Source organism: Marinobacterium iners DSM 11526 (genome assembly GCF_900107855.1).
Lineage (GTDB): Bacteria > Pseudomonadota > Gammaproteobacteria > Pseudomonadales > Balneatricaceae > Marinobacterium > Marinobacterium iners.
The window spans coordinates 1-230,686 of sequence record NZ_FNRJ01000005.1 but is presented as its reverse complement, the minus strand read 5'-3'; the positions used below and the strand labels follow the sequence as shown (position 1 = coordinate 230,686).

Here is a 230,686-nt window from a genome sequence, read left to right as displayed (position 1 = left end):
ACCGTCCGCCTTAACTCTCTTGCGCCCCCTGCCGCTCAGCAGATCCGTGGCAGCGGTTCACTGTTCAACCAATCCAGCAGGCGGTTGCCGCCAAAGCGGGTGCGCAACTGTACAAACTGCTGCGGGTCAGCAGTGACAGTGCCGATAATGGCTGCGGCCTGCCCCTCTGGACGGGCGCGCATTAGATCCAGCAGCATGGGAGCCTGTTCAGGCGGACAGATCGCAATCAACTTGCCCTCGTTGGCGAGGTAGAGCGGGTCCAGCCCAAGCAGTTCACACACCGCCTGTACCGGCTGGATCACCGGTATGGCGGCCTCTTCCAGCTGCATTCCGACGCCGGACTGCTGTGCCAGCTCGTTCAGTGTATTGGCCAGCCCACCGCGAGTGGGATCACGCATGCAGCGCAGTTGTGGTACCTGCGCGACCATGGCTTGTGTCAGCCGGTGCAGTGCGCAACTGTCGGAACGAATATCCGCCGCAAAGCCCAACGACTCACGCTGGGTCAGAATACAGGCACCATGATCGCCCACACTGCCCGACAGCAGGATACAGTCGCCGGGACGTGCCCGGTCACCTGACAGATCAAGCCCCTCAGGCACAATGCCGACACCGCTGGTGTTGATGAACACGCCGTCGCCCTTGCCGCGTTCGACCACCTTGGTGTCACCAGTCACGATTGGTACGTTCGCCTCGCGGCTGGCCTGCGCCATCGATTCCACAATGCGGGCCAGTTCGGCCAGAGCAAAGCCCTCTTCCAGAATAAAGCCCACCGACAGTGCATGTGGTCGGGCACCGCACATGGCCAGATCATTGAGGGTGCCATGTACTGCGAGCGAGCCAATATCACCACCAGGGAAAAACAGCGGCGACACCACATGGCTGTCACTGGCGAAGGCAAGTCGCCCGGCCGGCAAGCTCAGCTGAGCCTGATCATTGCCCTGCGCCAGCCACTCATTGTCAAACGCCCGTGCAAACAGCTGACTGATCAGCTGTGCCATGGCCCGGCCTCCGCCTCCATGTGCCATCTCGACCTTGCCGTTGGTCAAATCCAGTCGACTCATTCTCTCTCCTGCATCGCAATCCGCCCCCGGTTGTAACGGTACCAGGCAGCACAGGCCCCTTCCGATGACACCATACAGGCACCCAGCGGATTATCCGGTGTACAGGGCGTACCGAACAGTCGGCACTGATCCGGCCGCTTCTGTCCACGCAGAACAGCCGGGCATTCGCAGGCTGGATGCTCTCTGGCCCTTGGCGCTGACAGTTCAAAACGCTGTTCGGCATCATAACGGGCATATTCTGGTCGTATTTTCAGTGCACTTGCCGGCACCTCACCCAATCCGCGCCATTCAAAGCTGCTTCGGCGCTCAAACATCCTCTCGACCAGTACCCTGGCCTTTGGGTTGCCGTCAGGCGTAACGGCCCGGCTGAACTGGTTTTCAACTCTGGCCTCATGACGATTCAGCTGCCCAACCAGCATACTGATGGCCTGTAGCAGGTCCAGTGGCTCAAATCCGGCAATCACGACCGGTTTGCCAAACTGTCGCGGGAAAGGCGCGTAGGCTTCACTGCCGATCACGGTACTCACGTGCGCCGGACCGATAAAACCATCGATGGCAGTAGCCTCGCCCTCTCTCGGGGTCAAAATGGCGTGCATCGCCGCCGGAGTCAGCACATGGTTGCACAGCACTGAAAGATTGCTGATGCCCATTTCATCGGCACGCTGAATCAGTACCGCCGTGGGCGGTGTTGTGGTCTCGAAGCCGATGGCAAAAAACACCACCTGGCGCTCGGGGTGCTGCTGCGCCAGCGTCAGCGCCTCCAGCGGTGAATACAACATGCGTATATCAGCCCCGTCGGCACGCGCCTTGAGCAAACTCTGCCCCTTGCCGGCGGGTACCCGCAACATGTCACCGTAGCTGCACAGAATCACCTCCGGCAGACGGGACAGTTCAAGCGCCTGCTCCAGGCGCACGACCGGCAATACACAGACCGGGCAGCCAGGGCCATGGACCAGTTCAACATTGTCAGGCAGCAGCGCGGGCAGGCCGTAACGGAATACCGCATGCGTGTGCCCGCCACAGAACTCCATCAATCGGTAATGACGCCCCGGATCAGCCTGCTGATGGATATGCCGCGCCAACTGGTGGGCCAGTTCGGCATCACGAAATACGTCCACGTACTTCATTGTTGCTGCGCCGCCATCTGCTGCAGTATTGCCAGAGTCTTTTCAGCCTCGACCCGGTCCAGTTTCTGCAGCGCAAAGCCCACATGCAGAATCACGAAATCACCCACCTCAAGGCCATCCAGCAATGACACGTCGATCTCGCGGCGCACGCCCCCCATATCGGCCAGCGCACGCCCCGGGCCAGTCAGTGCCACCACTTCAACCGGTACAGCCAAACACATCAGCCTTGCCCTCTTTCCCGTTCAACATTCGCACGCATGATCGACACCCATACCTGCCCCAGTGACAGCGCGGCATCTCCCGGCGGCAGATTTATCGGCAGGCGCGGCGTCAGCCCCTGCCGCTGCAACGCGTCCACCAGACCGGTTCGGAGCCAGCTGTTCAGCAGGCAGCCACCGCTGAGAATAACATCGCTGATACCCTGCTCATGCGCGGCTTTACCGGCCCATGCAGCCAGCGCAGCGATCAGGTTGGCATGAAAGCATTCCGCCCCTTCAGGGGCATTGTCCATTTCAAGCAGACGCTGCAGCAAAGGAGTCAGATCCAGACAGTTGCCATCACTCACACGCCAGAGCGAAGCATCAGGTTCAGGCAGCTGTCTGACCTGTGCTTCCAGCAACATGGCGGCCTGAGCCTCAAAGGTCTGTACGTCACAAACAGCCATCAACCCCGCCACTGCATCGAACAGTCGCCCAAGACTGCTGCTGGGCGGGCAATTGATATCTGCACGCAGCATCTGTGCAACCTCCTGCCAAAGAGGCTGGTGGCCAAAACGCTCGGCCATCAGGTCCTCCCGCCCCAGCTGAAACAGAAGGGCCAGTGCCAATCGCCAGGGCTCCCGTGCGGCACGGTCACCACCGGGCAATGGCAGCGGCTTCAATGCACCCAGCCGCTCATGGCCGCTCGCGTTCACCTTCAGCAACTCACCACCGCGCAGCTCACCCGCTTCACCCAGTCCAAGACCATCCAATGCCAGTCCGATTACGGGGCCGGTCAGTTGATGTTCAGCCATCACGGCAGCCACATGGGCATGGTGGTGCTGAACCGGCGACAGCGAGATGTTCCGTGCATCAGCAAACTGCTGTGCCAGTCGATAGCCGTAACTGTCCGGCTGCAGGTCGACACTGACCTGTGCCGGGGTTACACCATACAGCGCCGGCAGTTGCTCAACCTGTAACTGCAAACGGCGACAGCTTTCGACACTGGCAAGATCACCCAGCGGGGGTGACAGCCAGGCGCGCGGCCCCTGGCTGAGGCAGAGACTAGTTTTAAGGTAGCCGCCCAGTGCCAGCATGGGTGGGCCGGTAACCGCCAGTTTTATACTCTGCGGCGAAACGCCTCGGCCTCTGCGCCCCCAGGCCCCGGAGGCCGCCAGTACGCTGATCACAGGGTCGTCCTGAGGCTGAACGATGTCGCGATCATGCAGCAGTAGCCGATCCGCAATGTCCCGCAGTTGCGTTCGGGCATCTGCGTTGGTGTGGATCAGTGGCTCCCCGCTCAGGTTGGCACTGGTCATGACCAGCAACAGGGACTGCGATTGAACAAGCCAATCGGTGCCGACAGGTCGTCCTGCCGCCTCATGGAACAACAGCCAGTGCAACGGGCTTTGCGGCAACATGACGCCAAGTCCATTCAGTCCCGGCGCCACCGTGTCAGGCAACATCCCTTGCCTGACACAGGGGGCTATCACGATCGGCGTACCCGGATGCGCTAGCCAGCGTGTTGCGATCTCGCTCAGCTGCACCAAAGGGTCCAGCGACTGCGTGTTTGCAGCCATGATGGCAAAAGGCTTGTGCGGGCGCTGTTTGCGCTGGCGCAACCGTGCAATGGCGTCAGGGTTACGTGCATCACAGATCAGATGAAATCCGCCCACCCCCTTGAGTGCCAGAATCTCACCGCGCCGAACGGTATCCAGTGCCTGCTCCAGGGGATCTGCCTCATCGAGCCGAACTCCATCAACCGTCTCAACCCAGACCGAAGGGCCGCAATCACTGCAGGTATTGGGCTGGGCATGAAAGCGCCGATCGGCGGGGCTGTCATATTCATGCAGGCACGACGGGCACGGAGGAAACATCGCCATGCTGGTATTGTGACGGTCATACGGCAACCGCCTCAGAATGCTGTAGCGTGGGCCACACCGGGTGCAGTTGATAAAGGGATAGCGCCAGCGCCTGTTACGAGGGTCGAACAGTTCAGCCAGACAGTCATCACAGGGAGCAAGATCCGGCAGTATCTCACCGCTGTCGTGGATTTCATCTTGAGAAGGCTGAATACAAAACCCGACAAGGTTCGGCTCATCCGGCATTGTGACGCGCTCGATGCGATCAATCCGGGCAATCACCGGTAACCGGTCCTGCAACCGAGGCTCAAACTGCCGCAGGGCTGCCGCATCACCCTGCAGCTCAATACAGACGCCCGCCGGCGTGTTATACACCCGCCCCTGCAAACCCAACTCGCACGCCAACCGGTAGACCAGTGGGCGAAAGCCAACGCCCTGAACCAATCCCTGAACACGTAGATACTGCACTAGAGCAGAGACTCCAGCCGGATCGCTTCAGCCTGCAGTGCACTGATTCTCTGTTGCAGCCGTTGCTGTCGTCGCTGATTGACCCAGTCGACCCAGCTCTCCATGCCTTCACCAGTGCGGGCTGAGAGCTGGATCACCTCAATGTCGGGGTTGATGCGCCGGGCGTAATCGATGCAGGCATTCAGATCAAACTCCACGTAAGGCAACAGGTCGATCTTGTTGATCAACAGCAGGTCCGAGTGGTGAAAGATGTCGGGGTATTTCAGCGGCTTGTCATCACCTTCGGTCACCGACAGAATCACAACGCGATGAGCCTCACCCAGATAAAAGCCGGCCGGGCACACCAGGTTGCCCACGTTTTCAATGAACAGAAGCCCCCCCTGCAGATTGGTGAACTGCTGCATGGCATGGCCAATCATGTGCGCATCCAGATGGCAGCCCTTGCCGGTATTGATCTGCAGTGCCGTCGCACCTGCCGCGCGGATACGTTCAGCGTCACGGCTGGTCTGCTGATCGCCCTCAATCACAGCCAACGGCACCTGGCCGGACAAACGCGTGATCGTGGCTGTCAGCAGGCTGGTCTTGCCGGAACCGGGACTGGAGACCAGATTCAGCGCCAACAGCGCCTGCTGTTCAAACAACTCACGATTGGCGACGGCATAACCCGCGTTTTCACTCAGGATATCCTGTTCAATCTGCACTAGACGGCGTGTGTCATCCGTCTGATGAGGTGTATGTTGATGTTCATCGTGCCGGTGCCCGTTCGTACTGCCCACCTGCACTTCGACCTTGCCGCAACCACAGACGCCACACATCATTCCACCTCCAGCTCATGTACCCGCATTTCATCCCCTTGCAGCAACTGCAACCGATAGCTGCCGCAGTGAACACAGGCATCAAACCGGCTTGTGACCGGCTGCTCCTCGCCACACTGCTGACAGCGGGCACGCGCTTCAGGGCTGATAATATCCAGGGCCGCCTCCTCTGCCAGAGTACCTCGACAGGCGGCGGTGAAACAGAAACGCAGTGACTCAACTTCAACCATCGCCAGCGGCCCAACCTGCAGCCAGACATGTTTTACCCGCCTGAAATGCTGCTCCTGCGCTTGCTGCTGCAACAGTCGGATGATGCTATTGGCAATCGACATTTCATGCACTCGACCATGCTCCCTGCAGCCTTTGTTGACTTGAGAATAGCAGCCTGACAAGACGGCCGGCACCCTCATTCTATATAATCGTGCCCCTGTTGATCATCTTGCGGAGTCACCCCATGCCTGCCACCGACGCGATTGCCCACCGCCTGACCCGCCGTACCGGCGAGCAGTCCTACAGTTTGCGCGAGCAGCCGTTTGATTCCGAGTCGCTGAACAACCGATTGCTCAGCGAGATCAAGCCGCTGTTTACCCGGCGCGCCAGCAAACGCTATGGCTGCTTTGCGGATGAGTCCGGCGCTTTCAAGGGGCTGGTGCTAAGCTGGCTCGACCAGAACCTGAGCTTTACCCAGTTCAGTCGCAAGGTGATCGAACAGCTCGCCATGCTTATGGAGCAGCAGGATCTGGAAACCGATGGCCACTGGCTGTTCATCGTCGAAGAGCTTGAAGCGGCACGACGGCTCTGGATTGCCAACCTGAAGCAGAAAGAAGGTCTGCTGCTGAACAGCGATAATGATCTGCAGGACACCCTGTATGTGGATTTCGCCAAAACCGGGCTCTGCGCCTGCCTTGACCTGCAGGATATCCAGCACCCTGACAAGAAGCGCTACCTGACCCTGAGTTTCGGCTTTGGTGATCGCCCACTGCAGGGCGCACTGATGGAATTTGTCAGCTTTACCGATACCGTGGACACTCAGGCAGACACCGAACGCTTCATGGGACTGGTACAGGATTACAGCGCCGCCATGCCGGAAGAGAACGCCAAACGCTACCAGAAAGAGGTCGCCGAGTTCTGCATGGAGCAATCAAAGGAAGGTGAGGCGGTCAACTACCGTGCCCTGGCCGAGTCGGTGGATTCCGTAGCAGAAGTCGGCTTCGATGATTTCATCGCCGAACGTGCGCCGGAGCTGAAGGAGGAATTCATTCCCGATCGCAGTAGCCTGAAAAAGTACATCCGTTACACCGGCCGTACCCGCGAGGTGTCGATCAGCTTCAGCAACGAGTCACTGGGCAAGAGTATCGCCTTTGACCCGAGCACAGAGACGCTTACTCTGACAGACTTGCCCGCCAGCCTGATCAAGCAACTCAAGGGCGAGTAATCCTGCCGGTAAAGTGCCAGAATAGTCTGACAACCCCAGCCTGCACTGCCTGATCGGAGCCCATGATGCCTGGCGAGTTATTGATACTGTTCCTGCTGATCCTGTTCAGCGGTGTATTTGCGATCTCCGAAATCGCCATCGCGGCGGCCCGCAAGATCAAGCTGCGGGTGCTGGCCGAGGAAGGCAACGAGAAGGCCCTGGCGGTACTCAACCTGCAGGAGCAGCCCGGCGCCTTCTTCGCCATGATTCAGATCGCGCTGAACGCCATCGCCATTCTGGGCGGCATCGTCGGCGAACAGAGCCTGACCCCCTACATGAAACAGCTGCTGCAGCTGTTCTATGACGGTCCCCTGCTGGACAAGGCCAGTTTCGCGCTCTCGTTCATCACCATCACCTCGCTGTTCATTCTGTTTGCCGACCTGCTGCCCAAGCGTCTGGGCATGATTCTGCCGGAAACCATGGCGATGCATCTGGTGCGTCCCATGCGCTGGGTCACCCTGCTGCTGACGCCGCTGGTGCTGCTGTTCAACGGCATCACCAATTTGATTCTGCGCCTGCTGCGCCTGCCCACCCAGCGCGAGGAGATCGTCACCACCGATGATATCGTCGCCATGATGGATGCCGGCGCCGAGCACGGCAGCATTCAGCAACAGGAATATCACCTGATTGGCAACGTGTTCGAGCTGGAAGGCCGCACCCTGCCCAGCGCCATGACCACCCGCGAGCATATTGTCTATTTCGACATCAACGACAGCAGCGAAGAGATCAGCGCCAAGATCATCGAACACCCGCACAACTGGTTTCTGGTCTGTGACGGCTCGCTGGACAAGGTGATCGGCGCGGTGGAGTCCAAAGAGATTCTGCGCAAGGTGCTCAAGGGCGAACCCTCCAGCATCATGACCGAGATGATCGAGCATGACCTGCTCTACCTGCCCGATACCCTTACCCTGTCGGAAGGGCTGAACGCATTCAAGACATCGGCCCAGCCCTTTGCCGTCATTTTGAACGAGTATGCGCTGGTTGTAGGCATTCTGACGGTCAAGGATCTGATGAACAGTTTTATGGGCGACCTGATCTCCAGTACCGGTGACGAGCAGATCATCCAGCGTGACGAGCACTCCTGGCTGGTGGACGGCACCACTCCGGTCATCGATCTGGCCCGCGTACTGGGGCTGGATATTGAAGACTTCCCCAACTACAGCCAGTACGAAACGGTGGCGGGTTTTCTGATCTATCACCTCAAGCGCATTCCCAAGCGCACCGACTTTATCCTCTTTGCCGGCTTCAAGTTTGAGGCGATGGATATTGACAACCTGAGAGTGGATCAGTTGATGGTCAGCCGTATAGGTGACGAAGACACGCTTGCCGGCGCTGCATCGGTCTGATGCGACTGGATCGCTTTATCTGCAAGCACACCGAGCACGGCCATCAGCAGGCGAAGCGGCTGGTGGCGAGCGGTCGAGTATCGGTGAACGGCGAGGTTGTCACCAACCTGCGCGCCGAAATCGATCGCTTCATGTGTGTTGAACTGGACGGCCGGCGCCTGCAGCAACAGCAGTCCCACTACCTGATGCTGAACAAGCCCACCGGCTATCTCAGCGCCACCTCGGACCCGCAACACCCTACGGTGCTTGAGCTAGTGCCACCGGAGTTGCGCACCAACCTGCACCTGGCCGGCCGGCTGGATCGCGCCACTACAGGCCTGCTGTTGCTGACCAACGATGGTCTCTGGTCACGACGAATCACCGCACCCGAGCAGAAAATTCCCAAGGTTTACCACGTCACCACCGCCGAGCCCATTCACCTCGATGCCGAAGCCTGCTTTGCCGCGGGTGTCTGGCTGGCACGGGAAGGTATATTCACCAGCCCTGCCCAGCTTGAACGGATCAGTCCCTGTGAAGCGCACCTGACGATTTACGAAGGCCGTCATCACCAAGTGAAGCGCATGTTTGCCGCAATTGGTAATGCAGTGACAGCCCTGCACCGTGAAAGCATGGGTTCTATCCGGCTCGACCCGGATCTTGCACCGGGTCAATATCGCCCCTTGACGGCAACGGAGCTGAAACAAGGCTGAAGTGCAGCTGAGAGGAAGATCCAATATTTTGTGTGTATTCGTGTTTTCCTGCACCATCATGCGACTACGCCAAACATCTTGCCGACTCCCGCCGTCAGCGCCATGGCCAGGCCTCCCCAGAAAACAACTCGGATGGCGCCGATCACAAGTGATGCGCCACCAGCTTTTGCAGCAATAGCACCCAGCATGGCGAGAAACACCAGTGAGCACAGAGCAACCAGCGTAATCAGATACCCGGTGGGCACCATCCAGGCCACCAGTAACGGCAGAGCTGCACCGACAGTAAAGGTGACCGCTGACGACAGGGCTACCTGAACGGGTTGAGCACCGCCGTTGGCCGAAATTCCTATTTCATCGCGAGCATGCGCATCAAGGGCATCGTGCGCCATCAGCTGTTCCGCAACCTGACGCGCCAGTGCTTGCTCAACTCCTCGATTTTGGTAGATATCGGCCAGTTCCTGTGTCTCGAATTCGAGATCGGTATCCAGTGATTTTTGCTCAAGCGCCAAATCGGCCTGCTCGGTATCCGACTGTGAGCTGACCGAAATATACTCCCCTGCCGCCATCGACATGGCACCCGCAACCAAACCGGCCACACCGGCCAGAATGATACTCTCATGGGACGTGTTCGCAGCGGCAACGCCGATGATGAGGCTGGCGGTCGAGACGATGCCGTCGTTTGCCCCAAGTACCGCTGCACGCAACCAGCCAACACGGTGCGATCGGTGAATTTCCACGTGGCTCATAGATATACTCCAAGGAAGCAGACTGATCACAGGTTCAGCCTGTTCAAAAAGTGTAGGTCAAGGACTGGACATAGCCTTGTCCGTTGACCGGCTTTCCAGCTCCGTCAGTGGTAATGGGCACGATAATGTCTGCCGGCCGATCACGCATATCTTCTACAGCTGCGTCCACACGAATCTGGTAGCCACTGTCAATCAACGCATCATCCAGATTCACGCTGATCTGCAGGGTCTCGCCCTGGGTAATGCTGGCGCCGGTCAGCCCGTCATACTCGGCACGGCTCCGGTTACTGCCACGCTCCCAGTCACTCAGATGTTTGTAGTATTTGCTTTTTTTACCGGCAACCCAAAGGGTTTGCTGATACACACCCCTTGCGTCCGTGAGATAAATGGCCAGATAGGCACCATCACCCCGGTACTGACTCAGCTGCGTGTCGATGGTGACCTCTCTGGCTTGAGCCACTGCAGGCAAGGTTACCAGACCGGCGAACAGCACCGCTGGCAGCCATGTTTTAAGGGCGTTCCGACGTTTCAGCTCGGGCATCTTTAATATCCTCATTTACCTGAATTCAAAGCGTTCCTGATGAAAGCGCAGCGAGACAGCCGAGTCGCTCAACCCACTGCGAAGCGCTGCTGCCAATCCTTGGGGCCCACAGAACCAGATATCCACTTTTGCTGACTGAATTTGTAACCCATCTGCTGTCAGCCTTTGTCCCTGCCTGCTGTCATGGATCTGCAGGCTGACGTCCGGCAACTGATTCACCAGCACATGCAGGTGCTCCACGTTGGGGTCATCAATCGCACTTTGCGTGCAGTAGTGTACGGTCACTGGCTGATACTGCGTGTCTGTGTTGGCCAAACGGTTTTCCAGGGCGGCGAGGAATGGGGTAATGCCGACGCCGCCGGCCACCCAGATCTGTTGGGCACTGGACCGGTTTTTCTCGGGATTGAAACAGCCATAAGGTCCTTCAATCGTGACCGCATGACCGGCATGCAATCGGCGTGGCAAAGTACGGGTATAGTCGCCCAGCGCCTTGATATGAAAACCGAGCTGACCATTCTGCCGGTCTGCCGTTGTCAGGGTGAACGGGTGCGCTCCTTCGGCCCGGTCGAATGTCACCAATGCAAACTGCCCCACACGATGCCCCGGCCAGTTCCGCCCCATGTCACAGACGACCTCCAGGGTGGTCTCGGATATCTGTCGCGCAGACTTCACCACACCTTTCCAGCGATGGCTTTTGCCGATCAGCCCCGCCAGCGACTGCAGGCTGGCGATGCTGCCTGCACCGATCAACAGCGCCATCAGCCAGCCGGTCGGCTGCTGCCACCAGCTCAACGGTGCCAGCAGCAGAGAGTGGGCTGCCAGGCTTAGATAGATCAACGGCATAACGCGGTGCAGATAGCGCCAGAAACGGTAAGGGACCCAACGGATCAGGGTGATGACCACAAGGCCCAGAAGCAGATACAGGCCGGGCTCTCCCCAGTCCTCAAACATTCCCTGCAAATTGTCTAGCAAGCCGGAAAAATCGGCTTCACGCAGGCTGCGATCCTTGCCGAACAGCGCCTTGAAGGCGTCATCGCCCATCTCGACCAGCCAGTGTGCCAGAGCAAAAATGGCGCCTAGAATGCCGGTCCACTTGTGCAGGTGATACTGCTTGTCCAGACCACCTAAGGGGAGTTCCAGCCATTTCGGTCGCATGGCCAGAAGCATGGTGATGGACATGAAGTTGATGGCCAGAAAGCCGCTGAGGGTGAGAAAATGTTCATAGCTGAGACTCCATTGCCAGACACCCAGCTGTACCGCCAGCAGTGCAATGAGACTCAGGATCAGATTTCGATTGGGCATACAGATAATCCTCCAGATATGGAGCCATTCTGTATCGCTCTACCTGATACCAACCTTAAATTGCGTTTTGGGGTTGAAAAACAGACAACCGGATTATGCAATTAGCCTTTACCTGCCAACAGTACTTGCCTAGCCTAGGAACTGACCACTTCATTCAAAAAGGCCGTGCCACCGTGATGCAAGAACCCACCCCGGTCCCGCAGTATCCCGCCAGCCCAGGCCTCGTTTCTGATCATGACAAGCAGCCCCGCAGCCCCCGTGACAGTTTGAAGCTGCTCAGTTTCAACATTCAGGTCGGGATCAATACTCAGGCATACCACCATTATGTCACCCGCAGCTGGCAGCACCTGCTGCCCCACCGGCAGCGCAACCGCACGCTGGACGAGATTGCTCAGGTACTGCGCCAGTATGATCTGGTCGCTTTGCAAGAGGTTGACGGAGGCAGCCTGCGCAGCGGGTTTGTGAATCAGGTTGAGTATTTGGCACAGTCCGGGCAGTTTCAGCACTGGTACCAGCAACGCAACCGAAATTTGGGCAAGCTGGCACAGCACAGCAACGGTGTACTCAGCCGAATTGAGCCCAGCCTTGTGGAAGATCACCCGTTACCGGGGCTGATTCCCGGTCGTGGTGCCATTGTGGTGCGCCTTGGCAGTGGCGAGAATTCACTGCTGGTGATCGTTCTGCATCTGGCACTGGGTGTTCGCACTCAGGACCGCCAACTGCGCTACATCCGCGAGCTGATTGAACACCACCCTCACGTAGTGCTGATGGGTGACATGAACAACCCGCTGGAGCATCTACTGAACCGCCCTGCACTGCAGGGGCTTGGGCTGGTATCGGCTGAGCAGGTGATGCCCACCTACCCCAGCTGGAAACCAACGCGGGCACTGGACCATATTATGATTACCCCAAGCCTTGAGATACGCCACGCCGAAGTACTGGACTGCACAATTTCAGACCACCGTCCCATCGCCATGGAGATCGGCCTGCCGCAGTGCCTGCATGGGTTGTGACGCTCGTGATGTGACAGAGACCGCTGAAAAATTGAATACAGGCCCAGGCACTGATTTTTATCCAAGCGGCATCGGCTTGCCTTTTATTTTGCTCAGGGTATGATCAAGCAAAACTTAAATAAAACCTTCGAGTGATAATGAGAAAAATATCATACCCGTGTACCAGCCTCGCCTTTCCGTATTAAGCCGGAGAGCTCTGCTCTCCGGCGAGAATAAAATAATAACGACTGCGGAGAGTCACCATGAATAATTTAATTGCATCGTCTTTGAGACGTTTTTTGGATCGTATGAGCCAGTTTTTTATCACCGGCGACAGTCTCAGCCTGTGCCGTCCTTTGCATCTGCTGTCGGTGTACTGTCGTATTGAACAGCTGAACAAGGCAACGGATGCCAAGTCCCGTGCTCGACTGGGCAACCTGCTGTTGCTGGAAGTGGTCGAAACTCATGAAATCTTCATACTGGAGCTGGTTACCCCCAGCGCTGCTGCCCCGGATGAGCAGCGCATCTCCGTATTTTCTCCTCTGGGCTCGGCCCTGCTGGGAATGAAATCCGGAGAGACCTGCAGCTTGGGTTTTATGGGCCACAATTTGAGTTTCAGATTAATCAAAGTGATCGGTTAACCTGGAATATCAGGAGGACGGCGCCTTGAAGTATTTCTGATGCGGAATGCATCTCTCCAATAACCTGGAATTTTTTATATTTTTTAAATGTCTTATTGAGGAGAAATTGAAATGGCTAAGGGAAAAGAAAAAAAGCAGCCAACTAAAACATTAAAAGAAAAGCGCCGCGAAAAGCGTGACAAGAAACAAAACGAATCCTGAGGCAGGACTTGTTATATTGAACAAGACGTGCAGGCGCTCCGCTGAGCGTCTGCACGCTCTGTGAAGCAACTGACACCAAAGCATCAATTGAAAAGAGTTGAGAGTCTGCCGATAAGCCGGGTTTTGTCGTGGACAATCATTCATCTAGGACCAGCGTCACCACTGGTCTCAAGCGACCTACCCGGACCCGGCGCGGGCCACGCCTTAATGGGTCCCTATTTGGTCTTGCTCCGGGTGGGGTTTACCATCGCCGTGGAGTGTTGCCACCCACGCGGTGCGCTCTTACCGCACCATTTCAACCTTACCGGCATCTGAGGATGCTTAGGCGGTATACTTTCTGTTGCACTTTCCGTCGGCTCGCGCCGCCCAGACGTTATCTGGCACCTTGCCCAGTGGAGCCCGGACTTTCCTCCCCCGCTTAAAAGCGGCGGCGATTGCCTGGCAGACTCTCGGCGCGCAGTATAACGCCAAGGCGCAGTTAAGCAAGCACTTACTGGATCAGCAGCTGATACAGTCGATTTTTCTTCTCGCCGGTAATCTCGGCAGCAAGGCCCGCAGCCTTTTTCGGTGGCATCTCTTTCGCGAGAATATGCAGAATGCGTTCGGCTTCAGGATCGATCTGATCGCCCTGCTCTGATGCCGGGGCACCATGCACCAGCACCACGAACTCTCCCCTTTGCTGATTGCTGTCCGCCTGAATCCATTCCAGCAGGTTCTGTAAGGTATCACCGTGAATGGTCTCGAAGGTTTTGGTAAGTTCCCGTGCCACTACTGCGTAACGCTCGCCCCCGAACGCCTCAGCCATCGCAGCAAGACTGTCAACGATGCGATGCGTCGATTCGTAGAAAATAAGCGTTTCAGTGTGGGCAGCATAGGGCTTCAGTGTCTGAAGCCGTGCTCCGCTTTTGGCCGGCAGAAAACCAATGAACTGGAACCGGTCAGACGGCAGCCCCGAAGCGGACAGAGCGGCTACAAAGGCACAACAACCCGGTACAGGCGATACCCGATACCCTGCTTCGCGAACGGCCCGTACCAAATGGAAACCGGGATCCGAAATCAGTGGAGTACCGGCATCACTGACCAGCGCAATTGAGTGGCCCGCCGCAAGCAAATTGATAATATGCTCGGATCGTTGGCGTTCATTGTGATCATGCACTGAAATCATGGGCGCTTTAATGGTAAAGTGCGCAAGCAAACGCCCACTATAACGGGTATCTTCGGCCGCGATGTAATCGACGCTGCCCAGCACCTCCTGAGCCCGTGCCGAGAGGTCTGCCAGGTTACCGATCGGCGTGGCTACGATATAAAGTACTGGTTCTGACATTAGGACACCCATCTGTTGGCAAGGACCCGGATTATATGATGAATCTACGACGGCTGTCTTTCAGCCTGCTGGTGACAGCAACCTTGATGGCCGGCTGTTCAGCGCCCTCAAAGCCACCACAGGTGGTAGATGCAACCGGCAGTACTCAGGCTGCCAGCGTTGATATGCTGCTGAGCCAGGCTGAAAGAGAGCGGCCAATCCGTTCAGCCGAACTCAAACTTCAGGCTGCCCAGTTGCTGGTGCAACAGGGCGAGCGTAATCGGGTGGAGCGGATTCTTGCCACCATTGATACGAACATCCTGCCTCCTACGCTTGCCTTTGAGGTCGCCAAGCTGCGTGCCGGCGACAGCATGGAGCAGCAGCGTGCTGCAGAGGCCTTGCGCTATCTTGATCGACAGCGATTCAGTGCCCTGCCTGCGCCACAGCAGGCAGAGTTGAGCCAGCTGCGTGCCGATGCATGGCTGGCACAGGATGATCGTGTCGCCGCAAGCCGTGAACTGATCATGAGCAGCCTGCTGGTGGAGGATGACACCGAACGCCAACGCTATCACGATCAGATCTGGCAGCTACTGCAGGCAGTGCCTGATTCCAGTTTGCGTCAGGCTATTCAATCCGGCAACAGCTACCACGAACAGGGCTGGTTTGAACTGGCCGAGATGGTACGTGCCAGCAGTGATCTGCCCAGCCGTGAAGCAGCCCTTGAGCGCTGGCGTCAGCTCTGGCAGGCACACCCTGTAATGATTCTGCCACCCACAGGCCTGATGGGGCTACAACAGGGTGGTGAAATGATACAGGCCCGCCGAATCGCCGTTGTATTGCCCTTGACCGGAGAACTGGCTCAGCCTGCCAACGCCATCCTGGATGGTATCCGTGCAGCACAGTCTGTGCAGAGCCGCCAGGGGCAGGTGCCTGCTCAACTGTCACTGATCGATTCAAGCCTGTACTCAAATGCCGACGATATTGTACAGGCTGCACGCCAACAGGGTGCCGAGATGATTATCGGACCACTGGACCAGGCGCTGGTTGCACAGTTTTCCAACCAACCTGAACGTGAGCTGCCTGTTTTGGCACTCAATCCGGCCCCCAATGGCCCCTCGACGCCCTGGCAACTGGAGCTGTCTTCAGAGCATGAAGCACGCATGGTTGCGAAGCGAGCACTGGCTGAAGGTCAACGCAATGTTCTGCTGATTACCCCTGCTGCCGAGTGGGGTGACCGGGTGCAGGCCGTGATGCGCGAGGAGCTGTCAGCCGGTGGAGGCCGTGTTGTCGGTACGCTGCGGTATCAGGCCGGAGGCAGCTATGACGAACAGATTGCACGTTTGATGCTTACCGATCAAAGCAAACAGCGTGAACAGCAGTTGCGGCAGTTGCTGCGGCATCGACTGGAGTTTCAGGAGCGGTCACGCCAGGATGCTGATGCAATTCTGTTGACTGCATTACCGGATGCTGCACGCTTGATTAAATCGATGCTTAACTACCATTACGCAGCTGACTTGCCGGTGTATGCAACATCCCACCTGTATCCAGGATACCCTGATGCCAGTCGCGATCTGGACCTGAACAACATCACCTTCTGCGACCTGCCGTGGATTCTGGAGCCGCCCAGCGAAGCACACCGGGCACTCAGTGCTGAAGGCAAGGATACCCTGTCACGCTTTGGTCGCCTTTACGCCCTGGGGGTCGATGCGATCAACCTGTATCCGTGGCTAGAGCAACTGCAGAGTGCCCCAGGCGCTTTCCTGCAGGCCGAAACCGGAATGCTCAGCATTGATGCCAACCGCAGGGTACAGCGTGTATTGAGCTGTACCCGCTTTGTTGATGGTGTACCGGCCCCCGTGCCGTCAAACCGCCCCTGACCTGATGGAGATATTGCGATGGATCGCAGACAGATCGGCATGGATGCCGAGCGCCGGGCCGAAGCCTGGCTTACTGCACAGGGGCTCACCCTGTTGCAGCGCAACACACAGTGCCGCCTTGGCGAGATCGACCTGATCATGCGTGATAATGATCAGATCGTATTTGTTGAGGTCAGAACCCGCGGCAGAGCCTGCTTTGGTGGCGCCGCTGCCTCAGTAGACTGGCGCAAGCAGCAAAAACTTATTCGTGCCGCTCGATTCATGCTCAGCCGTAATCCACACTGGAACAATTTCCCCTGCCGCTTCGATGTACTGGCCTACGAGGGAGATTCGGAGACTACCCCTCCAGTGTGGTATAAAGATGCCTTTCGTCCATGAACACCGGAAATGTTTTTAATGGAACTTGAAGACCGTATTGTCAGTCAGTTTCACAACAGTATGGAGATCAATGCGCTCACCATTGAGCAGCACACTCCCCTTATCGCAGACGCAGGTGAACTCCTGCTGCAGTGCTTGGTCAGTGAACAGAAGATTCTGTGTGTCGGTAACGGCGGCTCATCCGCACTGGCCCAGCATTTTGCATCACTGCTGCTGAACCGCTTTCGCCATGAAAGACCTGGCCTGCCGGCGCTGGCACTGAATGACTCGGCCGCTATGAGTGGCATCGGAGAAGAAACCGGTTTCACAGAGGTTTACTCGAAGCAGATTCGAGCCTTGGGTCAACCTGGCGATATACTGCTGGTGATCTCCACTCACGGACGTGCCAACAGTCTGGTACAGGCCATACAGGCAGCCCATGACCGTGACATGATGGTGATTGCACTCAGCGGTGGTGATGGAGGCAACATGGCAGCACTGCTGCTGCCGGACGAGATCGAAATATGCATTCCAGGCGGCGAAGATGCACTGATTCATGGCGCTCACCTGTTGGTGCTGCACTGCTTGTGTGACCTGATTGAATATCAACTATTTGGAGGCTGACCCATGCTGAAACACTCCTTGATCGCCATCGTAATGACGTCCACTCTTGTCACCGGCTGCTCCAACATCATCAGTGCGACGCGCGACGAGCCCATCCGCGAGAGTCAGGACAGCCGCACGCTGGGCAGCTACCTGGAAGACGAGGCTATCGAGACCAAGACACTGGTCAACATCAGCAAGGGCTCGCAACCACTGGCCCAATCTCACATCAATGTGGTCAGCTATAACGGCCAAATACTGCTGGTGGGGCAGGTTCCAAATGAACAAGTCAAACAGGAAGCCGAACGGGTAGCCAGCCAGGTGCGGCATGTGCGCAAGATTCATAACGAGCTGGAAATAGCAGGCCCCACATCCACCATTGTCCGCAGCAATGATGTCTATCTGACCAGCCGCATCAAGGTACAGATGCTGGCTGACAAGAGCATTGAGGGCAACCGTATCAAGGTCGTCACCGAAAACGGTGTGGTCTATCTGATGGGATTGGTGCGAAGGGATGAGGCTGATCGCGCTGTCGATATTACGCGCTCGGTCACCGGCGTGCGCAAGATCGTCAAGGTATTTGAATATATTGGTGGCTAAACCCAAGCCACCTGAAGCTCTCTGTGGCCGGGTATCCTTCCCGGCCGCTTGAGTTAACAGAGCCTACTTCACTACCCGTAACGCAGGCTTGCCCCCCCCCTTGGGAGGCTCTGGCGGTTCATCATCCGGTGGCAATTGCACACCATCTTCAGCCTGCTTCAGAAGCTCCTCTACACCCGGCTCCACGCCAAACCCCATCCCCATGCCGTTTTCACGCGTGAATATCGCCATGACAGCCACCATTGGCACATAGACATTCATCGGCACACCACCAAAACGCGCACTGAAACTGATGCCATGATCGTCAATCATCAATCCCTGTACCGCCCCAGGCGCGATATTCAGGGTAATTTGGCCATCCTGTACAAACTGTTCAGGCACTTGCACGCCTTGCAGCGTGGCATCAACAGCTAGATGGGGTGTCAGGCCATTATCCAGCACCCACTCATGGAGGGCGCGAAGCAGATAGGGACGGCTCGGCTTGATACTGCTCATGATTTGACTCCTGATAGTGCCAAAGCGCCAGAAGCAACAATGGCATATCTTACGTCCTGATATAAAAAAGGGACGAAGTTACCTTCATCCCCCTGTTGTCCGGTCTCGACTCTCTCAGTCGCGCATTTCGCGCTCGAGTTCGGACAGACTGTCCTGGAACGACTCACGCTCGAACAGGCGCTGCATATATTTCTGCAGCGGACGCGTTTGCGCTTCCGGCAGCTCAATACCCAACTGAGGCAAACGCCAAAGAATCGGGGCAATACAGCAGTCCACCAGGGTGAACTCTTCACTCATGAAAAAAGGCTTCTCGGCAAAGATCGGCGATACCGCTACCAAACTGTCGCTCAATTCCTTGCGAGCGGCATCCAGCTCGGCATCAGTCCCCTCACCCAGAAGAATCTGATCCACAAGCGCACACCAGTCTTTCTGAATACGATGCATGTAGAGACGGCTTTCGGCGCGTGCAACCGGGTAGACCGGCAGCAACGGCGGATGCGGGAAGCGCTCGTCAAGATACTCCATCATCACATTCGGTTCATACAACACCAGCTCCCGATCCAGCAGAGTCGGAAGCGCGCTGTACGGGTTCTGCGCTGCCACATCCTCCGGCAGCTCATTCTCTTTGCACTCGACGATATCGACTGCCACACCTTTCTCACAGAGTACGATACGTACACGGTGACTGTAATGGTCGGTACCATCAGAGTAAAAGGTCATGGAAGAACGCTTTGCCACTACTCCCATCGAACTATCCCCATAAAAATATTGCGTGCAGAAACAAAAAATCTACGCGGCCTTGCGACCGCGTAGTATTGGACGTGCCAACCCCGTGGGGATCAGTGTACGTCTTTCCAGTACTCTTTCTTCAGAGCAAAGGCGAAGACGAACAGGATCGCCAGGAAGATCAGTACCTTGAAGCCGATACGCTCGGACTCCATACGTGACGGCTCACCCATGTAGGTCATGAAGTTGACCAAGTCATAGATGGTACGATCAAACTCTTCAGCAGACTGAGAGCCGGCTTCGGAAACAGTCAGACAGCCACCCATTTTCTTGCCGGTCAGCGGATCGATTTCATCGTTGCCGCCGTGCGCCAGTTCTGCTGGTGAACAGTGGTTAACCACCTTACCCTGCAGATCTTCCAGTACGTTAGGCATACCAACATCCGGGAAGACAGCGTTATTCACGCCCCAAGGACGGTTTTCGTCAGCATAGAAGCTGCGCAGGTAAGTGTACACCCAATCAGAGCCACGCAGGCGTGTTTCCAGCGTCAGATCCGGCGGCGGTGCACCGAACCAGCCAGCTGCATCGGTTTTGGCCATGGCAATCTTCATGTGATCACCGATTTTACGTTCGGGATCAAAAATCAGATACTGCTCAACCAGTTCATTTGGCATGCCCAAATCCTGAGCCGAACGCTCGAAGCGCTGGTAGCCGGCTTCATGACAGCCCATGCAACGGTTGACGAAGGTCTGCATACCGCGCTGCAGAGATGCCTGATTGTTCAGGTCGATATCAATCTTGTCCAGCGGCACCCCGGCGCCGCCAGCCGCGCTTGCCGTCATCGGGGCCAGCGCCATCAGCAGAGTAATAAGGAACTTTTTCATTAGCCTGTAACCCTTTCCGGAACCGGTTTAGTGCGTTCCATGCGTGTATAGAACGGCATCAGGATAAAGTACGCAAAGTACAGCACTGTGCAGATCTGGGACATAATGGTACGGCCCTCAGTTGCAGGCAGCACACCCAGTACACCCAGGATCACGAAGCTGACGATCAGGATTGCCAGCCACAGTTTGCTCAGCCAGCCCTTGTAGCGGATTGATTTGACCGGGCTGCGATCCAGCCAAGGCAGTACAAACAGGATGGCAATTGCCGCACCCATGACCACTACACCCCAGAACTTGGCATCCAGACCGAACATCGGGAAAGTCACCGCGCGCAGCATGGCGTAGAAGGGTGTGAAGTACCAGACCGGTGCGATGTGGTTAGGTGTCTTCAGCGCGTTGGCCGGTTCAAAGTTCGGCTTCTCGAGGAAGTAACCCCCCCCTTCAGGGAAGAAGAACACAACGGTACAGAATACGAACAGGAACACCACCACGCCCACAATGTCTTTCACGGTGTAGTACGGGTGGAACGGGATACCGTCAAGCGGCACGCCGTTTTCGTCTTTCTTGTCCTTGATTTCAACGCCATCCGGGTTGTTGGAACCCACTTCGTGCAGGGCGATGATGTGCAGGACAACCAGTGCCAGAATCACGATCGGCAGCGCGATCACGTGCAGTGCAAAGAAACGGTTCAGCGTAATGCCGGAGATCAGGAAGTCACCACGAATCCACTGCTGCAGGTCCGGACCAATAACCGGAATGGCACCAAACAGGGAGATGATTACCTGCGCACCCCAGTAGGACATCTGCCCCCAGGGCAACAGGTAACCCATGAAGGCTTCAGCCATCAGCGCCAGGTAGATCGTCATGCCGAAGATCCACACAAGTTCACGCGGCTTGCGGTAGGAGCCGTACATAATACCGCGCAGCATGTGCAGGTAGACCACAACGAAGAAGGCAGAGGCCCCTGTGGAGTGCAGGTAGCGCAGCAGCCAGCCATACTCAACATCACGCATGATGTACTCGACGGAGGCGAAGGCGCCTTCAGCGCTGGGGTTATAGCTCATGGTCAGCCAGATACCGGTAATGATCTGGTTAACCAGTACCAACAGCGCCAAAGAGCCAAAGAAATACCAGAAGTTGAAGTTCTTCGGTGCGTAGTATTTGGACAGATGATCTTCCCACATGGCAGTTGCCGGGAAGCGGTCGTCGATCCAGCCCATCAGGCCCGGATTCCCTTTATTTCGTGTGCCAGCCATTATGCAGTCTCCGGATCAACACCGACGATCAGTGTGTTGTCGTCTTCATAAGAGTGGGGCGGAATGACCAGGTTGGTCGGCGCCGGTACGGATTTGTACACGCGGCCCGAAAGGTCAAAACGCGAACCATGACAGGGGCAGAAGAAGCCGCCCAGCCACTCAGGGCCCAGATCATCCGGAGCCACTTCAGGACGGTAGGTCGGAGAGCAACCCAGGTGAGTACAGATACCCACCATAACGGCGATTTCAGGACGCATCGCACGAGCAGCAGTCTTCGGAATATAATCCGGCTGTTGCGGCTTCTCGGAAGCCGGGTCAGCCAAACGATCATTCAGCTTTTCCAGATTCGCCAGCGCTTCCTCTCCACGACGCACAACCCATACCGGCTTGCCACGCCATTCCACGATCATCTGCTGACCTGGCTCCAGCTTGCTGATATCCGCCTTTGCAGGAGCGCCGGCAGCTTTCGCCTTGGCACTCGGATTCCAGGAAGCCACGAACGGGACGGCCGCTCCGACAGCGCCCACTGCACCTACTGCAGATGTGGCACCGATCAGGAGACGACGTCGACCCTTATTCACGCCGTCATTGCTCATTAACTTCATCTCCCCTCAATCGACCCGCCGCTTTTGTACGGACACAAAAGACCTGCGGACCGCTCAGTCATGAAAAAACACAAAAACCGGTTCGTTCAAATGCGCCGAATATTAAAGAAAATACCCTTTTTTTACAAGGTAAAAAGAACCCTCCATTAGGCGAACGCAGCATTCATTGACCTGACCCCAAATACAAAAAAAGCCCACAACCATAAGGCTGCAGGCTTTTTTTTTCGCTGCCATAACGCGGCAATGCCGCAGGCAAATTAACGCTTGGAGAACTGCGGACGCTTACGTGCTTTGCGCAGACCCACTTTCTTACGCTCAACCATACGTGCGTCACGAGTAACGTAGCCCGCTTCACGCAGGGCGCCACGCAGAGTTTCGTCATATTCCATCAGAGCACGAGTGATGCCGTGACGGATAGCACCGGCCTGACCGAAGCCACCACCACCCTTGACGGTGATGTGCGCGTCGAATTTTTCGACGTTATCAGTCAGCTCCAGCGGCTGCTTGACGATCATACGTGCAGTCACGCGACCGAAGTACTCTTCCAGAGTACGGTTGTTGATCATGATCTTGCCTGTACCCGGGCGCAGGAAGACACGAGCAGTAGAGGTTTTGCGACGGCCGGTACCGTAATACTGAGTAGTAGACATTTTCGCCTTCCCCTTAGATGTTCAGTTCTTTCGGTTGCTGAGCCTGGTGCGGGTGCTCGCCACCAGCGTAGACTTTCAGCTTGGTGTACATGGCACGGCCCAGAGGACCTTTCGGCAGCATGCCCTTTACAGCCAGCTCAATCGTGCGCTCAGGGAAGGTCTGTACCATCTTGTTGAAGTTGGCTTCCTTCAGGCCACCCGGAAAACCGGAGTGACGATAGTACATCTTGTCATTGCGCTTGTTGCCGGTTACGTGAACCTTTTCAGCGTTCACTACAACAATGTAGTCACCGGTATCAACGTGCGGAGTGTATTCCGGCTTGTGCTTGCCACGCAGACGACGGGCAATTTCAGTTGCCAGGCGACCCAGAGTTTTACCTTCTGCGTCCACAACATACCAGTCGCGTTTTACTTCGGCCGGTTTGGCGGTAAAAGTTTTCATGGATGGTTTCACCTTACAATTTAAGTCTCGAATCCGAGATTCCGACTTACCTTATAGTTATTGGTTAGCAGCAAAGCCGCTAACGTACACTTTTTCGGCACCCTACTTTCAGGGAGCGCGCATTATACTTGCTTCAACCCTGCTTGAAAAGTGCTTTCAGGCCCGATGTTCACGCGCCAGATATTCATGCGACTGCATCTCCAGCAGACGACTCTGGGTACGCTCAATTTCGAATGAAAGCCGACCTTCGGTATAGATTTCATGAATCGGCACTTCCGCGGAGATGATCAGCTTGACGCCTGAGTCATAGAACTCATCGACCAGATTGATAAATCGGCGAGCAGCATCATCATTCTTGCGGCCCAACTGGGGAACATTACTGAGCAGCACAGCATGATAGATTTTGCCAAGCTCGATGTAATCGTTCTGTGAGCGCGCACCTTTGCACAGTGCATTGAAATCAAACCAGGCTACATCCTCACACAGACGCCGCGCCTGCAGCTTGCGACCATTTATCTCTATCTGGGCACCATACTGCTCTTCCTCCAGGTCGGGCGCGAGGCTTTCAAAACTGCGACTCAGGCTCTCGTCGGCAGCTGCATCCAGCGGCCAGTGGTAGAGTTCGGCCTGCTCCAGCGCGCGCAGACGATAGTCGACTCCCCCGTCCACATTGACCACTTCGGTGAAACGCTTGAGCATATCAATGGCCGGCAGAAAACGCTGACGCTGCAGACCGTCCTTGTAGAGCCCGTCAGGAACGATATTGGAAGTTGCCACCAGCGACACTCCATTGTTGAACAGCTCTTGCATCAATCCACCCAGAATCATCGCATCGGTAATATCGGACACGAAAAACTCATCAAAGCAGATGATGCGTGCCTCCTGCGCATACTTGCGACCAATTTCAGTCAGCGGGTTCTTGGTTCCATCCAGCGCTTTGAGCTCATGGTGCACCCTCTGCATAAAGCGGTGAAAGTGGGTCCGCATCTTGCGCTCAAACGGCAGACTGTCATAGAAGGTATCCATCAAATAGGTTTTGCCCCGTCCGACACCACCCCAGAAATACAACCCCTTGACCGGCTCCTGTGGCGTACGCTTGATCCTTCCGCCCAAACGCTGCATCAGACCGGGCTTTGGCGCCCGTTCAGCCGCTACCAGCTCATCGTACAGGCGCTGCAGATGGCCGACCGCCATCTCCTGAGTCGAATCATAGGAGAAGTCTTCACGTTCCAGGTCTTTACGGTATCGTTCAAGCGGGGTCATCTTCAGTCTGCACCTCTGGTCAGTTTATGAACGCCACAACGGGGGCGAACTTTACTGCTGCAGACCGGTTTTCGCAAATCCGCAACACGGCTGTTACGCAAGCCGCCGTATTCAAGGTCACCCCAGCCCGAATATTCGTACCAACACCGGCACCAGAAAAGCGGTCAGCAACCCGGTCATCCCCATCGCAAGCCCGGAAAAAGCACCGGCCAGCGTACTGAACTCAAAAGCATACGCCGTACCAAAACCATGAGCTGAAACCCCCAGGGTAAACCCCTTCACGGCATCATCCTCGATTTTGAGCAACCGAAAAAGCGGGGGCGCAACAATGCATCCGATGGCACCGGTAATCAGTACCAGACCCGCTGCCAACGAAGGATAACCACCAATTTTCTCGGCAATCCCGATGGCGATCGGTGAAGTCACGGATTTGGGTGCCAATGACAAAAGCATCCCTTCGGATGCGCCCAATGCCCAGGCCACAAGGATGGCCGATGCACTGGCGGTTACCGCGCCGCACAAACACGCAACCAGTAACGGCACCAACATTTTCTTGACCCGTTCAAAATGGTCATACAGCGGTACTGCGAGGGCGACTGTTGCTGGCCCCAGCAAAAAATGAATGAACTGGGCACCACTAAAATAGGTGTCATAGTCCGTTCCGGTCAGCTGGAGAAAAACAATGATCAGCGACAGTGCTACCAGCACGGGGTGTAGCAGAGGCGTGCCTCCCACCCTCCAATTAAGCCAACTACTGAACAGAAAAGTGGCAATGGTGACAATAATCCAGAACAGGGGCTTGGCGGCAAAATAGACCCAAAAGCTACTCATCGCCGTTCCTCCAATGCGGCCATATCCAGCTTACGAGTCAATCGTTTCAGTACCAGCGCCGTCACCAGTACCGTGACGACTGTACTGACTACCAGCGCCACCATAATAATCAGCCACTCAGCCGCAATCAGCTCGGCATGCACCATTAAACCAACACCAGCCGGAACAAACAGTAACGTCAGATGGCGCAACAAACCTTCGGATGGCTGCCGGATCAGGTCCGGCACTTGTCGCTTGATCACCAGCCCTACCAGCAGCAGTACCATGCCCATTACCGGCCCGGGTACCGGAAGCTCCAACGCCAACACCACCCACTCACCCAGCAGCTGACAAATCAGCAGCACCATCAACCCAATCAGCATATCCCCCCCTTTTTCACTGTTATCAGCGTTGAGGAGTGTACTTATTTTCTTAACAAAATACCTCTCGCCTATTGGCAATCAGGCACCGGCTCTCTATAATGCGCCCCGTTCCTGATTGAGGCGCTCCCACGCCATCCTCCAATCAGAACAATTACTTAGCTTCAGCTTTGTCGGGGTGTAGCTCAGCCTGGTAGAGCACTGTCTTCGGGAGGCAGGGGTCGTAGGTTCAAATCCTGTCACCCCGACCAATCTTCTTTCCCGCCTTTCATCATATTCAATACTGATCACTGCGTGAGACTCAGGTAGAATTTCGCCTTTCCCGTAATCTGTGGATATCTCACTCATGCTGGACAGGATATTTAAGCTCAAAGAGCATAACACCTCCATCAAGACTGAAGTCATTGCCGGAATCACCACCTTTCTGACAATGGCCTACATCATTTTTGTGAACCCCTCGATGCTGGCCAGTACCGGAATGGATGCAGGCGCCGTATTTGTCGCCACCTGCCTTGCAGCGGCCATCGGTTGTTTTGTGATGGGATTTTGGGCCAACTACCCAATCGCGCTTGCACCCGGCATGGGCCTGAATGCCTTTTTCAGCTTTACCGTTGTCGGACAGATGGGCTACAGCTGGGAAACCGCACTGGGTGCCGTATTCATTTCCGGCGTCTGCTTTTTCCTGCTGTCAGTTTTCCGCATTCGCGAGTGGATCATCAATAGCATCCCACTGGCACTGAAAGCAGGCATTGGCGCAGGCATCGGTCTGTTTCTGGGTTTTATCGGCCTCAAGAACGCAGGCATTGTGGTGGACAACCCCGCCACTCTGGTCACTATCGGAGACATGGGACAATGGGGTGCGATCATGGCCTGCATCGGTTTTGTTCTGATTGCTGCTCTGTATTACCGCCAGGTTACCGGGTCTGTCATGATCGGCATTCTCGCCATCACTCTGGTCAGCCTGATAGCAGGCCAGACAGAGTTCAACGGCGTATTTTCCGCCCCACCGTCCCTCGCCCCCACCCTTGGCCAACTGGACATAGCCGGCGCTCTCAGCATTGGCTTGGTCAGTGTTATCTTCTCATTCCTGTTTGTGGACCTGTTTGACACCTCGGGCACACTCATCGCGGTAGCTCAGAAAGGCAAGCTGCTGACGCCCGATGGCAAACTGCCACGCCTGGGCCGCGCCCTGATGGCAGACTCCACCGCTACCATGGCTGGTTCGGTCATGGGCACCTCAACGACCACCAGCTATGTCGAATCCGGCGCAGGCATCGCTGCCGGCGGGCGCACCGGCCTCACGGCTGTCGTTGTGGGCATCCTGTTTCTGGCCTGCCTGTTCATGTCACCGTTGGCAGGCACCATTCCGGCCTATGCCACTGCCCCTGCCCTTCTGTTCGTTGCCGTGCTGATGACTCACAGCCTGATCCAGATAAACTGGGATGACATCACCGAAGCCGCGCCCGTTGTCATCGCCGCCGTCAGCATGCCGCTGACATTTTCCATCACTACCGGTATCGCCTTTGGTCTGATCTCATACACCGCGATCAAAGCACTGAGTGGGCGCTTTGATCAGCTTAATCCGGCGCTTTGGATACTGTCCGCCCTGTTCATCGTTAAAATGGCGTTTTACGGCTAGAGGCACGCGAGTTTATCCCGGTCCTGCACCGCGCTATGGCACAACGAAAAAAGGGGTGAAGATCACTGGATCTTCACCCCTTTTTTATTGCCGTATTTCCAAGCCTTGCCGATTACAGCAGGTCAGAGCACCAGACGACGGATATCGCTCAGCAGCCCGTTTAGGTCGGTCAGGAAACGACCGGCATCACCACCGTTGATGGCACGGTGATCGTAGGACAGGCACAGTGGCAGCATCAGGCGCGGCTCGAACTCCTTGCCATTCCAGCGCGGCTTGATATCCGCCTTGGAGATACCAAGGATCGCCACCTCCGGCGCATTGACGATCGGCGTAAAACCATTGCCGCCGATACCGCCGAGACTGGAGATGGTGAAGCAGGCACCCTGCATTTCGTTCGGCTTCAGCTTGCGATCCTTGGCCTTGCCGGCCAGCTCGGTCGCTTCGCGTGCCAGATCGTAGACGCTCTTCTGATCTGCATCCTTGATCACCGGCACCATCAGACCGTTCGGTGTATCCACTGCGATACCGATATTGACGTACTTCTTGTAGACAATGTGCTCACCATCATGATGCAGCGATGCATTGAATTTCTGGTGACGCTTGAGCGCAATGGCACAGGCCTTGATCATGAACGGCAGTGGGGTCAGCTTGACGCCTTCCTTCGCAGCCGCGTCCTTCATTTCCTTTCGGAAAGCCTCAAGCTCAGTGATATCGGCATCATCAAACTGAGTCACGTGCGGAATATTCAGCCAGCAGCGCGACATGTTGTCACGGGTGATTTTGTCCACCTTGCTCAGCTTAACCATCTCGGTTTCACCGAACTTGCTGAAGTCCACCGCCGGAATGGCCGGAATACCACTGCCGCCGGTCACGGCAGCCGGACCTTTTTCGCTCAGCTGCTTCAACGCAGACTTCACATAGGCTTGAACATCTTCCTTCAGGATACGACCCTTACGGCCCGTACCGGAGACATTGGCCAGCTCGACGCCAAACTCACGCGCCAGTGCACGCACGGCCGGGCCAGCATGTACCTTGCGGTTCTTCTGCTCGAGCGCTCCAAGATCCACATTCTTATCCGCTGCCGGAGCAGCCGACTTGGCAGGTGCAGCAGCCGATGCAGACTTGGCAGCGGGCGCTGGTGCAGCCTTGGAAGTGTCAGCCTTGGGGGCAGCGGCAGGAGCACCCGCCACTTCCAGCTCAATGATCACATCACCTTCATTGACCTTATCGCCCTCACTGATACTGACAGTCTTGACCCTGCCACCTTTCGGAGCCGGCACTTCCATAGAAGCCTTGTCGGTTTCAAGTGTGATCAGGCTGTCACCTTCCGCGATCTCGTCACCGGCTTTGACCAGCACTTCGATCACGTCTACATCGCTGGCACCGGACAGGTCCGGAACGGTCACTTGTTCCACACCACCGGATGCAACTGCAGGCGCAGATTCAGCTGCAGACTCAGAAGTAGACGGTGTCACCGATGCATCAGCAGCCGGAGTGTCACTTTGGCCAGATCCGGACGCGCCGCCACTGACTTCAAGCTCGAGCAGCAGGTCGCCTTCATTAACCTGATCGCCTTCATTAATCTTCATGGAAACAACCTTACCACCCATCGGGGCTGGCACTTCCATTGAAGCCTTATCGGTTTCCAGAGTAATCAGACTATCGCCTTCAGCGATTTCATCGCCGGCCTTGACCAGCACTTCGATCACATCCACATCAGATGCGCCGGAGAGATCCGGTACCAGCACCTGCTCAATGCGGCTGCCGGAATCAGACGTGGGCGCCGCCTGTTTGGTCGCTTCGGGCTCAGATGCCGGCGCCGACTCTTCCGCCTTCGTCGCTGCAGACTCACCAGACGCCGCTGGCTCAGAGCCGCCCTCCGCGTCCGTTTCCAGCTCCAGAATCACGTCACCCTCGTTACAGGTGCTGCCTTCTGAAACAACAATTTTCTTCACCACACCCGCGTGGGTGGAGGGGACTTCCATGGAGGCCTTATCAGTCTCCAGCACGATCAGAGAATCACCCTCGGCGATGGTGTCGCCCTCTTTGACACATACTTCGATGATGTCGACGTTTTCGCTACCGCCGATATCAGGCACTTTAATAGTAGTGGTAGTCACAATAATTCCTCTCGCTTAACCAGTCAGATGTTCACTCGCCTGCCACTTACAGTGTCCAGGGCGCCGGCTTTTCCGGGTTGATGTTGAACTTCTGAATGGCCTTGGCGACAACCGAAGCCTCCAGCTTGCCCTCTTCCTGCAGTGCTTTCAGGGCTGCAACCGTGACGTAGTAGCGGTTAACTTCAAAGAATTCACGCAGCTTGCCACGGGTATCCGAGCGACCAAAGCCGTCAGTACCCAGCACCTTGTAGCGGCGCGGGATGTACTCACGCAACTGGTCCGCATACAGGCGAATGTAGTCGGTGGATGCAATCACCGGGCCTTCACGCCCTTCCAGACACTCTTCCACATAGGACTTGCACACATCCTCTTCAGGGTGCAGAAGATTCCAGCGACTGACTGCCTGCGCATCGCGGCGCAGCTCATTGATGGAGGTCGTGCTCCATACATCCGCCTCAACACCGAACTCGTCGCGCAGAATATTTGCCGCCTCGCGCACTTCGCGCAGAATCGAACCACAGCCCATCAGCTGCACCTTGAGATCGGAATCCTTGCCCTCTTCCAGCAGGTACATGCCCTTGATGATGCCTTCTTCGGCACCCTGCGGCATTTCCGGATGCTGGTAGTTCTCGTTCAGCGTGGTGATGTAGTAGAACCGGTTTTCCTGTTCCTGATACATGCGACGCAGGCCATCCTGCACGATCACGGCCATCTCGTAGCCATAGGTCGGGTCGTAGGAGACACAGTTCGGGATCATTTGCGCCATTAGATGGCTATGACCATCCTGGTGCTGAAGACCTTCGCCGTTCAGGGTTGTACGCCCGGATGTGGCACCGATCAGGAAGCCACGCGCCTGAGAGTCACCTGCTGCCCAGGCCAGGTCCATAATGCGCTGGAAGCCGAACATGGAGTAGAAAATGTAGAACGGCACCATGGTGCAGTTGTTGTTGGCATATGAGGTGGCCGCCGCAATCCAGGCCGACATGGCGCCTGCCTCGTTAATCCCTTCCTGCAGGATCTGGCCGCTCTTGGACTCCTTGTAGTACATGATCTGGTCGGAGTCGTGCGGAACGTAACGCTGACCTTCAGAAGAGTATATGCCCAACTGACGGAACATGCCTTCCATACCGAAGGTGCGCGCTTCGTCCGGTACAATCGGAACCACACGCTGCCCCATGCTCTTGTCCTTGACCAGGGTGCTGAGTACACGGTTCAGCGCCATCTGAGTCGAAAGGGTTCGCTCTCCGCTGGATTTAAGCTGCCCGGAAAAGGCATCAAGCCCGGGAATTTCCAGCTGTTCAAACTCGGTACGACGTGCCGGATAGAAACCGCCAAGCTGCTTGCGGCGCTCCAGCATGTACTTCATTTCAGGCGAGTCCGGCGACGGACGGTAATACGGCACTTCCTTCAGCTGATCATCAGACAGCGGAATGTTGAAGTTATCACGGAACGCCTTGAGATCGTCCAGTGCCACCTTCTTCAGTGAGTGGGTATCATTCTTGGCCTGGCCGGACTGGCCTGTGCCGTAACCCTTGACGGTCTGAGCCAGAATAACGGTAGGCTGGCCCTTGTTGTTCATCGCCTCATGGTAGGCTGCGTACACCTTGTAGGGGTCGTGGCCACCACGGTTCAGCTTCATGATCTCGTCATCGGACATGTCCTTCACCAGCTCAAGCAGCTCCGGGTACTTGCCGAAGAAATGCTCGCGAGTGTAGGCACCGCCGTTGGCCTTGTAGTTCTGCAGCTCACCGTCGCAGACTTCATTCATGCGTTTGGTCAGCAGACCAGTGGTGTCGCGTTCAAACAGCGGATCCCAGTGACGACCCCACAGGACCTTGATCACGTTCCAGCCTGCGCCCTTGAATACGCCTTCAAGCTCCTGCACGATCTTGCCGTTGCCGCGTACCGGGCCGTCCAGACGCTGCAGGTTGCAGTTGATCACGAATACCAGGTTTTCCAGCTGCTCGCGCCCTGCCAGTGAAATGGCCCCCAGTGTTTCCGGCTCATCACACTCACCATCACCCAGGAATGCCCACACCTTGCGGTTACCGCGCTTGACCAGATCCCGCGCAGACAGGTAACGCATCACGTGCGCCTGGTAGATCGCCTGAATCGGGCCGAGACCCATGGAAACGGTCGGGAACTGCCAGAAGTTCGGCATCAACCAGGGGTGCGGATAGGAGGACAGACCATTGCCATCCACTTCACGGCGGAAGTTGTCCAGCTGCTCTTCTGTCAGACGACCTTCAAGGTAAGCACGCGCATAAATACCCGGTGAGATGTGCCCCTGGAAGAACACCATGTCGGATTCGCGATCGCCTTCAGGGCCATGAAAAAAGTAGTTAAAACCGATATCGTAGAGTGTTGCAGAGGAGGAGAAGCTGGAGATATGACCGCCGAGTGCGTCTTCATTGTCATTGGCACGCATGACCATTGCCATTGCGTTCCAGCGAATGAAGGAACGAATGCGTCGTTCCATGAACAGATCACCCGGCATGCGCACTTCATCGCGAGGTGAGATGGTGTTTACGTATGGGGTGTTAAGCGTGGTGGCATCCTGCACACCGAGCGCTGCAGCCCTGGAACCGAGTTCGCGCATGAGGTAACGCGCACGTTCGTCACCGTCGTTTTTGGCGACGGATTCGAGAGCATCCATCCATTCCTGGGTTTCGATTGGATCGATATCTTCAATCATGTCTCGCACTTTGCCTTCTCCGATCACTTGTAAGCGTGGATGTGCCAAGACTGGCCTGATACTGGCATGGATTACACGCCGGAGCACCCCGGGCCGTCCCGGTTGTTATGATTTTGTGTGTAGTAATACTACAATTACTCCCAAGCACTGTCCAGATAGCGCATTTTCCTAGGCATTAACCCGTATTTCGAGCGGGCCTGATGTAGTATTTTGACAATGTCAAGTTGCATCCTCATGACTCAGGTTAGCGCGTCTGAGCGCTCTTTCCAGTCGAGTCTGTTCTCTGCCTCGCTCAAGCAACACCTCTTCCACATATGCCAGATGGTCATGGGCAGCCTGACGTGCCGTTTCAGGATCACCCGCCAAAATCGCCTGCAGCAGCAGATAGTGCTGGTCATGGATTCGTCCGCGCATATCATGTTTGGGATAAATCTGCTCAAGGTTGTCCCAAATGTGCTGACGCAGCAGGGTAAACAGGGCACGCATCATGTGCAGCAGCACCACGTTATGGGTCGCGGCGGCAATCGCCAGATGAAACTCGACATCAGCGGCCACTTCTCGGTCGAAAGATTTCTGCTCATGGAACTGTTGCAACTCATCAAAACGAGCCTGAATTTCCAGTTTGTCTGCAGCCGTGGAACGAAGCGCCGCATAGTAGGCACTGACACCTTCCAGTGCATGGCGAAACTCCAGCAGATCATATTGTGACTCGGGATGGGTTCGGAACAGTTCCAGCAGAGGATCCGACAAACTGCCGCCAATCTCTTCCGACACAAAAGTGCCACCACCCTGACGACTGTTCAGTAGCCCACGCGCAGCCAGTTTCTGCATCGCCTCGCGCAACGAAGGACGAGAAACATCAAACTGTTTGGCCAGCTCTCGTTCCGGTGGCAGGCGCTGCCCCGGCTTGAGCGTACCCTCCAGAATCATCGTTTCAAGCTGTTGCATGATGACATCTGAAATTTTTGGCTGTTTGACTCGCTGATACGACATGACGCGTGGTTAACCCAGTGGATAAGTTTAAGCTTCAACATAAATTGGCTTGACCAATTATTCAAGCATCTGTTTTTTCATATTGCCTGTTTAATGAGCAATTGACAGCCAAACAGGATCACAATAAAGTCTGAAAAATAAATATGGATAATTGGTCTTACCAGTTTTAGGTACTTAAACATGCAGGCTCGCTATCAGGCAATTCTCGACCAGCTCAAAACCTTTATTCCGAAGCAGCGGCTGATCAGCGATCCACTGCGAACCCTGGCTTATGGTACGGATGCCAGTTTCTATCGCCTGACTCCACAGCTGGTTGTGCGCGTGGAAAATGAGCAGGAAGTCATCAAGCTAATCAGCCTGGCCAACGCGCACGCCTTGCCTCTCACTTTCAGGGCAGCCGGTACAAGTCTGTCAGGCCAGGCCGTAACCGATTCCATACTGGTCCAGCTGGGGGATGGGTGGAATGGCCACAAAATCAACGCCGATGCCAGTGAAATACGCCTGCAACCCGGTGTCATTGGTGCCCATGCCAACCGTTATCTGGCACCTTTTCAGCGCAAGATCGGACCAGACCCCGCCTCCATCAACGCCGCCAAAATTGGCGGCATTGCCGCCAACAATGCCAGTGGCATGTGTTGTGGTACGGCGCAGAACAGTTATCGCACGCTCGCCAGCATGCGTATGATTCTGTCCGATGGCAGCGTTCTTGACACTGGCAACCCGGAGTCTGTCGAGCAGTTCCGGCAACAGCACCGCTGCATGCTCAACGCGCTTGGATCACTGGCAGAGCTGACTCGCTCAAATACATCCTTGCGCCAGAAAATCGAACACAAATATCGGCTCAAGAACACTACCGGCTATTCGCTCAACGCACTGATCGACTTTGGTGACCCGATCGATATTCTTCAGCACTTGATGATTGGATCCGAGGGGACGCTGGGCTTCATTTCCGAGATCACCTACAAAACCGTACCCGAACATCCCTGCAAGGCCTCCGCCCTGGTGTTTTTCAATGATGTACGCACCACATGCGAGGCTGTCGCACTGCTCAAGGCAACACCAGTCGCCGCCGTCGAGCTGATGGATCGCGCCGGCCTGCGCTCGGTCGAAAACAAGCCCGGCATGCCGGACTTCATGCGCGAACTGCCCGATGATGCCGCGGCACTGTTGATTGAAACCCGCGCAAAAACCGCTGCAGTACTGCAGCAGCAAATTGATGTTATCTGCGCCAGCCTGATCCATCTTGAAACCCTGAGACCGGTTGAGTTCAGCACAGATCCGGACGAATGTGCGCGTTACTGGGCGATCCGCAAGGGCCTTTTCCCTGCCGTTGGCGCCGTGCGTGAAACCGGCACTACCGTCATCATTGAGGATGTCGCTTTCCCGGTTGAGCGCCTCGCGGATGCCGTTGCCGATCTGCACCGGCTGTTCCAGCGCTGGGAGTACCCCGAAGCCCTGATTTTTGGCCATGCATTGGAAGGCAACCTTCACTTTGTGTTCACACAATCGTTTGACACTCAGGAGGCTCTGATAAGGTATGAAGGGCTGATGGACGATGTCGCCAAGCTGGTGGTCGAAGTTTATGGTGGTTCACTCAAGGCAGAGCATGGCACCGGGCGCAACATGGCTCCCTATGTCGAACTGGAGTGGGGCACCGACGCATATGAACTGATGTGGGAACTCAAACAACTTCTTGATCCAACCGGCATTCTCAACCCCGGCGTCATTCTCAACCGCGATCAGCAGGTACATCTGAAAAACCTTAAACCCCTGCCCGCCGCCAACCCGCTGGTAGACAAGTGCATTGAGTGCGGTTTTTGTGAGCCGGTTTGCCCCTCGCGAGACCTGACTCTGACACCGCGCCAGCGTATCGCGGTCTGGCGCGAGATTCAGCGGCTTGAGCGCAGCGGCGATGATGCAGAGCGCCTGCGTCAGTTGAAAAAGGACTACGACTATCAGGGCGATACAACCTGTGCCGCCTGTGGTCTGTGTTCAACCAGCTGTCCTGTCGGTATCAATACCGGTGACCTGACCCGTGAAATCCGTCACTTTCACAATGAGTCCCATGAAAACACTGCCGCCTGGATTGCCAGCCACTATGGAGGCGCCATGCGTCTTAGCAAGGCCGCTTTCCGCATCGCCGATACTACACACCGGTTGATCGGCACATCAGCCATGAGCGGCCTGACGCGTGGTCTGCGCAAGATCAGTGGTAACCGGGTACAGCAATGGACCCCAGCCATGCCGACCGCGGCTCCCGCTCTCTCCGCTACCCGCGGTAACCACAGCACCGGTGCCACAGGGCAGGTCGTTTACCTGCCCAGCTGCGCCAGCCGTACCATGGGGCCCATGCGCGGGGCGGCAGACAAATCCTCGCTGGCAGACAAAACAATCACACTGCTGGAAAAAGCCGGCTTTGAGGTCATTCTGCCGACTCAATCTGACGGGCTCTGCTGCGGCATGCCCTTTCAATCCAAGGGCATGTTTGAGGCAGCTGAACAAAAGCGCAACGAGCTCAATCGTGTCTTGATGAACTTGACCCGCCAAGGCACCATTCCAGTGTATTCAGACACTAGCCCCTGCTCTTTGCGACTGCAGGAAGGACTCGATCCGGCTCTGCAGTTATTTGACAGCATTGAGTTCTTGGACCGTTTCGTACTGCCGCAGCTGATTATTGATCCGATAGAAGGTCCCGTTGCTCTGCATGTCACCTGCAGCACCACAAGGATGGGACTGGCAGAGCCCCTTAAACGCATTCTATCTGCCTGTTGCCGCAACCTGGTGATTCCCGAGCAGATAACCTGTTGTGGCTTTGCGGGTGACAAGGGTTTTACCACACCTGAATTGAATGCTTCGGCACTGCGCACACTGAAAGACTCTGTCGCCCACTGCAGTGAAGGCTATTCCACAAGTCGCACCTGTGAGATTGGCCTCAGCCACCACAGTGGTATTGAATACCGTTCTCCGGTGTACCTGATTGATCAGTGTTCAAGGCCAAGACAACCCTGATTACCGCCTCTGCATCGATCATGGCAAATCCTGTACACTGTGCGGTTCGATAGGACCGCCCTACCGGTCGCTGGTATCTGCAGGATTAAGGAAAGGATATGGAAAGCACGGTTTACACACTGCTGGAACGGATCTTTCAGACCGTATTCCCGCTGGTTGCCATCGTCAGCGTGGGCTATTTCTATGCCCGCTGGCGCAACACTGACATGTCGATCGCCAACCGGATCAACATCGATGTATTTTGCCCCGCACTGATCTTTTCGGTCATGTCTGCAAAATCCTTCGATTTGCCAACCTACTCCATGCTGGCCATTGGGGCCGCTGTGGTTGTACTGGGATCGGGGTTATTGCTGCTGCCTGTTTGCCGCCTAATGGGCGTCAAAGGCAAGACGTTTCTCCCCCCCATGATGTTCAACAACAGCGGCAACCTTGGCATACCACTGCTGGTACTCGCGTTTGGCGAGCAAGCATTGCCAGCCGCTGTTGTACTTTTTCTGGTGGAAAACCTGCTTCACTTCACGGTGGGCACCTACATGCTGGACCATCGTACCAACCCTCTGAACGTGCTGCGCATGCCAATGATCATCGCCACCATTGCCGGATTACTGGTCAGCAGCTTCAATGTTACGCTGCCCACAACCGCACAGGTCCCTATTGATATGCTGGGTCAGATCGCGATCCCACTGATGCTGTTTGCACTTGGCGTACGGATGACCAGCGTGGACTTTACCCACTGGAGAGTTGGGGTGTGGGGGGCCATACTCGCTCCACTGAGCGGCATCGCGGTAGCGCTTATGTTATACCCGATACTAAATCTGCCCACCGAATATTTTGCCTATCTGCTGATCTTCGGCGCCTTGCCGCCGGCAGTACTGAATTACATGATCGCAGAACGCTACAATCAGGAGCCACATCTGGTTGCATCGATTGTACTGATCGGCAATATCGGAAGCCTTGTCACCATTCCGGTGGTGCTCGCATTCGTACTTTAGAACGGGCAGCGGCAGGCGGTTTTGCCTGCCTCAGAGTATGGATCAGGGAGTGATGGCAAGGGGTCAGCGGGGTTCGATGATAATCTGAGTGCGATTTTTCTCGATCGTGGCAGCGCCGATGCCCTTTACGTCAGTCAATTGATCGACACTGACGAAAGGACCATTGGCTTCACGATACGCAACAATTGCTTCAGCCTTTGCAGGCCCAACACCATTAAGGGAAGTTGCAATTTCAGCGGCTGTAGCCGTATTGATATCAATCGGTTCAGCGGCCATGGACAGGGGTGAGAACAGTAGCGCACCGGCGAGAGCGGCGGCAGACAGCAGGCGTTTGATCATGACTTTCTCCTTGTCATATGGAAGCCAGTCACTCCCTGACCGGCTCTAATACTCTAAGTCCATCACACTGTAATTTACAACCCTTACAGACCATCCATTGATCCGGATCAGGATTGGAATATCAGCCCAGCGCTGCCAAAACCTCTTCACGAATCTCGGCAGCAACGGTTGAGGGTGCTTCCGCCTGGGTGATCGGGCGACCAACCACCAGGTAATCACTGCCAGCAATAATCGCCTGTGCCGGGGTCATGATCCGACGCTGATCTCCCTGCTCGGCTGAAGCGGGACGTATTCCAGGTGTCACCAGCGCAAAATCGCCTGTGACAGCCGCCCGAATTGCAGTAACTTCCTGTGCTGAGCACACAACACCGTCCAAACCACTGCTGTGCGTCAGCCTGGCCAATCGCACCACCTGTTCCAGCGGGTCGATATCCAGACCGACCTCGGCCAGATCACCCCGCTCCATACTGGTCAGAACGGTCACTGCGATCAGCAGGGTACTGGCCTCATTGACCTTGTCCAGCGCCTCGCGCGAGGCCTCCATCATGCGCCGGCCACCGGAAGCATGCACATTGACCATCCACACGCCCAGTTCGGCTGCCGCCTGCACGGCACGTGCCGTTGTATTGGGGATATCGTGAAACTTCAGATCCAGGAACACATCAAAGCCAAGCTTCTGCAAGGCCTCTACGATGGATGGACCACAGCGCGTGAACAGTTCCTTGCCTACCTTGACGCGGCATAGTGCCGGATCAAGCTGTTGCGCCATCTGCAGGGCAGCCACCCGATCGGGATAATCAAGGGCCACGATGATTCTGTTGGTATCGAGGGTCATGCTCTTCTCTCTTATTCGCCTTCCAGTCCCTGGATCGGCCGAGTGCTACTCCACTGCTTGCAGGAGGGACACTGCCAATGCAGCGTACGACCGGCAAAACCGCAGTGGTTACATTGATAAACGGGCTTGCTTTGCTCCAGCTGGCCAGTCAGGCCGCGCAACACTGTCAGGCTTTGACGTGCGCTGCTGGAACCATACTCAATATGCATGTCGATCAGGCGGTTAAAGCCCTTTATCGAGGGACGTTTCTTCAGCTCTTCTGTCAGAAAGACACCAGCCGCAAACACGTCCTTCTGGCTGCGAATGCGATCGGCCAGCGCAATGATTACACTGGCAGAGGGTGCTTTGCTGAGACAGGCACGCAGATAGCCTTCAAACTCTGCCAGCGAACCCAGCTCACTGTAGCAGCGCTGTAACAGCGGTATTGTTTCGGAGACCAGCAACACATCCTGTTCAAGTACCTGCTTGAGACTCTTGATCGCATGTCGCCAGCGCCCGGCCTCGATTTGAAGTTTCGCTCGTATAAGACTGGCTCTGGCACAATTCGGGTCATACAACAGGGCCTGACGCAGGAAGCGTTCGGCTTCGGCATCACCCTGCCGTGACAGGCGCTGAGCCAACTCACAGCAATAATGCGCAAGCTCATGCCTGATTTCGCGCAACTCCTGAGTCTGCAACTGGCTGGCGGTATCCAGTGCCTGCCGCCACTCACCCTCTTTTTCGTAAAGCTTGATCAAAAGCGTTTGCGCCTTGCGCTTCATCTCTTGACCGCCAGCCTGACGAATAATATCCGACAACAGGTTTTCAGCCCGATCGAGCAGGCCGATGGCATCATAATCGCGCGCCAGAGCCATCTGGATACGCAAAAAGTCCTGCTGACTCAGGTCAGGCCGCGCAAGCAGCTTTTGATGAATGCCGATCGCACGTTCAACATCGCCCTTGCGTCGAAACAGCTTCGCCAGAGTGAGGTGTGCCGGAATGGTATCGGAGTTGATTTCAAGGGCACGGATGAAGCTCTCGATCGCCTCATCGGTTTTTTCGCTGATCAGGTAATCGAGGCCGATGAAGTACTCGCGACTCAGATTAACCTTGCGTTCCTGCTCAAGCTGCGCCGAACGGTTTTGGGATCGCCCCAACCACCAGCCTGCTCCCACTGCCAGAAACAGGGGAACAATAAGCAGATAATCCGCACTCATTTCAGGTACTGTCTTTCAGGCCAGCCGTGCGCAACTGGTCCAGCTCCTTGCGAAAGGCAACCACCTTGCGTTGAGAAGAGTGGAGCCTCGTTTTAAGGGACAGAATGGTCAAAATGCTCAGCACAATGCCGCACAGAGCGCCAAGAACAAAAGTCGCAATCAACCAGAGTGACAGACTTGCCTGCGGCAGCTGAAAGAACACCAGATCAATGGTGACCTGATCTGTGTTGTGAATGGTGAACAGAATACCGACACCGATAACGATCAGCCCCAGCACTATGGTAATCAGGTTTTTAAGCCAGTTCACTCGTAATTCCTCTGCGTTGTACCGCCCCGGTACAAGAGATCAATAGCCGGTCTTGAGTCCTTCATTGACCTGATCTCTCAGTTCCTTGCCAGGCTTGAAGTGGGGAACGTGCTTGGCCGGCAAGGGTACCGCTTCGCCGGTTTTCGGGTTCCGCCCCATTCTCGGTGCCCGATAGTGTAACGAGAAGCTGCCAAAACCGCGAATCTCAATGCGCTCACCGGTAGAGAGTGCATCGGTCATGTGATCCAGCATGGTTTTCACTGCCAGCTCCACATCTTTCACAGACAGCTCAGGATGCGCGTCTATCAAGCGCTCGATCAACTCAGACTTGGTCATAACACCTCCGGTTGAGACCAGGTTCCGCACCCGGCCCCGGGTGCGGAGTCGAACTTGAGCCGTTGGCTCAGGAGTCCTGTTTTTTCATCTGTTCCTTGATCAGGTCACCGATGGTCTTCGGACCTGCGTCCTCAACCGGCTGCTCCTGAACGGACTTCATCGCCTGACGGGTCTGCTCCTGTTCCAACTGACGCACCGACAGGTTAAGTGTTCGGTTACGGCGATCGACACTCTGAACTGCCGCTTCGAGCTGATCACCTGATTTAAGCTCAGTAGTCAGATCAGCGATGTGGTCATGCGAAAGCTCCGCGACCTTGAGCACACCTTCAACACCCTCGGCAAGCTCTACCAAAGCCTGGCGCAGCGTTACCTCACGAATAGTACCCCTGACACGGCTGCCCTTCGGATGCTGATCGGCATACTCTGTGAAGGGATCGGAATCGAGCTGCTTGATACCCAGCGCAACTCGCTCACGCTCCGGATCAATCGACAGCACAACGGCTTCGACCTCATCCCCTTTGTTGTACGCCTTCATCGCTTCTTCGCCCGGCAGGTCCCATGACAGGTCGGAGAGATGGACCAGACCGTCAATGCCGCCATCAAGCCCGATAAAGACACCAAAATCGGTAATGGAGCGCACCCGCCCCTTGAGCCGGTCACCCTTGGCAAACAGACTGGAAAAGGCTTCCCAGGGGTTCGGCTGGCACTGTTTCATACCCAGTGATATACGCCGGCGCTGCTGATCGATATCGAGGATCATGACTTCGATCTCTTCCCCTACCTGAACTGCCTTGGAGGGATGGATATTCTTGTTGGTCCAGTCCATTTCGGATACATGCACCAAACCTTCAACGCCGGTACTGATTTCCGCAAAGCAACCGTAATCGGTCAAGTTGGTAACCCGCGCCTTGACCTTGCTGCCAACGGTATATTCCTTGGTCAGCTGATTCCAGGGATCTTCCTGCAGCTGCTTCAGACCCAGAGAAACGCGCTTGCGCTCAGGATCGTATTTCAGCACCTTCACATCGATTTCATCACCGACGTTAAGTACTTCGCTCGGGTGCTTGACTCGCTTCCAGGCAATATCAGTAATATGGAGCAGGCCGTCGATACCACCCAGATCGATAAAGGCACCGTAGTCGGTAAGGTTCTTGACGATCCCTTTGACCACCAGGCCTTCTTCCATTTTTTCCAGCAGTTTTTCACGTTCCTTGCTGTAGACCTCCTCCAGCACGGCACGGCGAGATACCACCAGATTGTTGCTGCGCTGATCCAGCTTGACGATGCGGAACTCCAGTTCCTGACCTTCAAGGTGAGAGGTATCACGCAGCGGACGAATATCTACCAGAGAACCTGGCAGGAAGGCATTGAGGCCATTGACCTCGACCGTGAGGCCACCACGCACCCGACCCACGATATGACCATGCACACTTTCGCCTGCCTCGTAGGCCTGCTCCAGCACTCCCCAGGATTCGGCACGCTTGGCACGCTCACGCGAGAGGACAGTCGAGCCAAAGCCATCTTCCAGTGCTTCGAGGGCAACACGTACCTCGTCACCCACCTTCAGATCGACTTCTCCCTTGTCATTACGGAACTGTTCCAGAGGGATAACCCCCTCGGACTTAAGTCCGGCATTGACGATCACAAAGTCATTCTCAATCGCCACAACAGTGCCGGTTACAATGGAACCCGGCGCCATATCCAGCTCTTTCAGACTCTCTTCGAACAGCTCCGCAAAACTTTCGCTCATTACTGATCCTTCCCAGGTTTCGGCTACATCAACGTAGGCCTCTGTGTCTTGCCTCATCCAATACGGCTTGTAACACCTCTTTAATGCTCATCAAGGTGGAATCCAGTATCACCGCATCCGGCGCCGGCTTAAGGGGCGCAACTGCACGATTCATGTCGCGTGCATCACGCGCCTTTATATCGTTCAATATATCACCAAGGCTAGCACCGGGTTCCTTGCTAATCAACTGCTTATAACGTCGTTGTGCACGCTCTTCGGCACTGGCATCAAGGTATATTTTCAAACCGGCCTGGGGGAACACCACCGTGCCCATATCACGACCGTCAGCCACCAGTCCCGGCGCGAGCGCAAAATCACGCTGACGGCTCAACAAAGCCTCACGCACGGGTCCCAGCGCCGCCACTACCGAAGCATCCTCTCCTACCCGCTCGTTACGGATGGCATGAGTCACTTCTTCGCCTTCAAGGATAATCTGAGTATCCCCCCCATCTGTCGCCTTGAAACGCACATCAAGGTGAGCCGCCAGTACTTCCAGCGCCTCTACATCATCCAGCTCAACCCCATGGTGACGGGCAGCCAAAGCGGTTACGCGATACAGCGCACCACTGTCCAGCAGGTGCCAGCCCAACTCGCGTGCCAGCAACTGACAGACTGTTCCCTTGCCCGACCCACTAGGGCCATCCACCGTAATGACGGCGGCCTGTTTTTCCTGGCTGGACATCAGCCCTCCTCCTTATGCACATTCAGACCCAGTCTTTGCATCAACTCGATCAGATCGGGGCATGCTGCCAACAAACAGCCGCCTCCGCCAATTTTGAGTGTATTTTCGCCGCAGAGCCCAGCCGCCAGCGCCGCCATGGCAACTCGGATCTGCCCATTCAACATGATCTCACCACCCTCGATGCACCCACCGGTTACTTCGATTCGGTCATTATCCAGCTCTAGCCGCACACCCAATTGCTGTAACAGCTGCGCTGTTTGCGCCACCGGATCTTCCTCCTTGCGACGCAACCCATCCAGCCCGGTAAATCGGCTGTGTCCCACTGCACAGGCTGCAGCCACCAACAACAGAGGTACCTCGTCGCTGGCCGTGGCAAGATCTGACAGATCCACTGTCACTGCAGACAGTGGCCGCCCCGCCTTGACATGAATATCGGCTACCGGTTCCCCTGCCTGGAGGTGCTGCTCAGACAGTGTAATGACAGCCCCCATGCGCTCAAGCACGCGCAGCGCACCCGCTCGACTGGGATTAATACCCACCCCTTTGAGCAGCAGGTCAGCCCCAGGGCTGAGACTGGCTACCAGCATGAACAGTGTCGCCCAGGACAGGTCGCGCGGAACTTCGATAGGTGCAGCTCGCAGCGATTGAGCAGGTTTAAGGCAGACCTCCCCGGCGTCACTGCTCATATCAACTCCAAGCGCTGACAGCATCCGTTCGGTGTGATCACGTGTCGCCACCGGCTCAACCACTCGGGTTTCACCTTCCGCCCACAACCCTGCCAGCAGCAGCGCTGATTTAACCTGAGCACTGGGCATCGGCAGGGTATAGCGAACACCCCGCAACCTGCGCCCCCCTTTTATTTTCAGTGGCGGGCAGCCGCCAATACCGGTTTCAATATCCGCCCCCATCAGGCGCAGCGGCTCCGCCACACGTGACATATTGCGTTGACTCAGGGACTCGTCACCGAACAGCTCGGTATCGAACGGCTGAGCGACCAGCACACCCGCCAAAAGACGCATCGAGGTAGCCGAGTGACCCAGGTAGAGCGGCCCAGGTGGCGGTTTAAGCCCATGCAGGCCAACTCCGTAGATTCTGACCCTGCCCTGATGCGGACCTTCAATGACTACGCCCATATCACGCATTGCCTGCAACGTCGCCAGGCTGTCTTCACTTTCGAGAAAACCACTGATATCCGTTACGCCATCGGCTATGGCCGCAAGAATAATCGCCCTGTGTGAAACCGACTTATCGCCCGGCAATACCAGTTCACCTACTGGTGCAGCATCACTGCTGACACGCAAGCTTACTCCAGCCGCATGATCATTCGATGAATAGGCTGACCCTGTCAGTAATCGGGTAAAGTGATCTCGAGCCGCCTTGGCTCGCGTGAAGATTCCCAGCATCGTCTGGCTATCGCCAGTGTCAATGGCACTGCGCAGACGAGTCAGACCGGTGGTATAACGATCAATCTGCGCCAGCACCGCACTTCGATTGGCAACACAGATGTCATGCCACATGGTTGGGTCGCTGGCAGCAATGCGCGTGAAGTCACGAAAGCCGCCTGCGGCATAACGGAAAATATCCAGATTTTCCTCTTCACGCGCCAATGTATCGACCAACGAAAATGCCAGCAGGTGCGGCAAGTGGCTTGTTGCGGCCAGCACTTCATCATGCCGCTCAACTTCCATCTGCAACACTTCGGCACCTACCGCCTGCCACAGGCGTGCCAACTCAAGCGTGGCATTTGGATCGGTCTCGGGCAGCGGTGTTAGAATCACCTTATGTCGCTCGAACAGGTCAGCATCGGCAGCACGCACACCGCTTTTCTCGGCACCGGCAATGGGGTGCCCAGGAATAAAGGTCGGTGGCAATTGCCCGAACAGACGACGTGCGGCTGCTACCAGGCTTCCCTTGGTGCTGCCGACATCCGTCACCAGTGTGCGCAAACGCAGCCAGGGACGAATCTGTTCAAGCACACTTTCCATCGCCTTGACCGGAACGGCCAGGACGATCAGATCAACCGCTGACACTTCCGCTTCAAGGTCAGTGGCAACACGATCAATCACACCCAGCTCGAGACCCAGCCGGCACTCCTCCTCACTGCGATCGGCACCCACGATTTCACGAACACAGGAACGAATCTTCAGTGCCTTGGCAAAAGAGCCACCTATCAGCCCCAAGCCAATGATCAGCACTCTGTCGAGCTGGTATTGCGACTTACCCGAGTAGTTCAGCACGCCAGCACCTGTTTGAGTGCCCGCAGGAACCGGTCATTTTCATTTGTCAGACCGATACTGATACGCAGATGCTGAGGCATCCGGTATCCGCCCAATGGCCGCACGATCACGCCTTCATGCAGCAGTGCCTGAAACAGGGGCTGGGCCGGGCGTGCCATATCGACAGTGATGAAGTTCCCGAATGAGGGGATATAACCGACTCCAAGCTGTTTCAGCCCCTGCTCGAGCTGAGCCATTCCCCTGCGATTAAGCTCGACACTGCGAGCCAGGTAATCACCGTCATCCAGAACAGCCTCAGCAGCCGCAAGCGCGAGATGGGATACATTGAACGGTTGCCGTACACGGTTAAGCAGATCGGTAATCACTGTACTGGCGGCAGCAAAACCGACGCGCAGGCCGGCAAGCCCCCAGGCCTTGGAAAATGTGCGGGTTACCACCAGATTCGGGAACTGAGGCAGTAACTCCAGCCCATCCGGAAAGTCTCCAGCCTCAACATATTCCGTATAGGCTTCATCCAGCACGACAATGACATGCTCCGGCACCGCTGCCAGAAATGCTGTCAGCTCGTCACGCATCAAGGCGGTGCCGGTTGGGTTATTCGGGTTGGCAATGAAGATCAGGCGGGTATTTTCTGTAATGGCTTCAGCCATCGCCTGAAGATTGTGACCATAATCACGAGCAGGCGTGATGACCGCTTTGGCACTACAGGCCTGAGTCACAATGTGGTACACCGCAAAGGCGTATTCGGAGAAGATAACTTCATCTCCGGGTTGAAGAAAGGCACGCGCGATCAGCTCAAGCACGTCGTTGGAGCCGTTACCCAGCGTCAGCTGTTCTGGCATCAATCCATAATATTGATGCAGCGCTTCCTTGAGACGAAAGCCATTACTGTCTGGGTAACGGGTAGCTTCGGCCAATGCTTTCTGTACAGCTTCAATCGCATACGCACTGGGTCCCAGCGGATTCTCATTGCTGGCAAGCTTGATGATATCGTGTATCCCCAGCTCACGCTCCAGCTCCTCAACCGGCTTGCCTGCTTCGTAGGGGTGCAACCCCTGTACTCCAGGTGTCGCCAGTGCCATAAAATCACATGACATCCCTTGGCATCCTTATACTGTATGAACTCAGAGCACCGCTTTCGGGTAGGATCCGAGAAATTTTACCTCGATATCGAGACCACCCAGTTCCGTCAGCAATTCGATAACTGCGGGATCTTCACGATGACCTTCGAAATCAATATAGAACAGCATTTTCCAGTCGTGCTCACCGCTGCTGCGTGTTTCCAGACGCGTCAGACTGATATTGCGTCGGTGAAAAGGCGACAAAAGATCATGCAGCACGCCAGGCTCATCACGGCAGATAAGCAACAGTGAGGTTTTGTCATCACCGCTGGGACCAACCGCTTCACGACCAACGACCAGAAAACGAGGGCAACGATCAGTTGCCTGCGCTGCCGCTTCGGGAGCCAGCTCCACTTCACCGCATATATACAGGCCGAAGCGGCGAAACAGATCCAGCGTATGCCGGATCAAACCGGCATCCTCACTCTCGATGGGGACAACTGCATAGTGAGCACTGCCCTGCTCCACTTCACTGAACACCTGCTCCAGGCTTGGCAACGCCTGACAACGAACAGCCTGCCCGAAATGCTTCTGCGCTGCCTGCTGCGTAAAGGTGCCTTCAGGACCGAGGAACACCGCACGCATCGGCTGCTCAAGCGCAAGGCAGACCGACATGATCTCGCGAAACAGGCGTGCAACGGCCTGATCGGGCAACGGCCCCTCGTTGCGGGCCATTACGGCTCTCAACACCTGCGCTTCACGTTCAGGTCGGTAAAATACCGGTGTCTCGCCCCCTTCGCGGTAGCGCTCCTTCACTTCAGCCACGCCCTGTGCCAGCCGAGCGCGATCATTCAGCAGCTGGTGGATCTGACGATCCACCGTATCGATGCGATCACGCAACACCCGCAGTTTCGCTTCCTGCGCATCTGCCGCACCCTTGTCAGTCGCCTTCATACTCAGGCCTGCTCTTTTTCGAACCGCTGCATGAAGTCGATCAACGCATCCACCGCCGCTTCTGGTACCGCGTTATAGATGCTCGCCCGCATGCCACCAACAGAGCGATGCCCCTGAAGATTGAGCATTCCTTCTGCTTCTGCCAGTTCAAGGAAACGTTTTTCCAAAGTGGCATCGGCCAGCGTAAACGGCACATTCATGATGGAGCGGTTGTTGATCGCCACCGGATTGCCGTAGAAATCGCTGGCATCAATGGCCGCATAGAGCTTAGCGGCCTTGCGGCGGTTCAGTTCGGCCATCGCCTCTACACCACCCTGGCGTTTGAGCCACTGGAACACCAGCCCGGCCAGATACCAGCCAAAGGTCGGTGGCGTGTTGTTCATGGAGTCGGCGTCAGCGTGGATCTTGTAGTCGTACATGCTTGGCGTACCCGCCAGCGTCTGGCCGATCAAATCTTCACGCACGATCACTACCGTCAGACCAGCAGGACCAATATTCTTCTGTGCGCCGGCGTAGATCAGGCCAAAGCGGCTGACATCCACAGGGACAGACAGAATATCGGAAGACATATCGGCCACCAGTGGCACATCGCCGCTATCGGGAATGTAGTCAAACTCGACACCACCAATGGTTTCGTTGGTGGTGTAATGCAGATAGGCCGCCCCAGGCGTCAGCTGCAGTTCTGACTGCGCCGGCACCGAGGTGTAGTTATTGCCTGCGGTGCTGGCAGCCACATTTATCTGTGCATAGCGCCGGGCTTCCTTGACCGCCTTGCCGGACCAGATGCCGGTGTCGATATAGTCCGCGCAGCTCGCACCACGCAGCAGGTTCATCGGCACCATGGCAAACTGGGCCGTTGCACCACCCTGCAGGAACAGCACCTTGTAGTTGACCGGGATGCCCATCAGGTCTCGCAGATCCTGCTCGGCCTGGGCCGCAACGCCAACATACTCGTCACTGCGATGGCTCATCTCCATAATGGAGAGCCCCTGACCGTGCCAGTCCAGCAGCTCAGCCTGTGCCTGTTGCAGAACCTCTTCCGGCAGGGCCCCAGGCCCTGCACTGAAATTGTATTTACGTGTCATTTCAGTTTTGAATTCCAGTTAGATAAAGGGAATCAGGCATCACTGCCAGTATCATCAGCCTGAGCATCATCGGCAGCCTCTTCCGGCACCTCGGTGCGTACTTCGGCACTGTCTTCTGCCGTTTCAAGATCCTCTTCGTCAGGCTCTTCAATACGCGCAATCCCCACCAGCGCCTCTTCTTCAGCCAGGCGGATCAGCATCACGCCCTGGGTGTTGCGGCCCAGACTTGAGATTTCACTGCTGCGCGTCCGTACCAGGGTACCGCGGTTGCTGATCAGCATCACATCGTCGCCTTCGAACACCTGTACCGCACCGGCCAGCTGGCCATTTCGCTCGGTACACTGCATGGCGATCACACCCTGACCACCACGACCGCGCAGCGGGAACTCGTCCACACGGGTCTTCTTGCCGTAGCCGTGCTCGGAGGCGGTCAGCACTTCGCCTCCTGCCTGCGGCACCATCAGGGCGATGACCTGTACATCGTCATCCATGCGCACACCGCGAACACCGCGTGCCGTGCGGCCCATGGCGCGAACATCATTCTCGTTGAAACGGATCGCCTTGCCGGCACTGGTCACCAGCATGACATCATCCTGACCACTGGTCAGGGATGCGCCGATCAGGCGGTCACCTTCCACAATATCCAGTGCAATCAAACCGGTACTGCGCGGACGCGAGAAGGCATCCAGCGGTGTCTTTTTCACGGTACCGTTGGCAGTTGCCATGAAAATGAATCGGTCAGGATCAAACGCCTGCACAGGCAGAATGGTGCTGATCCACTCGTTTTCGGCCAGTGGCAGAATGTTGACCACCGGACGACCACGGGAGGCACGACTGGCCGGAGGAATTTCGTAAACCTTAAGCCAGTACACCTTGCCCATGTTGGTGAAACAGAGAATGGTGTCATGGGTATTGGCAATCAGCAGGTGCTCAATGAAGTCTTCATCTTTCATTGCCGTCGCTGATTTGCCCTTGCCACCACGGCGCTGAGCCTGATAATCGGTCAGAGGCTGAGTTTTGGCGTAGCCGGCATGAGAGATCGTCACCACCATATCCTCTTCGGTGATCAGATCCGCCACGGTCAGATCCTGCATGGAGGCCTGAATCTCGGTACGGCGCTCATCGGCATACTCTGCCACCAGCGTTTCCAGCTCTTCGCGGATCACTTCCATCAGGCGCTCATAAGAGCCCAGGATATGCAGCAACTCGGCGATCTTATCCAGCAGCTCACGGTATTCAGCGATCAGCTTCTCGTGCTCAAGGCCGGTCAGGCGGTGCAAACGCAGGTCGAGGATTGCCTGGGCCTGAACCGGTGACAGGTAATAACGACCGTCGAGCATGCCATACTGGGGCTCCAGATCTTCAGGCCGGCAAGCGGTTTCACCTGCACGTTCCAGCATGTCGGTCACATTACCCGGCACCCAAGCGGTTGCGATCAGACGTTCTTTCGCTTCGGCAGGCGAAGGAGACTGCTTGATCAGTTCGATGACCGGATCGATATTGGCCAGCGCAATCGCCAGGCCTTCCAGTACATGCCCACGCTCGCGTGCCTTGCGCAGTTCAAAGATGGTACGGCGGGTCACCACTTCACGGCGGTGGCGCACGAAGCATTGAAGAATTGTTTTAAGATCCAGAATCTTCGGCTGACCATCAACCAGCGCCACCATGTTGATCCCGAATACGCTTTGCAGCTGGGTCTGGGCAAACAGGTTGTTGATGATCACTTCGGGCACTTCGCCACGGCGAAGCTCGATCACGATGCGCATGCCATCCTTGTCGGATTCGTCACGCAGTTCGCTGATTCCCTCTATTTTCTTCTCTTTGACCAGCTCGGCAATCTTCTCGATCAGACGCGCCTTGTTCAGCTGATACGGGATCTCGGTGATCACCAGCATCGGCCGGCCATTTTTGGGATGGTCTTCGATATGGTGGCGCGCACGCACATAGATGCGGCCACGACCGGTACGATAGGCCTGCAGGATGCCGGCTCGACCATTGATAATGCCACCGGTGGGGAAATCAGGCCCCGGAATGAACTCCATCAGCTCATCGATACTGATATCCGGGTTATTGATCAACTCCAGGCAGCCCTTGACGATTTCGCCCAGGTTATGCGGCGGGATATTGGTCGCCATACCCACAGCAATACCGGACGAGCCGTTCACCAGCAAATTGGGAACCCGCGTCGGCAGCACGGCCGGGATACGCTCCGTACCGTCATAATTGTCGACGAAATCAACGGTTTCCTTTTCCAGATCGGCCAACAGCTCGTGGGAGATCTTGGCCATTCGGATTTCGGTATAACGCATGGCCGCAGCCGAGTCGCCATCGACTGAACCAAAGTTGCCCTGACCATCTACCAGCATGTAACGCATGGAGAAGTTCTGCGCCATACGCACGATAGTGTCGTATACCGCACTGTCACCATGAGGGTGGTACTTACCGATTACATCACCCACCACACGGGCAGACTTTTTGTAAGGCTTGTTCCAGTCATTGTTCAGTTCGTTCATGGCGAAGAGTACACGCCGATGAACCGGTTTAAGGCCGTCACGCACATCCGGCAGAGCACGCCCGACGATGACGCTCATGGCATAATCGAGATAGGACTGTTTCAGCTCATCTTCGATGTTGACTGGCAGAACTTCTTTGGCTAAATCACCCATTCGCTCAGCTTTCCTTGATCCGGTACCTGGGCACACCCTGATGGCGCGCTTTCAAACCGCGGGAGTATACCACAGCTGAGCGGATTTCACGCTAACCGGCCGACTCCCTGACAGGGATCAAGCATCATCAAGCATCTGCTGCAGCGCCTTGGGCAGGGCACTTCGGCGCTGACGAAGCAAAGGCTTGACCTTACGCTCCCAGACCTGCTCTGCCGTAGCCCCCTCCCAGCCCACGTGCGCCAGATACTCCTGCAAAAACAGGGGCTCATCGACACTCCCCCCCTGCTCTCGCCAGTCCAGCAACCAGGCTGAAAGGTGTAACAACGCAACCCGATCCTGCATCTCGGCTGGCAGTCGGCGCGGCTGAACAAAATCAGGGTAGTGCTGCAAGGCGATACTGCTCCAGACCGGCTCAGGCAGCTGCCAGGCCTTAAGCAGCTCAGCCCCCACCACACCGGGATGTATCTGACCAATCATCGCTTTGAAGGCCGGGTTTTGGCGCTGCAACAGTTCGATTACGATACGGCCCACGTCATGCAGCAGCGCGATGGTGGCCATTTCGGCGGGCCGCGCTCGACCACTGGCCTGCGCAAGGGCAAACACAAGATAGGAGAGCAAGAGCGCACGATGATAGCTGACACGAAAACGGTCCGTATCCGGCAGGCTTTTGCGCATGCTTTCGGCCATGATGATCTGATACACACCTTCAAAGCCCAGCAGACTCACCGCATGGCTCAGATCGGTAATTTTCTGGTCAAAATTATAGCGTGATGAATTGATCGCTTTCAGCAGGGTCGCCGTGAGGGAGGGATCCTGACGCACCAGCTCTGCAATCTGGGAGTGTGTTGTTTTTTCATCGAGCAGCCGATTAAGCAGCTCCACACTGGAAACCGGCAATCTCGGTATACGGGCAATGATTTGTTGTACCGGCTCTGAACCTGCAAAGGCTTCAGCCGCATCGGCGGCGGAAGTAAACAGCACCGAAGACAGCCGTTCATAACGCTGCTGCGCCCGACGATAATGATCCAGCAACTGCAGAAATCGCTCTGCGGCCGAGTGCTGTGCCATTTGCAACAGCACCAACTGAGTGGATTCCTGCAGCTGACTGAACGCAGCATCACTCAACAGCAACAACTGCCCATCACTCTGGGCCTGCACGCTGAAGCGAGGCAGGCCTGATCCTTCAGCACCTATAAGGTTCAGTGCCGTAGTCACTTCCAGACTGATCGCCTCTTCGGTTGCGGCAGGCGCCACGCGAACAGTACCCGACTGAAGCAAAATATAACTACTGGCCAGCTCCGACTGCACTGCCAGCAGGTCATCACCGGCAGCAAAACGAACAACACTCGCCCGATTGAGCAGCTCTACCACGGCAGTCTCGGAGAGTTGCGCCCGCCCCGTCAGCAGCGGCGGTTGTTTCCGCACCCCTGACGCCCGAGGCTTGTCTTCCGCACCCGTATCATTGCGTTTCCAGAAACCGATCATCCTTTTACTCCCGGCGTGTATTCCCTGATGTATTGAAAGAGGTGAATTTCCGACCCTCAAACCATAGTGCTAGAATGCGGCATATCTGATTCTGGACGCAAGGGCAAAACTGATGAGTGACGAGCGTACGCCGAATATTGATCCGGCCGAGATTGCCAAATTCGAGGAGCTGGCCAGCCGTTGGTGGGATCGCAACAGCGAGTTTAAGCCTCTGCACGACATCAACCCTCTGCGGGTGGACTTTATCGATCGAATCGGCTCCCTGGCTGGCAAGACCGTTCTGGATGTAGGTTGTGGCGGCGGCATACTGTCCGAGGCAATGGCACACCGTGGCGCCGAGGTCACCGGTATCGACATGGGCGAGGCCCCGCTCAAGGTTGCCAAACTGCATGGATTGGAGAGCGGTGCCCGCGTCAGCTACCGTCGCATCACGGTAGAGGACCTGGCCGATGAGATGCCCGGCGGCTTTGACCTGGTCACCTGCATGGAAATGCTGGAACACGTCCCTGACCCCGAGTCTGTGGTACGCGCCTGCGCCCGCCTGGTCAAACCCGGTGGGCAGGTGTTCTTCTCCACTCTGAACCGCAACCCCAAAAGCTACCTGTTTGCCATTCTGGGTGCCGAGCGCATGCTTAAACTGGTCCCTGATGGCACCCATGACTTCAACAAATTCATTCGCCCGGCCGAGCTGGGTGGCTGGGTACGAGGCGCCAGTCTTAATGTGGGGGAAATGAGCGGTCTGGTTTACAACCCATTGACCAAGGTGTACCGCCTTGACCCGAACGATGTTGGCGTCAACTACATGCTGGCCTGCAGTCGGAGCCTGGAATAATGGCAACCATTGATGCCGTGCTGTTTGACCTGGACGGCACCCTGCTCGACAGCGCTCGCGACTTCCACCGCATTATCAACCGCATGCTAAACGAAGCCGGGCGCGAGCCAATTGAATTCAGTGAGTTGCGTACCCAGGTTTCCAACGGCGCCCGTGCCATGGTGATGCATGCGTTCAAGCTGGAGCAGGACGCGGATGCTTTTCCTGCGCTGCACCAGCAACTGCTCGATTACTATGGCACTGATACCTGCCAAGACAGCAGGCTGTTTGACGAGATAGAGCCTCTGCTGAGCTGGCTGGAAGAAAGAGGGATTCGCTGGGGCATCGTCACCAACAAACCACAGCGTTTCACCCTCACCTTGCTTGACAGCCTCAACCTGACCGAACGCTGTGCCAGCCTTGTCTGCCCGGAAGATGTCAACGCCAGCAAACCCAACCCAGAAGGCCTCTGGCTGGCCTGCCAACAGCTGGAGGTCGACCCGGCCAGGTGCATCTACGTGGGTGATCACATACGGGACATCGAAGCAGGTCACGCCGCAGGCATGATCACCGTCGCAGCAGCCTGGGGCTACCTAAACGCCGGAGAACAGGCCGAAGACTGGAACAGTCACTATATTTCACATCAGCCATCAGAGCTGCAGCCGCTGCTAAACTCATTATTGTTACAGGCTGAAAACATACTCCCGGAAAAACCGGGAGTTTAAGGAGCTAAGGATGTTTCACTACGATGCACCGGCCGAGCTGCTCAAGGACCGGATCATTCTGGTTACCGGCGCCGGCGATGGGATTGGCCGTGCCGCTGCCTGGCACTACGCCAGACACGGCGCCACCGTGGTACTGCTTGGCCGCACCCTGGAAAAGCTTGAATCACTGTATGACGAAATCGAGAGCGCCGGTCTGCCCCAGCCCGCCATCGTACCCATGAATCTGGACACTGCGGTCGAGCATGATTATATCGAGCTGAGCAACCAGCTGTATGATGAGTTCGGCCACCTGGACGGGGTACTGCACAATGCCGGCATTCTCGGCATGCGCACCCCGATCGAAAACTATGATCCGGTTACCTGGGAAAAGGTCATGCGCGTTAATGTACACGCCCCCTTCCTGCTGACTCAGGCGCTTTTACCATTGCTGCACAAGTCCAGCGATGCATCCGTGATCTTTACATCGTCAGGCGTAGGGCGCACAGGCCGCGCCTACTGGGGGGCCTATGCGGTGTCAAAGTTTGCGACCGAAGGGATGATGCAGGTACTGGCAGACGAGCTGGATAACGACCCGGCCATTCGGATCAACGCCATCAATCCGGGCGCGACCCGCACCCAGATGCGCAGCTACGCCTACCCCGCCGAGCCACCCGAAACCAACCCCACCCCGGCTGAAATCATGCCGCTGTACCTTTACCTGATGGGGCCGGACAGCAAAGGGGTCAATGGCCGCTCCATGGACGCTCAGGGTCAGGAATCCGCCTGACCCCAGAACTCAGACCCGACGCCCGCGATTACCGGTGTTTCGCTTACCCACCGAGCGGGCCTTGGTTTTGCCACTGCGACGCTTCTCTTCCACCGCAGCAGGCTGCCCTTTGATGACTGCCTGACGCACTTTCTGGCGCTTGTACAGGCGCTGCTCCTTTTCTGCCTCATTTGGTGTCGGGCGATGGGTACGAGCGGTATCCAGCTCCAGCTCACGCGCCAGCAACTCAACCTCTTTGGGCGGCAGTTCACGCCAGGTGCCTACCTTGATATCGCTGGGCAGGAATACAGGACCAAAGCGCACCCGCTTGAGCCGGTTAACCTGCAGCCCCTGCGATTCCCACAAACGACGCACTTCACGGTTACGCCCTTCCATCACAACACAGTGATACCACTTATTGGCGCCTTCACCGTCGAAGTAACGCACATCAGTGAATTTGGCCATGCCGTCATCCAGCAAAACACCCTGCTTCAATCGCTCCAGCATGTCATCGTCCACATTCCCAAGCACCCTGACCGCATACTCGCGGTCGATCTGCATGGAGGGATGCATCATACGGTTGGCCAACTCGCCGTCAGTGGTAAAAATCAGCAGCCCCGTGGTATTGATATCGAGTCTGCCAATGGCAACCCAACGCCCCTGTTTGAGGGGAGGCAGATTATCGAAAACCGTCGTCCGCCCTTCAGGGTCATGCCGCGTACACACTTCACCCAGCGGCTTGTTGTAAATCAGAACACGACGCTCTGCCATCGAGGCAAAGGTCAGCGTGACCGGCTTGCCATCCAGAACGATTTTGTCAGCAGCGCTGACCCTGTCGCCCAGCTTGGCTGGCTGATCATTCAGGACAATACGACCTTCTTCTATCCAACGCTCCATCTCACGACGTGAGCCAAAACCGGAGCGCGCCAAAACCTTTTGCAATTTTTCATCTGACATTTTGACGTCTCTTTTCGGGGCACCTGACGACTGCCCTGTTGATATAAATCGGCGAAAAACCAAAAAAGCCTCTTCGGGTTTCCCCGAAGAGGCTATCGCCACATGCATGATGCCCGATCAATCAACGGTGGGCAACTGCTCCTTGGTCAGATTATTCGCGTCCATATATTCACGGAAGGCAACCGGTGTACGGCCACGACCAGACCAAGCGTGCTCATTACCTTCGCTATCCTTAATAACGTATTTGGCCTTGACCGCTTTTTTACGTGCAACCGGCTCAACATTCTGCTTCAGCTCTTCCAGCCCAATACCGGCTTCGCGCATCAAACGCTGGATTTCTTCTACCTGATGCTTTTTGGCCTGCTGCTCCTGCTCTTCACGCAGCTTAGCCTCTTCAAGCTCCAAACGAATATCGTTGAGGTCAGTAATAACCTTGTCGATTTCGGCCAGTGTCATCTCCTGGCAGTGCTTACGCAGAGAATTTTTGCGAGTCAGAATCTTGTTAAAATCAGTCATATTTTGCCGCCATAAATTAATTGAACAGGTGAATGTGCTTAATTATCGCTACAAAACTTTTTTTTTCAATACTGACAGCAAAAAATCCTATTTAAAATGTGAAGTATCAGCAGCCCCTTCACGCACGACAACCGGCACTTCATCGACCATATTAATCACACTGGTTGCTTCCATACCGCAATATCCACCATCAATGATCAGATCAACCTGATTTTGAAGCAGGTCTCGCATTTCGTATGGATCCGTCATTGGCAACTCCTCACCCGGCATAATCAGGGAGGTACTCATAATGGGCTCGCCAAGCTGGGATAAGAGCGCTGCAACGATCGGATTATTCGGTACACGAATACCGATCGTGCGACGCTTCGGATGCAGCAACCTGCGTGGCACTTCTGTAGTGGCAGGCAGGATAAATGTATACGCCCCAGGGGTATGCGCCTTCAAGAGACGAAAGGTCTGATTATCCACTTTGGCATAGGTACCTATAGAGGAAAGATCGTCGCATACCAGGGTAAAATTATGCTTATCATCCAACTGCCGAATACGCTTGATACGATCAACCGCCTTTTTATCTCCCAAATGGCAACCCAGCGCATAGGCACAATCAGTGGGGTAGATGACAACCCCGCCTGAACGAATAATCTCTACCGCCTGTTGAATCAGGCGTGCCTGGGGGTTTTCCGGGTGTATCTGAAAAAACTGGCTCATTTTCAAGCCTCCTGTCGAATCAGCACTGAACTGCTTCAGCGCCTGATAAAGTCATAAATAAGATGCCTGTCGCTTTCGACGGCAGGGAAACGGCCAAGTCGCGTCCAGGTCATGTCCGGATTGTGAAAATCACTGCCGGACGAAATTTTAAGGTCAAGTGTATCCGCTATTCTCAACAACAGACCTACCTGGTCTCGGCTAACATTGGGACAACCAATCTCAATACCATCAATTCCAGACTTGGCAAGCTCAGCAATCAGCAACCTCAGCCTTGAAAAGGTTAAACTGTACTTTGTTGGATGGGCCAGAATGGAAAAGCCGCCGCTTTTGCGGATAATATCAATCGACTCAACGATATCCGGCCATTCCGCCTTCACATCACCGGGCTTGCCCTGCCCAAGGTAACGATCAAACGCCTCATTTTCACTGCTTACAACGCCTGCCGCCAGCAATGCACGCGCAAAATGAGGCCTGCCGATTTGACCATCCCCTGCCTGTGCTCTGGCAAGTTCAATAATGTTATCCGGCACACCACGAGCAACCAGCTTGCGTGCGATTTTATCAGCTCTGGTAACACGCAACTCTGCCAGCCGGGCTTCATAGTCTTTCCAACCCGGGTAGTCAGGATCAATCCCCAAGCCCAGCAGATGCAGCACACGTCGATTCCACAGGCAGGTAAGTTCCACACCAGGTATCAACGTCAAGCCGGCATCGTTGGCCGCCTGCTGCGCCTCCGCAAGCCCTGCCAGCGTATCGTGGTCAGTCAATGCCATATACTCGACCGCTGCATCCACCGCCCTTGCAACCAGCTCTGACGGGGACAGTGCGCCATCAGATGCGGTACTATGCATGTGGAGGTCAAACCCTGGCAGGCGTGCCACTTTTGTGGACTCAGTCACGATAAGCTGTTTACCTCTGTTGAAATGAACCTTTCACCAACCATATTAGCGGCCCGATGAAACTATTACTCGACTTTCTTCCTGTCATTATATTCTTTGCGGTATATAAATTCAGTGGTGACATCATTTTGGCCACCGCTGTGCTAATTCCGGCCACGCTGGCCCAGATGGCATACACCTGGCTCAAGACTCATCGGATCGAGAAAATGCAACTGGTCACCCTTGGTCTGGTTGTGATTCTCGGCGGCGCCACTGTGTTGCTGGACAACAAGGCATTCATTCAATGGAAGCCTACTGTTGTTAACTGGCTTTTTGCAGCAGCCTTCCTGCTAAGTCAGTTTATCGGCAAGAAACCCATCGTACAGCGCCTGATGGAGAGTAGCATCGAACTGCCATCCAAAGTCTGGAGCAATCTTAATATTGGCTGGATAGGCTTCTTCATTATTATGGGAATAGCCAACCTGGCGGTGGTCTACACCCTGAGCGAGGAAGCCTGGGTCAATTTTAAGCTGTTCGGCATGCTCGGTTGTACCCTCGTTTTTGTCATTAGCCAGGGCATTTATATATCCAGGCACATGCCCGAACAGGAAGAGAACAGCGGAGAAAGCTGATGTATTACGCTATCATTGCAGAAGATATTGAAAATTCACTTGAAGCCCGCATGGCCGCACGGCCTGAGCACCTTGCACGGCTGGAACAACTCAAAGGTGAAGGGCGTCTGCTGGCTGCAGGCCCCCACCCCGCCATTGACAGTCAAGACCCAGGGCCTGCCGGATTCACTGGAAGCCTCGTCATTGCAGAATTTGCATCGCTTGAAGCCGCCCGCCAGTGGGCCGATGACGACCCTTACTGCAAGGCAGGCGTCTATCAAAAGGTGACTGTAAAACCATATAAAAAAGTTCTACCCTAAGCTAATATAGTTGTTAGCTGCATACCGGATTCAGGTTACGGCTGCTTAACGGACTCAAGTTGCCTGTATGGGTGCCGTTAAGGAAAAACCTGATTGAATGTTCTATACTTGTACACAATTAAAAAACATCCACCTGGCACACAAGGATATGATGATGAAGAAAATTGCAATTGCTGCTGGACTGGCGATGGCACTGGGTACCTCAGCTGCGGTACAGGCTCAGGTTCCGGGTTATGCCGTAAACTCTGATGATACCATCTGGCGCACCAGCTTCGGCGAATGCTGGCACACCGGTTTCTGGACTCAGGATCAGGCAGTAGAAGGCTGTGATGGCGCTGTTGCCAAAGCTGAGCCGGCTGCCCCTGAAGCCGCTCCGGTTGCCACCATGGCTGATGTTGAGAAGAAGTTCGCTCTGTACTTCGACTTCGACAGCACTCAGGTTGGTGATGTAAGCAACATCGTTAACTACATCGGTTCACTGGCCAGCCTCCAGAGCGTGAAACTGGTAGGTTACGCTGACTTCATCGGTTCAGCTGCCTATAACGAACAGCTGTCCAAGCGTCGTGCTGAAGCCGTTGCCGCCAAACTGGGTCAGGCCGGTGTTGACTCCAGCAAAATGACTATCGGGTACATGGGCGAGTCCGCTCCGGTTGCAAACTGCACCGGTCGTGGCGCAGAACTGATCGCATGCCTGCGTCCGGATCGTCGTGTAGACGTTGAAATCATGGGTCAGAAGCGCGCTCAGCAATAAGAACCCTTCTGCTCTAATAAAAAGCCGGCCTTTGTGCCGGCTTTTTTGTTGGATGCTATCTGCCAGCGTTTATCCAACACCAACAAAAACGGCAGCCGAAGCTGCCGTTTCTAAATTCAAGCCATTACCCGATCAACCGACCCAGACACGCGCATTGCGGAACATGCGCATCCAGGCACCATCCTCGGACCAGTCATCCGGCGCCCAGGAGTTCTGCACACCACGGAAGACACGCTCAGGGTGCGGCATCATGATGGTGACGCGGCCATCCGGCGTAGTCAGACCGGTGATACCCAGAGGCGAACCGTTCGGGTTAGCCGGGTACACAGTGGTGGCATCACCACGGTTATCCACAAAGCGCAGAGAGACTGTACCGGATTCATTCAGCATGCGCAGCTGCGCATCGTCTTCAAACTCGGCACGACCTTCACCGTGAGCAATCGCGATCGGCATGCGGGAGCCGGCCATGCCCTGCAGGAAGATGGACGGGCTGTCCTGTACTTCCACCATCGCTACACGGGCTTCGAACTGCTCCGACTGGTTACGCACGAAATGCGGCCAGAGATCGGCACCCGGAATCAGTTCATGCAGGTTGGACAGCATCTGACAGCCATTGCACACGCCCAGCGCAAAGGTATCTTCACGCTCGAAGAAGGCGGTGAACTGCTCACGTGCCACCGGGTTGAACAGAATGGACTTGGCCCAGCCCTCACCTGCACCCAGAACGTCACCGTAGGAGAAGCCGCCACAGGCGACCAGACCACGGAACTGATCCAGCGTAATGCGGCCGGACAGAATATCGCTCATGTGCACATCGATGGCATCGAAGCCGGCACGGTCAAAGGCTGCCGCCATCTCGACCTGACCGTTGACGCCCTGCTCACGCAGGATCGCAACCTTCGGACGCACCCCGGAGGCGATCAGATCGGCCGCCACGTCTTCGTTCTGGTCAAAGCTCAGGCTTACATTCAGGCCCGGATCTTCACGATCCAGCAGACGATCAAACTCCTGCTGTGCACATTCGGAGTTGTCACGCAGCGCCTGAATACGGAAGGAGGTTTCGCTCCACCAGCGTTGCAGCTGAATCAGATCGGCACTGTAGACCTCTTCGTCATCGAAGAAGCAGTTCAGCTGCAGATCCGGATTCAGCGTACCGATCACCTTGGCCACATCACCCAGGCCTGCCGCGTTCAGTTCGTTCAGCACGGTTTCCATATCGTCGCGACGGATCTGAATTACCGCACCCAGCTCTTCGTTGAACAGGGCGGCGGCCAGCTCGGAGGTGTCTTCGGCCAGCAGATCCAGGTTCAGATCCACACCGGTACGACCGGCAAAGCCCATCTCGGCAACAGTGGCCAGCAGACCGCCATCGGCGCGATCGTGGTAGGCCAGCAGCAGGCCCTGCTCGTTAAGCTCCTGAATGGCGGTGAAGAAGTTGGCCAGCAGCTCGGCGTCATCCACATCGGGCACACTGTTACCGACTTCGTTGTAGACCTGCGCCAGTGCCGACAGACCCATGCGGTTCTGACTATTGCCCAGATCCAGCAGGATCAGGTCGGTTTCACCCTTGTCGGTGCGCAGCTGCGGCGTCAGTGTCTTGCGCGCATCCAGCACCGGTGCAAAGCCGGAGATGATCAGCGACATCGGTGCAGTCACGCTCTTCTGCTCGCCGTTGTCATTCCAAACGGTACGCATGGACATGGAGTCCTTGCCCACCGGAATGGTGATGCCCAGCTCCGGACACAGCTCCATGCCTACCGCCTTGACGGTGTCGTACAGTTTTTCGTCTTCACCCGGGTGACCGGCGGCACACATCCAGTTGGCGGACAGTTTGACGTCGGACAGCTGACCGATACGAGCCGCGGCCAGGTTGGTGATGGTCTCACCGACCGCCATGCGGCCAGAGGCTGGCGAGTCGATCAGCGCCAGCGGGGTACGCTCGCCCATCGCCATGGCTTCACCGGCATAGGTGTCGTAGGACGCGGTGGTCACGGCACAATCTGCTACCGGCACCTGCCAGGGTCCGACCATCTGATCACGTGCAACGGTGCCGGTGATGGAGCGGTCACCGATGGTAATCAGGAAGCTTTTCGAAGCAACTGCCGGCAGCTTAAGCACACGCTCAACCGCATCGGCCAGCTCGATCTTACGGGTATCGAACTCGGGTACTTCGTAGGCCTTGCGCTCGATTGAGCGGTGCATCTTCGGCGGCTTGCCGAACAGTACGCTCATCGGCAGGTCGACCGGCTTATTGTCGAAGTGGGTATCACCCAGGGTCAGGTGATGCTCTTCTGTCGCTTCACCGACCACCGCAAACGGGCAGCGCTCTCGCTCGCAGATCGCCTCAAAGCGGGCCAGATCTTCAGGCTTAACGGCCAGAACATAACGCTCCTGAGCTTCGTTACACCAGATCTCCAGCGGCGACATGCCCGGTTCGTCATTGTTGACGTTGCGCAGTTCAAAGTTGCCGCCACGGCCACCATCCTTCACCAGCTCGGGGAAGGCATTGGACAGACCACCGGCACCCACGTCATGGATAAAGGCGATCGGGTTGTCGTCACCCAACTGCCAGCAGCGATCGATTACTTCCTGACAGCGACGCTCGATCTCCGGGTTGCCGCGTTGCACGGAGGCGAAATCCAGATCGGCAGAGGAACTGCCGGAGGACATGGAAGATGCCGCACCGCCACCGAGGCCGATCAGCATCGCCGGGCCACCCAGGCAGATCAGCTTGGCACCAACGGTGATTTCGCCCTTCTCCACATGGTCTTCACGGATGTTACCCAGACCACCGGCGATCATGATCGGCTTGTGGTAGCCGCGCACTTCATCACCGTTGGCACCCGGCACCTGCTGTTCGAAGGTACGGAAGTAACCGGTCAGGTTGGGACGACCGAATTCGTTGTTGAACGCGGCACCGCCGATGGGGCCTTCGATCATGATATCCAGCGCAGACGCGATGCGCTCCGGCTTGCCATAGCCGGATTCCCAGGGCTGCTCGAAGCCTGGGATGTTCAGATCGGATACCGTGAAACCGGTCAGGCCCGCCTTCGGCTTGGAGCCACGGCCGGTAGCACCTTCATCACGAATCTCACCGCCAGAGCCGGTCGCGGCACCGGAAAACGGCGCGATGGCGGTCGGGTGGTTGTGGGTTTCCACCTTCATCAGAATATGGATCGCTTCCGGGTTGTAGCCATACTGGCCGGTGGCCGGATGCGGGAAGAAACGACCCGCCTTGCTGCCCACGATTACGGACGCGTTATCCTTGTAGGCAGACAGGACGTTTTCGCCACCCAGGTTATAGGTGTTGCGGATCATGGCGAACAGGGAATGCTCCTGACGCACGCCATCAATATCCCAGCTGGCATTGAAGATTTTGTGACGGCAGTGCTCGGAGTTCGCCTGGGCGAACATCATCAGCTCTACATCGTTGGGGTTGCGCCCCAGACCGTTAAAGCTTTCAACCAGATAATCGATCTCATCGTCTGCCAGCGCCAGACCCAGCTCTACGTTCGCTTTGGCCAGGGCATCACGACCACCGCCGAGAATGTCGACCTGAGTCATGGTTCGTGGCTGTTCGTGGCGGAACAGGGACTGCGCCTGATCCAGGTCAGTCATCACCGCTTCGACCATGCGATCATGCAGCAGCTCGGCGATGTGACCGCGCTGCTCAGCAGTCAACGGCTGTTCGCTGCGCACATGGTAGGCGACGCCGCGCTCAAGGCGCTCGATTGCATTCAGACCACAATTACGGGCAATATCCGTGGCCTTGCTGGACCAGGGCGAGATAGTGCCGGGACGCGGAACAACCAGGAAGAGTTCTCCGACCGGTTCTTCCGCACTGGCCTTGGGACCATAACGCAGGATACGATCTAGAACCTGAGACTCCTGTTCCTCCAGATCACGCTGCAGATCTGCAAAATGAGTGTATTCTGCGTATAGACCTGTAACGGACGAAACCTGCGACCGGATCGAGGAAAGCAGTTTGGCATGACGAAAAGACGAAAGAGCGGGAGCTCCACGCAGTACGAGCATGTTGATATCGAGCCTCTTGATTCTACCTGCAGACCAGGCATGGGAGAGCGAAAGAATGAAAGCTGATTTTACCCGATCGGGCGACCGAGATACAGAATAGCCGAGCCTATGTTTAAAGAGCGGAAATCACCCCACCTGCGAGAACTGATCTATTCGGGCGCTCTGATCAGTCTCACGCTCGTGCTCGCCATAATCGGGCTGAAAACGCCTACCCAGCTCGATGCGATTCGCAACAACGGTGTTCTGAGGGTAGCCACCACCAATACTCCCATGACCTATTTTATTCGCCGCTCCGAGCCGGCAGGGTTTGAGTATGAACTTACCAAGGCATTTGCTGACCACCTGGGGGTGGAGCTTGAACTGGTCCTGCCATCCAGTTTCTCGGGGCTGTTTCAGGTCTTGCAGGAGCGTAACGCCCATTTGGCCGCTGCCAGCCTGACCGTCACCCGCGAGCGCCAGCAGCGCTTTGAGTTTTCGCCTCCCTACCGCCAAAGCGCACCCGTGCTGATCTACCGAGTACGACAGGGAAATCCGGCGCCCAAAACCCCGTTGGACCTTTACGGACGCAGCATCGGTGTCCTCAAAAGCTCAAGCTATGAAGAACTGCTGGATCAACTGCGACAAGAATTCCCCAAGCTGCGGTGGCTCAGCAACCCGGATGATACGGTTACCGACCTGCTCGACCGAGTCCATGAGGGCAGCCTCGACTACACCATTCTGGATTCAACCGTTTTTGATGCACAAAAATCATTCTATCCCGGCCTGAAAGCCGCATTTGAACTGCAACCACCCCAGCCCATCGCCTGGATGCTAAATCGCCATCATGACGGCACTCTCAAGGCAGCTTTGCAACAATGGTTTGCTCTGGAAGAAACAGCACAACTGATCAAAACCCTCGAGGAGCGCTACTTTTCACGCACAAATCCGCTTAACTTCTTCGATACGGTTTCATTCCGTCGGGACCTGGAAGAACGTTTTCTACCACTTTACCCCTGGTTCCGTGAAGCGGCAGACGCAAGCGGGATCAATTGGCTACTGCTGGCGGCCATCGCCTATCAGGAGTCACACTGGAGAGCCGATGCCGTCTCTCCCACAGGCGTTCGAGGCATTATGATGCTGACGCAGGCAGCGGCAGCTGAAGTGGGTGTTGATGACCGTACCGACCCGAAGCAAAGCATTCTCGGCGGTGCTCAATACCTGGTCAATGTGAAGCAGAAGATCCCTGAGCGGATCCCCGAGCCCGACCACACCTGGTTTGCACTGGCAGGCTACAACGTGGGGTTTGGTCATCTTGAAGATGCCCGCATCCTGACCCAGAAAGCCGGCAAGGACCCCGACAAGTGGCAACATGTCCGCGAATACCTGCCTCTATTGAGCAACCCACGCTACTACAACCAAACGCGCTACGGCTACGCCCGAGGGCATGAGCCGGTGCAGTACGTCAGCAACATCCGCAAGTATATGGAGCTGTTGCGCTGGGAAGTGGATACCGCCGGGGCACGCAACCTGAACCCGGACCTTGGCAGCGACAGCGATGCCGCTGACACGAATGAAAGCAGCTCGGAAGCGCGCCCTCTGCCCTTGAGCAACCTGCCCAGCTCACTCTGAATTTGTGCCATCTGGAATCTGGCCGTTTGTAACCTTGAGCCGTTTCTTTTGTGCTCTGCGCGAGCGGAAAAAATCACTGATCTGCTCACTGCATTCTTTTGCCAATACCCCACCCTGATACTCCGGGCGATGATTGACCCAGGTCTGATCAAACACGCAGCCATTGCTTACCACAGCCCCTGCTTTGGGCTCAGTAGCACCAAACACAACCCTTGCAATACGCGCATGTACGATGGCACCGGCACACATAGTGCAGGGTTCGATGGTGACATACAGCTCGGCTCCCACCAGGCGATAGTTTCCCACCTTGTCTGCAGCCTGCCTTAACGCCATGATTTCAGCATGAGCTGTCGGATCATGACTGCTGATTGGTCGATTCCAGCCTTCGCCGATCACCTGGCCGTCCAGAACAACAACGGCCCCAACCGGAACTTCACCGGCATCAGAAGCCCGCTTAGCCAGTTCCAGTGCATGCTCCATACAGCGGACATCATTGATCTCATTCATAGGCGCACTATACCAAAACCCTCACAGCGAGACACAAAATCTACGATAAGAAACGTGCAAATAAACGGCTCATTAACCGCAGAATAAAGGTTCGTACACTGCCACCATCAGCAGCAGATTGCATAAACATTTGCCGCTGAAGGCTGACCAGCCTTGACTCTGCGTTTATTGATTTTGTTAACCATCTAGTCAGTAACGACAGAGTAAATCGAACCGGCACTCCTTCAGCCCATCTGCTGAGACAGCAGGGCCTTTCAAATATTCCATGTCTCAATTGGGACCCGAACTCCAACGCAATAAAGCCTTTATGGAAACTATACAGTTCATAAAATCACTTTATTTGTAATAAAATCTCAAATATAGTTTCCAAAAAGAAACCACAATGAACTAGAAATATTGAATTAAAAAATGACAACTCAGGAAACCTCAGAACTGGAAGCGGCCCTCTCACTTCTGCAATGTGAACTGGTCGCTCGTCGCAACCGTTTTACCCCGGAAGCCATAACATGGGCACAGTATGATGTTCTGGAAATATTGCGTATTAACGGGGCTCTGCGCCCATCAATTATTAGCCAGCGGCTTGGTATCTCCCGAACTCAACTGTCAAAAGCCCTGCGCGTGCTCAAAGACCTGCAGCTGATAGAACAAAAGTCAGACGCTAGTGATCGTCGGGCTCAGGCGACACAACTCAGTAACCAGGGAAACGCCTTTCTGGAACGGGCAACCAGACAACGGCACGGTGCAGCACAGCGGGTCGCATCGGTGATGACAGCAGGCGAGCAGGCCATCTTCGCGGAACTCTGTCATAAAGCCGTCAGGGGATTACAGCGGGAGGGCATCGATCATGACTGATCTGCCCATGCGGATTATTCGGGCCAGAACCAACAATCTGAAAAATGTGACCCTTGATATCCCCAAATATCAGGTCATCGCTTTTACCGGAGTATCCGGCTCGGGTAAGTCATCACTGTTGTTCGATACCATCGCCGCAGAATCCCAACGGCAACTGGCTGAAACCTATTCAACCTTCATTCGTCACCGACTGCCGCATTTCGGTCAGCCTGATGCCGATCGTCTGGAAAATTTACCGGCATCAATTGTCATTGATCAACGCAAGCTGAGGGGCAATGCGCGTTCTACCGTGGGTACAGTGACCGAGATCTATGCGCTGCTACGCCTGCTCTTCTCTCGCATAGGAAAGCCAACTATCGGCGAATCCAGCTTATTTTCGTTCAATAACCCCCATGGCATGTGCCCACAGTGTCAGGGGTTGGGAACGGTTCGAACGATAGACGAAAATGCCTTGTTTGATCGCACGCGCTCACTCGAGGATGGCGCCATCCGCTTCCCCGGATTCGAGCCCTCTTCATGGCGCTGGAAACGCTATGCCTTATCAGGCTTCTTTGATACCACAAAACCACTTGAGTGTTATAGCGACGGTGAATGGCAACGCCTGACCGTTGAAGAAGGTACGCCCGTCACGGCACCCAGACCGGGCTGGCCGAAGACAACGACTTATGAAGGTGTGCTGCCTCGCCTGCGCCGTTCATTTTTGGAGCGCGAAGAGAGCGAGCTTTCGGATATCGAACGCGAGGCACTGTCGCGGGTGACGAAAAGCGGCTCCTGCCCCGCCTGCAACGGCGGCCGCCTTAATCCGGCAGCGCTTAGCTGTCGGATCGCAGGGCACAACATCGCCGACTGCTCCGCCATGGAAGCAAGCGACCTGCTGGTATTTTTACGTAGCATCGACGAACCGGAGATGCAGCCGGTCCTGTCATCGATGACAGAAAAACTGGAAAGCATGATCGACATAGGCCTCAATTATCTTAGTCTGGACCGGGGCACAGCAGGATTATCGGGGGGCGAATCGCAGAGAATCAAGATGATCCGCCACCTTGGCAGCAGTCTTAGCGATATCGCTTATATTTTCGATGAGCCCAGTATCGGCCTGCATGCACGCGACGTTAGGCACCTCGGGGAGCTGCTGATACGCTTGCGGGATAAAGGCAACAGCGTCCTGATGGTTGAGCATGACCCTGATCTGATCAGCATCGCAGATCAGGTGATCGATATGGGGCCACAGGCTGGCCAGTCAGGCGGAGAAGTGGTCTGCCAGGGCACGGTGGCAGAACTGCGAGAAGCAGAAACGGCAACAGGACAGAGCTTGCGCAAACAGCATAGAATCAATACGACGCCCCGTACCCCATCAGGCTGGATTAACATCAGCCACCAATCTCTGTTTAACGTACAGGATCTGTCGACCGACATCCCGCTTGGCGTCATGACGGTTGTCGCGGGCGTTGCGGGTTCTGGCAAATCGACCCTCACGAACCGGATCTTACCAGCACTTCGCCCCGATGTGGTTGTGATCGACCAGACGGAGCTGCGCGGCTCATCCCGCTCGACACCCGCCAGCTATCTGGGTGCACTGAGCGATATTCGCCGCGTCTTCGCCCGCCAGAGCGGCAAACCTGCTGGCCTGTTTAGCAACAACGGTGCCGGGGCATGTCCAATCTGTAAAGGTCGTGGTGTGGTCCGCACCGATCTGGCCTTTCTTGATACCGTAGAATCGGTCTGCGAGGTTTGCGACGGCTCGGGTTATAGCGCTGAGGCCCGTGCTATCCGGGTCAAAGGGCATGCCATCGATGAGATTATGCGCCTGCGTGCGCCCGATGTTCTGCAACTGTTTGATGACAAACCTGAGATCAGGGATAAGATGGCACGAATGCAGCAGGTCGGGCTGGGATACCTGCAGATAGGTCAAAGACTTTCAACCCTGTCAGGTGGCGAGCGGCAACGGTTGAAGCTGGCAAAAGAACTGGGGCTCAGTGGCCGGATATACGTATTTGATGAACCCACATCCGGTCTTCATATGCAGGATACAGAACACCTGATACAGCTGTTCGGCAGCCTCACCGAGCAGGGCATAACGCTTATCATCGTCGAGCATAATCTGGATATGATCGCAGCGGCTGACCATGTTATTGAAATGGGGCCCGGTGCAGGAAAATATGGCGGCGACATCATTTATCAGGGGGCACCCGCTGGTCTGCAGACAGAACCAACCTCCGTGACAGGCCCGTTTCTAGCGGGATATTTAAAAAACTAACCCTCACACGTCTTCTGCTCAGCAAGCGATACACGCTGCATTCAGTCGCGATGTCGGCACGCGCTAATCTCAGGCAGAGTCTTTGCGCATGTCAGTCAGCAGGAAAAACACCAACACCGCCAGCCCCCCGATCAATGCGGCAGACGTCAGCAGCAGCACTGAGTGTGTGGTCGAAAAAGCCGCCTTGCCCGCAGCAACCAATGCGGCGGCCTGATCGTCGGAAAGCTGCCGCGCGACCAGATACGTATCGCCCATCGAAACCGCAGCCTGATCTGCGAGATCAGGGGATAACCCAGCAGGGGTCGTGAGGTTACGCCTGAAAATAACCGACATAAACACACCAAATAGAGTGATGCCGAGACCAGTGCCCAGTTCATACCCGGTCGCTTCCAGCGAACCTGCAGCACCGCCCTTACTTGCATCGACTGAGCCCATAATAGCGATGGACGACGCAGTCAGGCCGATACTCAGCGCTAAACCCAGCAGTGCCAGCAGTAGCGGTACAATCACTCCCGGAGCATGAAAATCCTGCACGGCAAGCCAGCCCAGCGACAGCGCTGCGACGACCATCGACAGGCTGGCCACTGGCCGCAGTCCATACCGGGCAGATAGCCAGCCCGCAACCGGACCGCCCACTGCTGCCGCAGCCATGATGGGAATCAGGAATATCCCGGCCTGAAGCGGTGTTTTGTCCAGGACGTATTGCAGCTCCTGCGCCAGAGTCAGTTCGACCCCGGCCAATGCGCCGCTGGCGACCACCGCCATGATGATGCCAGCGACGATGGCAGGGTGTGCCAATAAGGAAAGATCCAGCATCGGCGCAGCAGCGCGGAACTGCTTACGAGCAAACAGCACCAGCATTGCCAATCCGAAAGCCAACGTCAGCAACACCACTGCAAGGGGTTGCTTGCCACCAAAACCCGTCTTGGCCGCATACACCACCGCAATCATACCCATGACCAGCAGCAAAGCCTGACCAATCGGCCAATGACCGGGTACGGTCTGCTCCTGACGCGGCAGCAGTAGCCAGCAGGCCGGAGCTACAACGAGCATCAGAGGCACGTTGATCAAGAACACCGAGCCCCACCAGAAATGTTCCAGCAGCGCACCACCTATCAGCGGGCCAACCGCCGCACCGGCAGCCCCCACCGTACCCCATAATCCGAGCGCCAGTCCTCGCTCCTTATCGTCCTCAAAGGTACGGCGGATAATGCCCAGCACGCATGGCATGATCATTGATCCCCCCAACGCCAGCATAACACGCGCACCAATCAGCATCTGTGCAGTAGGCGCAAAGGCCGTCGCGGCTGAGGCAGCCCCGAAGATCACCAAGCCGATCAGTAAGATGAGTCGGTTACCTACCCTGTCGGCCAGAGTACCCATAGGCACCAGCAAGCCGGCCATCAACAGCGGATAAATATCGATGACCCACAGCACTTGGTTATTTGTTGCTCCCAACGCCTGGGTTAACGTGGGGACCGCAACATGCAGAATGGTCATATCGAGAACAACCGGCAGGAATGCCAGCATTACTGCTATCAGAATCAGCCAGCGCTTGGGGTTTAGAAAGTAGTAAGACACAGGTTCACCCCTGATTTGCGCGTCATTTAAAATATAAATACAATCGTATTTAAAAAGATAATAGTGGGGGTAAAAAAGAAAAACAATGGGCAGAAAACCAACTATTACCCGTGACAGGTTACTGGGTGTGGCCGAAGCACTTGTACGCGAACAAGGTGGTTCAGCGCTGACCATTGGTGCTTTGGCAAAGGCTGCAGGCATTTCCAAGGGAGGCGTACAGTACTCGTTCTCCAGCAGAGATGAGTTGGTAGGCAGCTTAGTTGACCGCTGGACAAGTCGGTTCGATGCGATGCTGGACGAAACACCGACAAATGATCCGCTCGGCTTTGTTCGAAGTTACATTGAGGCAATGAGAACCGCACAAAAGGCTATGGATGCCAAGATTGCAGGCCTGATGGTCAGTTATCTGGAAAACCCTGAAAACTTAAAGGAAACACGCGACTGGTACCGGGGAATTTTTAACCGTATGACAGGCGCATCTTCAAACGCCCAAGCAGCCCGCGTTGCCTTTCTGGCCGTTGAGGGGTTATTCCTCTTGCGCATCAATGGTATTGACGAAGATGGTGATTGGACAAGCTTTCTTGATGATGTAGATGCAGTATTAACGCGCCTGACGTGATCAGGTCAATTGTCATTTTTGATAACGGCCAACGCCATCCCAAGATAATGAGCTGCCCCCGGCTCCTTGAAGCTGCGAAATTACTCATTATCTATTCCTTCATTTAACCCTCCATTAACCACTGTCCGTTTAAAACTATTGTGATATTGGCTCCCGAATAGGAACTGGCGGACGTGAAACCAGACGCGTTAACTTTAAGTTTGTCACTGGCGTTACTCGGTGGTTGCAGCACCCTGAGTGACCCTCAGGCTGGCAGGGCAGAAAGTCTGGCCATGCCCGCAGACTGGGCGGTACCCGCAGAAACCCTAGATCTATCCATGCTGCCCCAGGATGCCGGGTTACTTGATCTGTTCCGGCAACCGCAGTTGAAACAGCTTGTCGATGAAACCCTTAACAATAACCTGGATTTGCAACACACCGCCCTGCGTTTACGACAGCAACAACTGTTGATCGCTCCTGAACGTGCAGCCCGTCAACCGGAACTGACGGGTTCGTTGACCAGCCAGCGGTCAAAGGAAAAAACAATCAGTAATCAACAAACACTGGCCCTGACCCTGAACTGGGAACTGGATGTCTGGGGCCGCTTGGCTGATGGTCAGGCCGCAGCCCAGCAAACTGCGGCAGCACAGAAACTCGACTATGACGCTGCACGCCATTCTCTGGCGGCCCGCACGGTTCAAAGCTGGCTGGATATCAGTCTGCGCCAGCAGATCATCAAAACTGAGCAGCAATGGCTGAAAAGTTCTGAAAACAACCGCGCTGTGATACTGGACCGCTATCAGAGCGGGCTGGGTAACCTGGCGGATCTGGCGACGGCAAAGGCTGCAACGGCTCGCGTTCAGGCCAGCCTTATTGAGCGTCAGAACCATCAACGAGTGGCCTTGAGGCAGTTAAATCTGCTGCGCGGCGTCAGCAATAACAGTGAACCGCCAGAGATCACGGTGACACCGGATATCACCACACCGCCGATATCACTTCCAGGTACCGTTCTGGCTCGTCGCCCCGACCTGCAAGCCGCCTATCTGAGAATTCAGGCCGCTGATCACAGTGCCGCCAAAGCTTACAAGCAGCTGCTTCCCGGGTTCTCATTGCAGGCCACCCTCTCCAATACCGGACAAGACCTGGATCAACTTCTCAAAGGGTCGCCGCTGTGGAGTCTCCTCGGGCAGTTGACGGCACCGCTGTTCAATTCCGGACGCCTGAAAGCCCAGGCAGACATTGCCCAGCTGGATGCCGAACTCAGCTACCTCAACTATCAGCAAACGCTGCTGGATGCGGTAAACGAAGTGGATAACGGACTCGACCTGGAAGCGACCCTGGCCCAACAGGAAAAAGCCCTTGCACAAGCCCTGCAACATTCGCAAACCAGTCTCGATCACTACCGTTCGCTGTACCGCGATGGCGTAGGCGACATCCTGAATCTAATCAGTGCCGAGCAGACTGCTTTTGAGGCTCGCATACAGCTTCTCCAGGTTCGCCAGAACCGCCTGTCTAACCGCATCACCCTCGGCCTGGCGCTGGGGATGAACATCTGAATCACAAGAGAACATCATGCAACCAAGACGTCGTTGGCTCCCTTTCACGCTTACCGGTCTGGCACTGTGTGCGATCCCGTTGGCGCTGGTTTATACCAACGTTGCCATCAGCAACCAGCCGCAACCGGAGCAATATGAAGCACCGGCAATACTGCCCCGGGTCACCGTGCTCTCACTACAGAGCGGCACGTATCAGAGCCGCATTGAAGGTTATGCCGAGGCCCGTGCCACCGATGAAGTTCAGCTGGGCAGTCTTGTTTCCGGTCGGGTCACTTGGCGCTCGGACGCGTTCCATAATGGCCATCCAGTGAAACAGGGCGAAGCACTACTGAGGCTGGATACCACCAGTTATGAGGAAGTGGTGGCCAATGCCCGCCAAACGCTGGCCGATGCCGAGTTAACGCTGATTCAGGAACGTCGTCAGCAGAAGCAAGCGGAGCGGGACTGGCAACGCTCAGGGATTCAGGAGGCCCCCAGCGATCTGGTGCTGAGGAAACCGCAACTAAAGCTGGCGGAGGCGCGGGTCGTTGCTGCCAGAAAGACGCTTCAGCGTGCACAACGGGATCTGGAAGAAACCACGCTGAGAGCGCCCTTTGATGCGGTTGTCATAAACCGTTCCGCAACCCTGGGAAGTTACATCGAGTCCGGTGCGACCGTAGCAACCCTTCGAGGAACCCAACGTGTAGAACTGGAGCTGACACTGTCCAGCCAGCAGTGGCAACAACTTCCTGAAAACCTTCAACAGGTTGCGGTACAGCTACGTGACCCGGACCAGCCAACACATCGGTGGCAAGGACAGGTCAGCCAGCTATCGGCCGCAATTAACCCTGAAACTCGACAGCGCAGTTTGACTGTCAGCGTCGCAGACCCTCTGAAACAATCGCCTCCCCTGCTCAGCGGCAGTTTCGTGGAAGTGAGTTTGAAAGGACAACTGCGCAGCCATCTGTTTGCGATTCCGGCCACCGCGCTCACGGCTGATGGCTATATCTGGACCGTGACCGAAAACCGGCTGCAAAGGCATGCGGCGACACCGCTGTTCAGCGCTCAGGGACTGCACTACATTCCGGCAACTTCACTGCCGGCAGAAATCGCACTGGTTGCCAAACCACTGGCCAGCTATATGCCGGGAATGGCGGTTCAGCCTGACCTGTCTGAGGAAACACCCAATGAATGATCTGGGCCAGAAAGGCTGGGTAGCCTGGTTCGCCGCCAATCCGGTCGCGGCCAATCTGCTGATGCTACTGATTCTAGTGGCTGGCGGCATCAGCGCTTTTAATCTGCGGGTCGAAGCGTTTCCGCCGATTCCACCGAACAGTGTGAGTATCTTTGTCAGCTACGACAGTGGCTCTTCCCATTCCGCAGAAGAAGGCATTACCCTCAAAATAGAAGAGGCCCTGCAAGGCATTCAGGGTATTAAAAAGATCAGCAGTATCTCCAACACAGAGGGCAGTAATATCACGGTCGAGCGCAGCAGCGGGTACGATCTGGATACGCTGTACCGGGACATCAAGAACCGGATCGACGGCATCGCGACTCTGCCCGCCGAAGCCGAACGCCCGGTCATCACCAAAGACACCTATCTTGAAGATGCGGTATCGGTACATTTGGCCGGCGATGTTCCTCAGGATGTGCTGCAAGAAACCGCCCGTCAGTTACGCACCCGGTTGCTGAGCAATCCGGCAATCGAACGAGTGAACACCAATGGTCGGGAAACACCGGAGATCAGCATCGAGGTTGATGAGCACCGGCTCCAGGCACTGAACCTGACCATCAGCGATATTGCCGAAAAGGTCGCCGCCTCATCCCTCACCGTGGCCGGAGGTGAACTCTTCAGTCGGGAAGGCTCAATCATTATCAAAGCCGATCAGCAACGTTACCGGCTGCGCGACTTTGAAGCGATTGTGATCCGTCAGACCGGCGACGGTCAGCGCCTGACGCTCAGCGATGTCGCAACAGTCCGGGACAGCTATGAACCATCCGGAGCGCTGTCCCGGTTCAACGGTGAGCGGGCGATCTGGCTCGACATCAAGATGTACTCCAGCTCAAACATCATGGCCATCAGCGAAGCGGTCCGGATGGAAGTCGACCGTTTCAGTGACAGTCTGCCGCAAGGCGTTACCACCACGATCTGGAACGATCAGAGCTTGTATATTGGTGCTCGCCTTAACCTGCTGCTGAAAAACAGTGTAATGGGTATCGCCCTGGTCATGCTGCTGTTAGCTTTGTTCATGAATATCCGGGTTGCGTTCTGGGTCGGGGCTGGTCTGCCGGTCATTTTCGCCGGCGCGATGCTGCTGATGGATGCCCGACTATTCAACATGACCCTCAATGAACTGACCACCTTCGGCTTTATTATCGCCCTGGGCATCGTCGTCGATGATGCCGTCGTGGTGGGCGAAAGCATCTACAGCGAGCGTCAGCGCTACGGTGCAAGCCTCAACTCGACGATCAGGGGAGCCCAGCGAGTCACGGTGCCGACAGTGTTCGGGGTGTTAACCACCATCGTCGCCTTTCTGGCGCTGGTTCTGGTTGAAGGAGAACTGGGTAAAATCTTCAGCTTCTTTGCCTACGCGGCCGCTTTCTGCCTGATCTTCTCGCTGGTGGAATCCAAATTTATCCTGCCCGCCCACCTGGCCCACCTGAAAATGGACAACAGCCCTGCCCGCAATCCCGTCAGCCGCGGCTGGCAATGGCTACAAACTCAGGCCAGTCACGGTCTGACTTACTTCACCCGCAAGATCTATCGACCGTTTGTTCATCAGGCTCTGAATTTCCGCTATGTCGCGCTTATGCTGGCAATCAGTCTGTTCATTATTGTCGGTGGAATGGTGCCTTCCGGCCAGATACGCGCAGTTTTTTTCCCTGACATTCCCAGCGACTTTATCGAAGTGCAACTGGAGCTGGACCCGCAGGCAGGCTACGGCCTGGTTCAGCAACAGGCGGTCGAGATTGAACAGACCGCCGCCCGCCTTAATCAGCGCCTGCAGGATGAGTACCAGCTGTCTCAGCCTCCCATCCCCCATCTGATGACACTGTCCGGTGATAGCAGTGCGTCTGTCATTGCCGGACTGTCACCCCGCGATCAGCGTCCGTTCGGCACTCAGGAGATTGCTGATTTATGGCAACAGGAGGTCGGGCCATTGGAGGCCGTGCGCAAGCTGAAATTTGTCACCACCTGGGAAGGTGCTACTGATATCAGTATTGAACTGGCTGCGGAGTCACCGCAAACGCTGCAACAGGCCGCCACAAAAGTACAGGAAGCGCTGGCACTCTACAGCGGTGTTTCCGGTATCGAAAACAGCATGAAAACCGGCCAGGCCCAGATCGACCTCCAACTACGGCCGGCCGGTGAGGCGATGGGACTCACCACCGCCCTGTTGGCACGCCAGATCCAACAAGCCTATCAGGGGTATGAGGTGCAGCGCATACAGCGTGGCCGGGACGAGGTGAAGGTCAAAGTGCATTATCCACAGGATCAACGCCAACAACTGGATGATCTGCAGCGGGCTCGTATTCGCACCCCGGACGGCCGGACGGTCGCGCTGAGCACAGTTGCGGATATATCTACCCGGTATGTCGCCGATGAGATCAAGCGAACTGACCGAAGCCGGGTGGCAGTGGTCACCGCCAATGTGAATAAAGCGATTGCCGCCCCAGCGGAAATAATCGCCAGTATCGACGCTCAATTGCTGACCCAACTGCAACGGGATTATCCAGGCCTGACCATTCGGTTTGGCGGCGAAGCGCAGGAAGAAGCAGAAACTACCAACTCGCTGAAAGGCGCTTTTCTGGTTGCACTGATTGCGATCTACGCGTTGCTTGCGATCCCGCTGAAGTCATACCTGCAACCGCTGATGATTATGAGTGCGATCCCCTTTGGTGTGATCGGTGCCCTGCTGGGGCACTGGTTGCACGATATTCCGCTGAGCCTGTTGTCGCTGTTTGGCATCCTGGCATTGTCCGGAGTCGTGGTTAACGATAGCCTCCTGTTGATCAGCCGCTACAATGAGAACCGACTTCAGGGAAAGCCACCCAGGCTGGCCATGGTGGAAGCTGGCTGCAGCAGAATGCGGGCTATCGTACTGACCTCAATAACGACTTACGCTGGTCTGGTACCGCTGATATGGGAAACCGCTGAGAACGCCCAGTTCCTGATTCCTGCAGCTGTCGCAATGGGTTACGGGATACTGTTTGCCACTCTGATTACCCTAATCCTGATTCCCGTACTGGTGATGATCAGTGAGGATCTGAATATTCGTCAATGGCGGAAGAAGCGCCGCCAACACAGCACCACATCAAAAACGACGATGGAAACCATGTCATGAGCGATCAGGTTGTGCAGGTATTACTGGTAGAAGATGACCGTGATCTGGCCGCGTCGGTGGCCGACTACCTGGCGCTGGAAAAGATCTGTGTCGATCATGCCTACAACGGTCAGGCGGGACTGCAACTCGTAACCTCTAACCGTTATGACGTACTGCTGCTGGATCTTATGCTGCCACAGATTGACGGCCTGCGTCTGTGTGAAAAACTCAGACAACAGGGAACAGACACCCCCGTACTGATGCTCACCGCCCGGGATACCCTGAGCGATAAAGTAGCCGGTTTTCGTGCCGGCACTGACGACTACCTGGTGAAGCCTTTCGCAATGGAAGAGCTGATCATGCGGGTTCGGGCGCTGGCCAAAAGGCGCAGCAGCCAGGTGCGCAAACTGTGTCTGGCCGACCTTACGTTGGAGCTGGATAACCGCAACGCCAGCCGTGCTGGCACCCTGCTTAAACTGAAACCTTCCGGCCTGGTGCTTCTGGAAACGCTGCTGCGGGCAAGCCCGGCGGTCGTGAGCCGAAGCCAACTGGAACAGGCCCTGTGGCCGGATGAACCACCCGACAGCAACAGCCTGAAAGTACATATGTACCACCTGAGGCAGCAAGTGGATAAGCCATTCGATAAGGCCCTGATACACACCATTAAAGGACAGGGATTTGCGATCCGTGATGAATCCCCTGAACAGTAAGCAGCAACCCCGCACCATGCGTCGGGAGCTGGCCATCTACGTATCGGGTCTGGCGCTGATAACAGCGCTGGCCTTCGCTTTTGCGCTGGAATTGTTCTTTATCAAAGGACTGGATGAAGCGGTCGGTGGCGCCCTGCTGATGGAAGCCCGGTCCTTCGAGGCCAAATATCAACAGAATCCTGAGACACCACTATCGAACTCATCATCGATCCGCTCCTTTCTGGATAATCTGGATAACGCACCAGAGTTTTATCGCCAACTGATCGATCCGGATACCTTGCAGCCCGGGCAATTCAGCGAATATCTCTGGGAACCCCATGGTGAGGAAAACTGGCAGGACTCCCGCTACCTGATCGTCTACCTGCACCTGCTGCCTGATCAGCGGCGCTTGTTTGTTATTTCCGACTACCAGAGCAACCTGCTGACCAAAGAGGAACAGGCGGATTTAGATCAGACCTGGCAGCTGAAATTCTACCTGGCCGGGAGCTATCTACTGATCATGCTGCTGGCTATCTGGCTCTATAATCGCCGGATCAACCACTACACTCAGAAACTGGCAGACTGGGCGTACAGCCTTTCTCTTGAAAATATCCAGCAGTCGGTGCCGAACTTCCACTTCCACGAACTCAACAGCATTGCAGAGCAACTAAGAAGCGCCTTTGATCGGATCGCAAGGCTTCTGGAGCGGGAGCATCAATTCCTCCGTCACGCCAGTCATGAATTACGCACGCCAATCGCTATCATCCGGACGAACCTGGAATTACTTCAACGAGTGGGTATACCAACAATGTTCGAGCGTCCGATGGAACGGATAAACCGAGCCAGCCAAAACATGCAGCAGCTAACAGGAACCCTGCTCTGGTTAAGCCGGGAAAACGACACCCCGCCATCCATATCGTCTGTTGATCCTGCAAGGTTACTGGACGACATCAGTGAAGAACTGGCCTATCTGCTTCAGGGCAAAGAGGTACAGCTGCAGCGGGACTATCCAGAAGAGAGATCGGTGCAAACCCTGCCACTGGTTCCATTGCGTATCGTATTGGCCAATATTCTACGCAACGCCTATCAGTTTACAGAACAGGGCACAATCACGCTTACAGTGACGAACCAGAGCATCGTCATTCGTAACAAGAGCGAATACCTGGCCGAAGACAGTGACAGCAGTTTTGGGCTGGGACTGATGCTTGTGCAAAAAATCTGTAATCGGCTTGGCTGGCAATTGTCTTTGGAATGGCTGAATCACGGAGTAAAAGCAGAGTTACAGTTTCCTGAACCACCTTCTGCAGAATAGAGAGTGCAAAAAGAACTGCATTACCGACCTTGTCGAATAGTGTCTGTCACTCTCTCTCGATTGTGAAAAGAAATTTTGTTATCAATAAGTTAAGCGTCATGCCCCCCTTCTCATGACAAACCCCATGCTCAGAACCATAATGTAAGAAAATTATTTAAAACGAAATAATTTGGCTTGCTGTACAGCAAGTTGGCAACGCCTGCCTCAAATGTACCTTCATGCAGCTGTAGAGCTGGGCAGCCTACTTAGCAGATTCTCGGTATACGCAGCAACATTAGTTCCCCTTTGGTAGCAACCACAATGAACCCACCGACAAAACCAGCATGACAGCAAAGACAATGTTTGTCATACGCCCGATGACAGGGTTCCTCAGGTACTTCGAAAAAGCAGCGCCAAAAGCAAGCCAGACGACACTAAAAATGAGTATAACCACGGTTAGTGCCAACAGCTTGCAGACCATGTCGACGATCACGTTATCAACCACAATACTATGACTCGAATAAACCGCGCCAATTGCTGCAAAAGCCTTTGGATTTGCCACTGCGAGGCTGAATCCTGGAAGAAAATTCGGCGCACTTTCTGTTGGAGCTGTAACTTTTCCTACAGGTGCCGTTGCGATTTTTACAGCAAGATAAAGTATATACAGGCCTGCGATACTGGACAGTATAAAAAGCAAGGTTGGCTGAGCAAGCACCAGCGTAGTAACACCTGTTGCGACCATTAGTAGCACAACGATTGTTCCCAGAATGATGCCGAGCATATAACGCAGACCGGTCCGGAATCCAAAAGCGGAACCAAGACCGGCAAGGCTCAGTGTCGCCGGCCCAGGACTTCCCATCAGGGGAAAAGCCGCCAGCCACATGAAAATGAGATTATCCGTCATACGCCAAACCTACTCGGGGAGCCGGACGCTCATGCACCAGCAGGTGAGCAATTGCCGACAACACGCCCAGGGCGATGGAAAGATACCAAACCTGATCGTAGCTGGCGTAACGATCAAACAAAACACCGCCGAGCCAAACCCCAGCAAAGCCCCCAAGCTGATGACTCAGGAATACAAAACCAAACAGAGTACCCATTATACGGGGGCCAAACATGGTCAGAACCAGCGCGCTGGTCAATGGGACGGTGGAAAGCCATAGCCCACCCATGACCAAGGCGAAGATCATCACCGAGGTCGGGGTGACTGGCTGAGAGATAAAAATGATGATGACCACTGCTCTAAGGGCATAGATTGCCGCAAGCACGTAGGGTTTTGGAAAAAACATGCCGAGGCGCGAGGCGAGCAGCGTACCGAATATGTTTGCGAAACCGGCCAACGCCAGTGCCTGTAGCCCTAGAGCACGCAATTCATCTTGAGAGGCCGAGGAGACACAGAAATGCTGTACGTAATTGGGCAGATGAGCAGTTATAAATGCGAGATGAAACCCACATACGAAAAAACCCATATTGAGCAACAGATAGCTCGTGTGGCCAAAGGCACTTCTAACCGTTTGAGTGACCGGAGCATACTCAGCGCGACCGGACAATGGTGCTTCGTTCACTCGCAGAAGAGGGATACACAGAGCCATAGGCAGAAGCGCTCCGGTTATCACAACAACCATAAGCCGCCAATCAAGCCACTCCGTCAACCACGAAGCCAGCAATGGCAGGATGACTTGTCCAGCGGAGCCAATGGCCGATGTGATACCAAGATAGTGGCTGCGCCTGGCTTCGGGCGCGGCTCGTCCAATCACGGCCAGGACGACGCCGAATGCCGTCCCGGATATCCCCATACCGACAAGCACACCGGCACCAAGATGCTGAGCCAAGGGTGTCGTACCCAAGGCGCAAACCACCATTCCCACCACATAGAAACCGAAGCCCAGCCACAATGCACGACGATCACCAAACTTGTCGGCGATCATTCCGAAGCCCGGCTGTGCAAGCCCCCACACCAGATTCTGAATAGCGATTGAAAGCGAAAACACCTCGATTCTGCCACCGAACAGCTCGTCGGACAGCGGCTCGATAACACCACCAAAGATCGCACGTACCCCAAAGGCCAAGGCCAATACAAAGCCACCAGCAAATACGATTGGCATCATCTCCGGATTCGAGCCTTTGGAGGCTTTTCTATGAAGCATCATGGCTATCTCACTCTTGCACCTTAAGTCTTTGAGGAAAATTGATTGGCAACTCAGCTGCCTGTCACTCCTGATTGACGCCGATGCTAGCACCGAGATATGCTTTTTAATATCGAATATATTTTAAATAATAGTTTTGGATTTTTGAAGTGAATATTGCTTTCGACATTGATGCACTACGTGCGATTGTGGCCGGAACTGACCTGCACAGCTTTGCAAGAGCAGCCATGCAACTGGGGCGCTCACAGTCGGCAGTCAGCATGCAACTCAAAAAACTGGAACAGCAGGCTGGCACACAGCTATTCATCCGCAAGGGCAGAAATCTGGTCCCAACCGAAGCTGGAGAGGTATTGGTGGCGTATGCCCGCCGAATTATCGCTCTCAACGATGAAGCCGCACTCGCACTCGGCGCGACGGCGACTTCTGCCACCGTTAGGCTTGGCCTGCCACAGGATTTCTTTGAGGACGTGATGCCTGCAGCCTTGTCTGCATACTCCCGCAAACACGCGGGAGTACACGTCGAGGTTCAAGCTGGCCCAAATCACGTACTTGCGGAAAAGGTTCGGGCTGGCCGCCTGGATGGTGCCATTGCCTTTTTCCCAGCAAGCTCCGCTGGTAACAGTGACGGTGATCTCGTTTGTGAGCTTCCCATGCAATGGTTGGCACATGAGCGCTTTATGAATGATTCCCTCGATGACCGGGTACCATTGGTGCTATTCGACCATCCCTGCCTCTTCCGACAATCTGCTCTAGCCGCACTCGATCAGGCGGGTAAGCGCTGGAAAGCAGCAGTAACAACACCAAGTCTTCCGGGCATCTGGGCCGCGCTTCGTTCGAATCTCGGTCTTGCAGTGCGGACCCAGCATGGCATGCCTAAAGACATCAGGTGTATTGGCGAAAAATTTGATCTGCCCGAACTCCCACCTACTGCCCTTAAGCTGCTCTGTGCTTCGAATGCTAGCCCGGCAGCGCAAGATCTATGCGAAATTCTGTACCACGAAACGATCAATCAGGTCGCTCCAGGTGGAATAAGACAGACCTACTAACCTGGTACTGCGCCATTCGAAAATGCCTGATATGCTTCTCATTACCGAGGGGTCACCCACCAAGGGGCTGAAATACTGTTGGCGATGCTGCAGCACAGTGACCCTTTGAGCCTGAATCGGATCATGCCGGCGAAGGGACAGGTTTTGACGCCTCATACCTTCGCTGGCCTCGCAAACGAGGCTGACATGTTATCAACGACAGAGAACACCCCCACCATTCGACCAATCGCCGCTACGATTGCCGCCGTCTATCACAAAGAAAAGATACTCTTGGTACGCCGGGCCAACCCGCCGGACGCAGGCCGCTGGGGCTTCCCCGGAGGAAAAATAGAGGCTGGCGAATCGATTGAACTTGCCGCCGTCAGAGAACTATTGGAGGAAACCGGGGTGCAAGGTCGTGCACGTCAGGTATTCACGGCTGTGGACGCCTTCGACCAGGACGAAAGCGGCCGGATACATCAGCACTTCGTGCTGATTGCGGTTCTTTGTGAATGGATTGCCGGAGAGCCCGTAGCTGGAGACGATGCGCTTGATGCGAAGTGGTTTAGCCTCGACGAACTGACCGATACCGGCCTTGCCCTGAGTCTCGATGTCGCCAAGGTCGCCCGTCAAGCAGCCGCTATCACCCTTGGACAAACGAACGGCTCATGATCTCCAGTATTCTCACCATTGCTGGCACAAACATAGATGGCACACCTGCTTCCGCTTCTTTCAGGATCTGGATGATCTGTTCTTCAGTGAATCGCTTCTTCATGTTCATCTTCTTTCTCTGTGATAAACATTACTAAGAGCTTCATGGATTAGAAAGTGGGGAGCAGGTCACAACTACTTTAAACCTTGCATCCAGAACTGGCTGAGTTCAGTAGCAGAAATATGGGATGCCGGCAGCAGCGGCTCAGGTTGTTCAGAAAATATCTTCTTAGCTACCTGTCTTCCAACCAATTGGGCTGCAGAAGTCTTAACATTCCTCTGTTGATAGAAGCCTTGCAAAGCGACTTCCAGCTCATCGGTCTCCATCAGTAAGCGGGCAAGGTGCCATGCATCTTCCAGCGCCTGACATGCCCCCTGACCAGAGGTCGGCAAGGGAGCATGGGCCGCGTCCCCGATAATTATGACATTGTCTTGATGCCAATAGGGAAGAGGATCAATGTCATGAACAAAAATGTGATTAACCGATGCTCTATCGCAGGACTGCAACACATTTTGCACTGGATCGGGCCAGTCCCGAAAACGCTGATTCAACTCTTCGTACCAATGGGCCCCGGACCGCTCCCTGTCGACAGCGGCGTTCCAGGCTCCCGCCCAATAGCACCACCCATCATTCACCGGGACAATTCCAAAACGCTCACCTAGACCGCGGAAGTCATGAATAGAGTTATCCAAAGCACCCTCGCGCTGCCTGCTCACTCCTACGACATTGACAAATCCGTGATAACGAGGAGTCACTTTCTCCGCATACAATGTCTGGCGCACGACCGACTTCATCCGCCCATCGGCCCCGACTACCAGGTCAAACTCCTGGCTTAACTTCGTCACATCCGCTGCTGTGATTGAGCAGTCAAACTTGATCTTCACCCCTAGGTCATCGAGCGCACCGGCCAGTAGACTCATCAGCTCACGCCGCAATACCGTCACACTGGGAAAGCCGCAGAGCGAGTTTACTGCCATGATATCGAACTCAGTTTGCAGGACCCCATGCCGGTCAAATTGACGCATCGTGCCTGGCGCGCCTCCCATACGCTTGACCTCCTTGCCCAGCCCCATCTGCTGCATGACAAACATGGCATTGGGCCATAGCGTAACACCAGCACCCATGGATGAGACAGTACTGCCACGCTCAAATAGGCTGACCTGACAGCCCCGTTTCGTGGCGAGTATTGCCAGTGCTATCCCGGCAACACCGGCACCTACTATGGCAATTTTATTAGTTCTGCTCATCGACTCTCTCCTGATTTATGCAACTTGATAGTGACTGTAATGAAACCCAAATTTATGATAAATATGATTTTATCGTTTTATTAATCTCATATTTTGGGATAACCAATGATAGAGAAAGTCGAAATTCAGTGGTTGCTGTGCTTCCAGGCTGTCTATGAAAGGCTGAGTTTTAAGATCGCAGCTGAGCAACTACAGCTGCCAACATCCAATGTCAGTCGGCACGTCGCTTTGCTAGAACGACAACTTAATGTGCGGCTGCTGGAACGTACAACGCGTAGGATGACTCCAACAGCAGCCGGTAAGCAGCTGTATCGATCCATTACACCGCTCACTCAAGCCATGGATCATACCTTGGAAGAGGTATCCCTATTTGGAGATTCCCTATCCGGACACTTGAAGATCATTACACCAGATCTCCCATTCATGGCTGATATTCTCGCGGACTTTTGCATTCGACATCCTCAAATACAGCTCAGTTGTGACACCCAACTGGACCCAACAGACGGACTACTGGAAGGATTCGATTTGGTATTACGTTTTGGACGTGGCCCACTGGAAGATTCTAGCTGGGTCGCCAAAGAAATCCTGCGATGGCCGAGCTGTGTGGTGGCTGCACCAGAACTTCTGAAACATCATCCATCGCCACAATCGCTGGATGAACTGACCAAAGCCCCCTGCATTACCAGTATGTCGGTACTCCAAGGAACGCCTTGGCGGTTTAAACAGAACCAAACCGTCCAAATTAGATCCAACTACAAGGTGAACAGTGGCCAAATGGCCAAGGCCGCTGCACTGAAAGGGCTTGGCTTCGCCATTTTACCCCTTCATGCCTGTCAATCAGACATCGACAACGGATCCCTTGTTAAAATTGACTGTAACCGCGAACCAGAGGATTTAGTGCTATATGCGCTTTATTCCGGAAGAAAGTACCCACAGAGCAAAGTGAAGGCGTTTCTGGAACACCTGCAGTTGGCGCTCGCTCATTTGAGTGTATGCAAAAAGGAAGACACCTAACTGACTGAGCATCCGACATTGTGGACCGCGTGAAAAGAAATGCGGATGAAGTGCTTCATGGACAGAGTTCCTTTCCGTGCAGCTGATCCAACGATACTACACACGCCGACTCTACCCGTAATCGGTGCGACCTCAATCGTATGCAGCAGGAATTATCCCATGCGGCGGACTTATTCGCAGCTTCCCTAATGAATCGCCCAGGCTTTACCGGAGACCATTTTGCTTGAGTCGGGCCGCTCCTCCAGTTGGCGATAGTACGCCATTTCTCGCCTTGCTGGGGAACGTTGCCAATGGATTCCAGTAATCGGTGATTGTTGAACCACTCCAGCGCGGCGTATTCAACGGTATCCAGACCTTTCCAGGAAGCACAGTGGAGCAGGTTTTTCTGCTCCCATCGAGACTCTCTACTCCATTGAACGATATTCATGCGAGCTCGCTCGCGTGTGGCTGGGCGACTAAAGGACGAGCTGTTTAGTTCTTTAGTACAGAGGGGGATGTTCAGAAGGTGAAGTAGAATGATGGTAATTGACACCTTTCAGAGACAGACCGCAAGTCCAGGGATAGAACCGCAAGTCGCGTGACGGCCCAAAGAAATTAAACGCCCGGGTAAGGATGCAGTGGGGGCCGCCGGCTCGTTCTCTTCACTTTCCTTTATATTCCATTGAGCCCTGGCCTATGAAAATCAAATCGATTCAGTTGAAGATAGCCCTTATCGGGGCGGTTTGCCTGCTACTGACGGCTGCGCTGTTGGTTGCGTACAGTATGTACAGCTTCTCTTCCACTCAGCAGTTGGTGTTTGAACGGGTTAGCGCTCAAACCACCTCGACCACGCTGGAAAATCTTCAGAATCTGGGCGGACATTACGCCGGCGAGGTGCAGGAGAAGTTCGATCTTGCGCTGGATACCGCCCGCACCATGGCAGACACCTTTATCGTGGCACTTGAAGCGCGCAACGATGGCGATGAGGGACTGAATCTGGGGCGTCAGCAGGTCAACAGCATACTGCTTCGGGTGTTAAAGAATAATCCTGAATTTAATGGCACTTACGCCTGCTGGGAGCCGGATGCACTCGACGGTGAGGATGCATTTTCCCGGTCCCTCGGTGCAGGTACCAACATCTCTACTGGCCGTTTTACACCTTACTGGACGCGCACCCGAGAGAGCGATATCAATGTACAGGCGCTGGTTGAGTATGACTCGTCTGAAAAACATCCTAACGGAGTCGCTAAGGGCGGCTGGTACCAAGGCCCCAAATCAACCGGCCGCGAGAGCATAATCGGCCCACTGCCCTATGTCGTGCAGGGCAAGCAGGTGTGGTTGGCCACCATGTCGGTGCCGATCATGGTCAACGGTGAATTTCTTGGCGTGGTGGGTACAGATTATGACCTGAATTTTGTCCAGGAGATCGCACAGCAGGTTGACCAAGCACTGTTTGAGGGCCAGGGAGAAGTGGCAATAATCACCGATCAGGGCTTACTGATCGCCGAAAGTGAGGATCCCTCTTTGATCGGCGGGCATTTCAGAACAGTGATGACCGATAACTGGCAGGGTGGCTTGGCAAAAATCAAAGAGGGTAGTAATTGGGTCGACCATGACCGGGAGTCGGGTGTTATTACTGTTCTTTCGCCTATCCAAATGGGGCGGACCGGCCGCTCCTGGTCGGTAATGCTCAAGATCGATGAGTCAGTGGTACTGGCGTCTGCCCGGCAATTGGAAACCGACATGACGGCCCAGGGTCGCAGTAGCATGCTGATGCAGTCCGTCGTCGGTGTTATCGTGTCGCTGATCGCGATTGCGGTGCTCTGGTTTGCCGCCCGCTCGTTGGCTGCGCCGATTCGTAAGGCTGTCGTGCTGGCGCGAACCATCGGTGCGGGTGACTTGTCGCAGCGTATGGGACACAAGGCGGATGATGAGGTTGGACAGCTTTCAGGTGCGTTGGACCGCATGGCGGACAGCTTGGAGAAACAGGTCGGTGTGGCGGAGCGGATCTCCAATGGCGACCTGAATCTCACTGTGGAACTGGCCTCTAATAAAGACCAACTGGGCAGTGCTCTGCAGAGAATGGTGCAGAATCTTAACGAGCTGGTGTCAGAGGTTAAGGTGTCATCGCAGCGGATTAATGAGAACGCAACCCGGGTATCGGGTTTGGCTTATAACATGTCTGAAGGGGTGTCGGCATCGGCTTCTTCGACGACGCAGATCTCTGCCGCCGTCACCGAGATGGCGGCTCAAATCACACAGAGCTCGCAAAATGCGGAAAGGGCCAGCCAGCTGTCGGCAAGTTCCGAAACCATGGCTCAGAAAGGCAACGAGCTGATGCAGGTGCTTAATGGGGCGATGCAGGAAATCGAGTGCTCAGGACAGGACATCACCAATATCATCAAGACGATTGAGGAGATCGCCGAGCAGACCAACCTGTTGGCGCTCAATGCGGCAATAGAGGCTGCGCGGGCGGGTGAATACGGTCGCGGTTTCTCGGTGGTCGCCGATGAAGTACGCAACCTGGCAGCCCGCAGCGCAGAAGCAGCAGGGCGAACTGCTGCCCTGATTAAGGCTTCCAACGAACGCACGTTGCGTGGCATGGAATTGACCGACAGTACGTCCGGAGCGCTGGCTGAGATCGTCGCGGGGGCAGTGGAAGTCTCATCCCTGGTGGCCGAGATCGCCTCTGCCTCTCAGGAACAGGCACAGGCGATTGAACAGGTCAGCATCGGACTCACCCAGATAGATGAGGTAACGCAGCGTAACAGTTTAGGTGCCGAGGAGTGCTCGGAAGCGGCTTCGCAGATGACAGAGCAAGCGAGTAATCTCACAGGACTAATGTCGCGATTTCAGGTTTCAGCCTGACGTGCAATCAATAAAAGAAAGCCCGTTACCTCTGTTCCGTCGGTAGCGGCTTTCTGGTTTTGAAATCAGGTTGAGCGGCCGAGCAAAAAATGGCTGGGGTGCCTTGTCGCCTCACTAAAACGTCGCAACGACTAATAACACTTGGCCTCGCCAATCAGCCAACGTAAGGCAGAATATTGCGCATCGCCTGATCGACGTACTCTGCCTTCCCCCACCGGAGCCACGCAATGAATCGCGTTGTTGGCTTCTTCGACGCCTACTCCTTTAACACGCGCCTTGTCGCGGGTCTTCTCTCTTGCTGGCGACTTCCCATCAGCGACCATCCGCTTGGCTTCACCAAGTCGCTCACGGGCTTCTGCCAGAATGATACCCCAACGCCATAGGCCAAAGGTGATTGTCTCTTGCCTGCCATTGATCGAGTAGTTGTAACGGAGGGTATGCATCTATGTCGGCTTCACGGTTTTCGCGTGATATCATGCTTTTGCTGATTTGTTGAAGAGGAGGTTGTTATGAAAATCCGTAAATTTTCGGTCGTGGTTACCTGCATCATGATTCCAGCGATGTCCTATGCCCAGGATTTTGACTTTGCAAATTTCTCGAAGGCCGTTGAAAGAGCTCACGAGCTAGGAACCGCGTGCCAGGATAGTGTGGATGCCGATGAAATGACACCACAGTGCGAAAAGTTTCTGAATTACTATAATGGCGAATACGATGAGCAGGTGGTTTTGCTATCCGAAGAAATGTCCAGGAATGGTGCTCGGTTCATTGATGACATTGGCTACGATGAATTCGACCGTGTCTATGAGCTTAATGGGCAAGTTGAGAGAATGGAGATTTTTGCCTACGATCTGAAGTACAACTAGAAGATAATAGGCTAGATCAAAGATTGATGCCGGAGGGCGGCCTTGAATGGAAATTTGGCATCAATGTACGCTAATCATGCTATCAAAGATATCATAATTAGCAACCATCTAACCTTTAAAAAGATGACGACCACCCACTTTTAGGCAGTCCATTCATCAATCATGTCAGCCCAGTCCTGCAACATGGCTGTGCGCTGCTCGCGATACTCGGCTTTGTTATAGATTGCCCTCACACCCTTTTACTCATGCGCCAGGTATTTCTCAATCTAGTCGGTGTTGTAACCGGCTTCATGGAGCAAGGTACTGGCTGTTCGCCTCAGGTCGTGCGGGCCGAATTTGGCAAGCTTCTGATTGCCGAATTTCGTTTCCAGCTCTCTCGTATAAACCGAGCGGCGCATATCACGGGTAGAGTCGGCCATCTGGTAGCCACTTAGCCACTTTTCCGCCCAAGCACCAAAGGTTTCAGCCCCTTTAACACGCGCCTTGTCTCGGGCCTTCTCCTTCGCTGGCGACTTTCCATCGGCGACCATCCGCTTGGCTTCACCAAGCCGCTCACGGGCTTCTGCCAGAGTGATACCCCCAACGCCATAGCGGCTAAAGGTGATTGTCTCTTGCCTGCCATTGATCGAGTAGTTGTAACGGAATAAGATAGAACTGGCAGGAGTGACAGCTACATAGAGGCCATCCCTGTCATTCACCTTGTAGAGTTTATCCCTCGGCGTGAGGTTGCGCAGCATGGTATAGGCCATCACTCATGACATCATGTCTCAATAGTACCTCCTTGGATACCACGCTCAAGCGGTGCTTCCCGCTGCCATCAGTTGCCAAACACTGCCAGACACAAAAACAAAAAAGCCCATGAAAACATGAGCTTAATTTTTATTTAATGCCAGTTAGTACCAGCTAGTGCCTAACGTGTGATCATTCCCACTCTAACATCAATAAGAGGAAAGCCACCTTTTATTACAGCAAGTTAGATTTGAACTGGTTTGCGGTACCATCATCTATACCATGCTCAGATTTATTCCGTTTTTTTGCTCCAAGTTGACGTTTTAGCTCAGCTTTTGCCCAGGCAGAGGATTGAATAATATCCAAATGGATCTGCTCAAGCTCATTGAAGGTTAGTCTTCGCATGCTTTCCCCCTTCTAAAATGCTTCGGCAGGAGTCATACCATATCGCCAGCACCAGAGTTAGGTTCAACAAATAACTAAGCCCGCTCAAACGGTGCACCAACACCTCGCGGGCTTTGTCATTGTCATCATATACAAACCAAGATTAGCTCAAACTTAATGCGGATATCAAGAAGCCTTGTCGACTGTCAGTTCGGAGCTGAACTCAGTACACCCAACGTTTTGTTACAGACCTCTATTCATCTCGAATGATTGATACTTTTGAGCAACTGCTTCGTCTGTGTACTCTCCTTCTACAGAATCTTCTATACTTTGACCGTCTAAACCACGAATACCATTTATAGATTCCCCCCAAAGCTCTCGAACTCGAATGCCACCTATAAACTGCAATAAGTAGTTATCCAAAAGCCCTTTTGATGGGGATTCAATTTCAGCGCTTAAAGCTCTTAAATAATCAGATTTATTAGTTTTATGCCAATCAATCGAAAAGCCAGCTCGATGACAAAGCTCATTGTGAACAATCAGCATAGTACGTCCGTTCCCATCAAGAAATGGATGCCCATAGGCAAAAAAGCCCATAACCTCACCAGGACGCTGACGCATAGACTTTGCATTCTGTCCGAGACGTAAGCCCTGCTCAATAGCTAATCGTGCATGATGAGGATGGCAAAACATCGTACCAGCTTTAGATACCGCACAATTAGGAGCAGTAATTGCACGATCTTGACCAGCCCAAGGATAGAATGCTTCGAATAATATCCGGTGAACTTCCAAGAAATCTTCGTAACGTAAGTCCGCTCTTCCTGCTAAATAAACTAAAGCTTCATCCAAACCAGCACGAAACATTGTATGTTCAAGTTGACGAACAATTGCAGGGTCTTTTACACCTTGATAGTTACGTAAATAACCGACTTGCTCAAAATCATTAAATGGATCAAACACTTTGTTTTTGTTCTCGCAGGTAATTGACTGACAACATAGCAACTTCTTGCTTGGTGATTTTCCCTGCTCGTTTTAGAGCTACAAGAAGATCTTCGACGGTATCATGTATCACCTCATCACCAGCTAAGCGAGTTACAGCATCAGCCCACTGATCCATCGCGTTGTAGCAGTAAGATACTTTATAGTATCGAGCAAGCTCAGCTACATAACGAGCAACCCCTTTGGTAGGAGGGGTCTTTGCCAATTTGAATGCTGTCTTTTTAGTGCCAGACTTACGGCTATAACTACGAAAGCAAATAGTCTTCCCATTGATGATAAGCTTGCGCTTAACTCTTGGTGCATCAACTTCAACAATAATTTCACCTTGTGGGGTATTTACTTTCTCAAAGGACAAGTCTTTTTGGCGAAGCTGGAAGCCTAATTTGTTGGCTACTTCACGAATGATAACATCAAGACTACCCTGAGCTTTTACATCATTTCCCGCTCTTTTGGCTTTAACGTAAATCCCTAGAGAGAGGCGAAGAAGTTCACCATTTTTCACTAACACATTCAACGCATGTGTAACTTGGGTCTTGCTTCCCAATGGAGCCAGATCCGAACGAGATAGGACAACTCCATGACGGTGTTGAATCGACTGGCGCATACGAGTTTCAAGTTTCATATAAACATCCCCCAGTAAACCACCAATCAATTCTAACAAGAAAGCCTGGTTTTTTCAATTTTCTTATTTATTTACAATCAATTACATAACATTCAATCACTTACTGACCGACATCTATTGTTATACGTCATTGCAAATCATAGACCTGATATAAGTAACTGTTTTAGTTACTATCTTGGATAGGATATTTGTAGTGGTCAACTAATCCCGGACAGTAAATCAGACCGATGTTCGGCCTGAGCCGGCGGCAGTCCATCATTGTATTGATGAGGGTGCTGCCGGTTGTAGTAGTTCATCAGGTAATCACCGATGTCTCTTTTGGCTTCCGTCATTGACGGGTAACCGGTCGCTGGCACCCATTCCGTTTTCAGGCTGCGGAACAGCCTCTCCATCGGGGCACTGACGCTCCCAACAGTTACCCCGACGGCTCATGCTCTGTGTGATGCGGTAACGCCACAGCCGTTGCCTGAACAAGCGGCTCGCATATTTGCTGCCCTGGTCTGAGTGGAACAACAGTCCTGATGGTCGTCCCCGCAGCTCATAAGCCATGTCCAGCGCCTTGGCCGCCAGCTCGGCATCCGGACGATGGGAGAGCGCCCAGCCGACGACGGTACAGATCCACGACGGCGGCCAGATAACACCAGCGGTTGCCGGCCCAGATGTAGGTTATATCCCAACACCAGGATTGATGCGATGCAGCGGGTGTAAACTCGCGATTCAGCCGGTTGGGGATATCCGGTCGTTCAACCGTGGCCGTTTTATAGGCATGAGAGCCGGGTTGTTTGCATATCAGCCCCAGCTCTTTCATCAGGCTTCTCACCCGGTAACGGCCCACCTGATGTCCTTGCTCTCGCATCATCAGCATCAAGGTGCGACTGCCTGCAGACGACCGGCTGGCCGTAAACAAACGGTTCACTTCACTCCGCTGCCTGATGTGCTGAACATTCACGGTACGTTTGCGCTTCAGGTAGTCATAAAAGCTGGATGGAGCGACATCAAACACGCAGCAGACCAGTTCAACCGATTCCTGCCCTCTCAACTGGTCTATCAGCGCGTACGTTCGAGTTCGTCCTGCATCAAGAGAGTGGTGGCCTTTTTTAATATGGCTTTCTCTCGCTCCAGCCGGTTGATGCGGGCTTCCAGTTCCTGTATCCGCTGTTGCTCCGGTGTCAGGGCCTTGCTGGCTGGCGTGGTGCCTTCGCGCTCTTGCTGAAGCTGCTGGACCCAGCGTCTGAGGATGGTCTCACCGACATCCAGCGAACGGCCGGCCTCGGCAATGGAGTACCCTTGGTCAAGCACCAGGCTGGCTGCTTCAAGTTTGAACTCGGATGAAAAAGAACGTCGTTTTCTGGTCATGCACCACCTCTTGTTACGGTGGTGACTGTACCACCTTAAATGGTGTCCGGGAGCATTAGACCACCTACACTCCAATATCGAGTCAGAGTTAGTTGTACTGACGCTTGTTGCTAAAAACCATAATTCGCTTTTCCCCAAACCTACTTAAAGAAAATATTTTTTCATCCTGTGATTTTAAATTGAGCATACTAAAACCAATCTATAGGTAAGTGTGAAAATAAGGGGGATAACCCGAAACAGGAATCTCGCTTTGCTCTTAGATAAAAACCGAGTAGACCAATCAGCATTGAATTGTTATAACTTTGAAATTTCCGGAGTAATACCCCGTGATAACACGGGGTATGTTTGACCTAAATGCTAACAGCCCTCAGATTAAGAGAACCCATCAATAAGACCTAAAGTTTCTCTCTTCATCTTTTTGAGATTCCGCTTCAATCATTCCATTAATTTTTTTTATAAATTCATTTACCCAGTTTGATACGCATGGTTTTTCATGCCTTAGTAACGGAGTTAAAGCTTCTTTGTCAGCCTCTAAATATGGAACTAGAGAACCCATCCAACCCCGGCTACCAAAGTTGGCGTGAAGTTCATTCGTAACATATTCATTTGAGCCAAAATTTTCTATAATTGCGATAAACAGTTCCGATGGTTTTCGAGAGTCTTCTTCCACCTCAAAAATATTTAGACATCGACTAATAAATATAGGGCCATCTGGATTGTGTTCTTTACACCAGTCAATTATGTTTTTTATTGGTAGAACAGACAAAACACTTGGACAATTATCTACCAAGCCTGAATCACGATCTAATAGCTGTTGTAGCCAATATAATTCGAGACCTTCTGCATTAACAATAGCGTCTGCGAACTTCGGCCAAACTATCGAGCCATACTCCAACATCAAAAGTTTTAAGATTGGTTTGATGTTACTCCAAATATTTCCATGTTCATATCCATAGCTGCAGCCTGTGATCAGTTGTTTAGTTAGAGAGATAGCTAACTCTTCATCATAGCCTACTAGCAACTTTTGTGTCATATCCTTCCAGTGATAAACATCCATTGTGCTGTCTTGTTGCATTTTATGGAGTGGAACTTCCGTAACAAGCTTCTTGAAAGGCTCTCTAAGCTCGTTGAAAGTGTCTTTATTACCAAAGGAGTACATATAAAGTACGTTTAAAGCTGTCCATTTAGCTTGCGCTGACATTTCTGCTAAGGCAAGGCAAAAGTCTACAATTTCCGATGGGCTAATGTATCGAGTAACGCTGCCATAACTAAGTAAATCAGCACTCCTTAGCGGCAATTGCTCCTTGCAAATTAGCTCTAATAGAGTAGTTAGATGCATGCTATCTATTCTGCCTGTTCGTAAGCAATGTGGATAATATTGGACAAGCTCCTTATCAAGAGTTAATCGTTCGATATTGTGGTTCCAAAGTTCAACAGACCTTTCTCTAACCCCTCTAAATACACCGAGAAGTAAGTTTATATTTGGATCAGCCATAGTAGCCATCGTCTTAAAAATTAGGTCTAGTAACTCTTGGGGGGCTTTCATTTCTAAAGTCAATTGGTAACCAAATGCAGAAGACTGCCTCTGTTCCCCCTGAAGTAAAGTCAATAAATGTGGTTCTAGAACTTCAGGGGCTTCACTAATTGATGTTGCTAAAGCTTTAGCGTTTTCTTCAGCAATATCTATATAATTACCATCATCACTCATTTGGTGTTCAGTCGGCGGATTGATAACAATGATTTTTAATTTATCTACTAGCTCTGCATCATCAGGATTGAGTAAGCTGGACCATTCTCGTAGAGTGCCAACGGCCTTTTCAGTCAAGTTGTCTGAGTCATATTCAAAAGTGTTCTTAATGCTAGATAAGGCTTCAGGCCAATATGGCCCATATTTAGAGACAATGGTTTTTATAGCTCCATCCATCATATCTAATCGTTGATAGCGAACAAACAACCTTATTGAGCGACCTACCACTTTACGTACTTGCTCATTACAATCTGAATCTTTATCCAGTAGCGCTAATAGTAAGTCCATTGCTTGCTGCCAGTAGTCATATATTTCTTGCCAAATCTGAGGTGCCCATTCTTTTAAAGGAGCTTTGGTACCTTGATACTCTGCACCAACCATTCTAGTACCTCCGTCAACCCTTAAAGCCTGTTCTAATGCTTTGACAATGATGAGATCAAATTCTCTATCTCTATCTGCGGCTGCTTTCCTTAGTACATTTAGACGGATTTTTGGCTCAGCTTGAGTACCCGAAAGATGTAATTTATATAATTGCGCGAACATTCCGGTCGCATTATTACCCCAACTTTCATTTTCAGCTGATGCAAGTAACAGCATACACCATGCAGCCTTCTCAAATACTTGAGAGTGGAAGCATAGTTTTTCTAACCCCCAAATCAGGTTACGTCGGGTATTGCCTCCAACAGATAGAAGCTGGTCATGGCTAAACTGGTTCAATACATAGTGCAATGAGTTACAGGTCGACTGTGGGTTAATCTCTACGAAGCTGCGGAAGAGTTGTGAACCCCTCTCGGTAAGCAACACTTCCGCTTTCATAAAAGGACTGTTGTGCCCGAACAATTTGTCAGAGAACTTTTGAACGTTAGGCTGGTTATCAAGATATACAGCTTGAGTGCAGAAGCTTTGGAACAAAGATTCCGGTAGAGTTTCAACCAGTTTTGATTGACGCTCGTGCGAAGCTTCTTCCCACCAATCAGAGGCTAACGTAAGGGCTAAAGGTTTAGGAACAACTCTAGCGTACCTTCCAGCCCTATTAATGATTTGTTTAGCTGTGAATACTCGTAACACCTTATCAAAAGTTTTTAAGTTTGATTCAGCTACACTTTCCGCGATATATTTTGCTTCTTCTCCAGCAGACCCTTCGGTGGTTCCGAAAACATCAAAAAGAGAACAAGCCGTCAATATATCTTTCTCATCATCTTGTATATTTCCATCACTACTGATTAGTTTCTTTACAATAGAATGTTGCTCAATTGAACCTAGCAACTTACCTTCTTTTTGATACTGCTCTGCAATTAGAGTTGCCATTAAGGGATAACCTTCAGCAAACTGAGCTATGCGTTTAATTTCATTTTCATTTAAGTTAATAAGGATCGGTGAGAGTAGCTGAATTATCGCCTCATCACTCATTGGCTTTAACTGGATGAAGTTTGAGTCATCTACTTGCTCATCACTGTAACCTATAGTAACTATTTTTAGTGGACACTTCGTCTTATGGAGCTCTCGAGCCAAAGCGTTATGTAATTCGGTGAGACAGTTCTCCACTATAACTAAACCGTGTGCTCCCTCCTCAACCATTGCCCGAACAGACTCTTTTATTCTTGTTTCATATTCTGGTGCGTTATAGACAAGGATATGTTCATCAGTTAGAGCTTCGTTTTCTTTGATAGCTTCTAAAAGTATACGAGTTTTACCCATCCCAGAAGCTCCAACTAGCCTGATAATAACTTGTTCCTGTTTTAAAGCGGAGGATAGAGTTTGAAGGTCTTTTTGGCGTTGAGAGTCACTCGCATAATTAAAAGCATGATTTCGTTCTTCTATACTTTTCCAATCGTGGATATCTCTTGAAGCTGAACAATTATACTTGGAAACTGTGTTTTCTTTAAGTATGAAATCTTTAAATACTTTATAAACTGTCGACTCAGCACTTTCAGGCTTCACTATTGTCTTATGATTTGCATTCGAAATGGTTTTGATAGAATGGTCTCTAAAAATGCTTTTAGAGCTCATTGCAGAAACAATGTCATCATTCTCAGCAATAATGCTTTGGATGGTTAATTCATTATTAAGGCGACTTCCAACCCACTGCTCATTTAGGTCATCTAATTCTACCGAATTACTTATAAGGGATTTCAAATGTCTATTTCTGAAAACTATATACCTTCCAATATTTGCATATCCAGAACCTTCGTGTGGAACATCAAAAAAACATACCTTCTTAATACTGTGGGCTTGCCCTCGGTTTTTTAACATAAGAAGGATTTTTTTGAGAACAATTCCTCCTAAACTATGACCCGCAAGAATAATATTATCTTTCTCTAAGTCACAATGAGTCTCAATATCGGTAAGTATTCCACTTGCGATATTTAATAGGCTGGGCGCTCGCGCTAAGATCTTTAAGTAGGTTTTAGGTCTATTTAGTTCTGGCATAGGCGTTGTATAGCCAACAGAATACACTTGATAGGCAACCTCTTCGTCTTCCTCTAGTAATTCAGGAAACTTCCCCCAAGTGCCGTCCTTTTCTCCACCTAAGCCATGAACTAGGATTATTATATTAGCCACTTAATGTCATCTCATGCTAATGAACAGATGTGGGGATTATAACTTAAATTCCATGTAAAAACATTGAGTTGTTTTCATGTTGGGCCTACACATTTAACTAACAAGTATGTGATTGTATCTTGCTCAAGTAGAGGTAGGGTCATTTCTAAATTCAATTTGTTGAAATTTTAATATACACCAGATAATCCACTCTCTGCTAATTTAGAGGAATCACTGACCCACTTCTGTCTAGAAATAAGTTATATTGGTAATCACATTGGGTACAATACTTTATCATTTTCTATAGATTGTCATGTAGAACCCATTTGACACATGGATATTTAAAAATACGGGCCGGTACCCCATCACCGGCCCATGTGCTTTTAAAGAACGGTATTGGAAAACCCGGCCGCTTCGGAAAACAGGGTATTCCCGGCTCCTTCGTCATTGCTGATGCGGTTGCTACTTGATGCTTCCACCCAACCAGTAGGATCAGGACGGTTAACAAAGGCGGCGATCTCCGCCTCGGTGTCTTTCTCTTCTTCGACCGATGTTTCAATAACCGGCACAAAAGCGCTCTCTGTGTGGGTTTCTCGGGCTTCATCGGGCATGTCCAGAGCGGCCATGAAATTACGTTGTGTCATTGTGGTATCTCCTTACGTGGCCTGCTGGCCTCGGTTCACAAAGCCGGAAACCTCTTCATTACGCTCCTGCTGGCGTTCCTGAGCATACGAAACGTAGTCCTCAACGTCGAAGGTGTGCTTTTCAGGGTCTCGCTCTTGCCACTCAGCGTGTGATTGGCGGGCCTTGTCCTGGTCCTCGCTAGACAGAGCATCAAAGCCGCCTGTTTGGTTTACCCAGCCGCCGTCGTTGCCACCGCCCAAGCTATCGCTATCGAACGACGGTGAAGGGCTGTCTGCTCCGGCACCGGTATCGCCTTTCGGCTCCATGCCTTCGCGGATAAAGGTCGCCAAACGTCCGCCGGCAGTCTGGTTTACTTTGTCTTGGAACTTTCCGGTCACCTTTGATCCTGCCCCTTTTGCCAGCTCACCCGCTGTGCCAGCCACCAAAGAAGCGGCACGGCCAAAGCCACCACCAGAGCTGAAGCCAGCAGGCTGGTCAGAACCGGTAAAGCCTGCTGCCTGCGAGAATGGAGTATTACCGGTGTTCGCGTTATCACTGCCAGCATCATCAGAGCTATCGCTGCCAAAGCTCGGCATGTCTCCGCCGGACATATTGGATTGTGCCTTGGTAAAGGCTGCTTTAATGGCACTAGCACCACCTACCGCATTAGCGGCACCGCCCAACATGGCACCTCCGGCCATTTTGGCACCGGTCATGGCGATTCCGGCTGCTGTCATGGCTGCCCCCATTGCAGCGCCGGCCCCAAAGGAACCAATGCCCATTGCACCGACGCTGCCGCCAGATACCAGGCCGGAGATCATGGGCGGCACCTTGTTCACCAGGAACAGCAGGATCACCGACACCACCAGCATCACCAGCTCCTGGGACGCCATGTTTTCGTTCATTTGTGAGTAGTAATGAGTGAGGAAATCTCTACCAATGGCAACAAGCAACACCATGGCCATCAGCTGAGCCGCAATACCGAGAATGGCCTTGTAGTAGTTAATCGCCATGTCAGAGGTCCAACGAGAGCCACCAAAGCCCAGGAAGAACACACCCGCGTACAGCAGTATCCAACTGGCGACCAACAGCAATAGCAGGTTCACGGATATAATCGCCAGCACCAGTAATACCGCCAGTGCCATCAGCTCCATCATCAGCGCAGTGGCGAACTGTTGCAAGCTCAGCTCCGATGTGGCCTGTACCGTCCGGTCATACAGTTCAAAGCCCATATCCAGAATACTGGACGGGCCCAGAGTGCTGCTTCCCAGGCCTCCGGCTTCGGCACCAAGTTGCTGTAAAGATGCCACCATGGTTCCAGCAATGTTCATCCCATGTGTAGCGTTGGTGAGCAGCCACCAGAAGAACCCGGTGAAGATGGTAAAGCGCACCAACTCCGCGAAGAACTCGCCAATGTCGGCCTTGCGCAACGCCATCATGCCGAAGGTCCAAACCATTGAGATCACCACCAGGGCCCAAAAGAGACGGCTCGCCGCCGCCTCAATGACCGGCCCCCAGGTTGAGACAGCACTATGATAGCGATCCAGCACATCATCCATAATGTTGCTGCTGGATAGTTCCTGGGCCATTGCGGGATCCGATGCAACAAGAGCGGCCAGGCCATAAAAGACAATTTGTTTCATGCTGTAACTTCCCATTAGTAACGGTCCGGAGAGCTGGGTTTGAACTCCCAGCTGCGCATCTGCTGAGCTTTTTCGAAGGATCGGCAAGCCTCGGTGAAGGCTTTCCGGTTCACCTCTTTTCTCAGCTCGCTGATGGCCTGCTGAAATGCGGCCGGCGCACAGCTTGCTGCATTCGGCTCTGGCACCGTTTCCTGCCCGCACCCTACCAAGGTAAACAAGGCCACAAATGGAATGACTTTTTTCATGGCGTCCTCCTTAGTAACGATCTGCTGAGCTGGGTTGATAACTCCAGGTTCGAAGCTGTTTCTCTCGCGCTTCGCCTCTGGCATGAGCATCCATTTCCGCTGCACGTTGTGTGGCTTCAGCGTTCTGCTGAGCAATCAGCAGGCTACGGATTTGCAGGAGCTGGTTGGCCTGGTTGCTGGCGAGCTGGTTGGCATAGCCGATGGCCGCCAGCTGTCCGTCTGCACCCTGGGCAGCAGATTGCAGACGCTGTAGCTGCCGCGCGTCTGTCTGCAGGTTGTCTTGCTGCTGATCCAGCCCTCTGAACAATGCGTCGTTGGCTTTCTTTTGCGACTCAGACGCCAGGCGGCGGTTTTCTTCCATTGCCGCCATTTCACTCTGCGTGCAGCCGCCAGAACCATTAAAACAAGGAGATCCCCGGTAATAGGCCACATCCTGAAACTTGCCCAGATAGGCATCCAGGCTGCCAAGCTGATTTTTGTAATGCTGAAGAGTATTGGTTGCCTGAACCAGGTCATTGATGGTGGTTTGAGCCTGATCCCAGATGTAAGCAGCCGGAGCCATGGTGTTTTGCAGCTGGTTTTCGTACTGCTGCAGCTGGGTCTGGTATTGCTGAATCTGCTTCAGGGTCTGCGCAACGGCCTCCATCGCCGACATGGTGTTCTGCGCCAGGTTGGTGCTATCCACTACGGGAATACCCGCCTGCACGGGCACAGGAGTGATCAGGGCGACTGAAAAAGCGAGCGCAGCCATTTTAGCCGCTAAAATTGGTTCTCTTTGCATGATTGAGTGCTCTTAGTGTTGTCGTGACCAAGTTGCACCCACCAACCTGTAGCGAGCTACCAGAATGATGGTGATCGCTACCCCTGCTGAAAATCAGCGGTGAATGTGGACCTCTACTGAGATAGCTTGTCACTTACTATCCCGGCGTCCGACCTGCGCGACACCGTTAGAACGCGCGGCCGCATAGTTGTTGAACATCGGTGTCATTGTCCTGGGGAACGGTTAGGCTTCCCGAGGGTTAATAAAGAAGGTGCTACAGTGACCGCCCCTTCTTTTGTCTTTTCGCTTTCTTGGCGTCCATTTGTGCTCGTAGCCTGGCCTTGCGCTGCTCCTGCTCACTTGGTTTTGGCTGAATGGCCGCTCTGCTTGCGCGTTGCTCAAAGCTCAATGCATCAAGCTGAGATAAGGCTTGCAACTGGTTACGGCGTATTGATGGCGGACACTGGCCGATTGGTGGCACTCCGGCGCGTCTGCTTCGAGCTTTGGCATCGGTTTTGCTCTGGCCCCTGGCCAACGACTGGCGGCGTTGTTCCAGGCCGGGATCTGCAAACGTAACCGGTAACTGCCCATCCACAGCCGCACGGATCACCCTTGCCTTAAACTCCGGCGAGCCGTTCACAGTAATGCGGTTGCCATAGCGCTCCATCGCCATTCTGAGCGCACTCTGCACAGCCGCCTGGCCAGACTCTCTGGATACCTGCAACCGGTCGCCGTCGTCGCGTACAGCGCTGGAGCCAGCCCGATAAATGATGGTGCCTTTCTTGGTGATGTTGTCGATCACCGGCGTATAGCCGGGCTTGGTCTGCCCTTCTCCCCTGAGCGTGTTGCCCTTAAGGCCCTGAGCAGCCTCTCTGGCCCGCAGCGCAGCCAGCGCCTCGGTGTCGCCTTGTTGGGCCTTCTGCTTGAGCCAGTCGGCCCAGGTACGCCGAGCGTTGGCTTCATAAATGGCCGTGCGCTCTTCCCGGTACTGTTTCTGGATGGCATCAATGTCGGCTTTCAAGGCACTGCTGGCTTGTGCATAAAGCAGCTTCTTGGTCAGTTTGCTACTGCCGGTCAGTTTTATGGCTGCCCGCCTCGCTTTGCCTTTGACCTTGGCGTGCCCAATCCTTCGGTCTTTCTGCTGCCGAGCCGCTTCCAGGGCCGCTGTTTTGTTAGCCGTTGCTGTCGCCTGCTCAGCCTTGTATTTGGCGTAAAGTTCGGTGGTATTTACCCGCAGCCGCACCGGCTCTTTACGGTACATTCGGCGGGGGCTGGCCTGTTGCGTTTGCCCTGGCTCAAACGGTCCGAAACGTGCTTCCAGCTTCGGCTTGGAAAAATCCCGCCCCAGGGTGCTGGCTTTTACCATTACGTCATTGCTGGCAACCACAACCAGTCCGTTGCTCCGTGCTTTAAGTTCCAGACCATTAGCACTCATCACCTGGTGCAGCTGGCTCCAGGACTGCGCCGCTTTCAGCTCGTCCAGACACTCGCGCTTTATCCAGCCAATCAGGCTTTCAATGCCCGCATGCCGCTCCATGTCTGCCGCCCGGGCCTCGGCACCCTGCCGGCGCGGCATATGGTTATCCTGCTGCAACCCGTAGTCCTGCTCCATGGCACCACAAAGCTCAGCCAATGCTCGGTGTGAGTAGTAGGGCTCATAAATGGTGTTATGCTTGGGATGGATCTTGTTGATGGCGATATGAACATGCAGATTGTCAGTGTCGTTGTGAACGGCACTGATGCGCTGATGCTCACCAAAACCCAACCCTTCACAAATGCGGTCTTCAATGTCGGCCAGGGTTTTGGCATCTACCTGCTCACCGGGCCGAAAGCTGACAATCAGATGATACGTCTTGTCACTCTTTGCCCTGGTATTGGCAAACTGGGTTGCCAGTACTTCGCTAATGGCATCCCGCACAGACTGCGCCTCGCAATTGGTCAACCGCACCTGGCCCAGCCGATGCTCCTTGCTCTGTTTGTCGGTGATGTAATTCACCAGCCCGGCAAAGTCGGATTTTCCCTGTGAGCGCATGGCAACGTGTTTGGCAATCATGATTCGGCCCTTGGCCGAAGAATGAACTCCATGAGGTGGCTCATTCGTTCCTGATTCGTTTCGATACGCTGCAGAAGCGCCAGTATCGTATTGGGTCCAAACGCAGCCACCTTGGCATCATTCATCAGCCAGAGTTTTAACAGCCCACCCAGACGGCCCAAATCACCATTTACCCTGACCAGCTCGCGCACCTGCTCGGCATCGGTTACTCCCTGTATCTGATAACCCTGCCCCACCTCCCGCAGGTAGGTTGACGCACTCAATCCCGCCCTCCTGGCGTTTTCCTCAATCACAGCTCTTTCTTCCGGCAGGCAATACACCTTGATCGGGGTACAGCTCTTCCTGGTTGTTTTGTTTTCCTGTGCCTCCATCTTGATGTCCTCTTTGTAGTTGCCAGCAAAGCGCTATAGCAGGGCAGGATGAACGTTGAGCACCGCAGGTGCGAATAAGGGCCAGTGAAGAGGCTCCGCCATGCTTGCATGGTGGGACTACTTCACACATCCTGCCCGCACCTCAGCATTCGTTTTTGTGTGTATGCCCTGTGCATTTCTCTGCTTTTCTTTGTTTTCATCTGTTTTTTGCTGTGTATTCCTGCCATAGCAGCCTGAATGCACAGTTAACTCGGCATTTATAGCGATCCAGTAGCGCTCCAACAGCGGTAAAATAGCGCTCTCACAGCGTTTTCCTGTAGCGCTGTTATTGTGTTCTGCACACTGGAATACACAGCTTTCCACCCGGTATCCTTATTTACTCAGGTCACCGCTCCTCATATGCCAATAAAGTCCGGAGCTTGCGCCCCTCAAATGTCAACAAAACGGGGATGCCGTGTGCAGAAGAAAAACAAAACCCTTAAGTTTTAATAAGTTAAATGAGCATAAAGTTTGTAAAAACCCGTTTCATTGACACTTTCAGCATCTACATACGCAACAACACACCGAAGTGTCTTGATCATTTCCTCCCTTCGGTCGGGTTGAACGCCAAGGAATAAGAGTTACTGAGCCGTATGGGCCATTTACCTCCTGGCGTTAAACCAACGGCCGCAGGCCGTTTAATAAAGCTCGGCAGAGCTTTTTTCCTTAAAGTGTAAACGCTCGCATAAAGCGGGCGGTTATGCCGCCTGAATATCCTGAGAGATCTTGAAGATCCTGCTAAAACGGCAAAAAATCGGGCGGGTGTGCCACGCTTTCGGGCGGTTGTGCCACGCCCTCGGGCGGCTGTACCACGCTATCGGGCGGCTGTGCCACGCGTTACTCTGTTTTCATCAGTGATTTCTATCCCCAATGTGGCCAGCCCAGTAGCATCGAGTCTCAGCCGTCTGCGCCCATCACGCATGGCCTGGCCAGCGACATCATCACCGCACACGGCACGGATCAGGGTATCCATATGCCAGCCTCCGGCTGGGGCATGCTTATGGGTCAGCACATGGCGAGCGACTGCTTGACTGATCCCATGCTTAAGCCTGGTGATAGGTGCTGGCTGATAGTGAAGAGATAAGTCATGCTCTAGCAACATAACCAGAGCCACTCCCAGCCGAACACGCCACAAATTACGTTCCCCCCGCGTCAGGGGATCCAGGCGAGTCATTGGCGAGGGTATGACATGATCGATCAGGCCACCGATAATGGGAAAATCAAACTGCGGCGTCTCTATATTGATGGTCGCCGCCCGCAGTTCAGCCAACAGCTTCTCAATCTGGGTAAGGCTGTATTGATGATCGGACATTGTCCGACGAAGCTTCGCAGGGTCTACCAGAAGCTCCACTCCGCCATCCGACACATCCCGCTTCCGCTCGGCAACGTACAGCATGGATTCCACAAGGTCGGCATGGCGCTGTCCGAGCCTGCCGGTGACTCGACAGCGACCAAAGCAGGTGTCCATCCATTGTCCCTTGCGTTCTCGGGGACGCTGAGTGGGCTGATAGATCATCACACGCGCCTGTAATGCAGTGCTGGTGGGAGTGACCTTGTTACCAATTGTCATCACCAAGCCCTACCACTGCTTTCGGCTTCACAAACTGCTGCCGCTTTTGGCGCTCCAGAATGGCGGGTTTGAGCACACCACCTTCATGCCGTCTAAACCAGCGTTCCGAGAATGGCTCACCGTAATTCGCTTTACTCACACCAAAACGGACAAAGTACCTCCGCTGGTTAGCATCCACGCCCCATTCTTCGGCTTCTCCGGCTGTCATGCCGGCAAGATAGGCTTGCCAACGGATATTATCGACTAACACTGACGAGCCCCTGCTGGCTTGCTGTTGGTCGCCATTCCCCATCATGGCCGCTCCCTTGCTGGAGTGATGCAGAAACACGATGGAGCAGCCCGTTTCAGCGGCAATGGCCTCCATTCGACCTATTACCTGCGCCATAGGCCCGCTGGCGTTCTCTTCTTCGATGTGAAAGCGCCGCAGTGTATCCAGAATCAGCAAGCGTCTACCCTCTGCAACCTTCCTGAGTCCGTCAAACCACGCTGAAGACATAATGTCGGGGCACCTGCCAATCAGTGGCTCAATAAGCAAACCATGGGCTACTGCTTGTTGTTGTATGGGCGAGAGGTGTGCTCCCAGAACGTGCAATCGGTGATGGATAGCCGCTGTCGGGTCTTCGGCAGGTAGATAGGCCACAGAGCCGGTGACTAGCTCACCAATGCCCAGCAAGTCAGGCCCTCCAGCTATCTGTGCCGCCAATTGAAGAGCCAGCATGGACTTGCCTGCTCCACCAGGTGAAACAATGGCCCCTACGGTTCCCGCAGCCATATTAGGCAATACGTAATCAATAGGCAGCGGCGTTTCGGTAAATGCAGACATGAGATCAAGAGCCACAGCGTTGGCCTCCCATGAAATAACCAGGCCGCATAGCCTGAAGGCCAGATGACTTCCGCTCTTCAATCCACTTCTCAACCTCTGCCAGGTCCCAGGCAACATTTCTGCTGGTTAGTGCAATACGGCGTGGAAATTCACCGCGCTGCTCCATGTTGTAGATTGTCCGTGCTGAAAGCGGGATCATTTCCAGAAGTACTTTTCTATTAATAAGTGTTTTATGTGCCATTGCTTGCATTTAATTGCCTCCCAAGACCAGAAGATACTTTAATACTAACAACAAAAATAATTTTTTAAATAAAAAACAAAATTAATTTTTCACCTTTAAAATTAATTCCGATATATCGAAAAACAAAAAATAAAAAGGCATAAAAAGTTAAGCTAAACTTTCCAAATAAAAACAAACGCGAGCACTAAAGAATAAAGCGGCACATTATTTTTAGCCGCTAAAATCTCTCAAAAACAATAAGAATGAACATGCTAAAAATAAACAAAGATTGTACTGACTGGCACAACAAAGTAAGGTTTGGCACGCCAAGCTGCATGCTTTGTCGGCAGGAACTTGCTCAAAAAACAGCCGACATAATTTTAGCGGCTAAAATGCACCACCAGAATATAAACATCATAGTCTGTTGGAGATGACAGGCAGGGTTAAGTGTATTTCGAGGAGGGTTATACCGTGGATATTTTGTCGTGGTCTAATTGTTAAATCTCTAGCTCAAAGACTGATTTATCTAAAGGGCCGCTGAGATCCCAAAAGCATCTCCCTTCATCATAATTTTGGCTCAGACAAAAACCAGCTCATAAATTCATGAAAGTCTGTTTTTTGCTCAATATGTGAAAAGTCTTTTCTTAGTCTGTCAGACATTGTATCATCATTTATGATCATCTCTTTATATGGGCTGTTATTTAAAATTAACAAAAACAAATTAAAGTATGAATGAAAAGAGGGATGATCATAGAAGTTATGTGCAGCTCTTACTGGTCCAGTGTTTTTCATGACTGGGTATCCAGATATGACTAGCAAGCTTGCAATAACATTTAACTGTACATTGGGTGAAATGCCAAAATCGTTATTACCTAACTGCCTTGCACAACGATTCCATCGTCTTATATCGTTCTTTTTGTCTAATAAAATTTTGATGATTGTTTTCTTTAACCTGAGGACTCTATCATTGTAGTCTTCCTTGTATACTTGATACAGCCATTCACTATTGCGAGTGATTTCTACAAAAGGCCATCCTTTTTTAACATTAACCAAGAAATCTTCCCACGTTCTACATTGCCATGAAGATATATTCTCAGCCACAAATCTTTTTCCCTGTAACTCCAGCTCCTGTCTATTACCATCATCAGCAGATATGAAGTCATAATAGAATGCAGCGCCATCTTTAAAATTAACGTCTTCAAATGAGATAATCTTATCATTCCATCTACATTTAATTAACCCATCAATGATGGTTGAGTCTATGTACTTTGCCATCAATTTAAGAACATTATAGGTTTTAGAGATCTTGGAGAGCCTACCATTAAAGAAAAAAATATTTCCTCTATTTGCAAAGGCAATGTCTTTTTGGACTTGCTTCATTTCCAATGCATTGGTTTTGTATGTTTCAGAAACTAACTCCGAGCTTTCAGAACTTAACCAAACCAGCTTCATTCCTTGTTTTTTGTAAAAGGCTTTACGTTTTACTATAACGGTCGGATCTTCGCTTCTTATCTGTATCTCGAAAACAACATCTTGGCCTTTAAATTTAGCATGCAAGTCGGGCTTTCTCCTTTCCAGATTATCTAGACTGGCAATAAATCGTCTATCAACATCAATCACTTCCCAACCATCGATGACTTCAAGTGTTTCTTGAAGTAACTTTTTCATTTCTCTGTGCCGCTTACCTTCTTTAATCCCCGCGTAAATTTCACCTAACGTCTTAGAATCACGTTTCCATAAGCATTCTTTTCCTGCTTGATGCTGAACATGATATTTGTGGCCGCTCTCATGACTATCACTACGCCTTGCATAGAGAAGCACCGGAGATTTACAATGAAAACAAAGGAACCGCTTTTTGTTTTCATTATTCGCTCGTAGCTCATGGATTTCCCTTATACCAAGATGTTCCTCAAAGAACTCAACAGAGATCATCTCGTTATGTAGCGAGTCAAGCACAATGGGAATCTGCAACTTTCTCATATCATTCAACTCCACTTGCTCATGAACACTCAAAGTAACACATAAACCACTTAATTTAATTAAGTTTTAAATACCCCATTTTAAATAAATAGGAAAAAATAAAAAAGAGAAGTACAAGGTTTTATGCCCATCGAAACGGTTTTTGCAACCAACCTTTTTCCTTTACACCACGATGAGACTGAGTCACATTCAAAGTGAGAAGGGAATTGAACGAACTAACCGACTGGCGAGTGATATCGCCAAGATCCCTACACAATATTGAGCATGATAGATTATAAGTATAAAACTTTTTTCATTACGACATATGCCATGGTTACAAGCCTATAATCTGATACGGATACAATTAATCTATAAGAAAGGTTATCAAGTCCCTTCAGTAGTCCACTCATCAATCATATCCGCCCAGTCCTGCAGCATGGCGGCACGTTGCTCTCGGTATTCAGCCTTGTTGTACACGGCCCTAACCCCTTTCTGCTCATGGGCCAGGCATTTCTCAATCCAGTCGGTGTTGTAGCCAGCTTCGTGCAGCAGGGTGCTGGCGGTGCGGCGCAGATCGTGTGGGCCGAACTTGGCCAGGGGCTGCCCTTCTTTTTGAGCTAGCTTATAGGTCAGGTCCAGTACTCTGTTCAAGGTGGCGCTGCTCATGGGCAAGTCGGAGTCGTAGCGGGATGGCAGCACGTAGTCTGACCCACCCGAGAAGGTCTTAAGGGCAATGAGAATATCCAGGGCCTGCCGGGATAGGAACACCAGGTGGGGGTTCCGCCGCTTCATCCGTTCTTTAGGAATGGTCCACAGCGCTTCGCTGAAGTTAATTTCACTCCAGGTGGCATTGGTCAGCTCGCTTTTGCGTACCATGGTCAGCAGCAACAGCTTTACCGCTGCACGAATAGACGGTGATGTACCAATACGCTCAATGTACTGATACATGAGCTTGATCTCTTCCGGTGACAGGGTGCGGTCCCGTGGCTCAAACCTGGCAATGCTGGAAGGCCTTACTGAATCGGCCGGATTCTCGACCTTCTGCCCTCTCTCAATGGCCCAGCGGTATACCTGAAGCACAATGTCACGGGTGTGAACGGCGGTGGCTGGTGCGCCCCGTTCTACTATGGCATCGGTCAGTGTCCGCAGATCTTCATGGGTTATCTCGGTGAGCTTCTGATTGCCGAATTTCTTCTCCAGCTCTCTGGCATACACAGAGCGGCGCATATCACGGGTAGAGTCCGCCATCTGGTAGCCTCTCAGCCATTTCTCCGCCCAGGCACCAAAGGTTTCCGCGTCTTTTACTCGGGCCTTTTTCCGGGCTTTCTCCTTGGCCGGTGATTTACCATCGGCCACCATGCGCTTGGCTTCATGCAGCTGCTCCCGGGCTTCTGCCAGGGTAATACCACCCACGCCGTAGCGGCCAAAGGTGATTGTCTCTTGGCGGCCATGAATGGAGTAGTTGTAGCGGAACGAGACGGTGCCGGCCGGCGTCACGGCCACATAGAGACCATCTCGGTCGTTCACCTTGTAGAGCTTGTCTCTGGGCTTGAGATGGCGCAGCTTGGTATCGGTCAGCATGAATCTTATCCTTAGTCGATGTTGATACCATGCCTGATAACGCCCTATGAATAGGCTATTTATTACTTCAAAAACAGTGCTTTATGAAAAACTGATACCATGTAGTCATAAGCTAAGGCAGCATGGTATTGGCTCTCACTTATGGCATCGCTCACTGATAATACCAAGTTCGATACCACGCTCAAGTCGTGCTTCCCGCTGCCAAATGTTGCCAGACAGTGCAGGCTATAAAAACAAAAAAGCCCATGTAAACATGGGCTTAAGTGTCATTTCATGCCGGTTACTGCCAGCTGTTACCTAACGAGTGTTTATTCCCACTCAATCGTGGCCGGCGGCTTGCTGGAAACGTCGTAGGTCACGCGCGAAACCTTGACGACTTCATTGATGATACGGCTGGATACGGTTTCCAGCAGCTCATAGGGCAGGTGAGCCCAACGGGCTGTCATGAAGTCGATGGTTTCAACGGCACGCAGGGCAATCACGTACTCATAGCGACGACCATCGCCCACAACACCCACGGACTTCACCGGCAGGAAGACGGCAAATGCCTGGCTGGTCTTGTGATACCAGTCGGCCTTGTGCAGCTCTTCGATGAAGATCGCATCCGCTTCACGCAGAATTTCTGCGTATTCCTTCTTCACTTCACCCAAGATACGTACACCAAGCCCCGGCCCCGGGAAGGGGTGGCGGTAAACCATGTCGTACGGCAGGCCCAGCTCCAGACCTATCTTGCGCACTTCATCCTTGAACAGTTCACGCAGCGGTTCAACCAGCTCAAACTTCATGTCTTCCGGCAGGCCACCCACATTGTGGTGTGACTTGATGACATGCGCCTTGCCGGTCTTGGAAGCAGCAGACTCGATCACATCCGGATAGATGGTTCCCTGTGCCAGGAAGCGGCAATCCTTCAGTTTTTCAGCTTCGTCATCGAACACTTCGATGAAGGTGTTACCGATGATCTTGCGCTTGGCTTCAGGATCAGCTTCGCCCAACAGGCGGCCCAGGAACTGATCCTCGGCATCGACACGGATTACATTGACACCCATGTTACGGGCGAACATCTCCATCACCTGGTTGCCTTCACCCTTGCGCAGCAGACCGTTGTCCACGAACACGCAAGTCAGTTTGTCGCCTATCGCCTTGTGCAGCAAGGCTGCAACCACGGACGAGTCCACGCCACCCGACAGGCCCAACAGCACTTTCTGGTCACCGACCTGCTTCTGCACCTTTTCGATCAGGTCCTGAATAATATTCGCTGCCGTCCACAGTGCATCTGTGTTGCAGATCTCACGTACAAAGCGTTCCAGAATGCGCAGACCCTGTTTGGTGTGCGTCACTTCCGGGTGGAACTGAACACCATACAGGTTACGCTTGGGATCACACATGGCGGCAACCGGCGCAGAATCCGTGGCCGCAATCACATGGAAGCCATCCGGCATTTCAGTCACCTTGTCGCCATGGCTCATCCAGACGTCCAGTGACAGAGTGCCGTTGTTTGCGATGTGGTCTTCAATACCTTCCAGCAAACGACTCGGGCTATCAGCCAGACGCACACGCGCATAACCGAACTCACGCTTGTCGGAACTGGCGACTTTGCCGCCCAGCTGCTCGGCCATGGTCTGCATGCCGTAGCAAATGCCCAGCACCGGCAGACCCATGTCAAATACGCATGCCGGAGCCCGCGGTGACTCCAGTTCAGTGACGGACTCAGGACCGCCTGCCAGAATGATGCCGTTGGGGGCAAATTCACGAATCGCCGCCTCATCCATATCAAAAGCATGGATCTCGGAGTAAACCCCGATCTCGCGTACCCGACGAGCGATCAACTGGGTGTACTGGGACCCAAAGTCCAGAATCAGGATGCGTTGCGCGTGAATATCTTTGCTCATACTCAGTGACTCCACCGAATGCTGGCCGCCAGGCGGCACAAACAAAAAGTGGGGCAGTCCACCGCCCCACTTGTCAGTTAGATATTGGTTGTTCAGCCCACACGATAGTTGGGGGCTTCCTTGGTAATACTTACGTCATGTACATGGCTTTCCGTGATACCCGCGTTGGTGATGCGCACAAACTTGGGCTTGTTGCGCATCTCCTCGGTGGTGGCACAACCGGTATAGCCCATCGAAGCGCGCAGACCACCCATCAGCTGATGCACGACACCCGCCATCGGCCCCTTACAGGGCACACGCCCCTCGATGCCTTCCGGCACCAGCTTCTCGGCACCGTCCTTCGCATCCTGGAAGTAGCGATCGGAAGAGCCTGTCAGGCCAGACATGGCACCCAGAGAGCCCATGCCGCGGTAGGACTTGAAGGCACGCCCCTGGAACAGCTCGACTTCGCCCGGCGCCTCATCAGTACCGGCGAGCATGGAACCGACCATCACCGCAGAGGCTCCGGCAGCAATCGCCTTGGAAAGGTCGCCGGAGAAACGTATGCCACCATCAGCAATCAAGGGAACACCGTGCTCGCGCAGTGCAGCTGCCACGTTGGCAATCGCCGAAATCTGCGGCACGCCCACACCGGCAACAATTCGTGTAGTACAGATGGAACCGGGACCGATACCCACTTTCACGCCATCAGCACCTGCTTCAGCCAGCGCAATGGCAGCTTCTGCCGTTGCGATGTTGCCACCTACCACCTGCACCTGTGGGAAGTTCTGCTTCACCCAGGCCACACGATCAATAACACCCTTGGAGTGACCGTGAGCGGTATCCACCACAATCATATCAACACCGGCTGCTACCAGAGCCGCCACACGATCAGGGGTTTCGGGGCCGGTACCCACTGCGGCACCAACGATCAGACGACCACGACTATCCTTGGCAGCATAGGGGAACGCCTGAGCCTTACTCATGTCCTTCACGGTCATCATGCCGCGCAGAGCGAACTTGTCGTCAACCAGCAGGATCTTTTCGATGCGGTGCTTGCGCAGCAATTCGCGGATAACGTCAGGATCTTCGCCTTCGTTGGCTGTAACCAGTCGATCCTTGGGTGTCATGATAGTGGAAACAGTCGCATCCATATCATGCTCAAAACGCACATCGCGACTGGTAACAATACCCACCAGCTCGCCGTTATCTACAACCGGGAAGCCAGAGAAGCTCAGCTTGCGCGACAGCTCAATGATTTCGCGCACGGTGGTATCGGAACTGCAGGTAACCGGATCCAGCACAACGCCAGACTCGAACTTCTTGACCCGGCGCACTTCTTCGGCCTGCTGTTCGAGGGTGAGATTCTTGTGGATGATGCCGATACCACCTTCCTGTGCCATCGCGATGGCCAGACGGGATTCGGTAACGGTGTCCATGGCCGCCGAGACCAGCGGAATATTCAGTTCAATACCCTTGGTCAGGCGGGTCTTCAGTGAAACGTCCTTCGGGAGTACTTCCGAGTATCCCGGAACCAGCAAAACATCATCAAAGGTTAGCGCTTCTTCAACGATTCGCAACATACTGAACCAGCCCGTTTTCTGTGAAAAATTAAACAGGAAATTATACACAAAACTTGCGCCGACAACAATCAGCGATCACGATGGATGCCAGCCTTGCCGATGTCGTTTATCATGCCGGCATGAACCGATCTGAAGCCACACACTCTACCGCCATCAGCGTCAGTGAACTGAACCGTCAGGTGCGTTCACTGCTGGAAAATTCCTTCATGAGCCTGAGGGTCGAAGGCGAGATCAGCAACCTCGCCCGTCCTTCCTCAGGACACTGGTATTTTACGCTGAAAGATGACAAAGCGCAGGTACGCTGCGCCATGTTCCGCAACCGCAACCAACAGGTTCGCTTTCGCCCGAAGGAAGGGGACCAGGTGGTGATTCAGGCCAAGGTGAGCCTGTACGAAGGACGCGGAGACTTTCAGCTGATTTGTGAGCAGATGCAGGAAAGCGGACTGGGCAAGCTGCAGCTGGCTTTTGAAGCATTGAAACAGAAACTGGCCGGTGAAGGCCTGTTCGAGATCGGCCGTAAACGACCACTTCCCTCCCCTGCACGCCATATTGGCGTGATTACCTCCCCTACCGGGGCGGCGATCCACGACATACTGACCGTTCTGCAGCGACGCTGCCCGGCGCTGCCGATAGCGCTTTATCCGGTCGCGGTTCAGGGTAACGAAGCTGCAGGCCAGATTGTGCACGCCATCGAACTGGCCAACCGTGATCAGCGCTGTGATGTACTGATTGTAGGTCGCGGCGGCGGCTCTCTGGAAGATCTTTGGCCCTTCAACGAGGAAACTGTGGCACGCGCCATTGCAGCCTCCCGTATTCCTGTTGTATCTGCGGTAGGGCATGAAGTCGACGTGTCGATCAGCGACCTGGTGGCTGATCTGCGTGCACCTACGCCCTCGGCTGCGGCTGAGCTAATCAGCCCGGATCAGCAGGTGCAACTGCAGCATCTCGCAAGCCTGCAGCACCGCCTGCAGCGGCAAATGCATCTACAGCTGCAGCGCTGCCGTGAGCGCATGGATCACCTTCGACTCAGGCTGCGTCACCCCGGTGAACGCCTGCGTGAGCAGAGCCAACGACTCGATCAGCTGGAACTGCGTTTGCAGCGTGCGCTTCAACAGCAGCTGAACAGACGCCAACAGCGGCTGGATACTCTGGAACAGCGACTGCGTCAGGTTTCGCCATCTCGCATGCTGCAGCAAAGGGCACAGCAGCTGCAGCCACTGCAACAGAGGCTGCAGTCTTCCATTTGCCATTTGCTTGAACGTCGCCAGCTCAAGCTGCAGGGACTCATGCGCGAATTGAACAGTGTCAGCCCTCTGGCAACACTGGAACGTGGCTACGCCATTGTTCAGTCCAGCGATGGTACCGCCATTACTGCAAACACACAGGTCAAGTCGGGCGAGCAGATCCAGGCCCGATTGCACCGGGGTGCTTTGATCTGCCGCGTCGAGAAGATCAGCGACTGAAGCCCCGTCAAAGCTGCAGTTATGTTAGCATCGCCCTCTTTAATCAACCGAACGACAAGCGGATTTAATATGTCTGAACAGGTATTCGAAACAACAGAACAGCGCGCCAGCTATGGCATTGGTCGGCAGATGGGTGACCAGCTGGCTCAGGGCAGCTTTGATGGTGTCGATGTGGAAGCGGTGATCACCGGTTTGCGCGATTCCTTTGGTGGTGAAGGCCTGCGGGTACCTGCCGAGCAGATTCAGGCCGCGTTCAATGAGATCACTCAGCGCATGCGCGAAGCTCAGGAAGCACAGGCACGCGCAGCAGCAGCCAAGGGCGAAGCGTTTCTGGCAGACAACGCAAAACGAGAAGGCGTGGTGACGCTTGAATCAGGCCTGCAGTACGAAATCATCGAAGCCGGTGACGAAAATGGTGAAAATCCGACCGCCAGCAGCAAGGTGCGCACCCACTATCACGGCACGTTCATCGACGGCAAGGTGTTCGACAGCTCCTATGAACGCGGCCAGCCGGCCGAATTCCCGGTCGGTGGCGTGATCGCAGGCTGGACCGAAGCCCTGCAGCTGATGACCAAAGGGGCCAAATGGCGCCTCTATGTACCTTACCAACTGGCCTACGGTGCCCAGGGCTCTCCCGGTGGCATTCCGCCCTATTCAACTCTGGTATTCGATGTCGAGCTGATCGACATTCTGTGATCCTGTCGCCGCACGTAGCCAAGCATACGTGCGGCCTGTTCATTTCGGGTATTCATCATGCAACTGAATTTTCATCGCAGTGGCAAGGGCGCGCCGCTGGTCATTCTGCACGGCCTGTTTGGCACGCTGGAAAACTGGGGTGCCCAGATCAAACAGCTCAGTGAACACTTTGATGTCATTGCCGTCGATCTTCGCAATCATGGCCGCTCCCCACACGATTCGCGTATGGACTATACCGCCATGGTCGATGATGTGATCGAGCTGATGAACCGGCTGGGGCTTGAAAAGATCAATCTGATGGGGCACTCAATGGGTGGCAAGGCCGCGATGCAGCTGGCAATGGATCATCCAGACAAAGTCGAGCGGCTGATAGTGGTTGATATTGCCCCGGTCGAGTATCCACCACATCATAACGATGTGTTTGCAGGCCTTAAAAGCATTAACCTGTCGCAGCTGAAAAGCCGCCGCGAGGCAGACGATATACTGAGTCAGCATGTGAATTCAGAGGCAACCCGCGCATTCCTGCTGAAAAACCTCTACCGCAATGAAGACCGGCATTTCGCTTGGCGCATGAACCTGCCCGCACTTGAGCAGCAATATGGCCAGATAGCGGCTGCGCCCGAGGGCACGCCCTACGGAGGACCTGTTCTGTTCATCAAGGGCGGGGAGTCAGGTTATATCCAGGCAGAGCATCAGCAGGCCATTCTGTCACGCTTTCCTGCCGCCAACTTCAAGATTATCGCCGGTGCGGGACATCTGCCGCATGTCGAGAAACCTAGCGCATTTACTCGGCTGGTCGAAAAATTCCTCAGACCTGATAACTGAAAAGAGTGCCGGGCGGATACATCCGAGCAAAAACACCGGCCTCAACCAGCTGCCGCTGCAGCCGCCCCATGGATTCTGCCTGCGCCTCACGCATCTCGGCGCGCCTCTCGTTACCGGCACCGTCTTCCTGACGCGTTTCAGCTGCGGCACCCGTTGTCTGCTCCGGTTCTTCACCGCTTTCTTCGCTCGCTTCACTCTCCTCCATTTGGGCCAGCTCAGCACGTGCTTCGGCGGCCATGGCACGAGCACTGGCTGCAACTCTATAGTCCTGAGACGAAGGTTCAGCCGGCGCCATCGCCGCACGAATAATCGCTTCCGCCTTCTCCAGGGTCGCACGCGGGTCTCCGCTGACGGCAGAGGTATCAATACTCACCTCACCGCCAACAGCATACATCTGGCCATCAGGGCCACGTTCGTAACTGTAGGAAACAGACCCGGTAATACCGGCGCCGGCAGCCTGATGCGCCATTTCATGCTGCCGTACCTCCCGGTCACGGGCGCTTAGCTGCTGTAAAACGCGCTGCTCCTGACGCTGCTCAACCGACTGTTGGCGCGAACTGGATACTGTGTCTTTTGGAGTCGAGGATGAGCCTTGCGCAGTGTCGCTTGCACTGCCTGCCTGCGCTTGCGCAGACGAATCAGGCTGGCTTGCCCGGGTGGCAGGCTGTGAATAGGTGCCGGAAACAGGGACCGACGGGGGTGAGATACTGGAGAGTGCTGTGCTCATGGCAGAAGAGGGAGGATCACCCCTCCCTTCCTGTATCAGGCCATGGTATCGATCAGGTTACCCAGCACCTCATCCGTCGCATTAACCACCTTGGTAGCGGCAGCTTCGGTGGTTTCATTGACGGTAGAGTTGGCAACAGCCTGATTAATTTCACGCCCGGAAGCGACTTCTGCCAAGTCCGGACGACCGCTGCCCTGGGTGTCACCGGATACTTTCGGTGTGTTGTCCAGAGTACGGTTTACGTTGAACATGCCACTGTTCTGAGCTGATGTAATGTTCATGGGGCACCTTCCATTTTCAATTGCAGTTCAGGCGACAAAACAGCACGCGTCAGGACCTTAGTATCCTGACGCTCGGTACGCCTTTGATTGCATCTGGTAGCAGTATAGAACAACTGCACCCATTGGTCACTTTTTACTCATCCAACAGTGGAATCAGATCAATATGGTCGGCAACTCGCTCTGGGTCAGGATCATCCAACCAGGGAATCCGCCCCAGCAGAGGAGCGCGGAACAGCCTCTCCAGCGTGGCCAGATTTTCATCCGGGCAACTCATGTCCGGGTCGATATGGTTGGCGACCCAGCCGGCTAGGCGCAGGCCATCGCGGGCGATCGCCTCGGCAGTCAGAATAGCGTGGTTGATGCAGCCCAGCTTCATCCCCACCACAAGGATCACATCCAGCTCCAGCAATTGTGGCAGCCGCGCCAGGCTTTCACGCATGCTCAGCGGCACGCGCCAGCCACCGGCACCTTCCACCAGCACCAGATCTGCCGGTTGCATCATGGTGCCACGGCAATAGGCCGCCAGTCGGTCGGCGGTCAAAACTCGCCCTTCCTGTTCGGCGGCAATGTGCGGTGCGATCGGTGGTTCGAAAGCGATCGGGTTGACCTGCTCATAACTCAGCTTGACGCTGGCAGCCTGTTGCAGCAGCAGCGCATCGGAGTTGCGCAGTCCATCCGGCGTCTGTTCACACCCGGCTGCCACCGGTTTCAGGCCTATGGTTCTCAACCCTCTGCGGTTTGCAGCCGTGAGCAGTCCGGTGGTCACCAGAGTCTTGCCTGCATCGGTATCGGTACCGGCGATGAAAAAGCGCTTTTTCACTGGGACTCCTTGAACAGTTCCAGATAATAAACTTCATAGGTAGCGGGAAGAGCACCATCGGCTTGACGCTGCCGTTCATAGGCGTCCAGCAGCCTTATCAAGCGTTGACGACTGCTCAGCCCTTGATCGCGACGACTGTTCACATTATGAGCACCCAACGCCTTGAGCTCGTGCATCAGCTCCTGCAGGCGATTGTAACGGAGCACCCTGTATTCAGTCTCGCACCGCGCCAATGTCAGGCCGGTGTTGTATGCCAGCAGCCGTTCGAGTGCTGTAAAGCTGTTCACATGCACATCGTCATCCACCTCTGCCCATGCCCGCTTCAGCTCATGCAGCGTATCCGGTCCCAACGTGGCCAGCAGACAACGACCGCCCGGTTTAAGCACCCGCGCCAGTTCGGTCATCAACCGGTCCGGCTGTTCGCACCACTGCACGGCAAGGCTGGACCAGATCAGCTCAACGCTGGCGTCCGCCAGTGGCAGTTGTTCGGCATCACCACAGAGATAGAATGCCCCCGGCACCGACTTCTGTTCGCGGGCAAAGGTGAGCATGCCATGGGCCAGATCCAGATGCAGCAGCGGTGATTCTGGATAACACGCATGCAGATGCGGCGCGGCATATCCGGTGCCACAACCAAGATCCAGCAGGTTGCCCTCGACCTCCTCGGGCAGCCACTGCAGCAGACGGTCGGCGATAGCGCGCTGCAACTGAGCAACGGAGTCGTAACTCTTGGCCGCACGACTGAATGCCTGGGCAACCCTGCGCTTATCCCGCTGCATCGGCACCATCCACCTGTCTCACCAGCGCATTGAGCATGTTCAGCACTTCATCGGCATGGCTGATAAAAAGCAGGTGTGCACTTTGCGCCAGTACATTAACCTTCAGCTTAGAGTTCAATGCCAGTACCTGCTTCGCCAGACCCACCGGCACCAGCTGGTCTTCAGCACCCAATATCAGCTGGGCTGGGCAGTTCAGAGCGGCCAGGGCCGAGCGCAGGTCGGATTCCAGCAGCATCAGCGCCGATGCCAGTGCCTGAGGCTCCGCCGTTGCCATAACACCTTTAAGTCGTTTCAACTCATCACGGGCGCTGGCTGAACCACGCGTCTGCAAGGCCACAAAACGCTGCAGCGTCTTGGCTTCATTGTCCGCCAGTGACTCAACAAAGGCGTTGAATACGTCCGACGCCATGGCGCAGGGCCAATCCTCACGGGCGACAAAACAGGGGTTGGCGGCAATCAGGCTCAGACTTTTCACTCGTACCGGCGCCTGTTCGGCACAGGCCAATGCCAGCTGTCCGCCAAGCGACCAGCCCACCCAGTGCGCCTGTTCGGGTGCGGCTTCAAGCAGAGCCCCAATCACGGAGCCCAACGACATATCGCCTGCAGGTGCAGAACACCCCAACCCCGGCAGATCAATTAGCGTTACACGATAACGCTCGGCCAGGCGGTCGGAAAAGTCACCCCAGATGCCAGAGTTCAGCCCCCAGCCATGCAGCAGCACCAGATCAGGGCCAGTGCCACGGGTTTCATGCCACAGACTCATGCCACGCCTCCGGTACGAACCTGATTCAGCGCTTCCAGCAAGCGATCCACCTGCTCTTCGCTGTGGGCCGCACTGAGGGTCACCCGCAGGCGCGAGCTACCAGCTGGGACAGTGGGCGGACGGATGGCACTGATAAAGATACCACGTGCTTCCAGCGCGGCACTGATCCGCATCGCCTCACCGGCATCGCCGATCAGAATCGGCTGGATAGGCGTTGGCGAATCCATCAGCGCATAACCCAGCTGCTCACAGCCGCTGCGAAAGCGCTGGATCAGCTTCATCAGCTTGTCGCGGCGCCAGCTTTCGGACTGCACCAGCCTGAGACTGGCACGGGTGGCCTGAGCCACCGCCGGCGACATGCTGGTGGTATAGATGTAAGTGCGGGCAAACTGGATCAGGGTTTCGATCAGCACCTCGGAACCGGCTACAAAAGCGCCGGAAGTACCGAAGCCTTTACCCAGAGTGCCGATCAGTACCGGCACCTCTTCGTTGCTCAGACCGAAGTGCTCGACGCAACCGCCGCCCTTGGCGCCCAGACAGCCAAAACCATGGGCATCGTCCACCATCAGCCAGCCATCATGCTCGCGGGTTACTCGACTCAACTCTGACAGGTCGGCAATATCGCCATCCATGCTGAACACGCCATCAGTGACCACCAGCTTGCGGCGCGCCTCTGAGCGACTCAGGCGCTGAGCCAGGCTGTCGGGGTCGTTGTGCAGGTAACGCTGGAAACGAGCACCACTGAGCAGGCCCGCATCCAACAGGGATGCATGATTGAGACGATCCTGAAACACCGAATCCTGTTTGCCGATCAGGGCATTGACGGCACCAATGTTGGCCATGTAGCCGGTTGAGAACAGCAGTACCCGCTCACGGCCGGTAAATTCCGCCAACTCTTCTTCCAGCGAATGGTGTGCCTGCGAATGACCGTTGACCAGATGAGAGGCACCGCCGCCCACGCCGTAGACATCGGCACCCTGCTTAAGCGCCGCGATCACCTCTGGGTGGTTGGCCAGCCCCAGATAGTCGTTGGAGCAGAACGCCAGATAGCGACGGCCATCAACGCTGACTTCCGGCCCCTGGGCCGACTCCAGCACTCGGCGCTGGCGATAAAGGTTATCCTGCCGCCGTACTTCAAGCGCGGCGGCCAGATCATTGAAGGACATGGATCTGCCTCAGTGCGCGACGGTGGCGTCGACGAACAGATCAGCATCCTGCTGGGCCTGAATCTCGGCGGCCAGTTTCTGCTCCTGGTCGGCATCGGAGTCTTCGATGCGCTGTTCCGGGCGAATACCCAGACGTTTGAACAGCTGCAGGTCGCGGTTGGTTTCCGGGTTTGGCGTGGTCAGCAGGCATTCGCCGTAGAAGATGGAGTTGGCACCGGCAAAGAACGCCATGGACTGCAATTCGTCGGACATCTGCTCACGACCGGCAGACAGACGCACATGGGATTTGGGCATCATGATACGCGCCACGGCGATGGTACGGATGAATTCCAGAGGGTCGAGGTCTTCCACGTTTTCCAACGGCGTGCCCTGCATCTTCACCAGCATGTTAATCGGCACCGACTCTGGCTGCTGCGGCAGGTTGGCCAGTTGCATCAGCAGACCATAACGATCCCTGGCAGTTTCGCCCATGCCAAGAATGCCACCGCTACAGATTTTCATGCCGGAATCACGTACATGCTGAAGTGTATTAAGACGATCTTCGTAGCTGCGCGTGGTGATAATCTTGTCGTAGAATTCCGGCGAGGTGTCCAGGTTGTGGTTGTAATAATCCAGCCCGGCTTCTGCCAATTGCTGCGCCTGAGACTCCTGTAACATGCCCAGCGTCATGCAGGTTTCCAGCCCCATCGCTTTCACGCCCTTGACCATCTCGATCACGTAGGGCAGATCACGCTCGGTGGGGTGCTTCCAGGCCGCGCCCATACAGAAACGGGTTGAACCAGACTCTTTCGCCTGCCTGGCCTTGTTCAACACTGCTTCGACTTCCATCAGGCGCTGTTTTTCCAGACCGGTATTGTAGTGAGCGCTCTGCGGACAGTATTTGCAGTCTTCCGGGCAGGAGCCGGTCTTGATCGACAGCAACGTGCTGACCTGTACCTCATTGGGATTGAAGTGCTGGCGGTGTACGCTTTGAGCCTGAAACAGCAGATCATTCATCGGCAATTCAAACAGGGCGCGTACTTCCTGTTCGGTCCAGTCGTGGCGCACTTCAGCCTGGCTTAGCATAACTCCAATCCCCTTGTGACATAATCATGGGACATGCACGGATCGCATATCAATTCCCAGCATATTAATTAGACAGAAGGAACTGTCAACCTATGTTTAAATACATAATCAACAGATGTTTAAATAATATACAAAAGTGCTCGCTTTGCGATGCGTCAGACCACCGGTTTCACGGCCTATGCGAAGGCTGCCACGCAGACCTGCCGTGGTTGATACATGCCTGCTCTCGTTGTGCTCTGCCTCTTCCCCGCCACCTGTCCGGCCTGTGCTCACATTGCAGCAATGAACTGCCAGCCTTTGACAAGGTACAGGCCGCTTTCACCTATTCATTCCCACTCAGCCAATTAATTCCGGCGATCAAGTATCACCGCCAGCCTGCGCACCTGGGGTGGCTGGCGGCCACGCTCAGCGATTTTATTCGCCAGCGTCACGAGGGCCGCTGGCCAGATGCATTGATACCGGTCCCAATGCACCCCTTCAGCCAGATATACAGAGGCTACAATCAGGCCGAGCTGCTGGCACAAAGATTGAGCCATCAGTTACACATTCCGCTTCAGCTCAGCCTGCGCAAGCATCGTCGAACCCCCAAACAGATGTCGCTCAGTCTTGAAGCCAGGTGCCGTAACCTGCAAGACTCATTTACTGTGCGCTCAACCGCTCCTGAGTACGTCGCACTGATCGACGATGTCATGACCACCGGTACCACCGTATCAACATTGGCGCGACTGTTGCGTGAGCATGGCTGTAAACGGGTCGATGTCTGGGTTCTGGCAAGAACACCCGAGAACCGTTAAAAGCCGATAAGCATAGGATTCGGATACCGGTCCATATCGACGGATGTCCGGGTTTTTGCTAGCTTGAAGCTTATTTTCTGCCTGGATGGAAAGGCGATGACATTTGAAATGCTGGGACAGCTGTTTGGTGGTATCGGTCTTTTTTTGCTGGGCATGCAACTGCTCACCAATGGCCTGAAACAGGCAGCCGGGCGCTCCTTGCGCGCAGCACTTGAAATGGCAACAGGCTCACGACTGCGAGGACTTGTATCAGGTACGCTGATTACAGCACTGGTTCAATCATCCAGCGCCGTAACCGTCGCGACCTTGGGGTTCGTGAACGCAGGCCTGCTGACACTGACCCAATCGGTTTCGATCATCTATGGCAGTAATATCGGTACCACCATGGTCGGTTGGCTGGTGGCACTGATCGGCTTCAAGTTCAAGATCAGCGCCTTTGCGTTACCCATGATCGGGCTCGGCATGGTGCTGCGCATTACAGGCAACAACAATCGGCTGGGCCATATCGGTACCGCTGTGGCCGGCTTTGGCATCTTTTTTATCGGCCTGGATTTCCTGCGCGACGCGTTCGACGGCCTGAGTTCTTCGGTGCCCCTTGCCGAGCTGGGTGCAGGCCCGTTGGCACTGGCACTGTTTGTTTTGGCCGGTATTGTGATGACCTTTCTGATGCAGGCCTCCGCCGCCGTCATTGCGATCGCGTTGTCGCTGGTGTACACGGGCAGCATTTCTCTTGCGGCAGCCGCTGCACTGGTTATCGGCGCCAACGTGGGGACCACAACCACCGCCCTGCTGGCGTCCATTGGCGCCACATCCAATGCCAAGCGAATCTCAGCGGCACATGTCATTTTCAACCTGCTGACAGGACTGGTCGGTCTGGCGCTGCTGATTCTGCTGGGGGGCTTCCTCAACCGATTGGACCCAGCCCAATTTGATCTGGTTGCGTTACTGGCGATGTTCCACACCTTGTTCAATATACTGGGGGTACTGCTGATGTGGCCTCTGACCGACCGCATGGTCACGTTTCTGAAGCAACGTTTCCGCACCCAGGAAGAAGATGAGGCAACGCCCCAGTATCTGGACAAAAACATCATCACGACCCCCTCCCTCGCGGTTGAGGCGATTAATATGGAGCTTGCTCGCGTCAGCCGGATCTGCAGCCGAATGGCTCGTGAAGCAATCAGCGCTGAGCGCGGCGCGGCCACTCGGCTGCAACAACAGTCGGATAGCGTGAACCTTCTGATCAGCCGTATCGGTGACTTCAACCAAGAGTTGGCACGACAGAACCTGAATATTGAGATCAGTGAAACGCTGCCAATCTCACTCAGGGTTGCGCGCTACTTCAGCGAGGTAGCACGCCTGTCAGCGCGCCTTCCGGAATACTATCCAGTACTGGAGCAACTCAAGGACCCCGGTGTTCGCACGAGCGTGCAGGAGTTTCAGCAGGCGGTCATCCATCTCATCGACGCCTGTGAAGTGCGCGAAGATCAGGCCATTCAAGGCTACGAAGCACACCAAATGATGCGCCAGGTACAGCGTGAATATCAGTACCTCAAGGGCAGCCTACTGAACCAGACCATTTCCAGCCTGCTGAACACGGCTGACTCTGTTGCACTGATGGATGCCCTGAGCCACATTCATCGTCTGGCTGAGCAGGCCGAGAAAGCATCGCGTCACTGGAGCAGTACAACGCCGGTACAGAAACGAGCACCACTGGTTGAGGCGGCCTGATCGGGTATACTGCCGGCTGAATCCTGCGGAGTAGACGATGACCGCCCCACACAGCCACAGCATGACACCGATCGGCTTTATCCACAGCCCGTTTGACCAAAAGTTCGGCATCCCGCGCCAGCCGGGGCTGGCCTCTATTCGCGCACGAATCGAACTGGTTCCCCCCTATTCAAGCCCTGAATCGGTACGCGGGCTGGAGCAGTGCAGCCATATCTGGCTGCTGTTCCTGTTCAGTGCAACCTCAGACCAAGGCTGGAGCCCCACCGTACGGCCACCTCGACTGGGTGGCAACCAGCGTCTGGGAGTATTTGCCACCCGCTCACCGTTTCGCCCCAACCCCATAGGCCTGTCACCGGTCCGTCTGTGCAGTATCGAGCAAAGCGGAGATAGGGTCTGGCTGGAAGTGGAAGGGGCAGACCTGCTTGACGGAACTCCCATTCTCGACATCAAACCCTACCTTCCCTACGCCGACAGCCTACCTGAGGCGGAGTTTGCTCTGGCGTCACGCATCGAGCGGTTAACGCTTCCTGTGCATTTCAGTCAGTCGGCGCAACAGGCTTGCCAGATTCATGCAGGCCGCCTTGGCCAGCCACTGGCACGACAGATCACCGAAGTCCTGCTGTGTGACCCGCGCCCGGCCTACAGGAAACAGGATGAAACAAGAGAATACGGTATCAGTCTGTATGGTCTGAACATTCGCTTTCGTATCACTGGGGACCGAATCGAAGTGAACAGTATCACCCTTCAGACTGATCAGGATTGATCCCGCTTGATTACGGCCCTAGAATATTAGAACAAACTAAATAAAGGAGCCGCCGCCATGACCGAGCAGTCCAGCTCAACGCTGTCTGCCCCGCAACGCCTGCAGCACTTCCCCATTGCGTTGATTGCAATGGTAATGGGACTCGGAGGCCTCACGCTAAGCTGGCAGAAAGCAGCCTACACACTGGGGATGTCACCACTGGTCGGACGGATCCTGCTGGTAGTAACCGCCTGTGTATTGCTGATGATTACCAGCATCTACCTGCTCAAAACCGTGCGCTTCAGCCCTGAAGTGATGGATGAGTTCAACCACCCGATCAAAATCAGTTTCTTTCCGGCCTTCTCAATCAGCCTGCTGCTTATCGCCACCGCTACCCTAGAGCTTTCACCGGGTCTTTCACGCTACCTGTGGATCAGCGGTGCCATTATTCATCTGCTGCTGACGCTGCATGTGATGACCCAGTGGATACACCACTCTCGGTTCAAGGTTCAACACAGTACACCTGCCTGGTTTATCCCGGTCGTGGGAAACATCGTCGTGCCGATTGCCGGTGTACAGCACGGTTACACCGAAGCCAGCTGGTTTTTCTTCAGCATTGGTCTGCTTTACTGGCTGGTACTGAAAACACTGATCTTCAACCGGGTGCTGTTTCACGACCCCTTGCCTGAAAAAATGTTGCCGACACTCTTTATCATGATCGCACCGCCTGCGGTTGGTTTTATCTCCTACCTGCAACTGAACCAGGGAGTGGTCGACAGTTTTGCACGTATCCTCTACTACACCGCGATGTTCATTACGCTGCTTCTTTTTACCCAGCTGCCGCGTTTCTCACGCATTCGCTTTTTCATCTCCTGGTGGGCCTACAGCTTCCCACTGGCAGCATTTTGCATCGCGACCCAAATCATGTTGACGAAGACAGGCAGTGAGTTTTTTCTGCTGCTCTCTTGGCTTTCACTGATTGTGGTGACATTTGTGGTCTGTCTACTGCTGCTCAAAACCCTGCGCGCGATTACCAGCGGTGCTCTGTTCCAACCGGACTGAGCCCGGGAAGAGGATGCTTTGTGCCCGTCAGCAACGGGTGCTAAGCTGACTCTAAGCTCTCCTTAATGGATCTTGAGCCATGAAGGGCCGAACCATGCGCAAGGGTCTTTATGTATTACTGCTTTCCGGCCTTTTCCTGCTGACAGTGTTGTTCCTGCATCAGGTCCGCCAGGACAGGGTGCAACAGTATCTGGAGCACGCTTCCACTCTGCTGCAGGCAACCTATGATGCCAGCCTGGAGCGCTACGCGCTGGCAATGGATACATTTTATGCGGATCTGGCCCGCCAGCCTGAACTGATTCACCTGTTTGATCTCGGCGTCAATGCCGATAATCATTCAGAGCGCGCACTGCTGAGAGAAGAGCTGTATCAACGATTACTCCCGCACTATCAGGACCTCGCGCAACGCGGCATTGCTCAATGGCAGTTCCACCAGGCAGACGGCACCAGTTTCCTGCGTTTCCATGCTCCCGGCGTTCATGGTGACTCTCTGGCCGAAATAAGGCCTTCACTTCGACGCCTGCAGGAGCAGCCCGAGGCCTGCTACGGTTTCGAGGTAGGACGCTTTTTCATTGGCTTCCGCTTCATTCAGCCACTCATGCTCGACGGCCAGATGATCGGCAGCATGGAAACCGCCGTTTCCTTTGCCCGTATCCGCCAGACACTGGCATCCCTCTCACCGCGTCAGACCTTCATCTTCCTGCTTGAGCGCAGTACCGTAGAATCGGTGCTACTGGGCGGACCTCAGGATCAGCTGCAACCTGCACTGATCAGCCCGGATTTTCTGCTCCATACTGACAGCCTGAATGATGCCCTGAACCAAGAGCTGCCACTGGAAACTCTGCGTCATTCGCTTGCTGCCCAACCCGGCATCCGTCAGCAGCTCAAGACAAGAGAGCCCTTTGCAACAGCCACTTACCATCAAGGTGCCGGCTATGCAGCCGCGTTTATTCCGGTACAGACACTGACCGGAGAGCTGGGGGGCTACATCCTGTCCATTCACCCGGCACCGCTTCTGACCGGCCTGCAATGGGAGTTTTATACCATGCTGGTGGTCAGCCTGCTGGTCATCCTCCTGCTGGGCTCAACGCTGCTTCATCTTCACCAGCAGCGACATGCCATTCTGGTACAGAAATATAGGCTGGATGCCATCGGAGCGGCTGTTGGCGAAGGCATTTATGTCCTGGACACGGAAGGCCGGACTCTCTACATCAACAGGGCTGTCAGCCGACTGACCGGCTATAACGAACAGAAGCTGTATCAGGAAAACCTGCATCAGTTGCTGCATCAGCATGAGGAGGGTGACCTGTCACTGCAGCAGTGTCCGATTTTCTCAAACGCGATCAAGGGTATTACCTACGAAGGTGATGAGCAGTTCAAAACCCGAACCGGGGAACTTCTGCCGGTTGTAGTGACCAGTCAGCCAATGATTGAACGTGGGCAAATAACCGGGGTTGTTACCGTATTCCGCGATATCAGCGACCGTAAGGAAGCAGAACGCAAACTCAAACTACTGGCTACTACCGACTCCCTGACCGGCTTGAGCAACCGGCGCGCTTTTCTAGAGCGGCTGCATGAGGAGCAGCGCCTGAGCCGACGTCTGGATCATCCCAGCAGTCTATTGATGATCGATTTCGACCACTTCAAACGGATAAACGACGAATACGGCCACAACACCGGCGACCTGGTATTGAAGCACTTTGCCAGCCTTGCTCGAAGCTGCCTGCGCGAAACTGATTCGATTGGTCGTTTAGGGGGGGAAGAATTTGCCATCCTGCTGCCCGGCACCGGCCTTGAGGGTGCCGTACAGCTGGCAGAACGACTGCGTCACCTGCTTGAGCTGACCCCTACCGAAACGGTGGATGGTCTGATCCCCATGACGCTCTCCATCGGCGTCACCACACTCCATGCCAATGATACCAGCAGTTCCGAACTGCTGAGCCGAGCAGATGCAGCTCTGTATCAGGCCAAAAGCGGTGGCCGTAACCGAATTGAAGTGCGCAACTAGTCCTGCGAGAGGTTGCAGCCCACTGCAAAGACCGCTCTAATGAGCTCCCTCACACCAGCTTCCCAGGAGTGGAGATCAGCATGCACGGTCCTGATACAGAACAGCTTGCCTTTGACAGTCAGCATATCTGGCACCCCTATTCGTCCATGATCAACCCGCCACCGATGTTCCCGGTGGAGTCCGCTTCGGGTGTACGCCTGCGCCTGACAGACGGACGTGAGCTGATCGATGGCATGGCCTCCTGGTGGTCAGTGGTCCATGGTTACAATCATCCGGCTCTGAACCAGGCCGCGCATGAGCAGATCGATCGCATGTCCCATGTGATGTTCGGTGGTCTGACACACTCACCCGCTATTGAATTGTCACGCAAGCTGGTCGAGATGACACCCGAAGGCCTGGAGCGTGTTTTTCTGGCCGATTCCGGCTCGGTTTCCGTCGAAGTCGCGCTGAAAATGGCGATCCAGTACTGGCATGCCCGAGGCAAACCGGAAAAGCACCGCATGATCAGCCTGCGCAACGGCTACCATGGCGATACCTTCGGTGCCATGTCGGTGTGCGATCCTGTCAACGGCATGCATGAACTGTTCAGTGGCGTGTTGGCACAGCAGCTGTTTGCTCCTCGCCCGGAGCCCCCCTTTGATGGCGGCTTTGCAGCTACCGATATCGCAGAGCTCGAACGCCTGCTGGACCAGCATCATGGTGAGCTGGCAGCACTGATTCTGGAACCCATTGTTCAGGGCGCCGGTGGAATGCGCTTCTACTCCCCCGAATGGCTGCGCCAGGCACGGGCGCTCTGCGATCAGTATAAGGTGCTGCTGATTGCCGACGAGATTGCCACCGGGTTTGGTCGCAGCGGTGAACTGTTTGCCTGTAATCATGCCGGCATCAGCCCCGATATCATGTGTCTTGGCAAGGCCCTGACCGGCGGCTACATGACGCTGGCCGCGACGCTGGCCACAGCGGAGATTGCGCATACCATCTCTGCAGGAGGCGCTGGATGCTTCATGCACGGACCCACCTTCATGGCCAACCCGCTGGCCTGCGCCGTGGCACTGGAAAGCCTGAATCAATTGGAACAACAAGACTGGCACTCTCAGGTACAGCGCATTGAATCAGGCCTGAAGCAGGGCCTCGAGCCCGCTCGTGCTCTGACCAGCGTAGCCGATGTAAGAGTGCTGGGCGCGATCGGCGTAATCGAGCGTCATGAACCGGTTTCACTGGCCCAGGTGCAGCCCATGTTTGTCGACCAGGGCGTGTGGGTACGCCCATTTGGCAGGCTTGTCTATGTCATGCCAGCCTATATCATGTCAGATGCAGATCTTACTACCCTCACCACTGCCATGGTCGCGGTGATGCAGGAGCTGGATCGGTTGTAAGCAACTTTCAGGAGAGTGCACGAAATGGCCCGGATCAAACTGGATATGCCGGACAATTACCTGTTCAGCACCGAATTGTGTGTCCGTATCAGCGACATCAACTATGGCGGCCACATGGGCAATGATGCCGTGCTGTCGATGGTACATGAGGCCCGCCTGCGCTTCCTCAAGCATTACCACTACGCCGAGTTTGATGTAGAAGGGGCGGGGATCATCATGACCGACTCTGCCATCGTTTATAAGGCGGAGAGCTTCCATGGTGATCGCGTGCAGGTGGATGTAACGGTGGCCGATTTCAACAAGTACGGCTGCGATCTTTACTATCTGCTGAGCAACAAGGACACGGCGGTGGAGATTGCGCATGCAAAAACCGGCATCGTGTTCTTCGATTACACCGACCGCAAGGTAGTTGCCGTGCCTGAAGGCTTTCGCAACAAGATGCTCAGGGAGTCCTGAGCATCACCCTACTCACCATCATCGTAGTTGTAGTTGATGTGTGAAAGATTCTCGAAACGGGTGTACTGCCCTATAAACGCCAGACGAACCGAACCGATGGGACCGTTACGCTGCTTGCCGATAATGATTTCAGCGGTTCCCTTGTCCGGGCTGTCCTCGTTGTATACCTCATCACGATAGATGAACATGATCACGTCGGCGTCCTGCTCGATAGCGCCGGATTCACGCAGGTCCGAGTTCACCGGACGCTTATTGGGACGCTGTTCAAGGCTTCGGTTCAACTGCGACAGCGCCACCACCGGGCAGCTCATCTCCTTGGCCAGGGCTTTCAAGGATCGGGAAATCTCTGATATCTCCTGGGTACGGCCTTCACTTTTACCCGTTTTAAGGGTCATCAGCTGCAGGTAATCGACCATGATCATGGCAAGATCACCGTGCTCACGCACGATACGTCGTGCACGGGTACGCATCTCGTTGGGACTGATACCGGGCTGGTCATCAATAAACAGCGGCTTGTTCTTGAGCATGTTGACCGCAGTCGTCAGCTTGGGCCAGTCATCCTCTTCAAGCTGACCGTTACGTACCTTGGTCTGATTGATACGACCAAGCGATGACAGCATACGTGTCACCAACTGGTCGGCGGGCATCTCCAGCGAGAACACCAGTACCGGCTTCTCAGTTGCCATCAGAGCATTTTCGACCAGGTTCATGGCGAAAGTGGTTTTACCCATTGAGGGACGCGCTGCCACAATCACCAGGTCCGACTTCTGCAAACCACCGGTGCGATCATCCAGGTCATCAAAACCGGTGGTGACCCCCGTGAGGGAGTCCGCATTGTTGAACAGTTCATCAATCCGGTCCACCGCACGCTTAAGCAGCGGATTTACCCCCTCGGGGCCTCCCTGATTGGGTCGATTTTCCGCAATTTGGAAGATTTTCTGCTCGGCTTCGTTGAGGATTTCATCAGAGGCGCGACCGCCGGGATGAAATGCACTGTCGGCGATCTCGTTGGCTACGCTGATCATCTGACGCAGCAGTGAACGGTCACGCACAATCTCGGAGTAGGCGCGGATATTCGAGGTACTGGGGGTGTTGCGGGCCAGCGTGACCAGATACTCCAGACCACCCGCATTTTCCAGCTCGCCGGTGCGGTCCAGCTCTTCCGACAGAGTGACCACATCGATCGGCCGACCTTCATCGATCAGCTTCTGCATGGTACGGAAGATCATGCGATGATCGCCGCGGTAGAACTGATCTTCCAGCAGTACTTCCGAGACCGTATCCCAGGCGTTGTTGTCCAGCATCAGGCCGCCCAGAACCGACTGCTCGGCCTCAATCGAATGGGGTGGCTGCTTGATCTGTTCCAGCACCTCGTCGTTCAGATCTGCCATTTCCACCGGATCACGTCTCCTGAGCTATACAACATCGTCATTTTTGAACATAAAAAAAGCACTGCGCAGTATATACCACGCAGTGCTTTTTCTTAACCGGATTGCAGAGCGAAATTATTCGCCGGCAATAACCAGCTTGATGGTCGCGGTCACTTCAGGGTGTACCTGAATGTCGACGTCGAACTCGCCAACGTGACGGATCGCACCTTCCGGCAGACGTACTTCGCTCTTGTCGGCCTGAACGCCGGCAGAGCTCAGTGCTTCCGCGATATCACGGGTGCCGATGGAACCGAACAGTTTACCCTCGTCACCAGCTTTGGTGACCAGAGACAGTTCCAGTTCGTTCAGCTGTTCGGCGCGAGCCTGGGCCTGAGCCAGCTTGTCAGCAGCGGCTTTTTCCAGTTCGGCACGACGCTCTTCAAACTTGGCGACATTATCAGCGGTAGCCGGTACGGCTTTACCCTGAGGAACCAGGTAGTTACGGCCAAAGCCCGATTTAACGGCGACCTTGTCACCCAAATTACCCAGTTTACCGATATTTTCGAGCAGAATAACTTCCATCTCGTAAAACCTCTTGTTCTGCAAAGGCTGCAGTCTTGAATCCCGGCTGCTGCACGCAACCTCCGGGCAGCAGCATTAAACGAGTCTGGCAGCACTGTGTGCTGCCTACGGCTGTATCAACCGACGCTTAAACGTCGTGGCTGTCGGTGTACGGCAGCAGAGCCAGGTAGCGGGCTCGCTTGATAGCGGTCGCCAGCTGACGCTGATAGCGTGCCTTGGTGCCAGTGATACGGCTCGGAACGATTTTGCCGGTTTCAGTGATGTAGCCTTTCAGGGTATCCAGATCCTTATAGTCGATCTGTTTTACGCCTTCAGCGGTGAAACGGCAGAACTTGCGACGACGGAAAAAACGTGCCATCTGAACTTCTCCAATAAATAGGGTTAACGATTACTCTTCAGCAGCTTCTTCATCAGAGCTGTCATCGGCAGAACTGTTGTCCTGCTTCTGCTCTGTGCGCTCTTCGCGACGCGGCTTGCGCTCTTCGCGAGACTCTGCTGCCTTGATCGGAGAAACTTCAGTGACCGCTTCATTGCAACGGATCACCATGTTACGCAGCACAGCGTCGTTGTAACGGAACATGCTGGACAGTTCGTCCAGGATGTCCTGAGTCGTTTCAACATTCATCAGCACATAGTGTGCCTTGTGTGCATTGTTGATCGGGTAAGCCAGCTGACGACGGCCCCAGTCTTCCAGACGGTGAATCTGGCCCTGAGCACCTTCGATCAGAGTCTTGTAGCGCTCGATCATCGCCGGAACCTGCTCGCTCTGGTTCGGGTGAACCAGGAATACGATTTCGTAATGACGCATTTTTGCTCCTTACGGTTTCACAGCCTTCAAGTCACCCGCCGAATGCCGGTGGTTGAAAGCAAGGAGTTGAACAAATAAAAAGGACGCAAAATTATACTTCAGCGCCCTTCAAGAAACAAGTGATAAAACGGGTTTATTCCACGTCCACAATTTCAAAGCTGTGGCTGATTTTCACCCCTCCACGCTCAAGCATCAGCGATGCCGAGCAGTACTGTTCAGCGGACAGGCGAACCGCACGTTCTACCGCAGCAGGTTTCAGCTTGCGGCCACTGACAATGAATTTGACATGAATTTCGGTAAAGACCGAAGGCACTTCGTCCGAGCGCTCGGCACTGATTTCAGCCACGCAAGCGGTCACATCCTGACGCGCCTTGCGCAGAATGCCCACCACATCAACACTGGTACAACCGCCCAGACCGGTCAGCACCAGCTCCATGGGCCGCGGCCCCTGCTGGAGATCCTTGTCGATTACCACTTCAAAACCGGAACCGGTGGTCGCCTTGAAACGATCATCGCCATCCCAGTTAACACTGACATTCATGCTCATACTGCCTGTTTCCTCACAATGCGTTAGTGTGCAGCGCTGAAAAAGCGCGCCAGCTGCTGTCCTGGATCGTCTGCCCGCATGAACGCCTCACCGATCAGGAAAGCGTTGACCTGCCGGGCCTGCATGGCAGCCACGTCATCCGGCGTCAAAATGCCGCTCTCGGTCACGATAATGCGATCTGACGGGATGCGATCGAGCAGCTGGAAGGTGTTTTCAAGACTGACGTCAAAGGTGTGCAGATCACGGTTATTAATCCCAACCAGACGGGTGTTGAGCGGCAGAATACGCTCAAGTTCCTCTGCATTATGCACCTCAATCAGCACATCCATGCCAAGCTCATGGATCAGCGTGGTCAAGTCAGACAACTGCGCATCGCTCAGGGCCGCAACAATCAGCAGAATACAGTCAGCCCCAAGTGTGCGGGCTTCGTAGATCTGATAGGGGTCCACGATAAAATCCTTGCGGATGACCGGCAATGAACAGGCGCTGCGTGCCTGCTGCAGGTATTCGTCCGCCCCCTGAAAGAAGTCTACATCGGTCAGTACCGACAGGCAGCTGGCACCGCCCCGCTCGTACGAAGCGGCAATTTCGGCCGGCTCAAAGGGGTCTCGAATCACGCCCTTTGAAGGGCTGGCCTTTTTGATCTCGGCGATCACTGCAGGCTGACCCGATGACAGCGACGTTGCCAGCGCATCCGCAAACCCGCGCGGATCTGACGCACTGCCTTGCTGATCGGCAATACGCTGTTTCAGGTCTGCAATCGATACCCGTGCACTGCGCTCAGCCACTTCTTCATGCTTGCGAGCGATGATCTTTTTCAGAATTGTGGGTGTATCATTCATTATTCAGTTTTCCCCAGCTGCTGACTGAACGCGGCCAGCTGCTTCATTTTATCCAGTGCTACGCCCGAACGTATGGCTTCCAAAGCCTGCTCGACACCGGCCTGGTGTGTATCCGCCTGCCCGCTAAGATATACGGCTGCGCCAGCATTCAGTGCCACCATGGCAGCGGCCTTTCGTGCCACCGGCTCATCCGAACCACTCAACGCCAGCTGAATCAGGGCCAACGACTCCGAGGGACTGTTCACACTCAGACCGATCAAGCTCTGACTGTCGATGCCCACATCTTCAGGTGACAAGCTGTATTCCGTAATCTTGCCATTTTGCAGCTCCGCAACCTGCGTCTGGGTGGCCAGGCTGATTTCATCCAACCCATCCTTTGCATGCACCACCATAATGTGTTCAGCCCCCAGTTGCTGCATCACTTCCGCCATGGGGCGACAGAGCTTGGGCGTGAATACGCCGATCACGCCGCGGGTCGCGCCAGCCGGGTTGGTCATGGGGCCCAGTATGTTGAACAAAGTCCGCATACCGAGCGCACGGCGGGCACCGATCGCATGCTTCATGGCACCGTGGTAGCCAGGCGCAAACATGAAGCCGATACCAACTTCATCGATACAGCGTGCGACCTCATCGGCGCCCAAATCCAGATTGATACCGGCCTGCTCCAGCAGGTCAGCGCTGCCGCTGCTGGAAGAAACACCACGATTGCCGTGTTTGGCAAGCTTGACACCACAGGCCGCCGCGACAAAGGCACTGGCCGATGACACGTTGAACAGGTTGGCGCCATCGCCACCGGTACCAACAATATCAACCAGGGGGCCTACGGCCGGACGTACCGGTGTGGCCAGGTCACGCATCACCTTGGCAGCCGCGGTAATTTCATCAATCGACTCACCCTTCATCCGCAGGCCAACCAGAAAGCCGGCAATCTGGGACTCACTGCACTGCCCGGTCATTACCTGACGCATGACGTCTTCCATCTCTTCAAAACCGAGGTCGATATGGTCGACAATGCGTGCCAGCGCTTCCTGAATATTCATCCAATGCCTCCTGTTAGTATGCGATTCAACGCCGCTGAATAAAGTTTTCCAGCAGTGCATGTCCCTGTTCAGTCAGAACGGATTCGGGATGAAACTGCACCCCGTACAGTTCAAGCTCTCGATGCCGCAGCGCCATGATTTCGTCAGGCTCGCCATCTGCGGTGGTCGTCCATGCCGTCATTTCAAGACAATCCGGCAGACTCTCGCGGCGCACAACCAGAGAATGGTAACGCGTCACCTCAAGCGGCTGCTTAATACTCGCAAACAGGCCTTTACCACGATGCTCGATCAAAGATGTTTTGCCATGCATGACCTGACGCGCCCTGACGACCTCAGCCCCGAACGCATGACCAATACACTGATGCCCAAGACAAACCCCCAAAATCGGCAGATGCCCGGCAAAATGACGTATGGCAGCAACCGAGATACCCGCTTCAGCCGGTGTACAAGGACCGGGAGATATCACCATATGGGTAGGCGCCAGGGCTTCAATCTGTTCCAGCGTAATCGCGTTATTGCGATGCACCTGCACTTCCATCCCCAGCTCTTCGAAGTAGCGGACAACATTCCAGGTAAAACTGTCGAAGTTATCGATCATCAGCAGCACTGCTTCTGTAACCCCCTGCTTAACCAATACGTTTTCATAACAGCCGCTGACCTCTATCCGCGTTTGCCATAGCAGACAAAAACGAATTGAACACTTTGAGCAATAATACATTACAGGGATGTAATAGCGAACTGGTACATATCACTGCAACCCAAGCCCCTTCTGATCCCTGGCGATTTCTATTTGCGTGAAAATGGGCCTATAGTGTCTGTATGAAATCACGACGGGCAATGAGAAGGATTATTCATGCCTCATATTTTTGCTTTTATACAGCGGGTGGTTGATGCCCGAGACCCTGATATTGCGAGCCATCAGAGTCGGTTGAGGTCCTATGCAGAGGGCTTTGCAAAGCACCTGTCCCTGAACAGGGATGATAGCAACACACTGGCCTACGGTGCTGAAATCCATGATATCGGCAAGCTTTCGATCAGCGAATCGATTTTGCACAAACCTTCTCGCTTGACTCATGCCGAGTATCTGCTTATCCAGCAACATACCCAGCTTGGAGCAGAGCTTATTCAGCCACTGTCACTTGATGACCTGGTTGTAGCGATCGTTTTGTATCATCATGAAAATTTTGATGGCAGTGGATACCCGGCCAGGCTATCGGGTGAAAAAATCCCTCTACTGGCCAGAATCGTCCGAATTATCGACTCATATGATGCCATCACTGAAGATCGGCCCTACCATAAGGGGGCACAACCTGCGGACGCAATTGCCATGATGCATTCGGATGCTCATTGGTACGACCCGGACCTGCTGAAAGAGTTTACGGCGTTCATATCCACATCCGTTACGTAAAGCGGAAGCGAGTCATACGCCAAGCCAAATCATGTTGCTCTCAGACTCACCTTTACCTGCAGCCCCCCGAGTTCTGAAGCGGCAAAAACCAGCTTTCCATCGTAGCTTTCTGCCACCGCGCGACAGATAGACAGCCCCAAACCGCTGCCATTGGCCTGCTCATCCAGACGCACACCACGCTCAGATAACCGCAGCAAATCAGCAGCATTCACACCTGCACCGTCATCTTCGACCAGTATTGACCACAAGTGGATATTATCCTTCTCGGGCTGTATGTGAAGCCGTACACGCCGACAGGCATGACGCCAGGCGTTATCCAACAGGTTGCCGAGCAGCTCCAGCATGTCATCACGATCAAAAGGGATCGCCCCGGGCGGCAATTCGGATTTAAAATCGATATCATCTCGGCCGATACGCTGAAGCAGGCGCACCAGGTGTGTCACTTCATCCCTCGGCACAAACTGCCTTCCCGGCCCCGGCGCACCGGCAATCCGTGCCCGACGCAGCTCCCGATCAATACGCTGATGCAGCTGCCGATACAGTCGCAGCAACTGTGCACCCTGTTCAGGGTCCGGATGCTGCCGTGCAAGCCACTGCAACTCCTGTAACGGATGCTTGAGTTCATGTGCCAGATTGCCCAGTGCCATCCGTGAGCGACTTGTTTGCTCACCTGAACGGCGCAACAGCTGGGTAATGGTTTCTACCAGGGGCACCACTTCTTGAGGTATCTCAGCCGGAAACTCAACCTCGGCACCAGCCTGCTGTCGCGCGAGGCTCTGGCGCAAAGGCTCAAGACGGGCAAATCCCGAACGCAACACACGCCTTTGCAGGATCAGCAACAACGGCAGACTCAACAGCAACAGCAGCAGAAGCCCTGCTTCAAATTGACGCTGTTCCTGCTGCAGGTCCGCAATATCTTCTGCTATCCAGAGCGAAAAGCTCTGTCCCTGTTTACTGAACCCCTGTTCTCTGATCAACCACTGCTGATCACCGACCCCGGGCTTGAGATCACTGCGACTGACACCCACAGGCATCATTCGAGTTGAGGTTTCCAGGTCCCAAAGAGAGCGTGAGTGCAAGGTCATTGTGTCACTAGCAAGTACATAATAGTGCCCCGAGTGCACCCGCTGATACACTTGCGGCAATGTCGTCTCATTCAACTGCCAGCGGCCATCGGCCCCACGCTCCAATGCCGCAATGAGGCTCTCGGCATCATGCTCCAGGCGACTGAGGACAAAATTCTGGGTCAAATGGCTGACACTGATGTGTACCAACATCAGCAGTCCGCTCATGACCAACAACAGCACCAGCAGGAGCTGCCGCCGAATCCGCCACTCAAGCGAGCTACTCGTGGCCACCTGATTTCGACTCATGAGCCGCTCTCAGGCTGACTCGGCATCACATACCCCTGACCACGCCGGGTCAGGATGCAGCGTTTGCCAAAACGCTGACGCAAACGGTTGATATAGACCTCAATCACGTTGCTGTCACGCAGATCTTCCTCTTCGTAGACATGCTCGCTCAGCTCGTTCTTGGACAGCACCCTGTCAGCGTTAAGCATCATGTAACGCAGCAGGCGGAACTCTCGACCGGTCAACGGATGCTCCAGCCCCTCCTGATCACGTACCAGCTGAAGATCATTGTCCAGCTCCAGCCCCGCCACTTGCAGACGACTGCTGGCATGACCGTGATGACGGCGGACCAGCGCCTCAAGACGCGCCAATAACTCTTCGGTGTGGAAAGGCTTGCCCAAATAATCATCTGCACCGGCCTTGAGTCCATCCACGCGTTCATGCCAGGCATCACGTGCCGTCAGTACCAGTACCGGCATATCCAGACCTGCGCTGCGCCAGTTTGCGAGCACTTCAAGGCCCGGCCTGCGAGGCAGGCCCAGATCCAGAATAACGGCATCAAAATTTTCCTCCCGCCCAAGAAACTCACCATCCTCGCCATCATGAGCGGTTTCAACGGCAAAACCTGCCTGCTGCAGCCGGGGCTTGAGCTCCGCCGCAAGTCGAACATCATCTTCAACCAGAAGAATTCGCATGCTCAGTCCTCGATCTCTTCCTTGATAACAGCGCCACTGGAAGCATCCAGGTAAAACTCACGTACCACACCATCCTTACCCAGCACCTCAATTTCATAGACCAGGCGCCCATCCTCCTCTTCGAGCTCTACATCAAGAAGATGTCCGTTCAATCGTTCTGGATGCAGTAACATCAACTCAGACAAGGGCCGGATTTGCCCGGACAACATCAGGCGACGCGCTTCATTTTGATCAAGATCACGACCGGCCAGGGCTACAGGTGACAGCACTATTGTCAGCCCCATCATGTATGGCAGCAGAATGGCAAACAGGCTTTTCATTGTGTCACCTCCAGCAATTTATTGAGACCTCATCAATTCACGTCAGCCTCACCCGGCACACGCTCACGTCCCGTGATCATCGATTTAACCAGGCTCTCGCGGTGACGAACACTGGCCAGAACAACACCGGCCACATGCAACCCCGCAAGCATAAGCATCAGATTGGCCAGCAACTCATGGCTCTCTTCGACCCACTCTTCACCCCACAACAGATCCGTGTAAAGCCAGCCGGTGAGTGTCAATAGCCCCATGCCCAGCAGCAGAGCCACAACCATGATACCACCTGCCGGATTATGCCCCAGGTAACGCGCCTCGCGCCCCTTCAACATATCCGACAGATATCCTGCAACAACTTTTGGATCACGCACAAACTGCCGGAATCTGGCATAACGGGGACCGAAAAGCCCCCATATCAACCGGAAAGCGATCAATGTCGCAGCTGTATAGCCTGCTATTTCATGCAGGTCCTGCCAGTCATCCGCACTGGCCCAGGCCACTGCAAAGCAGAGCACCAGTGACCAGTGAAACACCCGCACCAGAGGATCCCAGACCTTTACAGTGGCATTCATTATGAGCTCCTCAGTCGTCCAGTTCCATTTTGACCATATCGAAAGTCTTGGGATCGAAGTAAGCCTCTACACGACGCTGCTTCTCGTCATAGCCATAGATTTCATAGCAGCCGTCATCGATCTTGAACTTTTTGATCTCCCATCCCTTGGCTTCAATGGCGGCACGGAAGGCCTCCTCAGTTTGCCATTCATCCTGTGGCACATCACATTTGTCACCAGCCATGGCCACACCGGAGACGGCAGCTGTGGAAAGGATCAGGCTCGCAATCAGCTTTTTCATCAGGTTACTCCTGTTTGTGTTGGTTTACAGGAGCCACTGTACTCGGGCTGGCTGAAACCAAACTTAAAGCATCGGCTTTTTCCACGCGACGTCTTAAGGCTGCTTTAATAAGCTCTGCGCGTAGTCAGCAGTGATACAGAATCACAAGCAGGTCCGGGAGATCAGGGTGCAAAATCATCATCACGACAGCTACAAAGCTTCACAGACGGAAGAAAAACGCGCTCGATTACCCCTCTCTGCACGTTTTTTGTTGTTTGCCATCAGTATTTTGGTCTTGAACGGTTATCTCTTGTCACACAAGACTGACAAAGTCATCGAGCAGGCGTTTTTGGCCCAGGCCGACCAGAAAATACACCTGCTGCTGGATCAGATTCGACGCAATGTTGAACAGGAGCGGATCGCACTGACCGACGCTACACTGGCTGCGTCTCACGTTATGCCGTCAAACTGGGCCAGCAGCTGGGTCTGGAGACAGCATCTATCGCCCCGGAATGCCCGTCAGGAACAGCCTGAGGGTACCCCTTCGGCAGCCGAATGCTCGTCTCGACCAAACACCTCTGTGTGACGCGAGCAAGGCTTTCACGTCCTTTTCACTCGGAGGCAGGCATCATGCCAGTCCCCTCTACAGTGGCGGTTGTTACAGCATGAATTCCAGCCTTCCGGGCCGCACAGGCCTCATATGCTCAGCCCTTGCGGCGCTGGCATGCGCCATGGTGGCGACCCTGATCATCCACCGTTTTCAGCTTGATCTGACACTGGCCCAATGGATCTATGCGCTGGAAGGTCATGAATGGACCCTGAAGGAGCACTGGCTGTTCAGTGAGTTACTCCATCAACGCGGTCGACAGTTCAGCATTGCCTTGCTTCTGCTTTGCCTCATCCTGTTGTTGGCCAGTGGCATTCGTCCACGGCTGCGACCTTACCGAAGAGTTCTGGCCTATCTGGTCATTTCGCCACTGATTGCCAGCGGAGTGATTCTGCTGGGCAAACGCTCCCTTGGCGTTGAATGTCCCTGGAGCCTGCAACCTTTTGGCGGCGATGTACCTTACTCACCCTTGCTGCAGCAGCTTTTCAATCACGGTAGCGGAAGCTGCTTTCCCGCCGGACACGCCAGTGCCGGGTATGCCTGGCTTGCGCTCTATTTTGCGGCGGCAACTGTCCAGCCACGGTGGCGATATGCCACACTTGCCCTGGCACTGGGGCTCGGCCTGCTGTTCGGGACCACTCAGCAGCTGCGAGGCGCACATTTTCTGTCACACGATATCTGGAGTTTTACACTGTGTTGGTCGATCAACGCCCTGCTGGCGGCGCTGATGCTGGCACCCAGGCGCGATTGCAGCCTTCACCCCGACAGCTCTATGATGCAATTAAAATCAGTAAGCGAGCGTCTGCCCAATGTCTCAGATTTCCGTTCTACTAGCCGATGACGATCCTGGCATTCTTGAGGCAATCGCCGACTTTTTAAGCTGGCGCGGCATCAGTGTTGACTGTGCCCGTACCGGCGAGCAAGCACTCGAACTGTCCAGGCAACAACATCATGACGTACTGGTGCTGGATGTCATGATGCCCGGCATCAGTGGTTTTGCGCTCTGTCAGCAGCTGCGTCAGCTGGGTGTCACCACCCCGATTCTGCTGCTGACAGCTCTCGATCAAGTGAATGACAAGGTCACCGGTTTTTCCGCCGGTGCCGACGACTACCTGGTCAAGCCCTTTGCCATGGACGAGCTGGTTTGTCGCATTGAAGCCTTGAGCCGACGCGTATCACGTCAACAACTGCGCCTGCTGCATTTCGGTCCACTGGAACTGGATGTGGAACAGCAACAGGCACGGCGCGATGAAGTACCGCTGCAGCTGACCCCTCAGGGCTTTACTCTGCTGCGCCACCTGATCGCACATGCTCCCCGCGTCGTCAGCCGTCGCGAGCTTGAGCAGGCCATCTGGGGAGACGAGCCCCCGGACAGTGATGCGCTGCGGTCACTGCTGTATCAGTTGAGAACCCAACTCGACAAGCCGTTCGACTCCGCAATGCTGCACACCCGCAGGGGAAGCGGTGTGTATCTACAACTTCCAGATGCCCCCAACACCACAGAAACGCCATGAAATTCACAACTCGCATCATTCTGATTACCGGACTCTCCACTCTGCTCTTGACCAGCCTGTACTGGCTGGCGGGCTGGCACCTGGTCGAAAGTATTGAGGATGCCAACCGTGCAGCCATTCTCGAATACATGGCCAGTCAGCCAGAACTCCAGCAAACGAGTATTGAGCAATTGCTGGACGAGCCCAATTCATCCGAGTTGATGGAACGAGCGCTCGTAATTGGGGGAATTCTACTGTTTTCGCTTGGAGCCATGGGCATCACTCTACTGCTGATCTGGCAACAGACACGCCCCGTGCGGGAGTTGATGCAGGCAATTGAAGCGGTTGATCCTTCTTCGCCACAGATGACGCCCCTGCCCCGCAAGGATGAACTGGGTGAAATGAGCCAGCGCTTTGCCCAGCTGTTGCGGCGCATTGATGGCTTTATTCAGCGGGAACAGAACTTTACCCGCTTTGCCAGTCACGAACTGCGCTCCCCCCTGACCGTGATACATGGCTCGCTGGATCTGTTGCAGGAGATGTCGAGAGATCACACCAATCCCGCCGAGAAACGTGCGTATCAGCGGATCGCCCAAGCCGTTAATCGAATGGAGCAGTTGACCGACTCCTTCCTCTGGCTCTCCCGTGAACAGCCTTCAGAGCATTGCAAAGTCGACAGCCACATGCTGCAGCAGCTGATCAACCAAAGTGACCATTCGGGGCTTGAGCTGCAGCTGCAGATTGGACCAGTACTGGACTGGTCCATTCACCCCTTCATATTGTCAGTCATACTCGACAACCTGCTGGGCAATGCGCGCCGCCATGGTACAGGGGTGCTGACACTTGAGGCGGATACTCACTCACTGATCCTGACCAACCCAGTAGCAACTGCAGGCCCAGAAAACAAGCAACAGGGCTTTGGCTACGGCCTGCCCATCATTGCTCAACTATGTGACAAGGCCGGAGCACATTTTTGTTACCACCAGGATGCTCGGCAGTTCCAGGCCCGGATCGAGTTTCAGCCATCAGCCTTCCGGGCCGACTGATTGTGTACTGTCGCGAGACTCCACTGCCCATTACGACAAGGCGCAAACAGATCCAGCTCTGGCTGGTAGACTGATGTACTGACCTGCATCAGCCCCAACAGAGAGTGAGCCAGGAAGTCATGGCTGAGTGGTTTGTCGCTGTTTGCCTTGAGGCACTGCCAGTCAACACCATGCTCCTGCTGGAACCCGGCTGACAGCCAGGTGATCAGAGGCACCTGCTTTTGCTCTTCTGGCGCCAGCAGCCAGGGCATACCATGCAAGTAGAGGTTATTCTCCCCCAACGACTCGCCATGATCCGAGACATAGAGCATGGCGGCGTTAAGCTGCTCTTGCCGCTGCAACAGCTCGATCACCCGTGCCAAAAGATGGTCGGTATAGCGAATGGTATTGTCATAGGCGTTGACGATATCGGTCTGAACACAGGTCTGCAGCTCGCTGCTTTGGCAGACCGGTGTGAAGTACTGATAGTTCTCAGGGACACGTTCAAAATAAGCCGGCCCATGGCTGCCCTTTTGATGCAGTACGATCACCGCAGGCCCCTTAAGCCCCTCCAGCTGCTGCTGCAACCCGAACAATAACTGATCATCGAAGCATTCCTCTTCCGTACAGTCGTGCCCTGGATTGAGCTGCTCCGCCTCGATCACCGGAATGCGTGCACACACACCCTTGCAGCCGGAGTTGTTTTCACGCCAACGTACAGAAACACCTGCATGCTGCAAAATATCCAGCACATTGCTCTGATAGGCCACCTGCTCATCGTCATATCGTTCTCGCTGCTGCAGCGAGAACATACAGGGCACCGACACAGCTGTACTGGTACCGCAGGATTCCACATCCGTAAAGCTCACCACCGGCAGGCGCTCCAGCTCGGGAGTGGTATCTCGCGCATAGCCGTTGAGGCCAAAGTTCATGCTGCGTGCCGTCTCACCCAATACCACAATCAGCACGTCAGGCTTTTGCGCTTTCGCGGATACAGTCTGAAACCCGGCTGATTCAAGTCGAGCGTCCAGCCCCAGCGGCTGAAAGACACGCTTGGAGGCATCATAGGCTCCACTGAGGTATCGCCCTGTGTAGTACAGGTAGCTGGACGGCAGCGCCAGATTGCGGATCTCACGGTGATTGCGAAACAGCGAGGAATAGTCCTTATACAGCAGTGCTGCATTCAGCCCGATCAGGAGCAGGCAGCTGAGCAGACTGATGGTTTGCCCCACCAGAATCCGCTTAACCGGCTGGGGCTTGATCCTGATCCACAGCAGCAACAGGGACGGCAACACGCCTTTCAACAACAAGTTAAGCAACATGGCACCGGTGACCAGATCCCTCACTTCTGCCGGGTCGGTCTCGAACAGATTTTGCACCATGGTCTTGTCAATCACGATGCCATAACTGTCCATGAAATAACCGACCTGCGCCGTGCTCAGAAGCAGAAACACCGCCACCGGCTTAATCAGTTGTGGCCAGCACAACAAGCCCAGAAACAGCTGAATCACCGCCAGCAGAAACAGTAAAAAAGCTGCGGCAAAAAACCACTTGTGTACGGCATCAGCATACTGAAGCGATAGAATCAGGCGCCAGAGCGATCCGTTATAGAACAACCCCAACAACAGTGCCACCAGCCAGCCCAGCTGAACGGCGCTCAGCCGGGGACGAGGCAGGTAAGACAGTTTTGAAAACAGGCGAACAAGCATGGGTATGTCCTGAAGATTTATCAGACCTGTAGCATGCTCTGTACTGTGTGAGGCTAACGTGAAAACAGGCTCGAATCAGGCCCCAACATCCGTATTGGTGTTCAGTAACTCCAGCTCCCCTCTTGTCTGCTCCTTCAGTTGGTGCAGGCATTGCTCCAGCGGCTCTGCTTCGCCCTGCAGAGTGGCCAACACCTGTTGCTGATACTCTACCTCAAGTGCCAGCCCGGCCTGCTCGGCCAAACGGCGCACCAGTGCTTCATGCGCATGCTCAAACCGGATCTGCGCCTGCGCCTGAGGCTTGACCTCGACATATTCGACCTGCTGCAGCGGCTCGCTGATCGCCTGGCTGTAGGCGCGTACCAAACCACCTGCACCCAACTTGATACCACCAAAGTAACGCACCACCGTGGCCAGTACGTAATCCAGCCCTTTGTGCTGCAGTACATTCAATATCGGGCGGGCCGCCGTGCCCGAAGGCTCGCCGTCATCGGACTGACGCACCTGCCCGGCCACCAGCATCGCATAGCAGATATGCCGCGCTTCCGGGTGCTGCCGCCAAAGCTCGGCCACCCGTTCAAGTCCGGCCGCATGGGAGTGGATCGGCTCAATACAGCCGATAAAGCGTGACTTCTTGATCTCGATCTCGCTGTGTATCGGTTCGGCCAGGGTTTTGTAACAGGTCATGAGCAACGCAGGTCCTCGATTGTTAGGTCCACGCGGGATGATAGTACATCGCACGGTCTTCTGTCCGGTCGCGGGCAGCACCCCGCCTGCGTTGCTGGTACACTTCGCAGGCCCGAACTGCCAAGGATTCTGACCATGCCCGACCTCTCTCAGCTGCCGATCGATTCACTGCTGCCAGAGATCGTTGCCACCCTTGAGCAACAGAACGAACTGATTCTTGAAGCCGAACCCGGTGCGGGCAAAACCACACGCGTGCCACTTGCACTGCTGGACCGGCCCTGGCTGGCAGGACAGAAAATCATCCTGTTGGAACCACGACGACTTGCGGCCAAGGCTGCAGCCCAACGACTGGCACAGCAACTGGGTGAGCCGGTCGGTAAGCGTGTTGGCTATCGTGTTCGGCTCGAAACACGCACCAGTGAGGCCACCCGCCTGGAAGTGGTCACCGGCGGGGTGCTGGTGCGCATGCTGCAGGAAAATCCGGGGCTTGAAGGCATAGGGTTGTTGATTCTGGATGAATTTCACGAGCGCAGCCTGGATGCCGACCTCAGTCTGGCACTGGCACTGCAGGGGCGGGAGCTGCTGCTCGAAGGGCCTCCACTCAAACTGCTGCTGATGTCGGCAACCCTCGAGCACTCGACATTGTCTGCACTACTCGGCGGCGCACCTGTGGTGCAATCCAGTGGCCGCAGCCACCCGGTGGAGATCATCTGGTCCGCCCGCAGTCGCAGCGACGAGCCGATCGAGCCTCGTATCGCAAAACTGGTGGCACAGACACTGCAGCAGCACGCCGGCAGCCTACTGGTGTTTCTGCCGGGACTGGCCGAAATTCGCCGCACTCAGGCACTGCTGGAACCGCTTCTCGAACAGTATCCCGAGCTGCTGCTGACCCCGCTGCATGGTGAGCTGCCGCTGGATCAGCAGCAACAGGCGATACTGTCACCACCCCGGGGCCAGCGCAAAGTGGTACTGGCCACCGCCATCGCGGAAACCAGCCTGACCATTGAGGGCATAGAAGCGGTCATCGACTCCGGGCTGAGTCGACAGGCGCGTTTTGATCCCGCCAGTGGCATGACGCGTCTGTTCACCACCCGCGTGTCGATGGCAAGCGCCACTCAGCGTGCAGGCAGGGCTGGACGCCTGGGGCCAGGCACCTGCTATCGGCTTTGGTCCGAAGCCCAACACAGTGAGCTTGAACCCCAGACACGCCCGGAAATTCTTCAGGCCGATCTGGCCCCGCTGGCACTGCAACTGTTGAACTGGGGCGTGAACGATCCAGCCGAACTGATCTGGCTGGAGCCACCGCCTGCGGCCACATTCAGTCAGGCAATACAACTGCTGATGCAGCTGGAGGCGATTGAAGCCCCCGCCCCCAACCAGTTACGTCTGACCCGCAGAGGCGAGCGCATGGCCGAGCTACCGACTCACCCCCGTCTTGCCCACATGTTGCTATGCGGTGCGGAAAACGGCCTGCTGCCATTGGCGGCAGACCTTGCGGTACTGCTGACCGAGCGAGACCCGCTGAATACTCAGTCCGCCGACCTGCGCCAGCGGCTTGACTGGTTGCAGAACGCAGGCCGCGAGCCACAACGGCGGCGACTGCAACAACTTGCAAGCCAGCTGCGCAACAGCTGCCTTGACATCGCCTCGCAGCCCGTCAGCGCACCGGATCAGCCTCACTGGATCGGCTATCTGATTGTCTGCGCCTACCCGGACCGGATCGCGCGGCAGCGGGAACCCGGCTCTGCGCAATATCGCCTCAGCCAGGGGCGAGGGGTTACGCTGGCCGAACAGGACCCGTTGCGCAAACATGAATGGCTCGCGGTCGCCACACTCAGCAGCCACAATGGACGCGCTTCGGACAGAATCAGACTGGCCAGTGCCCTGGCCCCCTCGCTGTTCGAAAGTCAGCTAAAGGATCTCAAACGAACTGAAGAGGTCGTCGAGTGGGACAGCCGACAGGACAGGTTTGTGGCTGAACGGCAGGTGTGCATCGGCAATCTGGTGTTGAGCCGAACACAGCTGCAGGAAGTAACGGCGGAGCACAGGCGCAGAGCCATTATGTCGCTGCTGCAGCGTGAAGGGTTGCTGCGGCTGAGCTTCACACCTGAAGTCGAGCAGTTCAGGGCACGAGTGGCGTTTGCCGCCAGCCAGGACAGTGATGCCCAATGGCCCGACCTGTCCGATGCAGGGCTGCTACAGACTCTGGAGCAATGGCTGTCGCCCTGGCTGGATACTGTTACTCGACAGGACGATCTGACTCGGCTCGATCTACTGTCGATTTTGCGCAGCCGGCTGAACTGGCCACAACAGCAGTTGCTGGATCAGCTCGCCCCCGAACGGATACCCGTTCCTTCAGGTTCCAGCTATCGAATCGACTACAGCCAGTCGCCTCCGGTACTGGCGGTAAAATTACAGGAAATGTTTGGCTGCCTTGATACTCCCCGTGTAGGCCACGGGATTCCCCTCACACTGCACCTGCTGTCGCCGGCACAACGACCGCTACAGGTGACATCCGATCTGGCCGCATTCTGGGCTGGAAGTTACCGGGAGGTGAAGAAGGAGATGAAGGGACGCTATCCAAAACACCCCTGGCCGGATGACCCTGCCAACGCAGCGCCGACTCGATACACCAAACGACGTCAGCCGTCTTGAAATAGGGAAGGAAGGAAAGGTGCCGGCAGCGAAGCTACCGGCAGAGGGGGTCAGCTGCGAACGATGGACACGTCTTCAGCTTGCAGGCCTTTGTCGCTTTCACGCACGCTGAAGCGAACTTTCTGACCTTCGTTCAGAGAGCGGTGACCACGGCCACGGATGTTGCGGAAATGAACAAACACATCATCACCATTTTCACGCGTGATGAAACCGAACCCCTTGGACACGTTGAACCATTTAACGCTGCCGATTTCACGACCGTCGTTCTCGTCACCTTCGTCATCATCCTGCTCTGAAGCATCGGAAAACGGACGAGCTGTCCGCGCCGTAACGGCAGTACCCGCAGGTTGCCAGGCACTGGCCAGGGTTACAAGCAGAACCACAACAGCAATGATTGCCAAAACCGGCAAGGTGAACCCTATTTCAACTCCCGCAACGCGCTGCAGCAGAAAAGGAATAATAAACGCAGCCAGAACACTGGCCAACACACTCTTGATTAACTGATTACCACTCATTGATCTTCTCTGTTTATTAGCTGAATGTTTATACAATATAAGATGCGCAGATTTAGGAAGACGCGCATTGAAGCTCGTCAGATATACTCTATTCGTCATTTTTTTTCAATGGCTTAAGCCTGACAGGCTTTCTGACAGAGGGACCTATGAACTATCCTATGGACCCCGTCCAAACAGCAAGGAGGTCATTATGGCCGACAACGATACCCTGGCAGAGCTGGAATCACGCATCGCTTTTCAGGAAGACGCCATCGACAAGCTGAGTGAAGTCGTGGCGCGGCAGGAAATGGATCTGGAAAAACTGACACGAATGGTCAAGATTCTGCACGGCCAGCTACGTGAACTCGGCGGCAGTGAAGAAGCGCCCGCAGCCGATGTACCGCCGCCCCATTACTGAGAACTCTGGGCTCCACCCAACGCTCGCAGGGCATAGATGTCATAGCGGCTGGACTTGCCTTCCAGCGAGTAGGAAGGCTTTTGACCCGTGATGGCAGGCGCCTTTCGGGCGCGTTTGACCACCACCCGACAGCGCGCAGCCTCTAGCGCCGCCGCCAGCAACTCGGCCTCATCGGTATCCTGGCCCACCAACTCTCTGAAAGCCAGCATCTCCTTCTTGACCTGAGCCTTCTTGTCCGTATGCGGGAACATGGGATCAAGGTAGACCAGGTCTGGCTGTTGCTGCTCAGGACACTTCTGCAGCCAGGTACGCCCGTCAGCCCGCTCCAGCGTCATCCGCTGCAGCGTTTCGGCCAGCTCAGGCACACTGATGGCCTGTTCCAGCCCGGCTGCCAGAAGTGCATGCACAACCGATGAGCGTTCCAGCATGTGTACCTGACAGCCCAGCGTCGCCAGCACAAAGGCATCTCGCCCAAGGCCTGCAGTCGCATCAACAATGGTTGGGCGTATGCCTGACTTGATACCGCAGGCCCTGGCGATCAGCTGGCCCGTACCGCCGCCAAACTGACGCCGATGCGCAACCGCGCCGGACACGAAATCGGCCCTGACAGGTCCCGGGCGTTTTGGTCCGGTCGCGTAAAGCGCCAGTCCCTGCAAATCAAACAACAGCACCTGCTGCCAAGGCTCGGCAGAGGCCAGATCAGGAGACGCAACACAGGGAAGACCAAGCTCAAGCGCCAATGTTTCTGCTTTTGCCCTGCCGTCCTCATACTGCCAACCTACGGCCAGATTCACACCAGCCCCCCTGGGCCTGCCAACCAAACCAGCAACAGCACAACCCCCAACGCCAGCCGGTACCAGACAAACGGCATCATGCCTACACGATCAAGCCACTTGAGGAACAGGTGGATACAGGCCAGCGCGCTGAGTCCGGCAACCAGTGTACCGACACCAATCTGCAGCCAGTGAGCACCACTGCCCTGCTCAGAAAGCCGCGCAACCTGCAGCACTCCGGCACCAAATATGATCGGGATTGACAACAAAAATGAAAACCGCGCAGCACTCTGACGCTCGAATCCCAGCATTAAAGCCGCCGTAATGGTGATTCCTGAACGCGAGGTACCGGGTATCAGGGCCAATGCCTGTGCCATACCGATCATGACGGCATCGCGTCGCGTCAGCTCACGAATTCCGCGACATTCCTGCCGGCGACTGTCAGCCCAGCCCAACAAAACGCCAAAAATCAGCGTAGCAGCCGCTATCACCAGTACCGAGCGACCATACTGTTCGATCAGGCCTGCAAACATGAGCCCGCTGAACATCGCGGGCAGAGTCGCCAGCACCACCAACCAGGCCAGCTTGCCTTCGGCATCGCACGGCCCACCCAAAGAACGCCCCCAGGCCATGGCCATACCGCTGACCTCTCGACGGAAATAATAGACAACCGCCAGCAGAGTGCCGACATGAACGCCGACATCAAACGCCAGCCCCTGATCCTCCCACCCCAGCAACTGGGAAGGCAGAATCAGATGCGCCGAACTGGAGATGGGCAGAAACTCCGTCAGCCCCTGAATCACGGCCAGGCAAAAGGTATGCAGCCAGTCACTGAAGTTCACTGCTGATCCTTTTTCTTCCAGGCAACCTGATCGCGCAGATAAACTGGGCGCGCATCATCCGGCGCCATCGCAGCTCCCTGCTTGAGCGCTCGCTGAGCCAGCTGCGCCATCGCCGAGGCCTGCGGGTAGACCTCCGCTTTGATCTCACAAACCTGACGCACCAGCTCTGCCGGCATCCGTTCACGATAACACCAGCCACTGCCCAACCCGACAAAAGGCCGGACAAGGCTTTCCGACGGCAGGTGGATCTGTGCCGGGGCACATACCTGTTCCTCGACCAGTGCAACCGGCTCGCCGTCCTGCCACCGCCATGCACACCAGTAGACCTCATCCATGCGAGCATCCAGCACCGTCAACAGCGAGCCGCTGCCTTCACCTTCTGCCCAGGCGATCGCCTTCAGGGTTGAAACCGGCACCACCGGCAGATCTGCTGCCAGCGCCAACCCCTGAGCGGCTCCGGTCGCAATGCGAATGCCGGCGAAAGAGCCGGGGCCACGGCCAAAGGCGATGGCATCCAGACTGTTCAAAGCCACACCGGCTTCAGCCAGCAGCTCGTCAACCATCGGCAACAACAGATGGGTATGGCGGCGCGGCTCGATGACAAAGCGATCAGTCAACTGATCACCCAGCAGCAGCGCCGCTGAACAGGCATCGGTAGAGGTATCCAGGGCCAGTATTTTGGACATAGTCTTCTCGGTCGGTCAAAAACGGGGCTATTGTAATCAGCTGGAGTGAACAAATCACCCGCCCTGAATCAGCGCCTCACCCCAGCGTGGCAACAGTGCTTGTTCGAGCCCAAGTTGCGACAGGATACGCGCCACTACAAAGTCCACCATATCTTCGACACTTTGTGGGCGATGATAGAATCCGGGGCTGGCCGGAATGATGACACTCCCCATGCGAGTCAGCTTGAGCATATGCTCCAGATGGATCTCGGAATAAGGCGCCTCGCGGGGTACCAGTATCAGCTGTCTGCGCTCTTTCAATGCCACATCTGCCGCCCGCTCGATCAGGTTATTGCTGGCACCACAGGCGATGGCCGACAGGGTACCGGTACTGCAGGGACACACAACCATGGCAGAAGGCGCACCCGAACCGGACGCCACCGGAGCCATCCATTGTTCGCGCCCGAACACACACAGCTGACCTGCCATGACGCCGTACTGCTCAGTCAGAAAGTGTTCCATTGCATCGGGCGATCCTGGGAGCTTGAGGTCGGTCTCGGTTGCGATCACAACCTGGGCTGCTTTCGACACCATTAACAGCACTTGCTGGTTCTGCGCCAACAGGCACTGCAGAAGACGCAACCCATACTGAACACCGGATGCGCCGGTAATGGCCAGCGTCACACGCCCAGCAAAACCTCTGTCAGAGGACATGAATCGACTCCCGCTGCTCCAGCGCCTTCAGCAACTTCTGGTGAATACCGCCAAAGCCGCCATTACTCATGATCACGACCTGCGCACCGCGCGGCAATTCGCTTGCCAGACGGTTAACAAGCGGACATATTTCCGTTTCCAGCCGTGCCGGGACAGGGCTCTGTGCCACCACTTCATCCAGCGACCAGTCCAGCCCTTCCGGCTGATACCAGTACACCTGATCCGCCATGGCGGTTGCTTCGGCAAGCTGTGCCTTGTGGGCACCCAGCCTCATGGTGTTGGAGCGCGGTTCAATCACGGCCACCACTGCCTGGCGTTTGCCCACACGGGCACGCAGCCCCTCCAGCGTGGTCTGAATTGCACTGGGGTGGTGCGCAAAGTCGTCATACACGGTGATCCCGGCCACCTCGCCCAACCGCTCCATTCGCCGCTTGACACCGCCGAACCGGCTCAGCGCTTCAATCGCATGCTCTGGCTGAACGCCAACATGACGTGCCGCCACCAGTGCATTAATCGCATTGCTCACGTTGTGCAGGCCGGTCAGTGACCAGCACACTTCGCCCAGACTCTCGCCCTGGTGCTGAACGGAAAAGTGACTGCCATCTTCGCTCAGAAGCTGAGCCGACCAGCTGGCACGACGATCAAAGCCAGTCAGTACTCGCTCACTCCAGCACCCCATGTCGATTACATCATCAAGCGCTGCCGAATCTGCCGGCATGATAACCTGTCCGGTGGCGGGCAAGATCCGCATCAAGTGATGGAACTGGCGCTGAATCGCCGCCAGATCAGGAAAGATATCCGCGTGGTCGAACTCAAGGTTATTCAGAATCAGGGTGCGGGGGTGATAGTGCACAAACTTCGAACGCTTATCGAAAAAGGCAGTGTCGTATTCGTCCGCTTCAATCACAAAGAAAGGGGTTTCTCCGATACGGGCAGAGGTTTCAAAGTTGAGCGGCACGCCGCCTATCAGAAAACCGGGCGACATGCCCGCCTGTTCAAGAATCCAGGCCAACATGGTAGCGGTCGTGGTTTTACCATGGGTACCGGCTACCGCCAGCACCCAGCGGTCGGCCAAAAGATTGTCGTGTAGCCACTGAGGACCCGAGGTGTAGCGCAAATTATGCTCCAGCACATGCTCAACACAGGGGTTGCCGCGACTCATGGCGTTGCCGATGACCACCATATCGGGAGCCGGCTCCAGTTGCACCGGATCGTAACCCTGGATCAGCTCAATTCCCTGCTGCTCCAGCTGCGTGCTCATGGGTGGATAGACATTCGCATCCGAGCCGGTGACCCGGTGCCCCAGCTGTTTGGCCAGTATCGCCAGCGACCCCATGAAGGTACCGCAAATTCCGAGAATATGGATGTGCACCCGGATGCTCCTTTTCTTGTTCTGAATGCATCGCATCATATCAGCTTGGCGCTACGAAAACCGCACCTGAAACGATCTGTTCTTATGCAAAATCCATCAGGATAGCGTACAATTCAGCGCGTCTTTCCCATCGGATCAAACAAAGGCCGAATTCACAGATGCAGCTGCTCAGCAACTACCTGAAACACCACGACACCGACCTCGAACTCGTTGAACTGATCGACACACTGATGATCGCCTGCAAGGAGATCGCACTGCAACTGCGAGAGGGCGCTCTGGCCGGTATTCTCGGCACCACCAATGACACCAACGTTCAGGGTGAAACCCAGAAGAAGCTGGATGTCATTTCCAACGACGTGCTGAAAAAGGTGCTGCTCGACAATCCTCTTGTCCGCGGCCTAGCGTCTGAAGAGGAAGACGACCCTGTCTTCGGCAACCCAAATGGTCGCTTCCTGGTGACTTTCGACCCTCTGGACGGCTCTTCCAACATCGACATCAATGTTTCCGTGGGCACCATCTTTTCCATCCTTGAAGCCCCTGAGGGCGCCACGGATGATAATGTGGACATGTTCCTGCAGGCAGGTCGCAAACAGGTGGCTTCCGGCTATGTACTGTACGGTCCTTCAGCGGTTCTGGCACTGACCACCGGGCATGGCGTCAATATGTTTACCCTTGCTCACACCGGTGATTTCCTGCTGACTCGTGAAAACGTCAAGATCCCCGAAGAAACCAAAGAGTTCGCCATTAACATGTCGAACCACCGCTTCTGGGAACCTTCGATGCGCAACTATGTTGACGACCTGCTCAAGGGTGCCGAAGGCCCCCGTGGCAAGAACTACAACATGCGCTGGATCGCCTCCATGGTGGCCGAGGTGCATCGTGTCCTGACCCGTGGCGGTATTTTCACGTACCCTTGGGATTCACGCGAACCCGCCAAGCCCGGCAAGCTGCGCCTTATGTACGAAGGCAATCCGATGAGCCTGCTGATCGAGCAGGCCGGTGGCATCTCCAGCACATGTTACAGCGACATACTGGATATTCAGCCTGACCACATCCATCAGCGCGTATCCGTGGCGCTGGGTTCACGCGAAGAAGTCGAGACGCTGCTGCAGTACCACTGCGACTGCTGAACAGGCGTTTCACCTGTAAGTCGTATTCCGGCGGGCTGCTGGGCAGTTTATACTGCGGCCCGCTATACGTTCTGTCCTTGTAATCGATAACAGGAAAACAGCTCATGAGCTTCGAGAAAGTCCCTGCCGGCAAAGATCTGCCGAATGACATCTACGTGATCATCGAAATCCCGGCGGAAAGCTCCCCGGTTAAATACGAGATCGACAAAGACGCTGATGCGATCTTCGTTGACCGTTTCATGGCTGCCCCGATGTTCTATCCGGCCAACTACGGCTACATCAACAACACTCTGGCAGACGATGGCGATCCCCTGGACGTATTGGTGCTGACCCCGCACCCGGTAATGACCGGTTCTGTCATTCGCTGCCGTCCGGTCGGTATCCTGAACATGACCGACGAAGCCGGCGGTGATGCCAAACTGGTTGCCGTTCCGCACGAGAAACTGAGCCAGGCGTACAACGATATTCATGATGTTGACGATATTCCTCAGCTGACCCGTGACCAGATCGCCCACTTCTTCGAGAACTACAAAACCCTCGAAAAGGGCAAGTGGGTCAAGGTTGAAGGCTGGGCCAACGCCGACGCCGCGCGCGCCGAGATCGTGAAGTCTGCCGCTGCATACGAAGCCGCCAAGTAAGACTTGCCTCCGGGGAGATTTGCCATCACATCTCCCCACCCTCCCCACATCAATCCTCGCCCTACCTCTCTTTTCCACCCGACCTGTTCTGATACACTGGCTCCTGTCTTTTACCAACTACCAACCGACCCATAGCAACCGACAGAGAAGCCGATGAAGTTTTCAGGTACCGACCGCTACGTTGCCACCGACGATCTGCAGATGGCCGTCAACGCCGCCATCACCCTGCAACGACCGCTGCTGGTCAAGGGCGAGCCCGGCACCGGCAAGACCATGCTGGCTGAAGAGCTGGCCACCGCACTGGGCAAGCCTTTGCTGCGCTGGCACATCAAGTCCACCACCAAGGCTCAGCAGGGCCTGTACGATTACGATGCCGTTTCCCGCCTGCGTGATTCACAGCTGGGTGACGATCGCGTGCATGATATTCGCAATTACATCCGCAAGGGGATGCTGTGGCAGGCGTTTGAAGCTGACGAGCAGGTCGTACTGTTGATTGATGAGATCGACAAGGCCGATATCGAATTCCCCAACGACCTGCTGACCGAACTCGACAAGATGGAGTTTGATGTGTATGAGACCGGTGAACGCGTCCGTGCCCGTCAACGCCCCATCGTGATCATCACCAGTAACAACGAGAAGGAGCTGCCGGACGCCTTCCTGCGCCGCTGTTTCTTCCACTACATTGCCTTCCCGGACAAGGACACCCTTCAGTCCATCGTCGATGTGCATTTCCCGCAGATTGAGCAGACGCTGGTGCGCGAGGCACTGGAAATATTCTTCCGCCTGCGCGAAGTCCCCAGTCTGAAGAAAAAACCGTCAACATCAGAGCTGATTGACTGGCTCAAGCTGCTGCTTGCTGACCGCATTCCGGCTGACGTGCTGGCCAACCAGGACCCATCCAGCGCCATGCCTCCGCTCTATGGTGCGCTGCTCAAAAACGAGCAGGATGTACACATGCTGCAGCGCCTAGCCTTCATGGCGCGCCGTGAGGCTCGCTGATGCTGATCGACCTGTTCACTCAGCTGCGCAAGGGACAGGTGCCGGTTTCCCTGCGTGAGCTGCTTGACCTGATCGGCGCACTGGAACAGCAGGTTGCCTGTCTGGATGTGAATGACTTTTACCTGCTGGCCCGCGCCTGTATGGTCAAGGACGAAAAGTACTACGACCGCTTTGACCGTGCCTTCGGGCAGTATTTTGCCGGACTGCAGGCACAGGGGGATATTACCGACGCCTTGATCCCCTCGCACTGGCTGGACAGCGAATTCATCAAGCAACTCAGTGACGAGGAAAAAGCACAGATCGAGGCACTGGGTGGTCTGGACAAGCTGCTGGACACACTGAAGCAACGCCTGGAAGAACAGGGTGAACGCCATGCCGGTGGCAACAAGTGGATCGGCACCGGCGGTACCTCTCCATTTGGTCACAGCGGCTATAACCCGGAAGGGGTTCGAATCGGTGGCGAGAGCAAACACAAACGTGCAGTGAAAGTCTGGGAGCAGCGCCAGTTCCGCAATCTGGATGACAGCGTGGAGCTGGGCACGCGCAATATCAAGGTTGCCCTGCGCAAACTGCGCAAGTTCGCCCGCACCGGCGCCGCCGACCTGCTTGATCTGGATGACACCATTCGCTCAACGGCGCGCAATGCAGGCCTGCTGGATTTGAAAATGGTGCCGGAGCGGCACAACGCCGCCAAAGTACTGCTGTTTTTGGATGTAGGCGGCTCCATGGACCCGTTCATCCGCACCTGCGAAGAGCTGTTCTCGGCTGCGCGCACCGAATTCAAGCACCTGGAATACTTTTACTTTCACAACTGCGTATACGAAAAGGTCTGGCGCGACAACCGTCGCCGTTACGACGAAGCCATACCAACTCTGGATGTACTTCACACCTACGGCCGTGATTACCGGGTAGTCTTTGTGGGTGATGCCGCCATGTCACCCTATGAACTGCTGGATCGCTATGGCAGCGTGGAGCACATGAACGAGGAGCCGGGGCAACTCTGGCTGCAGCGGATACTGGATACCTGGGACAAGGTAATCTGGCTGAACCCCTCATCTGAGCGCTACTGGCAGTACACCCAGAGCACGCAGATGATTCGGCAGCAGGTCGAGGGGCATATGTACCCACTGACACTGGAAGGGCTGGAGGCCGGTATCCGCTACCTTTCGCGTTGATACCGGCCGGCAGGATCAGTCGCGGGCGTGGTGTACCATGTCCTCGACCACTTCCTGCTCTTCGTGAAGATCATCATCCACCTGCTTCGACTGCGGCAGAACAAGATTCAGAGTGATCGCCACCGCACCACAGAGGCTGACGCCCTGCAGGCTCAGATCGCCCTGCCCCATTGCCATGCCACCAATACCAAACACCAGAGTGGTAGCCACAATCACCAGATTCCGTTGCTCGGCCAGATCTACATGAGCCTTGATCAGAGTGTTCATCCCCACCGCGGCAATGGAGCCGAACAGCAGGATCAGAATACCGCCCATCACCGGCGCCGGAATGGTCTGCAGCGCCATGCCAAACTTGGCAATGAACGCCAACGCAATGGCGACAATTGCGGCCCAGACCATGATCACCGGATTGAAAGCCTTGGTTAGCATCACCGCACCGGTCACTTCGGAGTAGGTCGTGTTGGGCGGGCCACCGAACAGCGAGGCCGCAGCGGTGGCAAGGCCATCGCCAAACAGGGTCCGGTGCAGCCCCGGCTTGCGCACGTAGTCCTTACCGGTCACGTTTGAGATCGCCAGGATATCGCCTACATGCTCAATGGCCGGTGCCAGCGCCACCGGGATCATGAACAGGATCGCCTGCCAATGGAACTCGGGCATCACGAATGCCGGCATGGCCACCCAGCGTGCTTCGGTGATCGGGCTGTAATCCACCATCCCACTAAAGTGGGCCACGGCGTAACCTGCCACCACACCCGACAGAATGGGCAGCAAGCGGAAGATGCCATGAGCAAACACAGCCACGATAAGGGTGGTCACCAGCGCACTCATGGAAACCAGCATCGCCTGCTCATAGGGGAACAGCTCAAGCGAACCATCCCCGCTCTTGCCCATCGCCATATTGACCGCAATCGGCGCCAGACCCAGGCCGATGATCATGATGACCGGCCCTGTTACCACTGGTGGCATGATTCGGTGCAGAAAACCGCCCCCCTTGAGCTTCACCGCCAGTGCCAGCAGCATGTAGACACCACCGGCAGCCATCAGACCGCCCATCGTAGCCGCCACACCCCAGTTCTGTACTGAGTAGGTAATCGGGGCGATAAAAACAAACGAGGATGCCAGAAAAATCGGTACCGTGAGCCCGGTTACCAGATGAAACAGCAGTGTCCCGATCCCGGCGGTAAACAGCGCCACACTCGGATCCAGACCCGTCAACAACGGCATCAATACCAGCGCACCGAATGCCACGAACAGCATCTGCGATCCGGCCAGCATGGTGCGCCAATGCAATGCGCCTTTACGTTCAGGAACGGGTTGCATATTCGACTCTCCTATTTGGTGCCGAAAATCTTGTCACCGGCGTCACCCAGCCCGGGCACAATATAACCCTGCTCGTTCAGGCACTCATCCACTGACGCGGTAAATATATCCACATCCGGGTGTGCGGCCTGCACCTTCTCAATTCCTTCAGGGGCCGCTACCAGCACCAGCGCGCGAATACTGCTGCAGCCGGCCTTTTTCAACAGATCGATGGTCGCGATCATGGAACCACCCGTTGCCAGCATGGGGTCCACGATCAACGCCATGCGTGACTCAATGTCGCTGGCCAGTTTTTCGAAATAGGTGACCGGCTGCAGCGTTTCTTCATCCCGATAAAGCCCTACCACCGAAATCTTGGCACTGGGAACCAGTTCCAGCACCCCATCCAGCATGCCAAGCCCTGCTCGCAAAATGGGTACTACGGTAATTTTCTTGCCCTTGATTCGTTGCCCCTTGACCGGACCACACCAGCCCTGCAGGGTATACTCTTCCAGCTCCAGATCTTTGGTCGCTTCGTAGGTCAGCAAGCAACCAACCTCGGCTGCCAGCTGGCGAAAGCCGCGGGTACTCTTGTTACTGGAGCGCATCAGGCTCAGCTTGTGCTGTACCAGCGGATGGTGGATTTCATGAACACTCATGGCAGGGCAACCTCATCGGCGGAGCCGCACGTTTGAACCAACGTCCGGCTTGACAAAAAATTCAGGGCAAGACTAACGAATGATCCGCCTGATGTCATCCACGCCCACGGCCTGATATTGTTCAGACAGCAAAACCTGAGTACCCTTGCTCACTTTTTTACAATCCGGTCGCCAATGGCGGCCATCAGCCATTGCCGGAGTGGTTCCATGAGCACTATCGATTCCGAAGAGATCAAGCGCGTCTACATTGAGGCTGACCTGCTCCACAGCCAGGCCGAGGTGGAAGCGGCAATCAGCAACATGGCTGCCGACATTACCGCCGAACTTCATGACCGCGAACCGGTCATTTTTGCGGTCATGAATGGTGGCCTGGTGATTGCTGGCCAACTGCTGACCCGGCTCAACTTCCCGCTGGTGGCCAGCTACCTGCACGCCACGCGCTACCGCAACACCACATCCGGCCACGAGCTGGAATGGAAGGTGCCGCCAATGGTCGAGTTCAAGGACCGCCCGGTACTGGTAGTGGATGACATTCTGGACGAAGGCCATACCCTGGCCGAAGTGATGGACTACCTTAAGGCGGAAGGTGCTGCATCAGTACAGTGTGCCGTGCTGGTTGACAAGCGCCATGACCGCAAGGCCCGCCCGGAGTTCAAGGCCGATTTTGTAGGGATCGAGATCGAGGATCGCTACATTTTCGGCTATGGCATGGACTACAAGGGTTATTGGCGCAACGCGCCTGGCATCTTCGCAGTAAAGGGGATGTAATCTACGCTTGCCATCCCGTCCTGTCTGGTTACAATGCGGGGGTACGAAGAAATTTTACAGGGTTTGCATGACGGAATTGGTCATTCTCGCGCTGTCGGCCACGGCAATTTTTACCTGGCTGCTGCGTTTGAGACGCAAATCGCTCGCCGCACGGGATAGTGCCGCTCAGCGCGACTGCGTATTCATGAGTGATGGTCGGGTTATTGCGCCGGACAAATAAGCGGTATCCGGCAATTTATCCCAGGCGATATCGACAAAACGGAGCCTCAAGGCTCCGTTTTTTTATGCTTTGAACAAACACAAACCGTCAGACCTTTTCCAACTCCTCGAACAGCTGCACAAACTCCTGTGTCAGCTTATGGGAGGGAGCCATATGGATCAAAGGTTTCGCTTCGTTATGAGATTCTTTCATCTTGACCGAGGCCGACAGCCGAGTGGTTAGCACCGGCAGCGATTCGGCCAGCAGCCCTTCAACAATCTTGCGTGGCAAGGAGGCGCGGGGCTGATACTGATTCACCACAATGCCTTCCACTTCCAACCGTTCGTTATGGTCCGCCCGCGTTTCACGCACATTATTCAGCAGGTTATAGAGTGCCTGACGCGCAAACTCATCGCAGTCAAACGGGATCAGGCAGCGTTCAGCTGCAACCAGCGCCGACAGTGTAAAGAAGTTGAAGGCCGGCGGTGTATCGATATAGATGGCATCAAACGTATCCCCCAGCTCATCGAGCGCATCACGCAGTTTGTAGATCTTGTGCTTGCTCTCAAGTTTCGACTGCAGATCACCCAGCTCCGGATGTGCCGGCAGAATCGACAGCCCGGCAAAGGGTGTCGGGTGAATGAAGGCTTCAGGCGCCTTGGGCTTGAGCTGGAAACTCAGCGTCTGCTCAAAAAAACCGTAGGCATCGGTATCCGGCTGGTTGGCATCATCCCCCAACAGGTAATGGGTGGAGTTACACTGAGGGTCAAGATCAATAACCAGTGTCTTGAGTCCCCGGCTGGCACTGATCGCTGCCAAATTGACTGTAATACTGGATTTGCCAACACCACCTTTCTGATTGAATACCACTCTACGCATGAGTCTTCTCCGCTCCTAACCCTGAGCAAGCAGGTCACGCAGATCAATAATGGCTGCGTTGGCCCGTGATATATAAGACGCCATCACCAGTGAGTGATTGGCAAGAAAACCAAACTCGGTACCATTCAGCACCATTGGGCTCCACAAGGTTGACTGAGTCGATTCCAGCTCACGGATGATCTGGCGCAGGCTTGCACGCGCGCCCTTGCGGTCCAGTGCTTCGCCGAAATCCTGTTCGACCGCTTCGAGCAGATGCAGAAGCGCCCACGTAGTCCCCCTGGCTTCATAGAACACATTGTCTATCTCAAGCCAGGGAGTTCTTACATCAATTTCAGTATCCGACACGGTTGACTGGCGCGCCCCGGTTTCGCCTGCCAGGTCGGTATTCACCCGGCGCTGGCCAACACTGGCGCTGAGCCGTTGCGACAGACTGCCGAGCCGAGTGGAAACATCGCCCAGCCAATCACGCAAATTGTCTGCACGGGCATAGAACTGGGCATTACTCTGGTTTTCATCCGACAGCCTGTCTGCATAATCCTGCAGCAGGTTGATCGCCTTGCGATACTCACCTTCAGTTGACGGCAGTATCCAGCTGTTGTTATTGAAGTGCAGCAGTGGTTCAGCCTTGGCCAGAGCCGGGTCCTCTGTCGATTGAGACTGGGACCGGCTCATGCTTTTGCGCAGTGAGCGCCCCATATCACGCATCTGTACCAGCACCCCAAACTCCCAGGCAGGCATGTTATCCAGCCAGATGCCCGGTGGCAGACGGTCATTACTCAAATATCCCCCCGGCTTGTCCAGCAGGGTATTGCCCAGAGTGATCAGCGTTGCAACCGTATGAGTACCGGTAACAGGCTTACCCGTTGTCGTCTGTGCATTTGCCTCGCGGACCACATCGAAACGGTCTGGTTCGCTGCTCCACCAGACGCCAACACCCAGTGATACCAGCAGCCAGATAATCAGCACCAGCAATACCAGCTGCAGCTTGCGCGCGGTCGCAAATCGGTCCCAGATTCCAAGCCAGATGCGCTCAAGTCGTTCCACTCGTGTCTCCTGCCATTTCATCTATTCAGGGGCCGCTGGACGCAGCCTCCATGTTGCATTGCACTATGGACAATTCGGCGGTTGCGGTCAATCGTGCAGCACGCTGACACTGAAGCGGTGATTATCACCGGCTATCGCATATATAAGGCTAACTTCGGCAAACTCGCCGCTAACAGACGAAAATCCGACAGCCAGCATAGACAGGCATTTAACTTTCATGCACACTAGTCGACCTTGGTTTTAACCCATGGCAACTGAGTTTCGACGGGGCAAATGCATGGCACATATTCTGGTTCTGAATGGTCCAAACCTGAATCTGCTCGGCACCCGAGAACCCGGCATCTATGGCTCCACCACACTTGCCGATATCGAAGCATCGATTGTCACTCAGGCCACGGCGCTGGGACATTCAGCCGAGTGTTTCCAGAGCAATGCCGAAGCCGCCCTGATCGATCGTATTCATCAGGCACCGGCACAAGGCACCGGTTTCATTATTATCAATCCGGCCGCCTTTACCCACACCAGTGTCGCACTGCGTGATGCCCTGCTGGGCGTGGGCATACCCTTTATTGAAGTGCACCTGTCCAACGTGCATGCTCGCGAGCCCTTCCGCCAGCACTCCTACCTGTCCGACAAGGCAGTAGGGGTCATCTGCGGCTTTGGTGCTGAAGGCTATCGTTTTGCCCTTGAAGCGGCTCACAGCCGTTTGCTGCAAGGCTGAACCGCAACGGACAGGTTCGTACCCCTTAACAACATTGAATTCAGAGAAGCCTTCAAAGCATGGATATTCGCAAAGTCAAAAAACTGATCGAGTTGCTGGAAGAGTCAAACATCAACGAAATCGAGATCAAGGAAGGCGAAGAGTCTGTCCGTATCAGTCGTGGCGGCAGCCAGGTAATCGCGGCCCCCGCCCAATACGCAGCACCGGCACCCGTTGCGGCTCCGGCACCCGCTGCAGCCGCAACGGCTCCCGAAGCACCGGCCGAGGCTGCCCCATTGGGCCATGCCGTACGCTCACCGATGGTTGGCACTTTCTACCGCTCTCCGTCTCCCACCTCAGGACCTTTCGTTGAAGTGGGACAGAGCGTGAAAGCAGGGGATGTTATCTGCATCGTGGAAGCGATGAAGATGATGAACCAGATCGAAGCTGACAAATCCGGTGTAGTCGAAAGCATTCTGGCCGAAGATGGCCAACCGGTCGAGTTCGACCAGCCGCTGATCACCATCGCCTGATTGCTGACCAAGGATTTTCACTATGCTGGATAAAGTGCTGATTGCAAACCGTGGTGAGATCGCGCTGCGTATCCTCCGCGCCTGCAAGGAGCTGGGCATCAAGACCGTTGCCGTCCATTCGGTGGCTGACCGCGATTTGATGCATGTGCGCCTCGCCGACGAAGCCGTGTGCATCGGCCCTGCCCCGTCCACCCAGAGCTACCTCAACATTCCGGCAATCATCAGTGCCGCCGAGGTAACCGACTCTGTGGCGATTCACCCCGGCTATGGTTTTCTCGCCGAGAACGCGGACTTTGCCGAACAGGTAGAGCGTTCTGGTTTTACCTTCATTGGTCCGCGCGCCGATACCATTCGCCTGATGGGTGACAAGGTATCCGCCATCAATGCAATGAAGCTGGCGGGTGTACCAACCGTGCCGGGATCTGACGGACCCTTGCCTGACGATGCTGAAGCGGTCTACAAGATCGCCCGTCGCATCGGCTACCCGGTGATCATCAAGGCTGCAGCCGGTGGCGGTGGTCGCGGCATGCGCGTGGTGCATACCGAAGCGCATCTGGGTAACGCGGTACAGGTGACCAAATCCGAGGCCAAGGCGGCTTTCGGTGATGAAACCGTGTACATGGAAAAATTTCTCGAAAAGCCGCGCCATGTTGAAGTACAGGTACTGGCCGACGGTCAGGGCAATGCCATTCACCTGTACGACCGCGACTGCTCCATGCAGCGCCGTCACCAGAAGGTTGTCGAGGAAGCACCGGCACCGATGATTGATGAGGCCGCTCGCGCCAAGGTTCTCAAGGCCTGCGTCGACGCCTGTATCGAGATTGGTTACCGCGGTGCCGGTACCTTCGAGTTTCTGTATGAAGATGGCGAGTTCTTCTTCATCGAGATGAACACCCGCGTTCAGGTCGAGCATCCGGTGACTGAAATGGTAACCGGTGTTGATATCGTCAAGGAACAGCTGCGCATTGCAGCCGGCCTGCCTCTGTCATACAAACAGGAAGACATCAAGCTGCGCGGCCACTCCATTGAGTGCCGTCTGAACGCGGAAGACCCCAAAACCTTCATGCCCAGTCCCGGCAAGGTGACTCATTTCCATGCGGCAGGCGGTAATGGCATTCGCGTTGATTCACACCTGTACAGTGGTTACAGCGTACCGCCTCATTATGACTCACTGATCGCCAAGCTGATCACTTTTGCGGATGACCGCGAAACGGCACTGGCGCGAATGAAGAGCGCACTGGACGAAACGCTGATCGAAGGGATCAAGACCAACATTCCGCTGCATCAGGATATTGTTCGCGATACCAACTTTGCCCGTGGCGGCGTGAACATACACTACCTTGAGAAAAAGCTCGGCCTCTGAGTCTTTCTCGACAACAGCCGGCTGAATCCGGCTGTTGTCACCCTCCCCTCTTTTTGCCTGACACTGCCAACCACCTGCCAGACACCATTGACGTGCGCTGGATCAGCAAACACCGGATTTTACCCGTCGCAGTTTTAGGACATACTACTGATATCAAACAGATGGAGTCTCTGCATGCCTTGGCTACAGATTAAAGTTGCCACTTCACCCGAGCAGGCCGAAACCTACGAGGACCTGCTGCTGGCCGCCGGCTGCGCAGCCGTCACCTATCAGGACGCCGCCGACCAACCGATTTTTGAACCTGATCTGGGAACCACGCCTCTGTGGAGCCACACCATCGTTACAGGCCTGTTCGCGGCCGAGCATGACTTGCGTGAAACATTGCAGCTACTGGCCAAGGCTCAGAAAGACGCCTTTACCAACGCCGGCACACTGCCCGAGTTCAAGGCCGAAATTCTGGAGGACAAGGACTGGGAGCGAGAGTGGATGGATCACTACCATCCAATGCAGTTCGGTCAGCGCCTTTGGGTATGCCCCAGTTGGCGCGAAGCACCCGAGCCTGATGCCGTCAACCTGATGCTTGACCCGGGCCTTGCCTTCGGTACCGGCACCCACCCAACAACCGCGCTTTGTCTCGAATGGCTCGATGGGCAGGAACTGAACGGAGCGCAGGTGATCGACTACGGCTGCGGCAGCGGCATTCTGGGCATTGCCGCCCTGCTGCTCGGAGCGCGCCACGTCCTGGCCGTGGATATCGACCCTCAGGCACTCACCGCCACCGCTGACAACCTGGCCCGCAACCAGCTGCCAACAGAACGACTCAACGCCTATCTGCCCCTTAATGCTCCCAAACTGCAGGCGGATGTTCTGGTAGCCAATATTCTGGCAGGCCCTCTGTGTGAGCTGGCCCCAACGCTTGCCGAACGCGTTTGCCCGGGAGGACGCATCCTGCTGTCTGGCCTGTTATCGCAGCAGGCAGATGAGCTAATATCCACTTACAGTCAGTGGTTTGAAATGGATGCACCGGGTGAACGCGAGGGCTGGATCCGCCTCAGTGGTACCCGCAAGCAGGAGAGCTGATCCTTGATCATAACGCGCTGCCCCAACTGTCATGCCCGCTTTCGCGTGACCGAAGGCCAGCTCAAGCTGGCCGAGGGGCAGGTGCGCTGTGGTGCCTGCCTGAGAGTTTTCAGCGCCCCCCAACACGAAGTCAGCTCGTTCAAGCCCGAGCAAAACAGCCCCGCCGACGAACACCTTGAAACTTCTATCAAGGCTGTAAATGAGCCTTCAGCTCCACCGCCTTCAAAGGCACGCCCGGATACCACCTCCGCTTCGACTGATATTCCGATTGCTGCAGCCGAACCTGTCAAGGCACCGACCCCTGCCGGTATCGATGCAGATCAAGCTCGTACAGGAAGCACGGCCGCCTCGCCGCTGATCGCGGAGCCGCTTCAGTTGGCCAAAGTCGAGGACGAACGCAATCCGATTACCACCGCCTTCCTGCTGCTGGGTATTTTGCTGACACTGGCTGTATTTCTGTCGCAGCTGATCTGGTTTGAGCGTGCTCGACTGGCTCAATACCCGCAGCTACAGAGTATTTACTCCATGTTGTGTCATCAGGTCAGCTGTGATCTCGACAGTGCTTATGCGCTGAGTCAGATCAGAAACCACAGCCTACATGTTCAACCTCACCCACGCTTCGCCGATGCACTTAAAGTTTCCATCGTACTCGAAAACATGGCCCCCTTTCCCCAGCCATGGCCGGCACTTCAGCTGCGCTTTACAGACTTGAAAGGACGAGAAGTAGCTCAGCGCACGTTTCAGCCAGGCGAATACCTTGATACCCGCAGCCTGTCCACTGAACAGATGATGCCTGGCCAACCGATGCAGATCGAGCTCGAGCTTGCTTCACCAGGACGCCGTGGTGTCAGTTACGAGCTGTCCCTGCTGGCCCCGACTCACGAGCCCTGAAAACAGATCATTTTTTCATCAGAAACGGTTGGACGCAGCAAGCCGAAGGAGTATCATTGGCCGCCTTCCGAAAGTAAGCCCCCGGTTTGCCGCAACTGCAGCAAACGTGAGTTTCCTTTATCTTTCTGACAGGACGCAGCATGTTCAGGATCGGCCCATACAGCATTGACAGTCGGGTGATTCTGGCCCCCATGGCCGGGGTGACGGACCGCCCGTTCCGGCAGCTGTGTCGCCGCCTGGGTGCCGGACTCGCCGTGTCCGAAATGGTCACATCCGACAGCCGTCTCTGGCACACTCGAAAATCCAGCCTGCGTCTTGATCACACGGGTGAACCCGAGCCGCGTTCTGTTCAGATTGCCGGCGGTGATCCCGATATGTTGGCTGAGGCTGCTCGTTTGAATGTCGCGAACGGTGCTCAGATCATCGACATCAACATGGGCTGCCCCGCCAAAAAGGTATGCAACAAGGCCGCAGGCTCTGCTCTGCTGCGGGACGAGCCACTGGTACAGGATATTCTGCAGGCAGTTACCGCAGCCGTAGACGTACCGGTTACGCTCAAGATCCGCACAGGCTGGTGCCCTGACACCCGCAACGCGATTCGCATTGGCCGCCTTGCCGAGCAATCCGGCATTGCGGCACTGGCTATTCACGGTCGCACTCGGGCCGATGGCTATCGCGGAGAGGCCGAGTACAGCACTATCGCCCGAGTACGTGACGAAGTCAGTATACCGTTGTTTGCCAATGGTGATATCGACTCGCCACGCAAGGCACGGCAGGTACTCGAGCTGACCGGTGCTGATGCAGTGATGATTGGCCGTGCGGCACAGGGACGCCCCTGGCTACCCGGCCAGATTGATCATTTTCTACGCACGGGCACGGAGCGCCCTGACCCATCTGCCCAAGAGCAAGAGCAGATTTTGACCGAGCACCTGCTGGCACTGTATGCGTTCTACGGCGACTATCTCGGCGTCAGGATCGCACGCAAGCATGTGGGCTGGTATCTGCAAACAGCAGAGGGCAACCGGGACTTTCGGCAAGATTTCAATCAACTAGAAACAGCACATGATCAGGTGAGTGCCGTGGCCGCTTTTTTTGCGTCCCGGCTGGCAGCCGCCTGATCCCTGGATTGGGTACAGAAGTACAGTGGATACCAAAGACTTGAAACAGACTAAACCCGGCACACAGACGCAGATCCCCCAACAGACCCTGCGTGACACCGTGCACCAGTCACTGACCAGCTATTTCAAACAGCTGGACGGCCAGCCTGTTACCGATGTCTATCAGATGGTTCTGTCCGAAATCGAGGCACCGCTGTTCGAGAGCGTGATGGCCTACACCAAGGACAATCAGACCAAGGCGTCAGAGGTACTGGGCCTCAACCGTGGCACCCTGCGCAAGAAGCTCAAGCAGTACGGTCTGCTGTAACTGAATTCATTTCGAACTGGAACGCTTACCATGTCTGAACAGAACACCAAAGCCGTCCGTCGCGCCCTGATCAGCGTGTCTGACAAGACCGGCATCGTTGACTTTGCTCGTGCACTCAGTGCCGAAGGCGTCGAGATCCTGTCCACTGGCGGCACCTACAAACTGCTGTGTGACAACAATATCCCGGCGATTGAAGTCTCGGATTACACTGGCTTCCCTGAAATGATGGATGGTCGCGTCAAGACCCTGCACCCCAAAGTGCATGGCGGCATTCTGGGCCGTCGCGGCACCGATGATGCCATCATGAGCGAGCACGGCATTCAGCCGATCGACATGGTTGTGGTTAACCTTTACCCGTTCGCCGCTACCATCGCCCGCCCTGACTGCGATTTGCCTATGGCTATCGAAAATATCGATATCGGTGGCCCGACCATGGTGCGTTCCGCCGCCAAGAACCACAAGGATGTTGCCATCGTCGTCAATGCATCCGACTACGACAGCATTATCGCTGAGCTGAAATCTGACAACGGCCTCGGCTTCAAAACCCGCTTCGATCTGGCTGTGAAAGCATTTGAACACACCGCTGCCTACGACGGCATGATCGCCAACTATCTGGGCGCCATCGTCGAAGGCGACGAGGAGATGCCGGCCGACTTCCCACGCACCTTCAACACCCAGTTCATCAAGGCACAAGACATGCGCTACGGCGAGAACCCGCACCAGCGTGCGGCCTTCTACGTTGAAGCCAACCCCGGCGAAGCCAGCGTGGCAACCGCCCGTCAACTGCAGGGCAAAGAACTATCGTTCAACAACGTGGCTGATACCGATGCAGCACTGGAATGTGTCAAACCGTTCCAGGAACCGGCCTGCGTCATTGTCAAGCACGCCAACCCCTGTGGAGTTGCTGTCGGCAACGATATTCTGGAAGCCTACAATCGTGCCTTCCAGACTGACCCCACTTCAGCGTTTGGGGGCATCATCGCGTTCAACCGCGAGCTGGATGGCAAGACTGCCCAGGCGATCGTTGACCGCCAGTTTGTGGAAGTGATCATCGCCCCGAGCGTGACACAGGAGGCCTCTGATATTGTCGCCGCCAAACCCAACGTGCGCCTGCTCGAATGCGGCCAGTGGGATAAAGAACGCAAACACAGCTTCGACTACAAGCGTGTTAACGGCGGCCTGCTGGTGCAGGACCAGGATCTGGGCATGATCGACGCCTCTCAGCTGAAGATCGTCACCCAGCGCCAGCCCACTGAACAGGAGATCCGTGACCTGTTGTTCTGCTGGGAAGTGGCCAAGTACGTCAAATCCAACGCCATCGTCTACGCCAAGAACGGCCAGACCATTGGCATTGGCGCCGGTCAGATGAGTCGCGTATATTCTGCCAAAATCGCCGGCATCAAGGCCGCTGACGAAGGCCTGGAAGTGCCGGGCTCCGTTATGGCGTCTGATGCGTTCTTCCCGTTCCGTGATGGCATAGATGCCGCTGCAGCGGCGGGTATCACTGCAGTGATCCAGCCCGGCGGCTCCATGCGCGATCAGGAAGTGATCGACGCTGCCGATGAGCACGGCCTTGCCATGGTATTCACCGGCATGCGTCACTTCCGTCACTAAACAAGGGGAATCGAACATGAATATTCTGGTTATCGGTTCCGGCGGTCGCGAGCACGCACTGGCCTGGACCGCGGCTAAAGATCCTGCAGTCGAATGCGTATATGTCGCTCCCGGCAACGCCGGTACGGCCATTGAGCCCAAGCTGGAGAATGTGGATATCGACGTGATGCAGATCGATGCACTGGTCAACTTCGCCCGCGACAACGCGGTAGCGCTGACCATCGTCGGTCCTGAGGCACCGCTGGTAGCCGGCATCGTTGATCGTTTCCGCGCAGCGGGTCTTGCGATCTTTGGTCCGACCGCCGGTGCGGCTCAGCTCGAAGGTTCCAAGGCGTTTACCAAGGACTTCCTGGCACGTCATGAGATTCCGACGGCGGAGTATCAAAACTTCACCGAGATCGAACCTGCGCTGGCCTATGTGCGCGAGAAAGGCGCCCCGATCGTGGTCAAGGCCGACGGCCTGGCTGCCGGCAAGGGCGTCATCGTGGCGATGACCCTGCAGGAAGCTGAAGACGCCATTCGTGACATGCTGGCCGGCAACGCCTTCGGTGATGCAGGCAGCCGCGTAGTAGTTGAAGAGTTCCTCGATGGGGAGGAAGCTTCCTATATCGTGATGGTCGACGGCGACAATGTGCTGCCGATGGCCACCAGCCAGGACCACAAACGTGTTGGCGATGGCGACACCGGTCTGAATACCGGCGGTATGGGTGCCTACTCTCCGGCACCGGTAGTAACCGCCGAGATCGATCAGCGTGTAATGGACGAAGTGATCATGCCGACCGTGAACGGTATGAAGGCGGAAGGCAACGAGTATACCGGCTTCCTGTATGCCGGCCTGATGATAATGGCCGACGGTACACCTAAGGTAATCGAGTACAACTGCCGTTTCGGTGATCCCGAAACCCAGCCAATCATGCTGCGCCTCAAGTCTTCACTGGTAGAACTGTGCCAGGCGGCGCTGGACAGGAAGCTGAACCAGACCACTGCCGAATGGGATGAGCGCAAGTCCGTTGGGGTCGTCATGGCGGCTGGCGGCTACCCGGGCGACTACGCCAAGGGCGATGTGATCAGCCTGCCGGAATCCTGCCCGGAAGGCAGCAAGATATTCCACGCCGGCACCCAGCTGGATGACAAGGGCCGTGTGGTCACAGCCGGAGGGCGTGTGCTCTGTGTCACCGCACTGGGTGACAGTGTGACCGAGGCTCAACAATGCGCCTACGCACTGCTGAAGCAGGTCAGCTGGAAGGATGCCTACTTCCGTACCGATATCGCCTACCGTGCGATTGCACGCGAAAACATCTGATATTTCACGCCAATGTTTCAACAGCCGCCTTCGGGCGGCTGTTTGCGTTGCAGAGGTTTTATAACGATGAGTACAGAGATCTGGATTGCACTGCTGGGCACCGCCCTGCTGATCAGCCTGTCTCCCGGTGCCAGTGCCGCCACCGCCATGGGCGCAGGTCTGACCTATGGTGTCCGCGGCGCCTGCTGGAGCACGCTTGGGCTTGTCAGCGGCTATGGCGTACAGATTATGGTGGTATCTCTTGGGCTTGGCAGTCTGATTGCCACCTCACCGGAGCTGTTTTCCATCCTTAAATGGATCGGTGTAGTGTATCTTATCTGGCTCGGAATCCGTTTCTGGAGACAGCGCGCATCAGGTGAGGTGGAGTCGCTTGCGTTTGCGCCTCGTCACAGCCGCTTCCTGCAGGCGTTGCTGGTCAACATTACCAACCCAAAAGGTCTGGTTTTTCTGCTCGCGCTGATCCCCCAGTTCATCGATCCCGCCCGACCGCAGCTGCCCCAGCTGATTACTATTAGTGCTACACTGATGGCAGCCGAAGCCTGCATCATGACCGGATACAGTGGCTTGGCATCGGGCCTGCGGCAGCAATTCGCTCACCCCATGGCCATGATCTGGCAGCAGCGGCTGGCAGGTAGTGCACTGATCGCCGCGGGACTGGCGCTTTCGGTGGCCACTCTCTGATTCAATGGAACGACCGGCATGACAGGATGGCAACGGATACTGACTGGGCTAGGCCTGCTGGCTCTGCTCTCGGGATGCAGTCTGATGAAACGACATGACTTCCCTGAGCAGAGTGGCTACTGCCTGCGGGCTGGACAGGAGCAGGCATTCGATTGCTCAGCACCTGCCCTGGAGGTAAACCAGGTACGTGACCCTCTGCAACCCCGCACCCACTTTACGGATGAAGAGCTGTTCTCCCTTCTGTCGGAGGTTAAACGCTGGCTGGAACGTGAGCGACTGATCGCAGCCGGCGAGCCCGTCCCACCCCACCTGTTGCCCCAAGAGGCACCAGCCGCACCGCCTGCCCCCGTCTCACCGACCGGTTCACCTCTCTGGCCGCGTGTACTGGAAGCGCTTTCGCACTGATTCTTCGCACTGCAACACGGATCCAATTCATCCTTGCCGATCGCTCTGTCAGCGGGCCTGAAAGTGTCTTTGTGCATCTGCACATGCCGCACCCAATCACTCTAAATCACTGATCCTCAAGCTGTACTTTGCCCAGAGCTGTGCTATTCAGAATGTAAGGGGTGGTGCTGTCCACAAGACTCAAGGTCACCCATTCACATACGTTTTCCCTGACGCCCCAGTGCGGAGGACCCCGTCATGTTGAAGCAGATGGAAAACGCCGGTCTGACCGACCTCCACTTCGGCCTGGATCCGGCTACCGGTCTAAAAGCCATTATCGCGATTCACTCCACAGCGCGCGGCCCGGCCATCGGCGGCTGCCGTTTTATCCATTACACTCGTGAGCAGGATGCCATTACCGATGCACTTCGACTTGCCCGTGGCATGAGCTACAAGGCCGCCTTGGCCGGCTTGCCCCACGGCGGCGGCAAGGCGGTGATTATCAAGCCGGAAGGTGCGTTTGACCGAGCCGCATTGATGCAGGCCTTCGGTCGCATGGTGGATCAGCTGGGCGGGCGCTATATCACCGCCATGGACAGCGGTACCGAAGTCAGCGACATGGATGCCATCGAAACCACTACCCGCTTTGTCAGCTGCACAAGTGCCAGCGGCGATCCCTCTCCACATACGTCACTGGGTGTATTCGAGGGCATCAAGGCTGCAGTTATGCATCAGCTTGGCAAGGACAGTCTGGCAGGGCTCAGCATCGCCATTCAGGGGCTTGGCCATGTGGGATACGCACTGGCACAGCGCCTGCACCAGGCCGGCGTACAGCTCTACGTCGCCGATATTGAGCGAGAACGGACCGATCGCTGTGTGCGTGAATTCAACGCCCGAGCCGTTGCAACCGAGGCGATCTACGATACCGGTGCGGATATTTTCAGCCCCTGTGGCCTGGGCGCCACCCTCAACAGCGACACCATCCCTCGCCTCAACTGTCGCATTGTTGCCGGCTGTGCCAACAACCAGCTAGCGACCGATGAGGACGGCAACCGCCTGCGTCAGCGAGGAATTCTGTATGTACCTGACTATGTGCTCAATGCCGGTGGCTTGATTCATGTCGCCATGCATCATGCCGGTCGCTCCGCTAATGAGCGTGATGCCAAGATTCGTGGAATTGCAGCAACCCTCACTCATCTCTTTGCAGAAGCCGACCGTACCGGTCAGTCAGTGCACCATGTCGCTGACCTGCACGCCGAATCGCTGTTGCAGGCGGCCGGTGAGGTACAGCTGACTCATCAGCACCAGGAGGTGCAGCATGCATGAGATACGCTATCACGGCGAAATTCATCTGACCCGTTACCTGGCTCCGGATGGCACACCAGTGGGTGACATGCCTGAGTGGGCGCAGGGCAGTGATCCCTGGTGCCACTATTACCGTCAGATGGTGCTCGCTCGGCAGTTTGATGCCAAGGCGATCAGCCTGCAGCGTACCGGCCAGCTGGGTACCTATGCCTCTCTGCTGGGGGGCGAGGCCATTGATGTGGTTTGTGGAGCACTGATGCAGCCGGAAGACGTGCTGGTACCCTATTATCGCAACCATATTCTGCAGATGATGCGCGGCGTTCCCATGCAGGATGTGCTGCTGTACTGGGGTGGTGACGAGCGCGGCAGCGCTTCACCGGCCATGCGCAAGGACCTTCCCAACGCAGTCCCCATCGCCACCCAGTGCCTGCACGCCTGTGGCGTGGCTACGGCACTCAAGTTGCGTCAGCAGCCACAGGCCGTCCTCACCATGATCGGGGATGGCGGCACCTCCAAGGGTGATTTTCTGGAAGCCATCAATGTGGCCGGTGCCTGGCAGCTGCCGGTGGTCTTCGTGATCAACAACAATCAGTGGGCCATCTCGGTGCCTCGTGCCAAACAGTGCATTGCGCCGACACTGGCTCAGAAGGCGATCGGTGCCGGTATCCGCGGCGAGCAGGTGGACGGCAACGATGCCGTTGCCCTGCATGAAGTGGTCGGCCAGGCATTGGCACGCGCCCGCAACGGAAAGGGCCCCACATTGATTGAAGCGGTCAGCTACCGACTCTCCGACCATACCACAGCCGATGACGCCACCCGTTACCGTTCGGCAGAAGAGTTGAAACAGGCCTGGGCACGAGACCCCCTGCCTCGTCTGCGCACTTGGCTCCACAGCCAGAATCTGTGGGACGAACAGCAGGAGCAGCGCTGGCAGGAAGAGGCCAAGGGGATGATCGGAAAGGCGGTCGATGCCTACCTGGCCATGCCGCCACAGGCGATTGATGATCTGTTTGATTATCTCTATGCAGAATGCCCGCCGGGGCTGCAACGGCAGAAAGAAGAGATGCGTCAGAAGCGGCAGGGAGGAGAGGATCATGAGTGACAATGCCATTACCCTGCTGGATGCCGTTAATCTGGCACTGGCACGCGCTATGGAAGATGACCCTAACGTAATTTTGCTGGGCGAGGATATCGGCACCAACGGTGGCGTGTTTCGAGCCACTGCTGGCCTTCAGGATCACTTCGGTGAACGCCGCGTGATCGACTCGCCGTTGGCCGAAACCATGATTGCGGGTCTCAGTGTCGGCATGGCCACCCAGGGCATTCGGCCCGTCGCTGAAATTCAGTTCATGGGCTTCATCTTTCCGGCCTTTGAACATCTGGTTGCCCATGCCGCTCGCATGCGCCACCGCACCCGTGGCCGCCTGAACTGCCCCATGGTACTGCGGGCGCCGTTCGGCGGCGGCATTCATGCCCCCGAACACCACTCGGAAAGTACCGAAGCGCTGCTGGCGCACATCCCCGGGTTACGCGTCGTGGTGCCCTCGTCCCCCGCTCGCGCCTACGGTTTGCTGCTGGCCGCGATTCGTTGTGACGACCCGGTTGTCTTTCTGGAGCCGAAACGGATCTACCGTGCCAGCAAGACGCTGGTGGAAGACGATGGACAGGCTCTGCCGCTGGATACCTGCTTCACCTTGCGCGAAGGAGAGGGCATCACTCTGATCAGCTGGGGGGCTGCCGTCACGGAAACCCTTGCCGCTGCCCGCCAGCTGGCAGAGAACGGTGTCAGTTGTGAAGTGATCGATGTCGCCACCCTGAACCCGATCGACCATGACACCCTGATCGCATCGGTCAGCAAAACCGGCCGCTGTGTCATTGTGCATGAAGCACCGCGGCACGGCGGCCTGGGAGGAGAAATTGCCGCCACTCTGGCCGAACAGGCACTGCTTTCGCTCAAGGCTCCGCCACGCCGTGTCACCGGCTATGACACCGTCATGCCCTATTACCGTAATGAACAACTCTACTTGCCAACCACGGCTGACATTGTTCAAGCCGTGCAGGAAACGCTGGAGTACGCCTGATGAAATATTTCAAGCTGCCCGATCTGGGCGAGGGTCTGCCCGAAGCGGAAATCGTGGAATGGCATGTTCGTGAAGGAGACAGCATCAAGACCGATCAGATCATGGTATCGGTGGAAACGGCCAAGGCGATCATTGAAGTCCCTTCGCCCCAGGATGGGGTGATTGCGCACCTGTTTGGTGCAGAAGGTGACACCATTCACACCGGTGAGCCTCTGGTCGAGTTTGCGGATGAGGACGACAGTGACAGTGGTACCGTTGTGGGCGAACTGAGTCGACACCAGGGCAGTGACAGTCAGCGCGAAGAGTTCATTATCGGGGCCGCTCCCAGCAGTCGCCAGGCGGCATCCGCCCGAGTAACACCCGCTGTACGCGCCTTGGCTCAGCGCTTGAATGTGTCACTGGATACGCTGCGCGGCAGCGGTTCACAAGGCGCTGTCACGGCACAGGATGTGGAACATGCCGCAAGCCTCGACCGTTCACTGGGCGCTCCCGAGGCCCTGCGCGGCGTACGCAAACAAATGGCACGGACCATGGCCCAGTCCCATGCTGAGGTGGTACCGGTCTCGCTGTGTGAGGATGCCGATATCGACCACTGGCCCGCCGGTACCGACATCACCATGCGGCTGGTTCAAGCCATCGCGGCTGCCTGCAAGGCCGTTCCCGAGCTGAATGTCTGGTTTGATGGCCATCAGCTGGCACGGCGGGTACACCAGAAAATCGACCTTGGCGTGGCCGTGGATACCGAGCAAGGACTGTTCGTACCGGTCCTGCGTGATATCGGCAACCGGTCTGTCGAAGACCTTCGCGAAGGGCTGAACCGGCTGCGTGCCGATGTCAAATCCCGCTCCATTCCACCGGCCGAGATGCAGGGCGCCACCATCACCCTCAGTAACTTCGGCACCCTGGCCGGCCGTTACGCCAGCCCGGTGGTGGTACCGCCTCAGGTCGCCATTGTGGGTGCGGGTGTGATTCGATCAGAGCCGGTTGCCATTGATGATCAGGTCGTCGTACACAAGGTGATGCCCCTGTCACTGACATTCGACCATCGTGCCGCCACCGGTGGCGAAGCGGCGCGATTTATGCAGGCACTGATTATGTCGCTGCAGGCCTGAGCCGTTTGTCGCGATGCAATGTATGACAATTCAGATGGTCAAATCAGACAGGGAGGACAGGACCGCTGGATGACAGGTGCGACCAGCTTTTTTAGGTCGCACCTCACTTGACTCTCCGTAATCTGAACTACACTGAAATCACTGGAACGCTTCGCCGGTTTGGCCAATAAGCGTTTGAATTTTCAGTGGGTAGCGTAACGTACAGGAAGGTGAGCATGAGTATCTTCGAGCACTATAAGGCACGTTATTCGGCCATCCTGCAGGAAGAGATGAGCCTGCAGGAGTATCTCAACCTGTGTCGGGAAACCCCAAAGGTATACGCCAATGCTGCCGAGCGCATGCTGGATGCGATCGGTGAACCCGAGGTGATCGATACCGCACTGGACCCTCGCCTGAGCCGCATCTTCTCAAACAAGGTGATCAAGCGCTACCCTGCTTTCAGCGAGTTCTACGGCATGGAAGAAGCGATTGAGAGTATCGTGTCCTACTTCCGCCATGCAGCTCAAGGGCTCGAAGAGAAGAAACAGATCCTGTATCTGCTCGGCCCTGTTGGGGGGGGGAAGTCATCGCTGGCGGAGCGTCTCAAGCACTTGATGGAGCATATCCCCTTCTATGCGATCAAGGGCTCACCGGTATTCGAGTCACCGCTGGGACTGTTCAATCCGGAAGAAGACGCCGAAATACTGGAGCAGGAGTACGGCATCGCCCGTCGCTACCTGCGTGGCATCATGTCCCCCTGGGCCGTGAAACGTCTGCATGAATACGGCGGTGATATCACTCAGTTCCGGGTGGTGAAACTGCATCCGTCCATTCTGGATCAGGTAGCCATTGCCAAGACCGAACCGGGTGACGAGAACAACCAGGACATCTCAAGCCTTGTCGGTAAGGTGGACATTCGCAAGCTGGAAGAGTATCCACAGCACGACCCGGATGCCTACAGCTTCTCTGGCGCCCTGTGCCGTGCCAACCAGGGGATTATGGAATTCGTCGAGATGTTCAAGGCACCGATCAAGGTGTTGCATCCACTGCTGACTGCCACTCAGGAGGGCAACTACAACAGCACCGAGGGCATGGGTGCCATCCCCTACGACGGCATTTTGCTGGCCCACTCCAACGAATCGGAATGGCAGAGTTTCAAGAACAACAAGACCAACGAAGCGTTCATTGACCGTGTGTATATCGTCAAGGTGCCCTATTGCACCCGAGTGAACGAAGAGATCCATATCTACGAGAAACTGCTGGAAAACAGTTCGCTCAATGCCGCCCCATGCGCACCGGATACCCTGCACATGCTGGCCCAGTTCACTGTCCTGTCACGCCTGAAGGAGCCTGAAAACTCCAGCATCTACTCCAAGATGCGCATCTACAACGGCGAGAACCTCAAGGACACCGATCCACGTGCCAAGTCGATGCAGGAGTACAAGGACTCCGCCGGCGTCAACGAGGGTATGGACGGTCTCTCAACCCGATTCGCCTTCAAGATTCTGTCCAAGGTGTTTAACTTCGACGCCATCGAGGTAGCGGCTAACCCGGTCCACCTGATGCATGTACTGGAGCGTGAGATCAGTCAGCAGCAGTTCCCGACCGAGACCCAGGAACACTACATAGGCTTTTTGAAGGAATATATCGCACCCAAGTACATCGATTTTCTCGGCAAGGAGATCCAGACCGCCTATCTGGAATCCTACTCCGAGTACGGGCAGAACATTTTCGACCGCTATGTCACCTATGCCGACTTCTGGATTCAGGATCAGGAGTACCGTGACCCTGAAACAGGTGATATTCTCGATCGCCAGGCCATCAACGAAGAACTTGAGAAGATCGAGAAGCCGGCGGGTATCAGCAACCCGAAAGACTTCCGCCACGAGATCGTCAACTTTGTACTGCGCGCCCGGGCCAGCAACAACGGCAAGAACCCGGCATGGAACAGCTACGAGAAGATGCGCTCCGTGATCGAGAAGAAGATGTTTGCCAATACCGAAGATTTGCTGCCGGTGATCTCCTTCAATCCGAAAGCCTCTTCGGACGATCAGAAAAAACATGGCGAGTTTGTGAAACGGATGATCGAACGTGGATACACCGAGAAGCAGGTTCGCCTGCTGTCCGAATGGTACATCCGCGTCCGCAAATCGCAGTAACCGGGCACCAGGAGCCGTACCCTGATGGAACTGACCCGGCAGTTGCCTGGCAACTGCCGCATGGGAGCCTGAAACATGAGTTACATCATAGACCGCCGAGAGAACGCCAAGAAAAAAAGCACGGTAAACCGTCAGCGTTTTCTGCGCCGCTACAAACAGCACATCAAACGTGCCGTTGAAGACGCCATCCATGATCGCTCCATCAAGGAGATCGATCAGGGCGGACAGGTCACCATTCCTCGACGTGACATCTCCGAGCCGGTCTTCCACCACGGTGAAGGTGGATTGCGGCACAAGATTTTCCCAGGCAACAAGGAGTTTGTCGAAGGCGACGAGTTCAAACGCCCCGAAAGCGGTGGTGGCGGTGGCGCCGGTCAGGGAAAAGCCAGCAATCAGGGTGAAGGCGAGGATGACTTTACCTTCACCATCAGCCAGGAAGAGTTCCTCGACTTCATGTTTGAGGATCTTGAGCTGCCCTGGATGGTGCGCAAACAGCTCAAGGATGCCACCTCGTTTGAAACCCGTCGTGCCGGCTTCACCAGCAGCGGATCACCGGAGAAGCTGCATATTGTGCGCTCGTTGCGGGCCGCTCATGCCCGTCGCATCGCGCTGACCGACAAGAACGTACGACAGCAGATTCGTGCCCTGCGCAAGGAGCTGTGGGCGCTTGAAGACACACCACCCTCCGTTGAAAAAACAGAGAAGATCACCGCCTTGCGTGAGCAGATCACTCAGCTTGAAAAAGGCTCTCGCAAACTGCCGTTTCTGGATGACTTTGACCTGCGCTACACCAACCTCGTGCGAGTGCCCTTGCCTTCCAGCAAGGCGGTCATGTTCTGCATCATGGATGTATCCGGCTCCATGACGCAAAGCGTCAAGGATATCGCCAAGCGTTTCTTCATCCTGCTCTATCTGTTCCTGAACCGGAACTACAAGCAGATCGATGTGGTCTTTGTGCGCCACCACACCCATGCCAAGGAGGTGGATGAACAGGAGTTTTTCTATTCTCGCGAGACCGGCGGCACCATAGTTTCCAGCGCCCTGGCTCTGACCGCCGATATTATCGATGCCCGGTATCCCCCGGCCGACTGGAACATCTATATCGCTCAGGCGTCGGACGGCGACAACTGGGATGGCGACTCGACCACCTGCAGCAAGCTGTTGGCCAGCCGCATTCTGCCCAAAACCCAGTATTACGCATACGTGGAGATCACCACCGGTCCACACCAGAATCTCTGGCATGAATATGAGCAGGTGCGTGAAGCTTTCAAGGAGCAGTTCGCCATGCAGCAGATCACCGATGCTGGCGATATCTATCCGGTCTTCCGCCGACTGTTCGAGAAGCGTACCGAGGGGGCTGCCCATGAGTCGTAAAAAACGCCAGCCAATCTCGACCGGCTCAGACTGGACCTTCGAGCTGATCGAGTCCTATGACCGGGAAATTGGCCGTGTCGCCCGTGAGTTCGGGCTTGATACCTATCCCAACCAGATCGAGGTCATCACCTCGGAACAGATGATGGACGCCTACTCCTCGGTCGGCATGCCGCTAAACTATAACCATTGGTCCTTCGGCAAGCAGTTTGTGGAGACCGAGCAGAACTATACCCGTGGCCGCATGGGGCTGGCCTATGAAATCGTTATCAACTCCAACCCCTGCATCGCGTATCTGATGGAAGAGAACACCATCACCATGCAGGCGCTGGTGATTGCACATGCCTGCTACGGCCACAATTCCTTCTTCAAGGGCAACTACCTGTTCCGAACCTGGACTGATGCCAGTGCCATCATCGACTACCTGCTGTTCGCCAAGAACTACATCCGCCGCTGCGAGGAGAAGCATGGCGTGGAAGAGGTTGAGCAGCTGCTGGACTCGTGCCACGCCCTGATCAACTATGGTGTCAACCGCTACAAGCGGCCTCGTCCGCTCACCGCCGCCGAAGAACGCGAGCGTCAGCAGGACAGGGAAGAATACATACAGCGTCATCTGAACGATCTGTGGAGCACCACCGTACCCCGCAAGGCGGACAGTGATGATCGCAAGCATCCACGCTTTCCTGCGGACCCGGAAGAGAACATTCTCTACTTCATCGAGAAGAACGCCCCCCTGCTTGAGCCCTGGCAGCGGGAGATCGTCCGCATCGTGCGCAAGGTTGCACAGTATTTTTATCCTCAGAAACAGACTCAGGTGATGAACGAAGGCTGGGCCTGCTTCTGGCACTATACGTTGCTGCATCAGCTGTATGACGAGGGGCTGGTCACCGACGGTTTCATGATGGAGTTTCTCCATTCCCATTCCAGCGTGGTCTATCAACCCCCGTTCGACAGCCCCTATTTCAGTGGCATCAACCCCTATACGTTGGGTTACAACATGATGCAGGATATTCGCCGCATCTGTGAAAATCCGACCGATGAGGACCGGGAGTGGTTCCCCGCTATTGCCGGCAGCGACTGGAAAGCAACACTTGACCACGCCATGCGCAACTTCAAGGATGAAAGCTTCATCCTGCAGTATCTATCACCCCGATTGATGCGGGAGCTGAAACTGTTTTCGATCATGGATGACAGCAATCGTCCTGTACTGAAAGTCGATGCCATCCATAACGAACGTGGCTATCGTCAACTGCGTGAATCACTGTCCGCCCAGTACAACCTCGGTAACCGTGAGCCCAACATTCAGGTCTGGAATGTGAATATCCGAGGCGATCGTGCACTGACTCTGCGCCACTACATGCACAACAGCCAACCATTGGGACAGTCCACCGACGAGGTTCTAAGGCATGTGCACCGCCTGTGGGGATTCGATGTAGAGCTTGAATCCGTACTGCCGGACGGTACCGTTGCCAAGCAGTATGCCTGCCCACCACGGGAGCAAAAGGTTGAGGCAATCTGACTGCGCTCGCTATACTGCTTCGACACGAATCAAATGAGTCGAGAGAAGGTTATGGATTGTCTGTTCTGCAAAATTCTGGAAGGTGAAATCCCGGCTGAGCGGGTGTACGAAGATGACCAGGTCATCGCCTTTCGCGACATCAACCCACAGGCACCCTTTCACTGCCTGATTATTCCGCGCAAGCATATCGCAACATTGAATGACATTGCCGACGACGACCGCGAGGTAGTGGGGCATATGATTCAGGCCGCCAGCAAAATTGCTCAGCAACAGGGCTTTGATCAGGATGGCTACCGCACCGTATTCAACTGCAACACCCACGGTGGCCAAACGGTCTACCACATTCATCTGCACCTCCTCGGTGGCAAGCCGATGGGCTGGCCTCCGTATCAAGACACTCTGAAAACCCCGGTTAACAACTGAGGCATGGTGGCCGGGCCACATGCTCGGCTGCCCTGGATCTTGCCTCGGATCAATTTTGCCGCGAGCCTGTCCGCTTTATGTTGCACTGCGTCATAATGGGTTCATTATAGGACTATACCCTAGTCATCAGCATTCTCAGGAAGGATACCCCCATGTCGATATCAGCTGACGCCCCCAACACCACGATTTCAACCGAGACACCGCCGATGCACAACCAGCTGGAGTTCTTTATTGAGCAGGCACGCAAGTCCGGCCCTATCCGCACCGCCGTGGTCCATCCGGTCGATCACAACAGCCTTTTGGGTGCCATCGAAGCGGCTGAACAGGGGTTAATCGAGCCTCTGCTGGTCGGCCCGGAACACAAGATTCGTGCCGCTGCCGAAATTGAAGGCATCGACCTGTCACCCTACAAAATCATCAGCACCGAACACAGCCACATGGCGGCCGAATGCGCCTGTACACTGATTCGCGAAGCCAAGGCCGTCGCGCTGATGAAAGGGAGCCTCGGCACCTCTGAACTGCTCAGTGCCGTGGTTCATAAAACCAAGGGCATCCGTACAGAGCGCCGTCTGAGTCATGTGTTCGTCTTCGACGTACCCAACTACCACAAACCACTGGTGATCACCGATGCCGCCATCAACGTGGTGCCTGATCTGTTGGTAAAACGGGATATCGTTCAGAACGCCATCGACTTCTGTCAGTCATTGGGCAATGAGGCGCCCAAGGTTGCGATTCTGGCCGCGGTTGAAAAGGTGAAGCCGACCATGCAGAGTACCATCGACGCTGCCGCCCTGTGCAAAATGGCAGATCGCGGACAAATCACTGGCGGCATCCTGGACGGCCCGCTGGCTTTCGATAATGCCATTTCACTGCAGGCCGCCATAGACAAACATATCAACTCACCGGTCTCTGGTGACGCCGATATCCTGCTGGCGCCAGACCTTGAGGCCGCCAACATGATCGCCAAGCAGCTGATCTATCTGGCCGATGCCAAGTCAGCCGGCCTGGCCGTAGGGGCCAAAGTACCCATTATTCTGACCAGCCGTGCCGAAGGTACTCTGGGCCGTCTGGCGTCCTGTGCACTGGCTTCCTACATGGTCAAGCATCCACGCAAGGGGGGCTGAAAGCATGGATACCATTCTGACCGTTAATGGTGGCTCCTCCAGTCTCAAATGTGGCCTATATGCCCTGCGTGCGAGCGAACTTCACTGCCTGTTTCACCTGAAAGTGGAAAACCTGCTGGGTGACACCACCCTGTTCAAGGTGCGTGATGAAGACAACCGGGTACTGGACTCGCATCAGCTGGAGTGCCAGTCAGTGGCACTGGATGAGCGTCATCAGTTCGCCTTGCGTGAAGTGCTGCAATGGGTTGAAGCGCACCTGCCGGAGTCACGTTTGATTGCGACCGGTCACCGAGTCGTACATGGTGGTGACCTGTTCAACACACCGATACGACTGGACGATGCTGTGCTGGAGCAATTGAGAAGCTTTATCCCGCTGGCCCCGCTGCATCAACCTTATAACCTGAAGCTGGTTGAAGCCTGCCGTGCACTGGCACCACAACTACCCGTTGTCGCCTGTTTCGACACCATGTTCCATGCGGCACAGCCCCGGCTGGAGCGGCTATATGCCTTGCCGCGCCACCTCATCGAGAAAGGCGTGCACCGCTATGGCTTCCATGGCTTGTCCTACGAGTATATCCAGCGCCAGCTCAGCCTTGGCGGAGCGGGCAATTTGAAAACAGTGGCCTGTCACCTGGGCGCAGGCGCCAGCATGTGTGCCATTCGAGATGGACGCTCCATCGCATCCAGCATGGGCTTCACCGCCGTCGAAGGCCTGCCCATGGGTAGTCGCACCGGCAATCTTGACCCTGGCGTGCTGCTCTATCTGATGCGGGAAGAGAACATGGATGTGGATGCACTGGAAAAGCTGATCTACAAGGAAAGCGGCTGGCTGGGCGTTTCCACCATCAGCTCGGACATGAAGGAGCTGCATCAGGCCAATGATCCTCGCGCCGAGGAAGCAATCGACATGTTTTGCTACCGTGTCGCGCTGGAGATGGGCCGCCTGGGTGCTGCACTGGAAGGGGTGGAACAGGTGGTGTTCTCGGGTGGTGTCGGCGAGAACGATGCGGATGTGCGAGCGCGCGTGCTGAAGCGCTGCCGCTGGCTTGGTATCGAGATTGACAATGAAGCGAATCAGCGCAACAGCGGTATCATCAGCACGCCGGACTCAAAGGTCACTGTGCGTGTAATGCCGACCAATGAGGAAGCGATGATCGCCACCCATGTGGACGAGTTGCTGCACTGAATCGCACAGCGGAGGCTAGGCCTCCGCTTTTACCGCCCCGCCCGCTGACGCACCACTTCAAACAGGCACACTCCGGTTGCCACGGACACATTGAGGCTACTGACCTCCCCTGCCATCGGAATGTTCACCAGCTGATCGCAATTTTCGCGGGTCAGGCGGCGCATGCCCTTGCCTTCCGCACCCATCACGATCGCCTGCGGTCCGGTCAGGTCAGCCTGATACAGGCTCTGGGTCGCTTCGCCGGCGGTTCCGGTGATCCAGATACCGTGTTGCTGTAACAATTGGAGAGTACGCGCCAGGTTGGTCACCTGAATGTAAGGCACCACTTCGGCAGCACCGCAGGCAACCTTGGCAACGGTGGCATTAAGCGGTGCCGACTTGTCCTTGGGGGCAATAACGGCTGTTACGCCTGCGGCATCCGCTGTACGCAGGCAGGCTCCCAGATTGTGTGGATCGGTTACGCCGTCCAGCACCAGCAGCAGAGGAGCTGTGTCGGATTGTTCCAGCAGCCGGTCCAGTGCCTTTTCACTCAAGGCACGCAGCGGTTCACATTCGGCGATAACCCCTTGATGACGACCTCCACCAGCACGCTGATCCAACCCTTCACGCGGCTGTGTGATCATCTTGATGCCGCGTGTACTGGCCAGATCCAGTACTGTCTGCAACCGGGCATCTTCGCGGCCATGCTGAATCAACAGGCAACGAACCCGATCGGAATTGCGCTGTAGAAGGGTGGTGACGGCGTGCAGGCCGAAGATATCCGTTGTGTTCATGCTGCCTCATATGGCTGTATCAGAAAACAGGCGGGTATTATGGGCCAATTGAAACCAAAAAGCCGCCCACTGGCGGCTTTTTAACAATCAGAACAGGCAATCAGCCTTCGAGACCCGCAAACACCTTGTTGCGGATATCATCAACGCTGCCGACACCTTCAACGTATACATAACGCGGCGCGTTCGCTTCACCGGATTCATTCCAGCTGCGGTAGTAATTGATCAGCGGAGCTGTCTGGTCATGATAGACCTTCAGGCGCTGACGTACGGTTTCTTCCTTGTCATCCTCACGCTGAACCAGTTCTTCACCGGTAACATCGTCGAACCCTTCCTGCTTCGGCGGGTTGAACACGATATGGTAGGTACGGCCCGAAGCCGGGTGCACACGTCGACCGCTCATACGCTTGATGATTTCAGCATCGGCCACATCGATCTCGACAACGGCATCAATATCCACACCGGCATCTTTCAGCGCATCAGCCTGCGGCAGGGTGCGGGGGAAGCCGTCAAACAGGAAACCATTGGCACAGTCTGCCTCTGTGATACGTTCCTTGACCAGCCCGATGATGATGTCATCGGATACCAGGCCGCCTGCGTCCATCACTTCCTTGGCCTGCTTGCCAAGCGGGGTACCCGCCTTGACCGCAGCACGCAGCATGTCCCCAGTGGAGATCTGCGGAATGCCGTACTTTTCGGTGATGAACTGGGCCTGGGTGCCTTTGCCGGCGCCCGGTGCTCCAAGCAGAATAATGCGCATCTATTTCGTCTCCTGAACGTTGTTGTAAACTGCAACTCGGGCCGCACGCCAAGGCCCTGTCGGGACGATACAGCGGCAGCCACTTTATAGTTATCCTGCAGGACAGGCTAAACGCCCCTGCCCTGCGCACACAATTCGACATTAGACCTAGCTGCTGTCCAACTGTTGACAAAAAAGCCGAGGTTACGACAAAGCCCGAGTCCTGTTCAAGCCCTCACGTCCTCTTCGTAGTGATCAGCCGGTGTTACGCATGCCCGCTGAAATGCCAGCCATGGTAACCATCAACGCCTGCTCCAGACGCTGATCCGGCTGGTTGCGATCACGGAACAACAGCTCCGCCTGCAGTACATGTAATGGGTCGATATAGGGGTTACGCACCTCTATCGACTGACGAATCACGCTGTTGCCTTCCAGCAACTGCTGCTCCTGTTTTATCTGCTTCACCTGCTCAACAGCCTGCTGCAGGCGAGACCTGAGACTGGAACCCAGCACCCCCAACTCCGGCGAGGCCAACCGCTTTTCGTAGTAGGCCGAAATGTTGACATCACTTTTGGCCAACACCATCTCCAGCATATCGATCCAGGACTGAAAAAACGGCCACTGTTCATACATTCCGTGCAACAGTGGCTCCTGGCCTTCATCCAGCGCCTGCTTCAACGCCGCGCCCGAACCCAGCCAAGCGGGCAGCATCAAGCGGATCTGGGTCCAGGCGAAAATCCAGGGTATGGCCCTGAGGCTTTCCACTCCACCATCGACCTTGCGCTTCGCAGGTCGTGACCCCAACGGCAGCTTGGCCAGCTCCTGCTCCGGCGTAACCGCGCGAAAATAGGGTACGAACTGGGGCTCTTCCCGCACCAGCGAACGGTAAATGGTCATACCGCAAGTGGCCATGCTGTTCATCAGCGTACGCCATTCAGGTTCAGGCTGCGGCCCCGGACTAAGGGTTGCCTCCAGCACCGCTCCGGTGTAAAGCGTCAAGTTGCGTACTGCAATTTCAGGGATGCCGAACTTGAAGCGAATCATTTCGCCCTGTTCCGTCACGCGCAGGCTGCCCGCGACCGAACCCGGTGGCTGCGCCAGAATTGCGGTATGGCTGGGGCCACCGCCACGGCCAACGGTACCACCGCGGCCATGGAACAGCGTGAGGCGAACCTGCTCACGCCGACACAACTCTGTCAGGGCCTCCTGTGCACGGTACTGCCCCCAGGCCGCTGCCAGCTGCCCGGCATCCTTCGACGAATCCGAGTAGCCAATCATCACTTCCTGATGGCCTTCGATATAATCACGGTACCAGTCGATCTGCAGCAGTGACTCGATACAGTCACGCGCGTTGTCCAGATCATCCAATGTCTCAAACAGCGGTACCACCCGCATGTTGCGCTCTACACCAACCTCCTGCAGCAGCAGGATAACGGCCAGCACATCCGATGGCTGGCCCGCCATGGAGATCACGTAGGAACCAAGACTGTAATCTGGATTGGCGGCGATCACCCGACAGGTACTGATCACCTCCTGCACACTGGCAGAGGGTGCCCAGCGGTGAGGAATCAGCGGGCGACGCGAATTCAGCTCCTGCAACAGAAAAGCCTGCTTTTGTGCCTCATCCCACTCCGAGTAGTGGCCCAACTGATAAAATTCGGTCAGGGCATCGAACACTTCGGTATGACGCTCGGCATTCTGGCGAATATCCAGACGCACCAGCGTCAGGCCAAAGCAGGCGATACGCCTAATCAGGTCTTCCAGCGCTCCTGCAGCGATGCAGCCCATGCCACTGTCATTGAGCGAGCGATGGCACAACAGCAAAGGCTCAAGCAGTTCGTCCAGCTCGCTGATCCACAGGTCCGGATTACTGGCACGGCCCTTGAGATAGTCTTCGATGCCCTGCCGGGTTTCATGCAGGCGGCTGCGCAAGCGCCCCAGAATCTCACGGTAGGGTTCGGGGTGGTTATCGGTTTCGTGTCGCAGCTCGGCATTGGCCTGATACATGGATAGCTCGCCACGCAACAGGTCCACGTCACGTGCATACAGGTCGGCAGCCATCCAACGCGCCAGCAGCAGCACCTCGGAGGTTACCTCGGCAGTCACATTGGGGTTACCATCACGGTCGCCCCCCATCCAGGATGAAAAGCAAACCGGTGAGCAAGTCAGCGGCAGTGAGGTATTCAGTGTTTCCTGCAGACGATCATCCAGCAAACGCAGAAAGCGCGGTACGGCACTCCAGAGCGAGTTTTCGATCACTGCAAAGCCCCATTTGGCCTCTTCTACCGGGGTGGGACGGTGCTGACGAATCTCATTGGTATGCCATATCTGACTGATCAACTGATCGAGGCGATGCTGTACCGATTCACCACGGTCCCTCTGTTTGAGGGTCTCGGCAATGGCATCGTACTTCTGGATCAGAGTACGTCGATTGACTTCGGTGGGGTGAGCCGTCAACACCAGATCGATGCACATCTCGTTCAGGCAGGCGAGGATTTCATCAGGACCGCGACCTTCGCCATGCAGGCGTTTAAGCAGGCTGTCAATCAGCTCTTCATCTTCGTCACCTTCGGTTTCATAGTGACGACGTACCCGATGATGCTCTTCGGCGATATTGGCCAGATTGAGGAACTGGGTGAACGCGCGGGCGATTGGCAACACTTCATCTTCACTCAGTTCACTGAGAGCCTCTCGCAGTGCGGCTTGTGTCGCATCCTCGGCATGTCGCGCCGACTTGGCCAGCTTGCGGATATACTCAACTTTGTCGAGGAAGTCGTGGCCCAGATGGGATTCCATTGTTCGGCCCAGGCTCTCACCCAGAATCCGGACATCATCGCGTAACGCTTCGTGCAGGTCGCTCATGCGCTCACCTCCATTGACATATCATGCCTCGATGCTAACCGATTCCGTCGATCAGCATAACCGCCATTGGTATGATTGCACAGCAACGAACGAAGGTATCAAAGCCCCTTCTGCTTGGCTTCCTCCCACCAGTGGTCAAGCTGATCCAGACTCAGCTGCTCCCACACCTGGCCACTGTCGGCTACGCGTGATTCCACATGACGGAAGCGACGTTCAAACTTGGCATTGGTGTGACGCACTGCCTGTTCGGGGTCAATTTCAAGGTGCCGTGCCAGATTAACCTGCGCAAACAGCAGGTCACCGATCTCTTCACGGGCATTGTCCAGATCACCTTTCGCCAGCGCTTCGCGCAATTCGGCAATTTCCTCTTCTATCTTGTCCAGTACGCCCTGAGTATCCGGCCAGTCAAAGCCAACCCGCGCCGCACGGCGCTGCAGTTTGGCGGCACGGCTGAGAGCAGGCAAGCCAACAGGAATATCATCCAGCACACCGGTGCGGGATTTGGCCTCTCGCTCCTGCTGTTTGATCGTTTCCCAGTTGCGGTTGACCTGTTCCACGGCGATGGCGTCAACACCGGCGGAGTTCAGACTGCCGTTCGGGAACACATGTGGGTGACGACGAATCAACTTGGTCACCAGCTGATCGATGATGCGATGCAGGTCAAACCAGCCCTGCTCGTCCGCGAGGCGAGCATAGAACACCACCTGAAACAGCAGATCACCCAGTTCGTCACGCAGGTGCTCCCAGTCTTCCCGCTCGATGCAGTCGGCCACTTCGTAAGCCTCTTCCAGCGTATGCGGCACAATGCTGGCGAAGGTCTGCTGCAGATCCCAGGGGCAGCCTGAATCGGGCTCCCTCAGGGCATCCATCAGTCGGATGAGGTCATCAAGACTGTAGCTCATCGCCCGGCCCCGCTGCGTTCACGGTGTACGTCCAGGACGTTGGGCACCTGATTGATCTTGTCCATCAGCCGGCCCAGTCGCTCAAGCCGTGGAATCTCAACAGTCAGTGTCAGACGCGCCATGTTGTTCTTGCGATCAGTCAGGGTGTTGGCCGCCAGAATATTGAGTTTCTCGTTACTCAGCACCAGCATCACATCGCGCAGAAGACCCGGGCGGTCAAACGCTTCAATGATCATATCCACCGGGTAAGTCTGCTCGTGTTCGTCACCCCAGTCGACACTGATCACCCGGTCCGGTTCGTTTTCACGCAATCCCATCAGGTTGAGACAGTCCTCATGGTGAATCGAGATCCCCCGCCCTTGGGTGATGTACCCCATGATCGGGTCACCGGGCACCGGTTTGCAGCAGGTCGCCAGGGTGGTCAGCAGGTTGCCAATCCCCTGTATGTTGATGCCGCTGCCACCGCTGCGGGGTTCCTTCGCCGACTGGCTGGTCGGCAGCGCTAGGTCCAGCTGGGATTCCTGCCGATCAGGCTCAACCTGACGCTGGGCCTCATGAATGATCTGCGACAGGCGCAGGTCGCCAGCGCCAAGAGCTGCGCAGAGGTCTTCCGAGGTTTTATAGTTGAGTGCTCGCGCAATATCGCTGAGGTCGATCGTGTGCGGATCCAGCGCCAGGCGGCGGAATTCACGCAGAATAATATCTCGCCCCGCTTCGGCATTCTGCTCCTTGGCCTGAAGCTTGAACCAGTGCGCTACCTTGGCACGTGCACGAGAGGTGGTCACAAAGCCGTAGTTGCTGTTGAGCCAGTCACGTCGTGGCGCTTCCTCGCGGGAGGTCATGATTTCGACCTGATCACCGGTTTTCAACGCCTTGTTGAGCGGAATAATGCGTCCGTTGACCTTCGCACCCCGGCAACGGTGCCCGACTTCGGTATGCACACGGTAGGCGAAGTCGACCGCCGTAGCGCCCTGCGGCAGGTCGATCACATGGCCATCGGGTGTAAAGACATAGACCCGATCCTGCACCACATCACCGCGCAACATATCACCCAGCGCTTCGGTATCACCCAAGTCGTCATGCCACTCTAGCACCTGCCTCAGCCAGGCGATTTTCTCTTCATAGCCATCGCCACGGGCCTGGGTATCCGTGCCCTTGTAAAGGTGGTGAGCACACACGCCCAGCTCCGCTTCTTCATGCATGGCGAAGGTACGGATCTGTACTTCCAACACCTTGCCTTCCGGACCGAACACGGCCGTATGCAGTGAGCGATAGCCGTTGGGCTTGGGTGATGCGATGTAGTCATCAAACTCGTGCGGAATGTTGCGCCAAAGGCCGTGCACAATCCCCAGCACGGTGTAGCAGTCACGAATTTCAGGCACTAGAATGCGGACGGCACGTACATCATAAACCTGACTGAAGTCGATATTCTTGCGCTGCATTTTGCGCCAGATACTGTAGATATGCTTGGCGCGTCCCATCACGTCACCGGCAATACCGGCATCGTCCAGCCGGCTGCGCAGCAGCTCCACCACCTGGTTGATGAACAGCTGGCGATCGAGACGCTTTTCATCAAGCAAACGTGCAATATGCTTGTAGTCGTTGGGTTTCAGGTAGCGGAAGGAAAGGTCTTCAAGCTCCCACTTGATATGACCAATGCCAAGCCGGTGTGCCAATGGCGCGTAGATGTCGAACACCTCGCGCGCCACCAGATAGCGCTTCTTGCGGTCACCGTCCTTAACGCCTCGAATGGCGCAGGTACGCTCGGCGATCTTGATCAGTGCAACACGCACATCATCAATCATCGCCACCAGCATCTTGCGGACATTATCGATCTGAGCAATCTTGGTGCCGAGAACACCATCATCCGAGCGCGGATTCTTGCGGCTGCCGATGGCAGCCATCTGCAATACCCCGTCGATCAGGCCCGCGATGGTTTCACCGAACTGCTCCTGCACTCGCCCCAGGCTGAGCTTGCGCTCACGCACTGCGCGGTAAAGGATCGCCGCAATCAGCGTTTCCTGATCTTGCTGCAGCTCCGCCAAAATCTGGGCCATTTCCAGCCCGGTACGAAAACTGCCAACCGTGTTGTGAGACCAGTCGTCATCCGACTCGGCAACCGCAGCCCTTGCTTGCTTGGCCAGCAGACACGCCTGACGGATCTGGTCGATATCGCTGACTTCCACCTGCTGCTGCAGACGCAGCAACCAGAGGTCCAGATCAACGGTACCATCTTCTCGTATCGGGTGTTCTTCTCGAACCTTCACCATGGCTGAACGCCACTCCTGTCTTGCCTCCGGCGACCATTACTGGAAGGCGGGCCAGTGCCGGCAACAGTGACTCACCCTCAGGATGGAGCCACATTCTAGTCCCTAAGACCGCTCAGCGCGAGCAAGTTCCCTGACCGATTTTCACCGTATGTGACTAATGGTTAACTCTAGCCAAACACACCGGTGGACAAGTAGCGGTCGCCCCGGTCACAAATGATGCACACAATGGTCGCGTTGCTAACTTCCTCGGCCAGCTGCAGGGCACCTGCAACAGAGCCACCGGAGGACACGCCACAGAAAATGCCCTCTCGACGCGCCAGTGCGCGCATAGTCTCTTCTGCCTGCTTCTGAGAGATATCGATCACTCGGTCTACGCGGCTGCGTTCAAAAATTTTGGGCAGGTAGGCTTCAGGCCAGCGCCTGATACCGGGAATCTGCGATCCCTCCTGCGGCTGCAGGCCAACAATCTGGATTTCTGGATTCTGCTCTTTCAGGTAGCGCGACACGCCCATGATGGTACCGGTCGTGCCCATGGAGCTCACAAAATGGGTGATGGTACCCTGAGTCTGTTGCCAGATTTCTGGGCCGGTGCTGCGATAATGAGCCTCGGGGTTGTCGGCGTTGGAAAACTGATCCAGCACCTTGCCTTCTCCTGCCGCCTGCATATCCAGGGCCAGATCACGGGCACGCTCCATACCCTCGGCCTGAGTTACCTCGATCAGCTCGGCACCATAGGCGCTCATCGCTGCCTTGCGTTCAGAACTCATATTGGCTGGCATGATCAGTTTGAGCTGATAGCCCTTGATCGCGGCGGCCATTGCCAGCGCAATACCGGTGTTACCGGAAGTCGCTTCAATCAGGCAGTCACCCGGCTGGATATCACCACGGGCTTCGGCCAGCTCGATCATGCTCAGTGCCGGGCGATCCTTGACCGAGCCTGCCGGGTTGTTGCCTTCCAGCTTACACAACAGGGTGTTGCCATTGGCCACCGGGATACGCTGCAGACGGACCAGCGGCGTGTGACCGACGTAATCGGCAATGGTTGGATAATCAATGGCCATGAATGCTCCTGAGCAGTGCTTCAATATAGATATAACAGCCAGATTATTTATTCCTGACTAATATTGTCGGAATAATATCAGGGCGCATGAACAACGGCAATCTCAGCCGGTTTCAGCTACCACAAAGGCCACCACCAAGGCCTGTTCATCACTGTAAGACAGATGCCAGCGGCTGATGCCCTGCTCACAGGCCAGCGTTTCGGCCGCTCCCGCCAGTTTCAGCAAAGGTCGGCCCAGCGCGTCATGCTGAACAGAAAAGTGTTGCCAGCTGATGCCGCGTCCTATTCCGGTTCCGAGTGCTTTTACGGCCGCTTCCTTGGCTGCAAAACGTTTCGCCAGGAATACTTCCGGGCGCACGCTCTTATTGAATGCGTCCAGCTCCTCGGGCGTGAGAATCCGAAGCGGCAGGCGTGGCGTTCTAACCAGCGCCTGCCGGATGCGATCAATCTCGACGATGTCGGTGCCGATCCCGTAGATCATGAGCGCAGGGCATCACGCCTTGATTGAACCCTTTGTTGTACCTCCATCATGCGCTGGCGCATCTCGGCCACGGCTGGCTTCAGCCCCACCATCAACGCTCGAGCGATGATGCCGTGTCCGATATTGAGTTCATTCAACTCTGGAATTTCAGCCACGGGCTCCACGTTGTGATAGTGCAGCCCGTGCCCTGCATTGATCACCAGCCCCTGCTGCCAGGCATGGCGGGCAGCGGTTTTCAAGCGTTCCAACTCTTCACTGCGCTCAACAATGGTTTGCGCATCGGCGTAGTTTCCGGTGTGCAGCTCAATGACCGGCGCACCACAACGTACGGCGGCATCAATCTGGGCCGGATCGGGGTCGATAAACAGAGAGACCTCACAGCCCGCATCGGCCAGACGCATGCACGCGGCGCGGATCTGGGACTCCTGCCCGATCACATCCAGCCCACCCTCGGTCGTCAGCTCTTCTCGTTTCTCAGGCACCAGACAGACATGGGCAGGACGTACCGCCTCGGCCAGCTGCATCATCTCTTCGGTCAAGGCCATTTCCAGGTTCATACGGGTTTGCAGGGTCTGCGCCAACAGGTGGATATCACGGTCCTGAATATGACGCCGATCTTCACGCAGGTGCACGGTAATGCCGTCAGCTCCGGCCTCCTCCGCCAGTGCAGCCGCCTGTACCGGATCAGGATAACGGGTACCACGCGCCTGACGCAGCGTGGCAATGTGATCAATATTGATGCCCAGCAGCAGGCGATCAGGCTCGGTCATCTTGTACTCCCTTGCGCTTGAGAAACAGCTCGCGACTGCGCAGAGGCCTGTCTCCCAATAGTGGTGAAAGTCGGTTCCGCATCAGGCGCTTGGCACTGCGCCGTACTGCAGGATCATCATAATGGTCTTCGGCAATGGCCTGCAGGTGTTCGGCCGGATAGGCATCCGCCCGATTACAGACGATCAGCCCCCGCTCCGGATCCAGGCGATAGCTCAGCCCCGGCTGAAGTGAACGAGTATCCAGCGCAAACCCCAGCTGCTCAAGCAGTTGGCGTTCAAAGGTGCGCAATGCGCCTTCAAGGTCTTGCCCCAGCCGTAACTCATTGAGTGCATAACGGAAGTAGACGAATAGCCGGGGGTGAGAGTCAAACGGGCGCAACAGACGCTGCAGCAGCTCATTCAGATACAGTCCGCACAGCAGCGCCTTACCCTGCAGCATCAGCAGGGATTCGACCGGCTCGGCCATACGCAGGGTTTTAAGATCGGTACGCCCCTGCCAGCCAACCTGCAGCGACTGGAACGGCTGTAGCGTGGAACGCAGGCGAGAGCCCGGTTTGCGGGCACCTCGTGCAACCACGCTGACCTTGCCATGCTCCAGCGTCAGCAGATCAACCAGCAGGCTGGTTTCACGATAGGGCCGGCTGTGCAGGACATAGGCGGCCGCCGCATCGACCCGCTGGCTCATCACTCATGCCTGTAACCGAGGCTCTGCAGTGCCCGTTCATTATCGGACCAGCCCCGCTTGACCTTGACCCAGAGGTTGAGCATGACTTTGGTATCAAACATTTTTTCCATATCGATACGGGCATCACGACCAATGGTCTTGATCACCGACCCGCTGTCACCGATTACGATCCGTTTCTGGCCTTCGCGCTCAACCAGAATCAGCGCACTGATATGCAGTACACGACCATCATGCTTAAACTCTTCAATCTCGACCGTGGTGCCATAGGGCACCTCTTCGCCCAGATTGCGCATCAGCTTCTCACGCACCAGTTCGGCAGCCACAAAGCGGGAGCTGCGGTCCGTAATCTGATCTTCCGGGAACAGATGCACGCCCTCAGGGATACGCGATTCGACTTCCTGTTCAAGGCGTTCGACATTGTGCCCCTTCTCAGCCGAGATCGGGATAATCACGTCAAAGTGGCGTTTGGCCGCAAGCTCTTCAAGCTGTGGCAGCAGGGCTTCCTTGTCTTTAAGCTGATCAACCTTGTTGACCGCCAGAATCACCGGGCAGTGCAGGTGCTCCAGCTTGTCGAGTACCAGTTGGTCCTCTTCGGTCCAGGCGGTACGATCAATCATGAACACAACCAGATCCACATGCCGTAGCGCCTCGGAGGCGGTACGGTTCATGAAGCGGTTGAGCGCCTTACCCTTGTCATCCTTGTGCAGCCCCGGTGTATCCACGTACACCACCTGCAGATCGTCCTCGGTCTTGATACCCAGAATCTGGTGCCGGGTCGTCTGTGGCTTACGCGAGGTAATGCTCAGTTTTTGCCCCAGAATGCGGTTCAGCAGGGTCGATTTGCCCACATTGGGACGGCCCACGATGGCCACATAACCACAACGCTGTGTTGACTCACTCATGCGCTAGCCTCCTGATCCAGTTGCGCCAGTGCGGCGCGGGCCGCTTCCTGTTCTGCCTGACGGCGACTGCTGCCATGCCCCTCGGTGGGCGCATCCAGCAATGATATTTCACAACGGATATGAAAGGTTTGATCGTGGGGTTCCCCTTCCACCGACACCAGCTCGTACAGAGGCAGTTGCGAGCGACGTGACTGCAGAAACTCCTGCAATCGGGTCTTGGCGTCCTTGAGGGTAATATTCAGATCCAGCTGCTCCAGGTGGGGACCAAACCAGTGCAGAATGAACGCTCTGGCAGCTTCCACACCCTGATCGAGATAGACGGCTCCGATAATGGCCTCGACACTGTCGGCCAAGATGGAGTCGCGCCGGAAACCACCACTTTTCAGTTCACCGGAACCCAGACGCAGGTAGTCACCGACCGCCATTTCACGGGCAATAAGGGCCAGCGTTTCACCCTTGACCACACGGGAGCGCAGACGACTCATCTGACCTTCACGGGCATCCGGGAAGCGCCTATAGAGATCATCGGCAATGACAAAGCTCAGAATCGCATCGCCGAGAAACTCCAGCCGTTCATTATTGCGTTTACCACAGCTTCGATGGGTCAGCGCCAGCTCAAACAGCTCGGGATCTTCACAGGGGTTGCCCAGTTTTCGGGCCAGTTCAGCAGCAGGTTTAATCAAGGTTTAACAGCTTCGTAGTGTTCTTCAAACTTAACCAGCGCATCGACGTTGTAGAACATCGGTACACGGACCTCATAGACCAAATCAAAATAGAGCACGCCTTCTTTCTGCGTGACTTGCAGTGAGTCCTTGTTCGGCAACGACACCTGATTGATCAGGAACTTCTTGTCAAAGTCACGACGGATTTCACGCACCGGCTTGGACAGCTCATCCGGATCCTCGCTGACCTTGGCCACAATGGAATTGATGGTGGCATGCTCCCAGTAAGGACCAAACAACTTGAACCCTACGGCAAAGAAGATGCCAGCCACAATTAACCCAATCAAAGTCGAGGTAAATGAGGCTCCGCGCTGAAAGTGTGTAGCTCCGTTGTTCATCTTTCCATCCTCTAGTTAATGCGACGAACATCACTGAAATCGGGCAGACTGAAAAAGCTGTCCCAATGCATCCATACAGCGGTTGCTTTTCCGACCAGCAGTTCTTCAGGCACAAAGCCCCAGTAGCGACTGTCCCTGCTGTTATCACGGTTATCACCCAGAACAAAGTAATGCCCTTCCGGCACCACCCACTGACCGTTCATGATCGGTCGATAGATATCCTGGTGAATTCGGTGCGGCTTACCCACCAGCGTCTCGCTCAGCAGCAACTGCTCAGGATTGCCCGGCGGCAGGCGTGCGATCAAACTTTGTGGCTGTGCTTCACCGTTGATAAACAACGTCTTGCCCTGATAGGTGATCACATCGCCCGGCACACCGACTACCCGTTTAATGTAGTTGATACTGGTATCTTCCGGGTAGCGGAACACGATCACATCACCATGCTGTGGATCATTATTGCTCACGAATTTCGTATTGAGCACTGGCAAACGCAGCCCGTAATGAAACTTGTTTACCAAAATGAAGTCGCCGATCTTGAGCGTCGGCAACATGGAGCCGGAAGGAATCTGAAACGGCTCGAACAGGAAAGAGCGCAGCAGCAGCACCACCAGCAGCACCGGAAACATGGAACGAGAGGTGTCAGCCCAGCCAGGCTGACGCATCAGGCTAACCTGTTGCGCCTCCGGCAATGGCGCGCCGGCACTCTGCTCAGCCTGCGCCAGTGCCGCCTGGCGCCGGGGCGCAAACATCAGTGTGTCGACCAGCCAGAGGATACCGGTCAACAATGTGACCAGTACCAGTATCAGTGAAAAGTCCAGATTCATGTCCCTGCCCTAGCCATCAACTTTGAGTACAGCAAGGAAGGCGTCCTGAGGAATCTCAACCCGCCCGACCTGCTTCATGCGTTTCTTACCTTCTTTCTGCTTTGACAGCAGTTTCTTCTTACGGCTCACGTCACCACCATAGCACTTGGCCAGCACGTTCTTGCGCAGCGCCTTGACGGTTGTTCGCGCGATCACCTTGCCACCAATGGCGGCCTGAATCGCCACATCAAACATCTGCCGTGGAATCAACTCTTTCATCTTTTCACAGAGCATTCGGCCACGGTACACCGCGTTATCCTTGTGCAGGATGACCGCCAGCGCATCCACACGCTCGCCGTTAATCATGATATCCATACGCACCAGCTTGGCTGCTTCAAACCGCTGAAAATTGTATTCAAGCGACGCATAGCCACGACTGCAGGACTTGAGGCGATCAAAGAAGTCGAGCACCACCTCCGCCATCGGCAGTTCGTAAGTGACCTGAACCTGCTTGCCGACAAAGTGCATGTTTTTCTGCACACCTCGCTTTTCCACGCACAGACCGATCACCTGGCCCAGATGCTCGTCCGGCACGAGAATATTGGCCAGCACGATCGGCTCGCGCATTTCACGCACGGTAGAGGGGTCCGGCAGCTTGGAGGGGCTGTCGATCTGAACCACGTCACCGTTGTTCAGCTCAAGCTCGTACACTACGGTCGGGGCGGTTGTGACCAGATCAAGATCATATTCGCGCTCCAGGCGCTCCTGAATGATCTCCATGTGCAACATGCCAAGGAAGCCACAGCGGAAACCGAAGCCCAGTGCATCGGATGTCTCCGGTTCGAAGAACAGGGAGGCATCGTTCAGGGTCAGCTTGTCCAGCGCTTCACGAAAATCTTCATAGTCATCGGCACTGGTCGGGAACAGACCGGCATACACCTGCGGCTGTACCTTCTGGAAACCGGGCAAACTGGGTACATCCGGCGTTTTGAAATGCGTCAGAGTATCGCCCACGGGCGCACCATGAATATCCTTGATACCCGCAACAATAAACCCGACCTCTCCGGCACGCAGCTGATCGGTTTCTTTCCGTTTAGGAGTAAAGACACCCACTGCATCCACCTGGTGCGTCTGACCGGTGGATTTGACCAGCAGCTTGTCTTTTTTGCGCAGGGTGCCGTGTATCACGCGCACCAGTGACACCACGCCCAGGTAGTTATCAAACCAGGAGTCAATAATCAGCGCCTGCAGCGGACCATCCACATCACCTTCCGGCGGAGGGATTACCCGAACTAACTCTTCCAGCACCTCCTCAACACCCAGACCAGTCTTGGCCGAACAGGCGACAGCATGGGTAGCATCGATGCCGATCACCTCTTCGATCTCCTGCCGCACACGGTCAGGATCAGCCTGAGGCAGATCCATTTTGTTCAGGATCGGCAGCACTTCCAGACCTTGCTCGATAGCGGTGTAGCAGTTGGCCACCGACTGAGCCTCAACACCCTGCGCAGCATCCACTACCAGCAAAGCACCCTCACAGGCCGACAGCGAGCGTGACACTTCATACGAAAAGTCCACATGTCCGGGGGTGTCGATGAAGTTGAGCTGATAGGTTTTACCGTCCTTCGCGGTGTAGTCGAGGGTAACGCTCTGCGCCTTGATCGTGATGCCGCGCTCACGCTCAAGATCCATGGAGTCGAGAACCTGAGCCGCCATTTCACGGTCGCTCAGACCACCACAGATCTGAATGATGCGGTCGGACAGGGTGGATTTGCCATGATCGATATGGGCGATGATCGAGAAATTACGAATATGTTCCAGTTTACTCACGATACGGTTACCCGACTCCGGTCAGAAAGTGGCTGAGATCAGTTAAAGAGGACGCAGTTTAACGCAAGAGGGGGGATCAGGTCATCGGCAAAAGCGGAAAACCCGGGGAGCGATGCACTCCCCGGGTTCAGGATCACTCGGTTTTGAGTGCAATAAACAGGGGACTGCCGCGTCGCACGATACGCAAGGGGACGGAGCGCCCTGCCGGCAAAGCGGATGCCACCTGCTCGAACTGCTCTACCGTTTCGATACGCTTGCCATTGAGCATGGTGATGACATCACCACGTACCAGGCCCGCCTGGAGTCCGGCCCCTTCCTGGACCTGCTGAACCATCACACCCGAACTGATGGCCCACTTGTCTTTAAGTGATGGTTCCAGCGGAGCCACTACCAGCCCCAGGCGGCCGGTTTCAGCCGGCTTTTCAGCGGAACGTGATGTCTGCTGCGGTTCATCTGGCATGGTCCCGATAACCAGTTCTACCATCTCACGCTCGCCAGAACGCATCACCTCCAGGCGGGCAGTCTGACCTGGCTTGATACGGCCAACCAGTGGCGGCAGGTCTGAGGACAGCTCGACTGGCTTGCCATTGAGCTTGAGGATTACATCCCCTTCCTGCAGCCCTCCGGATTGTGCTGGGCTGCCCGGCAGCACCTTGGCGACCAGCGCTCCCGCCGGCTTCTTGAGCCCGAACGACTCGGCCAGATCTCGATTAACCTCCTGAATGATTACACCGAGCCAACCGCGTTGCACGAACCCTTGGTTTTTCAGTTGGTCCGCCACATCCATGGCAACGTCGATCGGTATCGCAAAGGAAAGCCCCATGAAACCGCCCGAGCGAGTATAAATCTGCGAGTTGATGCCAACGACCTCGCCATCAAGATTGAACAGCGGACCGCCGGAGTTGCCCGGGTTGATCGCCACGTCGGTCTGAATGAACGGCACGTAGGTTTCATTGGCCAATGCGCGCTCGGTGGCGCTCACGATACCCGCGGTAACACTGTGATCGAAACCGAACGGGGAACCAATGGCCAGAACCCACTCACCCACCTTGAGGTCGGCCGAACTGCCTTTCTTCACCACCGGCAAGTCGCGTGCATCGATCCGCAGCAATGCCACGTCAGTGCGCTCATCGGAGCCAATCACCTCGGCCTGCAGCTCACGCCGGTCATTCAGGCGCACCAGCACCTCTTCAGCATCCTTGATCACATGATGATTGGTCAGAATGTAACCATCACTGGAAATAATGAAGCCGGAACCCAGAGAGCGAGGAGCCTTGCGCTGCGGCCCTTCACGAAGCTGCGGCATGTCACGGAAGAAGTGCCGGAAAATTTCGGGCACATCCTCTCCTTGAGGACCATGGAATTCAAAGTGCCCGAAGGGCGTCGAAAGGGATTGTTCACTGCGACTGACCGTGCTGATATTGACCACAGCCGGCGAGGCGTCCTCGACCAGTTCTGTGAAATCAGGCAACGCTGCCGCATTCACCAGAGGGGCACAAAGCCAGACAAGCATGAAACCAAGGCTGATCTTGATGCTTTTCACTGATTTTCACCTTTTGTCGATTACAGGGTTTTCAATAGGACCGGCTGATAGCGACTGAGTTCAGCCGTTTTACGTGTGAGAAAACGTACTGCCACAAACCCGACCAGCAGCATGAAGACCGCCGCCAGAATCTGTACCGTCTCACTGGCACCCAGCACACTGGCGACCAGAGCACCAGCAACCAGCATCAGCAGAGGCACAAGGTAAAGCAACAGGGAGGCGCGCATAAGCCCCCCTTCCTCCAACCCGATCAGCACTTGCTGTCCGGGCGAGAGGGCCAGATTGGCAGGATTGAGTACCTCTATCTCAACGGTACGTCCTCGAGACCACTGAGACAGCACACCCTGACTGCAGTTGGAGCGACTGCTGCACTGAGCGCAGGCACTGTTGCGGGCCGCTTCGACCCGTGCCAGCCCTTGGCCGCTCCAGGTGACGGTAGCCACTTCTTCAATCATGCTCAGCGCTCAGGTTGAACCGCACTGGCAATGCGATCCGCTATCATCAGCGGCACATCTCCAACTACAGTGACGAAATGCTCACCGCGCCGCTTGCCAACCGCAATGTAACCATCAGCCTGAGCCACCCCTTCGGGCATGCTTTGGTGGCCGATCTCTTCAACACTGACCGAAAAGGCATCACGCGCATTCGCAAATACCATTACTTCGCCATGAGGCAGAAGTTCGTGCCGCACAATGGAGTACCCTTCCGGCAACCAGCGCGTGGTCCACTGTGGCACCTTCTGAGTGCTGAGCAGGTGTTGATGCTGATCGATATAACGCTTGAGCCCGTCCGACAAACGAATCACATCCGCTGAATCATAGCGGATTGAAGGTGAGGCCGAGCGAGTACCAAGCTGAGTTCGCATCAAGTCGGCACTGGCAGTTGCCCCGGGCAGTGTATAGGTCGGTCGTGTCGCATCACCGGCTTCATTAAGCGAGCCGGCCCCCAGAATCACCACAGCAGTAACGGACGCGGCTACTGCCATGCTGGATACAGAGCGCCACCAGCGAGAAACAGGTTTGAATGCTCGCTGTCCCGCTTGGCGCTCGTCCGGCTGGTCCACACTGGGGTGATACACCGGTTCTCGCTCAAGCGCAGCCATGACCCGATCACTGAGATCGACATCAATGGCTGCAACTGTTTCACGCTTCAGCGCAGATCGCACAACCTGGTAACGATGCCACTGCTGGCCCAGCTGCGGGTCCTGCCCCACCTGCTCCAGTGTACGACGCAACTCGAAGTCACTGACCTCTCCATCCAGGAGTGCCGATATGGATTCATTCGCTTCTCGCATAGACTTACCCCGAATGGCTGCAAACGGCAGTCATATGATCTCTCAGTTGTTATTGAGCAGCGGTGCGATCTCCTTGTCGATCGCCTCGCGTGCCCTGAAAATCCTTGACCGAACCGTGCCAACAGGACAATCCATGACGTTGGCAATATCTTCATAACTCATGCCTTCAAATTCGCGCAGCGTCAGCGCCACACGCAAATCTTCCGGCAGACGATCAAGCGTCTGCTTGACGACACGCTCCATCTCGTCGCGGTAAAGTGCATTTTCCGGAGTCTCCAGATCACGCAACTCATTTTCCGCCCCTAGATATTGTGCGTCGTCTACATCCACATCCACGTCCGGTGGTCGTCGATTGCGGGCAACCAAGTGATTCTTGGCCGTGTTGATCGCAATACGGTACAACCATGTATAAAACGCGCTGTCGCCACGAAAACCGGGCAACGCTCTATAAGCCTTTATAAAAGCTTCCTGGGCAACATCCAGTGCCTCGTGCTGATCGTATACATAACGTCCGATCAGTCCGATGATCTTGTGCTGGTACTGTTTGACCAGCAGGTCGAAAGCACGTTTGTCACCAGCCTGAACCCGCTTGACCAGCAACTGGTCAGCGGCTGCCTGACTCTCGTTAGACACTCGGTATCCTTAAGTCACTGTGACTGTTTTTCCTGCAGATGCGAGGAGATCATGATTCAATAAAGTATGTATGGATGACCTGATGCATTGCAACCTCATGTCTTGAGCAGGCTCGCAACTGGTATGAACCTGAATCGGGGATGAAGTTCCAACACAATTTAAATTTGCGGCAACCTTACACTTGTCTGTACAAGACCGCATAATAGTTTGCCCTACAGGTACGGAATCTGAATATGAGTACAACACAGAGCCCCCCTCGGGACTTCGATGTATTGATCATCGGCAGTGGTGCTGCAGGCCTGACGCTAGCACTGCAGTTGCCGGAGCACCTGAAGATTGCCCTGCTCAGCAAGGGCAGTTTCGAGAGCGGCTCTACCTGGCTGGCCCAGGGCGGCATCGCCGCTGTGCTGGAAGAGGGCGACAGCCTTGAAGAGCACATTCGCGATACGTTGACCGCCGGTGCCGATCTTAGCCGCCCAGATGCAGTTGCTCGGATGGTGGAAGAAGGCCCGGAAAGCATCCGCTGGCTGATCGATCAGGGGGTGCCTTTCACCCGCGAGGGCGACCACTACCATCTCACCAAGGAAGGGGGGCACTCCCATCGTCGCATTATCCACGCCACCGACGCCACCGGTCGCGCCGTCCATGAAACCTTACTGGCACGGGCGCAGAAGGCGACCAACATCACCCTGCTGGACCGCCACGTTGCGATTGATCTGATTACGCGGCGCAAACTGAAGCTGCCGCACAACCGCTGTATCGGAGCCTATGTACTGGATATCCGCAGCGGACATATCCGCGCCTTTCGGGCGCCACAGGTGGTACTGGCAACCGGCGGAGCCGCCAAGGCCTATCTCTATACCAGCAACAGTGACGGCTCTACCGGCGATGGCATCGCCATGGCCTGGCGTGCAGGCTGCCGCATCGCCAATATGGAGTTCAACCAGTTTCACCCCACCTGCCTGTATCACCCCCAGGCCAAGTCGTTTCTGATCAGCGAAGCGGTGCGTGGCGAAGGCGGCAAACTGCTGCTGCCGGACGGTTCTCGTTTCATGCACCATTTTGATGAGCGTGCCGAACTGGCACCCCGCGACATTGTGGCCCGCGCCATCGACCACGAAATGAAGCGCCTTGGCTGCGATTGTGTTTATCTGGATATCAGCCACCGGCCAGCCGACTTCATTCGCGAACACTTCCCCACCATCCACCAACGTTGCCTGGAACTGGGGATCGATATCACCCGTGATCCGATTCCGGTGGTGCCGGCGGCCCACTATACCTGCGGCGGTATCGTCACGGGAGCAGATGGCAAGACCGATCTGGCAGGACTCTACGCCATCGGCGAAACCGCTTTCACGGGCCTGCACGGTGCCAACCGACTGGCATCCAACTCACTGCTGGAATGCATAGTCTCTGGTCGAGCGGCTGCACGCGCAATTTCACAGGATACAACAACAGCCCAGGCGGAGCGCCCCGAGATTCCGGGTTGGGATGAGTCACTGGTCACCGATTCGGATGAGGATGTCATCATCTCTCACAACTGGGATGAGCTGCGCCGTTTCATGTGGGACTACGTAGGCATCGTACGAACAAACAAACGCTTGGCAAGGGCACAGCACCGAATCGAGCTGCTGCTGCAGGAGATCAGCGAGTACTACAGCAACTACCGAGTCAGCTCGGATCTGATTGAACTGCGCAACCTGGCCACTGTTGCCGAGCTGATCATCCGCAGCGCCATCAGCCGCAAGGAGAGTCGAGGTCTGCACTATACACTGGACTACCCTGCACCCGCAGCAGAGCGCAGTGACACTGTACTCGCTCCGGCTAACTTTCAGTGGCCTGATGCGACCCGAGTGGAGGCGCCCATCTGAGCACGACATGCAGACGCCGCACATCCGTGCGGCTGACCTGCTCCGGTGTAATGATCAGCCAGGTTGGCCGCGCCCGATCCACACGTTGCAACTTGAGCACCTGAATCAGCCCCGGCACAGAGCAGCTGAAGTAAAGCCGTTCCACCTGGCACCAGCCACCCGATAGAGTCAAAAGCTGCATGGAACCCAGATCTGGCTCCCAGATAAGCTGATCTACCGCATCGACCGCATGCGGATACAGCAATGGCCAACACAACAGTGGCATGACAACCAACAGTATCAGCATGGACAGAAGCCGCAGGCCCAAATCCGGCAACATCAGCCATACCGCCGACTCTGCTGCACCTAACAGGACCAGACAGAGCACGCGCAGCCTGATACCCTGCTTCAGCTGTAATTCAAGCCGGCTGAACCCGTTCAAGCATGATCCTTATGATACGTTTCAAGTCCTCATCCTGAGGCTCCTCTCGCTGCATGAACCAGACAAACAGATCCTGGTCCTCGCAATCCAGCAGCTTGACAAAACGCTGCTGATCTTCAAACGCCAGATCTCTGAACGCCTCCTGCATGAATGGTACAAACAGCACATCCAACTCCAGCATTCCCCGGCGGCATTGCCAGGTCAACCGGCGTACATCATCTTCTGTAAACATTGATCCACCAACCCTGTCGGTATGTAACATGCCGCTATTAAACCTCGAAACGCGCTGCAGCTCCACTTGCGGTGCGAAACAGGTACTCATTCCGGTATACTGACGCTTTTTCACCAGCCACCGGATAACCCCATGACTGAACGCCTGACAATTACCCGTCCCGATGACTGGCACCTGCATCTGCGTGATGGTGAGGTGCTGCAGCATGTTGTGCCCGCCACCGCTCATCAGATGGGACGTGCCATTGTAATGCCCAATCTGCGTCCACCGGTAACCAATGCTGCGCAGGCACTGGCATACCGTGAACGCATTCTGGCTCAGGCCCCCGAGGGCAGCGGCTTCAATCCCTTGATGACCCTGTATCTGACTGACAACACAAGCCCGGAAATGATTGCCGAGGCCAAGGCCAGCGGACGAGTTGCCGCAGTCAAGCTCTACCCTGCCGGTGCCACAACCAACTCGGATTCAGGCGTGACTGATCTGGGCAAGCTGGACGATATCTGCGCTGCGCTGGCCGAAGCCAGCATGCCATTGCTGGTACATGGCGAAGTCACCCACAACCATGTGGATATCTTCGACCGTGAAAAGCAGTTTCTGGACGAGATCCTGACACCTTTGGCAGGTCGCCATCCGGCCATGAAACTGGTGGTTGAACATATCACCACCCGTGACGCTGCAGAATTTGTGAACGCCCACGGCGATAACGTGGGTGCGACCATTACCGTTCAACACTTGGCCTATAACCGCAACCATATGCTGGTAGGCGGTATCCGCCCTCACCTGTTTTGTCTGCCGATCCTTAAGCGCAACGTGCACCAACAGGCCCTTCAGGACGCGGTTGTCAGCGGCAGCCACAAGTTTTTCCTCGGTACCGACTCGGCACCTCACGCCAGGGGCGCCAAGGAAAACGCCTGCGGCTGCGCCGGCTGCTACAGCGCCTATGCAGCCATTGAGCTCTATGCCGAAATATTCGAAGACCTGGGCGTACTCGACAAGCTCGAAGGGTTTGCCAGCCACTACGGGGCAGACTTCTACGGTTTGCCACGCAACACTGACAGCATCACGCTTGTGAAACAGCCATGGCAGGCCCCCGCCGAGATGCCGTTCGGCCAGGAGACCATCGTGCCACTGCGCGCCGGCGAAACCCTGCGCTGGAAACTGGAACGTTAAGTTTCAAACCCGAACACTCAGAGGGCGAAAGGTGCTTCCTTCAGTTGCTCGGAGCGCATGAAAAACAGGGTAACCACTCCGAGCTGAACGCCCCACTTGTTCACACCGGCCCGGTTAACGAGCACGTTGCCGGGCTGCAGATACATCCAGTCATCGAAACTGACCTTCCAGCTGCCATCACCCACTTTCAGCTCCATGCGATAGCGCCAGTTGAGGCGATTACCCTCACTGTAGCCCTGAGCCGTCCCGATAATATCCCCTGCACGGCCTTCGTACTCACCCTCGCCTTTGGGCACAATGGTCCAGACTCGGGTGTCGCGCTCACCATCGCTGTACAGAAACTTCTCGTCCAGCACCAGCCGCTGCCCATTCCAGTCACCATCAATCTCTACCTGAAACTGGCGTCTCAGGTTGCCAAAACGGTCTTCAAAAATGCCCCAAGCGTACACCTTGCCATCGAAGAACTCTTCGATCTTGAGGGTAGGTCCCTGCTGGCTTAATCGGTCAGTATTCATGGGTGAACATCCGGTTATCAAAACAGTGGTCAACACGAGCAGAAAAGCGAATATCCGCATGGCGGTCTCCTTTGTGTCGCACACCGATACGACATGTACTGGATTACGTGCAGTAATGATGTACAGATCATTTCGGCAATGACAGCTGAATGCGCTGCATCAGTCGGGCATGCAGTCGTGTTCTCAGCGGGTAGTGTCGCAATCGCCAGATAGCTATCAATTTCATCACACAGGGAATGCCGGCATACAAAATCGCCAACAGCACATCCGAGTGTTCGGGTACAAATCCATCAGCCAGATTGAGCAGACCAAACCCGATCAGGGCGGCCAGTGCCAATGCCAGTTTGTTGGCGCCGTTCCAGCACGCAAACAGCAGCCCTCTGCGCTGACGCCGATACCGGAAACGGTCCCAGTCACAGACCTCGGCCTGTAGCGCATGGGGCAGCGCCAAATCGGCTCCCAGCGCCAGTCCTGTCAGGACACAAACCAGCATGAACCAGTACAGATCGCCGGCACCCAGCCAGCTTGCAGGCAGGAAGGCACAGATGGCAAACAGCATGGCACCGCGCCACAGGTCGGCCTTGTCGAACAAGCGACTGAGACCCAGCCACAGTGGCAACGACAGCACCGCTGCACCGAAATACACCAGAATCAGCAAGCCTCGGTCAGCCTCACTGCCCGCCAGAGTGCGCGTAACATAGAGCGGAAACAGAACCGCCGGCACCCCGTTGGCAATACCGTTCCAGAACCAGCTTTGCAGAAGTATTCGAGCGGGACGGTTGCGCCAGAGGCTTTTCCAGTCGGCACCGGAGCAGTTCGACATCTCCTGCGCCGGCAACTCTAGACAATGCAAAAGACGCCACAGCGCCCAAGCACCGGGCAAGAGCGTAAAGCCGGCAATCAACCAAAGGACTTGTTGTGTGCTGAGCGCAAGCATTAAACCGGCCGCCGGCAGAACCGCCGACAGCAACAGACCGATCAAACCAAAGCCCTCACGCAGGCTGGCAGCGCGAGCCCGCTGATACGATTCGGGGCTAAGAGCCGCCAGCCAGCTCAAGTAAGGCACCTGCACCAGAGTCCAGCCCAGATAGAGCAGTGTTGATCCCAGCAGCAGAGAAAGCGCTGCATGGCCTGCAGGCGGCAGCACAAGCAGCGCCAGCCCCGGCAGACACAGAACCGCTCCAGCCAGTATGAACTGTCGATAGCGCACCGGCCTACCTCGATCCAGCCAATAGCCGATCAGCGGGTCAGTGATCAGATCGCTGACCCGGGCCAGCATCAGAATGAGCCCGACCAGCCAAAGCGCCAGACCGCCCTGCTCCACATACCAGGTTGGCAAAAGAACATATAGACCAACCGTTGGAACCGCCAGCGGCAGTGCAGGCAACGCATAGGTAAACAGCTGTTGAGAGCCAAGCCTGGCGGCTTTCATATCAGTGGCTCAGCTGATAGAGGCCTACATCAATACTGCCGTGGCGAAAGCCTGCCTCGCAGTAGGCCAGATAATAGACCCACATGCGCCGGAAGCGCTCATCAAACCCCTGCGCCTGAACCCTGGGCCACTGTTCAATAAAGCTGTGGTGCCACTCCCGCAGGGTACGAGCGTAGCCCAGCGCAAAGGTATGTTCATGCTGCAGCTGCAGCCCCCCGGCGGCAATCTCGGCTCGCAACCGTCCAGGGCCGGGCAACATGCCTCCTGGGAAGATATAGGTTTGAATAAACTCGGCACTGTTGCGATAGCGCTCAAAGCGCTGATCTTCAATACTGATGATCTGCAGTACTGCCCGACCACCGGGTCTGAGGCAACGCTTGAGCTGGTTGAAGTAGACCGGCCAGTGCTCTTCACCCACCGCCTCGAACATTTCGATCGAGACAATATGATCGTAGGTTTCATCCACATCGCGATAATCGGTCAGGGTAAAGCGGCACTGCTCATTCAGCCCGGCCTTCTCGATCCGCTCACGGGCATAGATCAGCTGCTCGGTGGACAGGGTAATCCCGTGCACTTCGACTCCGTATTCTTGCGCCGCCAATTCGGCAAAACCACCCCAGCCGCAACCGATCTCAAGCACCCGCTGTCCGGGCTGCAGCTCTAGCATCTCGGCGATGCGCCGATATTTTGCAAGCTGTGCCCGGTACAGTGCTTCCTGCCCCTGCGCATCCACATCTTCATACAGGGCTGCGGAATAGGTCATGCTGCGATCCAGCCAAAGCCGATAGAAGTCGTTGCCCAGGTCATAGTGATAGGCAATATTGCGTCGACTGCCCTTGCGGGTATTGGCACGGCGCAGATGACGCAGGCGGTTGAACATGCGCAGCAACGGATTGCCTCGAATCAGGTTCTGCATCGCACTTTCATTACCCAGCGCCCAGCGCAGCAGCGACTCAAGATCCGGGCTGTCCCAGTCACCCTCCATGTACCCCTCGGCCCAGCCTATAGCGCCACCACGCAGTAGGCGTCGCAGGGCACGGTAATGATGCAGGCGGATTTCTGCACGCGGCTCACCTTCTCGGGCCTGACCAAACTGCAGCAGCTGACCCGACGGCAACTGTAGATCCAGAGTGCCGAACTCGATCCGAGGCAGATGATCCAGCAGGGTCTGCAGGCACCAGCGATTCAACCAGCCGGTACGAGAGAGGGAATCCTGTGTACTGAGACTGGGTGTAGGTGAATGTTTCATCAGTGGTGTTCCCCTGTCTGACTGACCAGTGTGGTGCGATGTGCCGGCGGTGTCGGGCGCGGCTGCAAAGGAACCTTCTTTCGCCAGATCAGCAGCGCCTCCCAGTGAATGCCGGCAATCACCTTAAGCGTCATCAACGGGTGGCTGAAAAAGGTTCTCAGCAGAGCCTGATCACTCAGTTCGCGGCGCTGCCCGGTGAAGGTCGCGTGCAGTACGGCACTCTCGCTGTCGGTTTGACGTATGCATACCGCAATCCGGCTGCCGGGCGGCTGCATGCGAAAGTGGTAGCGGGTTGCCATACTGATGAACGGAGACACGTAGAAATCCTTGTCACAGGACTGACGAATCTGATCCGACGCCGCATGGTCTACCGGGATCAGGTAATTGTGTTTCTGATTGAACGTGTTGCTCACCTCGTACAGGATCGCACGCAACTGGCCGGACTCGTCATGGCAGTAGAACACGCTCAAGGGATTGAACACATAGCCCAGCAGTCGCGGGTAGCACAGCAGACGAATCGAGCCTTGACCGATATTGATGCCACTTGCACTCAGAATGGACCTGACCTGCTCAACCAGCGGTTGATCACTGCCATCACCGTGATCACGATCATGGAATGAGAACAGGTTGAAACGGTTACGGGAAAACCACTTGAGTGTGCGGCCAAGCTGATCCAGTTCATCCAGATCGATCAACATTGAGGTAACACGGTAGATGAAGCGATGCTTCTTCGGCTTCATCCGGTGGTGCATCACCTGGCCGGCGTAGAGGCAGGACTGTGTCATGCCACGGCTCCATGCAACCAGACAACGCGTGGCTTTTCGGGCGCCTGCACATGAATGCGGCTGTTGGGATCATCCAGCGTCCAGGGGCGTTTTGTGCCACCGAGCTGCTCAGCTACAGCCAAACCGGACTGCAACCCATCCTCATGAAAGCCATAACCAAAGTAGGCACCGCAAAACCAGGTGTTCTGCTTGCCCTGCAGTGACCACAACTCCTTCTGAGCTGCAATCGAATCCAAATTGAACACAGGATGGTCATACAGAAAACTGCGCAAAATCTTCCCTTCAGCAGGCTCCTCAACCGGATTCAGGGTCACGAACACTGGATGCTGTTGCGGCAGGTGCTGCAGGCGATTCATCCAGTAGGTGACCGATATTGCCCTTGGCAAACTGTCAGGGCTGTGACTGTCGGTAAGATAGTTCCAGCTGGCCCAGGCGGCCTCGCGCCGGGGCATCAGCGCGGCATCGGTATGCAGCAGTGCACGGTTGCGCTGGTAGGGAAAGCAACTCAACAGGCGTTTCTCATCCGGGCTGGGATCAGCCAGCAGCGCCAGTGCCTGATCGGCATGGCAGGCGAGGACTACATGATCAAAGGATTCACTCTCGCCATGCATGAATTCGACCACCGCCTGACCTCCACGGCGATGAATGCGGTGAATGCGGCTATTCAGGCGCACTCCACCCTTGAGTTCATCACAGACCCGCTGTACATACTCGCGACTTCCCCCGGCTACCGTACGCCACTGGGGTCGATCCTTGAGCTGTACCAGACCGTGATTCTGACAGAAACGAAGAAAGGTAACCGCAGGGTAGTCCAGCATCTGATCGGCAGGGGTAGACCAGATCGCCGCGCCCATGGGAATCAGGTGTTGATAAATAAAGGCTCGACCGTAGCCGCGGCTGTTCAACATTTCGCCAAGAGTCTGTGGCTGCACCTCCGGATCATCAATCAAGTCCGAAGCTTCGCGATAGAAACGCATGAGATCGGCCAGCATTTTCCAGTAACCGGGACGCAACAGATTGCGTTTCTGTGCGAACACCCCTGCCAGCCCGCAGCCACTGTACTCCAGCGCACCCGAGTTGATTGACACGCCAAATGACATGTCAGTTTTCATGCTGGGTACACCGAGAGTACGAAAAAACTCGACCAGGTTGGGGTAGTTGACTGGGTTATATACGATAAAGCCAGTATCGACCGCCAGGTCCCCTTCCTCAGTCGCGACAGTGACGGTATTGGAATGACCACCGGGGCGATCATCTTTCTCGAACAGAGTGACATCATGCTGCCGGTTGAGCAGCCAAGCCGCGGACAGCCCGGAGATCCCTGAGCCAATGACGGCAATCTTCAACGGTCTGATCACTTTAACGTTCATGCGTGGGGCCTTTTCAAAAATATGCATCTGCTGCCTCTTACGCGTCCCTGATATGGCTGGATCATCGACATTGTGAGGCCAATACTGTATCAACGACAGAAATATCAGCATCAGCCTGATCTACCCACACTCAATCACGCGTATGGAGAGCAAATGCAGATAGATCAGCCTGAAGGAGGCGATGTGAACGCTGCCGCTGTTGATTCTACCGCTCTCGGAGCGCGCGACTCAGAGGAGAGGAGAAAGCAAGTGCGTGACGACTGGAGTGCCTGTCTGACCGCACTGGCCGAAAGTCGAGACAAGTCTGAATTTGCTCGCTTGTTCTCTCACTTCGCCCCTCGGGTCAAATCCTACATCTTGCGTTTGGGGATGCCTGAAGCCAGTGCTGAAGAGATCACCCAGGAAGCAATGCTGCTGGTCTGGCGCAAGGCGCACCTGTTCAATCGAGCCAAGGCCAGTGCCAGTACCTGGATATTCACCCTGGCGCGAAACCAAAGCATCGACCGGATGCGGCGCGACAAAATGCCATTGTACGAGCTGCCTGAAGAAGAACCGGATCCTGATGAGCGTGATATGAACGAGCACGGGGTACTGGAAGATCGCATGCGGGCTGCAATCGAGACGCTGCCCGAAAATCAGGCTCAGGTGCTGCATTTATCCTATTACGAGGGCAAGAGCCATTCCGAGATCGCTGACCAGCTGGGTATACCGCTGGGCAGTGTAAAGTCACGATTGAGACTCGCATTCAGTAAGCTCAAGGCCCACTGGGGGGAAGAAGAGTGAAAATCAGCCATCATTTTGACGACGCAACCCTGATGGCGTACTCCGCTGGTACCTTGCCACAGGGCATGGCACTTCTGGTTGCCTGTCATCTGCACTGGTGCCCGCACTGTCGTGAACGGATGCACGCCACCGATGCGGTTGGCGGAGCACTGCTGGAACAACTGCCACCAAGCCACCTACAAACTGATGCCTTTGAGCAGCTGCTGGCACGGCTTGATGAACCCGAACACGAACTCTGCACTTCGGTGCCGGAAGCCTACGCCAACCCGGAGCTGCCGGCACCTTTGGCACAGCTGCTCGACAAGCCGCTGGATGAGTTGCCCTGGAAACGGATCGGATACGGTGTCAAGCAGCTGGACCTGCACCTGGATGGTCCCGGTGCCGCACGCCTGCTGCGTATTTCACCAGGGATTTCGGTACCGCACCACACTCACGGCGGCAATGAACTGACGCTGATCCTGAAAGGCTCCTATAATGATGAGCTGGGGCGTTTCTGTCAGGGTGATGTGGCCGACCTTGATGGTGAAGTGAGCCACCAGCCACTGGTCGATACCGATGAAGAGTGTATCTGCCTGATCGCCACCGATGCCCCGCTCAAGTTCAGCGGACTGGTTGGGCGGCTGGTACAGCCCTTTATCGGTCTGTAAACAAACTTGGAGTGTTCATGTCGGATCTGACAGCAGGCAAAATTCCGGTCGGCATCAGTGCCTGCCTGACCGGTCAGAAAGTGCGCTACAACGGTGGTCACAAACAATCCCGCTACTGTCTGGATGTGTTGCAGGACTGTTTCGAGTTCAAGACTTTCTGCCCTGAAGTGGCGGCAGGTCTTGGCATCCCCCGTGAACCGATACGCCTGGTTGGCCTGCCCGATGAATTGCCTCGCGCATTGGGCACCAATGATCCGAGTCTGGATGCCACTGACGATCTGTTAGCAGTCGGCACCGAGTTTGCCCGTCAAAACAGAGACCTGCGCGGTTTTATTCTGATGAAAGGTTCCCCCAGCTGCGGTATGGAGCGGGTCAAGGTCTATCACCCCAACGGCATGCCAAATACCGCCGATCAGGGGTTGTTTGTGCGTACGTTACGGCAGACCAATCCAGAGCTGCCTCTTGAAGAAGAGGCTCGGATGAACGATGCCGTGTTGCGAGAAAACTTTATTGCACGCGTATTCGCCTACGATGACTGGAAAACCAGTATCGAACCTGACCCTTCCTATCACGCCATCATTCAGTTCCACAGCCGGCAGAAGTATCTGCTCATGGCGCATCACTATGAAGGCTACCGTGAGCTGGGTCGTTATCTGGCCGATGCGCATCAGCAACCGTTGCCAGAAGTGATGCAGCATTACATCAGTCGTTTCATGCATCACATGCGTCACAAGGCCACACGTAAGACACACACCAATGTACTGATGCACATACTCGGTTATCTCAAGAAAGAGATAGACAGCGAGTGCAAGCAGGAGTTGCTGGATGCCATCGAGCAGTACCGTCAGGAGCATGTTCATCTGGTTGTGCCATTGGCCCTGCTCAAGCACTACGTCAAGCGCTTCGGCTCTGATTACATTCGCTCACAGACCTACCTAAACCCGCACCCGCACGAGCTGGGGCTTAGGAACTACATCTGAATGCAACTCGTATGGTTTCGCAACGACCTGCGCCTGCAGGACCACCCGGCACTGCATGCTGCCTGCAGCCGAGGTGAGCCGGTTACGGCACTGGTCTGCCTGACCCCACAACAGTGGGAAGCACACCATGAATCCTCGGCCCGTATTGCTTTCTGGCAAGATCGACTCAACTGGCTGCAGACCGAACTTGAAGCCCTTAACATTCCGCTGCTCCGGCTCTCGTTGCAGCGGTTCAGTGACTGCCCTGCGGCCATTGTTGAGCTGGCGCGTTCGCTGCAGGCAAGCCATCTGCATTTCAACTACGAGTACCCGCTCAACGAGCAGACTCGCGACCGAAGCGTGTGCGACGCTCTTCAATCGGCTGCAATTGAGGCCTGGGGCTATCATGGCGATCTGATTCTGCCACCGGGCAGTGTACTGACCGGCAACGGAGGCCCCTTCAAGGTATTCACCCCTTTCAGCCGTGCCTGGCGACGTCATCTGCTGCAGGTCGACCATGCCCCACTGCCCGCCCCCACAGCCGTTCCTGTATCAGATCAAGCCTCAACAACCGCACACGCTCGGGCCGACTCCGATGCCTATGACCGCTTGCGCTGGCCCGTTGATCAGGGGGCTCTATTGGAGCAGTTGCAGGAATTTGTGGAATCGCAAGAGCCCTGTTACGCCGAAAAACGTGACTTCCCAGCCATCAAGGGAACATCAAGCCTGTCCCCCGCTCTGACAATCGGAGCACTGTCCGCTCGCCAGTGTCTGGCGGCGCTGCAACAGGCACGAGGCGATGACAGCTGGCTGGAAAGCACTTGGCTGAATGAGTTGATCTGGCGCGAATTCTACCGCCACCTGCTGGTGGCTTTCCCTGGCCAAAGTCGACTTGAGCCGTTTCGACCCGAAGTGGAAACACGCATCAGCTGGCTTGAAAACGAGAAGGCCTTCGAGGCCTGGAAGGCAGGGGAAACCGGATATCCCATTGTTGACGCTGCCATGAAACAGTTACTGGCCACCGGGTGGATGCACAATCGCTTGCGCATGATTGTTGCCAGCTTCCTGACCAAGCTGCTCCGTATCGACTGGCGCCGGGGTGAAGCGTTCTTCATGTCAAAGCTGATTGATGGGGACTTCGCTTCCAATTTGGGGGGGTGGGCCTGGAGTGCGTCAGTCGGGGCAGATGCCGCACCCTACTTCCGCATTTTCAATCCACAACTGCAGAGTGAAAAGTTTGACCCCAACGGAGAGTTTATCGCTACCTGGCTGCCGGAACTCGTCAGCCTCCCGCCAAAAGAACGTCACAAGCCTGATGCGGGGCGCCACTTAGGGCGCCCCGCACCGGTCGTAGATTACAAGCGCGCCCGTCAGGCCGCGCTTGATGATTACAACGGATGATCAGCCCATCCAGGCGCTGAACATCCACACTGTTTTCTCCTGCTGAGTGATGTAGTCACTCATCAGGGTAGCAGTTCCTTCGTCCTGAGCATCCTGAGCCAGCTCCATGACTTCACGCTGCATGCTGATCAGCTGCTTGTAACCCTGCAACAGGCCCTGCACACAGAGCTTGCCTTCGGTTACATTTTTGGCTTCCTTGACTTCGCTGTTTTCCAGGTAGTCGCTGAACGCATGCATCGGTCGATGACCCAGTGTCAGAACACGTTCGGCGATCTCGTCCACTTTCAGCAGCAGGTCGTTGTACTGCTCCTCAAACTTGACGTGCAGTTCGAAAAATTCGGGGCCACGCACATTCCAGTGGTACCCACGTACATTCATGTAGAAGATTTGGTAGTTGGCCAGCAGTGTGTTGAGTCTTTCAGCCAGCTGCTTCGATTTGTCGCTGTCCAGTCCAATACGGTTGGTTTGCATGTTCGCCTCCTTACTTGGCTTGGCGTAAAAAATCAGTCCGTATTCAATTCTTCAGGGCAGTCTGGTCGGGTTTCAACCCCTTGGGCAAGATTCTTTTCTCATGCTCAAGGGCGAAATCCGGCAGTTATTGCCATTTCATGGAATCAGCATAAACTGATGTGAGCTGTTTTGCAGCACAGTTGCTGATAGATAAAATTTATCACCCAATTAGCGGCTATCAATTTCATTAGACTGCAATTCTGCTCTAGTATTGTCTTCGACTTCAAAACGATCCACTCAATCGAGCCAAGGAGAAATACACACATGGGTATCGTCAATACCGAAATCAAACCGTTCAAGGCAACTGCATTCAAAGCGGGTGAGTTCGTTGAAATCACCGAAGCTGATGTTAAAGGCAAGTGGGCCGTATTCTTCTTCTACCCGGCTGACTTCACTTTCGTTTGCCCGACTGAGCTGGGTGACGTAGCTGATAAATACGAAGAACTGCAGAAGCTGGGCGTGGAAGTGTTCTCTGTCTCTACTGACACTCACTTTACTCACAAAGCTTGGCACGACACGTCTGAAACCATCGGCAAGATCCAGTACTACATGGTTGGCGACCAGACCGGCACCATCACCAACAACTTTGGTGTAATGCGTGAAGGCATGGGTCTGGCTGACCGTGCTACCTTCCTGATCGACCCGCAGGGTGTGATCCAGGCTGTTGAAATCACTGCCGAAGGCATCGGCCGTGACGCTGACGACCTGCTGCGCAAGGTTAAAGCCGCTCAGTACGTAGCTTCTCACCCGGGTGAAGTATGCCCGGCGAAGTGGAAAGAAGGCGAAGCCACTCTGGCACCGTCTCTGGACCTGGTTGGCAAAATCTAAGATCAGCCTGCTGTTCCCCCGCCGGTTTGCACTGACCGGCGGGTCTTCCTCTCCCCCCGCTTTGCAAAATCCTTTTCGTTATACATGCTTATCTGACACGACCTCACAAACACAGGGATACGTATATGTTGGATGCCAATCTGAAACAGCAATTGAACACCTACCTGCAAAATATTGTGGCCCCGATTGAGCTGAGCGTGTCGAGTAATGACAGCCCCAAATCACGAGAACTCAGCGACCTGGCACAGGAAATCGCTGAGCTTAATGAAAAAATCACCCTCAGACAGGTTGAGGGCGCACGCGCTCCCAGTCTCGCCGTCGGCCCTGCCGGTCAGACACCACGGGTCAACTTCGCCGGTATCCCCATGGGCCACGAGTTCACCTCGCTGGTACTGGCATTGCTGCAGGCCGGCGGTCATCCGTCCAAGGCCGATGCCGCACTGCAGGAACAGATCCGCAACCTGAAGGGCGAGTTCCACTTCGAGACCTACATCTCGCTGTCATGCCAGAACTGCCCGGACGTGGTACAGGCATTGAACCTGATGGCGGTGCTGAACCCGAACATCACCCACACCATGATCGACGGTGCCCTGTTCCAGAAAGAAGTTGAAGAACGTCAGATCATGGCCGTTCCGTCCGTCTATCTGAACGGCGAACACTTTGGTCAGGGCCGCATGACGCTGGCCGAGATCGTCAACAAGCTGGATACTGGCGCCGCCGAAAAGAAAGCGGCTGAGCTGAACGAGCGCGAGCCTTACGAAGTGTTGATCGTCGGCGGTGGCCCGGCCGGTGCCTCGGCAGCGATCTACGCCGCACGCAAGGGCATCCGCACCGGTGTGGTCGCCGAGCGCTTCGGTGGCCAGGTAATGGATACGGTCGGCATCGAGAACTTCATCTCCGTGCCCTACACCGAAGGCCCGAAACTGGTCGCCAGCCTTGAGCAGCACGTTAAAGAGTATGAAGTCGAAGTGATCACCGAGCAGTCCGCCGCCAAATTGCGCAAGGGCAAGCTGGTCGAGGTGGAACTGGACAGCGGTGCGACCCTGAAAAGCCGTAGCGTGATTCTGGCCACCGGTGCGCGCTGGCGTGAAATGAACGTGCCAGGCGAACAGGAATACCGCGGCAAGGGCGTGGCCTACTGCCCGCATTGCGACGGACCGCTGTTCAAGGGCAAGAGTGTCGCGGTGATCGGTGGCGGCAACTCCGGCATCGAGGCGGCGATTGATCTGGCCGGCATCGTCAAGGACGTAACCGTACTCGAATTCTCCGACACCCTGCGCGCCGACAGTGTGCTGGTGAAGAAGGCAGAGTCTCTGCCCAACATCAAGATTATCAAGCAGGCGATGACCACCGAGGTTCTGGGTGACGGCAACAAGGTGATCGGCCTGAAATACAAGGACCGCAAGACCGATGAGTCTCATATGGTGGATGTGGCCGGTATATTCGTCCAGATCGGTCTGGTGCCGAACAGCGAGTGGCTGAAGGATTGCCTGGAACTGACCGAGCGCGGTGAAATTATCATCGACAGCCACGGCGCCACCTCCATGCCGGGTGTGTTCGCGGCCGGTGATGTAACCGCGACACCGTACAAGCAGATCATCATCGCCATGGGGTCAGGCTCGACGGCCGCCCTCGGCGCCTTCGATTATCTGATCCGCCATTGATCAGATTCGGGTGGTGACCCCTGTCACCACCCACGCGGAAGGCTGCCCTTCTTCACTCCTGAGACTGTTTGCTTCTGCGCGCCAGCACGATACGGTCTATTTTTTCCCGTACCTCATCCGGCGAGCGCACAAAGGTAAATTTCAATTGGTTGTTGCCCCTGCCTGAGATGATCAGATCAGCATGCCCCAACAGCCGGCCCATTGGGCTTTGATGCAGCGACACACCATCCACACTGAGCAGGTACAGTTCATCAGTCGCCCGACCGATCAAGCCACAACGGCTCAAGATCCTCAGGCTGGTTACTGAGTAACGCCGACTTGCTTCACGTATCACCTGACGCAATGCCCCTGCACCCACCAACAGTGCCAGCAGACCAAATACTGCTGCTATCCAACTGGCCGGAATGCCCGCGCCTTCCCACAGAAAACGGGTGGCCAGAGCCCGGTACTGCTCGACCAGCCACCAGCTGTCCCAGAATGGCACCCTTTCCTGTGCCTTGAACATTCCCCACAGGAGGAGCAGCGCAATTGTAAGATCCAGCATCCCCCGCAGCAGAGCCAACGGGGAGCGACGAATATTAAGCAGTGATTTTTCATTGGGGAGCATAGGGCCATCCATTCCAGCATCCTTGTTCAGTGCGTATTGTAACCGAGATCACAGTATGAACACTGCCTGTGAATATTGGCTTAAAGGCACTGTAGAACCCGATACACAGGGCAGAGATTGGATCGGGTTCAACGTTGTTACCGACGAGAGGCTACAGCAGCATCAGTGACAGCTGAGGGAAGGCACTGAGCAGTATCAGGGTAACCAGTGTTGCCAACAGGAACGGCAACAGTGAGCGGAAGATTTTCATCGGCGGGATGCCGGTCATTGACGACCCAATGAACAGCCCTGCCCCCACAGGTGGTGTCAAAAGCCCCATGACCAGCGTCAGACACACCACAACACCGAACTGATAGGCACTGATATCGAACTGTTGCTGTGCGATCGGTAGCAGGATTGGGACCACCAGAATCAGGGCCGCGATACCATCGATCACCATTCCCACCAGAATCAGTACACCCACGACCATCAACATGAACACGAAGGGATCGGTTGTCTGCTGCGCAATCCATGCGGCTGCCGCCTGCGGAATCTGCTCGTACACAATCACCCAGCCAAACACACCGGCGGCCGAGATCAGCATGATCACCATGCCCGAGTTCAGAGCAGTGCGCTTGAGAATTTCTGGCAGATGAGAAAATTTCAGATCTTTATAGACATACTTGCCGATCAACAACGCGGCCAGCGAGGCAAGAGCCGCCGACTCTGTTGGTGTCGCCAGACCTGTCAGAATGCCACCGATGATTACCATGGGTATGAGGCCGGCCGGAATACCCATCAGCAGGTAACTTTTCATCTGCCGGCGACCAGGCCACTGGCCGGCTGGGTATTGCTGGACCAAGCCGATCACGGCGATGACTATAAAAAACAGCCCCGACATCAACAAGCCTGGCACGATACCTGCGATGAACATCTCGGCAATCGGGATCTGCGCCAATACGCCAAACAGTACAAACAGCATGGAGGGCGGAATGATGGGCGACAGTAAGCCACCAGCGGCGGTGATGGCTGCCGCATAGGAGCCGGAATAACCCTCCTTCTCCATTGCAGGCACCATGGCTCGCGACATAATCGCGATCTGTGACGCCGCAGACCCCATAATCGCGGCCATCATCATGTTGGCGACCAGATTGATATAGGCAAGCCCGCCTCTGAAGCCACCGACGAGGATGCGCGCCAGATTAATCAGGCGTGACGTCAGCCCGCCCTCGTTCATCAATTCCCCTGCCAGCATGAACAGGGGAATCGCCAGCAAACCATAACTTTCGATGGCACCGAAAAGCTGCTGCGGATAGGAGCTGAACAACACCGTGTTGTCCGAGGTTACGATATACCAGAGCGCCGTCAGGGCGAGCACCAACGCTATGGGTACTGCACAGAACAGCAGTACCAGAAAGAAAACGAATGTCATTCACTCGTCCTCTTGAAATAAATGGCCTTCTTGCAGCTGCCGGCCAGATTGCTCAACGCATGAATGGCAAGACTGAATGCAAACAGCGGCACGATCAGCCAAGGCCAGATTTTGCGTACTCCCAGAGTATTGGTCTTCTCGGAATACACAAAATTGAACGTATCCCCCTGAAAGGCCTTGATATCAAAACCATGCGCATAGAGTGTCGAGGGCTCAAGCCAGCGCCAGCACAGCACCAGCAACGTCAACGCGAACATCAGAATCATGATATCAGCAAAGCACTGCATCCATGCTCGCCCACGCTGTCCTATCAGATCCACCAGTATGGTAACGGCAATCACCTGACGCCTTTTCAGTACAACGGATGTGGCCAAAAAGGTGGTCCAGACCATGGCATAGATGGCCAACTCGTCAACCCAATAGATCGCCATGCCAAGCGAGCGGCTAACGATATTGAGCAAAATAAGCAGCGTCACAACACCTGCCAGTATGGCAGCGGTCGCCATTTCAACCCTGGACAGGGTCTCGGAAAAAGCTCTTAACATGTGTCATCCCCACCCACAGCGGATCAACCGCTGTGGGCTTTTACAGAAACGCGCTGGCTCAGTTGCCCTTGATCGCCGCGGCGGCCTGTCTCAGCTTGGGCAAGGACTTGGCCTTGGCAGACCAGATTTTCTCCCAGTCGCTGATGGCAGCGGCAAAATCATCCTTGCCCGCCTCTTCAATCGTGATATCCAGCGCGCGCAGCTGTTGTTCCTGCTGATGTTCCTGCTGCTGGAAGTGATCAATCACTCCATCCAGGTGCTTTCGCATGCTGGTCTGGAACAGCTCACGATCCTCTTTGCTCAGGTCTTTCCACACGCGACCGGACACAACACCCACCATAGGGAACATCATGTGGTTCGAAATCAGCAAGTTATCGGCACGTTCATAAAACTTGAAAATCAGGATGGAATCGAAGTCCATGTCGATAGCATCGATCTGCCCATTCGCCAGCGCATCATATACAGCGGGTAGCGGCAGGGGTGTCGGTGCTGCACCGGTCGCCATGTAGAAATCGCGCAGCGGCTCGAACGGGGTGATACGCAGCTTCATGCCCGCAAGATCCTGCGGTCCCTTGGCTTCACTGCGGCTCATCACCTGACGCATCCCCGCCATGCCATAACCGATCCCGACCAGACCGGCTTCAGCCGGCAGCTGATTCAGCAGCTCATTGGCGGCTTCTGATCGCAGCAGCGCTGCGGCCTGATCAATATTGTCGACCAGATAAGGGGCATACAGCGCACCAAAGTCCGGCACCCGGTTGGACACTTCAGCGATGGTCAAAAACGCCATGTCCAACGCTCCGGTTTGCAGCTGCTGAACCATCTGGGCTTCGTTGCCCAGCTGCTGAGCCGGAAATATTGCAATACTGTGCTCGCCACCGGATTGCTCTTTCACTTCACTGGCGAAGGCCTCGGCAGCCTGTGTCCACTGATGAGACGGAGGGGTAATCAGGCCAAGACGGAAATCGCGGGCCTGTGCCGGCAGCACCATCGCAAGTGCCAATGCTCCGGTCATCACCGGGCCTAGTATGCGTTTGATCGACATCGATTAACTCCAAGGATTTATCATTGTTAACTGGAATGGCGGCAAAGCAGGTAAGAGGATACCCCATTCCAGCTGGCCGATGGATCAAACAAAGGGATTGTTTCAGTCAAAATATGCTTACAAGATTGTTGGATGTCGCCCCATAGCAGGAAAATGGCTAACCATAATCCCGTCTCTCACTCCCAAAGCCCATCGTTTGTAACTGACGCAATTTAGTTGCGCAAATATGACAGCATTTACGCGCAACTGTTAACCCACCTGGTAACGCAACGCCGATACTTCCATTTGCTGTCCAAGCAGCATGTTCCCATAACAAAAACTAAGGGCACCTTATGAAAAACAAGCTCTCCCAATGGGGTAAAGTATCGTTTGTTGCGGCCTTGATCGCCTCAACTTCTCTCGTCTCTGCGACGGAGCAACCCAATATACTTTTGATCGTCGCCGATGATTTGGGCTACTCGGACATAGGCGCTTTCGGTGGCGAAATTGAGACGCCCAATCTGGATGACCTGGCATCCTCAGGTATCCGCCTGACTGACTTCCATACCGCCCCCACCTGTTCACCGACGCGTTCCATGCTGCTCTCAGGCACCGACAGCCACCGCGCCGGTCTGGGCAACATGGCCGAGCTGCTGCAGCCGGAGCAGAAAGGCAAACCAGGCTACGAAGGCTACCTGAACACATCAGTGGCGACCTTGCCGGAAGTGTTGCGAGACAACGGTTATAGCACGTACATGGTTGGCAAGTGGCACTTGGGTCGAAGTGAGGACCAGAGTCCCGCAGCCCGTGGCTTCGACAAGTCTTTTGCCCTCATCCAGGGCGGCGCCAGCCACTTTGACCAGCGCGCCATCATCAGCAAGGACCCCGTAGCAATCTATCGCGACAACGGTATGAGCGTTGACTTGCCCGAGGAGTTTTTCTCAACGGATTACTACACCAATCTAGTAATGCGCTACATCGACGAGGATCTTGTACAGAACAAGCCTTTTTTTGCCTACGTTGCCTATACCGCACCACATTGGCCGTTGCAGGCTCCGGCCGACTATCTCAAGAAATATGAAGGCAAGTACGAGGCGGGGTACGAACAGATCCGTCAGATACGTCTTAAGCGAATGCAGGAGATGGGCATCGTCGATACATCAGTAACGGCACATACACCGATGACACAGCTGCCACGATGGGAAGACCTGACCGAAGAGCAGCGCAAACTCGAAGCCCGCCGAATGGAAATCTACGCTGCGATGGTGGACAACATGGATCATAACATCGGTCGTCTGATCGACTGGCTCGATGAGAAGGGCGAACTGGACAATACCCTGATCATGTTTATGTCCGATAACGGTGCCGATGGTAACAGCCCTGAAGTATTGCCCGGCAACAAGGCCTGGTTCGCCAGCGACTACGACAACAGTTTCGAAAATATGGGACACCCCAACTCTTACGTATGGTATGGTGCCCAATGGGGACAGGTCAGTGCAACGCCCTTTCCACTTTTCAAGGGCTTTCCCTCACAGGGCGGCCTGATAGCACCCGCTATTGTTCGCCTGCCTGGCGAAAAGCGTGCCGGTCAGATCAACAACGCATTTATCCATGTCAAGGATGTGATGCCCACCTTTCTCGAACTGGCAGGTATCAATGAAATCAGCAGCCCCTACAACGGACGTGAAGTAATGCCGGTTCAGGGGCGCTCTATGCTGGCGGTTCTGAATGGTGCAGAGGATGAAGAACGAGCGATTGGCTGGGAGCTGTTCGGCCGCTCCGCTGTGCGCAAGGGTGACTGGAAAATCCGGTTGCTGGAGCAACCATACGGCAACGGCGAGTGGCAGCTGTTCAACCTGAAAAACGACCCGACTGAGCGCCACAACCTGGCACAACAGGAGCCGGATAAACTGGCCGACCTTCTCACCGAGTGGGACACTTATGTACGCGAGAACGGTGTATTCCCGTCTGATCCAGAGAAAATGAAAAAAATCGGTTACAGCTTTACCACTTGCGTGTTTGACCGCTGTGTCGAATAAGACCTGTCATGCGGAGATGACCGGGTCCAGAGCAACCTTGGCCTGCGTCATCTACACGTAACAAGAGTACGCTTCTTCAAAGTCTGGGAGGGGGTCTCACCATAGCGCCCCCTGTAAAGGCGGGTAAAGTGGCTAAGATGGTGAAAGCCGCACTGATAAGCCACTTCACTAACACTTCCTTGAGCATGCTGGAGCCGGTGATGCGCCAGCTCCAGTTTCTGCTGCAGGATGTAGCGAGCTGGTGAGCAGCCGATAAACTGCTGGAAACCGGTTTCCAGCGAACGTCGGCTACAACCCGCTACCTGAACCAGGTCAGCAACACTCAAGGGCTTTTCGATATGGGCTTTAAGCCAATCAACGGCACGGCGCAAATGTAATGGCAGGATATCAATATGGGTTGGGGCAAGATCTGTCAACTGTTCAGCAAGCGTTTCCAGCAACAGAGACTCCCAATGCTGCTGCATAACCGGCTGAAGATTACCCTCATGAATCTGGTGCTGGCTGGCCACACACTGCAGCAAACTAAGCAGCGAACGCACGTGTCGGCACTCGGGATGCAGAATTCTCAATACGCCCGACACTAGAGGGACCCCCTCTAGGCTGGACCAGGCTTGCACCGCCGCATTGTCAAAGGTAATCACGATGGCTGATGTTGCCTCATCCCAAATCAAGTCCGCTTCGGATCCTGGCATCATCAGTAGGATCTCGTTAGGTCCCAGCAGACGATTGAGATTACACACCCGTATCGAGCCACTCAGCGGCAACACCAGATGGCATGTACTGAGCGCACCGGAGCGGACATGCACACGCTCTCCCCATTGGGCACCGAACAGCAGAGTTTGCCGCAATGGCTGCAAGGTGAAACGGTTGTGGTCAACCCCCTGTGCCGTCAGCGGTTTGACATTACGCTCATCAATGCGTGAATTGAGAAAAGCCTGGGCTTCGTCAAAGTCGCCAGATTCAAGACACATGTTGTATGAAAAAGGTAGTGCACTGTTCATAGGTACCTGGCAATTACTGTCTATGTTCTGTTCTACACAGCAAAAATCATACCGGGACTTCCACTTTTTCCGGAACCAGCAATTTCGGTATCTTATGTTCCCCACATTGCGCAGCTGCAGCTACCGAGCGGTTGTTTTGGTTAAATGTCCAGCGGCGGTAATCCAAACATGAATCATTTGATCACTTTTGCCGGCCTTTTCCTGCTGATGTCAGTGCAGCCGATAATGGCCAGCGAAGCCGACAATTGCAGACAGTGCCATATACAGATAGTAGATGAATGGCGTACTTCTCAACATGCACGCTCTATGCTGCCGGCCACCCCGGACAACGTTTTGGGCAACTTCAGTCATGTGCGTTTTTTCAGTGAAGATGTGGAGGCTAAGTTTTATCGGCAAAGCGATCGCTACCATGTCCGTCTGACCGAGTCTGGACAGACAAGTAACTGGACGGTTCGGTACACATTTGGCATTTACCCACTGCAGCAATACCTGATCGAGACCGGTGATGGAAAACTGCAGGCTTTGAATATCGCCTGGGACAGTCGCAGCGTAGATGCCGGCGGGCAGCGCTGGTTTCGCCTAGATGCTGCCGAGCATCAGCGCCCCGAAAACCCGCTTCATTGGCGTGGGGTCTATCAGAACTGGAACGGCATGTGTGCCGATTGCCATAGCACAGCTTTTCGTAAAGGCTATATCCCCGATACAGACCGTTATGAAAGTCATTTCGAGCAGATCAATGTTAGTTGCAGCGCCTGCCATGCCCGTGCAAACACACATGCCCAAGCAGCCCGCAGCGGTGAAAGTCAATCAGCCGGAGCGGATCTAAGTGCCAGGGGCGCCTGGCTCACCGGCACGCTCGAACACAAACCACAACACACGGGCCCACTTACATCGACGAAACAAGTTGAAACCTGTGGGCGCTGCCACAGCCTGCGTACGCGGCTGGACCAGTCTCCTGCCGGAGGTCTCAACAATCACTACAGCCTGACACGCCTCCAAAGCCCTCTATATTACGCCGACGGGCGTGTCCGTGAGGAAGTTTTTGTATTGGGATCCTACCTGCAAAGCAAAATGCATGAAGCAGGCGTGGTTTGCAGCAACTGCCACAACCCCCACAGCGGTAAGCTACTGTTGGCAGGAAATGCTCTGTGCAGCCAGTGTCATGCAGCCCCAAGCTTTGACCAACCACACCACCACCATCACCCACAGGGCTCACCGGGTGCACAGTGTGTCAGCTGCCATATGCCAGAAACAACCTACATGCAGATCGACCCGCGCCGAGAGCATAATTTCACTACGCCCAATCCAGTGACATCTCGCCAGTCCGACAGCCCTGATCCTTGCCTGGCCTGTCACAATGATCAGAACCGCGAGTGGTCGATACAGCAGATGTCCTTCTTGTGGCCGGAGCACCGGGAGCGCTCCGACTGGTTCGAAATACAGCAGGCCGACCTGCCCACCATGGTCCGCTTCATTGCCGATCAACAGCAAGTAGCCCTGTATCGTGCCAGCCTGCTGGAACAACAGGCTGGCACGATTGGTAGGGTGGCCCCAAAAATCATTCTGCAACAGCTGCAATCACCCGATCCTCTGATGCGCGAGAGCGGCTGGAAAGCGGCAACCAATTTGCAGCCATCCGATCTACATGGCCAAGCCATGATCGGGCTTCAGGATACACACCTGAATGTTCGACTGGCAGCGTTTGAAGCGCTGATGTTGGCCGGTGCCCTGCCCTCAAAGCCTACGAGGGTTCGTGCCGAATATGAAGCCTACCTGCAACAGCAGTCTGATCGTCCCGCTGGGCGCACCCTCATTGGTCGATATGCACGAATTAGCGGCGATTCTGCAGTCGCTGAACAGCACTTCAAAATTGCCCTGGAGATGGACAACGCCTATCTACCCGCCTACATACTGCTCACCGATCTGCTCCGGAACCAACAGCGCTTTGTCGATGCCATCGCATCGCTTAATAACGGACTGGATCAGTTACCCGAGAACTCTAGTTTATGGCACCTGCGGGGACTCACGTGGCTGCAGCTCAAAAAGCATGAAGAGGCGTTGGGCGATTTGGGTAAAGCGGCGAGGTTGGCTCCGGATAATTGGTTGTTCAGCTACCGCTATGCTCTGGTATCTCTCCGCCTGGGCCATATTGAGCAGGCACAGCAGGCAGCTGTGACACTTTCGGAAATCGCGCCCGACAACCCTCAGGTCAAGGCACTACTAAAAGAGATACAGGCAAAAAAACAAAATAAACCTTTGTGATATGCAGGTGAGCAAACAGCTACGGCCTACCCCACTAATGTATCCAGCAACAGCATGGCGGCAAAGCCACCCATCAATCCGATGGTGGCCGGTGTCTGATGGCCGTTGCGGTGAGTTTCGGGAATGACCTCATGTGATACCACAAAAATCATGGCCCCTGCAGCAAGCCCCAGCCCAACCGGATAGGCCAGAGGCAAGCCGCCCGCCATACCGATGCCCAGGAACGCACCCAGCAGCTCCATTAGGCCTGTACCCGAGGCGACAATGGCAGCCATCACGGGACTCAACATGGCCGCTCTGAGCGCCAAGGCAACCGCCAACCCTTCGGGAACATTCTGGAACAGAATAGCCATTGTCAGTGGCATACCCACACTCAAGTCGTTGTCGGCAAAACTGACCCCGATCGCCATCCCTTCGGGCAGGTTATGCAGTGCAATGGCCAGAAAGAACAGCCAGACTCGGCCTATTCGCTCGCACCCCGGACCACAGGGCCCCTCGTTCTCGTGTTCATGCGGCGTGAACTTGTCCAGCCCCAGCATCAGCAGCACACCCAACCCCATGCCGGTAATCACGACTGCAGCCGCAATATACTCCACACTGACCAGGCGCTCAGCAGCCTCAATACCCGGCAGAATCAGCGAAAATGCACTGGCCGCCAGCATCATACCCGCGGCGAACCCCAGCATGGTATCCTGCGTTCTGGCCTTTATATCCCGCAGCAGCAACGCAAGGCTTGCCCCCACAGCAGTCGAGACAAAGCCCCCCAGCCCACCCAGCATGGCATTACCAAAACGCTCTCCGCCGCCATTTTGAATTTCAACAAGGCTGTTCTGTAACAGCAGCAAGAGTACAGCCACCACCGCAACCGCCATCCCGATGGCTGCCGTGCGGTGCTGGCGTACCTCTCGCCACAGTACATCCTTGAACGAATAGTCGGGCGCCTGAACCTGATCCATGACAACAGCTCCAATCATGTGGATATGTCACTTTATCTTAGCGCCACGCAACACACAGCGTCTAATCACCATTGACTATGTAGTTGATCGCTGAAAGCAATGGAAAAGGGATCGTGTAAACAAACGGAGTTGAGTGCTGGTTTTGTCCTTTTGCTGGGCTCATTTATGACTGGAAACACATGGAAATATCGCTCAGTATCCGATAATCATGAACTGGCCGTTGCAGAACAATACGCTGGGTACGCGCCCATACACACAACAAACGCGACAGCGGCATTATATGGACATAAGGATATCGAAAATAATGGAAGTGAAAGCAGAAATTTTTCAAAACCGCATTGTACTCACTGCAATAGGCAATACGGTTACAGTTCAATCAAAAGAGCCGTTTACGACCACGAGACTGCTCGTCGGAACATTTATGCCAGCCGTCGATTGCATGAAGGAAGGCCTTGCCAAGGTTGGTGCTACAGGTATCTTCAAAATGAAGCCCAAACTCCTGATTTATCCGCGGGCCATGACGGAAGGCGGCCTATCTGAAATAGAAGAACGCTGTCTACTCGAGGTTGGTTATTCTGCTGGGGCCGGCAAGGTTGAAGTTCATGTTTAACCATCCGCATAGTAAGTTACATCCGTTCGTGCCGCTGTGTTCTGACGTTATATCTCTTGAGGTATACAGGTGCTGAAGGATGAACAGAAACTATCGAGACCACGCTAACCGTGCGCGACGATAACTCTCCGTCGTATTCTTGAGGGATAGCGGGACCATGTTGCGGGGCATGAAAATCTCGAAAGAACGGTGAGTTTCTCAGTGTCAGATCTCGTTACGTATTTTCCCATCACGGAGAAGTACGCTGGCGTTCAAGCCATGACCCTTTCGGATCTTTGTGAGGCTGCACTGACGACGAGCGATAACAGGGATACAACAACTCCCGATGCGATGATTAAAAATGCAGATCGAACCGGGGTGGGAGGATTCGGATCGCGATCTATAATAGCCATAATTTGGCCACCGAACCGACAACCCATTGTTGTAGCCCTATATCTTACGTAAACAGAAGCTTCTTTCTCAGAGAGGAATGGGGCGATTGCTGAGATTGGTAAAGCAATTGTTTTGACGGCGGACTCAGGCCGGTAAAGCATAACCAGAGGCTGTTGCAGGCGCTGTAGTTCCCCAATAAAAAAGAACCCCGCCAGTGGCGGGGTAAAAGCTACAGTCAACGAGAGTTAAAACGATGTTGCATTGGCTGGGGCGCTAACGCCCCAGCTTCTTGGCCGACTGGCCACCGATACCGAAATGCTGTTTCGGCATCTCGGTAATAATGACCCGGACATTGGCCTCGGGGGAGTCGAGTGAGCGAGCAATCGCGCTGGTCACTTCAGCGATCAGCTGCTCTTTCTGCTCATCCGAGCGCCCTTCCATGATATGGATTTGTGCTACCGGCATGGCGGCCTCCTCAGACGAACTTGCCGCTCAGAGTACCCAGACCCTGATAGCGTACGGTGAAGGCATCACCCTTGTTCACCTGCACCGCTGCTGTGATCGCACCGATCATGATAAAGCTGCCGGCGGGCAGGCTTTCACCACGATCCGCCATCATATTGGCGAGCATGGCAACGGATGCAGCCGGATGACCCAGAACCGCAGCACCGGCACCGGTCTGCACCACTTCACCGTTGATCTCCATGACCACACCGATGTTCTTCAGATCCACGTCAGCGATGTCGGCCATGCGACCGCCGGTGACGAAGCGGCTGGAAGAGGAGTTGTCGGCAATCACGCTCTTGAGGTCAAACTTGAAGTCCTTGTAGCGTGAGTCAATCACTTCAACGGCCGGCATGACGAAATCGGTGGCGCGCAGCACATCACCGATGTGGACGCCCGGGCCTTTCAGTTCGTGTTTCAGTACAAACGCCAATTCAGCCTCGATCTTCGGATGGATCAGCTCATCGTGCTTAATCTCGCCACCCTCAGGTACGCTGAAGTAGTCGGCCAGGAAGCCGTAGCAGGGCTGCTCGACACCCATCTGCGCCATCTTGGCCCAAGAGGTCAGGCCCATCTTCATGCCAACGATCTTGTGGCCACGCTCTTCCTTGCGGCGACGAATTTCCCACTGGATGTCGAAGGCATCCTTGTAGGTCATTTCAGGATAGTCGTCCGTGATCTTGGTGATCTCATAGGCTTCCAGTTCGGCGTTTTCACAGTGAATCGCCAGCTCTTCAATCTGTGCCGGTGTCAGTTTGTTCTCGTATACTTCAGCCATTAGATCAACCCCTTCTCTTTCGCCATGGTCAGTGCCAGGTCTTCAATCATGTCTTCCTGTCCACCTACGGTGCCGCGACGGCCCAGCTCGACCAGTATGTCGCGCGCCGAGATGCCGTATTTTTTCTCCGCACGTTCCGCGAACAGCAGGAACGAGGAGTACACACCGGCATAGCCCAGTGTCAGGGCGTTGCGATCGACACGGATCGGCTGGTCCATCATCGGTACGATCAGGTCTTCCGCCACGTCCATGATCTTGTACAAATCAACGCCGGTCTCGACACCCATGCGGTCCAGCACGGCGCAGAACACTTCCAGCGGGGTGTTACCAGCACCGGCACCCAGACCCGCTACGGAGCCGTCGATGCGTGAGGCACCGGCTTCGATCGCGGCCAGGGAGTTGGCGATCGCCATGCCCATGTTGTGGTGACCGTGGAAGCCCACCTCCACTTCTTTCGGCAGTTCGGCACGCAGCAGGCCGATACGGGCGGTGACGTCATCCGGCAGCATGTAGCCAGCGGAGTCGGTGGCGTAGATGCAGTTGGCGCCGTAGCTGACCATCAGTTTGGCCTGTTCCAGGATCTTCTCCGGGCTGACCATGTGCGCCATCATCAGGAAGCCAACGGTGTCCATTTCCATTTTGGCGGCCATGCCGATGTGCTGTTCGGATACGTCCGCTTCGGTGCAGTGGGTGGCCACACGGATGGTGGAGACGCCGCAGTCCCGGGCCATTTTCAGGTGGTCAACGGTACCGATCCCCGGCAGCAGCAGCGCGGAGATTTTGGCGTTTTTCATCTTGGGTACGACGGCGCTGAGGTATTCCTCGTCGCTGTGGGCCGGGAAGCCGTAGTTCAGTGAGCGACCGCCGAGGCCGTCACCGTGGGTGACTTCGATCAGCGGCATGCCCGCCTCGTCCATCGCCGAGGCGATGCTGACCATTTCGTCCAGGCTGATCTGGTGGCGCTTGGCATGCATGCCATCGCGCAGGCTCATGTCGTGCAGGGTTACTTTCTTGCCGTTCAGGTTCATGTTCTGTTCTCCCCTTAGCCGCGTGCCGGCAGTGTGATGGTGCCGTTGGCCGCTTCTTCAGCAAACATCTCGGCGGTGCGCAGACC

220 protein-coding genes, 1 tRNA gene, 1 other RNA gene and 3 pseudogenes are annotated in these 230,686 nt (G+C 55.4%); 89 read left to right on the top strand and 136 right to left on the bottom strand.

Going from position 1 to position 230,686, the window contains the following annotated elements:
- Window positions 1-35: 35 nt before the first annotated feature.
- From hypE to hypA, 6 genes are read right to left on the bottom strand one after another with little or no spacing between them, the layout of a single operon-like run.
- Complete coding sequence (hypE, locus tag BLV48_RS08155; protein ID WP_091825708.1) at window positions 36-1,061, bottom strand: hydrogenase expression/formation protein HypE; 1,026 nt, start codon at window positions 1,059-1,061, stop codon at window positions 36-38.
- The gene (hypD, locus tag BLV48_RS08150) at window positions 1,058-2,188 is read right to left on the bottom strand and encodes a hydrogenase formation protein HypD (protein WP_091825705.1); all 1,131 of its coding nucleotides are present in this window, start codon (window positions 2,186-2,188) and stop codon (window positions 1,058-1,060) included. The genes hypE and hypD overlap by 4 nt, the downstream gene beginning before the upstream one ends.
- Complete coding sequence (locus tag BLV48_RS08145) at window positions 2,185-2,409, bottom strand: HypC/HybG/HupF family hydrogenase formation chaperone (RefSeq protein WP_091825702.1); 225 nt, start codon at window positions 2,407-2,409, stop codon at window positions 2,185-2,187. Before BLV48_RS08145 ends, hypD begins: the two co-directional genes overlap by 4 nt.
- Complete coding sequence (gene hypF / locus BLV48_RS08140; protein WP_091825699.1) at window positions 2,409-4,715, bottom strand: carbamoyltransferase HypF; 2,307 nt, start codon at window positions 4,713-4,715, stop codon at window positions 2,409-2,411. The genes BLV48_RS08145 and hypF overlap by 1 nt, the downstream gene beginning before the upstream one ends.
- Window positions 4,715-5,533 (bottom strand): hydrogenase nickel incorporation protein HypB, encoded by an 819-nt coding sequence (gene hypB, locus BLV48_RS08135; RefSeq protein WP_254774993.1) that lies wholly within the window; start codon window positions 5,531-5,533, stop codon window positions 4,715-4,717. The genes hypF and hypB overlap by 1 nt, the downstream gene beginning before the upstream one ends.
- Window positions 5,530-5,862 carry a hydrogenase maturation nickel metallochaperone HypA gene (hypA, locus tag BLV48_RS08130; RefSeq protein WP_091825818.1) on the bottom strand — a complete coding sequence of 111 codons (333 nt, stop codon included), beginning with the start codon at window positions 5,860-5,862 and terminating at the stop codon, window positions 5,530-5,532. Before hypA ends, hypB begins: the two co-directional genes overlap by 4 nt.
- A gap of 122 nt (window positions 5,863-5,984) precedes the next feature.
- Here hypA and BLV48_RS08125 point away from each other — a divergent pair, with 122 nt between their 5' ends.
- From BLV48_RS08125 to BLV48_RS08115, 3 genes are all read left to right on the top strand, one after another.
- Window positions 5,985-6,965, top strand: coding sequence for a nucleoid-associated protein (locus BLV48_RS08125; protein WP_091825693.1), 981 nt, complete (start codon window positions 5,985-5,987; stop codon window positions 6,963-6,965).
- Between the two features lie 65 nt (window positions 6,966-7,030).
- Window positions 7,031-8,350 (top strand): polyamine export protein PaeA, encoded by a 1,320-nt coding sequence (gene paeA / locus BLV48_RS08120; protein ID WP_091825815.1) that lies wholly within the window; start codon window positions 7,031-7,033, stop codon window positions 8,348-8,350.
- Window positions 8,350-9,039, top strand: coding sequence for a pseudouridine synthase (locus tag BLV48_RS08115; protein WP_091825691.1), 690 nt, complete (start codon window positions 8,350-8,352; stop codon window positions 9,037-9,039). The genes paeA and BLV48_RS08115 overlap by 1 nt, the downstream gene beginning before the upstream one ends.
- A gap of 56 nt (window positions 9,040-9,095) precedes the next feature.
- On the opposite strand, the gene BLV48_RS08110 is transcribed toward BLV48_RS08115, so the two are convergent.
- From BLV48_RS08110 to BLV48_RS08100, 3 genes are read right to left on the bottom strand one after another with little or no spacing between them, the layout of a single operon-like run.
- On the bottom strand, window positions 9,096-9,785 hold the full coding sequence (locus BLV48_RS08110; RefSeq protein ID WP_091825688.1) for a VIT1/CCC1 transporter family protein: 690 nt from the start codon (window positions 9,783-9,785) through the stop codon (window positions 9,096-9,098).
- 43 nt (window positions 9,786-9,828) lie between these two features.
- Window positions 9,829-10,326: a DUF2271 domain-containing protein gene (locus tag BLV48_RS08105; RefSeq protein ID WP_091825685.1), complete on the bottom strand. Its 498-nt coding sequence runs from the start codon at window positions 10,324-10,326 to the stop codon at window positions 9,829-9,831.
- Between the two features lie 15 nt (window positions 10,327-10,341).
- Entirely contained in the window at window positions 10,342-11,628 is a 1,287-nt protein-coding gene (locus BLV48_RS08100) for a ferredoxin reductase family protein (protein ID WP_091825682.1), read from the bottom strand.
- 176 nt (window positions 11,629-11,804) lie between these two features.
- On the opposite strand from BLV48_RS08100, the gene BLV48_RS08095 reads away from it, so the two are divergent.
- The gene (locus BLV48_RS08095) at window positions 11,805-12,641 is read left to right on the top strand and encodes an endonuclease/exonuclease/phosphatase family protein (protein ID WP_091825812.1); all 837 of its coding nucleotides are present in this window, start codon (window positions 11,805-11,807) and stop codon (window positions 12,639-12,641) included.
- Window positions 12,642-12,883: 242 nt separating this feature from the next.
- Window positions 12,884-13,261: a GreA/GreB family elongation factor gene (locus BLV48_RS08090; RefSeq protein WP_091825679.1), complete on the top strand. Its 378-nt coding sequence runs from the start codon at window positions 12,884-12,886 to the stop codon at window positions 13,259-13,261.
- 297 nt (window positions 13,262-13,558) lie between these two features.
- Here BLV48_RS08090 and rnpB read toward each other — a convergent pair.
- Both rnpB and rsmI read right to left on the bottom strand, forming a co-directional pair.
- Window positions 13,559-13,912: RNase P RNA component class A (gene rnpB / locus BLV48_RS08085), an RNA gene on the bottom strand.
- A 40-nt stretch (window positions 13,913-13,952) separates the two neighbouring features.
- On the bottom strand, window positions 13,953-14,786 hold the full coding sequence (gene rsmI / locus BLV48_RS08080) for a 16S rRNA (cytidine(1402)-2'-O)-methyltransferase (RefSeq protein WP_091825677.1): 834 nt from the start codon (window positions 14,784-14,786) through the stop codon (window positions 13,953-13,955).
- Window positions 14,787-14,821: 35 nt separating this feature from the next.
- Between rsmI and BLV48_RS08075 the strand changes: the two genes are divergently transcribed.
- The 4 genes from BLV48_RS08075 to BLV48_RS08060 are packed head-to-tail and all read left to right on the top strand — an operon-like array spanning window position 14,822 to window position 18,202.
- Entirely contained in the window at window positions 14,822-16,642 is a 1,821-nt protein-coding gene (locus BLV48_RS08075) for a penicillin-binding protein activator (RefSeq protein ID WP_091825674.1), read from the top strand.
- 18 nt (window positions 16,643-16,660) lie between these two features.
- Window positions 16,661-17,020, top strand: a complete 360-nt coding sequence (locus BLV48_RS08070; protein WP_091825671.1) for a YraN family protein — start codon at window positions 16,661-16,663, stop codon at window positions 17,018-17,020.
- An 18-nt stretch (window positions 17,021-17,038) separates the two neighbouring features.
- Window positions 17,039-17,623, top strand: a complete 585-nt coding sequence (locus BLV48_RS08065; RefSeq protein WP_091825669.1) for an SIS domain-containing protein — start codon at window positions 17,039-17,041, stop codon at window positions 17,621-17,623.
- A 3-nt stretch (window positions 17,624-17,626) separates the two neighbouring features.
- A complete protein-coding gene (locus tag BLV48_RS08060; protein WP_091825666.1) occupies window positions 17,627-18,202 on the top strand; it encodes a BON domain-containing protein in 576 nt (191 codons plus the stop codon).
- 63 nt (window positions 18,203-18,265) lie between these two features.
- On the opposite strand, the gene BLV48_RS08055 is transcribed toward BLV48_RS08060, so the two are convergent.
- The 10 genes from BLV48_RS08055 to BLV48_RS08010 all read right to left on the bottom strand — a co-directional run bounded on the left by BLV48_RS08055 (window position 18,266) and on the right by BLV48_RS08010 (window position 25,716).
- Window positions 18,266-18,688 (bottom strand): ClpXP protease specificity-enhancing factor, encoded by a 423-nt coding sequence (locus BLV48_RS08055; RefSeq protein WP_091825809.1) that lies wholly within the window; start codon window positions 18,686-18,688, stop codon window positions 18,266-18,268.
- Between the two features lie 123 nt (window positions 18,689-18,811).
- Complete coding sequence (locus BLV48_RS08050) at window positions 18,812-19,444, bottom strand: glutathione S-transferase N-terminal domain-containing protein (RefSeq protein WP_091825662.1); 633 nt, start codon at window positions 19,442-19,444, stop codon at window positions 18,812-18,814.
- A 92-nt stretch (window positions 19,445-19,536) separates the two neighbouring features.
- Window positions 19,537-20,307 (bottom strand): cytochrome c1, encoded by a 771-nt coding sequence (locus tag BLV48_RS08045; protein ID WP_091825659.1) that lies wholly within the window; start codon window positions 20,305-20,307, stop codon window positions 19,537-19,539.
- Window positions 20,307-21,563, bottom strand: a complete 1,257-nt coding sequence (locus tag BLV48_RS08040) for a cytochrome b (RefSeq protein ID WP_091825657.1) — start codon at window positions 21,561-21,563, stop codon at window positions 20,307-20,309. The genes BLV48_RS08045 and BLV48_RS08040 overlap by 1 nt, the downstream gene beginning before the upstream one ends.
- Window positions 21,563-22,159 (bottom strand): ubiquinol-cytochrome c reductase iron-sulfur subunit, encoded by a 597-nt coding sequence (petA, locus tag BLV48_RS08035; RefSeq protein ID WP_091825806.1) that lies wholly within the window; start codon window positions 22,157-22,159, stop codon window positions 21,563-21,565. Before petA ends, BLV48_RS08040 begins: the two co-directional genes overlap by 1 nt.
- A gap of 266 nt (window positions 22,160-22,425) precedes the next feature.
- Window positions 22,426-22,818, bottom strand: a complete 393-nt coding sequence (gene rpsI / locus BLV48_RS08030; RefSeq protein ID WP_091825654.1) for a 30S ribosomal protein S9 — start codon at window positions 22,816-22,818, stop codon at window positions 22,426-22,428.
- 13 nt (window positions 22,819-22,831) lie between these two features.
- Entirely contained in the window at window positions 22,832-23,260 is a 429-nt protein-coding gene (rplM, locus tag BLV48_RS08025; protein WP_091825651.1) for a 50S ribosomal protein L13, read from the bottom strand.
- Window positions 23,261-23,416: 156 nt separating this feature from the next.
- Window positions 23,417-24,523, bottom strand: coding sequence for a cell division protein ZapE (gene zapE, locus BLV48_RS08020; protein WP_091825648.1), 1,107 nt, complete (start codon window positions 24,521-24,523; stop codon window positions 23,417-23,419).
- Between the two features lie 117 nt (window positions 24,524-24,640).
- Window positions 24,641-25,354, bottom strand: a complete 714-nt coding sequence (locus tag BLV48_RS08015) for an LrgB family protein (RefSeq protein ID WP_091825645.1) — start codon at window positions 25,352-25,354, stop codon at window positions 24,641-24,643.
- Window positions 25,351-25,716: a CidA/LrgA family protein gene (locus BLV48_RS08010; RefSeq protein WP_091825642.1), complete on the bottom strand. Its 366-nt coding sequence runs from the start codon at window positions 25,714-25,716 to the stop codon at window positions 25,351-25,353. The genes BLV48_RS08015 and BLV48_RS08010 overlap by 4 nt, the downstream gene beginning before the upstream one ends.
- A gap of 171 nt (window positions 25,717-25,887) precedes the next feature.
- On the opposite strand from BLV48_RS08010, the gene BLV48_RS08005 reads away from it, so the two are divergent.
- Window positions 25,888-25,964, top strand: a tRNA-Pro gene (locus BLV48_RS08005).
- A gap of 95 nt (window positions 25,965-26,059) precedes the next feature.
- Entirely contained in the window at window positions 26,060-27,352 is a 1,293-nt protein-coding gene (locus BLV48_RS08000) for an NCS2 family permease (protein WP_091825639.1), read from the top strand.
- Between the two features lie 122 nt (window positions 27,353-27,474).
- On the opposite strand, the gene aceF is transcribed toward BLV48_RS08000, so the two are convergent.
- The 3 genes from aceF to pdhR form a co-directional block, all read right to left on the bottom strand.
- Window positions 27,475-29,472 (bottom strand): dihydrolipoyllysine-residue acetyltransferase, encoded by a 1,998-nt coding sequence (aceF, locus tag BLV48_RS07995; RefSeq protein WP_091825637.1) that lies wholly within the window; start codon window positions 29,470-29,472, stop codon window positions 27,475-27,477.
- 46 nt (window positions 29,473-29,518) lie between these two features.
- Entirely contained in the window at window positions 29,519-32,167 is a 2,649-nt protein-coding gene (aceE, locus tag BLV48_RS07990; protein ID WP_091825634.1) for a pyruvate dehydrogenase (acetyl-transferring), homodimeric type, read from the bottom strand.
- A gap of 219 nt (window positions 32,168-32,386) precedes the next feature.
- Complete coding sequence (gene pdhR / locus BLV48_RS07985) at window positions 32,387-33,160, bottom strand: pyruvate dehydrogenase complex transcriptional repressor PdhR (protein WP_091825631.1); 774 nt, start codon at window positions 33,158-33,160, stop codon at window positions 32,387-32,389.
- A 180-nt stretch (window positions 33,161-33,340) separates the two neighbouring features.
- Between pdhR and BLV48_RS07980 the strand changes: the two genes are divergently transcribed.
- Window positions 33,341-36,169, top strand: coding sequence for an FAD-binding and (Fe-S)-binding domain-containing protein (locus BLV48_RS07980; RefSeq protein ID WP_091825628.1), 2,829 nt, complete (start codon window positions 33,341-33,343; stop codon window positions 36,167-36,169).
- Between the two features lie 98 nt (window positions 36,170-36,267).
- Window positions 36,268-37,161 carry an AEC family transporter gene (locus tag BLV48_RS07975; RefSeq protein WP_091825625.1) on the top strand — a complete coding sequence of 298 codons (894 nt, stop codon included), beginning with the start codon at window positions 36,268-36,270 and terminating at the stop codon, window positions 37,159-37,161.
- 63 nt (window positions 37,162-37,224) lie between these two features.
- Here the strand turns inward: BLV48_RS07975 and BLV48_RS07970 are convergent, their stop codons facing one another.
- The 13 genes from BLV48_RS07970 to BLV48_RS07910 form a co-directional block, all read right to left on the bottom strand.
- Window positions 37,225-37,500 carry a ComEA family DNA-binding protein gene (locus tag BLV48_RS07970; protein WP_091825622.1) on the bottom strand — a complete coding sequence of 92 codons (276 nt, stop codon included), beginning with the start codon at window positions 37,498-37,500 and terminating at the stop codon, window positions 37,225-37,227.
- A gap of 121 nt (window positions 37,501-37,621) precedes the next feature.
- Window positions 37,622-38,335: an orotidine-5'-phosphate decarboxylase gene (gene pyrF / locus BLV48_RS07965; protein ID WP_091825619.1), complete on the bottom strand. Its 714-nt coding sequence runs from the start codon at window positions 38,333-38,335 to the stop codon at window positions 37,622-37,624.
- An 11-nt stretch (window positions 38,336-38,346) separates the two neighbouring features.
- Entirely contained in the window at window positions 38,347-39,531 is a 1,185-nt protein-coding gene (lapB, locus tag BLV48_RS07960; protein WP_091825616.1) for a lipopolysaccharide assembly protein LapB, read from the bottom strand.
- Window position 39,532: 1 nt separating this feature from the next.
- Window positions 39,533-39,838, bottom strand: coding sequence for a LapA family protein (locus BLV48_RS07955; RefSeq protein ID WP_091825613.1), 306 nt, complete (start codon window positions 39,836-39,838; stop codon window positions 39,533-39,535).
- Between the two features lie 39 nt (window positions 39,839-39,877).
- Entirely contained in the window at window positions 39,878-40,174 is a 297-nt protein-coding gene (locus tag BLV48_RS07950) for an integration host factor subunit beta (protein WP_091825610.1), read from the bottom strand.
- A 67-nt stretch (window positions 40,175-40,241) separates the two neighbouring features.
- Window positions 40,242-41,924: a 30S ribosomal protein S1 gene (gene rpsA / locus BLV48_RS07945; protein ID WP_091825608.1), complete on the bottom strand. Its 1,683-nt coding sequence runs from the start codon at window positions 41,922-41,924 to the stop codon at window positions 40,242-40,244.
- A 28-nt stretch (window positions 41,925-41,952) separates the two neighbouring features.
- Window positions 41,953-42,645: a (d)CMP kinase gene (gene cmk / locus BLV48_RS07940; RefSeq protein WP_091825605.1), complete on the bottom strand. Its 693-nt coding sequence runs from the start codon at window positions 42,643-42,645 to the stop codon at window positions 41,953-41,955.
- A complete protein-coding gene (locus BLV48_RS07935) occupies window positions 42,645-44,882 on the bottom strand; it encodes a bifunctional prephenate dehydrogenase/3-phosphoshikimate 1-carboxyvinyltransferase (RefSeq protein ID WP_091825602.1) in 2,238 nt (745 codons plus the stop codon). Before BLV48_RS07935 ends, cmk begins: the two co-directional genes overlap by 1 nt.
- On the bottom strand, window positions 44,876-45,979 hold the full coding sequence (gene hisC, locus BLV48_RS07930) for a histidinol-phosphate transaminase (RefSeq protein WP_091825599.1): 1,104 nt from the start codon (window positions 45,977-45,979) through the stop codon (window positions 44,876-44,878). Before hisC ends, BLV48_RS07935 begins: the two co-directional genes overlap by 7 nt.
- A 27-nt stretch (window positions 45,980-46,006) precedes the next feature.
- Window positions 46,007-46,897, bottom strand: coding sequence for a chorismate mutase (gene pheA / locus BLV48_RS07925; RefSeq protein WP_091825597.1), 891 nt, complete (start codon window positions 46,895-46,897; stop codon window positions 46,007-46,009).
- 2 nt (window positions 46,898-46,899) lie between these two features.
- On the bottom strand, window positions 46,900-47,982 hold the full coding sequence (serC, locus tag BLV48_RS07920; protein WP_091825595.1) for a 3-phosphoserine/phosphohydroxythreonine transaminase: 1,083 nt from the start codon (window positions 47,980-47,982) through the stop codon (window positions 46,900-46,902).
- 32 nt (window positions 47,983-48,014) lie between these two features.
- Window positions 48,015-50,648, bottom strand: a complete 2,634-nt coding sequence (gyrA, locus tag BLV48_RS07915) for a DNA gyrase subunit A (protein ID WP_091825592.1) — start codon at window positions 50,646-50,648, stop codon at window positions 48,015-48,017.
- A gap of 117 nt (window positions 50,649-50,765) precedes the next feature.
- On the bottom strand, window positions 50,766-52,133 hold the full coding sequence (locus BLV48_RS07910; RefSeq protein ID WP_091825589.1) for an HDOD domain-containing protein: 1,368 nt from the start codon (window positions 52,131-52,133) through the stop codon (window positions 50,766-50,768).
- A gap of 112 nt (window positions 52,134-52,245) precedes the next feature.
- Here BLV48_RS07910 and ubiG point away from each other — a divergent pair, with 112 nt between their 5' ends.
- The 3 genes from ubiG to BLV48_RS07895 are packed head-to-tail and all read left to right on the top strand — an operon-like array spanning window position 52,246 to window position 54,435.
- Window positions 52,246-52,965, top strand: a complete 720-nt coding sequence (gene ubiG, locus BLV48_RS07905) for a bifunctional 2-polyprenyl-6-hydroxyphenol methylase/3-demethylubiquinol 3-O-methyltransferase UbiG (RefSeq protein ID WP_091825587.1) — start codon at window positions 52,246-52,248, stop codon at window positions 52,963-52,965.
- Window positions 52,965-53,669, top strand: coding sequence for an HAD family hydrolase (locus BLV48_RS07900; protein WP_091825585.1), 705 nt, complete (start codon window positions 52,965-52,967; stop codon window positions 53,667-53,669). The genes ubiG and BLV48_RS07900 overlap by 1 nt, the downstream gene beginning before the upstream one ends.
- A 10-nt stretch (window positions 53,670-53,679) precedes the next feature.
- A complete protein-coding gene (locus tag BLV48_RS07895; protein WP_091825582.1) occupies window positions 53,680-54,435 on the top strand; it encodes a YciK family oxidoreductase in 756 nt (251 codons plus the stop codon).
- 9 nt (window positions 54,436-54,444) lie between these two features.
- Here the strand turns inward: BLV48_RS07895 and rluB are convergent, their stop codons facing one another.
- The 4 genes from rluB to BLV48_RS07875 form a co-directional block, all read right to left on the bottom strand.
- On the bottom strand, window positions 54,445-55,371 hold the full coding sequence (rluB, locus tag BLV48_RS07890) for a 23S rRNA pseudouridine(2605) synthase RluB (RefSeq protein WP_091825579.1): 927 nt from the start codon (window positions 55,369-55,371) through the stop codon (window positions 54,445-54,447).
- 117 nt (window positions 55,372-55,488) lie between these two features.
- Window positions 55,489-55,887, bottom strand: coding sequence for an H-NS histone family protein (locus BLV48_RS07885; protein WP_091825576.1), 399 nt, complete (start codon window positions 55,885-55,887; stop codon window positions 55,489-55,491).
- Window positions 55,888-55,974: 87 nt separating this feature from the next.
- Window positions 55,975-56,595 (bottom strand): L-threonylcarbamoyladenylate synthase, encoded by a 621-nt coding sequence (locus BLV48_RS07880; protein WP_091825573.1) that lies wholly within the window; start codon window positions 56,593-56,595, stop codon window positions 55,975-55,977.
- 35 nt (window positions 56,596-56,630) lie between these two features.
- Window positions 56,631-57,494 carry a PHP domain-containing protein gene (locus BLV48_RS07875; RefSeq protein ID WP_242530132.1) on the bottom strand — a complete coding sequence of 288 codons (864 nt, stop codon included), beginning with the start codon at window positions 57,492-57,494 and terminating at the stop codon, window positions 56,631-56,633.
- 56 nt (window positions 57,495-57,550) lie between these two features.
- On the opposite strand from BLV48_RS07875, the gene BLV48_RS07870 reads away from it, so the two are divergent.
- The 3 genes from BLV48_RS07870 to BLV48_RS07860 all read left to right on the top strand — a co-directional run bounded on the left by BLV48_RS07870 (window position 57,551) and on the right by BLV48_RS07860 (window position 59,155).
- Window positions 57,551-58,105 (top strand): septation protein A, encoded by a 555-nt coding sequence (locus tag BLV48_RS07870; RefSeq protein WP_091825566.1) that lies wholly within the window; start codon window positions 57,551-57,553, stop codon window positions 58,103-58,105.
- On the top strand, window positions 58,105-58,404 hold the full coding sequence (locus BLV48_RS07865; protein ID WP_091825563.1) for a YciI family protein: 300 nt from the start codon (window positions 58,105-58,107) through the stop codon (window positions 58,402-58,404). Before BLV48_RS07870 ends, BLV48_RS07865 begins: the two co-directional genes overlap by 1 nt.
- 154 nt (window positions 58,405-58,558) lie before the next feature.
- On the top strand, window positions 58,559-59,155 hold the full coding sequence (locus BLV48_RS07860) for an OmpA family protein (protein ID WP_091825562.1): 597 nt from the start codon (window positions 58,559-58,561) through the stop codon (window positions 59,153-59,155).
- A gap of 132 nt (window positions 59,156-59,287) precedes the next feature.
- Here the strand turns inward: BLV48_RS07860 and purL are convergent, their stop codons facing one another.
- Window positions 59,288-63,190, bottom strand: coding sequence for a phosphoribosylformylglycinamidine synthase (gene purL / locus BLV48_RS07855; RefSeq protein WP_091825559.1), 3,903 nt, complete (start codon window positions 63,188-63,190; stop codon window positions 59,288-59,290).
- 108 nt (window positions 63,191-63,298) lie between these two features.
- On the opposite strand from purL, the gene mltF reads away from it, so the two are divergent.
- Window positions 63,299-64,798 carry a membrane-bound lytic murein transglycosylase MltF gene (mltF, locus tag BLV48_RS07850; protein WP_091825556.1) on the top strand — a complete coding sequence of 500 codons (1,500 nt, stop codon included), beginning with the start codon at window positions 63,299-63,301 and terminating at the stop codon, window positions 64,796-64,798.
- On the opposite strand, the gene tadA is transcribed toward mltF, so the two are convergent.
- Complete coding sequence (gene tadA, locus BLV48_RS07845; RefSeq protein ID WP_091825554.1) at window positions 64,790-65,305, bottom strand: tRNA adenosine(34) deaminase TadA; 516 nt, start codon at window positions 65,303-65,305, stop codon at window positions 64,790-64,792. The two genes, mltF and tadA, sit on opposite strands and share 9 nt — an antisense overlap.
- 408 nt (window positions 65,306-65,713) lie before the next feature.
- Here tadA and BLV48_RS07840 point away from each other — a divergent pair, with 408 nt between their 5' ends.
- Both BLV48_RS07840 and BLV48_RS07835 read left to right on the top strand, forming a co-directional pair.
- On the top strand, window positions 65,714-66,157 hold the full coding sequence (locus BLV48_RS07840; protein WP_091825551.1) for a MarR family winged helix-turn-helix transcriptional regulator: 444 nt from the start codon (window positions 65,714-65,716) through the stop codon (window positions 66,155-66,157).
- Window positions 66,150-68,414 (top strand): ATP-binding cassette domain-containing protein, encoded by a 2,265-nt coding sequence (locus tag BLV48_RS07835; RefSeq protein WP_091825550.1) that lies wholly within the window; start codon window positions 66,150-66,152, stop codon window positions 68,412-68,414. The genes BLV48_RS07840 and BLV48_RS07835 overlap by 8 nt, the downstream gene beginning before the upstream one ends.
- A 69-nt stretch (window positions 68,415-68,483) precedes the next feature.
- Here BLV48_RS07835 and BLV48_RS07830 read toward each other — a convergent pair whose 3' ends face one another.
- On the bottom strand, window positions 68,484-69,995 hold the full coding sequence (locus BLV48_RS07830; protein ID WP_254774992.1) for an MFS transporter: 1,512 nt from the start codon (window positions 69,993-69,995) through the stop codon (window positions 68,484-68,486).
- A gap of 127 nt (window positions 69,996-70,122) precedes the next feature.
- On the opposite strand from BLV48_RS07830, the gene BLV48_RS07825 reads away from it, so the two are divergent.
- The 6 genes from BLV48_RS07825 to BLV48_RS07800 all read left to right on the top strand — a co-directional run bounded on the left by BLV48_RS07825 (window position 70,123) and on the right by BLV48_RS07800 (window position 78,454).
- Window positions 70,123-70,614 carry a TetR/AcrR family transcriptional regulator gene (locus BLV48_RS07825; RefSeq protein ID WP_217632975.1) on the top strand — a complete coding sequence of 164 codons (492 nt, stop codon included), beginning with the start codon at window positions 70,123-70,125 and terminating at the stop codon, window positions 70,612-70,614.
- Window positions 70,615-70,787: 173 nt separating this feature from the next.
- Window positions 70,788-72,149, top strand: a complete 1,362-nt coding sequence (locus tag BLV48_RS07820) for an efflux transporter outer membrane subunit (protein ID WP_175527622.1) — start codon at window positions 70,788-70,790, stop codon at window positions 72,147-72,149.
- 16 nt (window positions 72,150-72,165) lie between these two features.
- Window positions 72,166-73,323 (top strand): efflux RND transporter periplasmic adaptor subunit, encoded by a 1,158-nt coding sequence (locus BLV48_RS07815; RefSeq protein ID WP_091825542.1) that lies wholly within the window; start codon window positions 72,166-72,168, stop codon window positions 73,321-73,323.
- On the top strand, window positions 73,316-76,474 hold the full coding sequence (locus BLV48_RS07810; RefSeq protein WP_091825539.1) for an efflux RND transporter permease subunit: 3,159 nt from the start codon (window positions 73,316-73,318) through the stop codon (window positions 76,472-76,474). Before BLV48_RS07815 ends, BLV48_RS07810 begins: the two co-directional genes overlap by 8 nt.
- On the top strand, window positions 76,471-77,163 hold the full coding sequence (locus tag BLV48_RS07805; protein ID WP_091825536.1) for a response regulator transcription factor: 693 nt from the start codon (window positions 76,471-76,473) through the stop codon (window positions 77,161-77,163). Before BLV48_RS07810 ends, BLV48_RS07805 begins: the two co-directional genes overlap by 4 nt.
- Window positions 77,144-78,454, top strand: coding sequence for a sensor histidine kinase (locus BLV48_RS07800; RefSeq protein ID WP_091825535.1), 1,311 nt, complete (start codon window positions 77,144-77,146; stop codon window positions 78,452-78,454). The genes BLV48_RS07805 and BLV48_RS07800 overlap by 20 nt, the downstream gene beginning before the upstream one ends.
- 274 nt (window positions 78,455-78,728) lie before the next feature.
- Here BLV48_RS07800 and BLV48_RS07795 read toward each other — a convergent pair whose 3' ends face one another.
- On the bottom strand, window positions 78,729-79,337 hold the full coding sequence (locus BLV48_RS07795; RefSeq protein WP_091825532.1) for a LysE family translocator: 609 nt from the start codon (window positions 79,335-79,337) through the stop codon (window positions 78,729-78,731).
- A complete protein-coding gene (locus tag BLV48_RS07790; protein ID WP_091825530.1) occupies window positions 79,327-80,583 on the bottom strand; it encodes an MFS transporter in 1,257 nt (418 codons plus the stop codon). Before BLV48_RS07790 ends, BLV48_RS07795 begins: the two co-directional genes overlap by 11 nt.
- 146 nt (window positions 80,584-80,729) lie before the next feature.
- Here BLV48_RS07790 and BLV48_RS07785 point away from each other — a divergent pair, with 146 nt between their 5' ends.
- Window positions 80,730-81,626 carry a LysR substrate-binding domain-containing protein gene (locus tag BLV48_RS07785; protein WP_217632974.1) on the top strand — a complete coding sequence of 299 codons (897 nt, stop codon included), beginning with the start codon at window positions 80,730-80,732 and terminating at the stop codon, window positions 81,624-81,626.
- An 84-nt stretch (window positions 81,627-81,710) separates the two neighbouring features.
- Entirely contained in the window at window positions 81,711-82,277 is a 567-nt protein-coding gene (locus BLV48_RS07780) for an NUDIX hydrolase (RefSeq protein ID WP_422730693.1), read from the top strand.
- Here BLV48_RS07780 and BLV48_RS19465 read toward each other — a convergent pair.
- Together BLV48_RS19465 and BLV48_RS07775 are read right to left on the bottom strand one after the other, a co-directional pair.
- Window positions 82,249-82,380 (bottom strand): hypothetical protein, encoded by a 132-nt coding sequence (locus tag BLV48_RS19465; RefSeq protein ID WP_302847875.1) that lies wholly within the window; start codon window positions 82,378-82,380, stop codon window positions 82,249-82,251. The two genes, BLV48_RS07780 and BLV48_RS19465, sit on opposite strands and share 29 nt — an antisense overlap.
- 71 nt (window positions 82,381-82,451) lie before the next feature.
- Window positions 82,452-83,564, bottom strand: a complete 1,113-nt coding sequence (locus BLV48_RS07775) for an FAD-dependent monooxygenase (protein WP_091825527.1) — start codon at window positions 83,562-83,564, stop codon at window positions 82,452-82,454.
- Between the two features lie 105 nt (window positions 83,565-83,669).
- Between BLV48_RS07775 and BLV48_RS07770 the strand changes: the two genes are divergently transcribed.
- Window positions 83,670-84,578 carry a LysR family transcriptional regulator gene (locus BLV48_RS07770; RefSeq protein WP_175527621.1) on the top strand — a complete coding sequence of 303 codons (909 nt, stop codon included), beginning with the start codon at window positions 83,670-83,672 and terminating at the stop codon, window positions 84,576-84,578.
- Window positions 84,579-84,763: 185 nt separating this feature from the next.
- Here BLV48_RS07770 and BLV48_RS19585 read toward each other — a convergent pair.
- A pseudogene (locus BLV48_RS19585) lies at window positions 84,764-84,945 on the bottom strand (hypothetical protein); the annotation flags it as partial.
- A 308-nt stretch (window positions 84,946-85,253) separates the two neighbouring features.
- Here BLV48_RS19585 and BLV48_RS07765 point away from each other — a divergent pair.
- Window positions 85,254-87,425, top strand: a complete 2,172-nt coding sequence (locus tag BLV48_RS07765; protein WP_091825523.1) for a methyl-accepting chemotaxis protein — start codon at window positions 85,254-85,256, stop codon at window positions 87,423-87,425.
- A 131-nt stretch (window positions 87,426-87,556) separates the two neighbouring features.
- On the opposite strand, the gene BLV48_RS19680 is transcribed toward BLV48_RS07765, so the two are convergent.
- Window positions 87,557-87,868, bottom strand: coding sequence for an integrase arm-type DNA-binding domain-containing protein (locus BLV48_RS19680; RefSeq protein ID WP_479691119.1), 312 nt, complete (start codon window positions 87,866-87,868; stop codon window positions 87,557-87,559).
- Between the two features lie 66 nt (window positions 87,869-87,934).
- Between BLV48_RS19680 and BLV48_RS07755 the strand changes: the two genes are divergently transcribed.
- Window positions 87,935-88,288, top strand: coding sequence for a hypothetical protein (locus BLV48_RS07755; protein WP_091825521.1), 354 nt, complete (start codon window positions 87,935-87,937; stop codon window positions 88,286-88,288).
- 266 nt (window positions 88,289-88,554) lie between these two features.
- On the opposite strand, the gene BLV48_RS07750 is transcribed toward BLV48_RS07755, so the two are convergent.
- The 19 genes and pseudogenes from BLV48_RS07750 to guaB form a co-directional block, all read right to left on the bottom strand.
- Window positions 88,555-89,037, bottom strand: coding sequence for an integrase arm-type DNA-binding domain-containing protein (locus BLV48_RS07750; RefSeq protein WP_479691120.1), 483 nt, complete (start codon window positions 89,035-89,037; stop codon window positions 88,555-88,557).
- A gap of 214 nt (window positions 89,038-89,251) precedes the next feature.
- Complete coding sequence (locus BLV48_RS18965; RefSeq protein ID WP_175527620.1) at window positions 89,252-89,422, bottom strand: hypothetical protein; 171 nt, start codon at window positions 89,420-89,422, stop codon at window positions 89,252-89,254.
- Window positions 89,423-89,644: 222 nt separating this feature from the next.
- A complete protein-coding gene (locus BLV48_RS07745; RefSeq protein WP_091825518.1) occupies window positions 89,645-90,361 on the bottom strand; it encodes a Fic/DOC family protein in 717 nt (238 codons plus the stop codon).
- Window positions 90,354-91,022, bottom strand: coding sequence for a hypothetical protein (locus BLV48_RS07740; RefSeq protein WP_091825515.1), 669 nt, complete (start codon window positions 91,020-91,022; stop codon window positions 90,354-90,356). The genes BLV48_RS07745 and BLV48_RS07740 overlap by 8 nt, the downstream gene beginning before the upstream one ends.
- 197 nt (window positions 91,023-91,219) lie before the next feature.
- Window positions 91,220-92,378, bottom strand: a pseudogene (locus tag BLV48_RS07735) (IS3 family transposase).
- A 385-nt stretch (window positions 92,379-92,763) separates the two neighbouring features.
- A complete protein-coding gene (locus BLV48_RS07730) occupies window positions 92,764-96,687 on the bottom strand; it encodes an esterase/lipase family protein (RefSeq protein WP_091825512.1) in 3,924 nt (1,307 codons plus the stop codon).
- A 362-nt stretch (window positions 96,688-97,049) separates the two neighbouring features.
- Window positions 97,050-97,310, bottom strand: coding sequence for a hypothetical protein (locus BLV48_RS07725; protein WP_091825509.1), 261 nt, complete (start codon window positions 97,308-97,310; stop codon window positions 97,050-97,052).
- A gap of 12 nt (window positions 97,311-97,322) precedes the next feature.
- The gene (gene trbL, locus BLV48_RS07720; RefSeq protein ID WP_091825791.1) at window positions 97,323-98,933 is read right to left on the bottom strand and encodes a P-type conjugative transfer protein TrbL; all 1,611 of its coding nucleotides are present in this window, start codon (window positions 98,931-98,933) and stop codon (window positions 97,323-97,325) included.
- 14 nt (window positions 98,934-98,947) lie between these two features.
- On the bottom strand, window positions 98,948-99,178 hold the full coding sequence (gene trbK / locus BLV48_RS07715; protein WP_091825508.1) for an entry exclusion lipoprotein TrbK: 231 nt from the start codon (window positions 99,176-99,178) through the stop codon (window positions 98,948-98,950).
- A gap of 10 nt (window positions 99,179-99,188) precedes the next feature.
- Window positions 99,189-99,959 carry a P-type conjugative transfer protein TrbJ gene (trbJ, locus tag BLV48_RS07710; protein WP_091825505.1) on the bottom strand — a complete coding sequence of 257 codons (771 nt, stop codon included), beginning with the start codon at window positions 99,957-99,959 and terminating at the stop codon, window positions 99,189-99,191.
- A gap of 253 nt (window positions 99,960-100,212) precedes the next feature.
- Window positions 100,213-101,991 (bottom strand): TraI/MobA(P) family conjugative relaxase, encoded by a 1,779-nt coding sequence (gene traI / locus BLV48_RS07705; RefSeq protein WP_091825502.1) that lies wholly within the window; start codon window positions 101,989-101,991, stop codon window positions 100,213-100,215.
- On the bottom strand, window positions 101,988-102,362 hold the full coding sequence (gene traJ, locus BLV48_RS07700; RefSeq protein WP_091825499.1) for a conjugal transfer transcriptional regulator TraJ: 375 nt from the start codon (window positions 102,360-102,362) through the stop codon (window positions 101,988-101,990). The genes traI and traJ overlap by 4 nt, the downstream gene beginning before the upstream one ends.
- Window positions 102,363-103,215: 853 nt before the next feature.
- Complete coding sequence (locus BLV48_RS07695) at window positions 103,216-103,971, bottom strand: ABC transporter ATPase (protein WP_091825495.1); 756 nt, start codon at window positions 103,969-103,971, stop codon at window positions 103,216-103,218.
- Entirely contained in the window at window positions 103,958-104,809 is an 852-nt protein-coding gene (locus BLV48_RS07690; RefSeq protein ID WP_091825492.1) for a helicase RepA family protein, read from the bottom strand. Before BLV48_RS07690 ends, BLV48_RS07695 begins: the two co-directional genes overlap by 14 nt.
- Window positions 104,799-105,044 (bottom strand): helix-turn-helix transcriptional regulator, encoded by a 246-nt coding sequence (locus BLV48_RS07685; RefSeq protein ID WP_091825489.1) that lies wholly within the window; start codon window positions 105,042-105,044, stop codon window positions 104,799-104,801. Before BLV48_RS07685 ends, BLV48_RS07690 begins: the two co-directional genes overlap by 11 nt.
- A 534-nt stretch (window positions 105,045-105,578) precedes the next feature.
- Window positions 105,579-106,994 (bottom strand): DUF6035 family protein, encoded by a 1,416-nt coding sequence (locus tag BLV48_RS07680; protein ID WP_091825486.1) that lies wholly within the window; start codon window positions 106,992-106,994, stop codon window positions 105,579-105,581.
- A gap of 363 nt (window positions 106,995-107,357) precedes the next feature.
- A complete protein-coding gene (locus BLV48_RS07675; protein WP_091825483.1) occupies window positions 107,358-108,554 on the bottom strand; it encodes a tyrosine-type recombinase/integrase in 1,197 nt (398 codons plus the stop codon).
- Between the two features lie 308 nt (window positions 108,555-108,862).
- Window positions 108,863-110,443: a glutamine-hydrolyzing GMP synthase gene (gene guaA / locus BLV48_RS07670; protein WP_091825481.1), complete on the bottom strand. Its 1,581-nt coding sequence runs from the start codon at window positions 110,441-110,443 to the stop codon at window positions 108,863-108,865.
- A gap of 92 nt (window positions 110,444-110,535) precedes the next feature.
- The gene (guaB, locus tag BLV48_RS07665) at window positions 110,536-112,005 is read right to left on the bottom strand and encodes an IMP dehydrogenase (RefSeq protein WP_091825478.1); all 1,470 of its coding nucleotides are present in this window, start codon (window positions 112,003-112,005) and stop codon (window positions 110,536-110,538) included.
- 80 nt (window positions 112,006-112,085) lie between these two features.
- Here guaB and xseA point away from each other — a divergent pair, with 80 nt between their 5' ends.
- From xseA to BLV48_RS07650, 3 genes are all read left to right on the top strand, one after another.
- The gene (gene xseA / locus BLV48_RS07660; protein WP_254774991.1) at window positions 112,086-113,468 is read left to right on the top strand and encodes an exodeoxyribonuclease VII large subunit; all 1,383 of its coding nucleotides are present in this window, start codon (window positions 112,086-112,088) and stop codon (window positions 113,466-113,468) included.
- Between the two features lie 69 nt (window positions 113,469-113,537).
- Window positions 113,538-114,164, top strand: coding sequence for a BamJ family beta-barrel-assembly machinery protein (locus tag BLV48_RS07655; RefSeq protein WP_091825476.1), 627 nt, complete (start codon window positions 113,538-113,540; stop codon window positions 114,162-114,164).
- Window positions 114,165-114,221: 57 nt separating this feature from the next.
- On the top strand, window positions 114,222-114,989 hold the full coding sequence (locus BLV48_RS07650; RefSeq protein ID WP_091825473.1) for an alpha/beta fold hydrolase: 768 nt from the start codon (window positions 114,222-114,224) through the stop codon (window positions 114,987-114,989).
- On the opposite strand, the gene BLV48_RS07645 is transcribed toward BLV48_RS07650, so the two are convergent.
- The 7 genes from BLV48_RS07645 to bioB form a co-directional block, all read right to left on the bottom strand.
- On the bottom strand, window positions 114,973-115,716 hold the full coding sequence (locus BLV48_RS07645; RefSeq protein ID WP_091825470.1) for a putative metalloprotease CJM1_0395 family protein: 744 nt from the start codon (window positions 115,714-115,716) through the stop codon (window positions 114,973-114,975). The genes BLV48_RS07650 and BLV48_RS07645 overlap by 17 nt on opposite strands.
- 35 nt (window positions 115,717-115,751) lie before the next feature.
- The gene (locus tag BLV48_RS07640; protein WP_091825468.1) at window positions 115,752-115,997 is read right to left on the bottom strand and encodes a hypothetical protein; all 246 of its coding nucleotides are present in this window, start codon (window positions 115,995-115,997) and stop codon (window positions 115,752-115,754) included.
- A 133-nt stretch (window positions 115,998-116,130) separates the two neighbouring features.
- Window positions 116,131-116,817, bottom strand: a complete 687-nt coding sequence (bioD, locus tag BLV48_RS07635; protein ID WP_091825465.1) for a dethiobiotin synthase — start codon at window positions 116,815-116,817, stop codon at window positions 116,131-116,133.
- A complete protein-coding gene (gene bioC, locus BLV48_RS07630; RefSeq protein WP_091825462.1) occupies window positions 116,814-117,596 on the bottom strand; it encodes a malonyl-ACP O-methyltransferase BioC in 783 nt (260 codons plus the stop codon). The genes bioD and bioC overlap by 4 nt, the downstream gene beginning before the upstream one ends.
- Window positions 117,583-118,359 carry a pimeloyl-ACP methyl ester esterase BioH gene (gene bioH, locus BLV48_RS07625; RefSeq protein ID WP_091825459.1) on the bottom strand — a complete coding sequence of 259 codons (777 nt, stop codon included), beginning with the start codon at window positions 118,357-118,359 and terminating at the stop codon, window positions 117,583-117,585. The genes bioC and bioH overlap by 14 nt, the downstream gene beginning before the upstream one ends.
- A complete protein-coding gene (gene bioF / locus BLV48_RS07620; RefSeq protein WP_091825455.1) occupies window positions 118,356-119,525 on the bottom strand; it encodes an 8-amino-7-oxononanoate synthase in 1,170 nt (389 codons plus the stop codon). The genes bioH and bioF overlap by 4 nt, the downstream gene beginning before the upstream one ends.
- 9 nt (window positions 119,526-119,534) lie before the next feature.
- Window positions 119,535-120,590, bottom strand: a complete 1,056-nt coding sequence (bioB, locus tag BLV48_RS07615; RefSeq protein ID WP_091825452.1) for a biotin synthase BioB — start codon at window positions 120,588-120,590, stop codon at window positions 119,535-119,537.
- A 209-nt stretch (window positions 120,591-120,799) separates the two neighbouring features.
- Between bioB and BLV48_RS07610 the strand changes: the two genes are divergently transcribed.
- The 7 genes from BLV48_RS07610 (at window position 120,800) to BLV48_RS07580 (ending at window position 128,756) form a co-directional block, all read left to right on the top strand.
- Complete coding sequence (locus tag BLV48_RS07610; RefSeq protein WP_175527619.1) at window positions 120,800-121,384, top strand: ComF family protein; 585 nt, start codon at window positions 120,800-120,802, stop codon at window positions 121,382-121,384.
- 96 nt (window positions 121,385-121,480) lie between these two features.
- Entirely contained in the window at window positions 121,481-123,112 is a 1,632-nt protein-coding gene (locus BLV48_RS07605; RefSeq protein WP_091825447.1) for a Na/Pi cotransporter family protein, read from the top strand.
- 37 nt (window positions 123,113-123,149) lie between these two features.
- Window positions 123,150-123,875, top strand: coding sequence for a tRNA (N6-threonylcarbamoyladenosine(37)-N6)-methyltransferase TrmO (gene tsaA / locus BLV48_RS07600; RefSeq protein ID WP_175527618.1), 726 nt, complete (start codon window positions 123,150-123,152; stop codon window positions 123,873-123,875).
- 57 nt (window positions 123,876-123,932) lie between these two features.
- Window positions 123,933-124,916: an SLAC1 anion channel family protein gene (locus tag BLV48_RS07595; protein WP_091825444.1), complete on the top strand. Its 984-nt coding sequence runs from the start codon at window positions 123,933-123,935 to the stop codon at window positions 124,914-124,916.
- A 79-nt stretch (window positions 124,917-124,995) separates the two neighbouring features.
- A complete protein-coding gene (locus tag BLV48_RS07590; RefSeq protein WP_091825441.1) occupies window positions 124,996-126,924 on the top strand; it encodes a sensor domain-containing diguanylate cyclase in 1,929 nt (642 codons plus the stop codon).
- 80 nt (window positions 126,925-127,004) lie between these two features.
- Entirely contained in the window at window positions 127,005-128,300 is a 1,296-nt protein-coding gene (gene bioA, locus BLV48_RS07585) for an adenosylmethionine--8-amino-7-oxononanoate transaminase (protein ID WP_091825438.1), read from the top strand.
- A 24-nt stretch (window positions 128,301-128,324) separates the two neighbouring features.
- A complete protein-coding gene (locus BLV48_RS07580; RefSeq protein WP_091825436.1) occupies window positions 128,325-128,756 on the top strand; it encodes an acyl-CoA thioesterase in 432 nt (143 codons plus the stop codon).
- Between the two features lie 8 nt (window positions 128,757-128,764).
- Here the strand turns inward: BLV48_RS07580 and dnaB are convergent, their stop codons facing one another.
- The 8 genes from dnaB to BLV48_RS07540 all read right to left on the bottom strand — a co-directional run bounded on the left by dnaB (window position 128,765) and on the right by BLV48_RS07540 (window position 134,552).
- On the bottom strand, window positions 128,765-130,147 hold the full coding sequence (dnaB, locus tag BLV48_RS07575; RefSeq protein ID WP_091825783.1) for a replicative DNA helicase: 1,383 nt from the start codon (window positions 130,145-130,147) through the stop codon (window positions 128,765-128,767).
- 114 nt (window positions 130,148-130,261) lie between these two features.
- Complete coding sequence (gene rplI / locus BLV48_RS07570) at window positions 130,262-130,708, bottom strand: 50S ribosomal protein L9 (protein WP_091825433.1); 447 nt, start codon at window positions 130,706-130,708, stop codon at window positions 130,262-130,264.
- Window positions 130,709-130,835: 127 nt separating this feature from the next.
- On the bottom strand, window positions 130,836-131,066 hold the full coding sequence (rpsR, locus tag BLV48_RS07565; RefSeq protein ID WP_091825431.1) for a 30S ribosomal protein S18: 231 nt from the start codon (window positions 131,064-131,066) through the stop codon (window positions 130,836-130,838).
- Window positions 131,067-131,096: 30 nt separating this feature from the next.
- The gene (gene rpsF, locus BLV48_RS07560; protein WP_091825429.1) at window positions 131,097-131,516 is read right to left on the bottom strand and encodes a 30S ribosomal protein S6; all 420 of its coding nucleotides are present in this window, start codon (window positions 131,514-131,516) and stop codon (window positions 131,097-131,099) included.
- A 133-nt stretch (window positions 131,517-131,649) separates the two neighbouring features.
- Window positions 131,650-132,057 carry an OsmC family protein gene (locus tag BLV48_RS07555; protein ID WP_175527626.1) on the bottom strand — a complete coding sequence of 136 codons (408 nt, stop codon included), beginning with the start codon at window positions 132,055-132,057 and terminating at the stop codon, window positions 131,650-131,652.
- Window positions 132,058-132,086: 29 nt separating this feature from the next.
- A complete protein-coding gene (gene trpC / locus BLV48_RS07550; RefSeq protein ID WP_091825424.1) occupies window positions 132,087-132,905 on the bottom strand; it encodes an indole-3-glycerol phosphate synthase TrpC in 819 nt (272 codons plus the stop codon).
- A complete protein-coding gene (trpD, locus tag BLV48_RS07545; RefSeq protein WP_091825421.1) occupies window positions 132,905-133,945 on the bottom strand; it encodes an anthranilate phosphoribosyltransferase in 1,041 nt (346 codons plus the stop codon). The genes trpC and trpD overlap by 1 nt, the downstream gene beginning before the upstream one ends.
- A gap of 25 nt (window positions 133,946-133,970) precedes the next feature.
- Window positions 133,971-134,552, bottom strand: coding sequence for an anthranilate synthase component II (locus BLV48_RS07540; protein WP_091825419.1), 582 nt, complete (start codon window positions 134,550-134,552; stop codon window positions 133,971-133,973).
- A 246-nt stretch (window positions 134,553-134,798) separates the two neighbouring features.
- Between BLV48_RS07540 and BLV48_RS07535 the strand changes: the two genes are divergently transcribed.
- On the top strand, window positions 134,799-135,353 hold the full coding sequence (locus BLV48_RS07535) for an HD-GYP domain-containing protein (RefSeq protein WP_091825416.1): 555 nt from the start codon (window positions 134,799-134,801) through the stop codon (window positions 135,351-135,353).
- A 29-nt stretch (window positions 135,354-135,382) separates the two neighbouring features.
- Here the strand turns inward: BLV48_RS07535 and BLV48_RS07530 are convergent, their stop codons facing one another.
- From BLV48_RS07530 to BLV48_RS07510, 5 genes are read right to left on the bottom strand one after another with little or no spacing between them, the layout of a single operon-like run.
- Window positions 135,383-136,726, bottom strand: coding sequence for a sensor histidine kinase (locus BLV48_RS07530; protein ID WP_091825413.1), 1,344 nt, complete (start codon window positions 136,724-136,726; stop codon window positions 135,383-135,385).
- Window positions 136,723-137,400, bottom strand: coding sequence for a response regulator transcription factor (locus BLV48_RS07525; protein ID WP_091825410.1), 678 nt, complete (start codon window positions 137,398-137,400; stop codon window positions 136,723-136,725). The genes BLV48_RS07530 and BLV48_RS07525 overlap by 4 nt, the downstream gene beginning before the upstream one ends.
- A gap of 2 nt (window positions 137,401-137,402) precedes the next feature.
- Window positions 137,403-137,720: a PepSY domain-containing protein gene (locus BLV48_RS07520; protein WP_254774989.1), complete on the bottom strand. Its 318-nt coding sequence runs from the start codon at window positions 137,718-137,720 to the stop codon at window positions 137,403-137,405.
- A 32-nt stretch (window positions 137,721-137,752) separates the two neighbouring features.
- Window positions 137,753-138,289: a cytochrome b/b6 domain-containing protein gene (locus tag BLV48_RS07515; RefSeq protein ID WP_091825408.1), complete on the bottom strand. Its 537-nt coding sequence runs from the start codon at window positions 138,287-138,289 to the stop codon at window positions 137,753-137,755.
- A 10-nt stretch (window positions 138,290-138,299) separates the two neighbouring features.
- Complete coding sequence (locus tag BLV48_RS07510; RefSeq protein WP_091825405.1) at window positions 138,300-138,569, bottom strand: PepSY domain-containing protein; 270 nt, start codon at window positions 138,567-138,569, stop codon at window positions 138,300-138,302.
- 166 nt (window positions 138,570-138,735) lie between these two features.
- Between BLV48_RS07510 and BLV48_RS18740 the strand changes: the two genes are divergently transcribed.
- The 4 genes from BLV48_RS18740 to BLV48_RS07495 all read left to right on the top strand — a co-directional run bounded on the left by BLV48_RS18740 (window position 138,736) and on the right by BLV48_RS07495 (window position 141,694).
- Complete coding sequence (locus tag BLV48_RS18740) at window positions 138,736-139,134, top strand: hypothetical protein (protein WP_139253896.1); 399 nt, start codon at window positions 138,736-138,738, stop codon at window positions 139,132-139,134.
- 79 nt (window positions 139,135-139,213) lie between these two features.
- A complete protein-coding gene (locus BLV48_RS07505; protein WP_175527617.1) occupies window positions 139,214-139,996 on the top strand; it encodes a phosphatase PAP2 family protein in 783 nt (260 codons plus the stop codon).
- Window positions 139,965-140,669, top strand: coding sequence for a response regulator transcription factor (locus BLV48_RS07500; RefSeq protein ID WP_091825399.1), 705 nt, complete (start codon window positions 139,965-139,967; stop codon window positions 140,667-140,669). The genes BLV48_RS07505 and BLV48_RS07500 overlap by 32 nt, the downstream gene beginning before the upstream one ends.
- A complete protein-coding gene (locus BLV48_RS07495) occupies window positions 140,666-141,694 on the top strand; it encodes a sensor histidine kinase (RefSeq protein WP_091825398.1) in 1,029 nt (342 codons plus the stop codon). Before BLV48_RS07500 ends, BLV48_RS07495 begins: the two co-directional genes overlap by 4 nt.
- Here the strand turns inward: BLV48_RS07495 and BLV48_RS07490 are convergent.
- On the bottom strand, window positions 141,667-143,382 hold the full coding sequence (locus BLV48_RS07490; RefSeq protein WP_091825395.1) for a phosphoethanolamine transferase: 1,716 nt from the start codon (window positions 143,380-143,382) through the stop codon (window positions 141,667-141,669). The two genes, BLV48_RS07495 and BLV48_RS07490, sit on opposite strands and share 28 nt — an antisense overlap.
- Before the next feature lie 75 nt (window positions 143,383-143,457).
- Window positions 143,458-144,066, bottom strand: a complete 609-nt coding sequence (locus BLV48_RS07485) for an IMPACT family protein (RefSeq protein WP_091825394.1) — start codon at window positions 144,064-144,066, stop codon at window positions 143,458-143,460.
- A gap of 135 nt (window positions 144,067-144,201) precedes the next feature.
- Here BLV48_RS07485 and hrpB point away from each other — a divergent pair, with 135 nt between their 5' ends.
- Window positions 144,202-146,721 carry an ATP-dependent helicase HrpB gene (hrpB, locus tag BLV48_RS07480; RefSeq protein ID WP_091825391.1) on the top strand — a complete coding sequence of 840 codons (2,520 nt, stop codon included), beginning with the start codon at window positions 144,202-144,204 and terminating at the stop codon, window positions 146,719-146,721.
- Window positions 146,722-146,771: 50 nt separating this feature from the next.
- On the opposite strand, the gene BLV48_RS19460 is transcribed toward hrpB, so the two are convergent.
- On the bottom strand, window positions 146,772-147,236 hold the full coding sequence (locus BLV48_RS19460; protein ID WP_091825388.1) for a cold-shock protein: 465 nt from the start codon (window positions 147,234-147,236) through the stop codon (window positions 146,772-146,774).
- 190 nt (window positions 147,237-147,426) lie between these two features.
- Here BLV48_RS19460 and BLV48_RS07470 point away from each other — a divergent pair, with 190 nt between their 5' ends.
- Window positions 147,427-147,633 (top strand): SlyX family protein, encoded by a 207-nt coding sequence (locus tag BLV48_RS07470; protein WP_091825386.1) that lies wholly within the window; start codon window positions 147,427-147,429, stop codon window positions 147,631-147,633.
- Here BLV48_RS07470 and BLV48_RS07465 read toward each other — a convergent pair.
- The 5 genes from BLV48_RS07465 to mpl are packed head-to-tail and all read right to left on the bottom strand — an operon-like array spanning window position 147,627 to window position 151,999.
- Complete coding sequence (locus BLV48_RS07465; protein ID WP_091825383.1) at window positions 147,627-148,427, bottom strand: class I SAM-dependent methyltransferase; 801 nt, start codon at window positions 148,425-148,427, stop codon at window positions 147,627-147,629. The two genes, BLV48_RS07470 and BLV48_RS07465, sit on opposite strands and share 7 nt — an antisense overlap.
- On the bottom strand, window positions 148,424-149,248 hold the full coding sequence (locus BLV48_RS07460; protein WP_091825380.1) for an undecaprenyl-diphosphate phosphatase: 825 nt from the start codon (window positions 149,246-149,248) through the stop codon (window positions 148,424-148,426). Before BLV48_RS07460 ends, BLV48_RS07465 begins: the two co-directional genes overlap by 4 nt.
- Complete coding sequence (gene tsaB / locus BLV48_RS07455; RefSeq protein ID WP_091825377.1) at window positions 149,245-149,934, bottom strand: tRNA (adenosine(37)-N6)-threonylcarbamoyltransferase complex dimerization subunit type 1 TsaB; 690 nt, start codon at window positions 149,932-149,934, stop codon at window positions 149,245-149,247. The genes BLV48_RS07460 and tsaB overlap by 4 nt, the downstream gene beginning before the upstream one ends.
- 54 nt (window positions 149,935-149,988) lie before the next feature.
- Window positions 149,989-150,627, bottom strand: coding sequence for a flavin prenyltransferase UbiX (locus BLV48_RS07450; RefSeq protein ID WP_091825375.1), 639 nt, complete (start codon window positions 150,625-150,627; stop codon window positions 149,989-149,991).
- On the bottom strand, window positions 150,617-151,999 hold the full coding sequence (gene mpl, locus BLV48_RS07445) for a UDP-N-acetylmuramate:L-alanyl-gamma-D-glutamyl-meso-diaminopimelate ligase (RefSeq protein WP_091825372.1): 1,383 nt from the start codon (window positions 151,997-151,999) through the stop codon (window positions 150,617-150,619). The genes BLV48_RS07450 and mpl overlap by 11 nt, the downstream gene beginning before the upstream one ends.
- Window positions 152,000-152,157: 158 nt before the next feature.
- On the opposite strand from mpl, the gene BLV48_RS07440 reads away from it, so the two are divergent.
- The 4 genes from BLV48_RS07440 (at window position 152,158) to BLV48_RS07425 (ending at window position 155,941) form a co-directional block, all read left to right on the top strand.
- A complete protein-coding gene (locus tag BLV48_RS07440; protein WP_091825369.1) occupies window positions 152,158-153,129 on the top strand; it encodes a class 1 fructose-bisphosphatase in 972 nt (323 codons plus the stop codon).
- Window positions 153,130-153,233: 104 nt separating this feature from the next.
- The gene (gene ppa, locus BLV48_RS07435) at window positions 153,234-153,767 is read left to right on the top strand and encodes an inorganic diphosphatase (protein WP_091825366.1); all 534 of its coding nucleotides are present in this window, start codon (window positions 153,234-153,236) and stop codon (window positions 153,765-153,767) included.
- Between the two features lie 153 nt (window positions 153,768-153,920).
- Window positions 153,921-154,766, top strand: coding sequence for an AAA family ATPase (locus BLV48_RS07430; protein WP_091825363.1), 846 nt, complete (start codon window positions 153,921-153,923; stop codon window positions 154,764-154,766).
- Window positions 154,766-155,941 (top strand): vWA domain-containing protein, encoded by a 1,176-nt coding sequence (locus tag BLV48_RS07425; RefSeq protein ID WP_091825360.1) that lies wholly within the window; start codon window positions 154,766-154,768, stop codon window positions 155,939-155,941. Before BLV48_RS07430 ends, BLV48_RS07425 begins: the two co-directional genes overlap by 1 nt.
- Window positions 155,942-155,956: 15 nt before the next feature.
- Here BLV48_RS07425 and BLV48_RS07420 read toward each other — a convergent pair whose 3' ends face one another.
- Window positions 155,957-157,261, bottom strand: a complete 1,305-nt coding sequence (locus tag BLV48_RS07420) for a uracil-xanthine permease family protein (protein ID WP_091825357.1) — start codon at window positions 157,259-157,261, stop codon at window positions 155,957-155,959.
- 11 nt (window positions 157,262-157,272) lie between these two features.
- Window positions 157,273-157,899 (bottom strand): uracil phosphoribosyltransferase, encoded by a 627-nt coding sequence (gene upp, locus BLV48_RS07415; RefSeq protein WP_091825354.1) that lies wholly within the window; start codon window positions 157,897-157,899, stop codon window positions 157,273-157,275.
- 207 nt (window positions 157,900-158,106) lie between these two features.
- Here upp and BLV48_RS07410 point away from each other — a divergent pair, with 207 nt between their 5' ends.
- Window positions 158,107-158,667: a hypoxanthine-guanine phosphoribosyltransferase gene (locus BLV48_RS07410; RefSeq protein WP_091825351.1), complete on the top strand. Its 561-nt coding sequence runs from the start codon at window positions 158,107-158,109 to the stop codon at window positions 158,665-158,667.
- Window positions 158,668-158,734: 67 nt separating this feature from the next.
- Complete coding sequence (locus tag BLV48_RS18960) at window positions 158,735-158,887, top strand: hypothetical protein (protein WP_175527616.1); 153 nt, start codon at window positions 158,735-158,737, stop codon at window positions 158,885-158,887.
- Window positions 158,888-158,974: 87 nt separating this feature from the next.
- On the opposite strand, the gene BLV48_RS07405 is transcribed toward BLV48_RS18960, so the two are convergent.
- Window positions 158,975-159,745, bottom strand: coding sequence for a ParA family protein (locus tag BLV48_RS07405; protein ID WP_091825348.1), 771 nt, complete (start codon window positions 159,743-159,745; stop codon window positions 158,975-158,977).
- 15 nt (window positions 159,746-159,760) lie between these two features.
- Entirely contained in the window at window positions 159,761-160,789 is a 1,029-nt protein-coding gene (locus BLV48_RS07400; protein ID WP_091825346.1) for a DUF2333 family protein, read from the bottom strand.
- 277 nt (window positions 160,790-161,066) lie between these two features.
- On the opposite strand from BLV48_RS07400, the gene aroQ reads away from it, so the two are divergent.
- The 21 genes from aroQ to BLV48_RS07295 all read left to right on the top strand — a co-directional run bounded on the left by aroQ (window position 161,067) and on the right by BLV48_RS07295 (window position 183,022).
- The gene (gene aroQ / locus BLV48_RS07395) at window positions 161,067-161,510 is read left to right on the top strand and encodes a type II 3-dehydroquinate dehydratase (protein ID WP_091825343.1); all 444 of its coding nucleotides are present in this window, start codon (window positions 161,067-161,069) and stop codon (window positions 161,508-161,510) included.
- A gap of 59 nt (window positions 161,511-161,569) precedes the next feature.
- Complete coding sequence (gene accB, locus BLV48_RS07390) at window positions 161,570-162,022, top strand: acetyl-CoA carboxylase biotin carboxyl carrier protein (RefSeq protein WP_091825341.1); 453 nt, start codon at window positions 161,570-161,572, stop codon at window positions 162,020-162,022.
- 22 nt (window positions 162,023-162,044) lie between these two features.
- On the top strand, window positions 162,045-163,385 hold the full coding sequence (gene accC / locus BLV48_RS07385; RefSeq protein WP_091825338.1) for an acetyl-CoA carboxylase biotin carboxylase subunit: 1,341 nt from the start codon (window positions 162,045-162,047) through the stop codon (window positions 163,383-163,385).
- Window positions 163,386-163,559: 174 nt separating this feature from the next.
- Entirely contained in the window at window positions 163,560-164,465 is a 906-nt protein-coding gene (gene prmA / locus BLV48_RS07380) for a 50S ribosomal protein L11 methyltransferase (protein ID WP_091825335.1), read from the top strand.
- A gap of 3 nt (window positions 164,466-164,468) precedes the next feature.
- On the top strand, window positions 164,469-165,356 hold the full coding sequence (locus tag BLV48_RS07375; protein ID WP_091825332.1) for a DUF3426 domain-containing protein: 888 nt from the start codon (window positions 164,469-164,471) through the stop codon (window positions 165,354-165,356).
- Window positions 165,357-165,496: 140 nt separating this feature from the next.
- A complete protein-coding gene (gene dusB, locus BLV48_RS07370; RefSeq protein ID WP_091825329.1) occupies window positions 165,497-166,474 on the top strand; it encodes a tRNA dihydrouridine synthase DusB in 978 nt (325 codons plus the stop codon).
- A gap of 25 nt (window positions 166,475-166,499) precedes the next feature.
- On the top strand, window positions 166,500-166,781 hold the full coding sequence (fis, locus tag BLV48_RS07365) for a DNA-binding transcriptional regulator Fis (RefSeq protein ID WP_091825326.1): 282 nt from the start codon (window positions 166,500-166,502) through the stop codon (window positions 166,779-166,781).
- A gap of 30 nt (window positions 166,782-166,811) precedes the next feature.
- The gene (gene purH, locus BLV48_RS07360) at window positions 166,812-168,395 is read left to right on the top strand and encodes a bifunctional phosphoribosylaminoimidazolecarboxamide formyltransferase/IMP cyclohydrolase (RefSeq protein WP_091825323.1); all 1,584 of its coding nucleotides are present in this window, start codon (window positions 166,812-166,814) and stop codon (window positions 168,393-168,395) included.
- 16 nt (window positions 168,396-168,411) lie between these two features.
- Window positions 168,412-169,698 (top strand): phosphoribosylamine--glycine ligase, encoded by a 1,287-nt coding sequence (purD, locus tag BLV48_RS07355; protein ID WP_091825320.1) that lies wholly within the window; start codon window positions 168,412-168,414, stop codon window positions 169,696-169,698.
- A 66-nt stretch (window positions 169,699-169,764) separates the two neighbouring features.
- Window positions 169,765-170,379: a LysE family transporter gene (locus BLV48_RS07350; protein ID WP_091825317.1), complete on the top strand. Its 615-nt coding sequence runs from the start codon at window positions 169,765-169,767 to the stop codon at window positions 170,377-170,379.
- 18 nt (window positions 170,380-170,397) lie between these two features.
- A complete protein-coding gene (locus BLV48_RS07345; RefSeq protein ID WP_139253895.1) occupies window positions 170,398-170,784 on the top strand; it encodes a hypothetical protein in 387 nt (128 codons plus the stop codon).
- Between the two features lie 237 nt (window positions 170,785-171,021).
- The gene (locus tag BLV48_RS07340) at window positions 171,022-172,089 is read left to right on the top strand and encodes a Leu/Phe/Val dehydrogenase (RefSeq protein ID WP_091825312.1); all 1,068 of its coding nucleotides are present in this window, start codon (window positions 171,022-171,024) and stop codon (window positions 172,087-172,089) included.
- On the top strand, window positions 172,082-173,170 hold the full coding sequence (pdhA, locus tag BLV48_RS07335) for a pyruvate dehydrogenase (acetyl-transferring) E1 component subunit alpha (protein WP_091825310.1): 1,089 nt from the start codon (window positions 172,082-172,084) through the stop codon (window positions 173,168-173,170). Before BLV48_RS07340 ends, pdhA begins: the two co-directional genes overlap by 8 nt.
- Window positions 173,163-174,149, top strand: coding sequence for an alpha-ketoacid dehydrogenase subunit beta (locus tag BLV48_RS07330; protein ID WP_091825307.1), 987 nt, complete (start codon window positions 173,163-173,165; stop codon window positions 174,147-174,149). Before pdhA ends, BLV48_RS07330 begins: the two co-directional genes overlap by 8 nt.
- A complete protein-coding gene (locus BLV48_RS07325) occupies window positions 174,149-175,261 on the top strand; it encodes a dihydrolipoamide acetyltransferase family protein (RefSeq protein ID WP_091825304.1) in 1,113 nt (370 codons plus the stop codon). The genes BLV48_RS07330 and BLV48_RS07325 overlap by 1 nt, the downstream gene beginning before the upstream one ends.
- Before the next feature lie 215 nt (window positions 175,262-175,476).
- Window positions 175,477-177,399 (top strand): PrkA family serine protein kinase, encoded by a 1,923-nt coding sequence (locus BLV48_RS07320; protein ID WP_091825302.1) that lies wholly within the window; start codon window positions 175,477-175,479, stop codon window positions 177,397-177,399.
- Window positions 177,400-177,474: 75 nt separating this feature from the next.
- Entirely contained in the window at window positions 177,475-178,773 is a 1,299-nt protein-coding gene (locus BLV48_RS07315; protein ID WP_091825299.1) for a YeaH/YhbH family protein, read from the top strand.
- Window positions 178,763-180,289, top strand: coding sequence for a SpoVR family protein (locus BLV48_RS07310; RefSeq protein WP_091825296.1), 1,527 nt, complete (start codon window positions 178,763-178,765; stop codon window positions 180,287-180,289). Before BLV48_RS07315 ends, BLV48_RS07310 begins: the two co-directional genes overlap by 11 nt.
- Window positions 180,290-180,340: 51 nt before the next feature.
- Window positions 180,341-180,712: a histidine triad nucleotide-binding protein gene (locus BLV48_RS07305; protein ID WP_175527614.1), complete on the top strand. Its 372-nt coding sequence runs from the start codon at window positions 180,341-180,343 to the stop codon at window positions 180,710-180,712.
- A gap of 152 nt (window positions 180,713-180,864) precedes the next feature.
- On the top strand, window positions 180,865-181,836 hold the full coding sequence (locus BLV48_RS07300) for a bifunctional enoyl-CoA hydratase/phosphate acetyltransferase (RefSeq protein WP_254774988.1): 972 nt from the start codon (window positions 180,865-180,867) through the stop codon (window positions 181,834-181,836).
- A gap of 4 nt (window positions 181,837-181,840) precedes the next feature.
- Window positions 181,841-183,022 (top strand): acetate/propionate family kinase, encoded by a 1,182-nt coding sequence (locus tag BLV48_RS07295; protein ID WP_091825290.1) that lies wholly within the window; start codon window positions 181,841-181,843, stop codon window positions 183,020-183,022.
- A 29-nt stretch (window positions 183,023-183,051) separates the two neighbouring features.
- Here BLV48_RS07295 and rlmB read toward each other — a convergent pair whose 3' ends face one another.
- The 18 genes from rlmB to rpoE all read right to left on the bottom strand — a co-directional run bounded on the left by rlmB (window position 183,052) and on the right by rpoE (window position 201,626).
- Window positions 183,052-183,795 carry a 23S rRNA (guanosine(2251)-2'-O)-methyltransferase RlmB gene (gene rlmB, locus BLV48_RS07290; protein WP_091825288.1) on the bottom strand — a complete coding sequence of 248 codons (744 nt, stop codon included), beginning with the start codon at window positions 183,793-183,795 and terminating at the stop codon, window positions 183,052-183,054.
- A gap of 100 nt (window positions 183,796-183,895) precedes the next feature.
- Window positions 183,896-184,552 (bottom strand): adenylate kinase, encoded by a 657-nt coding sequence (gene adk, locus BLV48_RS07285; RefSeq protein WP_091825285.1) that lies wholly within the window; start codon window positions 184,550-184,552, stop codon window positions 183,896-183,898.
- Between the two features lie 234 nt (window positions 184,553-184,786).
- Window positions 184,787-187,393: a phosphoenolpyruvate carboxylase gene (gene ppc, locus BLV48_RS07280; protein ID WP_091825282.1), complete on the bottom strand. Its 2,607-nt coding sequence runs from the start codon at window positions 187,391-187,393 to the stop codon at window positions 184,787-184,789.
- Between the two features lie 98 nt (window positions 187,394-187,491).
- Window positions 187,492-188,295, bottom strand: a complete 804-nt coding sequence (gene mazG, locus BLV48_RS07275) for a nucleoside triphosphate pyrophosphohydrolase (RefSeq protein ID WP_091825280.1) — start codon at window positions 188,293-188,295, stop codon at window positions 187,492-187,494.
- Entirely contained in the window at window positions 188,292-190,565 is a 2,274-nt protein-coding gene (gene relA / locus BLV48_RS07270; RefSeq protein WP_091825277.1) for a GTP diphosphokinase, read from the bottom strand. The genes mazG and relA overlap by 4 nt, the downstream gene beginning before the upstream one ends.
- Window positions 190,566-190,732: 167 nt before the next feature.
- A complete protein-coding gene (gene cysM, locus BLV48_RS07265; protein ID WP_091825275.1) occupies window positions 190,733-191,626 on the bottom strand; it encodes a cysteine synthase CysM in 894 nt (297 codons plus the stop codon).
- A gap of 102 nt (window positions 191,627-191,728) precedes the next feature.
- Entirely contained in the window at window positions 191,729-192,106 is a 378-nt protein-coding gene (locus tag BLV48_RS07260) for a holo-ACP synthase (protein WP_091825271.1), read from the bottom strand.
- Entirely contained in the window at window positions 192,103-192,876 is a 774-nt protein-coding gene (gene pdxJ, locus BLV48_RS07255) for a pyridoxine 5'-phosphate synthase (RefSeq protein ID WP_091825268.1), read from the bottom strand. The genes BLV48_RS07260 and pdxJ overlap by 4 nt, the downstream gene beginning before the upstream one ends.
- On the bottom strand, window positions 192,863-193,561 hold the full coding sequence (recO, locus tag BLV48_RS07250; protein ID WP_091825265.1) for a DNA repair protein RecO: 699 nt from the start codon (window positions 193,559-193,561) through the stop codon (window positions 192,863-192,865). Before recO ends, pdxJ begins: the two co-directional genes overlap by 14 nt.
- Window positions 193,561-194,463: a GTPase Era gene (gene era, locus BLV48_RS07245; RefSeq protein WP_091825263.1), complete on the bottom strand. Its 903-nt coding sequence runs from the start codon at window positions 194,461-194,463 to the stop codon at window positions 193,561-193,563. Before era ends, recO begins: the two co-directional genes overlap by 1 nt.
- Window positions 194,460-195,146, bottom strand: a complete 687-nt coding sequence (gene rnc / locus BLV48_RS07240; RefSeq protein ID WP_091825260.1) for a ribonuclease III — start codon at window positions 195,144-195,146, stop codon at window positions 194,460-194,462. Before rnc ends, era begins: the two co-directional genes overlap by 4 nt.
- Complete coding sequence (locus BLV48_RS07235; RefSeq protein WP_091825257.1) at window positions 195,143-195,523, bottom strand: DUF4845 domain-containing protein; 381 nt, start codon at window positions 195,521-195,523, stop codon at window positions 195,143-195,145. The genes rnc and BLV48_RS07235 overlap by 4 nt, the downstream gene beginning before the upstream one ends.
- An 11-nt stretch (window positions 195,524-195,534) precedes the next feature.
- Entirely contained in the window at window positions 195,535-196,347 is an 813-nt protein-coding gene (gene lepB, locus BLV48_RS07230; protein WP_091825255.1) for a signal peptidase I, read from the bottom strand.
- A gap of 9 nt (window positions 196,348-196,356) precedes the next feature.
- Window positions 196,357-198,156 carry a translation elongation factor 4 gene (gene lepA / locus BLV48_RS07225; RefSeq protein WP_091825252.1) on the bottom strand — a complete coding sequence of 600 codons (1,800 nt, stop codon included), beginning with the start codon at window positions 198,154-198,156 and terminating at the stop codon, window positions 196,357-196,359.
- Window positions 198,157-198,289: 133 nt separating this feature from the next.
- Window positions 198,290-199,699: a DegQ family serine endoprotease gene (locus BLV48_RS07220; protein ID WP_309546608.1), complete on the bottom strand. Its 1,410-nt coding sequence runs from the start codon at window positions 199,697-199,699 to the stop codon at window positions 198,290-198,292.
- A 20-nt stretch (window positions 199,700-199,719) separates the two neighbouring features.
- Entirely contained in the window at window positions 199,720-200,154 is a 435-nt protein-coding gene (locus tag BLV48_RS07215; RefSeq protein ID WP_091825249.1) for a SoxR reducing system RseC family protein, read from the bottom strand.
- 2 nt (window positions 200,155-200,156) lie between these two features.
- Complete coding sequence (locus BLV48_RS07210) at window positions 200,157-200,993, bottom strand: MucB/RseB C-terminal domain-containing protein (RefSeq protein WP_091825246.1); 837 nt, start codon at window positions 200,991-200,993, stop codon at window positions 200,157-200,159.
- A gap of 42 nt (window positions 200,994-201,035) precedes the next feature.
- A complete protein-coding gene (rpoE, locus tag BLV48_RS07205) occupies window positions 201,036-201,626 on the bottom strand; it encodes an RNA polymerase sigma factor RpoE (protein WP_091825243.1) in 591 nt (196 codons plus the stop codon).
- Between the two features lie 233 nt (window positions 201,627-201,859).
- Here rpoE and nadB point away from each other — a divergent pair, with 233 nt between their 5' ends.
- Window positions 201,860-203,497 (top strand): L-aspartate oxidase, encoded by a 1,638-nt coding sequence (gene nadB, locus BLV48_RS07200; RefSeq protein WP_091825240.1) that lies wholly within the window; start codon window positions 201,860-201,862, stop codon window positions 203,495-203,497.
- On the opposite strand, the gene BLV48_RS07195 is transcribed toward nadB, so the two are convergent.
- Together BLV48_RS07195 and BLV48_RS07190 are read right to left on the bottom strand one after the other, a co-directional pair.
- The gene (locus BLV48_RS07195; protein WP_091825238.1) at window positions 203,451-203,918 is read right to left on the bottom strand and encodes a hypothetical protein; all 468 of its coding nucleotides are present in this window, start codon (window positions 203,916-203,918) and stop codon (window positions 203,451-203,453) included. The two genes, nadB and BLV48_RS07195, sit on opposite strands and share 47 nt — an antisense overlap.
- Window positions 203,896-204,150 (bottom strand): FAD assembly factor SdhE, encoded by a 255-nt coding sequence (locus BLV48_RS07190; RefSeq protein WP_091825235.1) that lies wholly within the window; start codon window positions 204,148-204,150, stop codon window positions 203,896-203,898. Before BLV48_RS07190 ends, BLV48_RS07195 begins: the two co-directional genes overlap by 23 nt.
- 132 nt (window positions 204,151-204,282) lie before the next feature.
- Here BLV48_RS07190 and pyrC point away from each other — a divergent pair, with 132 nt between their 5' ends.
- Window positions 204,283-205,320: a dihydroorotase gene (gene pyrC / locus BLV48_RS07185; protein WP_091825233.1), complete on the top strand. Its 1,038-nt coding sequence runs from the start codon at window positions 204,283-204,285 to the stop codon at window positions 205,318-205,320.
- A 17-nt stretch (window positions 205,321-205,337) separates the two neighbouring features.
- On the opposite strand, the gene BLV48_RS07180 is transcribed toward pyrC, so the two are convergent.
- The 5 genes from BLV48_RS07180 to BLV48_RS07160 all read right to left on the bottom strand — a co-directional run bounded on the left by BLV48_RS07180 (window position 205,338) and on the right by BLV48_RS07160 (window position 210,698).
- Window positions 205,338-205,895 carry a DUF3833 domain-containing protein gene (locus tag BLV48_RS07180; protein ID WP_091825231.1) on the bottom strand — a complete coding sequence of 186 codons (558 nt, stop codon included), beginning with the start codon at window positions 205,893-205,895 and terminating at the stop codon, window positions 205,338-205,340.
- Between the two features lie 67 nt (window positions 205,896-205,962).
- Window positions 205,963-207,267, bottom strand: coding sequence for an MFS transporter (locus BLV48_RS07175; RefSeq protein ID WP_091825228.1), 1,305 nt, complete (start codon window positions 207,265-207,267; stop codon window positions 205,963-205,965).
- Window position 207,268: 1 nt separating this feature from the next.
- Window positions 207,269-208,516, bottom strand: a complete 1,248-nt coding sequence (locus BLV48_RS07170) for an SAM-dependent methyltransferase (RefSeq protein WP_091825226.1) — start codon at window positions 208,514-208,516, stop codon at window positions 207,269-207,271.
- On the bottom strand, window positions 208,516-209,301 hold the full coding sequence (locus BLV48_RS07165) for a DUF1365 domain-containing protein (RefSeq protein ID WP_091825223.1): 786 nt from the start codon (window positions 209,299-209,301) through the stop codon (window positions 208,516-208,518). The genes BLV48_RS07170 and BLV48_RS07165 overlap by 1 nt, the downstream gene beginning before the upstream one ends.
- Window positions 209,298-210,698: an NAD(P)/FAD-dependent oxidoreductase gene (locus BLV48_RS07160; protein WP_254774987.1), complete on the bottom strand. Its 1,401-nt coding sequence runs from the start codon at window positions 210,696-210,698 to the stop codon at window positions 209,298-209,300. The genes BLV48_RS07165 and BLV48_RS07160 overlap by 4 nt, the downstream gene beginning before the upstream one ends.
- Window positions 210,699-210,824: 126 nt before the next feature.
- On the opposite strand from BLV48_RS07160, the gene BLV48_RS07155 reads away from it, so the two are divergent.
- The 4 genes from BLV48_RS07155 to phrB are packed head-to-tail and all read left to right on the top strand — an operon-like array spanning window position 210,825 to window position 214,461.
- Complete coding sequence (locus BLV48_RS07155) at window positions 210,825-211,454, top strand: sigma-70 family RNA polymerase sigma factor (protein WP_091825220.1); 630 nt, start codon at window positions 210,825-210,827, stop codon at window positions 211,452-211,454.
- On the top strand, window positions 211,451-212,101 hold the full coding sequence (locus BLV48_RS07150) for a ChrR family anti-sigma-E factor (protein WP_091825217.1): 651 nt from the start codon (window positions 211,451-211,453) through the stop codon (window positions 212,099-212,101). Before BLV48_RS07155 ends, BLV48_RS07150 begins: the two co-directional genes overlap by 4 nt.
- 17 nt (window positions 212,102-212,118) lie before the next feature.
- Window positions 212,119-213,081 carry a YbgA family protein gene (locus BLV48_RS07145; protein WP_091825214.1) on the top strand — a complete coding sequence of 321 codons (963 nt, stop codon included), beginning with the start codon at window positions 212,119-212,121 and terminating at the stop codon, window positions 213,079-213,081.
- Window positions 213,082-214,461, top strand: coding sequence for a deoxyribodipyrimidine photo-lyase (gene phrB / locus BLV48_RS07140; RefSeq protein ID WP_091825211.1), 1,380 nt, complete (start codon window positions 213,082-213,084; stop codon window positions 214,459-214,461).
- Here phrB and BLV48_RS07135 read toward each other — a convergent pair whose 3' ends face one another.
- Window positions 214,462-214,932, bottom strand: a complete 471-nt coding sequence (locus tag BLV48_RS07135; RefSeq protein ID WP_091825208.1) for a Dps family protein — start codon at window positions 214,930-214,932, stop codon at window positions 214,462-214,464.
- A 309-nt stretch (window positions 214,933-215,241) separates the two neighbouring features.
- Between BLV48_RS07135 and ahpC the strand changes: the two genes are divergently transcribed.
- Both ahpC and ahpF read left to right on the top strand, forming a co-directional pair.
- Window positions 215,242-215,799 carry an alkyl hydroperoxide reductase subunit C gene (ahpC, locus tag BLV48_RS07130; protein ID WP_425270444.1) on the top strand — a complete coding sequence of 186 codons (558 nt, stop codon included), beginning with the start codon at window positions 215,242-215,244 and terminating at the stop codon, window positions 215,797-215,799.
- A gap of 125 nt (window positions 215,800-215,924) precedes the next feature.
- Entirely contained in the window at window positions 215,925-217,463 is a 1,539-nt protein-coding gene (gene ahpF / locus BLV48_RS07125) for an alkyl hydroperoxide reductase subunit F (protein WP_091825203.1), read from the top strand.
- 52 nt (window positions 217,464-217,515) lie between these two features.
- Here ahpF and BLV48_RS07120 read toward each other — a convergent pair whose 3' ends face one another.
- The 4 genes from BLV48_RS07120 to BLV48_RS07105 all read right to left on the bottom strand — a co-directional run bounded on the left by BLV48_RS07120 (window position 217,516) and on the right by BLV48_RS07105 (window position 221,071).
- Window positions 217,516-218,082 (bottom strand): PH domain-containing protein, encoded by a 567-nt coding sequence (locus BLV48_RS07120; RefSeq protein WP_091825200.1) that lies wholly within the window; start codon window positions 218,080-218,082, stop codon window positions 217,516-217,518.
- Between the two features lie 139 nt (window positions 218,083-218,221).
- Entirely contained in the window at window positions 218,222-219,481 is a 1,260-nt protein-coding gene (locus BLV48_RS07115) for a TRAP transporter large permease (protein ID WP_091825196.1), read from the bottom strand.
- Entirely contained in the window at window positions 219,478-220,026 is a 549-nt protein-coding gene (locus BLV48_RS07110; protein ID WP_091825193.1) for a TRAP transporter small permease, read from the bottom strand. Before BLV48_RS07110 ends, BLV48_RS07115 begins: the two co-directional genes overlap by 4 nt.
- Before the next feature lie 58 nt (window positions 220,027-220,084).
- On the bottom strand, window positions 220,085-221,071 hold the full coding sequence (locus tag BLV48_RS07105) for a TRAP transporter substrate-binding protein (RefSeq protein ID WP_254774986.1): 987 nt from the start codon (window positions 221,069-221,071) through the stop codon (window positions 220,085-220,087).
- Between the two features lie 332 nt (window positions 221,072-221,403).
- On the opposite strand from BLV48_RS07105, the gene BLV48_RS07100 reads away from it, so the two are divergent.
- Entirely contained in the window at window positions 221,404-223,089 is a 1,686-nt protein-coding gene (locus BLV48_RS07100) for an arylsulfatase (protein ID WP_091825190.1), read from the top strand.
- Between the two features lie 47 nt (window positions 223,090-223,136).
- On the opposite strand, the gene BLV48_RS07095 is transcribed toward BLV48_RS07100, so the two are convergent.
- Complete coding sequence (locus BLV48_RS07095) at window positions 223,137-224,090, bottom strand: AraC family transcriptional regulator (protein WP_091825187.1); 954 nt, start codon at window positions 224,088-224,090, stop codon at window positions 223,137-223,139.
- Window positions 224,091-224,258: 168 nt separating this feature from the next.
- On the opposite strand from BLV48_RS07095, the gene BLV48_RS07090 reads away from it, so the two are divergent.
- The gene (locus BLV48_RS07090) at window positions 224,259-226,352 is read left to right on the top strand and encodes a cytochrome c3 family protein (protein ID WP_175527612.1); all 2,094 of its coding nucleotides are present in this window, start codon (window positions 224,259-224,261) and stop codon (window positions 226,350-226,352) included.
- A gap of 26 nt (window positions 226,353-226,378) precedes the next feature.
- On the opposite strand, the gene BLV48_RS07085 is transcribed toward BLV48_RS07090, so the two are convergent.
- Window positions 226,379-227,308, bottom strand: a complete 930-nt coding sequence (locus tag BLV48_RS07085) for a ZIP family metal transporter (RefSeq protein WP_091825765.1) — start codon at window positions 227,306-227,308, stop codon at window positions 226,379-226,381.
- Window positions 227,309-227,612: 304 nt separating this feature from the next.
- On the opposite strand from BLV48_RS07085, the gene BLV48_RS07080 reads away from it, so the two are divergent.
- Window positions 227,613-227,918, top strand: a complete 306-nt coding sequence (locus BLV48_RS07080; RefSeq protein ID WP_091825181.1) for a hypothetical protein — start codon at window positions 227,613-227,615, stop codon at window positions 227,916-227,918.
- A 165-nt stretch (window positions 227,919-228,083) separates the two neighbouring features.
- Window positions 228,084-228,446, top strand: a pseudogene (locus tag BLV48_RS19580) (serine hydrolase family protein); the annotation flags it as partial.
- 117 nt (window positions 228,447-228,563) lie between these two features.
- On the opposite strand, the gene BLV48_RS07075 reads toward BLV48_RS19580, so the two are convergent.
- From BLV48_RS07075 to dmpG, 3 genes are read right to left on the bottom strand one after another with little or no spacing between them, the layout of a single operon-like run.
- Entirely contained in the window at window positions 228,564-228,755 is a 192-nt protein-coding gene (locus tag BLV48_RS07075; protein WP_091825178.1) for a 4-oxalocrotonate tautomerase, read from the bottom strand.
- 10 nt (window positions 228,756-228,765) lie between these two features.
- Window positions 228,766-229,572, bottom strand: a complete 807-nt coding sequence (gene dmpH / locus BLV48_RS07070; protein WP_091825175.1) for a 2-oxo-3-hexenedioate decarboxylase — start codon at window positions 229,570-229,572, stop codon at window positions 228,766-228,768.
- Window positions 229,572-230,600 carry a 4-hydroxy-2-oxovalerate aldolase gene (dmpG, locus tag BLV48_RS07065; protein WP_091825172.1) on the bottom strand — a complete coding sequence of 343 codons (1,029 nt, stop codon included), beginning with the start codon at window positions 230,598-230,600 and terminating at the stop codon, window positions 229,572-229,574. Before dmpG ends, dmpH begins: the two co-directional genes overlap by 1 nt.
- Window positions 230,601-230,686: the final 86 nt, after the last annotated feature.

Excerpts from the sequence above, each read along its gene's own strand:
- BLV48_RS07090 (WP_175527612.1), top strand. The coding sequence starts at position 224,259 with ATGAATCATTTGATCACTTTTGCCGGCCTTTTCCTGCTGATGTCAGTG.
- phrB (WP_091825211.1), top strand. The coding sequence starts at position 213,082 with ATGCAACTCGTATGGTTTCGCAACGACCTGCGCCTGCAGGACCACCCG.
- hypA (WP_091825818.1), bottom strand. The coding sequence starts at position 5,862 with ATGTCGATTGCCAATAGCATCATCCGACTGTTGCAGCAGCAAGCGCAG.
- guaA (WP_091825481.1), bottom strand. The coding sequence starts at position 110,443 with ATGAGCAAAGATATTCACGCGCAACGCATCCTGATTCTGGACTTTGGG.
- BLV48_RS07085 (WP_091825765.1), bottom strand. The coding sequence starts at position 227,308 with ATGGATCAGGTTCAGGCGCCCGACTATTCGTTCAAGGATGTACTGTGG.
- BLV48_RS07345 (WP_139253895.1), top strand. The coding sequence starts at position 170,398 with ATGACAGGATGGCAACGGATACTGACTGGGCTAGGCCTGCTGGCTCTG.
- BLV48_RS08145 (WP_091825702.1), bottom strand. The coding sequence starts at position 2,409 with ATGTGTTTGGCTGTACCGGTTGAAGTGGTGGCACTGACTGGCCCGGGG.
- cmk (WP_091825605.1), bottom strand. The coding sequence starts at position 42,645 with ATGTCCAGCCAGGAAAAACAGGCCGCCGTCATTACGGTGGATGGCCCT.
- trbJ (WP_091825505.1), bottom strand. The coding sequence starts at position 99,959 with ATGCAAAGAGAACCAATTTTAGCGGCTAAAATGGCTGCGCTCGCTTTT.
- BLV48_RS07505 (WP_175527617.1), top strand. The coding sequence starts at position 139,214 with ATGAATTCCAGCCTTCCGGGCCGCACAGGCCTCATATGCTCAGCCCTT.
- BLV48_RS07470 (WP_091825386.1), top strand. The coding sequence starts at position 147,427 with ATGGCCGACAACGATACCCTGGCAGAGCTGGAATCACGCATCGCTTTT.
- dmpH (WP_091825175.1), bottom strand. The coding sequence starts at position 229,572 with ATGGCTGAAGTATACGAGAACAAACTGACACCGGCACAGATTGAAGAG.
- BLV48_RS07645 (WP_091825470.1), bottom strand. The coding sequence starts at position 115,716 with ATGAGCACAGCACTCTCCAGTATCTCACCCCCGTCGGTCCCTGTTTCC.
- BLV48_RS08095 (WP_091825812.1), top strand. The coding sequence starts at position 11,805 with ATGCAAGAACCCACCCCGGTCCCGCAGTATCCCGCCAGCCCAGGCCTC.
- BLV48_RS07780 (WP_422730693.1), top strand. The coding sequence starts at position 81,711 with ATGCTGCAGCACAGTGACCCTTTGAGCCTGAATCGGATCATGCCGGCG.
- BLV48_RS07295 (WP_091825290.1), top strand. The coding sequence starts at position 181,841 with ATGGATACCATTCTGACCGTTAATGGTGGCTCCTCCAGTCTCAAATGT.
- paeA (WP_091825815.1), top strand. The coding sequence starts at position 7,031 with ATGCCTGGCGAGTTATTGATACTGTTCCTGCTGATCCTGTTCAGCGGT.
- BLV48_RS07765 (WP_091825523.1), top strand. The coding sequence starts at position 85,254 with ATGAAAATCAAATCGATTCAGTTGAAGATAGCCCTTATCGGGGCGGTT.
- BLV48_RS07315 (WP_091825299.1), top strand. The coding sequence starts at position 177,475 with ATGAGTTACATCATAGACCGCCGAGAGAACGCCAAGAAAAAAAGCACG.
- rpsF (WP_091825429.1), bottom strand. The coding sequence starts at position 131,516 with ATGCGTCATTACGAAATCGTATTCCTGGTTCACCCGAACCAGAGCGAG.
- BLV48_RS07500 (WP_091825399.1), top strand. The coding sequence starts at position 139,965 with ATGTCTCAGATTTCCGTTCTACTAGCCGATGACGATCCTGGCATTCTT.
- accC (WP_091825338.1), top strand. The coding sequence starts at position 162,045 with ATGCTGGATAAAGTGCTGATTGCAAACCGTGGTGAGATCGCGCTGCGT.
- BLV48_RS07750 (WP_479691120.1), bottom strand. The coding sequence starts at position 89,037 with ATGGCCTATACCATGCTGCGCAACCTCACGCCGAGGGATAAACTCTAC.
- BLV48_RS07655 (WP_091825476.1), top strand. The coding sequence starts at position 113,538 with ATGTCTGAACAGGTATTCGAAACAACAGAACAGCGCGCCAGCTATGGC.
- purH (WP_091825323.1), top strand. The coding sequence starts at position 166,812 with ATGTCTGAACAGAACACCAAAGCCGTCCGTCGCGCCCTGATCAGCGTG.
- pyrF (WP_091825619.1), bottom strand. The coding sequence starts at position 38,335 with ATGACCCTCGATACCAACAGAATCATCGTGGCCCTTGATTATCCCGAT.
- BLV48_RS07885 (WP_091825576.1), bottom strand. The coding sequence starts at position 55,887 with ATGACTGATTTTAACAAGATTCTGACTCGCAAAAATTCTCTGCGTAAG.
- cysM (WP_091825275.1), bottom strand. The coding sequence starts at position 191,626 with ATGGCCATTGATTATCCAACCATTGCCGATTACGTCGGTCACACGCCG.
- BLV48_RS07675 (WP_091825483.1), bottom strand. The coding sequence starts at position 108,554 with ATGCTGACCGATACCAAGCTGCGCCATCTCAAGCCCAGAGACAAGCTC.
- BLV48_RS07910 (WP_091825589.1), bottom strand. The coding sequence starts at position 52,133 with ATGATCGGTTTCTGGAAACGCAATGATACGGGTGCGGAAGACAAGCCT.
- BLV48_RS08065 (WP_091825669.1), top strand. The coding sequence starts at position 17,039 with ATGGAACTTGAAGACCGTATTGTCAGTCAGTTTCACAACAGTATGGAG.
- lepB (WP_091825255.1), bottom strand. The coding sequence starts at position 196,347 with ATGAATCTGGACTTTTCACTGATACTGGTACTGGTCACATTGTTGACC.
- BLV48_RS08060 (WP_091825666.1), top strand. The coding sequence starts at position 17,627 with ATGCTGAAACACTCCTTGATCGCCATCGTAATGACGTCCACTCTTGTC.
- hisC (WP_091825599.1), bottom strand. The coding sequence starts at position 45,979 with ATGTCATGTGATTTTATGGCACTGGCGACACCTGGAGTACAGGGGTTG.
- BLV48_RS07510 (WP_091825405.1), bottom strand. The coding sequence starts at position 138,569 with ATGAAAAAGCTGATTGCGAGCCTGATCCTTTCCACAGCTGCCGTCTCC.
- BLV48_RS07260 (WP_091825271.1), bottom strand. The coding sequence starts at position 192,106 with ATGATCTACGGGATCGGCACCGACATCGTCGAGATTGATCGCATCCGG.
- tadA (WP_091825554.1), bottom strand. The coding sequence starts at position 65,305 with ATGAATGAGATCAATGATGTCCGCTGTATGGAGCATGCACTGGAACTG.
- rlmB (WP_091825288.1), bottom strand. The coding sequence starts at position 183,795 with ATGAACACAACGGATATCTTCGGCCTGCACGCCGTCACCACCCTTCTA.
- BLV48_RS07535 (WP_091825416.1), top strand. The coding sequence starts at position 134,799 with ATGCCTCATATTTTTGCTTTTATACAGCGGGTGGTTGATGCCCGAGAC.
- aroQ (WP_091825343.1), top strand. The coding sequence starts at position 161,067 with ATGGCACATATTCTGGTTCTGAATGGTCCAAACCTGAATCTGCTCGGC.
- traI (WP_091825502.1), bottom strand. The coding sequence starts at position 101,991 with ATGATTGCCAAACACGTTGCCATGCGCTCACAGGGAAAATCCGACTTT.
- BLV48_RS07330 (WP_091825307.1), top strand. The coding sequence starts at position 173,163 with ATGAGTGACAATGCCATTACCCTGCTGGATGCCGTTAATCTGGCACTG.
- BLV48_RS07880 (WP_091825573.1), bottom strand. The coding sequence starts at position 56,595 with ATGAGCCAGTTTTTTCAGATACACCCGGAAAACCCCCAGGCACGCCTG.
- prmA (WP_091825335.1), top strand. The coding sequence starts at position 163,560 with ATGCCTTGGCTACAGATTAAAGTTGCCACTTCACCCGAGCAGGCCGAA.
- bioC (WP_091825462.1), bottom strand. The coding sequence starts at position 117,596 with ATGCAGCGGGATAAGCGCAGGGTTGCCCAGGCATTCAGTCGTGCGGCC.
- BLV48_RS07075 (WP_091825178.1), bottom strand. The coding sequence starts at position 228,755 with ATGCCGGTAGCACAAATCCATATCATGGAAGGGCGCTCGGATGAGCAG.
- BLV48_RS07680 (WP_091825486.1), bottom strand. The coding sequence starts at position 106,994 with ATGAGAAAGTTGCAGATTCCCATTGTGCTTGACTCGCTACATAACGAG.
- traJ (WP_091825499.1), bottom strand. The coding sequence starts at position 102,362 with ATGGAGGCACAGGAAAACAAAACAACCAGGAAGAGCTGTACCCCGATC.
- adk (WP_091825285.1), bottom strand. The coding sequence starts at position 184,552 with ATGCGCATTATTCTGCTTGGAGCACCGGGCGCCGGCAAAGGCACCCAG.
- BLV48_RS07685 (WP_091825489.1), bottom strand. The coding sequence starts at position 105,044 with ATGCAAGCAATGGCACATAAAACACTTATTAATAGAAAAGTACTTCTG.
- aceE (WP_091825634.1), bottom strand. The coding sequence starts at position 32,167 with ATGATTGAAGATATCGATCCAATCGAAACCCAGGAATGGATGGATGCT.
- BLV48_RS07755 (WP_091825521.1), top strand. The coding sequence starts at position 87,935 with ATGAAAATCCGTAAATTTTCGGTCGTGGTTACCTGCATCATGATTCCA.
- pdhA (WP_091825310.1), top strand. The coding sequence starts at position 172,082 with ATGCATGAGATACGCTATCACGGCGAAATTCATCTGACCCGTTACCTG.
- BLV48_RS07835 (WP_091825550.1), top strand. The coding sequence starts at position 66,150 with ATGACTGATCTGCCCATGCGGATTATTCGGGCCAGAACCAACAATCTG.
- BLV48_RS07430 (WP_091825363.1), top strand. The coding sequence starts at position 153,921 with ATGAAGTTTTCAGGTACCGACCGCTACGTTGCCACCGACGATCTGCAG.
- BLV48_RS07950 (WP_091825610.1), bottom strand. The coding sequence starts at position 40,174 with ATGACCAAGTCTGAGTTGATCGAGCGCTTGATAGACGCGCATCCTGAG.
- BLV48_RS07175 (WP_091825228.1), bottom strand. The coding sequence starts at position 207,267 with ATGAAAGCCGCCAGGCTTGGCTCTCAACAGCTGTTTACCTATGCGTTG.
- trbL (WP_091825791.1), bottom strand. The coding sequence starts at position 98,933 with ATGAAACAAATTGTCTTTTATGGCCTGGCCGCTCTTGTTGCATCGGAT.
- BLV48_RS07975 (WP_091825625.1), top strand. The coding sequence starts at position 36,268 with ATGGAAAGCACGGTTTACACACTGCTGGAACGGATCTTTCAGACCGTA.
- accB (WP_091825341.1), top strand. The coding sequence starts at position 161,570 with ATGGATATTCGCAAAGTCAAAAAACTGATCGAGTTGCTGGAAGAGTCA.
- BLV48_RS08105 (WP_091825685.1), bottom strand. The coding sequence starts at position 10,326 with ATGCCCGAGCTGAAACGTCGGAACGCCCTTAAAACATGGCTGCCAGCG.
- dusB (WP_091825329.1), top strand. The coding sequence starts at position 165,497 with ATGTTCAGGATCGGCCCATACAGCATTGACAGTCGGGTGATTCTGGCC.
- bioA (WP_091825438.1), top strand. The coding sequence starts at position 127,005 with ATGCACGGTCCTGATACAGAACAGCTTGCCTTTGACAGTCAGCATATC.
- mazG (WP_091825280.1), bottom strand. The coding sequence starts at position 188,295 with ATGAGCTACAGTCTTGATGACCTCATCCGACTGATGGATGCCCTGAGG.
- lapB (WP_091825616.1), bottom strand. The coding sequence starts at position 39,531 with ATGAGTGCGGATTATCTGCTTATTGTTCCCCTGTTTCTGGCAGTGGGA.
- BLV48_RS08045 (WP_091825659.1), bottom strand. The coding sequence starts at position 20,307 with ATGAAAAAGTTCCTTATTACTCTGCTGATGGCGCTGGCCCCGATGACG.
- BLV48_RS07525 (WP_091825410.1), bottom strand. The coding sequence starts at position 137,400 with ATGCGAATTCTTCTGGTTGAAGATGATGTTCGACTTGCGGCGGAGCTC.
- BLV48_RS07190 (WP_091825235.1), bottom strand. The coding sequence starts at position 204,150 with ATGTTTACAGAAGATGATGTACGCCGGTTGACCTGGCAATGCCGCCGG.
- BLV48_RS18960 (WP_175527616.1), top strand. The coding sequence starts at position 158,735 with ATGACGGAATTGGTCATTCTCGCGCTGTCGGCCACGGCAATTTTTACC.
- BLV48_RS08050 (WP_091825662.1), bottom strand. The coding sequence starts at position 19,444 with ATGGGAGTAGTGGCAAAGCGTTCTTCCATGACCTTTTACTCTGATGGT.
- mltF (WP_091825556.1), top strand. The coding sequence starts at position 63,299 with ATGTTTAAAGAGCGGAAATCACCCCACCTGCGAGAACTGATCTATTCG.
- BLV48_RS07145 (WP_091825214.1), top strand. The coding sequence starts at position 212,119 with ATGTCGGATCTGACAGCAGGCAAAATTCCGGTCGGCATCAGTGCCTGC.
- BLV48_RS07790 (WP_091825530.1), bottom strand. The coding sequence starts at position 80,583 with ATGATGCTTCATAGAAAAGCCTCCAAAGGCTCGAATCCGGAGATGATG.
- guaB (WP_091825478.1), bottom strand. The coding sequence starts at position 112,005 with ATGTTGCGAATCGTTGAAGAAGCGCTAACCTTTGATGATGTTTTGCTG.
- BLV48_RS07115 (WP_091825196.1), bottom strand. The coding sequence starts at position 219,481 with ATGACATTCGTTTTCTTTCTGGTACTGCTGTTCTGTGCAGTACCCATA.
- bioB (WP_091825452.1), bottom strand. The coding sequence starts at position 120,590 with ATGCTAAGCCAGGCTGAAGTGCGCCACGACTGGACCGAACAGGAAGTA.
- rpsR (WP_091825431.1), bottom strand. The coding sequence starts at position 131,066 with ATGGCACGTTTTTTCCGTCGTCGCAAGTTCTGCCGTTTCACCGCTGAA.
- serC (WP_091825595.1), bottom strand. The coding sequence starts at position 47,982 with ATGACACGTAAATACAATTTCAGTGCAGGGCCTGGGGCCCTGCCGGAA.
- BLV48_RS07155 (WP_091825220.1), top strand. The coding sequence starts at position 210,825 with ATGCAGATAGATCAGCCTGAAGGAGGCGATGTGAACGCTGCCGCTGTT.
- BLV48_RS07725 (WP_091825509.1), bottom strand. The coding sequence starts at position 97,310 with ATGACACAACGTAATTTCATGGCCGCTCTGGACATGCCCGATGAAGCC.
- BLV48_RS07340 (WP_091825312.1), top strand. The coding sequence starts at position 171,022 with ATGTTGAAGCAGATGGAAAACGCCGGTCTGACCGACCTCCACTTCGGC.
- BLV48_RS07300 (WP_254774988.1), top strand. The coding sequence starts at position 180,865 with ATGTCGATATCAGCTGACGCCCCCAACACCACGATTTCAACCGAGACA.
- BLV48_RS19460 (WP_091825388.1), bottom strand. The coding sequence starts at position 147,236 with ATGAGTGGTAATCAGTTAATCAAGAGTGTGTTGGCCAGTGTTCTGGCT.
- rplM (WP_091825651.1), bottom strand. The coding sequence starts at position 23,260 with ATGAAAACTTTTACCGCCAAACCGGCCGAAGTAAAACGCGACTGGTAT.
- BLV48_RS07320 (WP_091825302.1), top strand. The coding sequence starts at position 175,477 with ATGAGTATCTTCGAGCACTATAAGGCACGTTATTCGGCCATCCTGCAG.
- BLV48_RS07420 (WP_091825357.1), bottom strand. The coding sequence starts at position 157,261 with ATGCAACCCGTTCCTGAACGTAAAGGCGCATTGCATTGGCGCACCATG.
- BLV48_RS08100 (WP_091825682.1), bottom strand. The coding sequence starts at position 11,628 with ATGCCCAATCGAAATCTGATCCTGAGTCTCATTGCACTGCTGGCGGTA.
- BLV48_RS07110 (WP_091825193.1), bottom strand. The coding sequence starts at position 220,026 with ATGTTAAGAGCTTTTTCCGAGACCCTGTCCAGGGTTGAAATGGCGACC.
- pyrC (WP_091825233.1), top strand. The coding sequence starts at position 204,283 with ATGACTGAACGCCTGACAATTACCCGTCCCGATGACTGGCACCTGCAT.
- era (WP_091825263.1), bottom strand. The coding sequence starts at position 194,463 with ATGAGTGAGTCAACACAGCGTTGTGGTTATGTGGCCATCGTGGGCCGT.
- BLV48_RS08115 (WP_091825691.1), top strand. The coding sequence starts at position 8,350 with ATGCGACTGGATCGCTTTATCTGCAAGCACACCGAGCACGGCCATCAG.
- BLV48_RS07795 (WP_091825532.1), bottom strand. The coding sequence starts at position 79,337 with ATGACGGATAATCTCATTTTCATGTGGCTGGCGGCTTTTCCCCTGATG.
- rsmI (WP_091825677.1), bottom strand. The coding sequence starts at position 14,786 with ATGTCAGAACCAGTACTTTATATCGTAGCCACGCCGATCGGTAACCTG.
- BLV48_RS07580 (WP_091825436.1), top strand. The coding sequence starts at position 128,325 with ATGGCCCGGATCAAACTGGATATGCCGGACAATTACCTGTTCAGCACC.
- hypD (WP_091825705.1), bottom strand. The coding sequence starts at position 2,188 with ATGAAGTACGTGGACGTATTTCGTGATGCCGAACTGGCCCACCAGTTG.
- relA (WP_091825277.1), bottom strand. The coding sequence starts at position 190,565 with ATGGTGAAGGTTCGAGAAGAACACCCGATACGAGAAGATGGTACCGTT.
- rluB (WP_091825579.1), bottom strand. The coding sequence starts at position 55,371 with ATGTCAGATGAAAAATTGCAAAAGGTTTTGGCGCGCTCCGGTTTTGGC.
- BLV48_RS07235 (WP_091825257.1), bottom strand. The coding sequence starts at position 195,523 with ATGAACAACGGAGCTACACACTTTCAGCGCGGAGCCTCATTTACCTCG.
- BLV48_RS08015 (WP_091825645.1), bottom strand. The coding sequence starts at position 25,354 with ATGAGTAGCTTTTGGGTCTATTTTGCCGCCAAGCCCCTGTTCTGGATT.
- hypB (WP_254774993.1), bottom strand. The coding sequence starts at position 5,533 with ATGATGTGTGGCGTCTGTGGTTGCGGCAAGGTCGAAGTGCAGGTGGGC.
- BLV48_RS07900 (WP_091825585.1), top strand. The coding sequence starts at position 52,965 with ATGGCAACCATTGATGCCGTGCTGTTTGACCTGGACGGCACCCTGCTC.
- BLV48_RS07210 (WP_091825246.1), bottom strand. The coding sequence starts at position 200,993 with ATGCGAGAAGCGAATGAATCCATATCGGCACTCCTGGATGGAGAGGTC.
- tsaB (WP_091825377.1), bottom strand. The coding sequence starts at position 149,934 with ATGTCCAAAATACTGGCCCTGGATACCTCTACCGATGCCTGTTCAGCG.
- ahpF (WP_091825203.1), top strand. The coding sequence starts at position 215,925 with ATGTTGGATGCCAATCTGAAACAGCAATTGAACACCTACCTGCAAAAT.
- BLV48_RS07350 (WP_091825317.1), top strand. The coding sequence starts at position 169,765 with ATGAGTACAGAGATCTGGATTGCACTGCTGGGCACCGCCCTGCTGATC.
- BLV48_RS08075 (WP_091825674.1), top strand. The coding sequence starts at position 14,822 with ATGATGAATCTACGACGGCTGTCTTTCAGCCTGCTGGTGACAGCAACC.
- BLV48_RS07325 (WP_091825304.1), top strand. The coding sequence starts at position 174,149 with ATGAAATATTTCAAGCTGCCCGATCTGGGCGAGGGTCTGCCCGAAGCG.
- BLV48_RS07105 (WP_254774986.1), bottom strand. The coding sequence starts at position 221,071 with ATGTCGATCAAACGCATACTAGGCCCGGTGATGACCGGAGCATTGGCA.
- zapE (WP_091825648.1), bottom strand. The coding sequence starts at position 24,523 with ATGACCCCGCTTGAACGATACCGTAAAGACCTGGAACGTGAAGACTTC.
- bioH (WP_091825459.1), bottom strand. The coding sequence starts at position 118,359 with ATGAGTCTGTGGCATGAAACCCGTGGCACTGGCCCTGATCTGGTGCTG.
- BLV48_RS07305 (WP_175527614.1), top strand. The coding sequence starts at position 180,341 with ATGGATTGTCTGTTCTGCAAAATTCTGGAAGGTGAAATCCCGGCTGAG.
- BLV48_RS07410 (WP_091825351.1), top strand. The coding sequence starts at position 158,107 with ATGAGCACTATCGATTCCGAAGAGATCAAGCGCGTCTACATTGAGGCT.
- BLV48_RS07425 (WP_091825360.1), top strand. The coding sequence starts at position 154,766 with ATGCTGATCGACCTGTTCACTCAGCTGCGCAAGGGACAGGTGCCGGTT.
- BLV48_RS18965 (WP_175527620.1), bottom strand. The coding sequence starts at position 89,422 with ATGCGAAGACTAACCTTCAATGAGCTTGAGCAGATCCATTTGGATATT.
- BLV48_RS07520 (WP_254774989.1), bottom strand. The coding sequence starts at position 137,720 with ATGAAAAGCCTGTTTGCCATTCTGCTGCCATACATGATGGGGCTGACA.
- BLV48_RS07120 (WP_091825200.1), bottom strand. The coding sequence starts at position 218,082 with ATGGATGGCCCTATGCTCCCCAATGAAAAATCACTGCTTAATATTCGT.
- rpsI (WP_091825654.1), bottom strand. The coding sequence starts at position 22,818 with ATGTCTACTACTCAGTATTACGGTACCGGCCGTCGCAAAACCTCTACT.
- BLV48_RS07310 (WP_091825296.1), top strand. The coding sequence starts at position 178,763 with ATGAGTCGTAAAAAACGCCAGCCAATCTCGACCGGCTCAGACTGGACC.
- BLV48_RS07740 (WP_091825515.1), bottom strand. The coding sequence starts at position 91,022 with ATGAAACTTGAAACTCGTATGCGCCAGTCGATTCAACACCGTCATGGA.
- BLV48_RS07895 (WP_091825582.1), top strand. The coding sequence starts at position 53,680 with ATGTTTCACTACGATGCACCGGCCGAGCTGCTCAAGGACCGGATCATT.
- BLV48_RS07530 (WP_091825413.1), bottom strand. The coding sequence starts at position 136,726 with ATGAGTCGAAATCAGGTGGCCACGAGTAGCTCGCTTGAGTGGCGGATT.
- upp (WP_091825354.1), bottom strand. The coding sequence starts at position 157,899 with ATGAGTGTTCATGAAATCCACCATCCGCTGGTACAGCACAAGCTGAGC.
- BLV48_RS07770 (WP_175527621.1), top strand. The coding sequence starts at position 83,670 with ATGATAGAGAAAGTCGAAATTCAGTGGTTGCTGTGCTTCCAGGCTGTC.
- gyrA (WP_091825592.1), bottom strand. The coding sequence starts at position 50,648 with ATGGGTGATTTAGCCAAAGAAGTTCTGCCAGTCAACATCGAAGATGAG.
- BLV48_RS07160 (WP_254774987.1), bottom strand. The coding sequence starts at position 210,698 with ATGCATATTTTTGAAAAGGCCCCACGCATGAACGTTAAAGTGATCAGA.
- recO (WP_091825265.1), bottom strand. The coding sequence starts at position 193,561 with ATGAGCCAGCGGGTCGATGCGGCGGCCGCCTATGTCCTGCACAGCCGG.
- BLV48_RS07440 (WP_091825369.1), top strand. The coding sequence starts at position 152,158 with ATGCAGCTGCTCAGCAACTACCTGAAACACCACGACACCGACCTCGAA.
- dnaB (WP_091825783.1), bottom strand. The coding sequence starts at position 130,147 with ATGGCAGATCTGAACGACGAGGTGCTGGAACAGATCAAGCAGCCACCC.
- BLV48_RS08000 (WP_091825639.1), top strand. The coding sequence starts at position 26,060 with ATGCTGGACAGGATATTTAAGCTCAAAGAGCATAACACCTCCATCAAG.
- BLV48_RS07405 (WP_091825348.1), bottom strand. The coding sequence starts at position 159,745 with ATGCGTAGAGTGGTATTCAATCAGAAAGGTGGTGTTGGCAAATCCAGT.
- BLV48_RS07865 (WP_091825563.1), top strand. The coding sequence starts at position 58,105 with ATGTATTACGCTATCATTGCAGAAGATATTGAAAATTCACTTGAAGCC.
- BLV48_RS07095 (WP_091825187.1), bottom strand. The coding sequence starts at position 224,090 with ATGAACAGTGCACTACCTTTTTCATACAACATGTGTCTTGAATCTGGC.
- BLV48_RS07970 (WP_091825622.1), bottom strand. The coding sequence starts at position 37,500 with ATGATCAAACGCCTGCTGTCTGCCGCCGCTCTCGCCGGTGCGCTACTG.
- BLV48_RS07815 (WP_091825542.1), top strand. The coding sequence starts at position 72,166 with ATGCAACCAAGACGTCGTTGGCTCCCTTTCACGCTTACCGGTCTGGCA.
- BLV48_RS07165 (WP_091825223.1), bottom strand. The coding sequence starts at position 209,301 with ATGACACAGTCCTGCCTCTACGCCGGCCAGGTGATGCACCACCGGATG.
- BLV48_RS07870 (WP_091825566.1), top strand. The coding sequence starts at position 57,551 with ATGAAACTATTACTCGACTTTCTTCCTGTCATTATATTCTTTGCGGTA.
- hypE (WP_091825708.1), bottom strand. The coding sequence starts at position 1,061 with ATGAGTCGACTGGATTTGACCAACGGCAAGGTCGAGATGGCACATGGA.
- BLV48_RS07170 (WP_091825226.1), bottom strand. The coding sequence starts at position 208,516 with ATGAAACATTCACCTACACCCAGTCTCAGTACACAGGATTCCCTCTCT.
- trpD (WP_091825421.1), bottom strand. The coding sequence starts at position 133,945 with ATGAATATTCAGGAAGCGCTGGCACGCATTGTCGACCATATCGACCTC.
- xseA (WP_254774991.1), top strand. The coding sequence starts at position 112,086 with ATGGATGCCAGCCTTGCCGATGTCGTTTATCATGCCGGCATGAACCGA.
- BLV48_RS07485 (WP_091825394.1), bottom strand. The coding sequence starts at position 144,066 with ATGACCTGTTACAAAACCCTGGCCGAACCGATACACAGCGAGATCGAG.
- nadB (WP_091825240.1), top strand. The coding sequence starts at position 201,860 with ATGAGTACAACACAGAGCCCCCCTCGGGACTTCGATGTATTGATCATC.
- BLV48_RS07450 (WP_091825375.1), bottom strand. The coding sequence starts at position 150,627 with ATGTCCTCTGACAGAGGTTTTGCTGGGCGTGTGACGCTGGCCATTACC.
- BLV48_RS07555 (WP_175527626.1), bottom strand. The coding sequence starts at position 132,057 with ATGAATGTCAGTGTTAACTGGGATGGCGATGATCGTTTCAAGGCGACC.
- BLV48_RS07695 (WP_091825495.1), bottom strand. The coding sequence starts at position 103,971 with ATGACAATTGGTAACAAGGTCACTCCCACCAGCACTGCATTACAGGCG.
- BLV48_RS07180 (WP_091825231.1), bottom strand. The coding sequence starts at position 205,895 with ATGCGGATATTCGCTTTTCTGCTCGTGTTGACCACTGTTTTGATAACC.
- BLV48_RS19680 (WP_479691119.1), bottom strand. The coding sequence starts at position 87,868 with ATGCATACCCTCCGTTACAACTACTCGATCAATGGCAGGCAAGAGACA.
- BLV48_RS07800 (WP_091825535.1), top strand. The coding sequence starts at position 77,144 with ATGAATCCCCTGAACAGTAAGCAGCAACCCCGCACCATGCGTCGGGAG.
- BLV48_RS07100 (WP_091825190.1), top strand. The coding sequence starts at position 221,404 with ATGAAAAACAAGCTCTCCCAATGGGGTAAAGTATCGTTTGTTGCGGCC.
- ppa (WP_091825366.1), top strand. The coding sequence starts at position 153,234 with ATGAGCTTCGAGAAAGTCCCTGCCGGCAAAGATCTGCCGAATGACATC.
- pdxJ (WP_091825268.1), bottom strand. The coding sequence starts at position 192,876 with ATGACCGAGCCTGATCGCCTGCTGCTGGGCATCAATATTGATCACATT.
- BLV48_RS07495 (WP_091825398.1), top strand. The coding sequence starts at position 140,666 with ATGAAATTCACAACTCGCATCATTCTGATTACCGGACTCTCCACTCTG.
- BLV48_RS07860 (WP_091825562.1), top strand. The coding sequence starts at position 58,559 with ATGAAGAAAATTGCAATTGCTGCTGGACTGGCGATGGCACTGGGTACC.
- pheA (WP_091825597.1), bottom strand. The coding sequence starts at position 46,897 with ATGAAGGCGACTGACAAGGGTGCGGCAGATGCGCAGGAAGCGAAACTG.
- BLV48_RS08090 (WP_091825679.1), top strand. The coding sequence starts at position 12,884 with ATGAATAATTTAATTGCATCGTCTTTGAGACGTTTTTTGGATCGTATG.
- BLV48_RS07640 (WP_091825468.1), bottom strand. The coding sequence starts at position 115,997 with ATGAACATTACATCAGCTCAGAACAGTGGCATGTTCAACGTAAACCGT.
- BLV48_RS07840 (WP_091825551.1), top strand. The coding sequence starts at position 65,714 with ATGACAACTCAGGAAACCTCAGAACTGGAAGCGGCCCTCTCACTTCTG.
- BLV48_RS07595 (WP_091825444.1), top strand. The coding sequence starts at position 123,933 with ATGACCGAGCAGTCCAGCTCAACGCTGTCTGCCCCGCAACGCCTGCAG.
- BLV48_RS19465 (WP_302847875.1), bottom strand. The coding sequence starts at position 82,380 with ATGAAGAAGCGATTCACTGAAGAACAGATCATCCAGATCCTGAAAGAA.
- bioF (WP_091825455.1), bottom strand. The coding sequence starts at position 119,525 with ATGTCCTTCAATGATCTGGCCGCCGCGCTTGAAGTACGGCGGCAGGAT.
- BLV48_RS07515 (WP_091825408.1), bottom strand. The coding sequence starts at position 138,289 with ATGAATGCCACTGTAAAGGTCTGGGATCCTCTGGTGCGGGTGTTTCAC.
- trpC (WP_091825424.1), bottom strand. The coding sequence starts at position 132,905 with ATGAATGATACACCCACAATTCTGAAAAAGATCATCGCTCGCAAGCAT.
- BLV48_RS07810 (WP_091825539.1), top strand. The coding sequence starts at position 73,316 with ATGAATGATCTGGGCCAGAAAGGCTGGGTAGCCTGGTTCGCCGCCAAT.
- purL (WP_091825559.1), bottom strand. The coding sequence starts at position 63,190 with ATGCTCGTACTGCGTGGAGCTCCCGCTCTTTCGTCTTTTCGTCATGCC.
- rplI (WP_091825433.1), bottom strand. The coding sequence starts at position 130,708 with ATGGAAGTTATTCTGCTCGAAAATATCGGTAAACTGGGTAATTTGGGT.
- ubiG (WP_091825587.1), top strand. The coding sequence starts at position 52,246 with ATGAGTGACGAGCGTACGCCGAATATTGATCCGGCCGAGATTGCCAAA.
- BLV48_RS07080 (WP_091825181.1), top strand. The coding sequence starts at position 227,613 with ATGGAAGTGAAAGCAGAAATTTTTCAAAACCGCATTGTACTCACTGCA.
- BLV48_RS08110 (WP_091825688.1), bottom strand. The coding sequence starts at position 9,785 with ATGAGCCACGTGGAAATTCACCGATCGCACCGTGTTGGCTGGTTGCGT.
- ppc (WP_091825282.1), bottom strand. The coding sequence starts at position 187,393 with ATGAGCGACCTGCACGAAGCGTTACGCGATGATGTCCGGATTCTGGGT.
- purD (WP_091825320.1), top strand. The coding sequence starts at position 168,412 with ATGAATATTCTGGTTATCGGTTCCGGCGGTCGCGAGCACGCACTGGCC.
- BLV48_RS08125 (WP_091825693.1), top strand. The coding sequence starts at position 5,985 with ATGCCTGCCACCGACGCGATTGCCCACCGCCTGACCCGCCGTACCGGC.
- dmpG (WP_091825172.1), bottom strand. The coding sequence starts at position 230,600 with ATGAACCTGAACGGCAAGAAAGTAACCCTGCACGACATGAGCCTGCGC.
- BLV48_RS07775 (WP_091825527.1), bottom strand. The coding sequence starts at position 83,564 with ATGAGCAGAACTAATAAAATTGCCATAGTAGGTGCCGGTGTTGCCGGG.
- BLV48_RS08010 (WP_091825642.1), bottom strand. The coding sequence starts at position 25,716 with ATGCTGATTGGGTTGATGGTGCTGCTGATTTGTCAGCTGCTGGGTGAG.
- BLV48_RS07980 (WP_091825628.1), top strand. The coding sequence starts at position 33,341 with ATGCAGGCTCGCTATCAGGCAATTCTCGACCAGCTCAAAACCTTTATT.
- petA (WP_091825806.1), bottom strand. The coding sequence starts at position 22,159 with ATGAGCAATGACGGCGTGAATAAGGGTCGACGTCGTCTCCTGATCGGT.
- BLV48_RS07590 (WP_091825441.1), top strand. The coding sequence starts at position 124,996 with ATGAAGGGCCGAACCATGCGCAAGGGTCTTTATGTATTACTGCTTTCC.
- BLV48_RS08070 (WP_091825671.1), top strand. The coding sequence starts at position 16,661 with ATGGATCGCAGACAGATCGGCATGGATGCCGAGCGCCGGGCCGAAGCC.
- pdhR (WP_091825631.1), bottom strand. The coding sequence starts at position 33,160 with ATGTCGTATCAGCGAGTCAAACAGCCAAAAATTTCAGATGTCATCATG.
- rpsA (WP_091825608.1), bottom strand. The coding sequence starts at position 41,924 with ATGAGCGAAAGTTTTGCGGAGCTGTTCGAAGAGAGTCTGAAAGAGCTG.
- trbK (WP_091825508.1), bottom strand. The coding sequence starts at position 99,178 with ATGAAAAAAGTCATTCCATTTGTGGCCTTGTTTACCTTGGTAGGGTGC.
- hrpB (WP_091825391.1), top strand. The coding sequence starts at position 144,202 with ATGCCCGACCTCTCTCAGCTGCCGATCGATTCACTGCTGCCAGAGATC.
- BLV48_RS07135 (WP_091825208.1), bottom strand. The coding sequence starts at position 214,932 with ATGCAAACCAACCGTATTGGACTGGACAGCGACAAATCGAAGCAGCTG.
- BLV48_RS07650 (WP_091825473.1), top strand. The coding sequence starts at position 114,222 with ATGCAACTGAATTTTCATCGCAGTGGCAAGGGCGCGCCGCTGGTCATT.
- tsaA (WP_175527618.1), top strand. The coding sequence starts at position 123,150 with ATGACCGCCCCACACAGCCACAGCATGACACCGATCGGCTTTATCCAC.
- BLV48_RS07605 (WP_091825447.1), top strand. The coding sequence starts at position 121,481 with ATGACATTTGAAATGCTGGGACAGCTGTTTGGTGGTATCGGTCTTTTT.
- BLV48_RS08040 (WP_091825657.1), bottom strand. The coding sequence starts at position 21,563 with ATGGCTGGCACACGAAATAAAGGGAATCCGGGCCTGATGGGCTGGATC.
- BLV48_RS07490 (WP_091825395.1), bottom strand. The coding sequence starts at position 143,382 with ATGCTTGTTCGCCTGTTTTCAAAACTGTCTTACCTGCCTCGTCCCCGG.
- BLV48_RS07805 (WP_091825536.1), top strand. The coding sequence starts at position 76,471 with ATGAGCGATCAGGTTGTGCAGGTATTACTGGTAGAAGATGACCGTGAT.
- BLV48_RS07215 (WP_091825249.1), bottom strand. The coding sequence starts at position 200,154 with ATGATTGAAGAAGTGGCTACCGTCACCTGGAGCGGCCAAGGGCTGGCA.